166 protein-coding genes, 3 tRNA genes, 1 other RNA gene, 22 pseudogenes and 1 riboswitch (1 of these 193 only partly in view) are annotated in these 230,686 nt (G+C 47.3%); of the genes and pseudogenes, 83 read left to right on the top strand and 109 right to left on the bottom strand.

What is annotated here, in order from left to right; genetic code table 11:
- Nucleotides 1-124: 124 nt before the first annotated feature.
- From JGUZn3_RS05930 to JGUZn3_RS05920, 3 genes are all read left to right on the top strand, one after another.
- Nucleotides 125-760 carry an XRE family transcriptional regulator gene (locus JGUZn3_RS05930; RefSeq protein WP_203412675.1) on the top strand — a complete coding sequence of 212 codons (636 nt, stop codon included), beginning with the start codon at nt 125-127 and terminating at the stop codon, nt 758-760.
- 76 nt (nt 761-836) lie between these two features.
- The gene (locus JGUZn3_RS05925; protein WP_203412674.1) at nt 837-1,169 is read left to right on the top strand and encodes a hypothetical protein; all 333 of its coding nucleotides are present in this window, start codon (nt 837-839) and stop codon (nt 1,167-1,169) included.
- 17 nt (nt 1,170-1,186) lie between these two features.
- On the top strand, nt 1,187-1,945 hold the full coding sequence (locus tag JGUZn3_RS05920) for an ORF6N domain-containing protein (RefSeq protein ID WP_203412673.1): 759 nt from the start codon (nt 1,187-1,189) through the stop codon (nt 1,943-1,945).
- A gap of 204 nt (nt 1,946-2,149) precedes the next feature.
- Here JGUZn3_RS05920 and JGUZn3_RS05915 read toward each other — a convergent pair whose 3' ends face one another.
- Nucleotides 2,150-3,160: a tyrosine-type recombinase/integrase gene (locus tag JGUZn3_RS05915; RefSeq protein WP_203412672.1), complete on the bottom strand. Its 1,011-nt coding sequence runs from the start codon at nt 3,158-3,160 to the stop codon at nt 2,150-2,152.
- A 203-nt stretch (nt 3,161-3,363) separates the two neighbouring features.
- Nucleotides 3,364-5,781: a TonB-dependent receptor gene (locus tag JGUZn3_RS05910; protein WP_203412671.1), complete on the bottom strand. Its 2,418-nt coding sequence runs from the start codon at nt 5,779-5,781 to the stop codon at nt 3,364-3,366.
- Between the two features lie 1,335 nt (nt 5,782-7,116).
- Here JGUZn3_RS05910 and JGUZn3_RS05905 point away from each other — a divergent pair.
- Genes JGUZn3_RS05905 through JGUZn3_RS05890 form a run of 4 tightly spaced genes read left to right on the top strand, consistent with a single transcriptional unit; the run spans nt 7,117 to nt 13,767 of the window.
- Entirely contained in the window at nt 7,117-8,631 is a 1,515-nt protein-coding gene (locus JGUZn3_RS05905) for an efflux transporter outer membrane subunit (protein ID WP_203412670.1), read from the top strand.
- Nucleotides 8,628-9,884, top strand: coding sequence for an HlyD family secretion protein (locus tag JGUZn3_RS05900; protein ID WP_203412669.1), 1,257 nt, complete (start codon nt 8,628-8,630; stop codon nt 9,882-9,884). The genes JGUZn3_RS05905 and JGUZn3_RS05900 overlap by 4 nt, the downstream gene beginning before the upstream one ends.
- Nucleotides 9,881-12,634, top strand: a complete 2,754-nt coding sequence (gene rbbA, locus JGUZn3_RS05895; RefSeq protein ID WP_203414712.1) for a ribosome-associated ATPase/putative transporter RbbA — start codon at nt 9,881-9,883, stop codon at nt 12,632-12,634. The genes JGUZn3_RS05900 and rbbA overlap by 4 nt, the downstream gene beginning before the upstream one ends.
- Before the next feature lie 5 nt (nt 12,635-12,639).
- Complete coding sequence (locus JGUZn3_RS05890; RefSeq protein ID WP_203414711.1) at nt 12,640-13,767, top strand: ABC transporter permease; 1,128 nt, start codon at nt 12,640-12,642, stop codon at nt 13,765-13,767.
- Here JGUZn3_RS05890 and JGUZn3_RS05885 read toward each other — a convergent pair.
- A complete protein-coding gene (locus JGUZn3_RS05885; protein ID WP_203414710.1) occupies nt 13,764-14,003 on the bottom strand; it encodes a hypothetical protein in 240 nt (79 codons plus the stop codon). The two genes, JGUZn3_RS05890 and JGUZn3_RS05885, sit on opposite strands and share 4 nt — an antisense overlap.
- A gap of 1,774 nt (nt 14,004-15,777) precedes the next feature.
- Complete coding sequence (gene tehB, locus JGUZn3_RS05870; protein ID WP_203414707.1) at nt 15,778-16,389, bottom strand: tellurite resistance methyltransferase TehB; 612 nt, start codon at nt 16,387-16,389, stop codon at nt 15,778-15,780.
- 596 nt (nt 16,390-16,985) lie between these two features.
- Between tehB and JGUZn3_RS05865 the strand changes: the two genes are divergently transcribed.
- Genes JGUZn3_RS05865 through JGUZn3_RS05850 form a run of 4 tightly spaced genes read left to right on the top strand, consistent with a single transcriptional unit; the run spans nt 16,986 to nt 24,013 of the window.
- Entirely contained in the window at nt 16,986-18,545 is a 1,560-nt protein-coding gene (locus tag JGUZn3_RS05865; RefSeq protein ID WP_203414706.1) for a type I restriction-modification system subunit M, read from the top strand.
- Nucleotides 18,542-19,783 (top strand): restriction endonuclease subunit S, encoded by a 1,242-nt coding sequence (locus tag JGUZn3_RS05860; protein WP_203414705.1) that lies wholly within the window; start codon nt 18,542-18,544, stop codon nt 19,781-19,783. The genes JGUZn3_RS05865 and JGUZn3_RS05860 overlap by 4 nt, the downstream gene beginning before the upstream one ends.
- Nucleotide 19,784: 1 nt before the next feature.
- Complete coding sequence (locus tag JGUZn3_RS05855) at nt 19,785-20,852, top strand: AAA family ATPase (protein ID WP_203414704.1); 1,068 nt, start codon at nt 19,785-19,787, stop codon at nt 20,850-20,852.
- Between the two features lie 32 nt (nt 20,853-20,884).
- Nucleotides 20,885-24,013 (top strand): type I restriction endonuclease subunit R, encoded by a 3,129-nt coding sequence (locus JGUZn3_RS05850; protein WP_203414703.1) that lies wholly within the window; start codon nt 20,885-20,887, stop codon nt 24,011-24,013.
- 408 nt (nt 24,014-24,421) lie between these two features.
- Here JGUZn3_RS05850 and JGUZn3_RS12900 read toward each other — a convergent pair whose 3' ends face one another.
- From JGUZn3_RS12900 to rpmI, 8 genes are all read right to left on the bottom strand, one after another.
- Nucleotides 24,422-24,598 carry a hypothetical protein gene (locus tag JGUZn3_RS12900; RefSeq protein ID WP_408871769.1) on the bottom strand — a complete coding sequence of 59 codons (177 nt, stop codon included), beginning with the start codon at nt 24,596-24,598 and terminating at the stop codon, nt 24,422-24,424.
- 90 nt (nt 24,599-24,688) lie between these two features.
- Nucleotides 24,689-24,778 (bottom strand) — tRNA-Ser (locus JGUZn3_RS05840).
- Nucleotides 24,779-25,020: 242 nt separating this feature from the next.
- The gene (locus JGUZn3_RS05835) at nt 25,021-25,446 is read right to left on the bottom strand and encodes a hypothetical protein (RefSeq protein ID WP_203414701.1); all 426 of its coding nucleotides are present in this window, start codon (nt 25,444-25,446) and stop codon (nt 25,021-25,023) included.
- Between the two features lie 60 nt (nt 25,447-25,506).
- A complete protein-coding gene (gene lepA / locus JGUZn3_RS05830; protein ID WP_203414700.1) occupies nt 25,507-27,312 on the bottom strand; it encodes a translation elongation factor 4 in 1,806 nt (601 codons plus the stop codon).
- Between the two features lie 219 nt (nt 27,313-27,531).
- Nucleotides 27,532-30,000 (bottom strand): phenylalanine--tRNA ligase subunit beta, encoded by a 2,469-nt coding sequence (gene pheT, locus JGUZn3_RS05825; RefSeq protein WP_203414699.1) that lies wholly within the window; start codon nt 29,998-30,000, stop codon nt 27,532-27,534.
- Nucleotides 29,997-31,070 (bottom strand): phenylalanine--tRNA ligase subunit alpha, encoded by a 1,074-nt coding sequence (gene pheS, locus JGUZn3_RS05820; RefSeq protein ID WP_203414698.1) that lies wholly within the window; start codon nt 31,068-31,070, stop codon nt 29,997-29,999. Before pheS ends, pheT begins: the two co-directional genes overlap by 4 nt.
- Before the next feature lie 364 nt (nt 31,071-31,434).
- Nucleotides 31,435-31,791, bottom strand: coding sequence for a 50S ribosomal protein L20 (gene rplT / locus JGUZn3_RS05815; protein WP_203414697.1), 357 nt, complete (start codon nt 31,789-31,791; stop codon nt 31,435-31,437).
- A 119-nt stretch (nt 31,792-31,910) separates the two neighbouring features.
- A complete protein-coding gene (gene rpmI, locus JGUZn3_RS05810; RefSeq protein WP_203414696.1) occupies nt 31,911-32,117 on the bottom strand; it encodes a 50S ribosomal protein L35 in 207 nt (68 codons plus the stop codon).
- A 601-nt stretch (nt 32,118-32,718) separates the two neighbouring features.
- On the opposite strand from rpmI, the gene JGUZn3_RS05805 reads away from it, so the two are divergent.
- From JGUZn3_RS05805 to JGUZn3_RS05795, 3 genes are all read left to right on the top strand, one after another.
- Nucleotides 32,719-35,133 (top strand): glucose/quinate/shikimate family membrane-bound PQQ-dependent dehydrogenase, encoded by a 2,415-nt coding sequence (locus JGUZn3_RS05805; protein WP_203414695.1) that lies wholly within the window; start codon nt 32,719-32,721, stop codon nt 35,131-35,133.
- A gap of 58 nt (nt 35,134-35,191) precedes the next feature.
- Nucleotides 35,192-35,434: a hypothetical protein gene (locus JGUZn3_RS05800; protein WP_203414694.1), complete on the top strand. Its 243-nt coding sequence runs from the start codon at nt 35,192-35,194 to the stop codon at nt 35,432-35,434.
- Between the two features lie 413 nt (nt 35,435-35,847).
- Entirely contained in the window at nt 35,848-37,470 is a 1,623-nt protein-coding gene (locus JGUZn3_RS05795) for a reverse transcriptase domain-containing protein (RefSeq protein ID WP_203414693.1), read from the top strand.
- Between the two features lie 1,846 nt (nt 37,471-39,316).
- Here JGUZn3_RS05795 and JGUZn3_RS05790 read toward each other — a convergent pair.
- Entirely contained in the window at nt 39,317-39,976 is a 660-nt protein-coding gene (locus JGUZn3_RS05790) for an HAD family hydrolase (protein WP_238996916.1), read from the bottom strand.
- Between the two features lie 408 nt (nt 39,977-40,384).
- Nucleotides 40,385-40,978 (bottom strand): hypothetical protein, encoded by a 594-nt coding sequence (locus JGUZn3_RS05785; protein WP_203414692.1) that lies wholly within the window; start codon nt 40,976-40,978, stop codon nt 40,385-40,387.
- 475 nt (nt 40,979-41,453) lie between these two features.
- Nucleotides 41,454-41,579: riboswitch (TPP riboswitch) on the top strand.
- Between the two features lie 250 nt (nt 41,580-41,829).
- On the opposite strand from JGUZn3_RS05785, the gene thiO reads away from it, so the two are divergent.
- The 5 genes and pseudogenes from thiO (at nt 41,830) to thiC (ending at nt 46,883) form a co-directional block, all read left to right on the top strand.
- Complete coding sequence (thiO, locus tag JGUZn3_RS05780) at nt 41,830-42,828, top strand: glycine oxidase ThiO (RefSeq protein WP_203414691.1); 999 nt, start codon at nt 41,830-41,832, stop codon at nt 42,826-42,828.
- Nucleotides 42,825-43,022: a sulfur carrier protein ThiS gene (gene thiS / locus JGUZn3_RS05775; RefSeq protein WP_203414690.1), complete on the top strand. Its 198-nt coding sequence runs from the start codon at nt 42,825-42,827 to the stop codon at nt 43,020-43,022. The genes thiO and thiS overlap by 4 nt, the downstream gene beginning before the upstream one ends.
- Nucleotides 43,023-43,252: 230 nt before the next feature.
- On the top strand, nt 43,253-44,032 hold the full coding sequence (locus tag JGUZn3_RS05770) for a thiazole synthase (protein WP_238996948.1): 780 nt from the start codon (nt 43,253-43,255) through the stop codon (nt 44,030-44,032).
- Nucleotides 44,029-44,631: pseudogene (locus tag JGUZn3_RS05765) on the top strand (thiamine phosphate synthase); the annotation flags it as partial. The gene JGUZn3_RS05770 and the pseudogene JGUZn3_RS05765, both read left to right, overlap by 4 nt.
- Nucleotides 44,632-45,041: 410 nt before the next feature.
- Nucleotides 45,042-46,883: a phosphomethylpyrimidine synthase ThiC gene (gene thiC / locus JGUZn3_RS05760; protein ID WP_408871760.1), complete on the top strand. Its 1,842-nt coding sequence runs from the start codon at nt 45,042-45,044 to the stop codon at nt 46,881-46,883.
- Between the two features lie 268 nt (nt 46,884-47,151).
- Here the strand turns inward: thiC and JGUZn3_RS05755 are convergent, their stop codons facing one another.
- From JGUZn3_RS05755 to JGUZn3_RS05730, 7 genes are all read right to left on the bottom strand, one after another.
- The gene (locus JGUZn3_RS05755) at nt 47,152-47,532 is read right to left on the bottom strand and encodes a hypothetical protein (RefSeq protein WP_203414688.1); all 381 of its coding nucleotides are present in this window, start codon (nt 47,530-47,532) and stop codon (nt 47,152-47,154) included.
- Nucleotides 47,533-47,806: 274 nt separating this feature from the next.
- On the bottom strand, nt 47,807-47,932 hold the full coding sequence (locus JGUZn3_RS12620; protein WP_275402859.1) for a hypothetical protein: 126 nt from the start codon (nt 47,930-47,932) through the stop codon (nt 47,807-47,809).
- 476 nt (nt 47,933-48,408) lie between these two features.
- Nucleotides 48,409-49,428, bottom strand: a complete 1,020-nt coding sequence (ilvC, locus tag JGUZn3_RS05750) for a ketol-acid reductoisomerase (RefSeq protein ID WP_203414687.1) — start codon at nt 49,426-49,428, stop codon at nt 48,409-48,411.
- A 43-nt stretch (nt 49,429-49,471) separates the two neighbouring features.
- Nucleotides 49,472-49,987: an acetolactate synthase small subunit gene (gene ilvN / locus JGUZn3_RS05745; protein ID WP_203414686.1), complete on the bottom strand. Its 516-nt coding sequence runs from the start codon at nt 49,985-49,987 to the stop codon at nt 49,472-49,474.
- A gap of 31 nt (nt 49,988-50,018) precedes the next feature.
- A complete protein-coding gene (ilvB, locus tag JGUZn3_RS05740) occupies nt 50,019-51,836 on the bottom strand; it encodes a biosynthetic-type acetolactate synthase large subunit (RefSeq protein WP_203414685.1) in 1,818 nt (605 codons plus the stop codon).
- 313 nt (nt 51,837-52,149) lie between these two features.
- On the bottom strand, nt 52,150-53,112 hold the full coding sequence (gene miaA, locus JGUZn3_RS05735) for a tRNA (adenosine(37)-N6)-dimethylallyltransferase MiaA (RefSeq protein WP_203414835.1): 963 nt from the start codon (nt 53,110-53,112) through the stop codon (nt 52,150-52,152).
- A gap of 1,143 nt (nt 53,113-54,255) precedes the next feature.
- Nucleotides 54,256-54,546 carry a hypothetical protein gene (locus tag JGUZn3_RS05730; protein WP_203414684.1) on the bottom strand — a complete coding sequence of 97 codons (291 nt, stop codon included), beginning with the start codon at nt 54,544-54,546 and terminating at the stop codon, nt 54,256-54,258.
- 365 nt (nt 54,547-54,911) lie between these two features.
- Between JGUZn3_RS05730 and serB the strand changes: the two genes are divergently transcribed.
- Nucleotides 54,912-55,835, top strand: coding sequence for a phosphoserine phosphatase SerB (serB, locus tag JGUZn3_RS05725; protein ID WP_203414683.1), 924 nt, complete (start codon nt 54,912-54,914; stop codon nt 55,833-55,835).
- Between the two features lie 914 nt (nt 55,836-56,749).
- Here serB and JGUZn3_RS05720 read toward each other — a convergent pair.
- The 5 genes and pseudogenes from JGUZn3_RS05720 to JGUZn3_RS05705 all read right to left on the bottom strand — a co-directional run.
- Nucleotides 56,750-56,902: pseudogene (locus JGUZn3_RS05720) on the bottom strand (hypothetical protein); the annotation flags it as partial.
- 240 nt (nt 56,903-57,142) lie between these two features.
- On the bottom strand, nt 57,143-59,323 hold the full coding sequence (mdoH, locus tag JGUZn3_RS05715; protein ID WP_203414682.1) for a glucans biosynthesis glucosyltransferase MdoH: 2,181 nt from the start codon (nt 59,321-59,323) through the stop codon (nt 57,143-57,145).
- Between the two features lie 189 nt (nt 59,324-59,512).
- Complete coding sequence (locus JGUZn3_RS05710; RefSeq protein ID WP_203414681.1) at nt 59,513-61,069, bottom strand: glucan biosynthesis protein; 1,557 nt, start codon at nt 61,067-61,069, stop codon at nt 59,513-59,515.
- A gap of 1,374 nt (nt 61,070-62,443) precedes the next feature.
- Nucleotides 62,444-62,734 (bottom strand): annotated as a pseudogene (locus tag JGUZn3_RS12435) (hypothetical protein); the annotation flags it as partial.
- 344 nt (nt 62,735-63,078) lie between these two features.
- A complete protein-coding gene (locus JGUZn3_RS05705) occupies nt 63,079-64,542 on the bottom strand; it encodes a mannitol dehydrogenase family protein (protein WP_203414680.1) in 1,464 nt (487 codons plus the stop codon).
- Nucleotides 64,543-66,424: 1,882 nt separating this feature from the next.
- On the opposite strand from JGUZn3_RS05705, the gene JGUZn3_RS05700 reads away from it, so the two are divergent.
- Nucleotides 66,425-67,057 carry a gluconokinase gene (locus JGUZn3_RS05700; RefSeq protein WP_238996947.1) on the top strand — a complete coding sequence of 211 codons (633 nt, stop codon included), beginning with the start codon at nt 66,425-66,427 and terminating at the stop codon, nt 67,055-67,057.
- A 133-nt stretch (nt 67,058-67,190) separates the two neighbouring features.
- Here the strand turns inward: JGUZn3_RS05700 and JGUZn3_RS05695 are convergent, their stop codons facing one another.
- Nucleotides 67,191-68,126, bottom strand: coding sequence for an ATP:cob(I)alamin adenosyltransferase (locus tag JGUZn3_RS05695; RefSeq protein WP_203414679.1), 936 nt, complete (start codon nt 68,124-68,126; stop codon nt 67,191-67,193).
- A 449-nt stretch (nt 68,127-68,575) separates the two neighbouring features.
- Here JGUZn3_RS05695 and JGUZn3_RS05690 point away from each other — a divergent pair, with 449 nt between their 5' ends.
- The 3 genes from JGUZn3_RS05690 (at nt 68,576) to JGUZn3_RS05680 (ending at nt 71,313) form a co-directional block, all read left to right on the top strand.
- Nucleotides 68,576-69,034 (top strand): DUF423 domain-containing protein, encoded by a 459-nt coding sequence (locus tag JGUZn3_RS05690; protein WP_203414678.1) that lies wholly within the window; start codon nt 68,576-68,578, stop codon nt 69,032-69,034.
- The gene (locus tag JGUZn3_RS05685; protein ID WP_203414677.1) at nt 69,031-69,330 is read left to right on the top strand and encodes a hypothetical protein; all 300 of its coding nucleotides are present in this window, start codon (nt 69,031-69,033) and stop codon (nt 69,328-69,330) included. Before JGUZn3_RS05690 ends, JGUZn3_RS05685 begins: the two co-directional genes overlap by 4 nt.
- Before the next feature lie 528 nt (nt 69,331-69,858).
- Nucleotides 69,859-71,313: a SulP family inorganic anion transporter gene (locus tag JGUZn3_RS05680; RefSeq protein ID WP_203414676.1), complete on the top strand. Its 1,455-nt coding sequence runs from the start codon at nt 69,859-69,861 to the stop codon at nt 71,311-71,313.
- A gap of 742 nt (nt 71,314-72,055) precedes the next feature.
- Here the strand turns inward: JGUZn3_RS05680 and JGUZn3_RS05675 are convergent.
- From JGUZn3_RS05675 to JGUZn3_RS05630, 10 genes and pseudogenes are all read right to left on the bottom strand, one after another.
- Nucleotides 72,056-72,667 (bottom strand): hypothetical protein, encoded by a 612-nt coding sequence (locus tag JGUZn3_RS05675; protein WP_203414675.1) that lies wholly within the window; start codon nt 72,665-72,667, stop codon nt 72,056-72,058.
- 4 nt (nt 72,668-72,671) lie between these two features.
- A complete protein-coding gene (locus JGUZn3_RS05670; RefSeq protein ID WP_203414674.1) occupies nt 72,672-73,619 on the bottom strand; it encodes a hypothetical protein in 948 nt (315 codons plus the stop codon).
- A gap of 899 nt (nt 73,620-74,518) precedes the next feature.
- Complete coding sequence (locus JGUZn3_RS05665; protein WP_203414673.1) at nt 74,519-75,520, bottom strand: MlaD family protein; 1,002 nt, start codon at nt 75,518-75,520, stop codon at nt 74,519-74,521.
- Nucleotides 75,520-76,224 (bottom strand): P-loop NTPase family protein, encoded by a 705-nt coding sequence (locus JGUZn3_RS05660; RefSeq protein ID WP_203414672.1) that lies wholly within the window; start codon nt 76,222-76,224, stop codon nt 75,520-75,522. The genes JGUZn3_RS05665 and JGUZn3_RS05660 overlap by 1 nt, the downstream gene beginning before the upstream one ends.
- Nucleotides 76,225-76,245: 21 nt before the next feature.
- Entirely contained in the window at nt 76,246-77,082 is an 837-nt protein-coding gene (locus JGUZn3_RS05655; RefSeq protein ID WP_203414671.1) for an MlaE family ABC transporter permease, read from the bottom strand.
- Complete coding sequence (locus JGUZn3_RS05650; protein ID WP_203414670.1) at nt 77,073-78,038, bottom strand: hypothetical protein; 966 nt, start codon at nt 78,036-78,038, stop codon at nt 77,073-77,075. The genes JGUZn3_RS05655 and JGUZn3_RS05650 overlap by 10 nt, the downstream gene beginning before the upstream one ends.
- A 34-nt stretch (nt 78,039-78,072) precedes the next feature.
- On the bottom strand, nt 78,073-80,475 hold the full coding sequence (locus tag JGUZn3_RS05645) for an adenylate/guanylate cyclase domain-containing protein (protein WP_203414669.1): 2,403 nt from the start codon (nt 80,473-80,475) through the stop codon (nt 78,073-78,075).
- Nucleotides 80,476-80,939: 464 nt separating this feature from the next.
- Nucleotides 80,940-81,317, bottom strand: a pseudogene (gene nuoB / locus JGUZn3_RS12430) (NADH-quinone oxidoreductase subunit NuoB); the annotation flags it as partial.
- Nucleotides 81,318-81,378: 61 nt separating this feature from the next.
- Nucleotides 81,379-82,068 (bottom strand): DNA oxidative demethylase AlkB, encoded by a 690-nt coding sequence (alkB, locus tag JGUZn3_RS05635; RefSeq protein WP_203414668.1) that lies wholly within the window; start codon nt 82,066-82,068, stop codon nt 81,379-81,381.
- A 1,865-nt stretch (nt 82,069-83,933) separates the two neighbouring features.
- Nucleotides 83,934-84,170 (bottom strand): hypothetical protein, encoded by a 237-nt coding sequence (locus tag JGUZn3_RS05630; RefSeq protein WP_203414667.1) that lies wholly within the window; start codon nt 84,168-84,170, stop codon nt 83,934-83,936.
- A 500-nt stretch (nt 84,171-84,670) separates the two neighbouring features.
- Here JGUZn3_RS05630 and JGUZn3_RS05625 point away from each other — a divergent pair, with 500 nt between their 5' ends.
- A complete protein-coding gene (locus tag JGUZn3_RS05625) occupies nt 84,671-85,060 on the top strand; it encodes a hypothetical protein (RefSeq protein ID WP_203414666.1) in 390 nt (129 codons plus the stop codon).
- A gap of 941 nt (nt 85,061-86,001) precedes the next feature.
- Here JGUZn3_RS05625 and JGUZn3_RS05620 read toward each other — a convergent pair.
- Nucleotides 86,002-87,114 carry an L-dopachrome tautomerase-related protein gene (locus JGUZn3_RS05620; RefSeq protein ID WP_203414665.1) on the bottom strand — a complete coding sequence of 371 codons (1,113 nt, stop codon included), beginning with the start codon at nt 87,112-87,114 and terminating at the stop codon, nt 86,002-86,004.
- An 897-nt stretch (nt 87,115-88,011) separates the two neighbouring features.
- Nucleotides 88,012-88,182: pseudogene (gene rplB, locus JGUZn3_RS05615) on the bottom strand (50S ribosomal protein L2); the annotation flags it as partial.
- 397 nt (nt 88,183-88,579) lie between these two features.
- Between rplB and JGUZn3_RS05610 the strand changes: the two are divergent.
- Nucleotides 88,580-88,864, top strand: a pseudogene (locus tag JGUZn3_RS05610) (hypothetical protein); the annotation flags it as partial.
- Nucleotides 88,865-90,906: 2,042 nt separating this feature from the next.
- Here the strand turns inward: JGUZn3_RS05610 and JGUZn3_RS05605 are convergent.
- The gene (locus tag JGUZn3_RS05605) at nt 90,907-91,155 is read right to left on the bottom strand and encodes an SRPBCC family protein (RefSeq protein WP_203414664.1); all 249 of its coding nucleotides are present in this window, start codon (nt 91,153-91,155) and stop codon (nt 90,907-90,909) included.
- A gap of 1,314 nt (nt 91,156-92,469) precedes the next feature.
- On the opposite strand from JGUZn3_RS05605, the gene JGUZn3_RS05600 reads away from it, so the two are divergent.
- Nucleotides 92,470-92,922, top strand: coding sequence for a hypothetical protein (locus JGUZn3_RS05600; protein ID WP_203414663.1), 453 nt, complete (start codon nt 92,470-92,472; stop codon nt 92,920-92,922).
- A 77-nt stretch (nt 92,923-92,999) separates the two neighbouring features.
- On the opposite strand, the gene JGUZn3_RS05595 is transcribed toward JGUZn3_RS05600, so the two are convergent.
- Together JGUZn3_RS05595 and JGUZn3_RS05590 are read right to left on the bottom strand one after the other, a co-directional pair.
- Complete coding sequence (locus JGUZn3_RS05595; protein ID WP_203414662.1) at nt 93,000-93,992, bottom strand: aldo/keto reductase; 993 nt, start codon at nt 93,990-93,992, stop codon at nt 93,000-93,002.
- Between the two features lie 378 nt (nt 93,993-94,370).
- Nucleotides 94,371-94,559: pseudogene (locus JGUZn3_RS05590) on the bottom strand (hopanoid C-3 methylase HpnR); the annotation flags it as partial.
- 329 nt (nt 94,560-94,888) lie between these two features.
- On the opposite strand from JGUZn3_RS05590, the gene JGUZn3_RS05585 reads away from it, so the two are divergent.
- The 3 genes from JGUZn3_RS05585 to JGUZn3_RS12895 all read left to right on the top strand — a co-directional run bounded on the left by JGUZn3_RS05585 (nt 94,889) and on the right by JGUZn3_RS12895 (nt 98,801).
- Complete coding sequence (locus JGUZn3_RS05585; protein WP_203414660.1) at nt 94,889-95,893, top strand: hypothetical protein; 1,005 nt, start codon at nt 94,889-94,891, stop codon at nt 95,891-95,893.
- 597 nt (nt 95,894-96,490) lie between these two features.
- Nucleotides 96,491-97,375 carry an oxidoreductase gene (locus tag JGUZn3_RS05580; protein ID WP_203414659.1) on the top strand — a complete coding sequence of 295 codons (885 nt, stop codon included), beginning with the start codon at nt 96,491-96,493 and terminating at the stop codon, nt 97,373-97,375.
- A 1,090-nt stretch (nt 97,376-98,465) separates the two neighbouring features.
- Nucleotides 98,466-98,801: a tyrosine-type recombinase/integrase gene (locus tag JGUZn3_RS12895; protein WP_203414658.1), complete on the top strand. Its 336-nt coding sequence runs from the start codon at nt 98,466-98,468 to the stop codon at nt 98,799-98,801.
- Nucleotides 98,802-98,944: 143 nt separating this feature from the next.
- On the opposite strand, the gene JGUZn3_RS05570 is transcribed toward JGUZn3_RS12895, so the two are convergent.
- Nucleotides 98,945-99,019, bottom strand: a tRNA-Val gene (locus JGUZn3_RS05570).
- A gap of 204 nt (nt 99,020-99,223) precedes the next feature.
- On the opposite strand from JGUZn3_RS05570, the gene JGUZn3_RS05565 reads away from it, so the two are divergent.
- Nucleotides 99,224-100,078 carry an N-formylglutamate amidohydrolase gene (locus JGUZn3_RS05565; RefSeq protein ID WP_203414657.1) on the top strand — a complete coding sequence of 285 codons (855 nt, stop codon included), beginning with the start codon at nt 99,224-99,226 and terminating at the stop codon, nt 100,076-100,078.
- 337 nt (nt 100,079-100,415) lie between these two features.
- On the opposite strand, the gene JGUZn3_RS05555 is transcribed toward JGUZn3_RS05565, so the two are convergent.
- Nucleotides 100,416-100,856, bottom strand: a complete 441-nt coding sequence (locus JGUZn3_RS05555; RefSeq protein ID WP_203414655.1) for a YidB family protein — start codon at nt 100,854-100,856, stop codon at nt 100,416-100,418.
- A gap of 388 nt (nt 100,857-101,244) precedes the next feature.
- Between JGUZn3_RS05555 and htpG the strand changes: the two genes are divergently transcribed.
- The 3 genes from htpG to JGUZn3_RS05540 all read left to right on the top strand — a co-directional run bounded on the left by htpG (nt 101,245) and on the right by JGUZn3_RS05540 (nt 105,167).
- On the top strand, nt 101,245-103,287 hold the full coding sequence (gene htpG, locus JGUZn3_RS05550) for a molecular chaperone HtpG (protein WP_203414654.1): 2,043 nt from the start codon (nt 101,245-101,247) through the stop codon (nt 103,285-103,287).
- Between the two features lie 734 nt (nt 103,288-104,021).
- A complete protein-coding gene (gene pncA, locus JGUZn3_RS05545) occupies nt 104,022-104,702 on the top strand; it encodes a bifunctional nicotinamidase/pyrazinamidase (protein ID WP_203414653.1) in 681 nt (226 codons plus the stop codon).
- 255 nt (nt 104,703-104,957) lie between these two features.
- Nucleotides 104,958-105,167 carry a hypothetical protein gene (locus JGUZn3_RS05540; RefSeq protein WP_203414652.1) on the top strand — a complete coding sequence of 70 codons (210 nt, stop codon included), beginning with the start codon at nt 104,958-104,960 and terminating at the stop codon, nt 105,165-105,167.
- Nucleotides 105,168-105,193: 26 nt separating this feature from the next.
- On the opposite strand, the gene panB is transcribed toward JGUZn3_RS05540, so the two are convergent.
- Nucleotides 105,194-106,042, bottom strand: coding sequence for a 3-methyl-2-oxobutanoate hydroxymethyltransferase (panB, locus tag JGUZn3_RS05535; protein WP_203414651.1), 849 nt, complete (start codon nt 106,040-106,042; stop codon nt 105,194-105,196).
- A gap of 691 nt (nt 106,043-106,733) precedes the next feature.
- Here panB and JGUZn3_RS05530 point away from each other — a divergent pair.
- Nucleotides 106,734-106,979 (top strand): annotated as a pseudogene (locus JGUZn3_RS05530) (pyridoxal-phosphate dependent enzyme); the annotation flags it as partial.
- Nucleotides 106,980-107,480: 501 nt separating this feature from the next.
- Here the strand turns inward: JGUZn3_RS05530 and JGUZn3_RS05525 are convergent.
- From JGUZn3_RS05525 to JGUZn3_RS05505, 5 genes are all read right to left on the bottom strand, one after another.
- Entirely contained in the window at nt 107,481-108,143 is a 663-nt protein-coding gene (locus JGUZn3_RS05525) for a hypothetical protein (protein ID WP_203414649.1), read from the bottom strand.
- A gap of 390 nt (nt 108,144-108,533) precedes the next feature.
- A complete protein-coding gene (locus JGUZn3_RS05520; RefSeq protein WP_203414648.1) occupies nt 108,534-109,649 on the bottom strand; it encodes a GDSL-type esterase/lipase family protein in 1,116 nt (371 codons plus the stop codon).
- The gene (locus JGUZn3_RS05515; RefSeq protein ID WP_203414647.1) at nt 109,649-111,292 is read right to left on the bottom strand and encodes a hypothetical protein; all 1,644 of its coding nucleotides are present in this window, start codon (nt 111,290-111,292) and stop codon (nt 109,649-109,651) included. Before JGUZn3_RS05515 ends, JGUZn3_RS05520 begins: the two co-directional genes overlap by 1 nt.
- Before the next feature lie 9 nt (nt 111,293-111,301).
- Nucleotides 111,302-112,531: a phage fiber-tail adaptor protein gene (locus JGUZn3_RS12425; protein ID WP_238996913.1), complete on the bottom strand. Its 1,230-nt coding sequence runs from the start codon at nt 112,529-112,531 to the stop codon at nt 111,302-111,304.
- Between the two features lie 623 nt (nt 112,532-113,154).
- Nucleotides 113,155-113,349 carry a hypothetical protein gene (locus JGUZn3_RS05505; protein ID WP_203414646.1) on the bottom strand — a complete coding sequence of 65 codons (195 nt, stop codon included), beginning with the start codon at nt 113,347-113,349 and terminating at the stop codon, nt 113,155-113,157.
- A 491-nt stretch (nt 113,350-113,840) separates the two neighbouring features.
- Here JGUZn3_RS05505 and JGUZn3_RS05500 point away from each other — a divergent pair, with 491 nt between their 5' ends.
- Complete coding sequence (locus tag JGUZn3_RS05500) at nt 113,841-114,671, top strand: glyoxalase (protein WP_203414645.1); 831 nt, start codon at nt 113,841-113,843, stop codon at nt 114,669-114,671.
- Between the two features lie 19 nt (nt 114,672-114,690).
- Here the strand turns inward: JGUZn3_RS05500 and JGUZn3_RS05495 are convergent, their stop codons facing one another.
- The 7 genes and pseudogenes from JGUZn3_RS05495 to JGUZn3_RS12420 all read right to left on the bottom strand — a co-directional run.
- Nucleotides 114,691-115,110, bottom strand: coding sequence for a hypothetical protein (locus tag JGUZn3_RS05495; RefSeq protein ID WP_203414644.1), 420 nt, complete (start codon nt 115,108-115,110; stop codon nt 114,691-114,693).
- 843 nt (nt 115,111-115,953) lie between these two features.
- Entirely contained in the window at nt 115,954-118,263 is a 2,310-nt protein-coding gene (locus tag JGUZn3_RS05490; protein ID WP_238996912.1) for a nitric-oxide reductase large subunit, read from the bottom strand.
- A 738-nt stretch (nt 118,264-119,001) separates the two neighbouring features.
- Nucleotides 119,002-120,150, bottom strand: a complete 1,149-nt coding sequence (dgoD, locus tag JGUZn3_RS05485) for a galactonate dehydratase (RefSeq protein ID WP_203414643.1) — start codon at nt 120,148-120,150, stop codon at nt 119,002-119,004.
- A gap of 132 nt (nt 120,151-120,282) precedes the next feature.
- Entirely contained in the window at nt 120,283-120,906 is a 624-nt protein-coding gene (locus JGUZn3_RS05480; protein WP_203414642.1) for a 2-dehydro-3-deoxy-6-phosphogalactonate aldolase, read from the bottom strand.
- Nucleotides 120,890-122,092 (bottom strand): 2-dehydro-3-deoxygalactonokinase, encoded by a 1,203-nt coding sequence (locus JGUZn3_RS05475; RefSeq protein ID WP_203414641.1) that lies wholly within the window; start codon nt 122,090-122,092, stop codon nt 120,890-120,892. The genes JGUZn3_RS05480 and JGUZn3_RS05475 overlap by 17 nt, the downstream gene beginning before the upstream one ends.
- Nucleotides 122,089-123,135, bottom strand: a complete 1,047-nt coding sequence (locus tag JGUZn3_RS05470) for a FadR/GntR family transcriptional regulator (RefSeq protein WP_203414640.1) — start codon at nt 123,133-123,135, stop codon at nt 122,089-122,091. The genes JGUZn3_RS05475 and JGUZn3_RS05470 overlap by 4 nt, the downstream gene beginning before the upstream one ends.
- A gap of 445 nt (nt 123,136-123,580) precedes the next feature.
- A pseudogene (locus JGUZn3_RS12420) lies at nt 123,581-124,069 on the bottom strand (FAD-dependent oxidoreductase); the annotation flags it as partial.
- Between the two features lie 59 nt (nt 124,070-124,128).
- Here JGUZn3_RS12420 and JGUZn3_RS05460 point away from each other — a divergent pair.
- The 4 genes from JGUZn3_RS05460 to JGUZn3_RS05445 all read left to right on the top strand — a co-directional run bounded on the left by JGUZn3_RS05460 (nt 124,129) and on the right by JGUZn3_RS05445 (nt 127,440).
- On the top strand, nt 124,129-124,446 hold the full coding sequence (locus JGUZn3_RS05460) for a hypothetical protein (protein ID WP_203414639.1): 318 nt from the start codon (nt 124,129-124,131) through the stop codon (nt 124,444-124,446).
- A 332-nt stretch (nt 124,447-124,778) separates the two neighbouring features.
- Nucleotides 124,779-125,687, top strand: a complete 909-nt coding sequence (locus JGUZn3_RS05455; protein WP_203414638.1) for an EamA family transporter — start codon at nt 124,779-124,781, stop codon at nt 125,685-125,687.
- 391 nt (nt 125,688-126,078) lie between these two features.
- On the top strand, nt 126,079-126,234 hold the full coding sequence (locus tag JGUZn3_RS05450; protein WP_203414637.1) for a hypothetical protein: 156 nt from the start codon (nt 126,079-126,081) through the stop codon (nt 126,232-126,234).
- Nucleotides 126,235-126,342: 108 nt separating this feature from the next.
- Nucleotides 126,343-127,440 carry a glycosyltransferase family 61 protein gene (locus JGUZn3_RS05445; RefSeq protein ID WP_203414636.1) on the top strand — a complete coding sequence of 366 codons (1,098 nt, stop codon included), beginning with the start codon at nt 126,343-126,345 and terminating at the stop codon, nt 127,438-127,440.
- A 290-nt stretch (nt 127,441-127,730) separates the two neighbouring features.
- On the opposite strand, the gene JGUZn3_RS05440 is transcribed toward JGUZn3_RS05445, so the two are convergent.
- Nucleotides 127,731-129,083, bottom strand: coding sequence for a hypothetical protein (locus tag JGUZn3_RS05440; RefSeq protein WP_203414635.1), 1,353 nt, complete (start codon nt 129,081-129,083; stop codon nt 127,731-127,733).
- A gap of 1,217 nt (nt 129,084-130,300) precedes the next feature.
- On the opposite strand from JGUZn3_RS05440, the gene JGUZn3_RS05435 reads away from it, so the two are divergent.
- Both JGUZn3_RS05435 and JGUZn3_RS05430 read left to right on the top strand, forming a co-directional pair.
- Complete coding sequence (locus JGUZn3_RS05435; RefSeq protein WP_203414634.1) at nt 130,301-130,456, top strand: hypothetical protein; 156 nt, start codon at nt 130,301-130,303, stop codon at nt 130,454-130,456.
- A 133-nt stretch (nt 130,457-130,589) separates the two neighbouring features.
- Entirely contained in the window at nt 130,590-130,907 is a 318-nt protein-coding gene (locus JGUZn3_RS05430) for a hypothetical protein (RefSeq protein ID WP_203414633.1), read from the top strand.
- 247 nt (nt 130,908-131,154) lie between these two features.
- Here JGUZn3_RS05430 and JGUZn3_RS05425 read toward each other — a convergent pair whose 3' ends face one another.
- Complete coding sequence (locus JGUZn3_RS05425; RefSeq protein ID WP_203414632.1) at nt 131,155-131,526, bottom strand: DUF305 domain-containing protein; 372 nt, start codon at nt 131,524-131,526, stop codon at nt 131,155-131,157.
- Nucleotides 131,527-131,835: 309 nt separating this feature from the next.
- On the opposite strand from JGUZn3_RS05425, the gene JGUZn3_RS12615 reads away from it, so the two are divergent.
- The 7 genes from JGUZn3_RS12615 to JGUZn3_RS05395 all read left to right on the top strand — a co-directional run bounded on the left by JGUZn3_RS12615 (nt 131,836) and on the right by JGUZn3_RS05395 (nt 136,162).
- The gene (locus JGUZn3_RS12615; protein ID WP_203414631.1) at nt 131,836-132,546 is read left to right on the top strand and encodes an energy transducer TonB; all 711 of its coding nucleotides are present in this window, start codon (nt 131,836-131,838) and stop codon (nt 132,544-132,546) included.
- Between the two features lie 496 nt (nt 132,547-133,042).
- The gene (locus tag JGUZn3_RS05415; protein WP_238996911.1) at nt 133,043-134,065 is read left to right on the top strand and encodes a MotA/TolQ/ExbB proton channel family protein; all 1,023 of its coding nucleotides are present in this window, start codon (nt 133,043-133,045) and stop codon (nt 134,063-134,065) included.
- 2 nt (nt 134,066-134,067) lie between these two features.
- The gene (locus tag JGUZn3_RS05410) at nt 134,068-134,493 is read left to right on the top strand and encodes an ExbD/TolR family protein (RefSeq protein ID WP_203414630.1); all 426 of its coding nucleotides are present in this window, start codon (nt 134,068-134,070) and stop codon (nt 134,491-134,493) included.
- Between the two features lie 77 nt (nt 134,494-134,570).
- Nucleotides 134,571-134,981 carry an ExbD/TolR family protein gene (locus JGUZn3_RS05405; protein ID WP_203414629.1) on the top strand — a complete coding sequence of 137 codons (411 nt, stop codon included), beginning with the start codon at nt 134,571-134,573 and terminating at the stop codon, nt 134,979-134,981.
- 304 nt (nt 134,982-135,285) lie between these two features.
- Nucleotides 135,286-135,489: a hypothetical protein gene (locus JGUZn3_RS12610; protein ID WP_338030802.1), complete on the top strand. Its 204-nt coding sequence runs from the start codon at nt 135,286-135,288 to the stop codon at nt 135,487-135,489.
- A gap of 9 nt (nt 135,490-135,498) precedes the next feature.
- Nucleotides 135,499-135,714, top strand: a complete 216-nt coding sequence (locus JGUZn3_RS12605) for a hypothetical protein (protein ID WP_275402858.1) — start codon at nt 135,499-135,501, stop codon at nt 135,712-135,714.
- 190 nt (nt 135,715-135,904) lie between these two features.
- Entirely contained in the window at nt 135,905-136,162 is a 258-nt protein-coding gene (locus tag JGUZn3_RS05395; RefSeq protein ID WP_203414628.1) for a hypothetical protein, read from the top strand.
- On the opposite strand, the gene JGUZn3_RS05390 is transcribed toward JGUZn3_RS05395, so the two are convergent.
- The 4 genes and pseudogenes from JGUZn3_RS05390 to JGUZn3_RS05375 form a co-directional block, all read right to left on the bottom strand.
- Nucleotides 136,132-137,787 (bottom strand): S10 family peptidase, encoded by a 1,656-nt coding sequence (locus JGUZn3_RS05390; RefSeq protein WP_203414627.1) that lies wholly within the window; start codon nt 137,785-137,787, stop codon nt 136,132-136,134. The two genes, JGUZn3_RS05395 and JGUZn3_RS05390, sit on opposite strands and share 31 nt — an antisense overlap.
- 458 nt (nt 137,788-138,245) lie before the next feature.
- Nucleotides 138,246-138,364, bottom strand: a pseudogene (locus JGUZn3_RS05385) (30S ribosomal protein S16); the annotation flags it as partial.
- Nucleotides 138,365-138,765: 401 nt separating this feature from the next.
- Nucleotides 138,766-139,026: pseudogene (gene gatB, locus JGUZn3_RS05380) on the bottom strand (Asp-tRNA(Asn)/Glu-tRNA(Gln) amidotransferase subunit GatB); the annotation flags it as partial.
- A 1,025-nt stretch (nt 139,027-140,051) separates the two neighbouring features.
- Nucleotides 140,052-141,476 (bottom strand): hypothetical protein, encoded by a 1,425-nt coding sequence (locus JGUZn3_RS05375; RefSeq protein ID WP_203414626.1) that lies wholly within the window; start codon nt 141,474-141,476, stop codon nt 140,052-140,054.
- Here JGUZn3_RS05375 and JGUZn3_RS05370 point away from each other — a divergent pair.
- Entirely contained in the window at nt 141,457-141,750 is a 294-nt protein-coding gene (locus tag JGUZn3_RS05370) for a hypothetical protein (RefSeq protein ID WP_203414625.1), read from the top strand. The genes JGUZn3_RS05375 and JGUZn3_RS05370 overlap by 20 nt on opposite strands.
- Nucleotides 141,751-141,903: 153 nt before the next feature.
- On the opposite strand, the pseudogene JGUZn3_RS05365 reads toward JGUZn3_RS05370, so the two are convergent.
- The 14 genes and pseudogenes from JGUZn3_RS05365 to JGUZn3_RS05300 form a co-directional block, all read right to left on the bottom strand.
- Nucleotides 141,904-142,194: pseudogene (locus JGUZn3_RS05365) on the bottom strand (hypothetical protein); the annotation flags it as partial.
- Nucleotides 142,195-143,076: 882 nt separating this feature from the next.
- A complete protein-coding gene (locus JGUZn3_RS05360; RefSeq protein ID WP_203414624.1) occupies nt 143,077-143,682 on the bottom strand; it encodes a DUF2612 domain-containing protein in 606 nt (201 codons plus the stop codon).
- Nucleotides 143,679-145,016 (bottom strand): baseplate J/gp47 family protein, encoded by a 1,338-nt coding sequence (locus JGUZn3_RS05355; protein WP_203414623.1) that lies wholly within the window; start codon nt 145,014-145,016, stop codon nt 143,679-143,681. The genes JGUZn3_RS05360 and JGUZn3_RS05355 overlap by 4 nt, the downstream gene beginning before the upstream one ends.
- Nucleotides 145,000-145,356, bottom strand: a complete 357-nt coding sequence (locus tag JGUZn3_RS05350; RefSeq protein WP_203414622.1) for a hypothetical protein — start codon at nt 145,354-145,356, stop codon at nt 145,000-145,002. The genes JGUZn3_RS05355 and JGUZn3_RS05350 overlap by 17 nt, the downstream gene beginning before the upstream one ends.
- Before the next feature lie 97 nt (nt 145,357-145,453).
- Entirely contained in the window at nt 145,454-146,542 is a 1,089-nt protein-coding gene (locus JGUZn3_RS05345; RefSeq protein ID WP_203414621.1) for a hypothetical protein, read from the bottom strand.
- On the bottom strand, nt 146,542-147,090 hold the full coding sequence (locus JGUZn3_RS05340) for an ImmA/IrrE family metallo-endopeptidase (RefSeq protein ID WP_203414620.1): 549 nt from the start codon (nt 147,088-147,090) through the stop codon (nt 146,542-146,544). The genes JGUZn3_RS05345 and JGUZn3_RS05340 overlap by 1 nt, the downstream gene beginning before the upstream one ends.
- Nucleotides 147,091-147,235: 145 nt before the next feature.
- Nucleotides 147,236-147,892 carry a Gp138 family membrane-puncturing spike protein gene (locus JGUZn3_RS05335; protein ID WP_203414619.1) on the bottom strand — a complete coding sequence of 219 codons (657 nt, stop codon included), beginning with the start codon at nt 147,890-147,892 and terminating at the stop codon, nt 147,236-147,238.
- Between the two features lie 422 nt (nt 147,893-148,314).
- A pseudogene (locus JGUZn3_RS12890) lies at nt 148,315-148,419 on the bottom strand (hypothetical protein); the annotation flags it as partial.
- Nucleotides 148,420-148,533: 114 nt separating this feature from the next.
- Nucleotides 148,534-149,760: a baseplate hub protein gene (locus tag JGUZn3_RS05325; RefSeq protein ID WP_203414618.1), complete on the bottom strand. Its 1,227-nt coding sequence runs from the start codon at nt 149,758-149,760 to the stop codon at nt 148,534-148,536.
- A complete protein-coding gene (locus tag JGUZn3_RS05320) occupies nt 149,757-150,068 on the bottom strand; it encodes a phage baseplate plug family protein (RefSeq protein ID WP_203414617.1) in 312 nt (103 codons plus the stop codon). The genes JGUZn3_RS05325 and JGUZn3_RS05320 overlap by 4 nt, the downstream gene beginning before the upstream one ends.
- The gene (locus JGUZn3_RS05315; RefSeq protein WP_203414616.1) at nt 150,065-150,904 is read right to left on the bottom strand and encodes a hypothetical protein; all 840 of its coding nucleotides are present in this window, start codon (nt 150,902-150,904) and stop codon (nt 150,065-150,067) included. Before JGUZn3_RS05315 ends, JGUZn3_RS05320 begins: the two co-directional genes overlap by 4 nt.
- Before the next feature lie 158 nt (nt 150,905-151,062).
- Nucleotides 151,063-152,799 carry a phage tail tip lysozyme gene (locus JGUZn3_RS05310; protein ID WP_203414615.1) on the bottom strand — a complete coding sequence of 579 codons (1,737 nt, stop codon included), beginning with the start codon at nt 152,797-152,799 and terminating at the stop codon, nt 151,063-151,065.
- 1,440 nt (nt 152,800-154,239) lie between these two features.
- A complete protein-coding gene (locus JGUZn3_RS05305) occupies nt 154,240-154,416 on the bottom strand; it encodes a hypothetical protein (protein ID WP_203414614.1) in 177 nt (58 codons plus the stop codon).
- Nucleotides 154,416-155,024 (bottom strand): hypothetical protein, encoded by a 609-nt coding sequence (locus JGUZn3_RS05300; RefSeq protein ID WP_203414613.1) that lies wholly within the window; start codon nt 155,022-155,024, stop codon nt 154,416-154,418. Before JGUZn3_RS05300 ends, JGUZn3_RS05305 begins: the two co-directional genes overlap by 1 nt.
- An 80-nt stretch (nt 155,025-155,104) precedes the next feature.
- Between JGUZn3_RS05300 and JGUZn3_RS05295 the strand changes: the two genes are divergently transcribed.
- Nucleotides 155,105-155,359, top strand: a complete 255-nt coding sequence (locus tag JGUZn3_RS05295) for a hypothetical protein (RefSeq protein ID WP_203414612.1) — start codon at nt 155,105-155,107, stop codon at nt 155,357-155,359.
- Here JGUZn3_RS05295 and JGUZn3_RS05290 read toward each other — a convergent pair.
- The 6 genes from JGUZn3_RS05290 to JGUZn3_RS05265 all read right to left on the bottom strand — a co-directional run bounded on the left by JGUZn3_RS05290 (nt 155,356) and on the right by JGUZn3_RS05265 (nt 161,224).
- Nucleotides 155,356-155,853 (bottom strand): phage tail fiber protein, encoded by a 498-nt coding sequence (locus JGUZn3_RS05290; protein WP_203414611.1) that lies wholly within the window; start codon nt 155,851-155,853, stop codon nt 155,356-155,358. The two genes, JGUZn3_RS05295 and JGUZn3_RS05290, sit on opposite strands and share 4 nt — an antisense overlap.
- 2 nt (nt 155,854-155,855) lie before the next feature.
- The gene (locus tag JGUZn3_RS05285; protein ID WP_203414610.1) at nt 155,856-157,349 is read right to left on the bottom strand and encodes a DUF3383 family protein; all 1,494 of its coding nucleotides are present in this window, start codon (nt 157,347-157,349) and stop codon (nt 155,856-155,858) included.
- Between the two features lie 428 nt (nt 157,350-157,777).
- Nucleotides 157,778-158,344, bottom strand: coding sequence for a phage neck terminator protein (locus JGUZn3_RS05280; RefSeq protein WP_203414609.1), 567 nt, complete (start codon nt 158,342-158,344; stop codon nt 157,778-157,780).
- A gap of 401 nt (nt 158,345-158,745) precedes the next feature.
- Nucleotides 158,746-158,889, bottom strand: a complete 144-nt coding sequence (locus JGUZn3_RS05275) for a hypothetical protein (RefSeq protein WP_203414608.1) — start codon at nt 158,887-158,889, stop codon at nt 158,746-158,748.
- A 396-nt stretch (nt 158,890-159,285) separates the two neighbouring features.
- The gene (locus JGUZn3_RS05270; RefSeq protein WP_203414607.1) at nt 159,286-159,723 is read right to left on the bottom strand and encodes a hypothetical protein; all 438 of its coding nucleotides are present in this window, start codon (nt 159,721-159,723) and stop codon (nt 159,286-159,288) included.
- 58 nt (nt 159,724-159,781) lie between these two features.
- Nucleotides 159,782-161,224: a hypothetical protein gene (locus JGUZn3_RS05265; RefSeq protein WP_203414606.1), complete on the bottom strand. Its 1,443-nt coding sequence runs from the start codon at nt 161,222-161,224 to the stop codon at nt 159,782-159,784.
- On the opposite strand from JGUZn3_RS05265, the gene JGUZn3_RS05260 reads away from it, so the two are divergent.
- Complete coding sequence (locus JGUZn3_RS05260) at nt 161,223-161,402, top strand: hypothetical protein (RefSeq protein ID WP_203414605.1); 180 nt, start codon at nt 161,223-161,225, stop codon at nt 161,400-161,402. The two genes, JGUZn3_RS05265 and JGUZn3_RS05260, sit on opposite strands and share 2 nt — an antisense overlap.
- Nucleotides 161,403-161,627: 225 nt before the next feature.
- On the opposite strand, the gene JGUZn3_RS05255 is transcribed toward JGUZn3_RS05260, so the two are convergent.
- From JGUZn3_RS05255 to JGUZn3_RS05230, 7 genes are all read right to left on the bottom strand, one after another.
- Nucleotides 161,628-161,981, bottom strand: a complete 354-nt coding sequence (locus JGUZn3_RS05255) for a hypothetical protein (RefSeq protein WP_203414604.1) — start codon at nt 161,979-161,981, stop codon at nt 161,628-161,630.
- Between the two features lies 1 nt (nt 161,982).
- On the bottom strand, nt 161,983-163,065 hold the full coding sequence (locus JGUZn3_RS05250) for a major capsid family protein (protein ID WP_203414603.1): 1,083 nt from the start codon (nt 163,063-163,065) through the stop codon (nt 161,983-161,985).
- Nucleotides 163,065-163,592, bottom strand: a complete 528-nt coding sequence (locus JGUZn3_RS05245) for a structural cement protein Gp24 (RefSeq protein ID WP_203414602.1) — start codon at nt 163,590-163,592, stop codon at nt 163,065-163,067. The genes JGUZn3_RS05250 and JGUZn3_RS05245 overlap by 1 nt, the downstream gene beginning before the upstream one ends.
- A 1,513-nt stretch (nt 163,593-165,105) precedes the next feature.
- Nucleotides 165,106-167,664: a DUF2213 domain-containing protein gene (locus JGUZn3_RS05240; protein ID WP_203414601.1), complete on the bottom strand. Its 2,559-nt coding sequence runs from the start codon at nt 167,662-167,664 to the stop codon at nt 165,106-165,108.
- A gap of 198 nt (nt 167,665-167,862) precedes the next feature.
- Nucleotides 167,863-169,260, bottom strand: a complete 1,398-nt coding sequence (locus tag JGUZn3_RS05235) for a DUF1073 domain-containing protein (protein ID WP_203414600.1) — start codon at nt 169,258-169,260, stop codon at nt 167,863-167,865.
- Between the two features lie 195 nt (nt 169,261-169,455).
- Nucleotides 169,456-169,587 (bottom strand): hypothetical protein, encoded by a 132-nt coding sequence (locus tag JGUZn3_RS12600; protein WP_275402857.1) that lies wholly within the window; start codon nt 169,585-169,587, stop codon nt 169,456-169,458.
- An 83-nt stretch (nt 169,588-169,670) separates the two neighbouring features.
- A complete protein-coding gene (locus JGUZn3_RS05230) occupies nt 169,671-170,942 on the bottom strand; it encodes a PBSX family phage terminase large subunit (protein WP_203414599.1) in 1,272 nt (423 codons plus the stop codon).
- Nucleotides 170,943-171,209: 267 nt separating this feature from the next.
- Here JGUZn3_RS05230 and JGUZn3_RS05225 point away from each other — a divergent pair.
- From JGUZn3_RS05225 to JGUZn3_RS05215, 3 genes and pseudogenes are all read left to right on the top strand, one after another.
- A pseudogene (locus tag JGUZn3_RS05225) lies at nt 171,210-171,343 on the top strand (ribosomal protein L16); the annotation flags it as partial.
- 668 nt (nt 171,344-172,011) lie between these two features.
- Nucleotides 172,012-172,305, top strand: a pseudogene (locus JGUZn3_RS05220) (hypothetical protein); the annotation flags it as partial.
- A 430-nt stretch (nt 172,306-172,735) separates the two neighbouring features.
- Complete coding sequence (locus tag JGUZn3_RS05215; protein WP_238996945.1) at nt 172,736-173,242, top strand: DUF805 domain-containing protein; 507 nt, start codon at nt 172,736-172,738, stop codon at nt 173,240-173,242.
- An 83-nt stretch (nt 173,243-173,325) separates the two neighbouring features.
- Here JGUZn3_RS05215 and JGUZn3_RS05210 read toward each other — a convergent pair whose 3' ends face one another.
- The 3 genes from JGUZn3_RS05210 to JGUZn3_RS05200 all read right to left on the bottom strand — a co-directional run bounded on the left by JGUZn3_RS05210 (nt 173,326) and on the right by JGUZn3_RS05200 (nt 177,370).
- Nucleotides 173,326-174,249, bottom strand: coding sequence for a hypothetical protein (locus JGUZn3_RS05210; RefSeq protein ID WP_203414597.1), 924 nt, complete (start codon nt 174,247-174,249; stop codon nt 173,326-173,328).
- 913 nt (nt 174,250-175,162) lie between these two features.
- Nucleotides 175,163-175,879 (bottom strand): DUF6362 family protein, encoded by a 717-nt coding sequence (locus JGUZn3_RS05205; RefSeq protein ID WP_203414596.1) that lies wholly within the window; start codon nt 175,877-175,879, stop codon nt 175,163-175,165.
- 345 nt (nt 175,880-176,224) lie between these two features.
- A complete protein-coding gene (locus JGUZn3_RS05200) occupies nt 176,225-177,370 on the bottom strand; it encodes a hypothetical protein (protein ID WP_203414595.1) in 1,146 nt (381 codons plus the stop codon).
- On the opposite strand from JGUZn3_RS05200, the gene JGUZn3_RS05195 reads away from it, so the two are divergent.
- The gene (locus JGUZn3_RS05195; protein WP_203414594.1) at nt 177,362-177,607 is read left to right on the top strand and encodes a hypothetical protein; all 246 of its coding nucleotides are present in this window, start codon (nt 177,362-177,364) and stop codon (nt 177,605-177,607) included. The two genes, JGUZn3_RS05200 and JGUZn3_RS05195, sit on opposite strands and share 9 nt — an antisense overlap.
- A 205-nt stretch (nt 177,608-177,812) precedes the next feature.
- Here JGUZn3_RS05195 and JGUZn3_RS05190 read toward each other — a convergent pair whose 3' ends face one another.
- Nucleotides 177,813-178,589 carry a hypothetical protein gene (locus tag JGUZn3_RS05190; RefSeq protein WP_203414593.1) on the bottom strand — a complete coding sequence of 259 codons (777 nt, stop codon included), beginning with the start codon at nt 178,587-178,589 and terminating at the stop codon, nt 177,813-177,815.
- Between the two features lie 525 nt (nt 178,590-179,114).
- Nucleotides 179,115-180,692, bottom strand: a complete 1,578-nt coding sequence (locus JGUZn3_RS05185; RefSeq protein WP_203414592.1) for a single-stranded DNA-binding protein — start codon at nt 180,690-180,692, stop codon at nt 179,115-179,117.
- Nucleotides 180,693-182,064: 1,372 nt separating this feature from the next.
- Here JGUZn3_RS05185 and JGUZn3_RS05180 point away from each other — a divergent pair.
- Nucleotides 182,065-182,391: a hypothetical protein gene (locus JGUZn3_RS05180; protein WP_203414591.1), complete on the top strand. Its 327-nt coding sequence runs from the start codon at nt 182,065-182,067 to the stop codon at nt 182,389-182,391.
- Nucleotides 182,392-182,544: 153 nt separating this feature from the next.
- Here the strand turns inward: JGUZn3_RS05180 and JGUZn3_RS12400 are convergent.
- Nucleotides 182,545-182,820: pseudogene (locus tag JGUZn3_RS12400) on the bottom strand (radical SAM protein); the annotation flags it as partial.
- Between the two features lie 635 nt (nt 182,821-183,455).
- Between JGUZn3_RS12400 and JGUZn3_RS05170 the strand changes: the two are divergent.
- The 7 genes from JGUZn3_RS05170 (at nt 183,456) to JGUZn3_RS05140 (ending at nt 195,470) form a co-directional block, all read left to right on the top strand.
- Nucleotides 183,456-183,779 carry a YnfA family protein gene (locus tag JGUZn3_RS05170; protein ID WP_203414589.1) on the top strand — a complete coding sequence of 108 codons (324 nt, stop codon included), beginning with the start codon at nt 183,456-183,458 and terminating at the stop codon, nt 183,777-183,779.
- Between the two features lie 375 nt (nt 183,780-184,154).
- On the top strand, nt 184,155-184,322 hold the full coding sequence (locus tag JGUZn3_RS12885) for a glycine zipper family protein (protein ID WP_203414588.1): 168 nt from the start codon (nt 184,155-184,157) through the stop codon (nt 184,320-184,322).
- 315 nt (nt 184,323-184,637) lie between these two features.
- Nucleotides 184,638-185,057: a DUF4156 domain-containing protein gene (locus JGUZn3_RS05160; RefSeq protein ID WP_203414587.1), complete on the top strand. Its 420-nt coding sequence runs from the start codon at nt 184,638-184,640 to the stop codon at nt 185,055-185,057.
- A gap of 960 nt (nt 185,058-186,017) precedes the next feature.
- Entirely contained in the window at nt 186,018-189,383 is a 3,366-nt protein-coding gene (locus JGUZn3_RS05155; RefSeq protein ID WP_203414586.1) for a glycosyltransferase, read from the top strand.
- Nucleotides 189,384-189,401: 18 nt separating this feature from the next.
- On the top strand, nt 189,402-190,433 hold the full coding sequence (locus JGUZn3_RS05150; RefSeq protein ID WP_203414585.1) for a CgeB family protein: 1,032 nt from the start codon (nt 189,402-189,404) through the stop codon (nt 190,431-190,433).
- Between the two features lie 52 nt (nt 190,434-190,485).
- Nucleotides 190,486-194,001 (top strand): glycosyltransferase, encoded by a 3,516-nt coding sequence (locus JGUZn3_RS05145; RefSeq protein ID WP_203414584.1) that lies wholly within the window; start codon nt 190,486-190,488, stop codon nt 193,999-194,001.
- A 395-nt stretch (nt 194,002-194,396) separates the two neighbouring features.
- Nucleotides 194,397-195,470 (top strand): glycosyltransferase family 2 protein, encoded by a 1,074-nt coding sequence (locus JGUZn3_RS05140; RefSeq protein ID WP_203414583.1) that lies wholly within the window; start codon nt 194,397-194,399, stop codon nt 195,468-195,470.
- A gap of 700 nt (nt 195,471-196,170) precedes the next feature.
- Here the strand turns inward: JGUZn3_RS05140 and JGUZn3_RS05135 are convergent.
- Nucleotides 196,171-196,308, bottom strand: a pseudogene (locus JGUZn3_RS05135) (NAD(P)H-dependent oxidoreductase subunit E); the annotation flags it as partial.
- A gap of 170 nt (nt 196,309-196,478) precedes the next feature.
- Between JGUZn3_RS05135 and JGUZn3_RS05130 the strand changes: the two are divergent.
- Nucleotides 196,479-196,616 carry a hypothetical protein gene (locus tag JGUZn3_RS05130; protein WP_203414581.1) on the top strand — a complete coding sequence of 46 codons (138 nt, stop codon included), beginning with the start codon at nt 196,479-196,481 and terminating at the stop codon, nt 196,614-196,616.
- A gap of 247 nt (nt 196,617-196,863) precedes the next feature.
- Entirely contained in the window at nt 196,864-197,604 is a 741-nt protein-coding gene (locus JGUZn3_RS05125) for an SDR family NAD(P)-dependent oxidoreductase (RefSeq protein WP_203414580.1), read from the top strand.
- 293 nt (nt 197,605-197,897) lie between these two features.
- Here the strand turns inward: JGUZn3_RS05125 and JGUZn3_RS05120 are convergent, their stop codons facing one another.
- On the bottom strand, nt 197,898-198,059 hold the full coding sequence (locus JGUZn3_RS05120; protein ID WP_203414579.1) for a hypothetical protein: 162 nt from the start codon (nt 198,057-198,059) through the stop codon (nt 197,898-197,900).
- Between the two features lie 1,154 nt (nt 198,060-199,213).
- On the opposite strand from JGUZn3_RS05120, the gene JGUZn3_RS12880 reads away from it, so the two are divergent.
- Complete coding sequence (locus JGUZn3_RS12880) at nt 199,214-199,471, top strand: ChbG/HpnK family deacetylase (protein WP_203414578.1); 258 nt, start codon at nt 199,214-199,216, stop codon at nt 199,469-199,471.
- 153 nt (nt 199,472-199,624) lie between these two features.
- Here JGUZn3_RS12880 and JGUZn3_RS05110 read toward each other — a convergent pair.
- Nucleotides 199,625-199,699, bottom strand: a tRNA-Gly gene (locus JGUZn3_RS05110).
- Between the two features lie 614 nt (nt 199,700-200,313).
- On the opposite strand from JGUZn3_RS05110, the gene JGUZn3_RS05105 reads away from it, so the two are divergent.
- From JGUZn3_RS05105 to JGUZn3_RS05095, 3 genes are all read left to right on the top strand, one after another.
- Complete coding sequence (locus JGUZn3_RS05105; protein ID WP_203414577.1) at nt 200,314-201,339, top strand: thioredoxin family protein; 1,026 nt, start codon at nt 200,314-200,316, stop codon at nt 201,337-201,339.
- A gap of 132 nt (nt 201,340-201,471) precedes the next feature.
- Nucleotides 201,472-202,317: an LON peptidase substrate-binding domain-containing protein gene (locus JGUZn3_RS05100; RefSeq protein WP_203414576.1), complete on the top strand. Its 846-nt coding sequence runs from the start codon at nt 201,472-201,474 to the stop codon at nt 202,315-202,317.
- A gap of 201 nt (nt 202,318-202,518) precedes the next feature.
- Nucleotides 202,519-202,734 (top strand): Trm112 family protein, encoded by a 216-nt coding sequence (locus JGUZn3_RS05095; protein ID WP_203414575.1) that lies wholly within the window; start codon nt 202,519-202,521, stop codon nt 202,732-202,734.
- Nucleotides 202,735-203,127: 393 nt separating this feature from the next.
- Here the strand turns inward: JGUZn3_RS05095 and JGUZn3_RS05090 are convergent.
- Nucleotides 203,128-203,325 (bottom strand): annotated as a pseudogene (locus JGUZn3_RS05090) (OmpA family protein); the annotation flags it as partial.
- A gap of 435 nt (nt 203,326-203,760) precedes the next feature.
- Between JGUZn3_RS05090 and JGUZn3_RS05085 the strand changes: the two are divergent.
- The 4 genes from JGUZn3_RS05085 to JGUZn3_RS05070 all read left to right on the top strand — a co-directional run bounded on the left by JGUZn3_RS05085 (nt 203,761) and on the right by JGUZn3_RS05070 (nt 208,842).
- Entirely contained in the window at nt 203,761-203,943 is a 183-nt protein-coding gene (locus JGUZn3_RS05085) for a hypothetical protein (RefSeq protein ID WP_203414574.1), read from the top strand.
- 104 nt (nt 203,944-204,047) lie between these two features.
- A complete protein-coding gene (locus tag JGUZn3_RS05080; protein WP_203414573.1) occupies nt 204,048-205,490 on the top strand; it encodes an OprO/OprP family phosphate-selective porin in 1,443 nt (480 codons plus the stop codon).
- A gap of 21 nt (nt 205,491-205,511) precedes the next feature.
- A complete protein-coding gene (locus JGUZn3_RS05075) occupies nt 205,512-206,057 on the top strand; it encodes a DUF475 domain-containing protein (RefSeq protein ID WP_203414572.1) in 546 nt (181 codons plus the stop codon).
- A gap of 1,294 nt (nt 206,058-207,351) precedes the next feature.
- Complete coding sequence (locus tag JGUZn3_RS05070; RefSeq protein WP_203414571.1) at nt 207,352-208,842, top strand: DUF475 domain-containing protein; 1,491 nt, start codon at nt 207,352-207,354, stop codon at nt 208,840-208,842.
- Here JGUZn3_RS05070 and JGUZn3_RS05065 read toward each other — a convergent pair.
- Nucleotides 208,839-210,041, bottom strand: coding sequence for an FUSC family protein (locus JGUZn3_RS05065; protein WP_203414570.1), 1,203 nt, complete (start codon nt 210,039-210,041; stop codon nt 208,839-208,841). The genes JGUZn3_RS05070 and JGUZn3_RS05065 overlap by 4 nt on opposite strands.
- A gap of 363 nt (nt 210,042-210,404) precedes the next feature.
- Here JGUZn3_RS05065 and JGUZn3_RS12595 point away from each other — a divergent pair, with 363 nt between their 5' ends.
- Nucleotides 210,405-210,530 (top strand): hypothetical protein, encoded by a 126-nt coding sequence (locus JGUZn3_RS12595; protein WP_275402856.1) that lies wholly within the window; start codon nt 210,405-210,407, stop codon nt 210,528-210,530.
- A gap of 287 nt (nt 210,531-210,817) precedes the next feature.
- On the opposite strand, the gene JGUZn3_RS05060 is transcribed toward JGUZn3_RS12595, so the two are convergent.
- Entirely contained in the window at nt 210,818-212,383 is a 1,566-nt protein-coding gene (locus JGUZn3_RS05060; RefSeq protein ID WP_203414826.1) for a DegQ family serine endoprotease, read from the bottom strand.
- Nucleotides 212,384-213,179: 796 nt separating this feature from the next.
- Here JGUZn3_RS05060 and JGUZn3_RS12875 point away from each other — a divergent pair.
- Nucleotides 213,180-213,293: pseudogene (locus tag JGUZn3_RS12875) on the top strand (hypothetical protein); the annotation flags it as partial.
- A 222-nt stretch (nt 213,294-213,515) separates the two neighbouring features.
- Nucleotides 213,516-213,712: pseudogene (locus JGUZn3_RS05050) on the top strand (DNA-directed RNA polymerase subunit alpha); the annotation flags it as partial.
- Between the two features lie 204 nt (nt 213,713-213,916).
- On the opposite strand, the gene JGUZn3_RS12870 reads toward JGUZn3_RS05050, so the two are convergent.
- The 4 genes and pseudogenes from JGUZn3_RS12870 to JGUZn3_RS05030 all read right to left on the bottom strand — a co-directional run.
- The gene (locus JGUZn3_RS12870; protein WP_408871768.1) at nt 213,917-215,026 is read right to left on the bottom strand and encodes an OpgC family protein; all 1,110 of its coding nucleotides are present in this window, start codon (nt 215,024-215,026) and stop codon (nt 213,917-213,919) included.
- Between the two features lie 1,115 nt (nt 215,027-216,141).
- Nucleotides 216,142-216,384: a hypothetical protein gene (locus JGUZn3_RS05040; protein WP_203414569.1), complete on the bottom strand. Its 243-nt coding sequence runs from the start codon at nt 216,382-216,384 to the stop codon at nt 216,142-216,144.
- A 5-nt stretch (nt 216,385-216,389) separates the two neighbouring features.
- Nucleotides 216,390-216,791: pseudogene (gene rplC, locus JGUZn3_RS12865) on the bottom strand (50S ribosomal protein L3); the annotation flags it as partial.
- Nucleotides 216,791-216,973 (bottom strand): annotated as a pseudogene (locus JGUZn3_RS05030) (50S ribosomal protein L11 methyltransferase); the annotation flags it as partial. The pseudogenes JGUZn3_RS05030 and rplC, both read right to left, overlap by 1 nt.
- Before the next feature lie 92 nt (nt 216,974-217,065).
- Between JGUZn3_RS05030 and JGUZn3_RS05025 the strand changes: the two are divergent.
- The 3 genes from JGUZn3_RS05025 (at nt 217,066) to JGUZn3_RS12860 (ending at nt 219,397) form a co-directional block, all read left to right on the top strand.
- Entirely contained in the window at nt 217,066-217,356 is a 291-nt protein-coding gene (locus tag JGUZn3_RS05025) for a hypothetical protein (protein ID WP_203414567.1), read from the top strand.
- Nucleotides 217,357-217,969: 613 nt separating this feature from the next.
- Nucleotides 217,970-219,097, top strand: coding sequence for a P-loop NTPase (locus JGUZn3_RS05020; RefSeq protein ID WP_408871767.1), 1,128 nt, complete (start codon nt 217,970-217,972; stop codon nt 219,095-219,097).
- 30 nt (nt 219,098-219,127) lie between these two features.
- The gene (locus JGUZn3_RS12860) at nt 219,128-219,397 is read left to right on the top strand and encodes an IucA/IucC family protein (RefSeq protein ID WP_203414823.1); all 270 of its coding nucleotides are present in this window, start codon (nt 219,128-219,130) and stop codon (nt 219,395-219,397) included.
- Nucleotides 219,398-220,847: 1,450 nt separating this feature from the next.
- On the opposite strand, the gene JGUZn3_RS05010 is transcribed toward JGUZn3_RS12860, so the two are convergent.
- On the bottom strand, nt 220,848-222,188 hold the full coding sequence (locus JGUZn3_RS05010; protein ID WP_203414566.1) for a hypothetical protein: 1,341 nt from the start codon (nt 222,186-222,188) through the stop codon (nt 220,848-220,850).
- Nucleotides 222,189-223,147: 959 nt separating this feature from the next.
- Entirely contained in the window at nt 223,148-224,068 is a 921-nt protein-coding gene (thyX, locus tag JGUZn3_RS05005; RefSeq protein ID WP_203414565.1) for an FAD-dependent thymidylate synthase, read from the bottom strand.
- 317 nt (nt 224,069-224,385) lie between these two features.
- On the opposite strand from thyX, the gene ssrA reads away from it, so the two are divergent.
- Nucleotides 224,386-224,732, top strand: a transfer-messenger RNA (tmRNA) gene (ssrA, locus tag JGUZn3_RS05000).
- A gap of 480 nt (nt 224,733-225,212) precedes the next feature.
- On the opposite strand, the gene JGUZn3_RS12855 is transcribed toward ssrA, so the two are convergent.
- Nucleotides 225,213-225,572, bottom strand: coding sequence for a hypothetical protein (locus JGUZn3_RS12855; RefSeq protein WP_408871759.1), 360 nt, complete (start codon nt 225,570-225,572; stop codon nt 225,213-225,215).
- Between the two features lie 1,368 nt (nt 225,573-226,940).
- On the opposite strand from JGUZn3_RS12855, the gene JGUZn3_RS04990 reads away from it, so the two are divergent.
- Together JGUZn3_RS04990 and JGUZn3_RS04985 are read left to right on the top strand one after the other, a co-directional pair.
- On the top strand, nt 226,941-227,636 hold the full coding sequence (locus tag JGUZn3_RS04990; protein WP_203414564.1) for an SspB family protein: 696 nt from the start codon (nt 226,941-226,943) through the stop codon (nt 227,634-227,636).
- A gap of 2,363 nt (nt 227,637-229,999) precedes the next feature.
- Nucleotides 230,000-230,686: the start of a FumA C-terminus/TtdB family hydratase beta subunit gene (locus JGUZn3_RS04985; protein WP_408871766.1), read on the top strand. The gene runs 918 nt beyond the window's last position; the window shows 687 of its 1,605 coding nt (coding positions 1-687); its start codon is at nt 230,000-230,002; its stop codon lies beyond the right edge, outside the window.

Below are 230,686 nucleotides of genomic sequence, written 5' to 3'. Positions count from 1 at the left end.
TTTGCTAATTTTGTTTTTAAGTAACCAGTCATTAAGTTGCATTTCAAAATAGTAACTATTTTAGTTACTATAGTCAATAATTAAGTTTCTGACAAAAAAAGAAACCGAAGTTATTATCTCTCATATGAACAAAACTGATAACAGCTCTCCTTCTCAACGACTTGAAAAGGCTATGATTGCGGCAGGTCTCAATGATCCGCAACTTGCATCGGCTCTTAACACCACCAAACAAACGATATTTAAATTACGGCATGGAAAAACTAGCCTTAGTTCCCACTGGGCAAAGAGAATTTCTGCTGTGTTAAACGTCTCTCCATCATATTTAATGGGAATAGATCAACCTACTACAACAAAAGAAAGTATTTCCCAAGGAACAGAGTCAGCTTTAATTCCTGAATACGACTGTTCTCTAAAAAATATTAACACCAGCAACTGGGTGATACCTTTAGAGTATATAAAATCTTTTACAAACTCTTCTTCATTAATAATCCTAAAAGTAGAGGGAGATAGTATGGAACCAGATTATTATTCTGGTGAAAAAGTCCTAGTTGATTTATCCAAAAATATTCCTTCTCCCCCTGGTATATATGCCATATGGGATGGTTACACTGTTATTCTTAAAAGACTAGAAATCATCCTGAGTAGTGATCCTACTGTTGTAAAAATAAGCAGTATAAATCCAGCCTATAGTTCCTATAATAAAAAACTTGATGAAATTACTATTAAAGGCCGGGTAATTGGTAAATGGGTTTGGAAGTAATTTAAGTAACTATTATATTGACCTTTGGTAACTAATATAGTTACTACCTCTCTATAATTCTTAGGGAGAATAACATATGCATGTTTATGTAGAGGGTATTGGTATGCAAAACCTTGACCCGCAGGCCGTATCAATAGCTAGAAGTTTTTTCTGGAAAAACGACATTGGCTACCTAGCCTGCCAAAAAGAAGATTTTCTATACATACTGACCATTTTTGAAAAGTTAAAAAAATGGAACGACCTGATAGTACTCTGCGATGAAAACGAACAGAGCGATTTCTACAGACATTACCGTAAAGACACGATCGCGTTCTTTACCAACCTTGGCTTTTCAGAAAAATTTCATGAAGAACTCGACTATCACATCAGTTTTCTACAAACCTATTTAAAAAATAAAAAAATTCACTGATGCTGGAGCAAGAACCTATGACACATCAAGAAATTATTACCGTTGAAGACAAAGAATTCAAGGTTGTAGAATACAAGGAAAGACCTGTTTTAACACTGGAGATGGTTGACCTAATTCATGAGAGAGCAAAAGGCACTGCTAAACGCAATTTTAATGAAAACAAAAAGCGGCTTGTTCTCAACGAAGACTATTTCGAAGTGACTGGGTACGAAATTCGTACTCAGTCGTTAACAGGTATTTTCCCCCCTCGTACACCAAAAGGTATTCTCCTTACAGAAACTGGTTACCTTATGCTTGTCAAATCGTTCACTGATGAAAAAGCATGGAAAATTCAACGCCAACTGGTGAATGGCTATTTTAAAGTAAGAACCTCCGTTTCTGTTCAAAAGAAAACTGATAACAATTTATTCTTCAAAAACCCAAAAATCCAATATATACGCGCTGATAATACCAACCACGGGTCTTACATTAACGAGAACGATATCATCGGGTGGCTGCCTGCGGATAGTTTTTCTCACAACGGTTTCTATCTAATGGAAATCAATAAGAAAACCGAAATTTACGAATGCTACGATATTGGCGGAAAAACCGTAAACATCTCGAACAAGTTGATCGGTGTTTCTCACATTACTAACCGTCGCTCACGATTTAACTCTCAAACTATAAGCGCACACGATTTCTCACATATGGTTAAAGGCATTGTTATCTTCAAAGGTGAAGTCATGGACGATGATGCTTTCTGGGGGCAAAGTCAACTCAAGGTAGAAAACAAATGAGTGAGTCGCTGTGGACTATTAAAGAACTAGCGGATTTTTTAAAATGTAGTCAAAAAACTATCTATAAATATAGATGCAAAACACCTGAAAAACTTCCACCCTGTGTCCCAAACATACAGTTTCTTCGTTGGGATGAAAAAACTGTAAAAGAATTCTACAGAAACACAACTAACGACAAAGCCATTAAAATGGGTAGGCCCAGGTCTATTCCAACTTTTTAGCCAGAAAAGTTGGATCAGGTCTGTAATATCCCTGAAGAATTTTCAAAGATTTATGCCCCGTGACAGCTGCCAGCTCCAAAACATTAGAGAGCCGCTTTGATAATTCAGTCGCGGCTTCTCTTCTGGAGTCGTGAAATCTTAAATCTTTTAACCCAACTTCTATTTTAACTTTTCTAAATGTTGTTGTTAAATACCCAGGTTCAATAGGAACTAACCTTTCAGATGGTCTACCGATAGGCAATATGTTTATTAGTTTTAAAGCATTTGAGGATAAGGGTACGTCCCTTTCTTCACCATTTTTTGTCATTTTTAAATGAACATATCGCTGTTCAATAAAAACATCTTCCCAGATTAAAGATAATATTTCACTCCGCCTCATCGCCGTTTCCAGTGCCAATAAAAAAGCAAAAGCGACATAATCCCTTTGTGTAACGGGAGGAGTATTCATGTCCCATCCTAAAGCAGAGACTATAATATTTCTCTCTTCATGAGAGATTCTTCTCTTACGGGCAGGCGGGTCTTTAGGCCGACGAATAAGGCTCACAGGATTAACTAAAACTGGAACACGCCATTCTTTCATTGAATGCGTAATCACGGCAGAAATTAAATTCAAATCTCTGTTCACTGTTGCAGAACTTACAGATTTTAATCTCTCATCTCTCCAGAGAGCTAAATCCAAAGGTTGTAGTTCCTGAATGGGCTTATTGAATGCTATATATTTCTTATATGCATTTAACCTCAATTTTTCCCATCTTTGCCCTCTTTTATGAAGTGACACTTCTACAGCATATCTTGCGCATAAATTAGCAAGCGTTTCACCTTTAGAAACAGGCTTTACCTCTTGAGCTAGTTTCTCCCCTGCCAAAATAGACGACTCTGCATACAAGGCCCACTCTTTAGCTTCTTGCAAAGTGTCAAACGTTGCATTTACTCTCTGACCCTTTTTTACTATCATGGCTCTCCATGACAAACCTCTTTTAATAAATGAAGCCAAAATTACACCTGTTTTTTAAATTCATATAATAGAACTAGATTACAGGATGGTGTAAAAATGGTGTAGATAGGGGTAAAAAACACGCATAAAAAGGGATATGTAGATATAAAAAAAGACTGCAAAATAAGGGTTTCTTTGATTTCTCTAGGCTAAAATTCTCCGAGTATGGGTACCAAATACAGATGCTAAGTGCGAAAGGGTGGCTAAAAACTGGCTTGTGCACTAATGGTAAAAGAGCGAGGCTCTCCCAAAAAAACCTCAGAAGGGTAGCTGACATCGGCCCAACGGACATAACGCTTATTCCCCACATTGTTAATACGCCCATACACGGTTAAATACTCATGAGCGTGCCAGGCCGCAAATAAGTTAACCAGGGCATACCCATTCATCCGGAGAGTATTGGCATAATCCCCCCGGCGAGCAGCCACATAGCGCAAGCCTACGCCTAAATCCAGCGGCATTTCCCCCACATGAGAGACAATACCCCATAGATTGGCAACAACAGGAGCCACGTTGGGAACCTTGTTGCCTGAGGCATCAATCTCTCCCACATGGAAATTACGACCATAGCGGGTATAGACATAAGCCACATTGGCATCCAGCGTAAAATCTTGCAAAGGATGGAGCACACCTTGCCATTCTACCCCCCGTGAAAGCTGGCTTCCACCTGTGGTAACGGTATTGCGGTCAATAGTGGTGAGGATTTTTGTCCGGTCGATATTATAAAACGACAGCGAGGTCACAAACACGCCACGCCAGGGGTCGGCCTTAATGCCTATTTCTTCCTGATAAGAGTGGCTCAAACCTTCAAAATCACCCTTATTGGCCAAGAATAGGTTAGAGCCTGGGGGATCTTCCCCTGTAGAAAACGAAGCATATGTGCTGACATACGGCATAACATCATAAACTGCCCCCAACCGGAAATTTGCCGGAAAGTAATTTCCCTTGAAGCTGGTAGCCTCATTAAAGCGGCCATCACGGTTAAAATTTTGCCGATCAAGATGCATCCAGTCATACCGAAAGCCCCCGATCAGGCGCAATTTTTTCTGTATAGTCACCACATCTTCCAAAAACATGGCCGTGTTAAGATAGGTGGTAGGGGACTTGAAGGAAGGGTACAATCCCGGCAAGTTCTCCCACAGGCCATTTTGCGGATCGGCCAACGAAACAGAATCGGCATAATCTCCTGTGGTAGGAAAACCCCGCTGGCGGAGAAACCTGAAATAATCTGCCTGAGCCCCGACCACTAAGGTATTTTGCAATCCTGCATCGAGATCAGACTCAATCTTGGCATGAAACTCCTGCCCAACCTGATGCTGGTTTTGATAAACATAAAAACGATCACGCCCAATATCCCCCTCTGGAACAGCATTTCCATAGGAATCTGTTCCACCAGGCCCATCAACAAAGCTATAAACCTCGGCATTCTGCCAGCGCCGTTTGGAATAAACAAAATATGTACGGCTATGAAGAGAAATATCAGGGGTCATCTGCCAGTCCAGATGGAGTGTAGGCAATACATTCTGTGAGGTCGCCTGGGCATTGCCCACATTGTAATAGCGATACAGGCTGGAGCGGCTCACGCCTAACCCCTGGCTAGAGGACAGCATCCCCCCAACCGTATCGGACACCCGGGCAGAAGGCACCAGAGGGGTTCCGAAATAGGTTGGCAGTTGATCGGTTGCATAATCCACCGTAAGACGAGCTGTAAATTCTTCCACCGGCTTCCACAATAGGGAAACCGTCAGATCATCATTACGGGGGTTAGCTCCACTTACAAAATAATCCGAGGTCATATGGCTATAATCAACCCGCATGGCAAGTGTTTCGGCCAAGGGAATATTCACATCACCACCGAGATTGGCTGTATTAAAACTGCCGTAAGAGGTCAGCGCGTTGGCATGAAACTGATTAAGAACAGGCAGTTTATAGCGCATATCCACAATCCCCCCCACAGCCCCCTGCCCTTGAAAAACAGAAGCAGGCCCCTGGAGCAGTTCTATAGACTGGAAGTGAAAAGTATTTTGCAAGCGGCATGTCATAGAAGTGGGGCCCATATAAATACCATCTCGCTGGATCATAACCTGGGTTTCAGAAAACCCCCGCACCACAACTTGGCATGGATCCCCCGGCGAAGCATTGGAAGATTGTACTCCTGGGGCAAGCTGTAAAGCCTCGCTCGAAATTTGGGTGCCTTTTCGAGCCATTTCCCGATCGGAAATGACAGAAATCGTCGCCGGATTGTGCTGCAGGGAAAGCCCCAACTTGCCCCCTGTCTCTGTCTGGTAGGATAGGGCTGGGCGCTCTTGTTTAACAACAATATGCTCCTCAGCCCTCTGCTTTGGCTGATCTTGCCCCCTCTCTTGGTCAGAAGAGGATACTGCCCGAGCTAAGGCCTGAGCCATAGCCGGTTGAACAAAAGCAGAACTGATAAAAACTGTTCCTGCCAGCCCCAAAAAAACTGAACCTGCAACAAAAAGGAAAGCCCCACCCTTTGGCTGGGCAAACGGCCTGATCATAAACCCTTTAACCGGAACCACACGAGCAACAACCTTCTTTACCACAAGACGTCTCACACTAATCCCCCACACACCAAACCCTACAACACCAAGCCTTCTCACACCAAGCCCCTCAAACCCAACCTCTGGTAAAAAACCCCCTAGCAGGCCCTAGCAGAGGCCCCTCTGGCACCCCCCTTAGCAGCAGAAGTCCTCCAGGCAAAAGATCCCCAGGCAGAAGCTCCCCTGGCAGCACAAGTCCGTATAACACGGGGCCTTTCAACAGGAGGTTCTCTAAAAAAATCCTTCATAACGTGCTCCCACACTGTGTCGACCTTCTGCGCTGTGACCCACAAGACTGAGCTGCTAAAAGCAGAAAAAAACACCCTCAATCCCTATTCCCCCCTCGCAGGGTTTGTGGGATATCCCCCACCCTTGAGACTATGGGGCATTGGCCCCGTGTGGACCAGGTGCTGCCTGGCTTGACTTTACTCTTATCTCTTTCTGCCCATATCTCCTCTGCACAGGTCTAGTTCTGCACAGACACTCTCATTTTTGTAGCACTCCCATTTTTTGAGCACTTCCTTTTTTCCGGGCACGTCCAATTCCAGGTATCCCCTTTTTCCAGACAATTGCATTTTTTGGGGCATTCCCATTTTTGGGGCACGTCCAATTTTTTAGATCGGGCAAGCCGTTAGATCCGAGCAAGCCGCCAGAATGCCCACCCCTCAAGCATCCCTTTGCCCTACCGCAAACAAAGATGAAGAGAAAATTAATACAACTCCTTCTCCTTCACTAATGATTTTTTTTTATCATTCGATGAAAATTCTTCATAAGTTCATAGTTCATAGTTCATAGTTCATAGTTCATAGTTCATAGTTCATAGTTCATAGTTCATAGTTCATAGTTCATAGAAGAAAGAAATATCAGTTCCGTAAAAAGCGCCTCCAAAAAATAAGAAAACCAACATAAAAAGCACTATAAAAAGATTTATCTTGGCAAGGAAAGACTCGTCTCAACAAGGCTGCAATAGGAAAACCCCAGTAAGCAAAGGAAAAATCCGGGCAACGGGCCCTCGGCAGCAAAAAATGGGAAGTGATAACTCAGTCGTGACAACTGGGTAGCACGACTGAACAGCAACAATGAAGCCGCAAAAATTGGGCAGAGACAAGGTCCATGGAAGCTATCTTCTCATGCCATATGGCCATAACCCTCTTCCCCGCCAAAATGGCGGGGCCGTTTTTATACAACACTCTTCATAAATTTATACAACACTCCTCATAAAAACGCCTGTTTGCTTCATAATCATATAAAAATTAACCAAATATTTACAAAAATACCGCCAAAATCATTTCACTTCCCATCAGGATCTCAAGCCCTCATCAGGAGCTTACTGCACGAAAGGCCTGCCCTGCCTGGTTTGGATCTTTTTTTCCTCTTGTCCTCTTCGTGGTTTGCATGACGTATTTTTTTAGAACCAGAAAATATTCTGCCGCACTGTCAGCAACCCTTCTTCTCTTCACCACCCAATGCGATCTTGCCCCAGACTATCGTCAACCCGATCTGCCCACAGCCGAAGTTTATCCCCGCAATACCCCGCTCGATACCCAGTTGCCGGCCATATCCACCATAGCCTGGCAGGATTTCTTCCCCGATGCCCAGCTCCGTGGGTTAATTACACAAGCCCTGGCCAATAACCGAGACCTGAAAATTGCCACCAGCCGGGTTGAAGAAGCCCGCCATTATGCCACCGTTCAGGGGGCCTCGCTCTATCCACAAATCAATGCCAATGCTATCGGTGGAAAATTTCACACCCCTGGGCTTTCCCGCTATGATGGCGCTAATAGCACGCTTACCTTTTATTCCGGCTCCATTGGCGCTAACTGGGAGATCGACTTTTGGGGGCGTATCCGCAATATGGAAGAATCAGCCTTTCAGCAATTCCTGGGCAGCATGGAAGGCCAAAGGGCCGTGGCCACCAGCCTGGTTGCCCAGGTTGCCCGTACCTATCTGGCCGATCGTGCCTATAACGACCAGATTGCCATTGCCGAACAGACAATTGAAACCCGAAAAGAATCCTACCGGATTGTAAAAAGGCGTTATGAGGTCGGCTCCGGCGGGAAGTTGGACGTCACCCAGTCCTATGCCTTACTGGCTGAAGCCCGACAACAGTTCCACCAACTTCAACAGCTCCGTGAGCAAAACCTCAATGCGCTAACTCTACTGGTAGGCAAACCTGTCTCCCTTCCAGCGGGCTCACTGTCCTTTTCTGATCTCTATCTCTCCCAGCCGTTGCCAGCCGGCCTTCCTTCTGATTTAGTGCTGAACCGCCCCGATATTATCCAGGCAGAATACGCCTTGCGCGCAGTCGATGCGGATATTGGCGCCGCACGGGCAGCCTTTCTTCCACGGGTTATGATTACCGCTGCCGGGGGCACATCCAGCTCGGAATTCAATGCTCTTTTTGGCGGAGATTCTGCAACCTGGAACTTCATGCCTGTTATTTCCATGCCCCTTTTTAACGGATTACGAAATCTGGGAAACCTCAAGCTGGCTGAAGCACGGCGCAACACAGCGGTAGCAGAATATGAAAAGGCCATCCAGACGGCCTTTCGCGATGTTGCCGATGCCATGGCCGCCCGCCACTGGCTCACCAGCCGGATTGAGGAAACCAAACACCAGATTGCAGCCCTACAGGAACGCACGCGCTTAGCCCAGCTGCGCTATGTCAGTGGGTATTCCGCCTATCTTGAAGTGCTAGAGGCCCAGCGCGACCAGTTTAACACCGAACAAGCCCTTGTACAGCTTCACCAAGCCTACCTCACCAGCGCGGTAGACCTTTATACCGCCCTGGGTGGGGGATTTCCCAAAGCCCACACCATCCACACAGAGCAGGACGATGAGACGACAGACAAACCCCACCCCACGAAAACCCCCCAGCTCCCCCCTGCTAAGCGGAGTATAAACGGATGACCCTCTCGCCTAAAACACGCCTATGGGGAGGAATTATCATTCTCCTTCTCCTTTTAGGGGGTGCGGCCTGGTATATTCTACGCCCCAAACCCCTTGGCCCAGGCTTTGCCAGTGGCAACGGCCGAATAGAAGCCACAGAGGTGGATATCTCTGCCAAAAACCCTGGCCGTGTTCTTCGTATTTTTTTTGATGAAGGCGATTTCGTCTCTCCCCATGCCCTGGTCGCCCAGCAAGATACCTCTTCCCTGCAAGCCCAACGCGTGCAGGCCATAGCCTATTTGCAGGAAGCCACCAACCGAGTCACCACCACCGAAACGGTAGTCGTCCAGCGCCAGGCCGATAAAAATGCAGCCCAAGCTGTGCTTGCCCAACGCCAGGCCGAGCTGATCGCTGCCAGCAAACATGCCAAACGTTCAGCCACCCTTGCCCATGAGGGGGCTACCCCCATGCAGGAATATGACGATGACCTGGCCCGTCAGGAAAGTGCAAAAGCCGCTGTTGTGGCCGCCAAGGCCAAAATTGCCGCGGCCGATGCCGCTATTTCTACTGCCAGAACCCAGGTTATTGGCGCGCGCGCTCAGGTTAAGGCCTCCAAGGCTGAAATTGCCCGCCTTGATAGCGATATCCACGATGCCAACCTCTATGCCCCTATTTTTGGACGGGTGCAGTATCGTATTGTTCAGCCAGGCGAAGTGGTCGCCTCTGGCGGGAAAATCCTTAACATGGTTGACCTTCAAGACATCTACATGACCTTTTTTATTCCCGAGACGGCCACCGGCAAAATTACCATGGGAGCTGAAGCACGCATTGTGCTCGATGCCTTACCCGACGACGTGATTCCGGCCTCTATTTCCTATGTTTCCGATGTTGCCCAATTTACACCCAAAACCGTGGAAACGGAATCAGAACGCCAGAAACTGATGTTTCGCGTTAAGGCCAAAATTTCTCCCCAGCTCCTGCGTGACCATATCCGTAAAATCAAAACCGGCTTACCGGGTATGGCCTATGTTCGCCTTGACCCTAAAGAACCATGGCCAGAATCCCTTCGCCTTAAGAAGTCCCCCCCAGAGCCAACACCCCATCCTACTGTACCATCCCCGAGTAACTCGCCTGAGAGTACATCTGAGAGCTCCCCTGCCCCTCATAACTCGCCTGATAGAGCCCCTAATAGGGCAGCACCTAATAGCACACCTGCCAACGCACCTGCCAGGCCCCCACATTCTGCCTTACCGCATCAGGGCCCCGCCCCATGACACCCTCCCCAACCCCCGCCAAAAAGGCGGTTCACCTCCAAAAGGTTTCCCTGACCTATGGAACAGTCAAAGCCTTACAAGAGGTAGAGTTCAGCCTGCCTTATGGGGTTATGGCTGGTTTGATTGGGCCCGATGGGGTAGGAAAATCCAGCCTGATTTCGCTGATCGCCGGCTCAAAAATCATCCAGCAGGGAGAGGTCATGGTTCTGGGGGGTGATATGCGGCTCAAGTCCCATCGTGATCAAGTCTGTCCACGGATTGCCTATATGCCACAGGGCTTGGGGAAAAACCTTTACCCTACCCTTTCTGTCACGGAAAACCTGGAGTTTTTTGGCCGCCTTTTTGGTCAAGGTGCAGAAGAGCGCAACGCCCGCATCCACACCTTGCTGGAGGCCACAGGCCTGGCCCCTTTTGATGACAGGCCTGCGGGGAAACTTTCAGGCGGGATGAAACAAAAGCTTGGCCTATGCTGCTCGCTCATCCACGACCCGGAGCTGCTCTTACTCGATGAGCCCACCACTGGGGTAGACCCCCTCTCCCGCGCGCAGTTCTGGCAGTTAATTGAGCGCATCCGTAAGGAACAACCCCGGCTGAGCATTATCGTAGCAACAGCTTATATGGATGAAGCCTCACGCTTTGATACCCTTGCTGCGATGAATGATGGAAAAATTCTAGCCACCGGCACAACCCAACATCTGTTGGAGAAAACAGGCACCAAAACCCTTGATGAAGCCTTTATTGCCCTTCTCCCCCAAGAACAGCGTGCCGGCTATAAACCCCTGGAACTTCCCAAGCGTAGCCCAGATGAACAGGATGATTTGGCAATAGAGACCGACGGTCTTACCATGAAATTTGGTACCTTTACCGCTGTTGACCATGTGAGCTGTAAAATTGAGCGCGGAGAGATTTTTGGTTTTCTTGGCTCTAACGGTTGTGGAAAATCCACCACCATGAAAATGCTGACCGGCCTGCTTCCCCCAACCTCTGGCACTGCCAAGCTGTTTGGCAAGACACTGGAACCCTCCGATATTAACGTGCGCAAGCGTGTGGGCTATATGTCGCAGGCTTTTTCACTTTATTCCGAGCTTACGGTTCGCCAGAATCTGGAGCTGCACGCCCATTTATTCCATATCCCGCCTGACGCTACAGCCAACCGTATTGAATCCTTGGCCAAGCGTTTCCAGCTTGGCCCCATTATGGAAGATCTCCCCACTTCTCTACCACTTGGCCAGCGCCAACGCCTCTCACTGGCCGTAGCCCTGATCCATCAACCAGAGATCCTTATTCTCGATGAACCCACCTCTGGTGTTGACCCTGTTGCACGCGATGAATTCTGGCGAGTATTAATTGATCTGTCCCGCAAGGACAAAGTCACCATTTTTATTTCGACCCACTTCATGAACGAGGCCGAACGCTGCGACCGTATCTCACTTATGCATGCCGGCAAAATCTTGGTCACAGACACCCCGACTAATATTGTTAAAAAGCGCAAGGCTTCCACCTTGGAAGAAGCCTTTATTGCCTATCTGGAAGAAGCCGCTGGCCAGGAGGACAAACCACAGCAAGCCCCGACAACCCTGGCCCCTCACGCCCCGCATTCCCAAAAAGACTTCCGGCTATTTGGCCTAAGCTTGCGCCGGATTATGAGCTGCTCTATCCGTGAAACCCTTGAACTCAAGCGCGATCCCATCAGGGGCACCATGGCGTTGCTGGGTAGCCTTTTGCTGCTTTGTATTATGAGCTACGGCATCAGTCTGGATGTAGAAAACCTCTCCTTTGCCGTTATTGACCGCGACCAAACCACCACCAGCCAGAATTACGAACTCAATATTGCCGGCTCGCGCTACTTTACAGAACATCCCCCCATACGAGACTATAACGACCTCGATCAACGCATGCGAAAAGGGGAATTGAACGTAGCCATTGAACTCCCACCTCATTTTGCCCGCGATATTCGCCGAAACACCCCGGTGACCATTGGCGTATGGCTTGATGGTGCCATGCCCCAAAGGGCAGAAACCGTTAAGGGCTATATCCAACAACTCCACACCCAGTGGCTTAAAGAAATAGCGCGTGAAACCACAGGCCTAAAAACCCTGCCAGGAACAGCCAATATTGAAATACGCTACCGCTATAACCCTAACGTGATCAGCGTGGTGGCCATTGCTCCGGCTGTTATCCCCATGCTGTTGATGATGATTCCTGCCATGCTCACCGCCTTAAGCGTTGTGCGCGAAAAGGAGCTAGGCTCCATCCTAAACCTGTATGTAACCCCTGTTACCCAGGCTGAGTTCCTGATTGGCAAGCAAATCCCCTATATTATTCTGGCAACCCTTAATGCCGTACTCATGATTGGGTCTGCCACTTTTGCCTTTGGCGTACCACTGGCAGGCAACGCCTTCGCCCTTTTGCTGGGCAGTATTCTCTTTGCTATCAATGCCACCAGTATTGGCCTGCTAATGTCAACCTTTATGAACAGCCAGATTGCTGCTATTTTTGGTACAACCATTGCTACCCTTATCCCCTCCATGCAGTTTTCAGGCATGCTCAACCCGGTTAACTCCCTATCGGGCTCCGGTTGGCTGATTGGCACATTTTTCCCTACCACTTACTATCTGACCATCAGCCGTGGCATCTTTTCCAAGGGGTTGGGCTTTATAGAGTTGGGATACGAGTTCTTGGCCCTGGCCCTGTTCGTTCCCTTTATTCTGGGGGCTGCCATTTTACTGTTAAGAAAACAGGAGCACTAAAGGCCATGTCTTTTAGCCCCGCCAATATTTTTTATCTGGGTGTTAAAGAGCTTTGGGGCCTGCTGAGGGACCCTATCATGCTTGTGCTGATTGCCTACAGTTTTTCCATTTCCATTTATGTGCAGGCCACTGGCACCCCAGAAACATTGGAAAAAGCCTCTCTGGCCATTATCGATGAAGACCTCTCCCCGTTAACCCGCCAGATTTCCATGGCCTTTTACCCCCCCTATTTTCTTCCTCCCTATGCCGAATCCATGAAAGGCGCTGATACAGGAATGGATCGCGGCATTTATACCTTCTCCATTGATTTCCCTCCCAACCTTCAACGCGATCTCCTGAACGGGCGTAACCCCAGCATTCAGCTAAATGTAGATGCCACCCGCATGAGCCAGGCCTTTACAGGAGGGGGCTATATTCAGACCATCATTAATAATGAGGTTTCCAGTTTTCTCAAACGCTATACTTCTCAAACCACTCTTCCGATTAGTTTAGCAATGCGAGCCCGGTTTAACCCAAACCTAATCCAGGCCTGGTTTTCTTCTGTGGTGGCTGTAATCAACTCAGTAACCATGCTGTCATTAATTCTCACCGGGGCAGCCCTGATTAGGGAGCGTGAGCACGGAACAATTGAACATTTATTGGTTATGCCCATTACACCGTTTGAAATTATGGTGGCCAAAATATGGTCTATGGGGTTGGTGGTGCTGGCAGCCTGCATGTTCTCACTTTTATTTATTGTGCAATTGGCTATGCAGGTTCCTGTTGCTGGCTCTGTTCCCCTTTTTCTGGCGGGCACGGCCCTCAATTTATTCGCCTGCACCTCTCTTGGAATCTTCCTAGCCACTTTTGCCAAAACCATGCCCCAATTTGCCCTGTTAATTATGCTGGTTCTTCTCCCTCTTCAAATGCTTTCCGGTGGGATGACTCCGCGTGAAAGCATGCCAGCCTTTGTGCAAGATATCATGTTGGCAGCCCCTACCACCCATTTTGTCATGCTGGCCCAAGGCATTTTGTATCGTGGAGCTGGCCTGGAAGGAGTTTGGCCCCAATTTTTAGCCCTGGCTATTATTGGGAGCATTTTCTTTACCATCGCCTTACAGCAATTCAGCAAGCGAATTGGGAGTATGGCCTAAAGATTCCTCCAATGCCACTCCCATTTCTGCCCCTGTTTCTGACAGGCAGCACTGATGAAGATAAGGAAAATCTTAGCTAAGAGAGGAAAGTAATCATCTATAAGATGATTATACTCCATAAGAAGTTGCTGAATGCTCTCTTGACCAAAATTAAGGACAGACCCAGGAATAAAATTCCAGTCGGGTCTAAACTGTTCTGCCAGAGCCATCACGCTCGTCAGAGAAGAAGTCACCACCTGGCCATAACCATTTAAAGGTTTTCAAGCCAATATCTCCCCCCCCAATTGGCTGCTGCATGCCATAGCATATGGGAGTAACCCTTTAGAGCAAATCATCCGAAGCGGTCTGAATCTTGCCAATAATAATACTGCCAGATGTTCACTCGTTTTGGAACACATCCGAGAGCCATTTTTGATCATCGGTAGAACCTAAAAAGACTTTTTATCCGTCCTGTGACAAGTACCCCTCTTTTCGTTATAGGCCGAGAAATATGCCATGGAAATAAGCTAGGGAAATAAGCTAGGGAAATACTCTGGAGCCAATATGCTGGGCAAAGGGCATTCCCTTTACACATCAAAGGCAGAATTACTGGCAGAATCACCATAGTGCAAAAGATTAACAAAATTGCTACCATCTCCTTTTCCCATGCCATTTAACGGTATTTTTATACCATTTCTAATGCTTCCAAACCTGTTTGCCAGACCACACATGCTGGGCTTTAATATCTCCACTTCAATACCTTCTACTTCAATACCTCTGGGGGAATGGCCTGTGATAAAAATATTATCGGTTGTATAACCCTGTTTTGGGCCTGATCTGCCATAAATATATTGGGCTCTTTAGTAGAGAAAATCTTGCTGGTGTTAAGACCCACCAGATATGGCAGAGGAAAGATTCGTAAATGGTGATAGCTCCATAACACATAGCCGGCCACTTTCACCGTAAAATGGGGTTGGGTTTAAAAGAATGGTACCATGTCGGCCAATAGAAGCCTTATCTGTTATCTGTCAGTTGGTTATCAACGACGATGGTCTGCATTTTCGGCATCCCCCAGTTAGGTATAGTAGCCTATGGGTATGGTAGCCAAAAAATTCGGTCGGTCCAAAACTTCCCATGGGTTCAAACCAAAACAGAGTCTGTTGCTGTATCGCCAGAACCGGCCCAGACTGCAGGCCCAGGCTATACAAGCTCTGCTGCACGGGCTCTTTGGCGCTTGACCCTACATTTACGCCTCAAAGCCTGCCACATCCTCATTATAGCCGGATTCACGCAAGGCCTCAGTGTTTTTGATAAGGGCCTGGATGATTGTGGCTGTATTGGCCATTATGGCTGCGTTCACGCAGGGCATCAGCCGTAAGATCTAAAGGAAAAACCATATGTAATAGGTATGGAAAACGCTTCAGTAAACTTTCACAAATAGAGCAAGAGATAGAGTCTGCTCATGCCCAACAAGACACAACCATTACCGGGGTGGGCTCAAGTTTTGCAGCGCCTATCTATCAAAGATGGGCCGCATCCTCTCAATCACAAACGCATATAAAACTCAATAAGGGGGCTAAAAGGTCTTTATGGCGTTTGGTGCCACCAGCTTTAAGCATTTATCAGGCCCTAGGCTCCAGAACCGGACAAAACCAGATCATGAATCATACAGTGGATTTTGGCGCTTCAGACGTGCCCCTCCCCTAACAAGCTTGAAGATAACCACCTGTTCCAATTTCCAACCATTTTAGGCGGAATCACACCTGTAGTGAATATTCTCAATCTTAAATCCGGTGAGCTGCACCTAACAGAAGAAATTCTGGCCAACATCTTCCTAGGACAGGTTACTTATTGGGATGACCCAACCATACAAAACATAAACCCTCATCTTAAAATGCCCCATTTGGAAATAGTGGGCCATATTTCTCTATGGCCCCTCTCCTGAAAGGACTATTTCCTTGCCAAGCATGGTGGTAAAATTACGAGCAGGGTGGTAAATTTGGACGAGCTGTTAAAAGCCGCCCTGGCATATTATTTCTTTGCCAACATGGTGGCAAAACGTTGCTTGATGCGATGGCCCTGAGCATCTGTGCGATGAAGCTCGCCCACCTCTTCGTTATAGTTCAAAAACTCCCACCCTTCGTAATAAGCTTTTAACTCGCCAAGTTTAAAGGTAAATGGAAACATCGACAAAGCTGGGAAATCCGGGCTATCCATAACCGCTACAATAAGGTTATAGCCCCCTTTTTTGGTGCTGGTCTGCATATCGGCAATAAGTCCTGGAATGGTTTGGGGCTGTAAAAACATCAGCACCACCGTCGAAAAAACAAAATCATAGATTTGGTTAAAATGAAAACGTTCAGTATTCAGGTCTTTGATTGCTGCCTGAAGAGTGGTGAGGTTTTCTTGCCTGATAACATCTTGCAGAAAGGCAATACTGTCTGCATTATGGTCCCATGCTGTTACATTATGCCCTTTAAGATTTAAAAAAAGCGCATTGCGCCCACGCCCACACCCCACATCTAGGGTACGACCGACAGGAACAATCTGAGCAGCTGCCAAAACTTCAGAATGGGTTGGTGTTAACCCATATGTCTTCGTGTAATAATCATCCGGACGCTCAGAGGCGGATATATCTGCCATTTGAAACCCTTTGCTAAAAAATCATGAAGGTCATTGTAATCGTAAAATACAATATCTCAAATACATGAATATATTTTATCGGCTCAGCTCAACCCTGCTATGCGTGTTTTCTTCAGGTCAGCCTCCCTCTTTCCTTACCATACCAACAAATAAAGGGACCACTTTGTAGAGGCAGAAACCTCATAGGGTTTTCTGGAAATCCAACATCAATTTATAGACAACATGATCTAGCAGCATAGCTTGGAGCCTTAGAAAAACTGTAAGAGCAGAAACCTTAAAGGTCATATTCAAAAGCTGGAAGCCCAAGTTCCCTGCCCCTCTCCAACCGTTTGTATGTTTATCTGCGCCGACGAAGAAGGGATGCTCTCAGAAGCACGACAAAACTGTTTATACCTTGGCCATGCTGGAAGCCAAAACAGCCTTTATAGAACCCATCATTTCAAGATCTTCCCCATAAAACCCACCTATCCTTCCGAGGATAAAAGCAATAACGTGTAGAGATAAAGAAATTGAATAAGTTTAGCTTTAAGGCATATTTTTATCAATGCTGATAGGCTATATTAAAGCACTATTAAGCTAAAAGGAATAACGACATTATGGCCTCCACTACACAGCAACGCACTGAGCTCCATCGCAGAATTTGGCAAATTGCCAATGAGGTACGTGGCTCAGTCGATGGCTGGGATTTCAAGCAATATGTTCTTGGTACACTCTTTTATCGTTTTATAAGTGAAAATTTCAAAAATTATATCGAAGCGGGTGATGAAACAATTCATTACGCTGACATGACCGATGATGTGATTACGCCAGAGCGTAAGGAAGATGCCATTAAAAGTAAAGGCTATATCATCTACCCCAGCCAATTATTTGAAAATATTGTGGAAAAAGCCAATAATAACGAAAACCTCAATACCGACCTGAAACAGATATTTTCAGATATTGAAAGCTCAGCAAATGGCCACCCCTCTGAAGATGATATCAAGGGCTTATTTGCTGATTTTGATACCACCAGCAACCGGCTTGGCAACACAGTTGCAGAAAAAAACAAACGTTTGACAGCTGTGCTCAAAGGGGTCGCCGACCTTGATTTTGGCAAGTTTGAAGATAATCATATCGATCTGTTTGGCGATGCGTATGAGTTTCTTATTTCTAATTATGCAGCCAATGCTGGTAAATCAGGGGGAGAATTCTTTACCCCCCAACATGTCTCAAAGCTAATTGCCCTGCTGGCTTTGCACAAACAAGATGAGGTGAACAAGGCGTACGATCCAGCTGCGGGGTCTGGTTCACTTCTTTTGCAAGTAAAAAAACAGTTCGATATCCTCCATACAAACGGCCATACGATTGAAAAAGGGTTTTTCGGCCAAGAAATAAACCATACAACCTATAACCTTGCCCGTATGAATATGTTTTTGCACAATATCAATTACACCAAATTCGATATAGCCTTGGGCAATACGTTAATAGACCCCAAACATAACAACGAGCGGCCCTTTGATGTTATCGTTTCCAACCCACCTTATTCAATCAACTGGGAAGGAAGCGATAATCCAATTCTTATTAATGATGAACGTTTTGCCCCAGCAAGTGTATTAGCCCCCAAATCTAAGGCAGATTTTGCCTTTGTCCTTCATGCTCTTCATTATTTATCCCCCAAGGGACGTGCCGCCATCGTCTGTTTCCCTGGAATTTTTTATCGTACTGGAGCAGAACAGAAAATTCGCCAGTATCTTATTAACTATAATTACGTTGAAACAGTGATCGCCCTGGCCCCCAATTTGTTTTACGGAACCTCTATTGCGGTCAATATTCTGGTGCTTTCCAAACATAAAACCCACTATAAAACGCAATTTATCGATGCCAGTAAATTATTCAAAAAAGAAACGAATAATAACGTTTTAACGGCTGAGCATATTGAAAAAATTATTACCGCCTTTGACGATAAAATAGATATTAAGCATTTTGCCCAACTCGTTGATAACAAGCAGATACAAGCCAATAACTATAATCTGTCCGTAAGTTCCTATGTAGAGGCAGAAGACACAAGGGAAGTAATTAATATTACAGAACTGAATGCAGAAATAAAAACCACGGTAGAAAAAATAAACATTTTACGCGCGCAGATTGATAACTTGATTACGGACATCGAAGCATGAACCCTATCATACAAAAGCTTCTGAAGGGTACAGAGGTAGAATGGAAACCATTGGGAGAAGTGGGGCAATTAATCCGTGGTAATGGTTTACAAAAGAAAGACTTTACCGAAACCGGTGTGCCTGCCATTCATTATGGGCAGATTTATACTTATTATGGTTTATCTACAGTGGAAACAAAGTCTTTTGTTTCACCACAATTGGCTGAAAAACTGAAAATTGCTTATAAGAATGACCTCTTGATTACAACTACTTCAGAAAATGATGACGATGTTTTAAAACCTGTTGCATGGTTTGGTAAAAAAGCTGCAATATCCGGAGACATGATGCTATTTAGACATAGTCAGAATGTTAAATATTTAGCTTATTATTTTCTCACAGAAACGTTTAAAAGACAAAAGAAAAAATATATTAGCGGGACCAAGGTACGACGTATTTCAAAAGATAGTCTTGCTAAAATTCTTATCCCTATCCCTCCCTTATCTGTGCAAACTGAAATTGTAGAAATTCTGGATAAATTTACGGCCCTTACCGCAGAGCTTACAGCTAGGCTTACCGCAGAGCTTACCGCACGTAAAAAACAATACAACTATTATCGTGATAAATTACTGACCTTTAAAGAAGGTGAAGCCGAATGGAAAACTTTGGGAGAAATGGGGCAGTTTATCCGTGGAAATGGTTTACAAAAGAAAGACTTCACTGAAACCGGAGTACCGGCCATTCATTATGGGCAAATTTATACATATTATGGTTTATCCACAGTGGAAACAAAGTCTTTTGTTTCCCCACAATTGGCTGAAAAATTAAAAAAGGTCGAAACTGGGGATGTCGTCATAACAAACACCAGTGAAAATCTTGACGATGTGGGTAAGGCAATGGTTTACCTTGGGAAAAGACAAGCTGTTACAGGCGGGCATGCCTCTATTTTTAAGCCAAGCAAACAAATTTTGGGAAAATATTTTGTATATTTTTCACAAACACAAACTTTTGCAAATGAGAAAAGAAAATATGCAAAAGGAACAAAAGTTATCGATGTGTCTGCATCAGATATGTCAAAAATTCTTATCCCCATTCCTCCGCTCTCAGAGCAAGAGCGTATCGTCTCTATTCTGGACAAATTCGATATGTTGACCCATTCCATTACGCAGGGCTTACCCCGAGAGATTGCCCTACGCCAGAAGCAATATGAATATTACCGTGCGCAGCTCTTAGATTTTCCTTCAAATAATGAGGGTGCTTAGAATGGGAAAAACACTTAGGGAAGTCGCACAAAATCTTCAAAAATGCGATAAAAAAATGCAATTGATTTATGCTTTTAATGGTACAGGCAAAACGCGTCTATCGTATGAATTTCAGAATTTATTTGAAAAACCAACACGAAAGAAAATGTTATATTATAATGCCTTTACGGAAGATTTGTTTTACTTGAATAATAGTTGTGAAGGCGAATATAAGTTAAAAATTCAGGAAAACTCTCTTATAAGTTGGATACTTCGTGATGAAGGTCAAGACCGAAATATTGTTAAGTATTTTCAACGTTATGCCGGCGAAAAATTAACTCCACAATTTAGCGAAGATTTTTCTGCTGTAACTTTTTCAGTTACGGATATAGATAAACAATTGCTAGAAAATATTAAAATTTCAAAAGGTGAAGAAAGGAGTTTTGTATGGAGCATATTTTATGCACTGATACAGCAAGTGATATCAGAGCTTAATGAGCCCAAAGAAGAGCGCTCTACACAGGAATATGATGATTTAAAATATATATTTATTGATGATCCAGTAAGTTCACTCGATGAAAACCACTTGATAGAACTGGCAGTAGATTTAGCTCAGTTAATTAAATCAAGTACAACCCAGGTAAAGTTTATTGTTACAACTCATAATCCCTTATTTTATAATGTTTTATATAATGAAAGTGATCGAAAAAAATCCTCCTCTTCTATGCTAAAAGCCAATGAAGATGGAACATTGGAGTTGGAAGAAAAACCAGAAGATTCAAACAGAAGTTTTTCATATCATTTATTTTTGAAGCAAACGCTGGCAGAAGCTATTGAGCAAAAGAATATTCAAAAATATCATTTTACACTTTTGCGTAACTTATATGAAAAAACAGCAGCCTTTCTTGGCTATAAGAAGTGGGGGGAATTATTGCCAGATGACAAACGGTTATATTTGACGCGTATTATTCATTTTACGAGCCACTCAACATTATCAAATGAAACGATTGCTGAACCAACCCCGCCTGAGCTAAAAACTGTAGCATTTTTATTTAAGCATTTAGTCGATCAATATAAATTTTATCAGTAGGAAGATGAAATTTACCCGCAGAAAGATAAAAAATGAATTTTGCAACAACTGTTCTTGCCGAAACGCAAAATTATATTGTTCTTGATCAATATACCAAAATGGAACCGCTCGATAGCTCCTATCAAACGGAAGCTGATTTAGAACAAGAGTTTACCAAAGATCTGAAAAATCAGGGATATGAGGCCTTACCCAATTCTACACCAGCACAATTATTGGCAAATGCACGCCAACAGGTACAAAGTCTCAATAATGTTCAGTTCTCAGATGGGGAATGGCAACGCTTTCTAGAGGAATATCTCGATAGGCCTGGGGATAGCATTATTGATAAAACCCGCAAGCTTCATGATCATTACATCTATGATTTTACCTTTGACGATGGGCATATTCAAAATATCTTTCTGATCGATAAAAAGAATATTGCTCGTAATACTGTGCAAGTTCTAAAGCAGTTTGAACAAAAAGGGGCCTATACCAACAGATATGACGTAACCATTTTAGTCAACGGTTTACCTATCGTACAGGTTGAATTAAAAAAGCGTGGTGTTGCCATTCGTGAAGCTTTTAATCAAATTCATCGTTATAGCAAAGAAAGTTTTAATACCGAACATTCGCTGTTTAAATATTTGCAGGTTTTTGTTATCTCCAATGGAACAGATACCCGCTATTTTGCCAATACAACCAAACGTGATAAAAATAGTTTCGATTTTACCATGAACTGGGCCCGTGCTGATAATACGGTGATTAAAGATTTAAAAGATTTTACTAAAACCTTCTTTCAAAAAAATACGCTTTTACAAATCTTATTTACCTATACGGTGTTTGACACGCGTAACATATTGCTGGTTATGCGTCCCTATCAAATTGCTGCAACAGAACGCATTTTACAAAAAATTAAAAGCTCTTATCAAACCAAAAGCTGGAATAGGCCCGAAGGGGGTGGGTTTATTTGGCATACAACAGGCTCAGGCAAAACCTTAACCAGCTTTAAGGCAGCACGCCTAGCCACAGAGTTAGATTTTATTGATAAAGTCTTCTTTGTGGTTGATCGTAAAGACCTTGATTATCAAACAATCAAAGAATATCAGCGCTTTTCTCCAGAAAGTGTTAATGGCTCAAACGATACGGCTGGCCTTAAAGAAAATATAGAAAAAGATGATAACAAAATTATTGTTACAACTATTCAGAAGTTGAATCATCTCATTAAAAGGGAAAATAACCTCGCTGTTTATAACAAGCAGGTTGTTTTTATCTTTGACGAGGCCCATCGCTCCCAATTTGGGAAAGCACAAGAAAATATCCACAGAAAGTTTAAAAGTTTTTATCAGTTTGGGTTTACGGGTACGCCCATCTTTCCGCAAAACGCTTTGGGGACTGAAACAACACAAAGTGTGTTTGGGCGCGAACTCCACTCTTACGTAATTACAGATGCTATTCGAGATGAAAAGGTTTTGAAATTCAAAGTCGATTACCACAATGTCCGTCCTCAGTTTAAAATGCTGGAAACAGAGATTGATGAAAAAAAATTGACCGCTTCGGAAAATAAACAAGCCTTACTCCATCCGGAACGGATAAAGGAGGTAACGCGCTATATTTTAAATAACTTCCGCCAGAAAACACATCGTCTGGCAAATAATAAAGGCTTTAACGCCATGTTTGCTGTCAGCAGTGTGGATGCTGCTAAACTGTATTATGAAGAGATAAAAAAACAGCAGGAAAACAGTAAAAACCCATTAAAAATTGCCACTATTTTCTCCTTCGCAGCCAATGAAGAACAAAAGATCGGAGAAGAGACAGCCAATGAAAAACAAGGTGCTATAGGCGAAATTGCTGATGAAACCTTTGAACCCACTGCAATGAACCAATCTGCAAAGGAGTTTTTGGCTGCTGCCATTCAGGATTATAACGCCCAGTTCAAAACAAATTTCAGCTTAGAAAGTAAGGAATTTCAAAATTATTACCGCGATCTTTCCAAACGGGTTAGAAATCAAGAAGTCGATTTACTAATTGTTGTGGGAATGTTTTTAACGGGGTTTGATGCCCCAACCTTGAATACTTTATTTGTTGATAAAAATTTGCGCTATCACGGCCTTATTCAAGCTTATTCTCGTACCAACCGCATTTATGATTCAACTAAAAGCTTTGGCAACATCATAACTTTTCGTGACCTAGAGCAGGCAACAATAGAGGCCATTACTCTGTTTGGTGATAAACACACAAAAAACGTTGTGCTTGAGAAGAGTTATACCGAATATATGCAAGGATTTACCGATAATCTTACACAAGAAACTCAACGTGGCTATCTGGAAATTATAAAAGAGCTGCAAAGTCGTTTCCCCAATACCGATAAAATCGCGAAAGAGCTGGATAAGAAAGATTTTGCAAAATTGTTTGGTGAGTATTTACGCATCGAAAATATTCTGCAAAATTATGATGAATTTACCACCTTGCAAGCTTTACAAAATATAGACCAAACCAATGTTCAAGCGGTTGAAGCCTTTAAAGAAAAGCATAACCTGACTGAGGCAGAATTAAGAGAGATGCACTCTATTAATGTGCCTTCTGCACGTATTATTCAGGATTATCGTTCAACCTATCATGATGTTCGCGGCTGGATTAGATCTCAAAAATCCAATAACGATCAAGACAAATCAAAAATAGATTGGAATGATGTGGTTTTTGAAGTAGAACTTCTCAAATCTCAGGAAATAAGCCTTGATTATATTCTAGAGCTTATCTTTGAGCACCATAAAAAAGCCAAAGACAAACCTGCCTTAATAGAAGAAGCCAAACGACTTATTCGTACAAGCCTTGGTAGTCGTGCCAAGGAAAGTCTTGTGGTTGATTTTATCGATAAAACCAATTTGGATCATATCTCTGATACAGCCAGTATTATTGAGGCCTTCTTCACCTACGCACAAAAAGAACAACAACGAGAAGCTCAAGCGCTTATTGCTTCGGAAAACTTAAAAGAGCAAGCTGCAAAACGTTATCTTGCCACATCGTTAAAGCAGGAATATGCTAGCGAGAACGGTATAGAGCTCAATGAGATATTACCTCAAATGAGCCCTCTTCATCCACAATATTTAACTAAAAAACAAACAGTTTTCCAAAAAATTTCTTCATTTATTGAAAGATTTAAAGGGGTTGGTGGCAGTATTTAGCTAAAATGCTTCAGCCATGCAAAACAGACTTTTTACCGTTTGGTAATACCATACTACAGCGTTGGCGATGATTTTTCTTTAAATACTGACTCAGTGAATGGACCTTTTCTTTGTGCAGAAACTTTTTAAAAAGCCCTTTCCAGAATAGCTCGGTGCAAAATCGGGCCCCAATATTTTTCGAAGAGAACCAATGGTTGTATGACTATTTTTTCTACAAATTGTGCCATTGTTGTCTCGATGCCGATAATCCAATCCTGATGGCTTAGCCATATATACTTCCTATCGCTAGGATAGTCTCATTTTAAAGCGGCAAATCAATACTCGTAGAGTAATCGATTCAAAAAAACGAATCATCTCCTCTTAAAACTAAAAATGAGATTGAGTATTTGAAAAGTCTCTTCACCAAAATCACGCATCAGAAACCCCCATCACAAGCCTTGTAAGGGGAGATTTATACCTAGGAGCTAGGGAGAGGATCTTCAAAGCAGCTAAAAAGGCACTTTGGGGAATTTCTACCTTACCAAACTGGCGCATCCGCTTTTTGCCCTCTTTTTGTTTTTCCAGCAATTTACGCTTATAAGAGATATTAGAGACGTTTTTGTCGTGACTAGAAAGTGGCCAGATAGATATTCCACATAAAAAACTGTTATATCTTAATAAAATATATGGAATTTCTGGCGGAGAGAGTGGGATTCGAACCCACGGTACGCTTGCACGTACACACGCTTTCCAAGCGTGCGCCTTAAGCCGCTCGGCCATCTCTCCATAAGGGGCGGCAAACCTTCAACAAGGTGGGCGGAGAATACCAGTTTTCACCAAATTGGCAAGTAAAAAATATGCCTCTTTCTTTTTTGGCCCAGGCTGGCCTTCAAGCCTCCTTAAGTTCCCTTGGCAAAAGCTTTTATTCTCCTGCAAGACCCCCACAATTTCAGCCAAACACTCCCTTAGGGTTGGGGCCCTATTGGCCCTAAAATTCCTGACCAAAGCCTGTCAACGCTCCTCATTCCTTACCGCGAGTTTACAACGTACCACAAGTTTACAACCAGCGACCGAAACTTTAAGTCCTGTTGCACCTCTATTTCAGAAAACGCTTTGAAACAAAAACGCACACTCTCCTCTTCCCCAACCAGTCCTGCCCAACCCCTTTCGCCCCTACCCTCTTCACCCTCAACACTGCCTATCCAACAAGCCATAACCCTGGCCCAAAAATTTGAAACACCAGAGGCCCTCCTGGCCTTTCTTCCTACCTCATCGTTCTGCCCACTCTCGGAAACGGCAACCCATACTGTTGTCGCCATTCTGCCTGCCACCCCCACCCATCCAAAAATTCTGATTATTGGGGACGCCCCAAGTGATGAGGAAGATTTAAATTGTGCAGTATCAGCCAAAGGATCGGTCAAAGGCCGTTTGAAAATTCTCTTCACCAAAACCACGCATCAAAAAACCCCCTTCAAGCCTTGTAAGGAGGGGGGATTTAACACGGAGATGGGGGGTTATTTATCCATCTTCAAAGCAGCTAAAAAGGCACTTTGGGGAATTTCCACCTTACCAAACTGGCGCATCCGCTTTTTGCCCTCTTTTTGTTTTTCGAGCAATTTACGCTTACGGGAAATATCACCCCCATAGCATTTAGCGGTTACATCTTTAGAAAGGGCCCCAATGGTTTCGCGCGCAATAACACGGCTACCAATCGCCGCCTGAATGGCAATTTTAAACAGCTGCCTAGGGATGAGCTCCTTAAGTCGGGCACAAATGGCCCTTCCCCGCGTTTCCGCCACAGAACGATGAGCGACAAAGGCTAATGCATCCACGGGTTCCTGATTAACTAGAATGGAGATTTTTACCAGATCGCTTTCCTCATAGCCATCCATCTGATAGTCAAAGCTGGCATAGCCCCGGGTAGCAGACTTTAGCCGGTCATAAAAGTCAAACACCACTTCGTTAAGGGGAAGACGATAGACGGCCATCGCCCGATTGCCCACATACGTTAAATCTTCCTGCTGGCCGCGCCGCTCGGTACACAAGGCCAGAACAGCCCCCAAATACTCATCGGGCACCATAATGGTGGCCTTAATCCAGGGCTCTTCTATACGTTCAATCACAGAGCCATCCGGCATATCGGCGGGGTTGTGCAGTTCTTCCATACCGCCATTACTGCGAAAAAGATGGTACACCACAGAAGGAGCGGTAGCAATAAGATCGAGGTTAAATTCTCGGCTTAAGCGCTCCTGAATAATTTCCAGATGGAGAAGCCCCAAAAAGCCACAGCGAAAACCAAAACCCAGCGCTGCCGAGGTTTCTGTTTCATAATGGAAGGAGGCATCATTTAAACGCAGCTTGGCCAGACTATCACGCAGTTTTTCAAAATCATCGGCATTGACGGGGTAAAGGCCACACCAGACCACTGGCACAGAAGGTTTAAACCCTGCCAAGGGCTCGGCAGCCGGTTTGTTCTCCTCGGTTATGGTGTCCCCTACATTACAGTCTGCTACGGTTTTAATGGCAGCATTAATATAGCCCATTTCCCCGGGGCCCAAATCATCAACCTGCGTCATATGGGGTAAAAACACGCCGAGCTGGTCAACATGATAGACAGCCCCATTGGACATCATGCGGATTTTTGCCCCCTTTTTAAGGCGCCCCTCCTTTACGCGCACCAAGATGATAACACCCAGATACGGATCATACCAACTATCGACTAGCAAGGCTTTAAGTGGGGCCTTATCATCCCCTTTTGGGGGCGGCAAACGGGTCACCAGGGCCTCAAGAACAGCTTCGATATTTAACCCGGTCTTAGCAGAAACCTCTACCGCATCCTCAGCGGAAATCCCTATCACTTCCTCGATCTGGGCTTTGACCCGGGGAACATCTGCGGCTGGTAAATCCACCTTATTCAGCACCGGTACAATCTCATGGTTTGCATCAATGGCCTGATAGACATTAGCCAGGGTTTGGGCTTCTACCCCTTGAGAGGCATCAACCACAAGAAGAGAGCCCTCACACGCCGCCAAAGAGCGGCTCACCTCGTAGGCAAAATCGACATGGCCTGGGGTGTCCATAAGGTTCAACACATAGGTTTTACCATCCTTGGCTGGATAGTTCAGACGTACAGTCTGGGCTTTAATGGTGATGCCCCGTTCACGCTCCAGCTCCATATTATCCAGCACCTGGCTTTTCATTTCGCGCTCGCTTAACGCCCCACATGCCTGGATCAGCCGATCAGCCAGGGTCGATTTGCCATGGTCGATATGGGCAATAATGGAAAAATTACGAATTTGCACCAAAGGAGTATTTGTCATACCAATATTATTTCCACAGAACTCTGCAACTTTAAGACCCAAAACCAAGGCTTAGGACTAAGCCATACACTTGCCACTCAACGAACATTCTAAAACCCTATCACACTCAAACCCTATCACAGGTCAGTAGGGCCATAAAACCCAAGCCCAAACTATTGATACCATACCACTCCCCAAACATCCTATGGTTTTCCTCTCTCGGCCTTTACTGGTTGGCCTTTACTGGCGCAATTGCCCCCCGACCGCTTTATTAACAGCTGCTACGATTTTTTCTGAAATCTGCTCAATCTCTGCATCGGTCAGGCTTTTTTCTAGGGGTTGCAAAACCACCTCTACTGCCAGGGATTTGCTATCTGCGGGAATTTTATCGCCTTCATAGACATCAAACAGGCTGACCTCTGTAATCAGCCCCCGCTCGGCAGAGCGAACAACCCTTAACAGGGTTTGGGCCTCTACCTCTTTTGAAACCACAAAGGCAAAGTCGCGCCGTACAGACTGTAACACCGGCAAGCGCATAGAAATTGCCTTACGCCCACGCCGGGGAGTGGGAACCTCATCAAGAAAAATCTCAAAACCAACGATGGGGTAGTCAATGCCTTTCTCATGCAGCAATTTGGGGTGAAGAGCTCCAAAATAGCCTAGAATATTCTTGGGCCCCTGGCGGAAGGTGCCAGACTGGCCCGGATGATAATAAGGCGGTGTATCCAGCGTAACGGTTAAAGAGTCTGGGGAAAGGCCCAATGCCTCCAGCACAGATTGGGCATACACCTTGGCCTTCCACAACTCAGCAGGCTTATTCCCACCACCAGGATGGCGTAAAGAATAGCCCGCACATAACCCGGCCACCACACTCCTTTGGCCCTGCTCATGAAAAGCTACCCCTACTTCAAACAAGCCCACAGTATGGCAGCCCCGAGCATGGTTACGCATAACAGCGGAAAATAGATTCACCAAGGGCGTGGGCCGTAATTGGTCCATATCGGTGGCAATGGGGTTTAGCAAGTGCAGACTCTCGGGGATTTCGCCAAAAAGACCCGCCAATTCGTGCGAGACGAAAGAAAAGCCTATGGTTTCCATCAACCCTTGTGAAGATAACAGCCTGCGAGCCGCAGCAATACGCACCTGTAAGGGCGAAACAGCGGCTCCCCCCAGCGCAGAGGCACCCGGGAGTGAAAGACTGGGGATATGATCAAGGCCAATAATACGCAAAACTTCCTCTATCAGGTCGTTTTCGGCCTCTATCTCGCGGGCTCCTTCTGCAGCCTTTTGATTTTTTACAGCATCCTGGCCTGGGCGTTGGTCCAGCACAAAGGGTGCAGCAATATCATTACGCCAGGCGGGCACAGAAAAAACAGCCTGCCCATTGGCTTCATCATACACCACCTGCTCAAACCCCAAATGATGTAAGATACTTCCTGCCTTTTGCGGGGAGACATCCATACCCCCAAAACTGTGCAAGCGTTCAAAACGGATTTCGGCATTGCGCTTCCAAGACGGTTCCTGCCCCGCAGAAGTCACTTCACTGGCCTCTCCCCCGCAAAGCTCAATCACCATATGGGTCGCAGCCTGAAGCATGGCGGGCAAATTGGCTTGGTCAAGCCCACGCTCAAAACGATAACGCGCATCAGAGACAATGTTTAGCCTGCGGCCTGTATGGGCAATTCTGACCGGGTCAAACAGGGCGCATTCCAGAAAAATATCGGTGGTCTCTTCGGTTACGGCAGAGCCTTCCCCCCCCATGATCCCCGCCAGAGACTGAACCCCACTGGCATCGACAATAACGCAATCCTCAGGGGTAAGGGTATATTCCTTGCCATCCAGCGCCAAAAAGCTTTCACCTTCCCCACGGCATATCGTCAGCTGATTGCCTTTCAAGCGGTTAAGGTCGAACACATGTAAGGGGCGGTTAAGGTCTAGCGTAAAAAACTGGGTAATATCGACCAGGGCTGAAACAGGCCTTACACCTACCGCCCGTAATCGGGCCTGGAGCCACTCTGGGCTCGGGCCATTCTTAACACCACGAACAACCCGCCCCAACACCCAGGGACAACTTTGGGAGTCTTCAATCACCCAGTCCATTGGTGATGGAAACTGACCTTCCACCGCTTCAACCAGCCAGGGCTTAAGCGTTCCCAGGCCTGCTGCCGCCAGATCACGGGCAACTCCCCTCACGCCCAGGGCATCACCCCTATTAGGAGTAATAGCAATATCAATGACCGGATCATCGAGATCAGCATATATCGCATAAAGCTGACCGGGGACAGCATCTTCTCCCAGTTCGGCAATACCTTCATGCTCATTGCCCAACCCCAGCTCACGCAAGGAACAGAGCATGCCTGCACTTTTCTCACCACGAATAGCCCCTTCCTTTATGGTGATTTCACTGCCAGGAATATAAGAACCAGGTGGAGCAAAAATAACATTCAGGCCCGCACGGGCGTTGGGGGCACCACACACAACCTGTACCAGTTCCTTCTGGCCAATATCAACCATACAAACCTGCAGACGATCAGCATTTGGATGGCGAATAGCACGCACAATACGGGCGGTTATGAAGGGGGCCAACGTATCAGCCCTGTTTTCACAACTTTCCACCTCTAAGCCTATCATATTCAGGCAGGCGCAGATTTCCTCAATAGTGGCCGATGTTTCAAGATGCTCACACAACCAGGAGAGTGTAAATTTCACCGGTTTACTCCTTCATGCAGAATAACGGGCATAAACGGGCTGAAACCAAAACGCTTTAACCATCGCACATCACTTTCGTAAAAGGAGCGCAAATCCGGAATACCATTTTTTAACATGGTTAAACGCTCTACCCCCATGCCAAAGGCAAACCCCTGCCACTCCCGCGGGTCTAATCCGCAATTGGCCAAAACACGGGCATGCACCATGCCAGAACCTAAGACTTCCAGCCAATCTCCGCCCTGGCCGATTTCCCCTGTTTTTCGGTTCCAGCCAATATCAACCTCCATGGAAGGTTCAGTGAAGGGAAAGTAAGAGGAACGAAACCGAACCGGCAAATGGGGATTTCCAAAAAAGGCTCGTAAAAAATCTATCAAACACCCTTTAAGATGGCTAAGTGTTATGGCCTTATCGATCACCAGCCCCTCACATTGATGAAACATAGGCGAATGAGTTGCATCATGATCGGCCCGATATGTGCGCCCCGGCACAATAACCCGAATAGGGGGTGTTTGAGTCAGCATGGTTCGAATCTGAACGGGAGAAGTCTGGGTGCGTAGGACACGCCCTATGCCCCCCTCCGTTTCGGGAAGATAAAAAGTATCCTGGTCTGTTCGGGCGGGGTGATGTTCTGGGGTGTTGAGGGCTGAAAAATTATGCCATTCGGTTTCAATATCAGGGCCTTCAGCCTGCACAAACCCCATGGTAGCAAAAATGGCTGTAATTTCTGCGATAGAATGACTGATGGGATGAATAATGCCCTGCCCTAAGGAGGGGACTGGAATGGTCGCATCCAGCCGTTCGCGCTCAAGGCGTTGGTCTAAAAGCTGGGCTTCAATCTTTTCCTTGCAGGCCTCAATAAGGGTGGTAAGCTCATCACGCAGGCGGTTTAGAGCTGCCCCCCGAGTTTTGCGCTCCTCGGGGCTGGCCTGGCCCAGGGTTTTCAACAAGGCTGTAAGGCGGCCACTCTTGCCCAATACCCCCACCCGGATCGCATCCCACTCCCGCAGGTCTGTCACCTGTTCCAGTGCAAGCACTGTTTCTTCCCGTAAAGCCTGAAGGTCATCACTCATTCTTCATTCCTAACCTTTATACCCAACGCTGATATGCCCAACACTGATATACTCAACATTGATATACTCAAACACTGGCCCCACTCTTTTCATGGCCCTATCCCTTTTTTCCACAAGGGTATCCCCTAGTATCCCCTAGTATCCCCCCGAGGGATTTCCCCCCAGGAATCCTCAGGGATAATCCTCTGGGATAATCCCCTGGAGCATCCAATGAGGCATTCCTCGGAACATCTCTCGGAGCATCTCCCTTGGGGGAAAATATTTTTAAGCGAGAATATCATTGACCAGAATACACAGAATCGGGCTGTGCCCTAAGCACAGCCCGCCCTTTAAACAAGCCTTAAAAAACAAGATTGCGCAAAAGTTAACCTAATGCAGCCTGGGCCTGTTTAACAATTTCGGCAAACCCTGCGGCATCATCATAGGCGATACTGGCCAGCATTTTCCGGTCGATCACAATGCCGGCCTTGTCCAGGCCATTGATGAAACGGCTATAAGTCAACCCATGTTCACGCACTGCAGCGTTGATACGTTGAATCCACAAGGAGCGAAAATCGCGCTTTTTGTTGCGACGATCCCGATAGGCATATTGTAACGACTTTTCCAGCCGTTCAATCGCCATACGATAATTGGTTGAAGAGCGCCCAACAAAGCCCTTGCTTTGTTTCAGCACCTTTTTATGACGGGCATGAGCGGTAACACCGCGTTTTACTCTTGCCATGAACTTAAATCCTTACACTAGTCCCAAAAACTTCAAAAACCTTCTGGCCGGCCGATGCCAGCCACGAATATCTCAAGAAGCAACCCTGATAATGAGAGCAAAACCCTCTTTAAGAATCTCTATCTTGAAAGACCGTAGGGGGCCCACTGCTTAACAGTTTTGCCATCCTGTTCGGTCAACACCTGAGTGCCACGGTTCGAACGTTTCATTTTCTGGGAGCGGTTAATAAGGCCATGGCGCTTATTCCCTGGGCCAGCCAACACCTTACCAGTGGCTGTAATTTTAAAACGCTTCTTAACAGAAGACTTTGTTTTCATCTTGGGCATTTTCTCTCCATTCACTCAAATCAACTCTACGTTTGGTGTAGATCCATCCTGGAAAACTCTTTACCAGAAACCGCTATCAGCATTACATGGGCATGCCCATTCCAGGCCCAGAGGCAAAACCATAGCCGGCGAACCCCCTTTGTGGGCCAGCCCCTATAAAGGAAAAGGCGCAAACCCAGGTGGGCTAGTCTTTTAAACGCTGCTTTAATAACAACGTTTAGGCTGTATAACGCAACTTATAAAACTTCTGCAAGAAGAATATTTCCCTGACCTAACCTTCATAGCCCTTACTGCCAAAACACACCCAGAACATGCCCAAAATGCATCCAGAACGCGTCCAAAATGGGCTCTGAACACACTTGCGGGCCTTTTTTATCTGCCAAGCTGTTCTCAATAAGGAGGAAATATCTTTTCTATTCGCACTTTATCTATTGTAAAGAAGCATCATTACCCTAATAAAAATAAAAATTGCCGAGTTTTTACTTAATGTTATCTCGTTTCTTATCCTATAATGGCGCACAAATAAAATGTTGCATGCGGTCTGCACATTTTTCTATCAGCTCTCTGTAAACAACACCAAGTACAAGATGTAGATGGATATATGAATATAAACACACCTCCGCCGCGCAGCTTACTGGTCACACTAACGGCCATTGCATGCGCACTCATAGCCGCCCTTCTGATTATCGGAGGGGGTTATCTTGTTTCCTTAAATGGAACTGCCTATTACCTTATTACTGGCCTTGCATTGCTGGTAACAGCCTTTTTGCTTTTCCGGCAAAATGCCTATGCCTATTTCCTTTATAGCGCCGTTTTAATCGGCACACTGATATGGGCCGTCTATGAAACAGGGCTCGATTTCTGGGCACTAGCCCCACGGCTTGATATCCTGGCCTTTTTTGGGGTTTGGCTCATCCTGCCTTTCGTTATAAAACATTTCGGACGTGGAAGAAAGCCCGGTGCTGCCATCACATTCGGCTCACTCTTCTTATATGCCATTGTTCTGGCCATCGCCCTGTTCGAAGACCCACAAGATGTCGCCGGGCAATTGCCCCCTGTGGCTGCCGATGCCCAGCCCCAGCAAGATGCTAAAACCATCGCCGATGGAGACTGGATCGCTTATGGCCGCACGGGCTTTGGAGACCGATTCTCCCCCCTTACCCAGATCACCCCAGACAACGCCCATAAGCTGAAAGTTGCCTGGACCTTCCGCACCGGAGATCTGCCCGGCCCCAATGACCCAGGCGAGACCACCTTCGAGGTTACCCCCCTAAAGGTTAACAACACGCTCTATTTCTGTACCCAACACCAATGGGTTTATGCCCTTGACCCTGGCACAGGAAAGGTTAAATGGAAGTTCGACCCCAAGGTTAATGATAACCCTACCTTCCAGCATCTCACCTGCCGCGGGGTTTCCTACCATGAAACCAAAGCCGATGCCGTAGATGTTACAGGCACCAAGGCCCCACAGGAATGCACAAAGCGCATCTTCGTGCCCGTTAATGACGGCCGCATGATCGCCCTTGATGCCGATACAGGAGCTAAATGCACAGGCTTCGGTAAAGATGGAGAGCTTAACCTCTACGAATATATGCCTGTCAAAACACTGGGAGAGTTGATCCCAACATCTCCGCCTGTTGTCACAGATAAAGTGCTGATCGTATCCTCTGCTGTTACTGATAACTACTCTTCCCATGAGCCTTCTGGGGTTATCCGTGGGTATGATATCTATAACGGCAAATTGCTCTGGGTGTTTGACTCTGGCAACCCTGACCCTAATCAGATGCCTTCTGCCACCCACAACTACTCTCCTAACTCTCCTAACTCCTGGATTACCTCATCAGTTGATGAAAATCTTGGCCTGGTCTACATCCCCATGGGTGTACAAACTCCTGATATCTGGGGTGGAAACCGTGATAAAAACTCCGAACGCTATGCAAGCTCCCTAGTGGCCCTGCATATTGATACGGGAAAATTGGCATGGTCTTACCAAACGGTTCATCATGACCTTTGGGATATGGACCTTCCCTCTCAGCCAAGCTTGGCTGACATTAAAACTGAGAACGGGATCATTCCCGCTATCTATGTTCCCGCCAAAACCGGTAACATTTTTGTGCTGGATCGTAGAAGTGGCCAGCCTATTGTACCAAGCCCGGAACGCCCTGTTCCTCAAGGCGCTGCTAAAGGGGACTTCTCCTCACCAACACAGCCTTTCTCTGAGCTGACCTTCCGCCCAGAGAAAAAACTCACAGGTGCTGATATGTGGGGAGCCAGCATGTTTGATCAGATGGTTTGCCGCATCATGTTCCATCGGCTGCGTTATGAAGGCACCTTCACACCTCCTTCAGAACAGGGAACCCTGGTATTCCCAGGCAACCTGGGCATGTTTGAATGGGGCGGCATTGCTATTGACCCTGTAAGACAAATTGCTATTGCCAACCCTATCGCCATACCGTTCGTCTCTCGCTTGATTCCCCGTGGGCCTGGTAACCCCTCTGAACCCCCCAAAGATGCAAAAGGGGCTGGTATGGAAAATGGCTTACAGCCCATGTATGGCACACCTTATGCTGTTACTCTTAATGCTTTCCTTTCACCTTTGGGAATTCCCTGTAAAAAACCCGCTTGGGGCTATATGGCTGGGATTGATTTGAAAACCCATAAGATTATGTGGATGCATCGGAACGGCACCATCCGTGACGTAGCCCCACTGCCTATCCCCTTCAAGCTTGGGGTGCCAAGCCTGGGTGGCCCGCTTGTTACAGCCGGTGGCGTAGCTTTCCTGACTTCTACTATGGATTACTATATCCGTGCCTATGATGTCACCACAGGAAAGGTTCTCTGGGAAGATCGCCTTCCAGCAGGTGGGCAATCAACCCCTATGTCCTATTCACATGAGGGTAGACAATATATCCTGACTGCGGATGGCGGACACGGTTCATTTGGAACCAAAATTGGTGACTATGTGGTTGCCTATGCCCTCCCTGATGAGGACCAAAAAGAAGCTGCAAAGCCTTAATACGTCCTTCTCATCAGAACTAAACTAACAAAACAGCTCTCCTTTTTGGGGAGCTGTTTTGTTTATTCACATTTCTTCCTGCGTTCTTGCAGGCTTACACCGGCTTAGTACGCCTTTACTGGCCACGACAACTGATCATGCTTTACTTCAGGCGGACTGGGTACATAATTTTACTCCCCTGCAGCAAAAGAACCCCACCACTATTGCCGCAGCCGTTACCAACCGTGAGCCTATTTCTAGAAAGGATGTTTGGCGGATGTCTAGCAAAACTGAGAAACCTCAAAATTGGGAAATCTACTGAGCCTTTTTTCTGAAATACGCTTGTAAAATATTGAAAAATGCACGGTCTCTCTTGAAAAGATGGTTGTCTTGGGTAGAAGGTTTGTTCCATCTTTAAAGAAATAAAAATATTGATTTTTTTCCTATAGAAAGAGTATACTAGTTTAGTATTCATCATTTGGATGTTTATTGGATTGTTGCAATACTTGCACTTGTCAACTCGTAATTGGGTTCGGCACTTGTCAGTAACATGGCGATCACCTTTACTATTATAGTCTATTACCCCGGGTGAGTAGCCTTCTTTTGAGAAGTGAAAGCCAGGCCTCCTTGAGAGGTCATCTACCAGATAGTTTTATTTGGGGACTATCTGGAAGAGTGAGAGGGAATGAGGTTGCGGGGAAGCTTTTGTCCCTCTCACTGTGAGAATTAAAGGCTATGGATGCTGTCGACCCCTCAGAGCAAGCCTCCTTATCGGCATGGTTTAAGGGCCGTACCTTCCGCCATTTTGATCGCCCTATAGGCCCCAAGGCCCTAGAAGAATTAGTCAGAAAACTGGCTGATCCTATTCAGGTATCCCAGCATAAATTTTCCCCCCTTATCCAGTTTACTCAGAAAACCCGCCACCGAAGACGTTCCAGACCCAAAGAGCGGGAAATCTGCTATCCTTCCCATAAAGACAGTGCCATTCTGGGGTATTATGCTTACCAGTTAAATGAAGCTTTAACCCAGTATTACAAAAAAGAAGACCTAGATAAAAACATTATTGCCTATCGTAATCTAGGCAAAGCCAATAACGATTTTGCAGCCCAGGCCCGCCGGTTTGCAGAAGAAAATAAACCCGCCATGATTATGACATTCGACGTTAAGAATTTTTTTGGCAGCCTTAATCATGCAAAACTCAAACACCGGCTTCAAGCCCTTTTACAGGCTTATGGCCCTGCCCCGCTTACTCCGCAGGGGCCGACTGCCCCTTCAACAAATCCGCAAACCCTTTCGGCTTCTCCTCCCTTGCTTCCGAAAGACTGGTACAGTGTGTTTCGTTTTACCAGCCAGTATCATTTTGTACAGCTAGAGGATTTAAAAAACACAGAACCTTTTGTCAGTCGGCTGTCAAGGCGGGAGAATTTTATTGGCACGATTAAAGAGTTAAAAGAAAAAGGGATACCCATTTACCCCAACCCCGGAACACGAGACCCCACCAAACCCGACAACAAACCCCTCAACTCCAGGGAAAGGCACGGCATTCCCCAGGGAACACCCATTAGTGCGGCCTTTTCAAACCTGTATATGATGGAGTTTGATAAAGAGCTCAAAACCTATTGTACCCACCTGAACGCCTTATATCTGCGCTATTCTGACGATATCCTGATTATCTGCCCCCATGATCCTTCTGCCAGTATGGAAGACATTACCACCACCATTATTGATAATATCCGCAACACGGTCCTTACCCTCCTGGCTAAAGAAGGGCTGCAATGCGCAGAACATAAAACAGACATCACCCAATATGGAAAAACCATCAGCGAGTCCATTACCCAGACTCCTCCGTATAAGAGTCCTTTTTCGCCCTTTAAGCAAGCCCAATATCTGGGGTTTATCTTAGCTGAAGACGGCACGACCATACGGGGTAGCTCCATAGCACGACAATGGCGTAAGCTTGTCCCCGCTTTAAAGGCTTTTCAACGGTACTCCTGCAACCTGAAAAAGAAGCCTCCCCCCAAAAACGGCCTTCCTAAAAACCCAAGCACCAAAAAACTCCTTAAACGATTTGCCCTTATTCCAATAATGGTTAAAATTCCTTCCTTAAAGGAAGAAGAGCCGATAAAGCATAAAGTCCGTTGTTACGCACGAAATTTTCCAGCTTATGCTTGGCGCAGCGCCAAAATATTTCGCGACACTGGCGATACGAACGAAAAAATTTCCAAACAATGCCGCAATTTTGAAAAAAAATTCTACGCAGCCCTTCATCGGGCCCAACGCGGAGAAAACCCTTTTCCCTCCAAGAAAAAACGGACACACCCTTCTACCGCCCTGTTCACCTCTCATAATCCTGAATAACGTTTTGCTGGAGAGCACCGACCTCCATACCTTATTTCAGCTCTATCGCAATAGATATGGATTATCGGCATGGCTTTTCTTAATCACCCTGATTTTTTCTTATTACCCTGATTAATATGTTTCCGAGGTTAATATATTTCTGATTGGATAGTTAACCAAAATCAGCTTTCTGCTCGCTTATATGCCTCTCGTACTTGTGGCTCTGTTTATTCTGCTGGCTATATAAAAAAAGAGATCCCATGTGAAACAACTATTGTGAAACAACCATAAAGCTATACTCCCCTGCTTCCTCTCTTTACTCCCCCCATACGCCCCGTACGTGCCCCAACCATTCGTAATGATTCCTTCTCGGGGTTGAAGTGAACGTTGGCTTATCACCTCAAACTAGGTTCTCGCATAAAGGCCCCTCTCCCACATTTCCTGCTAGACTATTCTCACCTATGACTATTCTCGCCTATAAAGCCATCTACCCAATCATTCTTGAAGCGAGAAAAAAGCGAGCCATGGTAACGGGACCATCAGAGGCCCCTAAAGCGTTGTTGCAATCTGTTTTTATCCCTCAATCAAGGGGTTAAGAGCGAGTATTGATGGGGAGAATAGGTCTATTGAAGATCCAAGAGGTAGGCCGCCCCATTTTTAGAATTCTCCCACCCTTAGAGCTCTTCCCACAAGGTAATTCAGCACCAACGTAATCCCGTAAGGGTAAAGGGTATAACGAAATTACACCTAAGTCTTAAAACCGTTTAGACATTTTTCCTGTAAAAGAATTTCCCGTAAAGGAACCCGTAAAGAAAGAAGGTACAAAAAATTGTTAGAACCAGATCTCAAAGAATGGATAAAGTTCTCGTAGTGGTGATAACGGAAATCTCTCTATAAAAATCTCTATAGAAAAAATACGTCATCCTCGGCACTTATCAGTAATATAGCGATCGCCTTTACTATTATGGTATTCATCATTTCGGTGTTTATTGGATTTATGAATTCGACTGGGATAAAGGCCATTCTTGGCTTCCATTTTAGATCTTCCACTGGAGCTTCCACTTTGGGTTTTCCACTCCAGATTTTCTATTCTGGGGCTTGTTGGGTACCGTTGCCGAGAAAACAGCAGACCGAAACGCACAAATTATAACAAAACCTCTCGGAGTAGAATTCCTGGAAGGAAAACCCCTGAGAGTCAAACTCTCAGAACAAAATCTTTCGGAATAAAATCTCTCAGCACAAAACCTTCGGGATAAAACCCACGAGTAAGAATATCGAGCAGCCCTTATGGCTAAACCCTCAAGAGAAGGTATTATATTCTTTTAGCATCTTTGCTGCCATACAAAACCCCATATGGGAGTGTGGGAAAGAAGGCTTAAGATACAGCTATCATTTTTTGCCGATCATCGAGTTAAACGCACCACCAAAAAAATGCTTCTCCCCCGCATGGCACGCGTTGCCGATTCATAATAATTTATAGATCTTTTTATATCAGCTTCTCCCCCACATAGCTAGCAATGCCCCGAATGGCAATATCCGCAGCCCGGCTTTTTGCTCAGGAGGAATGGTCTGTTATCATTACGGGCAGAAGGGGTGATTAGTTGAAGCTTTTAGAAGAGCAGCTCGCTCCCTTAGCCTCAATATACTCCTATGTTTTCAATGTGAGAGATGCTGAGAGTGTGGCAGAAATGGTTAGCGCCTTACCCGAGTCGTTTTCTCATATCCGTTAACGAGAAAGAGCACTTTTCCTTCGCATAACCAGCATGACCCTTTAACCCACCACACCTCTAATACCCCTTACCTTGGGCAACCCTAGCCTATCTCAACCCTTACCCTGAGGATTGCTGATGGGAGGGGGAAATCATCGTTACCGACCTGCCCGAAATTTTTCCAACACCTCATTCAGACTTGGCAAAACAGCCAGGGCCTTGGTGAATATTTCCTCGGTCGGTTGCAAAACATCGGGCACCATAATAACCGGCATACCCGCAGCAAAAGCCGAGCGCACACCATTATAGGAATCCTCAAGGGCCAAGGCCTCTGCCGGGGGTACCCCAATTAAACGGGCCGCATTTAAAAACGGTTCAGGCCCAGGTTTGCCGTGTGTAACCTCATTACGGGTAATGGTATAGCGAAAACGGGGCAAAAGGCCAACCTTATGCATATGGCGCTCCATCTTACTGCGCCCAGAAGAGGTCGCCAACCCATAGGGAATGGCCTGTTCATCAAGATAATCCAGTAACGCCCACACCCCAGGTTTTACAGTAAGACGCCCGCTTTCAATATAGTCTTCAAACAAATCATCACTGGCACGAAAAAACGCCTCAGCGGGAAAATCCTCCCCAAAATGCTCCTGCAACATCTGCAGGTTCCTATCCATAGGGGCCCCAATCATTCCCTGATAAAAACCAGGTGGGGTGGCATGGCCCATGGCCAGGCCTGTTTTTTCTAAGGCCTCCATGGCCAGGCTTTCCGTATCCAACAGCAGGCCATCCATATCAAACACTACAGCACGATGCGATACCACTTTAAAAAACTCCTTCAAAACCTTAACAAAAATACCTTATGGGCCTCCATACTTCCTTTATATCCCCCTTTTACACGCCACTTGCTCCTCTTTAACGTCTCCTCTACGGCCTTTCTCCCTACAAAATGGCCGCCGCCCTATTGTGCATAAAACCAGGGCAGCTCCCCACTAAAGCGCGGGACTAGCTATTCTCCTAAAGTTGGACTAAATAAATGGTGCTCCAACGTCCCCCAAAAGACCAGAATGCTCAAATTCTGCCTTAAGGGTTATGGGATCTGCTCAATGTCCATTTTCAATACGCCCAACTATAGACACCTAACTATAACCTCATAAATTTTACCATTAATAGCATCTGCTAATAAAAAAAGACCCCGTATAAAGACCCAGTATCATGAAAAAATACCCAGATCACTCCTGCTCTTTTTCACCCTCAATGGAGGAAACGGGAGGCTGATGCAGGGCAGCCTCACGATGGGGATCTGGATATTGGGGGTCTGCAAAACGCGGGTCTACAAAACGGGGAGCTGCAAATTTGAGAAAATAAATGGTTCTGAGCAGTTCATAAAACTGTACACAAAAAGCCGGGATAATCGCCAGCCACGCTGGCCAATGAGCAACCACTATGGCAAGAATGGTAAAAGCCACACCAGAAATACGGGTAATAGGGTAGACGCGGTCTCTTTTTGCTAAAAAGAAGAGAGCGATCCCCGCGACAAGACAGGAGGTTGCCAGAAGGTTATGCAGAAAATAGCCTGGGGCTGTGGAATAAATGCCTGCATCATTCCCAAAGCCATAAGTGGTGGTCTTGCCATCTCCGCCCAAGGTCGAGAGAAGAACAAAAGGGAGCAAAACAGCCCCGAACACTTCCTTAACAAGGATATAAATGCCATTCATTAATGTTGGCAACACCATAATCACAATCGCTATAGCAGTAAAGACCAGAACTATGGCGGCCTCCAACCGCGAAAGCCGGTTTCTCTCTACACTCCGTTCTGATACCAAAAAGCTCTCCTCTCTCGCTAGAATATCAAACCAGAATATCCCAACATACCCCCCAATAGGGCAAGCTGTTTTTAACCCCTGTAGGCTGCCAACCCTATAACCTACTTTTGCCTTTTAGCCAGACAATGGCCTTACACCCTACCCCTTATAAGAACTCTTTGCCAGAGAACTTTTTACCAAAGGACCTAATAAAGCACTTGTCTGCCAGAGCACTTAATAGAGCACTTGCGTTATGCAACCAAAACCCTTTATCCGCTAAGATCTTCCTTTATTCATCCCCTCCCCTTGTCAAACCTTCGTCACGCTTATCGTCAAGCTTTCACCACGCTTTGTGGAAAGGAGCTTCAAGGGAAGCAGGTCTTGGCAAGAAGGGCCATGGCATCACAAACCCTTTATGAATATATTCTTTTCTCCCTGTAAGGGCAAATTTCTATTTTGTTTCCTATTGTCCTTTGCCAATATTCACGTTACTGTAAGATCTTTCCAGGGGTGCCTCTTGCTCTTTTCAAAAAGACAATTCCAGAGGCTGAGATGGTACCAACCAAACCCTTTGAACCTGATCCGGGTCATGCCGGCGAAGGGATGGAACATGGCCAGGCAGTCTTCAACCCTATGGCCAGGCATTCTTTCCTGACAAAACACCCTGGTTTTTTACTGGAGGTTAAATGTCTTACCCATTACATACCCTTAGGGCTCCCCCCAATCTCACTCTCCCAGTTTTTTTTGATTTAGGTTTTTTTGCTTTAGGCTTTTCTGCTACAGATCACAGACAAAGACGCAAAACCTTTTCACAGTCTGGTAGTTTTCTAATGGGCTCTTTTTAAGGAATATTTGGTTAAGGAAGATTTGCCATGAGTGTGAAAATTATCGGGGCAGGGATTGCTGGCCTAACCTGTGCTGTTGCCTTAGCCGAAAAAGGGATTAAGGCCGAACTTTATGAACGGGGCCCTACTGTGGGGGCTCCGACCTGTTCTTGGTATGCAGGGGGCATGCTCGCGCCATGGTGTGAGCGTGAAAGTGCCGAAGAAATCGTGGTGACCCAAGGGGTTTCAGCCCTTTCCTGGTGGGCTCAGCATGCAAGCTCAGTCCAACAAAATGGTACCTTGGTTCTTGCAGCCCCCCGTGATGTGGCCGACCTTACCCGCTTCTCTCGCCGAACAAGCGAGTATGAATGGGTCGATGAAGCCCGCATAGCCGCCCTTGAGCCAGACCTGGCCGGCCGCTTTCGCAAGGGGCTGTTTTTCCCGCAAGAAGGCCATCTTAACCCGCGCGAGGCCATGCACACCCTCTATAAAACATTTGTTAAACTGGGTGGTGTTGTTCATTTTAATACCGAACTCCCCGAGGATTACCAAAAAAGCGCCTACGCCCAGGCAGAAGATATCTGGATAGATTGCCGCGGCTTGCCAGCCCGCCAGCAGTTGAAGGATTTGCGCGGGGTCAGGGGGGAAATGCTGCTTCTGAAAACATCGGAGATTTCCTTCTCTCGCCCGGTAAGGCTGCTTCATCCACGCATTCCGCTCTATATTGTCCCCAGGGGAGAGGGCATTTTCATGGTCGGAGCCACCATGATTGAAAGTGATAGCCCAGGCGAAGCCAGAGCCCTTTCCATAGCCGAATTGCTCAATGGGGCCTACACCATTCATCCTGCCTTTGGTGAGGCTGAAATTTTGGAGCTTGGCAGTGGTGTACGCCCTGCTTTTGCTGATAATATCCCCAAGGTCATTCACCAAACCCCTCACCAGTTTTATATCAACGGCATGCACCGTCATGGGTATTTGCTGGCCCCTTGGTTGGCCCAGCAAACAGCCCTTTCTGTTTCGCACCTGCTAGAGGAACACGCCTTATGATACTGACCATTAACGGGAAGGAGCACACTGTTTCCGCCTCGACCCTGACCACCCTTCTCAACACCTTAGGCTATGATGCAGAACTTGTGGCCACAGCTGTTAATGGCCAATTCATTAGCCGCGAGCACCGCACAACACTAAAACTTTCTGAAGGGGATGCAGTAGAAATCCTTGCTCCCATGCAGGGAGGTTAATCTTTATGACAGGCTTTGAGACCATGACCCAAACCACAATGCCCCCTTCTCCTTCCTCTGCCATGCCCTCTACCAAAGAACGTGCCGAAGACTATACCCAAGAACACACCACCAAAGAACGCATTGGGAAACGCACCGGAGAACATATCGGGGAACCTACCAGAAAAGGAGAAGCAGCCCAAGAAAGAGTGAGGGAAATCATAGGGCGGGCAACCCAAGCCCCCAGCTTATTGGCCGATGAGCTAAAGGTCTATGGGGTTTCCCTGCCCTCACGCCTGTTTTTGGGAACAGCCCGCTACCCCTCCCCGGCTATTTTGGCGGAAGCTGCCCAACGCGCAAAAACCAGTGTGCTGACGGTCTCGCTGCGTCGGGAATCCTCTTCAAGCCGGCAAGGGGAAACCTTCTGGTCCCTGGTTAAGGGGCTGGGAACCCATATCCTTCCCAACACAGCGGGCTGCCATTCTGTAAAGGAAGCCGTAACCACCGCCCATATGGCCCGCGAGCTTTTCAATACAAACTGGATCAAGCTAGAGGTCATCGGCGATGGTGATACCCTTCAGCCGGATGTCTTTGCCCTGGTTGAGGCGGCTCGTATCCTGAATGAGGAAGGGTTTGCCGTCTTCCCCTACACCACAGAAGATCTAGGCGTTGCCGAGCGCCTGATTGAGGCCGGCTGTCAGGTGCTTATGCCATGGGGCGCCCCCATTGGCAGTGGCCGAGGGCTTAACAACCCCTATGCCCTGCGCTCCCTTAGGGGGCACTTCCCTAAGATTCCCCTTGTGGTTGATGCCGGCATTGGCCTGCCCTCTCATGCCACCCAAGCCATGGAATTGGGCTATGATGCCATTTTGCTGAATACGGCCGTCTCGCAAGCCCGCACCCCGCCCCTTATGGCTGAGGCTTTTGCCAAGGCGATAGAAGCAGGGCGTGCTGCCTTTCTGGCAGACCCTATGGAGCAACGTGATATGGCCAGCCCCTCTACCCCCGTTATGGGAAAGGCCTTTACATGAGCGCATTCTCACTTCCCCCCTTTTATCCCGTAGTGGATTCGGCCCAATGGGTGGAAAGGCTTGTTCCCACAGGGGTCAAGCTCATCCAGCTGCGAATGAAGGATAAACCCTTGGCCATCATGCAGCAGCAAGCAGCCCAAGCTTTGGCCCTCTGCCAGCGCTATGCTGCCCAGCTGGTTTTAAATGATTACTGGCCCATAGCCATTACCCTGAAGATACCTTTTGTGCATCTTGGGCAGGAAGACCTGCAAACGGCCGATATTCAAGCTCTCAAACACCATAATATTGCCATTGGCGTCAGCACCCATGACCATGCTGAGCTGGAAAAAGCCTTGGCTATTTCGCCCGATTACGTAGCCCTGGGCCCAATCTTTCCCACCACTTCCAAAATTATGGCGTTTGGCCCCCAAGGGATAGCGCGGATTACGGAGTGGAAAAAACATGTAGGCCCCCTGCCCCTAGTTGCCATTGGAGGCATTGCCTGTGAGCAGGCTGCTGCCTGCCTGAAAGCAGGTGCCGATAGTGTGGCAGCCATTAGTGATATTACCCAAAACCCTTCTCCCGAAGAACGAGCGCGGGAATGGCTTAAAGCCACCCAGCTTGTAGACAAGCCTGCCTTAAGCCTTCCCCCACAGCAAGGCCTAGATTCTCGCCCCAACCCCTCCGCTGAGTCCAGCTCTGCTGTTCATGCGAGCCCTGAACAGAGTGGCTCTGAACAGAGCGATTCTGGACATAACGATTCTGGACATAACGATTCTGGGCATGGTGATTTTGGGCATAATGATTCCAGACAGGAAATACGCTCAAACCCTAACGAACCGCCAAACTCACCCCTTTCCCACGGAGCACACCAAAAACACCTCACGCCTTAGCTCCCACACCTTAGCAAAGTTAACTCTCTCTATTTTTCTTCACCTGAACATCTTTTCTTTAACCTCAACATCAAATAACCCTTTATCAACACTGTAAAAAACCCCAATATGGAAGCAACAAGGTTGTTTCCCTACCAATGACAGGACCTTTGATCATGACGGCTCTCTCCTCTATCCTCAACCAGCTTCATACCGTTACAACCGGGCCCATTCGTGGCTCGCATAAAATTTATTCCTCCCCGAAGGATTTCCCGGACATGGCTGTGCCTTTTCGTGAAATTCCCCTTGCCGCTAGCTCTGGCGAGGCCCCAGTACGTGTTTACGACACTTCAGGACCCTATACCGACCCCGATATCACAATCAATATTACCAAGGGCCTTACCCCCTTGCGCAGTTCCTGGCTTAAAAAACGCCAGTTCCAGAACGAAACTTCCCCGCGGATGGTCAAGCCAGAAGATAACAGCTTTGTCTCTGAAGATCAGCTTATTCCCGCCTGCCCTGCCCCCCACACCGTTCTTACTGGAGAAGGAGCAAAGCTGATTACCCAATATGAATTTGCCAAGGCAGGCCTGATTACCGAAGAGATGATCTATGTTGCGCACAGGGAAAATCTTGGGCGTGCCCAAACCGGCGCTGTGACCCGCAATGGCGAGGGAATTCCCTCTTTCATTACCCCAGAATTTGTACGCGATGAAATTGCTGCAGGGCGGGCCATTATTCCAGCCAACATTAATCACCCCGAGCTAGAGCCTGTTATTATCGGTAAAAATTTCCTGGTCAAGATTAACGCCAATATTGGCAATTCGGCCATTACCTCCTCCGTTGCCGATGAGATTGATAAAATGGTTTGGGCCATACGCTGGGGTGCAGATACCATTATGGACCTCTCTACCGGCCGGAATATCCATAATATCCGCGACTGGCTCATTCGTAATGCCCCCGTGCCTGTTGGCACAGTACCCCTTTACCAGGCCCTGGAAAAAGTCGAGGGAGACCCCTTCCGCCTAACCTGGGAGCTGTTCCGTGACACCCTTATTGAACAAGCTGAACAAGGTGTGGACTATTTTACCATTCATGCCGGTGTGCGCTTACACCATGTTCCCCTTACAGCCAAACGGGTGACAGGTATCGTCTCTCGGGGGGGCTCTATTATGGCCAGCTGGTGTCTGCATCATCACCGTGAAAGCTTCCTTTACGAGCATTTCGATGAGATCTGCGATATTATGCGCCGTTACGACGTCAGCTTCTCCCTCGGAGATGGCCTACGCCCTGGCTCTATTGCCGATGCCAATGATGAAGCCCAGTTTGCCGAGCTAGAAACCCTGGGCGAGCTAACCACCGTTGCCCATGAGCGGGGCTGCCAGGTGATGATCGAAGGCCCTGGCCACGTCCCCATGGATAAAATTAAGTACAATATGGAAAAGCAGCAGAAAGAATGCGGCGAAGCCCCCTTTTATACGCTTGGGCCATTAACAACCGATATTGCCCCCGGGTATGATCATATTACCTCTGCCATTGGTGCGGCTATGATCGGCTGGTTTGGCACGGCCATGCTGTGCTATGTGACCCCCAAGGAGCATCTTGGCCTGCCAGACCGCCACGATGTGAAGGTGGGGGTCATCACCTACCGAATCGCAGCCCACGCGGCAGATCTTGCAAAAGGGCACCCTTCTGCCAAACTGCGTGACGATGCCTTAAGCCGTGCCCGCTTTGATTTCCGCTGGGAAGATCAGTTCCACTTGGCCCTGGATCCGGATACGGCCTATGCCTATCATGATGAAACCCTGCCCAAGGAAAAGCACAAAACGGTTCATTTCTGCTCCATGTGTGGGCCTAAATTCTGTTCCATGCGCATTAGCCAAGACTTAAGAGCTGATGCTCAGCGCCTGGCTGGACTTGAACAAAAGAAAAAGGAATTCCAAGAAGCTGGCGATAAACTCTACGTTCCTACCGATATTGAAAATACACCGGCTGAATAAGCCCGCATCCTCCCTCTTCTTAAGTGACTTAGCTATAGAAGGGGGAGTTTTTTGTTTTTTATTCATATATTCCTATTTTTTCTATAATTGTTTCTTGATGAAAATAAAAAATCCCACTATCTTTGACTTCCTACAGAAAGTTCTCTTCTCGAAACTTTTCTTCTTGTAGGAAAAATTTCCTTAGATTGTATTGCCTGGAGAGGAAAACTCTCTTTCCTCTCCCTTTTCTTCCAGTAAAATAATACCGTTCTGCTTTTTTTGCTTTTTTTCAGGCCAATAAATAAGTACGACCATTCGCCTGATACAGCAGAAACTCTTTTAAAGCAAAAACCCTTTTGAAGAGGTTTTTTACTCGGAATACCCTTCTAAACCCGTTGTAACAATAAGACCATGACAGAAAAAACAAGACCTCGACAGAAAGAAAGCACTTTCTTAACAAAGCCCTCTCAATGGGCTGTTCCCCCGCAAGGATATAAGGCTTTACTGGCCCCGCCCTTACGCCTTCCAGAGCCTTTTTAGGTTCTGCCGTAATTAAAACCCGTGGGCTAAAACCTATTCTCCATCGTCTTGCTCTATAGAGGTCAGAAGGCTCCTCCTGCATGACTAGAATAATATCAATTTGTGCATGCTGTTGATTCGCCATCAACATATAAGGTGCAATTTTCCGTAAGTCCTTCTCGAACTGCTTCCTATCAAGAATTCCAATGGGAAATAGCCTTATTCATGTTAGCAACTCCTATATTAACAATGTGGCAAGGTGCTAAATGTGGTAAGACCCTAAATAGGGCAAGATGCTAAAAAACCCATTGTAGAACTTCCTAAAGCGAGCATCCACCACCCGAGCCCGATGGCCTCAGCTAAACGCAGAGCCTCTGAGCAAGATTCTCCATGACCTTTAACCTTTATCAGCAGCATTTCACAGGTCATGGGCTTTTCTTGCCTCCCAGGCTAAGGTTGGCAACCTTATAAACCGGCACAAGACGGTTCAGCTGGGCTTTGATCTGAGCAATCACCATTGGGGCATCATCGTAGTGACATCGGGGTGCCATTAAGGTACCATCAGGGTGACAATATTCATACGTGAACGTTGACCGTCTTCCCTCACTGATGACATCCTCTACTGGCATCCACCACTGGCTGATCCCTACTGGGGAGGGCCTCTGTGGCTCCTACTTGGTGGCGCGCGCCACTGGTGCCCCCTACTGCTGCCCCTCACTGGTGCCCCTCACTGGTGCCCCTCACTGGTGCCACAGAATATGATGACATGTCAGAGTCAATGTCAGTTTAAGGTCAAGACCAAGACGGCTTTTTTCTTTATTCAGCAGGCCAGGAAACATTTGAACCATGATGGCAAGATTTGCGCTCTCAAGATTTGCGCTCTTGTGACATCGCACTTCACCAATAGCTGTCTCCCTCAATGAAGGCCTTCATCAAGGCCAGTTACAGTTCATCAACCCAGTTACAATAAAAAACCGCCGCAATGATCATCGCAGCGGTTTTAATTTAACGAATTGGGTGCCTCGACCTAGTTTTTGCTTTTATCCACCAGGCGATTCTTACTAATCCAAGGCATCATAGTCCGGAGCTTCTCTCCCACCTGCTCAATCTGATGTTCATTGGCCAGATTACGGCGCGCTTTAAAACCAACCATACCCGATTTGTTCTCAAGAATAAAATTACGCACAAAGGTGCCATCCTGAATGTCTTTCAGCACGCCCTTCATCGCCTTTTTAGTTTCTGCCGTAATCACCCGTGGGCCAGACACATATTCCCCATATTCTGCGGTGTTGGAAATAGAATAATTCATATTGGCAATACCACCCTCATAAATAAGGTCTACAATCAACTTGACCTCATGAAGACACTCAAAATAGGCCATTTCAGGGGCATAACCTGCTTCAACCAGAGTTTCAAACCCTGCGCGGATCAAATCAACCAAACCACCGCATAACACGGCTTGCTCACCAAACAGGTCTGTTTCGCATTCTTCACGGAAATTGGTTTCAATAATCCCTGCACGGCCACCGCCAATGGCAGAGGCATAAGAAAGGGCAATTTCCAGCGCATTCCCAGACGGGTTCTGCGCTACAGCAACCAGGCATGGCACCCCACCCCCTTTCTGATACTCAGAACGCACAGTATGGCCAGGGCCTTTCGGAGCAATCATAAACACATCAAGATCAGGTCGAGGTTCTATAATGCGAAAATGAACAGCAAGACCATGAGCAAAAGCAATCGCTGCCCCTTTCTTAAGGTTCTTTTCAAGATGCTCCTTATAAAGGTCACCTTGGCCTTCATCGGGGGTCAGAATCATCACAACATCGGCCCAGGCCGCAGCCTCTGAGGCCGTCATCACCTTAAAACCAGCAGCCTCTGCCTTGGCCTTGGCTGAAGATTCGGGGCGCAGGCCAATCACTACCTCAGCTACGCCACTATCCTTAAGGTTATTGGCATGGGCATGGCCCTGGCTACCATAGCCAATAATGGCAACCTTTTTCCCACGAATAAGCCCTACATCTGCGTCACGGTCGTAATATACGCGCATTTACCTTCTCTCTTACTTTTAAAATTCACTGGGTTAAAACTGGCTAAAGCCCCGTAGAACCACGAGACATAGCAACAACCCCTGTCCGGGAAACTTCTACCAGTCCCAACGGATACATAAGGTTGACAAAAGTATCAAGCTTGCTGGGAGAACCGGTAAGCTCAAACACAAAAGAGTGCGTTGTGGCATCCACCACCCGGGCCCGATAGGCCTCAGCCAGGCGCAGAGCCTCTGAGCGAGACTCCCCATGGCCTTCAACCTTTATCAGCAGCATTTCACGGGTAATGGGCTTTTCGCCCCCCTGGCTAAGGTTGGCAACCTTATAAACCGGCACAAGACGGTTCAGCTGGGCTTTGATCTGGGCAATCACCATCGGGGTGCCAGAGGTGACAATATTAATACGCGAACGTTTACCGTCTTCCCCCACCGGTGCCACAGTCAGACTTTCAATATTATAGCCTCGCCCAGAAAACAGGCCGATCACCCTTGCCAGCGCCCCGCTCTCATTTTCGACCAATATGGCAAATGTTGCCGATACAATTTGATCACTCTCCATCATGCTATCATCCTGCCTTCAAATACCATCGCTGCTATGAACCCCCCGCAGGCTTTTGCGCAAGAGCTGGATCCAGAAGGATCTGGTTATGGGCTGCCCCTGGCGGTATCATGGGATAGCAATTCTCTACTGTTTCTACAGCCAGCTCCACGACCACACTCCCGTTATAGGCCAAAGCTTCCGTCAGCACATCATCTAGCTCACCAACGGTGGTAGCCCGCATACCCCGCACCGAAAAACTTTCCGCCAGCTTTACAAAATCCGGCAGGGATTCACTATAGCTTTGAGAATAGCGCTTATCATAGAGAAGCTCCTGCCATTGCCGCACCATGCCCATATAGCGGTTATTTAAAATAATCATTTTAACAGGCAGACGATATTGGGCCACAGTGGCCAGCTCCTGGATATTCATTAAGGTTGAGGCCTCTCCTGCAATATCTAGCACCAAAGCATCGGGATGGGCAATCTGCACCCCCATGGAAGAGGGAAAACCATACCCCATGGTGCCTAAACCACCCGACGTCATAAGCTGGTTGGGGCGGGTAAAGTTAAAATGCTGGGCTGTCCACATTTGGTGCTGACCCACCTCAGTGGTCACAAACACATCTTTCCCCATCTGCGCGCTGATTTCTGAAAGCCTCTGAATGGCATATTGTGGCTTTATGGTGGCATTCTCGGATTTATCCTGAACAAAGGTCAGGCATTGTACAGCACGCCATTCCTCTATTTGCTGCCACCAGGCCTGAAGTTCCCCACGATGGGGTTCCACGGTGGTATCCTTCTCCCAGAAGGTGCACATCATCTTCATGGTTTCGCCCACATCACCAATAATGGGGATATCAACATTCACCACTTTGTTCATCTGGGAAGGATCTATATCCACATGGATTTTTAAGGAATGGGGCGAAAAGCCACTCAGCTTGCTGGTAACCCGGTCATCAAAACGGGCCCCCAAGGCCACTAGAACATCACACCCATGCGTGGCCAGATTAGCCTCATACGTGCCGTGCATGCCCAGCATTCCCAAGAAGTGAGGGTCATCGCCTGCAATGCTCCCCAACCCCATAAGGGTTGTTGTGGTAGGGAAATCTGTTAAAGCGACCAACCTCCTTAAGGCTTCTGAAGCATAAGGCCCAGAGTTGATCACCCCACCCCCCACATACAGCAAAGGTTTTTTCGCCCTTTTCATCGCCATCACGGCCTGATACACAGCCTGTTCCGGAGGCAGGCGTGCAGGATGGTAAGAACGGTGTGAGCTGGCCTTCGCTTCAACCTCAGCAGAAATATAAGGCGCCGGGGCACTAACCACATCCTTGGGCAAATCAATCACTACAGGGCCAGGCCTGCCAGAACGCGCAATATAGAAGGCCTCGTGAATGGTACTGGCCAGATCCTCTGGGCGACGAACAAGATAATTATGCTTGGTCACTGGGCGGGTAATCCCTGTGGTATCGGCTTCCTGAAAGGCATCAGTGCCGATAACTGTGGTGGGAACCTGACCGGTCAGACAGACGACGGGGATAGAATCCATCAGCGCATCCAGCAGGCCGGTGACGGTGTTGGTTGCCCCAGGCCCACTTGTCACCAACACCACCCCTACCTTGCCCGTGGAGCGGGCATAGCCTTCTGCGGCATGAACGGCGGCCTGCTCGTGGCGAACAAGTATATGCCGAATAACATTTTGTTTAAATAAGGCATCATACAAGGGGAGTACTGCCCCACCAGGATACCCGAAAATCACTTCTACCCCTTGCTCATGAAGGGCACGAAGCACCACCTCTGCCCCATTCAATGAGTCTGAATGGGTCGAAGCTGTTTCTCCTATCGCCTTCTGCTTGGTGGTCTCCGTCATATCGAGCTCCTTAAAAATATAGTGGGCAAGAATAAAACCAGCCCCTGCTGAATGTTTCCCGCTAGATGTTTCTTTTCTTATCAAATCTTATCAAACCTCTTCTAGCTTTTCTTTTTATACCGCTATAGGGGTTTTTCCTTCAACGTTCTTATTTCCTTCACCATTCTTATAAGAGGGCAATCCCTTTCATAATGGGCAAAAGCTGATAAGGCAAAATATTCTGCAAAACGGGGCTTTAAAGCCTTATTCAATAAAACGGGATAAAGCCCTGTTCAATTTCTTAAATGCGTGGTGCATATTAGAAAGGCAAAACTTATTCGTCAATCATTTTTATAATAAATGAAATAGAATTATTATACATATTTTCCATTTGTTGCTCATTTTTGGATGAATTCCATGCAAAAATTTCATACCTGCCTTGTTCTGCCAAATCATGATGGGCAAACCAGGTGGCCTGCCTTTTGGTATATCGCACTGTAGCCTGCACTGCCAGCTGGCTGGCTTGCTCCAAGGAGCAGTCTGCTGACAGAAAACGTATCAGTTCCGGCACCCCGTGGGCCCGCATGGCAGGAAGGGCTGGGTCTAGCTGTTGAGCAAGAAGAGCCTTAACCTCGTCAACAGCGCCATGGTCGAGCATGGCTGCGAAACGGGCTTCTATCCTCTCGCGCAGCACAGGCCGCGAAGGGGCCAACCTTATTGCCATAAACCGGTAGGGTGCTGGCGGCAACCCCGGTATGGACTGCCACTCGGTAATACTGCGCCCAGTGCTTTTCCACACCTCCCAGGCGCGGGCCAACCTTTGCCCATCGGAAGGGTGCAGGCGCTGGGCAGCTTGCGGATCAACCCGCTCCAGCTGCCGATACAGCCCCTCGCTCCCTTCCGCCTGTAAAAGGGCACGGCTTTGCAGACGGACTTCTGGAGTGGGATCGGGGATGCTGGCCAAACCCTTCACCAGGGCATTAAAATACAGGCCTGTGCCCCCACAAAGAATGGGCAAACGTTGCTGCTGTATCGCTGTATCCAAGGCTGCCAAAGCTTGGGAGCGCCACCAGGCAACGCTCCCCGCTTGGCTGGCCGGCAGACACCCATAAAGCTCATGAGGAATTTCCGCTTCCTCTTGCGGGATAGGCCGAGCAGTGAGCACACGCAGTTCTTTATAAACCTGCATGGAATCCGCGTTAATGATCGTGCCTTTTAAACGTTGTGCCACATGAAAGGCCAAGGCTGATTTCCCCGAGCAGGTGGGACCCGCTATAATCAGTGCCCATGGTTTCAAACTTCTCTGCTTCGGGCTTGGCTGCTTTACACTTTGCTGCTGCGGGCTGTGCTGCTTCTGATTGTGCTCCTCTTCCTCTTTGGGCCTATTTTCTAACACGCTCTTCTCTCACCCTTTTTCTTCCTCTTTTTGACCTTATACTATTGAGGGCCCTATTCGATTGGCCTCTCATTTTAGAAGCCCTTTTTTGATTTGATTAGAAACCCTTTTTAGAACTGTCTTTTCAAATTAGGGCTATCTTTTCAAACCCTACGGCTTAAAAGCCATTCAGGCCCTGAGGACACTCCCGTTCAGCACCATCCATATGATCCATTCAGGAGAAAAGATAAAACCCTCTCCCTCCCGTTAACCGCCAACTGACTCCTTGCCAAACCGCCTATCCATTAGGTCATCCTCTGCGCCAGTGTTTGTGCACCAGTGTTCTGCACCAGTGTTCTGCACCAGTATCCTAAAACTATAATGTCCTAAAACTATCCTGATCTCTTATAACATGGTTTCTTGTTTAACATGGTTTTTCGTTCTCACAGCATAGGCATGTTGAAAGCCAGGCTCATTTATTTTGGAAACAAAAAAGGGCTATAATCCTCCTTGCCCCCATTCTTCTGGCGCTCATGCCCTTGCTTTAAGATGCAAAACTGTGCCTATCCAATGGCTTTCAGAGTCATGACCTCCTGAGTGCATGGCTCCCAAAATGTGAGCGATCTCCCAAAGTGTGAGCGATCTCCCAGAGTGTAAGGCGCTCCCAAGTGAAAGACCCATCTCCAAACACACCAAGCCGTATGAGGATATGATGATCGTGGTAAAGGATCTTTCCGATGTTTACCATCCTCTTTTACGAAATAGAGAAGATATAAGATAGTAGGAGAGCCAATACCATTGCCGCGTTTGAAACGATAGTCATTATGGTTTGAACATTCTGGTTTGAATGATAAAGATTTTTACAGGATTCTCCTAAGCTTCTCCTTTTCACAAGGAGGGAAACGCTAAAGAAGACGGGCTATATCCCCAATGGGAGTCTTACTCTCATGAAGTCCTCAAAATAAGTTCCCCTATCTTCCCTTTATCCCCACCGCCTCATGCGACCAGTAATTCAAATAAATGCCTATCGGGCAGAAGGTCAGGTAGAAGAAGAGCTATCTCTATTTAGAGGAAGAGTGGCTTCAACCTGTGCATAGACCCTTCTTTGATTTTTTCTGATTGGATTTTTGCTGATCGGAGCACAAGATGTTTGGTGCTGGTGGCATTGTGCACCCTGGGGGCATAAGCCGTCAGAGATACCAATGAGGACATATTGGTCTTCCCCAAGCTTGAAGAAGCCACACCGCTTAAATTCCCAACCTCAGCCCTATCGAGTCCATAGCCCCTTATTTCCATTACAAACAGGCCCACTCTTGCAAAATGCCGTTCGCATTGTTCATTGTCAGCATCATTCATTATAGAGTGCTAAACATTATGGGGTACCAAAGAGATAGAGCACCCAAAGGGCTCATCTGATGCTGAGTCTTTTGCGTTTTTTACCGCTAGACTGGTTGAGTCTAAGGCTTATATGATCCATAATCTTTCTTAAACATCCATAAATCTTTTTTAAACTATGTGCCACTCGTTACCAAACCTTTCGCCGCCAAACCTGTCACTGCCAAATTTGTTGCTGCCCAACTTATTGCTACCAGATCTTTCTCTGCCAACTCTTTCATTGTCACACCTCTTGCCTGTTTTTTTCCATTTTAAACCCCTTTCATCTCCTAACCTTTTCTCTGTTCCCGCTCCTTCTCATACTCCTCAAAAACCCCACTGATTTTATGACACAAACCCCCACATATTTCCTTACCCTTGTTGCCAACCGTGCTGCCACCAGCCTTACAGCAGCCCATTGGGCCCTTGCCCAGGAGATGGTTAAAAGCACCACTGTGATTCCCCTTTCTGAAGGAGAAGCAGTCGATATTCCGTGCACCCTGCCTGTAGAGGAAGATTTTAGCCTTTTTCTTGCAGAAGAAGCCCCGTTTAACCGCTTACGGCAAACATTAGCGCAGCAGGATATCGATCTTTTCCTGACCTCAGCAAAGGCACGCCAGAAAGCCCTCCTCATTGCTGATATGGATAGTACCATTGTCTCAAGTGAGACCTTGGATGACTTAGCCTTTGAAGCCCATAAGGGCAAGGAAATCGCCGCCATTACAGCACTCTCCATGAATGGTAAGATCGACTTTGTCCAGTCAGTGGAAAAACGGGTTGGCCTTCTTAAAGGCGTCTCCAGCCATTTACTGGAAACCACCTGGCAAAACCATATAAGGCTTAATGAAGGGGCCCAAACCTTGGTGGCCACCATGCGGGCCCATAACGCCTATACGGCGCTGATTTCTGGCGGGTTTACCTGGTTTACCGAACGTGTGGCAGCCCTTTGCGGGTTTGATACCCACCGGGCCAATATCCTTGGGATAAAAAACGGCCAGCTGGATGGCACTGTTCAGCACCCTATTTTAGACCGTTCCGCCAAACGCACCTTGTTGGGGGAGCTTTCCGTTGAAAGGGGCCTAACCCTTACGGCCTGCACCTGTATAGGCGATGGTGCAAACGACCTGGCCATGTTAAAAGAGTGTGGCTTGGGCGTAGGGTTTAAGGCCAAGCCCATTATTAAAGAAGCCATTTTAAACCAGATTGAAAAAACCAGCTTGCTTTCCCTTTTATTCATGCAAGGCTACCCGAGGGCTGAATTTGTACAATAAATAGTCTTTTGCCTACCATACTTCTTCTCAATGCCTTTTCAAAACTGGGCCTCTCCAAAACTGGACCTCCCAAAAACTGGCCCCCAAAAACTGGAATGTCCCCCAAGACTAGACTCTCTCTCAAAACTGGAAAGCGCCCAAAACTGAAATACCCCTAAGACTGAAATACCCCCAACACGAGGCAAATAGTACCCACCCTTTTGATAAAGCGATGGGGCCTCTCAATATCTCCTGACCTTTTTTGGGCATATCTAAGCCCCCTCAAGCCCCTTCTAAAAGAGGCTGATCATCTTTTTTAAAAATTAGAAACAGGCTTACAGCCCTAACGGGCTGACCAAATTTTACACCTCTTAGGCTTTTATACCTCCTAAAAGAACCGTTCTTGGGGTATAATACCCCGTATCACTTCTCTAGCCAGCAAAACAGGCTATAAAACCATGCTTGAAGCTTCACTTAAAAAGCGTGAACCCTCACAACCTTCAATACCCCACCGCCTTAGCTAATGGTACGAAACTGATCACCCTCGGAGTGACAAGTTTATCCCCCTTCTGAGAATGTTCTACTCCACAATTAAAAACCCATACTCCCCAAGGTATAAACCTACCCCGGGCCCTACACTATAAACTGATCAGCCTGCCGGGTGAGATGACAGGTTTACCCCGCTCTCTGAGAATGCCCTCATTCCACAATCAAAAACCCATCATACTCCCCAAGGTATAGGCCTACCCTGTGCCCTGCATTATAACCCAGGCCCTAGCACTATAAACTGGCTTGCCTATGTGACAAGTTTACCCGCCCTCTAACGAGTTCTCATAGCACGCAATCAAGAGCCCGTACTCCTCAATAAAGTGGGCCGCTCATAGACCATCTTTAGAGCTAGTAAGGAAACTCCAGTGCAAATTCGCAACGAAAGTTCAAGCCTGCCACTGCTGATCATTACGTCGTAAAGCGCTATCCAGAGGAAGGATATTTTCTACTTCCAACTCATGAAGGGCATGGTAGCGAACTGCTGAGCCAGCTGCAACGAAGCGATTCAGAAAGGCCTTTTCACCTTCACGCGCTGTACAGGCAAAAAGCCGCCTTCCTCTTTTTCAAAAAAGATTGCAGAAAGGTGCTTGCCTCTTCACCAGCAGAGTCTGCCATTTTAAGAAACAGATGATGTTCATAGCGATGATGGCCCTGAAAGGCTATGAAACCTTCCCGAAAGGAGATGGCCAACAAGACGGCCCCAAAACCTGACCTGACAACCGTCCCAACAAGAAGGAAGAGGAGGGAACGCTCAAGGATAAAGCCTGAAAAAAGTAAGATCAGTTATGGGCTGAGGAAGGAATTTCAATATTTTCCGCAAGTGCAAGATGCGGCTCGAGAGGGTCTTGGAGTTTTTCTGGAATGCGCGCAACCAGTTCTATACCTTCCTTAACAGTGAATATGGCCGCTTTTTCCTTCTTGGTTAGCTTAATCTGGGCTTCCTGAAGAGAGGCTGATTCTTCTAACTTTAACAACCCCACCAGCAGGTCTGGGTTAATGGGCTCTCCTCTCTGCCGCTCTGGGCCCAAAGCCTCTTTATGCACGGTGCTGACCCCTTCGGCATGTTTGAATATTTCAAAGGCATTCCCAATCTTACATCCTTTGACCTCCTCACGGGCAGCCCACTGAAGGCGCAATACGGGGGGGGGATTGACCTCTTCAGGAATAAGCAGCAGCTTTTTCTTTTTAAGCCACAATCCCCAAGGGCGGCTTGCCGTGCCATAAACAAGCGGAATAGCCAGCAAAAGCCCCAACAATACGGGGGTCATCCACAAGAACAGGGAGTGCGAAACCTCCCAAGTGCCAAACCCGACAATAAGCCCAAAAACCGTAAACCCCCAATAGCTGCGAATAACCTCTTTCAGGTTCAACCCGCCATCTTCTCGCCTTTGGGTATTCCACCCTGAATCCTGACCTGAGAGAATGGAGATAACATGCGATGTCTGGATCAGCATGGCCACCGGTGCCAACAATCCCCCAATAAGGGTTTCAAGCACCACAGAACACCCTGCTGCCAGCCACCCCCCACACCCCGTCCGCAAGGGTCTGTCAAACAGTAAGGCGATATAGGCCAGCACTTTGGGAACCAACAGCACGACCATGGTGGCAATAAACATGTATTTTGCCAAGACTGGATCCACCTGGGGCCAATGAGGGAACAACCTACGCTCAGAGCCAAAATATTCTGGCCGAACAAAGTGACTCTGAAACGAGATCATAATCCCGACCAGCAGGAAAATAAGCCAGAGGGGGGAGGTGACGTAAGAGCCAATCCCCATCATCATATGCAAACGGCTAATCCAGTGCATACCCTTGGTGGGGATAACCTTGGCATGTTGCAAATTCCCCTGGCACCAACGACGATCCCGAATGGCAATATCCGTTAATGAAGGAGGACTTTCCTCATAAGAACCAGAAAGGCCTGGTACCATATGAATGGCCCACCCCCCACGGCGCATAAGCGCTGCCTCTACAAAATCATGGCTAAGGATATGCCCCCCAAAAGGCTTGCGCCCCGGTAAGGTTGGCAAACCTGCCTGCTCAGCAAAGGCCTGGGTACGGATAAGCGCATTATGCCCCCAATAATTCCCCTCTGCCCCATGCCACCAGGCAATGCCATGAGCGATGAGTGGGCCATACACACGCCCGGCAAACTGCTGAAGGCGGGCAAACACCGTATTGCCATTCACAATAACAGGCAAGCTCTGGATCAACCCTACCGTAGGATGCGTATCCATCGCTGCCACCATACGCACCACAAGGCTGCCATCTATTACACTATCGGCATCCAAGGTGAGCATATAGTCGTACGCCCCCCCAAAGCGTTTAACCCACTCGGCAATATTGCCGGCTTTTCTCTCTGTATTATTGGTCCGGCGGCGATAAAAAATACGCTCAGCGCCATGGGTTTTTTTCCGAAACTCCAAAAAGGCAGCTTCTTCGGTTAGCCATATGTCGGGGTCTGTTGTATCGGAGAGGATAAAAAAATCAAACGACTCAATCCTTCCACACTCATAAAGCGATTCATAAATGGCCTCTAACCCTGCCATGACCATAAAAGGGTTTTCGTTATAGGTTGGCATCAGCACAGCTGTGCGGCCTTTAAGCTCAGGCTGGGGGCCTTTGGCGTGAATGCCAAGCCCCAAGCCCCCTTGCCGTAAAAGAGAGATAAACCCGGCCACAGCCGAGGTAAAGGCCAGCGAAATCCAGCAAAACAGAAACACAAACAAAACCAGGATAACCCACCCCAGCACAGAAGCCCCCGTACTATTCAGCACATTATTCATCTCATAGGCTGCATAAGCGCTTAACACCATTGAGCCCCCAATGACCAGAAGCCGCCTTAAGGTGATATTGGAGGGCTCGGTTACAGGCCTAAAAGGGCGGCCAAAACGACAAGGCTGCTCATGAAGCGACTGAATCGGCATTTCCAACGGTGAGGGGTCAGGCAATACGGGCATGGTTTTCCAACTCTAGAAAATGAATTTCGGGAATGATACTTCCTCCCCAAGGCTTCTTTTCAGGACTCTATCTTTCTAGGACTCTTCTTTCCAGGGCGTCTTTTCAAAAAACGACATCTTTTCAAAAAACTTTTAGGAGAGACTCCAAAATTGAGAAAAACTCCAAAATTATTGAGAGGAGCTCCAAAATTAAGGAGTCCACCTGTAAAACCACTGTTCAGAAATAATCCCTTGCGAGTCTGCCAGAGCGCAACGCAACTCGGCAAGTTTGGCATCACCTGGGTAAAACTCAAAGGTTGTTCTCCAGCCACGGATGACCGGATTCTGATAAATCGCAATATTGCGGATGACCCCAACAGAAGCACTGGCCTGTAACTTCAAACTCGCTGGCGAGAGGGTTTCTGGGGCGGCATCGCCTGCAAAATCAATACTGATAAAGCGTGCCTCTGGATGATCGGTTACAGCGCCTATCCGGGTATCCATTACACGAGCCAATCGCGTATGGGAAGGGTGATCCTTTCCCCAGAACATCCGGTAGGTAAAGGCATATTCCTGGCCCGCTTTAAGGCCTTCTTTCGGGCGCCAGAAAGCTACGATATTGTCATTCACCTCATTGGGGCTGGGAATTTCCACCAGGTCAACACTGCCTGGCCCCCAATTGCCGATAGGCTCAATCCACAAGGAGGGGCGACGCTCGTAATGCAGGGCCAGATCCTGGTAGTCTTCAAAGCGACGCTTGCGCTGTAAAAGGCCAAACCCCTCGGGAGCGTTATCGGCAAAGGCTGAGAATTGCAGGTCAAGCGGGTTACTTAAGGGCCGCCATATCTGCTCACCACCTCCTGTCCATAAAGAAAGGCCTTCACTATCATGGGCAGCATTTCGCCAATCATCAATATGCTGGCGGTTATTGGCATCGAAATAATACATGCCGGTAAGCGGGGCAATCCCTGATGAGGCAATTGCTTTACGGGGATAGAGAAAGGATTCCACATCAAAAATGGTAGAATCCCCCGGGCGGGTGCCGGGACGGATATTAAAGCGAAAAGCCCCCGTTACGGAAGGGCTATCTAACAGGGCATGAATAACCATGGCATCCACCCCTGCTACTGGGCGCTCTATCCAAAAAGCACGAAAAAGAGCAAATTCCTCTCCCTTCTGGTCTCCCGTGCCATTGGCAAAACCACGGGCCGATAAACCATATTCCTGTCCGTTCGCTACGGCTCTGAAATAAGAGGCCCCCAGAAAAACACAGAACTCTTCCATAACATCGGGGCGGTTGATATAGGTATAAATACGCAAACCCGCATAGCCAAGATTTTCCTTAACGCGTAGGCTTTCATCTTCATACGTAAAGAAATTGGCATCATAGGGCACAGGGGCATATTTTCCATCTACCACCTCAAACATCTCTATTTTCGGACGGTAGAGAAAACCACGGGGGAAAAACTCCACCTGAAATTTTAAATTCTGCCCTGCCCAGAGAGCGTTTTGTTTACGGAAAACAATCTTGCGGTAACGATCAAAATCCAGATTGTTCACAGCCTTGGGCAGGTTTTGATCTGGTGCGCTATAAGCGCTATGAGACATTTTTTCAGCCAGCTGCTTTACAGTGGACTGGGTAAATGCCCCGCCTTCCACAGACAAAGGCAATTTGGCTGCCTGCGCCGATGACGGTTTAACCATGTTATCTGCCAGCGTTAGCAAAGAAGTTGCTACACCAGCTTTGACGAGTTCTCGGCGGAACATTTTTTCTCCTCAACGTCGAGCTGAATAAAAGATCGTCTTCTACAGGCTACAAGCTTTACGCCACAAGATATCGGGTTACTTTATTACCGAAAAATAGCGGGCCAAACAAAAAGATGTCTCTTAAAAAAAACCGTATTTCTTTATGGCAACCTTATTGTTAAGACCAACAACAAAACCATTCTGTTTGACCAACAGCCTGCTTTTTATCAAGACTCTATGATGACACAAAACAAACAATTATGGCTTTTTTGTAGGTTATCCACAAAGATAATACCCATAAACCCAAGGAATTTTCATACAGATTTTAAAAATTTATCCCATTACCTTAATTTATCCCATTACCTTGTTGCTATCTGGCTACCGTTTCCTTTCGAAAGGCTGACTTCCTTGAGCAAAATATTGTGAAAACCCCTAACAGCTGACGCAAGAAATAGGCTTCCCACAACCACAGAGAGCGGAGAAAGGAAGCGTATGCCCAAAAAGGTACTCCCCACACAATGCTCTCCCAACCAAATCCACAGAGAGCAACCATGAAAGGATGATCCAAATACCCTAACGAGAGATGGCGTATCTTTACGGCTACTCTTTACGGTTATGGGGGTTACATAAGAGTTCTCTATTGAAAGTGATTTTGGCCAATATTTTGGCTAAATATTCTTACCCATGTTCTGGCCAATGTTCTAGCCAATAGTTTGGCCAATAATGTATTTGGCCAAACTTAGTTCTGCAACAGAATCCTAAAACATTAACCCTCAACACTAGTCCTGATTTTCTGGCCCCTGACTCTGATTCTGGTCCTAACTTCTGGCTGTCTTCATGCCGGAAACAATGATAAACCAGAAACAGTGAGAAAAGTGAATAAAAGTGATCCCGTGCTACAAACCAGTATTCAGGAAACCAGTGTTCAGGCAAAATAGAAACGCGCGTATGAAACTCCCTATCTACCCTCTGACTCCCTAGCTCTCTAGTTCTCTAGCTCTACCAGAACTAGCTCCACAAAAACCAGCTCCATAAGAAAGCCCTTTTTTAAAAAACTTCTGGCAATGTGCGTCTTCTGAGCAATATATGTGCGAAGCAATATGCGTGCGAAAAACCCCTAGTTCTTGCGAAATAGTGGACAACTTGAAACCATAGAGCACCTTGCCACAGGGGTAACATAACACTCCTGCCTGATATTCTCACCATGTTTACCGTAATAGCACCTTCTCCATAGGGGTACCACCGAACCATAAAAACAGGATTCCCCTTACGTCATAGAACCTCCTACAGAGGGGCACCACGCCCTTAGGGTTGGAGTATGGTTTTCCAGGGCACATAGTACTCCTATAGGGGTACCACACTTTTAAAGTGCTACATTTTAAAAGTGTCAGAATCTTAAAATGCCAAAATCTTAAAGTATATGGCTTCAGCTTGCTTGGCTTCTTCAGCCTCTTTAAGAGCAGCCAGGCGTTTCTGAGCCTTCTTCTTGGAGGCAGATTTTTAGATTGCGCACTATAGGCAGGCATTAGTGCCAAACCAGCTTTCCCCAAAAAATGAACAACAGAAAGTGGACAGCAGAAAGCAGGCAATACGATCTGTTGGCTGGCCCCCTTGGGAGAGCCAATAAGTTACACGGTCTTACACAAGACGTATACGATCTGCATGATCTTGAGGAAGCATAGGGTTTATAAGAGGATAACAAAAGAAATACTCCTACCCCTACCAACGGGGTGAGCAATCCCCCCTTATGACCTCTCAAAAAAAGAAAAATGGCAGACAGGATTTTATAATCATAACGCAGATATTTACACTCATAATGCAGATAAATAATCATAACGCAGATAAATAACGCAGAAACTTGATCGTTTTCGGCTCTGGTAAAAAATAACCAAGGTTATGAATATTCAGGATAAACCACTTCACGGTAGAGTTTCTCCCACTCCTGGCGCCAGCCATCAAATGCAGAAAGGCTTAACCCCTCTTCCAGGTTGAGAGAGCGAGCATTTCTAAAATCCTCTAAGAATATGGCACTAGACAGGAAAAGCTGCCTTTACCCCTTGGGTACGAAGACGTTTACGAACCTCTATAAGCTCTTGCTGGTGAGGTTTATCCCACTCCTGGCGCCAGCCATCAAACGCAGGAAGGCTTAACCCATCTTCCAGGTTGGAAGAGCGAGCATTTTTAAAATCCTCTTCGGAAAGGGTAGGCTCATGAACCTGAAAAGATTTACCGTGGCAGTCTTTCTCTCCCAGCATTTCCAAATAACAGGCCAGGGCAAAATTCACACGGGCCATATCCCCCTTCTCCTTCAGTAGGCTTTTAACCGTATCTGTCCAAAAAACCTTGATTTTTGAGGTCGCATCAGAGGCAATCCGCAAGAGCTGGTCCTTAATGGCTGGATTGGTGTAACGTTCAATCAATGTATTCTTATAGGCAACCAAATCCATCCCCTGAGGCGGGGTAATAAAGGGGATCACATCCTGATCAAGAAAATCATCCATAATACGGGCAATCAACTTATCCTGCATGGCTTCATCAATGGTGTCGTATCCCATCAGCACACCGGCATAGGCGACAAGGCCATGGCTGGCATTGAGCATACGCTGTTTAACATATTCATAGGGGCTGACATCATCGGTAAACTGTACCCCCACCTTTTCAAATGCTGGACGGCCCGTACAAAAGCGGTCTTCCATCACCCATTGGGTAAAATCCTCCGCCAACAGGGGACGTAAATCGTCTACTCCGCTGGCCTTGTTCAAGGCTGCTGCCGTTTCCTTTGAAATGGAAGGGGTAATCCTATCGACCATACTATTGGGGAAGGTCACATGCTCTTCAATCCACGCTGCCAGTTCGGGGTCTCTGGCGCGGGCAAAGCTGAGTACGGCTGTTTTGGCGACATCCCCATTATGGCGTTGGTTATCGCAAGAAAGCACCGTGTAAGGACCAATACCAGCCTTACGCCTGCGCGCACAGGATTCCACAATATAGCCGAACGCTGTTTGAGGGGTACTGGGGTGAGCTAGATCGGCCTGAATCTGTGGAACATTCAGGGTAAAGTTTCCTTCATGATCAATAAAGTACCCCCCTTCTGTCAGGGTCATGCTGACAATACGGGTTTTGGGATCGGCCAGAATATCAAGTACCGCTTGCGGATTGGCTGGCGCAAGGAGGTAGTCGACCAACGCACCAATGACCTCAATGTTCTGCTCCCCATTCGGGGCGGCCTCGGTAAGGGTATAAAGGCCATCCTGCTTTTTAAAATCCCTGGCTTTCTTTTCAGAATGCTCGCCCCCGCTTAGGCCTACCCCCACAATCCCCCATCCCTCCTGCCCGGGTAGGGAAAGGCACTGGTTGATATAAAAAGCCTCGTGCGCACGAAAAAAATTACCGACTCCAAAATGAACAATGCCTGCCTGTAATTTTTTACGATCATACCCCGCAAAATGCACTTGAGGGGGTAAAGAATGAAGGGAAGCGTTGTTCAATTGCATATCAATCTCCTGAATTTGGGAAGAATCCAATATTTTCAGATTATAAAAACCCGTTATAAAAACCAGGCGGCCCTACGGCCAGTTTACGGTTATGGCACGACTGAGCTGCCTGCCGATTTTCTCAACTTACCCTCCTCTTGAGTATGGCGGGAATGCCCTGTTGTGCCCAATGTTATGCCCACTGCTATGCCAAGTAAGGAGGAATCGCCTGACCAGTGAACCGCCCGCTGCCTTCGCCCCCTCTCGCACACTGGATCCGTACACCAGGCCCACACACTAGATCTGCATATTGAGCCTGCATACTGGGCCCCCCACATACTAGGCATGAAATAAAATATAATAATGGTCGTAAGGACCATACAATCAGACCATATAATCAGTCAGAACATACAATCAGAAAGAGTATACACTATCTCACCCCGCCTATTAAGCCCCAAGACTGTAGGATAATCCCCTTTCTTCTCTATTTTTACATGCTCAAACCCCCTTTATACACGCTCAAATCCCCATTTTCGCCTCCTGTAAGCAATATCTGAACGAAAAAATACTATCACTGCGGGCTTGCTTGCACTTTCCTATAGCGCAGTCTTCTTTATTTCGATCGTTAACCTTTATTTCGATCGCTAAAATGAATGAAATCATTTCGTCATCGTGTTCGTCATTGTGCAAGAAGCGATAAGGGAGGGTCAGAGAATTCAGAAGGGAGGGTCATGCCTGCGGGTCATCTTCGTAAAATTAGCGTGGCTTCCAGAGGTTAAGAATTCCTAAGGTGAATGACTCAGGTTGGGAACTCCTAGGGGTGAAAATTACTCGGGTTGGGAATTCCTAAGCAGAAATGCAGGTGGCTCTCCTCATTTCCCAATAGATCCTACATTGCGATATAGATCTATTTCCATATGGAATAGCCCTCCATGATCGTAATAGAGGAAACTCTCCCCACCTTGCCTCTGCACCATTCTCCCCCCAAAGCGCAACTCTTCCTTACTAGAGGCTTCCCCCTGTTCCTGGCAGAACCATGGCGAAGAAAACAAATGGCCAGCGTAATCGGGGTTTCTCCCATTCCTAGCAGGACCATGTTAATAAGGCCGCTTTCTGTTTCGCCCCTCATAGCTTTCCCCTTCCTGGCAGGTTCTTCCCCCATTTCTAAGCATTTTTGCCTTCCATAATTTGCTTTCTATAATCAGGAAGACTCCTGACTCAGGAAGGCCCAAACCCAGGGACAAGGAAGGAAAGGGAAGAAACGCCAAAAGGGAGTGCCCTATTTTTATGCAGTTTTTTCAAACCACTTTTTCCTAAAATATCCTTGATCCTCTCTCCTTTTAAACTTTTCTGTCTTCCTTTCGAGCAAAAATTTGCCTCTATTAAAAAACCTACTCCTTCTTCCCTATCCAATAAAATCCTTTATAAATCAGCTATTATTGCCCACTCTTCCCCTTTTCCTCCTCTGTTTCTCCTTAGGTTTCTCCTCTATTTTTCCCTTGAACAGGGCTTGAAGTTTTTTTCAAAATATCCCTCTGGAAGGTAAAATAAGGCATTCTTTAAGAGAATTATTAAAAATATCTTCTTGCATCATTCTTTCTAATCATGCACCTTTTTCTTGCGTTTTTTTTTGACTTCATTTTTTAACTTCCTATAGACTGTGTTTTTTTATAAAAAGCCATTAAAGGGGAGGAACCGCCTAACACACCAAAAGTTCAATACAGGGCAACAACCTGGTGAATAAACAGGCGTAAACGCACGTGTTTATAACTGCTCTTGCTCATCATTCTACCCCATTTCCCCTTTATAGATGACAAAGTAAGGAAGGGGATTGCACAATTTTTTGGTTAACCTTGCCCCCCACCATTCTTCATTCGTTTTCTTTAAAATTATTGAGTTAAAAATGTATCCTGATTCAAATGATAAGCTCGTCCATCTCTCCACTGCCCTTCGTAAAGCTGGTGCCCCCCGGGTGCTGGTGGTTATGGGTGTTGCAGGGTGTGGAAAATCCACCGTTGCTGAACTTATTGGTAATGAAGCCCACTGGCCTGTGGTAGAGGGTGATGCCCTACACCCCAAAGCCAATATCGACAAAATGAGCGCGGGGATCCCCCTTAACGACGAAGACAGACAACCCTGGTTGGAAAAAATTGCCCTGGTTGCCCAAAACTGGATTAAAGATAAGGAGTGCGGGATTGTAACCTGCTCGGCCTTAAAAAGGAAATACCGCGATATTATCGCCCAGGGCAGCAACAGGGTCTGTTTTTTGTACCTTAAGGGCACCAAAGAAGATATCGCTCCACGCTTACAGTCCAGAACAGGCCATTTTATGCCCGCCAGCATGCTTGATAGCCAGTTTGCCACCCTTGAGGAACCAGCTGATGATGAAGTCATGATGGAACTCGATGTCAGGGCCGATCAGCAATCTATTGCCAAAAGTGCCTTACGGGCCCTGCGCCTTTTAACCAGCGATCAGGACCACCCCTTACATCGCGCATGCGCATCTCCTACCGCAACTGTTAAGCTGCCCCTTTAGCCAAAAACCCCTAGATAAAACCCCCAAGAAACCCCGAGGGGGAGAGCTTCTCCCCTTTTTTTTGAAGTTTCCTTGTCTTCAGGGTTTCATTGCTTTAAGGTTTCTTTTCTTCGAGGCTGCCTTGCTTTGAGGTTTAGGGTTTCCAAAGCCTGTCAGCCTGCCCATGGTGATTAAGCCGCCGGGCTAAAACAAAGAAATAGTCCGATAACCGGTTCAGCAGCTCTAAAAGCAGCGGGTTGACAGTAGAGTATTTTTTCTGGGCTAGGCTTACAGCTTGGCGCTCAGCCCGGCGAATAACCGTGCGGGCCTGGTGGGCGTAAGCCGCCGGCAAGGTACCGCCTGGTAAAATAAAGGTTTTTAAAGGCTGTTGGGTGGTCAGGCAGGCCGCTATTTTCTGCTCCATTTCTGCCAATATCTCTGGCTTGAGCCGACTGGAGCCCACCTTTTCCTCCTTGTGGATTATTGGTGTATTGTTCTGGGACACGTTTTTCTGAAACGTATTGTTCTGGGATGTATTGTTCTGGAGCGCGTTTTTCTGACTGCCCTTTTGGCTTTTTTGGCTCTCCTGCGGACTCAACAGGCTGATCTCCGCTCCCATATCAAATAATGTCGACTGGATCTTCAGCAACCATTCCACCAGATTATCGTCCCTAAGCAGATTCTCATCCCCAGAAGCATGCCCATCCTGATGTAGATCACTCTGCCCTGGCATAAGCTGCTTGGCTGTGTTTTCCAAGGGTCCAGCCCCTTGTTGCCTCTCCTGTAAGGGTTTAGTCAGTGTTAAGGGCTTGGTCGGTGTTTTTTGGGCCAGTATTCTTTGAGCCTGTGCGTTTTGGGCCAATATTTTTGGAGGATTATCTTGTTGGCGGGGTTTGCTTTCCTCCTGCCAGCCTGGCGAAGGTGCGTGCTCCAAATGGGCTACCAGCACCCCAATCACAGCATTGGCTTCATCTAGCGCTCCCAACATCTCAATAAGGACATGGCTTTTAGGAACCCGCCGGCCACTTCCCAACGAAGTACGCCCTTTATCCCCACCCTTTGTGACTACCTGATCGATGACAATAGCCATTCTTTCCCCTCCTTCTTTGATGACTTTATCCCACACTTACCCATAGGTTATAGAAAATACTCTTCTCATCACGGGTTTTATAGCCAATAACAACACTCATATCGACCGAAAAAGTCTGCAATACAAACACCGCTCTGATCTATGCTCTGCCTATAAAACTGGCCTATACCTTTCTAAAAAGGGAGCAAATCTAAAAAAAGGAAGCAAGCCGGGTTGTAAGCCTTTTTGGATAAATTCTCTCCATTCTTCTTGCCTTTTTCTTACCTGCCTTGAAATTAACTGTCTTGAAATTAACTGTCTTGAAATTAACTGTCTTGGAGTTCATTATCTTAAAGTTAGCTATTTTGGAGTTCACTATCTTGAAAAAACGTTTCCTCCCAGCAAATCCAACCCTTTTTAAGCACTTTTAAAGGGTTTTATCCTGCTCTCATCGATGGTATCCTGAAGCGATGATGAGTGAAAAGATCTTTCCCCCTTCTCGGCCCCCTTCGCGCCTCTTGTCGCGCCCCTTATCTCTGCCCTTGTCGCAGCATGCCAGAATGTTCATTTTTTGTGCAGCCCTTTTAGGGTTTTTTACCGTTGCCAGCTCTGCCCTTGTCAGCCATTTACCAGAGCACGCCTTTGCTGTTGGGGGACGCACCATGGCCCATACGGCCAATGAACTCCTCAGTTGGCATACTGTAGCCCTTCTTGGCATGGGGCTGCTGGTAAACTGGCTGCCTAGTACCCAGCTTCTTGTCACAGGGTATGGTTTTATCATTGGCTGCCTATGTTTTGGTTGCGCCGTTTTCTATACCGCCTTAAGCGGTATACATCCTGGCCCTATCGCTCCAGTGGGCGGCAGCATTTTAATGTTGGCCTGGCTTAACCTCGCTTTTTTTGCCCTACGGGGTGCACGCCGCCGATGAACCACCCCACAAGTCTTACATCCACTGTCATTAAAACCGTTCTTCTCTTGGGACTCTTTAGTGTGTGTGTACTCCTTGTCCGCACCAGTCACACACTCAGCACAACCTTGGCTCGCCTCCCCATATGGGACATGCTGGCCAAAGGGTTGGGCCAAACCAAGCCCCACCAAAAAGAGCAGCTTATTGCCATTGGCTTATTGGCCTTGTGTTTTGCTATAGCCCTGATCACCCTGGAAATAGGCGAGCGCCTTTTCTGCCTGATGAAAAAACGTATGACCAAGCGCTCTCCTCCCTAACGCCTGAATTTTGAGGTTTGATGTCTGATATCTGGGGTCTGATATCTGAGGTTTTCAGCGATCTTTTTTGTCTCGTTCCCTAAGACTAAGCCCCTTTCTTAAACGTTCCTTGAACGTTCAGGGATATCTCCTTACCCCGATCTCTCTTACCCGTTTAGGATGATTCTCACAAATAGCGGGTACAAACAACAAGCTATCTTTGACAGATTAATCCAAGACAGACTGATCCCCCAAGACAGACTAACCTAAGACAGACCAACCCAAAACAGGTTAACCCAACGAGCCCATTCAAAAGGGGCCCCTTGCGCTGAACGATAGGTTGAACAATAGAACAATAGAACAATAGAACAATAGAACAATAGAACAATAGAACAATAGAACAATAGAACAATAGAACAATAGAAAGAATATTGCAGTATCACAGCTGAAACACCCCCTTTAGACCAAATGACGACCCACAACCCCTTTTTTACCACACTCACCCTTCATTACCCCTTCATCACCACCCCCTTTATCACAGGAGCTATAATGACCCCTACGCATTATCGCCAGGAATGGCTTGGCAATATCCGACAAGATATTCTAGCCGGAATGGTCAGCACCTTTGCCCTCATCCCCGAGGTCATCGCCTTTTCCTTTGTGGCCGGTGTAGCCCCGGAAGTAGGGCTCTACGCCACCTTTATCATCAGCATTGTTATTGCCTTTACCGGTGGGCGAGCGGGCATGGTTTCAGGGGCTGCGGGTTCTGTTGCATTGGTGGCTGCCGCCTTGGTGCGGGGCCATGGAATTGACTATCTGTTTGCTGCAACCATCCTTGCTGGCCTCTTTCAAGTGCTGATAGGGCTGTTGCGCCTACATGTGCTGATGCAGTATGTCTCACGCCCTGTTCGTACGGGCTTTGTCAATGCTTTGGCCATTCTTATTTTTTCAGCCCAGCTTCCCCATCTTCTGGGGGCAAACTGGCAAACCTATCTGATAACCGCCTTGGGCCTGGCCATTATTTATCTGGCTCCCTTTATGACAACTCTTATCCCTTCACCATTGATTGCCATTATAGCGCTGACGGCTCTCTACTGGGTTTATCCCATGCCCCTCCACACAGTAGCCGATCTGGGGGCGTTACCCACTGGGTTTCCCGGGCTGGTTTGGCCTCATATTCCTTTAACATTCGAAAGCCTGGAGATTATTGTGCCCTATGCCGCTGCGATGGCTTTAGTGGGGGCTTTGGAATCCTTAATGACGGCTACTGTCGTTGATGACCTGACAGAAACCCATAGTAACAAGCGTAGGGAATGTACGGGCCTGGGGATTGCCAACATGGCCGTGGGCTTTTTTGGTGGTATTGCCGGTTGCGGCATGATTGGCCAAACCGTGGGCAATTTACGCTATGGGGGTGTGGGGCGGCTTTCGACCTTTATGGCCGGGGCTTTTTTATTATTGCTGATGGATGTTTTACGCCCCTTTGTGGCCCAGGTTCCAGTAGCGGTGCTGGTGGCAATTATGATCATGGTCTCTATCAGCACATTTTCATGGTCTTCCTTAAGGGAAATAACCTTCCATCCTAAAACCTCTACCCTGTGCATGCTGGCAACAGTCATCGTGGTGGTCGCCACCAAAGACCTGGCCATTGGAGTGATTGTGGGGGTCATGCTCAACGGTATTTTCTTTGCCTGGCAGCTCAGCCGCTTACTCGAAGTCAGCAGTACCCTGTCAGAAGATGCTACCACCAGGATTTACACGGTAAAGGGGCAAATCTTTTTTGCCTCTTCCACCTTATTCGAAAATTCCTTTAAAATTCGCGATAACGTTAAAAACGTGAAGATAGACCTCAGTGATGCCCATTTCTGGGATGTTACTGCCACCGGCGCCTTGGATACCATTGTCACCAAAATGAAAAACAACCATCTGGCTGTCACCATTACGGGCTTAAAGAAAGACAATGCAGCCTTTGTGAGCAAGCAATCCACCCTTAAGGAGCTTTAAACAGAAACAGTCCCACAATCCTCTTTCTGTGGAACCAGCCTTGAAATACCACTCTAAAATTTTCTAATGTCTAACCAATTTTTCTAATGCCTAACCGCATCCCGTTACCCTGAATCAGAACCCTGCATGGTGGATGGTGGGCAGTTTGACTGGGGCCAATCACCTCCAAAAAATAACGGAAGCTGCGCGATGGTGGGTTCAAGCCAGCTCTCACGCTCTGCTTAGCCCCACACTCTCAACCAACCGCTATAGAAGTCCTTCTATTACAGAAAAGGCTACCCCCCTTTTGTGAGATGCTTAGTAGTCTGTACCGCCCCGAAGGTTCGCTCACCGGCGGCTAACCCCCTTTCGGGAGATGTTAGTAGGGGGTGCCTCACCACTGTCTTCCCCTCCCTATTTTACTCCTATCTCCTCTGAACCATCAGGCCCTTTTCCGCATTACCGACATCACCTTCCTTCCTCAAACGCGGCTTTCCGAGAGGCGCCAGTAGGGGACTTCATGACCATCTTTCCCCTATTCTACTCCAACCTTTTCGAAGACGTCAGGCCTTGTCCACATCACCAGCATGGTCTTCTTCAAGTCCGTTTTTCCATGAAGGATATAAGAAAATGCCTGGACTACTTGCCTCACCCAATAGACTAAGGAGAGTCCTTATGAGTACAAAATAAGCGGCCGACCACCTTTCCCAAGGGAGTATTACTCAGAAACATATTACTCAGAAACATATTACTCAGGGGCCTATTACTCAGTATAGGGATTTCTGTTCGGCTCTGCCAAAATGGGGGAATATCTAAAAATCTGCTTGGGATTATGGTGGGCATGGGGATCGATTTCTGCAGGAGTATCGACCCCAGAATGCACTTGTGAGAGACTGCCCTGCTTGATAGAAGAATGGTAATAGGGGTCATACTGAGTGCCGGGATCTGTTTTTTTGCGCCAGACAGTATCCTTAGGACGATTGCGGCCATAATCTCCCGTTGAGGAACACCCAACCAGACCGATCAACGCCAGGCAAGCCCACATCCGCCTGGTCTGTTTTGCCCCGCACAGGATAGCCCCTATGAAAGCGGTTGGGTTGCGGATAACCAGGGCTTTTTTCGGATCACCTGGTGCAATGGCAGCGCTTCCGCCAAATAACTGACCAGAGAAGCGACCAGATAACCAGCCAGAAAAGCGGCCAGAAAAGCGGCCAGAAAAGCGGCCAAAGAATCTGTCAGAGAAACTGCTAGAGAATCTACCAAATACGTCAGCCGATAACCAGAAGTCACCTCCCTCTTTCTGCCTGTGCAGGACGTTCCCGACAACAAGTTTTTTTACAAAGGTTGCCACCAAAGCCGCTATTGGATTGCGCAAAGCACTACCAGCGGTTCTCCTGTTGGCGGGCTGCACGTTTTTTAATAATATCGACCGGAACATCCATTAACTCCATACGAATACGAGACATACTTTTCTCTGCCTGCCTTTTCCATGCACCCGAAAGCGGCAGAACCTGAATTTTACGCCATAGTTTTTCTGCCCCGTGATCGTCCCTCAACAAAAGAAGTGACTGGGCCGCCTGAAGGTAAAAATCTCCGGCGCGTTGGGTATGACCTTGCTGAAGAGTTAAATCTCCTTCAAAAGCCAAGCTACGGGCCATACTGCGGTAATCCACCGCACGGCGATAAAACCCACTGGCCAGCGTAATCTGTTGTTGGGCCTCGTTCAACTGGCCAGATCTACGAAAAAAGCGGGCTTGCAATTCGGCCTTATCAGCCCTTTGGGGTAAGCTGAGCTCACTTTCATCCTTATCTTGCGGCGCCACACGCCCAAGCATGGCCCGTAAGGTTGGGTTGTCCCCCTGCTCATCAGCAATTAACCCTCTGATAAAGGCGGCCCGCTCGGCAATATCACTCTGAGAAGACTGCATGGCCCTCTCGGCCAAAAGGGCAGCCTGGCTATAATGGTCTAGCCTAAACTGGGCAGCAGCGGCCACCAGATCAAGAGCAGAAGCCGTTTTAACCCCCCGCACCAACAAAGCCTGCCGGGCTAGGGTAACCTGTTTGAGGGCTGCTTGCGCCTGGCTTTGGGCCAACTGGGTTAATGCCAGATTATAGGCGGCATTCTCTATGGCTTCATGATCATTTCTGGCCACAGCCGCAAAATAGGCTTTCTGATATTGCTGTTCTGCCTGGCTATAACGCTGCAAGCTGGCTGACTGATCCCCCGCGCGCATGGTAAGATAAAGATTTTGATCGTAGGGATCTTCCTCTTCAACGCTCCCACAGCCTGCCACACCCCCGGCCAACCCCAAGAATAGAAGACCCACCAAAGATGCTGACCACCTCCAACCTGCTTGCCTTCCCAAGGTTGCCTGCTGTGCTCTGACCTCTCGCTCTCGTGCTCTAGGCTCTCGTTCTCTGGGCTCTCCTCCAGGAGGTGGTACTGGGTGTGCTCCTAAGTATGTTACGGCATGTGTTACTGCCTGTGTTACAGCATATGTCATTGGGGCTGTGATTGGAGCGCTGTAATTGAGGATGTCATGGGAGGTGTTAGAGGGAATACGCTCTGATGGGGCCCTTGTTTTCTTTCCTGCAAGGAGACAAGAATCGCTCCTCGATAAGATTGGCACTGTGATTGGGTGTGTCATTAGGGGTGTTGGAGAGGATACGCCCTGATGGAGCCCTTGTGTCCTTTCCTGCAAGGAGACAAGAATCGCTCCTCGGCCTGAAAAGGCGCCGAGAAGTGTTTTTTTTATTTCTGTTCCTCTCTCTAATATGTCCGCTCTTCCCTCTGGAGTTAGTCTTGAGGATATTTTCAGAGATATTCTCGGGGGTATTCTTGGTGGCATTCTTAAGCTTAGTCTTGTTTTTGAGCTTAGCCTTCCCCTTGGGTCTGTTCTCTTGTTGGGTTGTAGAGTAGATTTTTGCGTCCCAGCCTTTTCTTTCAACCTCTCCTGATCATTCCCCTCCCACCCTGGCTGTGGGTTTAAGCCATAATCTACAGCAAAATCTCTGCCAACCCTTGGCCTTCCTATCAAACTTGCGCTGGAGTTAAGCTGCAAGCTTGGATCAGGGATAGACCGTAAACCTGGCCCTGGCCCCATTTTTGGGCCAAGACCCCAAAAGTGTCCTTCTGGTTTGCTGTGGGGTAAGAGCCAAGTGGGAACAATGCCGGGCCACACTATACGGAGGGCCTTGAGAGGAAACAGAATTTTAAACATCTCTCTCATGGGTTAACCTCATGGGCAGGCAGGCGGTCTGTTTGAGAGCGCGGCTTGGTATTCGCTCCCCCCAAATACCACAATCCTCGAAGCTGGCGGGTGAGCTTTTCAAGCTGGTCAACCATCAACTGAGTTTGGGTCAGCAAGGCAGGCAGGTTGCTGGTGCTTTCATCAAGGTTTTTCACCAATCGAGGCAGCCGCGGAGAAGCCTGCTCCAAATCATGCGAGATACGGCGCAAATTCGCCAAGATCACATCGGTATGGGTAAGGATTTTGTTGGTATTGCCCATCACCTGGTGTGCACTGCCCAACACGGCACCGGCTTTGCCTTCCAGTGGTTGAAGGTTGTTGACCACAGCATTCAGCGCGGTGACCATTTTTTCTGTCTTGCGCGCTAGGTCATCATTGCTGAGCAGGCGGCCAATAGTGCCCTTACCCGTCCGCAGATTGCCGGTTACGTTATCAAGGTTATCTACCAGCTGCTGGGCACTATCGAGAATAGGCAGGATCTTTTGGTGAACCTGAAGCAACATCTGGGTTATGGTATCCATCGGGTTGGGCTCGGTGTTGGCTTTAATAACGGCGTAGTGCCAGTCAAACTCCTGGCCAAAGCCACGGCTAATGGCAATATAAGTGGCCCCTGCCACGGCAAAACGCCGGCGAATAACAGCCTGACTATCTTGGCGAATATAAATCGTCACCTGGGGGTCTATTTCGGCGACAGCATAGAGCCCACCAGAAGGGTTAACCGAAACCTTGCGGATGGTACCGGCATGAATACCAAACACCTCCACATCATCGCCCACACTGAGGTTAGCCACCCCTGTTTCTGGCAGCAAGATGCGCAAGCTGGCAGAAGGGGTTAACCAATCCCTTAAAAAACCCGCTTCCACCACGGCCGCCCCACAGGCAATTAAACAGATCAAAACCAGCACGCCGACCCATTCATCCGTATAGCGAATATGGACAAGCTGGCGGGCATTATCGGTTCGCCTAAATAAAAACATTACTGTATCCCTCCTCTCGACACGACCAGCCCTTCCGTCCGTAAGCGGTAGAAGCCCGATATCTCGCGGTTATAATCCTTCCATAAAAACCGATCCCTGGTAAAGCTGATCACCGCCGTCCCTGTGCTTTGCATATTGTTAATGGTACGAAACAAGGGGTCTTTTAATTCCGGCAAATAATCTTCTAGGCAATATTCCAACAGAACAAGAGAGGGGCTTCCCATAAACGCCCTGACACAGGCTGCACGAGCCCTATCAACGTCGCTTAACATTTCTGGGGCTTCAACGGGAAGGCCCGGCAAGCCAAAGCGCCGTGAGAGGGCTGTGGCCTCATGAACAATTTCTTCTGTCTCACGCTTGGTGTGATGAAGCTGCTGAAACATAATGTTAAAATGGGTGCCCAGAAGGTTCATCCAGTTCCCTTGAATATGGGGATAGCGGCCAACACGGCCACGCAAGGCATTTTTTTGCTGGAGCTGGAGCTTGGCCCAATCCAACCCCATAAACCGAATGCTCCCCGTCTTTAAACCCACCATACCCAGGCACATATCCGCAAAAGCATTCCCTCTAAAAGCATTGCGGCATTCTATAAGAATAAACTGGCCAGCAAAAACCCTAAAATTATAAATTGCGGGGGGTAAGACGGTCTGCTCAAAATAGGGCAGAACATCTTGCATTTCCAGTAGGGGTTCAATACCGCTCATAACCTACTCCTGAAGCCTACCCTAAAAATTAATATTGATGCTAAACAGCACCGTTATAAACATAACCATGAGAATACCCCTGGCAAAGGCTCTTGGCAAAAGGGAAGAAACGCTCTCGTTACTTTGAATGAGCAGCCCGGTTAATGTGGAGCCAAGGCCAATGAAAAAACCAATGGTCACAAATTTTAACGGCACAAGAATGTAGTCCCACGCTGTCATGGATAAAAGGACAGTATTGAAGAAAAACCACACCGAGCTGGATGTTGTCCCTACCGAATAGCTAATGATATAACCCACAAAAAGTGCTGTAAAACTAAACAAAATCCCTAAGGTAAAGCTACTGATGGTAAAGGAAAATGCCCGCGACATAACAAAAAACGTAAAGGGGTCTACCCCTTGGGATTCCAAAAGCCGGATTGTGCCTGTGCGCGTTAGCTGTCCACATTCTGCTACGGCCAGCATGCCGCTTCGGCCCAGCATGATGATTCCCACCAAAATGGGGGCAACCTCACGCAGAAGGATCGTAGCCAGGATCGAGCCTGTCATCTGGTCCATGCCAGCCACCCCAAGCCAATAAATGGTTTGGGAGATAATGGCTATTCCGGTCAGGGTGGCCGTAAAGAGGGTGCTCATGACCCCCCCACCAACCGCCTGCGATAAAGTGCGCCGAAACTCATAAACCACCGTACGCCGCCACGATAAAGGGTTCACACTTTCGCGTAGCACACCCCAAGCGGTTCCCACCAGCACCAGAAAAAAACGAACATGCGTACGCGTTACCCGGCCAATAAAGCCCAACCAGCGAAAAAACGTAATAAACCAGCGTGAAGACCACAACCCTGCCCAGCTTAGGCGCATGAGAAAACTCCTTTACCCGCTTTAAGAGCTGAAAGGCCAGACTCATAAACCCACTCATAAACCCCCTGATTAAAATAAACCCTTTGATAAAAAGACCTTACAGCACCCCCCCCAAAAGAAGGTAAGACCCAGGAAAAAGATAAAGACCAAAAAGAAGATAAAAAAGATACCGTAAAATAATGCCTTCTCACCAAAGCAGGATTGCCCTGTGCCCCCAAAATCTTTCGCCCCTGAATTAAAAGAGAAGGGAAGAAGACAGGCCATGGGGTAAGCTGGGTTTTATTTTTATTCTTATTCTTGTTTTTATTTTTACACTCGCCTCTCTTTTCTCCTGCGTTTTCAACTTCCCTTGCGTTCTCAAACCCCTTATAAAGGTTAAGCTTTCCTTGACTTTCATTCCCTACAAGAGAGACCATACCCACAAGAGGGACCCAGCGCACAAGAAGGATCCTGCCAAGAAAACAACAAACCCACTTTTGCCCCCTGTTCCAGGCCTTATTCTGGCGTGTTTTTTCATGGGCCTCTTTTTCATAGCGCATTTTTTTATGGCCCGTTTTCTCAGGGCGTGTTTTCTCATGGCCCATTTTTTCATGACGTGTTTTTTTGGGGCCTGTGTTTTTGGAGCCTATCTTTTTAGGGAGGTCTTGGGAGGGGTCTTGAAGCTGGCAGTCTTCTCTCTCCCCTTTATGGCCACGAGAATATTGAGAACATTCGTCACGGTTGCTTTCCGCAACTCCTCTGCTCGCTAAGCGAGCTTGGTTAAGAGCACTCCCCTTACTGTGTTGGTCGCTGCCCCACTGGTCACTTCTTCTGCGCTGATCACTGCTGTACTGGTCACAGTTGCACTGCTCACGACCCCATAACCCGCCCACTATAGGGCTTAAAATCCATGAGGTAGCCCTTGGGAAGCCCAGTATAAAGGGATCTGGCATAGGGCTTGGCATAGGACCTGGCACAATCCACATCTTTTTTGGGGCCCAACCTATCATGTTAACGCAACCCCGCCAGAACATAGGTTTGCACCAAGCCACTGCCAGGCACAAAAAACGTGCTTCTAGGCCTGAACAGGAACCGATGACGCAAGTTCTCATAAACCACTTCCGTCACCTGAATGGTGCCAATATCGGGGGCATCAAAGGCCATAAGCTCTGCCACTTTAACCACCCCACCCCATATGTTAAACACCTGCCCTGCCTGACCCAAATGGCCTGCATAAGCGGGCCCAATATCCATGCCTATTTTAAAGAGAGGGTCAATATCGAGCTGGCCCAGCAGGGCTGCACAAAGATCACGGATATCCAAAGCTGCATTGGCCAAGCGAATAATGGCTGTGGAATCCCCTTCAGGGACAAACCCCGTTGCAGCCAGAATACGGTTGCCAACCACCTGTATATACCGAAGGTTATATTTCTGAGCCACCTCTTCAAGCTGCAGGCTCATGGTTTTAACCGTTTCAACAATAGTGTCAGCACTATGGGCAGAAACTTGGTTTAATTCCAAAAAGCTGAGCATCATAACCGCAACATAGGGGAAGAACCCCTGGTTGGCCAGTTCAGCACCCTCCCCCTCAGGCACAGATTGGGATGAACCCGCTTGGTGAGGCTTCTGCAGGGCCAAAGGAAACATCTGCCCATTAACCCCCTGCTCGCCAATAAGGTTTTGCTCTTTTTGGGCCAGTATAACGGGCTGGCTTTGAGAGGCTACTTTGCGGGTATAGCCTATCATCTCCCGGTTAGCGACGGCAAAGCGCAAGGCTACAATCGCCCCGACCAGCTCAACAGTATTGGCCACATTGCGGATAATTTCGGCATCCTCTAGGACAATCGCCCCAGCTGAGGCAGAGCCCTCACCCTGGACAATAAAAATATCAAGCGAGGTAGAGCCGAACTTGCTCATATATTGCCGGTAATAAGGCAGCACCCGATCATCTCTGCTCGCATCCTCAATATGCACTGTCCCCCCTTCTTGAATAAGGCTGAAGAAAGCTGACATTTCCGCATTGGCAATTTCAAAGCCACCGGTGTGGGTATCGCCTTGGACATCGTAAAAATCATCGCATAATAACGTGCTGCCATCTCGCAATAAGCGCCATAAACCCACGCGCTTGCTATGCGAAAGGCTCGCCAATTCTTCTGTGAGTTTAAGAGCTTCTTCTTGTGGGTTGAGCAAGGTTGGGTCTCTTGCGAAATCTCCGATAATTTGGCCCTGCTGTTGGTTGATATATTGTTGGGTGCGAAAATCCTTACGGGCTTTTTCTGTTCGCCTTCCCTGGCGGATAAGCAAGCCTGCCAAGACAATGGCCAGGCCTACAATGACCAGAGAAAACAGAAAATTCTGCTTTCCATCGGACGCTGTAAAGTCAGAGAAGTCATTTTCAGGTACCACCACCAGCAAAATCCACCCCTGGGTATCAGAGGGAAGGGCTGCTGCAATCATGATATAACGCTTATTATCCTTTTGAATCTCACGGACCCCATAACTATTGACACGAAAGTCATCATAAGCGCGCATTAACACCGGGGTATGCTGGCTATCGACCACCGTATCGGTGGGGTCCCACTCAGCATTGGATTTCTGCTTTTGGTGAGCTACTTCCAAAAGGCGCCTACCGGCAATAAAGTGGCCATCCTTGTCAATAATGGCGGCATCCCCATGGGTACCAAAACGTAGGGAAGACAAAAATGTGGTCAGCTGGCTTAAGGTGATGTTCACTGAGAAGACTTTTTTCTTGCCATCAGCCCCCTGAAAAGAGGCCGCAGAGGCGATCAGCACCTCGTGCAAGTAACTGAGGTAATACGGCTTATACCATTGGATCATGCCATCCTTGCCGGCATTTTTATACCATGGCCGTGTGCGGGGGTCATATCCGTTGCTGGGGTCGGAGCTTTGGCCGATCAGCACACCATCCTGATTATAGATCCGGCGGTAGAAGACCATTTTATGGGTGGTGGGGTCTCTTTGCAGAAGCGTGCGACGCAAGCGTCCCTCACTCATATGTTCAACCATGGCAAAGTTGCCATCCTCATCAGCCAGATAGAAGGACTGAAATTGGGGGATTTTCCGCAAGAGGCTTGTGGTATAGATCTCGAACAGGCCCCTTTCATAGCGGATGGGGCTGTGGTGGATCATATCATCAAGGATGAAAGCTGCTGTTGAGGCGGGCTCTAGAAAGTCGGCTACTTCTTTTGAAACCCGCTGTTGCTGGTTGAGAAGAATGGTGTGCGAAAGCCTCAGCACCCCTTCCCGTGTGGAGTTATAGGAATGAAGGCTTACACCAACAATCACCAAAACAACCAAAATAACCCCAATAATCGGAATCGCAATCTGAATCATAAAACGACGAAATGGATGAGACTCCTCCCCTGTGGGGTCAACCAGCTCTTCACTTGCCACTATTTTTTCCTCTTTGTTATCCTTATAGGCCTCGGCCAGAAAAACAAAAACACAGAAAACCCCGCCATTTTTCTAAAGCCTGTTACCACCCAAAAGCCCTAATCCACAATCACCAGTCCACAACCATTGGCCCACAAACCATGAGCTACAATCTCTGACCCATACCCCCTGGCTACACCCCCTTAGTATAAAGGCTGTTTTTGCCCTGTGGCTGCTTGGGTCTTCAGTGTGCTCTCATAACCCCTTACCCTCTCATATCCTTCACAGGCCACCCTCCTGCTTGGCCCCTTAACCTATTTTATAAAACCTGTTTATAAGACCTATTTTATAAAAAACTGACCCTTTTATCCTTCTAGAAATGATACGGCAGAACCATAATATAAAATTATGGCCACATACTGGCTTTTTACAAAAACTCCCTGCGTAAAACAATAACATTCCCACTATAAAACAGCAAATTCCACCCCTCCCCCATTTGCGCATGATCCCATGGAAATTCTCCATCTGGGTTCTGCCATTTGGTTATAAACACGCCTTAGTGCCGGCGCCATTTTATTTGTAAGCGTTCCAGCAACGATCATAACATCAGGTTGCCGAGGAGAGCCTCGGAGAATATTCCCATCCCGTCCAAATCATAACGAGGTCTATAGGCATGGATCATCTCCACCGCACAACAGACCAGCCCAAAAGACATAGGCCATATGGGCCATAAACTCCCCCGTACGGTAACTCCCCGTACGGCCCCAATTCACCAGCTTATCCAGAGTGGGCACCACAAGGCCTTTATTGTTAATTTTGCCCGTATTTTTAATTTTACCCGGTATGCCTTGAATGACAGCATCTTATCTTCTTACACCCACCAGCAGAGCATCTTGTTTTTACAACATAACAACATACTTGTTTCTATACCATAACAACATAACGGAAGGTAAGGCTTATACGCACATCCAGCCCGAGCGGCCTTATGCCATCATCTTTTATGGAAGAAATACCATGGTAACACAGGCGGCTAGCACCCCCCCAGACAACACCATCGCCATGGTGGAGCCGATAACGCTGAACAGGGTCTTGCCGCTGTAAGCCTCCAAAGGCAAATGTTGCCGACAACCCAAGGGAAATGGCAACAACCGGCGCACTTCTATCCCCCTCATCCTTATCCTGATGAAGGCCCATTTGTTGCCCAGCCCTGTAGCGATTGATCAGGCAGGTTGAAGGCACAAATCCTTTAAACCCTGCCTGCTCGGCCAGATGGGTTGAAAGAGCTAAAAATTCCTGGGGCATAGCGGGCCATGGCTGACCGGTTTGCGGGTCTTTGGGTTCGTAGCGGTAACCCTTTTGGGCATCGGTTACCCAACCGAGCGGCCCACAACTGGTCATGGCAGCCCCCATACGATAGCCCCCCGGCGTAACCATATGGCGAAAGGGAGAACTCTGAGCAATACGTCCCACCGCCTGCAATAAAGCCGAAGCCGCCGATAATGCCGCCCCACGAAACAGAAAAGCCCCCGCCCCTAAGGACTGAATGGCAGGCGGCCTATCCTTAGAAAGATATTCAAAAAGATCTGGTAGAGAAGGGCTTGGTTTTTGGGCCATCTTGTCCCTTTCATCATGGAATTTTTCTAATAATAATTTCACCAATAATAAGACATTTTACCCTTAATAAAACCATAGCTAGTAAGACCATAGCGATTTACAAATAATGGGCCATAGGCTGGCCGAATGGGCCAGTTTTGCGCAACGAGAAAATCAGGGCAATGATAGTCTAGCACAAGGTTACACCCTCCTAAGGAGACCAGGAAAACCATGCACGTTGATAACCCACCCAGCAGGCCTCTTCATTCGCAAACTCTGGCGCAAACTCTGGCGCAAACTCTGGCACAAACTCTGGCACAAACCCTGAGCCGGTCTATTGTCTGCACAAGCCCCATACCCTTTTACAATGCGTAGGAAGAATGGTTATAGGGATGAAGAACGGCTATAAGAATAGAGAGACCGATGGAATGCCTTCTCCTTTTATTGACGGTAACTGGCTATTTATTGATGGTACCTTATATTTACAGTACTCTTACTTTACAGTTTACAGTACTCTTACTTTACAACACTCTTATTTACGGTAACCAACTATGCCATGAGCCGTTTGAGTGCTGAGTTTATTAGATATTTTCTATAAAAAAAATAGGAAACACCGATAATTTAAGAATAATAGCCTATTTTGGCAGTCTATGTTCCCAGATTAAGGAATATTATCATAAAATGACCCTTTCCAAATGAACATTAATAATTTATTAGTGTTTTTATCACTTTTTAATACCCTTTAACTTTTAAGTCTTGCTGTAAAGCCTTTAGTTACAAAGACGTTTCAATTGTTTCTATGGGTTTTACAGACTTTGTTTGATAAACTGCCTCTGGATTTTTTCCAGAGGCTTTTCTTTTTACCACATGTTTTTATCCTATTAGCATAATCTCATACCGTTTTTTCTCAATAAGAAAACCCTTTACCCCCCTTGGCCATAGCCCCACCAGATGATAAAATTCCATACCAATCCCTAATGTCTGAGCGGGTTTACGCTAAAGCCACCAGAGCAGCAGCCTCCCCCTCTTGCCCTGTCAATCTCTGCAGAGGCCATTGCTCTTATTGTGAATGGGAGCTGCCGATGGAATTTGCCGTAGAGGCCCAAAAACTTTTGGAAATCAGCTTGGAAGATAGTGTGGGATAGGAATGAGAGTATGAGCAAAAATCACTTACTGGAAGTTAAAAACTTCCAGGCCTGTGTTGCAGAAGCCGAGCCAGAAAACCTATTCTCAAAGGGGCAAACCTGAGTATTCCAGAACCCAAGTATTTCAGAGCCTGAGTATCTAGGACCAAATTATTCCAAAAAGAGTGCCTTCCCCTATAGAAAATACCCCATTTTTGGTATGAGCCAGAGGGAAAAGCCTAGGTTATATCAACCTTGCACCCCTTATTGAAGGCCAAAAAAACACAATTTCTAAGCTTCGGTAACTCCCCTCACCCTTCTGAACACCTGGCGAGTTCTTTTGATCTTTGATGAAAAAATACCTTCTCTCAGAGAAAACATAGAGAAAAATCTACAAAAGAGAGAGCCCTTTTTGAAAAAACCTTTCTGGATAATCTACTCTGCACACTCTGCAAGCGGAAAAACCCTGGCTCTCGATGGCGGGTACAGCAGGCTCCCCCATTTCCTGAACCAGGCCATTATAACGCCCCCCCGCCAGGACTGTACCCTGGGCCCCCAGCTCTGTTGTTACAAATTCAAAGGTCGTGTGTGGACTATTGCGCAAAACCCGATGAAGAACAAAGGTGGCGTATAGAAAATAGGAAATCTCCTTAAGCTTTAAAGCGCCTTCTCACACTGCTCTTTCACACCGGCCTCTGACTAGCATCTCCAACCCTTTTTACAACCCCCTTTTCGTGTAGGGCTATTCATTTTCGTACAAGGCTACTCATTCTCATTGGCAAGCTCTACGCGCTCCCAGCCCTTACGTGTCATACAGGCCTCAACAGCGACTTGCTGCTTGTGCGCCTTCAAAGCCGAGGCCTGCTGCTCACACTGGGCGTAAGCCTGCCTCTCATCCTCTACACTGGCCTTATCCTTTACCCATCCTTCATGAAAACAGGCCGAAAGGGAAAGCATTAATACCATAATACCAACCACATACCCACAATGTTTTATCATTGACTCTTCTCTTGTTAAAAATCCATCTTCTGTCAGGGAAAGCCTATACCATTTAAAAAAAAGCCTATTCTCTTGAAAAACAGACTCGCTTCCTTCAAGAAGATCCCTTTTGATCTATTGAATAGGATCTGCCCCCTATTGGTCTTTGGCCGGCTACCTCATCAAAAGGTAGGGGCTTACCATCACTTTTACGTAATATTACACGCAAGACCAATTGTATCTTTCAATATTTACGATAAGCTAGAAAAATAAAAGGCCATATCCGCAGAACGCGCCCCTTTTCCTCCAGTTGCAGGAAATTTCAGCGCCTTCCGCCCCCCTTGTAGGCCCCGATCATTTTTAGAAAGGATAGCCCACCCGTTATTGCCTGGCTGACAATATTTAGCGTTCCTCCCCGCTCAAGATCCCATTTCGAGATCCCATTCGGCACATCACGATCAACGCATGACTAAAAGGTTGATCACGCTTTCCCCGTACCTTTTAAAAAGGAAATCTGTCCCATGAAGCATCTTTCCTCTCGCCCGATAGCCCTTCCCCTCAGCACAGTGACTTTTACAGCCCTTTCCCTGCTTTTATCCCCCTTCGCCTTACAGGCCCATGCTGGCCCCGCCCGTGCCGAGGGCATCCACTATTACTGTGATGACGATTTTTTCTCCTTTTCTCTTACCAATATCTCAGAGCAATCTGTTACGATCTCCTCCCACCATACAAACGAAACACTGAGCCGAATTCCCATCTCTTCTGAAGAGACCTATCAAGGGAAAAATTTTAAATTATCCTTGCAAGACCAAGATAACGCTACGCTAGACTTTACGACCCATGGTCATACCTATCATTTTAAGGACTGCACCAAGGAAGAGCCCACTTCGACAACGGTTGCTGCCAAATAAATGGTTGTTGCCAAATAACAGGCCTCTTCCTTACAAAATCTTCTCCAGCAGGAATAACCATCTAGGGCATGGCGTAGACGTGCTTTCTCTAACCTATTAAAACGCCATTTCTTCCCTTCATGCTACATCCAATCTGGGATCAAGGCCCAAGGAGGGTAACCCAGAGAGGATACCCAAGGAAGATCAAGGCCCAAAGAAAATAAAAGATGAAGATAAATACGCCGGAAAGATAAAAGTTTAGAGAAAATACCACAGCGGGATTGGCTTACTGAAAAGCTGACACAAAAAGCTTGCCCCTCTCCATAACCCTCCATCAACCAAGCGTAAACTCAGGAGAAAAAGGTCTTTACTAAAAACCCAGATCAAAAAAACTAAGTCAAAAAACACTGATCAAAAATATAAGCCAAAAGCTGGACCAAAAACATGAGCCAAAAAGCATGGGCCAAAAATTCGAAAGAGAAACCAAAAGAAAAAATAGAAACACACATCAAGGCATCACAAAGCCCCACTCCACAAAAAACCAGCCCTATAGGCCCAATAAAAGGGGAGGTTTTTCTGAGCCATGTCAGTTCTCTGACTTGGTGGGAGGAGTTTTCCTCTCTTTTTGAGTATAAGGATGTTTTAAGGAAGAGGTATGGGGGGGTATTTTTGGCGCTGAATAGGCTTTTGGCATACGAAGAAAACAGGGCAATAGAGCCATAGCCATGCGATGCCCCATAGTCATGAGATGTTAAGAATAGGCCTATTAAAAAACAGGTTCCGTAAAAGCAAGTAGAGGGAGTCCTTCTTAAACCTTACCCCCCACTTGAGCTTTTACTTACAAACGCTTTCACTCACAAATATTGATGATCCACAAACCTCAACCCCCAACACATATTCACAACTATAAAGGGTAAAACTTAAATAATACAACTTAAAGGAGATAACTTAAAAGGCATAACTTAAGGGGCCAGCGGTGTTCTAAAAATGGCATAAGGACCAGAGATGGGACGAGAATTATCAAAGAAATATTCCCATAAATGAGAATCTGCCACATAGAGATAGCCATCATGAATTGCAAAGCCATCTGCCCAGGACAGTTCCGGGCTAGTAGCAAAAAGGCGTGTTTGCAGCTGGCCCGTCTGTTCTGAATATTTCATGGCCACCACAGTGCTATGTTCAAGATCTCCCCCATAAAGGGTATTGTTCTGATCAATAATCAATCCCCCTGTCATGGGGCCTTTCCCCAAAAACTGGACTTTAGCAGAGAGGCTCTCTGCAGAAAGGGTGGAGTTACGCAGGGCCTCGGTTTTTATACGCCAGTAATTATGGTCGGTAAGGGGGCGATAATATAACCACTCTTCATCATGCGAAAGGGCAATGCCATCTGCATGCAGGATTAGGATTTTTCCTCCCTTTATCGCTGGTTGATCTCCTATAGAAAGATACTGGCCTGCCTCTGAATGGGTAGAGGGATCACCTTTTAAAACCTGGCGGCTCTCCCCCGTTTGCAGGTTGAGCACCACCAAGCCACCAATCCCTCCTACATTGGTAAGGTAAGCATAATGATGCTTGGTATCGATACGCACATCGTTTAAGGAATCCTGGGCTGAAACCGTTGAACCAAAACCGTAACTTCTCAGCATACCTCCTGTTATAAGGGAAAACTCCACCAGTTTGGGGGCCACCTGCCCCTTACCAGAATCCAGCACCCAGAGATGATTTTGCTTATCGACCCATAACGCTTGAGGAACCACCCACCTATGCTGGGCAGACCCCTTTTCCTGATTCCAGGAGAGATCTGGAAAGGGTTTAAGAGCCCCAGTGGACACCATAACCTCAACCACTTTTGGCTGATCCCCTAAGGGGGCACTGGCAAAAATCCTTCCCTCATGGGAAACAGCAATACCCAAAAGCCTAAACTGCTCAAACTCTGCAACCTTCTGCAAAAGGTGCCCTTTCCCAGAGACGGTCACAGCAGTATTCTCCACGGCTTGGCTAGGCAGGGCCCATAAAAGACAAAACCCAATAAAAGCCGCCAACACCCACCCTTTAGATAGATTTATTCTTATCATTACACCCTCCCAAACCCTTATGCCAAACGGTTAAGCTAAATGGTTAAGTCAAACGCTCAAACCAGACAAGCGCCAAACAAGCAATAGACCAGACAAGCGGTAGACAAGAGCCAGACAAACGACAGAAAAACCGCTTTATAAAGCCCTTCTATAATCTGTAAAAACTATCCTACTTTAAAGAATAATGCTATTTCAAATAGGTTATTTTCCTATTAAGCTCAGCCTCTGCCAGCAGGTAAGGTTTGAGCAGCTTTCAGACATTATGGCTTTCACATTATCGTGCCAACATGAGAGGCCTGTTATATGGCTCTTGGGGTTGTACATGCACCCGATACAACAAGCCTGAGAGGGGATTAAACGATGACATCCCCGAGAGAGCACCCCGAGAGCAATCTTGCCGCGGCCAACACCTTACCAAACCCTCTAATCGTTTCAGAACCATCCCCTTGGTCTTATACTTCCCTCTCCCCCGCAAAGCGCAATCACCATATAGGTAGCAGCCTAAAGCAGGGTGGGTAGGTTGGTTTGGTTAAGCCCATGCTCGAAGCAATAGCGCGCGTCAGAAACACTATTCACCCTGCGGCCTGTATGGGCAATTCTGACTGGGTCAAACAGGGCGCATTCGTGGGAGAGGATATCCCCGGATGAGAAGAAGTTCTTGCTGAATATGTAGATTTTGCTGAGTGCGCAGATTTGGAGCGTGGAAAAGAAGAGATACAATGCGAACTATGAGGCCTTGCTTTTTCCCTTTGTTGGGGGTTTACCTCCTGTAAACTAGGAATAATTTACCCTATGTCGATCAATTCAATTTTGCTCCCAATAAGCTTTTCTGGTACCCGCGAGGTGCTGTGCATAAGGGGTCATAACAACACCACGATTATGAGGCCGACACCCTTACCAACGTATCCGACCAGCCTTACCACAGCTTTGGTTCATGGTGTCAGGGTTAGATACAGCCCCAATTGTGGCCATACAGTCTCTACGAACAAGACGATGCTCGCCAGATTGTACTTTAATCTGTGCATAACCTCCGTCTTTCCCAACAAGCTGAGCATAAGTCCCAGCTGAGAAAGTACTGGGCGGTTTAAAGAGGGGGTCATTCAAAGAGAAAGACCGCCTCGGCCGGCGACATCCTTATTGTCTCTATTAAAAGATGCAACGCCTCTCAAGAGGCCATTTCTCGTGGATGCAACGCCTCGTGGCAAGGTCAAGAAGAGCGATGTGTAAAAGCATTCCCAAAGAATACTTCAAAACAAAAAGGCCTTCCTAAAACAGGTCTGATGGGGAACAGGCCTGACAAGAAAAGAATGAAGAAAGTCAGAACCCATCAGAAAGTATACTGGAGAAATTCCAACCCTATATTATATGGTGCCCTTGCCTGTCTCGTGGAGGAAAACTGAAGCACAGCAGACAGGACACAAGCATACCCTTCGTGACTCTCTTTCTAGGGGTTGGGACACTCTCTAAACTGCACGACAAGATCCGTACCCGTTATGAAGCAATTGACGCTGAGGGAAGGAGTGTTCGCCAGACTGTGGTCACCACACTAGGAAGGATGATCATTGCACAGATTTTACCTAAAAATCCAGCCATCTCCTTCGACCTTATTAATAAACAGCTCACCAAAAAGACGATCTCTGATGTCATCGATATGGTCTATCATCATTATGGACAAAAAGAGTGTGTGATTTTTGCTGATCGTTTAATGGGCCTTGGGTTTGGCCAAGCCGCTAAAGTAGGTATTTCCTTTCCTAACAGGGGATAGAACAGGTGTTCTTGAACCGTATGTTTGTATACCCACGAAAGGCCACTTGTTGGTTCGAATTCATTTTGTCTTCTCTGCATTTCTGTTGAAGTCGTGTAGAGCCGTGGTTTGTTCCCATTCGGCTGATAGACGGGCACAAAAATGGCTTGATATACGCTCACCTCTCCTTATCATTCTATCCTAAAGCCATGCTCCTATAAAGCTATACTTCCATAAACCATGCTTTAGGATATTCGCCCACACCTTCCAAAAACAATTCTTCACAAGCGCATTAGGAGCCCCGAAAAACTCGTCAGGACCCTCTCTACCCTACCTTATCTGCGCTCCTGCTTTCGCTCTAGGCCTGCCTATTAGGCCATTCTCCAAGAGAATATTTCTCCAAAGCAACAATCTATCGAGAAGTCTTACCTACAGCCTCTCATCAATAAAAAAAACTGCCCCTTCATAAATCAAGGAGCAGTAAAAATAATGCTCAAAAAACTACAATACAAGGTTCAATAGAAACATTGTCTCTATCTGCCATTCACTATAGTGCGTTTTCACATTTTTGTTATGATCCACATCAATCATGATAAAATGAGTCTCCCAACAAACATAATAGTTACCAAAAACAAAAAAGCTGCCTCTGACAACAGAGGCAGCCCGAAAAGATGTATCCCCAAAAGAAGTCTCATGAATTATTTCTATTTATGAATTCAACATGTATGTTCTTTGTGATTTTTATGTGATCAATCCCCTAACGCCTAAAATTTATTCCCTACCAAGCCTTCAACAGTTTTCAGGCCCTCCCCGTAAAGGAAAAATCTGGTGGAACCGTCTTTGCCCCCCCAACACACCACCCACCTTTCCTTCCTGCCTTTCATGCTTCATGCTGGAAAAGAGTGGTGGTTGTCTTACCCCCCCAAGAGCGTCTATCTCCCCCCTTACCCCCCTTTAAAAACTTGAGAAAATGCTTTTCTCAGAGAAGAGGTTTTAAAAGAAATGGGAACGTGAATTCTTTTTTATGTTCCCATTTTATTTTCACTTATTATTTTCCTTGGACGTCATTCCTTTGTCCAACAACAAAAAACCCTTACAAAGAAGGGTTTTTTGCTCTCTATAGTGTGACTTTAATAGCAATAGGCTTAAGAAGCGTTGACTATTTTTTTAGTTTTTTAGAAATTATCTTGCGTGATCATCTCTGTTATCATCTTTATCTCTTTTCTCATTCGTTTTATATAGAAAAGAAAGAAATACATTGTTTCCATTAATACTATTTTAATGTTCTTTAACACCGCTGGTACTACAACTGGAGGGCGATCAAAAAAAGAATCACCACTCTCGTCTTTCCTGCTTTACCCTCAGCAAACCTTCTCATCTCTCCCTTTATGGGGCCGCAGATTATTGGGCCACAGACTTCAACCCTATTAGGTAGGCTTCACCCTACTTTGACAGGCTTTGGAAAGACCATTGTCTAAAAACAAGAATCATTCAAACAATTCAGGAAGCCTACGCCTTCAAAAGATACTCTTCTGAAACTGTAAAACCTCTCTCATCAAAAAAAATAAACCGCCCCCTAGAGCTCCGCCACCGCAGGAAAGGGATTCTCAAAAAGGGGGCCTCAAGCCCGCCAACCCTTCTCAGGCACAGGGGAAAAACCAAAGAGAGCGGCCCAAAAGCCGCTCCCACGAAAAACAAAAACCATCCCCAAGCTCGCAAGCAGACAAATTCATGGAAGGCCTATGAAAACAAAATCAGAAGAAGCCACCCCTCTGTAAGGCACACAGCAAGACCAGACCATGACATGCCCCTTAAAGAGAGATCCTAACCACGCGTACTGGCCTACGCTTACGATAATACCACCCTACAGATTGGCCGCCTACACATTGGCCGCGGTATAATAATAACGAAGCCACTCCTTGCGCGATGATCAAGGCGTGTACTCATCAAGGGGTGTCATATGAAAACCCCTTTACAATGGGCAATCTCCAAGGATTAGACTGATGACAAGGATTGGACCAATGAAAAGTTAGGCATTTCGGGCCGATTTAATAAGACCTTCCAGCCAATCCTGATGGGCATTTAACATAGGGTTTGGCCGTTCTGCTGCCAGTTTTTTTTGCGGGTTCTCCCATCTGGGTTTCCTGCGTTAAAAGCCTAACCCTGTTTTCGGAAAGGTTTTCAAACAACCAAGCATGATGAACCCGTAACTGTTGCGAGGGCTCTGCCCCATCCACTTCTGCAGACCAGACCACCCGTGCGACCTTATCCATATCAGGAGAGACATATTCTGTCACTTCAGCCTTAATCGGAAAAGAGAATGTTACAAAATTAAATTGGGCCCCGAGGGAGAGCAAAGGCCCGCTGGTGTTTTTAAAAACTATTTTGGAAACATTATGATAATAACGCGGCCAATGGGTTGTATCATTCAGATAAGGTCACAAAGCCTGAACGGTTAACCCTGAAACAATCACTTCGTTTGAAACAAAGTTATCTGTTTTTCCTGGTTCAAAACCAGATGGCCAAATGATAGAATTCAACATGGTGTGTCCTTTGATAAAAAAAATTTTGTAAAAAAGAGTTTTATAAAATCGTACATTTAGTTCTCTCTATGAATATAGGGGACTTTCTTCCCTTATCAAAGCCCCTAACTACGGAGAAAATAAAACCGAAGGATGATTATCTCCTCCCAAAGAACCGAGGTAAGAGAAGCAAACAACCAAAACTCCATAAAAAGCAAAAGAACAGCTTCCCTTGATGGGAAACCACCTTTAAAAAAGCTGCACCGGTAAGCTTCACTGGTAGATTCATTGGCAGGTTCACCAGCAGTCTCACTGATAGTCTCACCGGCAGGCATTAGCAAACTGCATGAGCAAGCTCTGCACAGCACACTCTATACTTGGGCACCCTGCACTGGTCACCCTTTAAAAGGCAAAATTGATCATGGGGGGAAAATACGCAGGATAGCGGTATTTTGTCCTCCTTTCTTTTTGCTTTCCTTCCCAGTGTGCTTGCAGTGTGCTTGCGTGCGTTTTTTGCGTCATATGTTTGCATAGCGTTTTTGCATAGCAAAGCTTACGGATCCTTAGAGGATGTGAGGGAATTGTCTGGGAAAGGATCTGCAACAGGAAGGGGAGAAGCTTTGGGAGGAGGCTGTGTTGATAACAGTGCGCGCAGAGCCTCACCGTGAAGGGATTAAAGCAGATTTTCGCGAGTCTTCTGCCCTGAGAGCTGGAAACCTAGAATAGCCGCACGAATAAAGAGCTGCTCGAACAAAATATCACAGTCAGGACCTCCTGGCCCGTGGAGAGGAAACACTCTCTGGAACCAGACTTTGGGGACAGGTTTTGGAGTCAAATTCTCTAGAGTCAATCTGGGGGGCAAGTTCTGGAGTCAAGTTCTGATATCAAGTGCTCTGGGGGATCAAATTCTGATGTCAGGAAGAAGGGAAGTAAGATATGCGAGGGTCTCCGTCCCTTAAAATGTGCGGAGTTCTTCGCTCCTTAAAATGTAAGGAGGTCTCCGCCCTTAGGGATAAAACTTGGCTACGCATTATAATAAGCCGAATTTCCCGGAAGGAGGTCTCCACCTCTTAAAATATGAGGAGATCTTTGCCCCTTAAGGCGTTGCCCCAACAGGGGGTTATTACCATCGTGGGCCTAGGTGTCGAACCACCAGCTTCTGAAACTGCTAAGAAACCTGCTGTGGTGGTGATGTCGGCCTCTTCTAAATCTTCCAAGCCAGCGGCTCCAGCTCCTCAACCCACAGCTGAACCTTCTCCCCCGCCAGAACAGATGGCTTTAAAGGCGTTGGCACTTAAAAAGCGCCAGAAGATGGGAAAAGAGAAGAGAAAACAGGGTTGGGTGTGGCTTATCTTACCCTTTATCCAGGGGGGGTATAGTGTTGGGGAAACAGAAGGCGGCCACATTAATTTTTCCCCTGTCGATGAGAATGTGCGAGGGTCTTCGCCCCTAGGGGTAAAACTGTTATGGTACCAACCTACCGTAACAATCCAGAGACCCGAGGGCCCTGCCCCGCCCCGTCTCGCCCCTAGGAATAAATGAAATCCGAAACGCTCTGTTGTAAGGTGAATACAGTCCCCTCCCCTCGGGATAAAACCTTAGGGGGTAAGGTCTTAAGCCTATCGGTCAACCAGCCTCTCCAATGATTGTGGATAACGCTCCCCAACAATGGGAATTTGAGAAGAAAGAACTGATATTTCCTTCTCTTCCTCTGCAGTGAGCTTAAAGGCCACAACCCCAATATTCTCTTTAAGGCGATGCAGCTTTGTTGTGCCTGGAATAGGAGCAATCCAGGGTTTTTGGGCCAAAAGCCAGGCCAGAGCAATTTGAGCAGGGGTGGCCTGTCTTGCGTCTGCCACCTTTTGTAGAAAATGCACAATCGCCTGGTTGGCTTCACGGGCCTGGGTTGTAAAACGCGGTGAATGACTTCTGGTGTCATTTTCTGTAAATACCGTTTGGGAGTCGATTGTTCCCGTTAAAAACCCACGCCCTAAGGGACTAAAGGGGACAAACCCTATCCCAAGCTCTTCTAGGGTAGGAAACAAATCTTTTTCTGGTGTGCGGGTCCATAACGAATATTCGCTCTGCAAGACGGATACGGGAAAAACGCTATGGGCCCTACGAATCGTTTTTGCACTTGCCTCTGATAAGCCAAAATATTTGACTTTCCCCTCTTTGACCAAATCCCCTACTGTTCCTGCCACATCTTCTATAGGAACAGACTGATCCACCCGATGCTGATAAAAAAGGTCAATCCTGTCGGTTTTTAACCTTTTAAGAGAGTGCTCGGCTACCTCCCTGATATGCTCTGGCCGGCTATCGAGCCCATTCAACTGACGGGTTATTGGGTCTATTTTAAAACCAAATTTTGTAGCAATCACCACTTTATCCCGATAAGGGGCGAGGGCTTCGCCCACAAGTTCTTCGTTGATATAAGGGCCATAAACTTCTGCCGTATCAAAAAAATTTATCCCCCAGTCCACGGCTTTTCTTATCAGGTCAATACCGGCTGCTTTTTCTACAGGCTCTCCATACCCGTAACTTAAGCCCATACACCCCAAACCCAGGGCAGAAACTGTCAGGCCATTTTTTCCCAACTTACGATATTCCATTATATATTCCCCTCTGTCATTCTCTTCGTTCGGTATTAAAAGCTCTTCATCAGTGTAAAAGACCGGTTTCTTTCAAAATAAGGCTTTTTTCATCAAATAAAATGACTGTTATCAGATTAGGCTTATGAAAATTATTCATCCATGACCACAAGATGCCTCACCAGCCTCAGCCAAAACCTTCATCATCACTGCTGTGAGGGGGATCTTTCCATAATCAACGTGACCAACGTGACCAACGTGACCAACGTGATCAACGTGATCAATCGCTCCAATATTACAGTGCGGTTTTCCGCTCAAACTTTGCCTTTGCCATTATTCAATATCTCCGTTCTAGTGCTCACTGAACCAAAATAACATGGAGAAATCTAATTTATACTCCATTTGTTGCTGGGGATTAAAGACGCTATTGAATTTCCATATGGATTTCGCAAAATTCCATTGATTATGGCGTACAACCTTATCCCATAAAATACCAAACACATCGACTACGGCCCGCCAACCCATATGTTTCATATTCATAACCTGTTGGGTTTTGACGAGCTCCTTATAAAATTCATCTAACGGTAACTCAATAACCAAATTACCAACGATCCCGCTAACCCAAGCGTTGATCGAGCCGGTGTCATGACAGCCTGTTTAAACTGGCCAGGTCGAGGCTCCACCTCAAGGCCATAGGTCAAGGCCCCAGGTCAAAGCCCCACGTTAAAGCCATAGTCGTTCATATAAGCCTGGGGCATTCCAATAAAAAAGCCTCCTAGATGGGGGCTGGGTAACCAAAGCATTATTTCAGAAAATTCAGTAAGATCATTGAAATAAGTAAGATAATTGAAATAAGAATTATGCCTTTATAAAGATACAGATACAAATATCGGCAAAACATTAAGGAAATTTAGAAAATGTCTTTTTTATTCGACTTGTTTAATCACACCCAAACAGCTGTCACTCCAGGAACTGATACGACCGCAACTTCTACATTATCTGGCGGAAACACTGAACAAGCAAGCCAGCAGACCATCCCCACCTCTTCAGCCTCAAAAGCATTTAACCCATTTTCAGCCATTGATGATTTTGTTAAAGGGGCCATCAACGGTGTTACCAATATTGCCAATGCTATTGGGCGTACCGTTGAAACGATCGGCCAAAATATTCAGCAGGGGATCGTCAATGCTGAAAATGACCTAACACGGTTTTTTCATCAATTCCAACAGCCCCTTACTCTTGATATCGGAGCTTCTAATGATCCCAATCTCACACATATTACTTTTATAGGTAATGGCAAACCTATCACTGACGTTTCAATCAATCTAACAGTTAATTCCGTTTCCCCAGAAGCCTTAAAAGGTTTAAATTTTTGGGCACTGCAAGTAAACTGGCCAAACAATACGTGGGCACACGGTGGGCCGCAAACCCATATTGCCAACTCTTCTCAGCCGTGGGGTAATCAGGTCAATTGGGGTGGTCTTGTCAATAAAGGTGGCGGTTCAGCCGATTATACTGACAAAAATCTAGCAGAAGATATCTACTCTATTCAAAATGGGCCCAACAGACTTGCCCCTTATGACTGGGAAGTAGGAAAAACCTATACCCTAAGTGTCGATAGAGGTAACCTTGTAACGCTGCCCCCTGGTACATATAACTACGGTGGTGATGGCGAACCAGTCAAAGTTGATAATACCCGCCAAATGTGGGAGTGGACTTTTACCATGAAGCCGGCCGATGGCTCTGGGCCTGCTTATACTTCTACAATGTATAATAGTGCTTCTAGTATTGATTCTGTTCTGGCATGGTCTGAATCAGGCTACGGCAGTGAAGGTAAAGCCAAAAGTGCAACCTTCAGTAACCCACAATATACAACAGCAGATGGTACCATCCACTATTACTCTTCATATTATAGATCATAAATTCGACTCTCTGATAAATAAACTTTTAACCTACCGAGTAAACCAGCAGGCTCAATAAAACAACTTGCTGGTTTCAGTGGTTTTAATCCCTCTTCCCCCTCTCCCTCTCAAACGCCAGTTTTTAGCATTTATGATCGCAATAGAAACGAAACTTTGCGTACAAAAATGGCAAAAAGAATTTAAAATAACTGGTAGCTGATATACTAATAAACCATCCATGAGTTCAAAGTATCGCTATCAGTAATGATGAAACAGAATAAATATTTTCTATGAAACATCATAATCATTATGGAAAAATTATTACTGGAAAAATTATTACTGGCGACCAAGTATTGATAACAGATCAAGATATTCGCTATGAAAATTTCTGGGAATATACGCCCACAGCATTAAGAGGATAAGAATTCCCAGGCCCTCTAAAAAAAATCAAACCATGATCTGGACGATGAAATCCCCTTCTAGAGAGACAACCATTGCGTTCATCGAGGCAGGTGTGCGGTTGAAACAACACTCAAACACAACTATCTAAACATTGAGTTCCTCACTTTAATTGGTCTCCTATCTGCTATTCTTAAACATTTTAAATCTGGAAAACCTATGACAAACTTCAATATAGACATACACAAGGCAGGCACATTTATTTTAGGAGAGAAAAGCATAAACCGTATGGGATATGGCGCTATGCAACTAACCGGCCCTCATGTATTTGGCCCTCCTAAAGACCGCAATGCTGCTGTATCCGTATTAAAAAAAGTCATCTCTCGTGGTGTGAATCATATTGATACCAGTGATTTTTATGGTCCGCATATCGTTAATGAAATCATTAGGGAAGCCTTGCATCCCTATCCTGATAATCTTCTCATCGTTACCAAAGTGGGCGTTAAACGTGATAATAAAGGCGGTTGGCTTCCTGCCCAAAGTGCAGAAGATATCACAAAGGCTATTCATGATAACCTTAGAAACCTTGGGTTACAGTCTTTAGATGTTGTAAATTTACGGGTTATGATTGATCCTACCAAACCCACAGAAGGCCCTATTACACCCCAAATTAAAACTCTAGTGAAGCTACGAGAAGAAGGTCTCATTAAGCATATCGGCCTCAGCAATGTTACGACCCGTCAGGTTCACGAAGCACAACAATACACAGCCATTTCTTGTATTCAGAATCACTATAATCTTATCCATAGAGAAGATGATGATCTCATTGATGAATTAAATAATAACCATATAGCCTATGTTCCGTTTTTCCCTTTAGGCGGCTTCTCTCCTATCCAGTCAGATTCATTAACAAAAATTGCCAAACAGATCAATGCTACGGCCCATCAAGTTGCCCTGGCCTGGCTATTACAACGTTCACCTAACATCCTCTTAATACCCGGCACATCATCGTTAAGCCACCTGGAGGATAATCTTGCAGCGGCTTCCTTAGAGCTGGATAAGGAAACCTTAGCTCAACTCAACACTTTAGCCACGCAGGCATAATGTCTTTTTATTGGGGTTTTTTAAGTAAGTTAAAGGCATAAATTTATTCTTTGCTTACTTTCTTCTCCCTTTCCCGCTCGAACTCCAGTTTTTGGCGCTTGTAATCGAAATAGAGAGCGAAAAACCCGTCGATTGCGCAAACAGCCAACATTCCAATAACGGACAATAGGGTGAGAACCGAATATAGAATAGGATGAGCAGCGACAGCCAGGAGAGTTTTCCAGCGTCCATGCCCTATTATCCCCCCAACGCCTACAGCTAAACACAAACATGTTCACGCCTGCCCAGCCCATAGAGAGAGCTAGCCCAGGATAAAAACCATAGCCAGATGCATAAATATTGAGTGTAACCCAACAGGACAGCCAAAACGCCAACACAACCCATATTCCACGGAAAAGACAACTCTCGCAGGCTAGGGAACAAAGTTGGCCAACCCCTGTTACCAACATAATTCCCTACCAGGCCCAATTCGGGAAAAATATCCGTAAATCCCATATCTGGCAACCATTCCCCATGTTCAATTGGGATATCAACACGTGCCCAAAGAGCGTAAACAATAAACATAATGGACGATCAGAACTCCGCATATCAGTGGACCTTTTGCCCCAAACGGCGAGAAACGGCGAGCAAGGGTTTTCAGAAATAAAAGCATAAGACTTTCCCAATAAAAAAACCCTCTGAAGAGAGTAAGGTCTATCAGCCCCCAACCACAATACCCCTGTAGAGTTCATGATTGTGGCTCCACTGGACAGGTCAATACCCCTGGTTGCTTTGAACTTATACTCGAACATTTCCCTATTAGATATTATACTGGACTGGAAGGCCAAAACGCCCCCGCTTAACCCCTCCCCATTGAATTGCAGCGCAGCTGTCGCATTTGTCGTATAGCGTAGAAAAACCCTTCATAAGGGTAAGGGGACCTTAGCGGAAAACCTGTTTGTTTGCGGTTGGCAGTATCGTGGGAATTGGCAACATTATCATGCGCTAGTTTATAATATCCGATAGCCTGCTCACTATTGAGCAGTGTAGCATTGGGATCGGTTGAGAGAATGGGGTATAATCTTCGTTATAAACCACCTTATTAAAGAGCGTGACTTCACGAACCAGCAGCAGATTACACGGGGCATTAGCCTCTGTGGGATCAAGGTTGCGCCCCGGAAAACCATATTCCAACCCTAGGGGCACTCTAACCCTAAGACCTGGGGGGAGGAATCCTCAATCCCATAAAACAGCCTGTAAGAAAGCAGGGATTGTTAATTTCAGGGTGCATGATTGGCGCCATCACTGGGCAAGTCATCTGGTAATGTCTGGCTGTGACCTACATACCCTCATGAAATTGAGTGAATGGACTACGCCAAGGATCGTTCAACGCTATGTTTCTGTTCGTCACAACCCTCTTTCTAATGCCCTAGAAAGATTAAAATGATTCCACAAATTTTGCCCAGATTTTGCCCAAGCGATTTAGAAAAACCTGTCCATTTTTGTTTAAAATTGTCCAGAACTGTCCCTTTAGGGAATAGTATGACTCTGTGGATAATATTAAAAAATGGCTGTTTTCTGGGGAAAGGATGGTGGGCGCAACAGGGATTGAACCTGTGACCCCTACCATGTCAAGGTAGTGCTCTACCGCTGAGCTATGCGCCCATCCTTATAAAGGGTCAGGTGGTTTCTATCCTGTCTTGACGGGTTGCGCAAGCTGAAAAAAGAAAAATTCCAATTTTTTGCTTCTCTTTTTCCTAAAATATTTCCTTTATATCCAAAATATTTCCTTATATATAAGGAGTTAGGCCCTCAATTGATATAAAAACTAAAGCTCCCCCCGCCACTTTTTCATGGAACAGGCCCAGAATGCCATCCCCCCCTGTTTATAGCGTTTTTACACCTTCCAGGGCTTTTTCTACCCCCCTCATTCTCTGCTCGGGGCATTCTGGCCGCCATTATGAAGACCACCTTCTTGCCCAAACCTCTCTAAGCCTCGAAATGTTACGGCAAAGTGAAGATGCTTTTGTGGACCAGATTCTAGAGCCATGCCCTGACCTGGGCTGTCAGCTCTTGATGGCCCACTTCCCCCGGATCTTTTGCGACCCCAACCGCGAGGAGTGGGAGCTTGACCCTGATATGTTTTCCTCCCCCCTGCCTGCCGGGTGTAATACGACCACCAGCCGCGTGCAAAATGGCATTGGCACCTTTCACCGCTTCGCCGTGGGGAAACACCCCCTCTATAGGGAGAAACTGCCCCTGGAAGAAGCCTATACAAGGCTAAAAACCTATTGGCGGCCTTATCACCAAACTCTGGAAGCCCTGGTTGAAGACTGCCTGCACCAGCATGGAGTATGTGTGATTCTGGATTTTCATTCCATGCCCCAATGGCCGGGCCACGGGCCAGATTTTGTGCTGGGCACGGGCTATGGCACATCATGCGCGCTTAGTCTGGTTAGGGAAATAGAAACCTTCCTGCTTCAAAAAGCCTACCTTACCCGCCGCGATTTTCCCTATGCTGGCGGATATACCACCCTGCATTACGGTCGTCCCCATCGGAATATCCATACACTTCAAATTGAAATCAGCCGCACACTTTATATGAAAACAGCCCCCTTACAGACCATTCCGGCTTTCCAGACACTTCAGGCTGACCTGATGGATTTACTGTCCCATTTTATAAGCTATCTCCAGCATTCTTCTCCCCTCCCCACATCCTCTTAGGTCACCTTCCTCCAAAAGACGCACATGTTCTTCAGCAGAATGAATCTGAGGATCTACCCCTTCGTCAAGAACCTTGCGAGCAACAGCCCGATACAAAAGATCCGTATCAAAATAAGGAATCTTTAAAGCACTAGCGATATTTCTGGCCAAGGGCCTTTTCCCGCAGCGGCTGGTCTTCAGGAGAAATAGCCTTGGACCAACCCATAGCAAAGAGGTCTGGCCCAGGACTAAAGCACTTTTTGTTCTAATAGGCTTCAGTTCTGCAATGCTCCAAAACTAAAGCGCTGAGAAAGAACTAATAAACAGCAAAAACAACCAGACTGCTGCTGGTTAATTTTTACCCTTCTCCCTCTTTAGGGGCTGTATACCCTTCAGCATTCGTGTGGTTATCAACCGCCTTGGGCAAGAGAAAGGCAATGGCGGGCATAAGAATATTCGCAGGGATCCCCGTTTTGGACAAGAAATGATTCACCTGCTCGCTTGAAAGGATCTGACGAAGCTCATCGGCTGTAATGGGCAGGTTTTCCCCACTCCCAATCCAGGAGCGCACCTTGTCACCCAAGCCTGCCTTTTCTGCCTGTTCCAACAAAAGCTGCACGCCATCAATCTGTCCATTAGATGAAGACGTTGGAGATGAAGAATCTGGAGATGAAGAAGCGGAAGCCTCTCCCCCCTCTGGGCGCTCCCCTGAAAGGAAGCTGCCCACAACAGCGTTTACCACCTTTTCGCTGGCTGCACCGGTGACCTTGTTAAAAATATCACCAAGAAAATTACTCATACTCTCTGTTCCTTATAGCGTGTATAGAGTGTTTATGGCCTCCTATAACGGCCATATCTGTTAAAATCATGGCCTGGCAGACGAATTTTTAAGCAGTCTTTCGCCTGGGTCATGGCCTAACAAACCCTTAAAATAAAGAAGATAGGACGTGTTAACTATAACGCAAAATGAACAAAAGTTCTTATTCTTACAAAAAAATAATCATGATCGTGGTATTTATACCCCTATAGGGACGGCCCTGTTTTAAGAGTTTGCCAAAACAGACCTATGAAAATATTTTTAGTTTTTTATTCTATTCTAAAATTATAAAATTACCTTATATACAGAACACCGCATTTTTATTGCTTTATGTAGAATTTCCACTCTAGAAAACTGAAAAGGTCTTAAGATGACAGAGACATCGTCTTCTACCGTAGAAGAACGCCATGAATTTAGTGCCGAGGTTGGCCGGTTGCTGGATCTGGTGGTACATGCCCTCTATTCCGAACGCGAAATTTTTCTACGAGAACTGGTTGCCAACGCCGCCGATGCCACTGATCGCCGCCGGTTTGAAGCCCTCACCGAAGCAGCCTTGGCCCTGCCAGAAAAAGCGGGTATCCATATCCACATCGATAAGGACAAGCGCCTTTTAAGCATTTCCGATGATGGAATTGGCATGACCCGCGAGGAGCTAGCCCGCAACCTGGGTACTATTGCCCGCTCGGGCACCCGTGCCTTTGGCGAGCAGCTCCAAAACAGCAAGCCAGAAGAACGCCCAAGCCTGATTGGCCAATTTGGGGTGGGGTTTTATGCAGCCTTTATGGTAGCAGACAAGGTAGACGTCATCTCCCGTCATGCGGGCACTGAAGAGGCGTGGCAGTGGTCTTCAGAAGGTAAGGGCGAATATAGTATAAGCCCTGCACAGCGCGAAAAGCCCGGCACCAGCATTACCTTGCACATTAAAGCGGATGCTGATGAGTTCCTAGAAGTTTCCCGCCTTGAGACCATTATCCGCAAATGGGCCGATAATATTGCCTGGCCCATTACTGTACATGATGGCGAGAAAGAAAGTACAGCCAACCAAGGTACAGCCCTGTGGCGCAAGCCAAAAAGCGAGCTCACCCAAGAGCAGCTTACGGAATTCTACCGCCACACCTTTCATATGTTTGATGATCCTTGGGCCACCTTGCATTGGCATGCTGAAGGCACATTAGAGTTTACAGCCCTGCTCTTTATTCCCAGTATGCGGCCCATGTTTGAACCTATGGATGCCACGCGTGATAGTAAAGTGCGGCTCCATGTCAAACGTATGTTCATTACTGATGAGGGCAACATTCTTCCGCCTTGGTTACGGTTTGTCCAGGGTGTGGTCGATACCGAAGACCTCCCCTTGAATGTTTCGCGCGAGATGCTGCAAACCACCCCTGTGCTTAATCGCATCCGCAAGGCGGTCACCAACCGTGTTCTTACCGAACTTAAAAGCCGGGCCAAAAATGATGAGGCCTCCTATCTTAAATTCTGGGAAAATTTTGGGGCTCAGATTAAAGAAGGAATTTGGGATAACTCAGACCACCGCATGGAACTGGCAGAACTCTCGCGCTTCCACTCCACCACCACTCAGGAGCAGGCCTTAAAGGCCATCCCTGCAGAGGGGCAAAAAGCTGAGAATGCCGACAAAGGCTCTGAAAATAATCCAGCAAACCAGGAAAAGGCCCAAGAGGCCCAGGACAAAACCCAGAAAGAAGCCCAAGAAGAGACCCAAGAAAAAATTCGGGAAAACGTTCAGGACAAGGCGCTAACCACTCTGGAAGACTATATCTCCCGCATGAAAGACAAGCAGGAGGCCATTTACTATATTGCCGGTGACAGCTTAAAAACCCTCTCTTATTCCCCGCATCTGGAAGGGTTTAAAGCCCAAGGGATAGAGGTGCTCTTGCTGATTGACCCTGTTGATTCCTTCTGGCCAGAACGTTTGGGCAGCTATAAGGATAAACCCTTACGCAACATTACCCAAGCCCAAGACGATTTAAGCAAGCTGGCTGGTAAAACCGAATCAGAAGAGGCCAAAACACCAGCCGAGATGGAAAAGCTGGTAACCAGCCTTAAAGAAGCCCTAAAAGACAAGGTTTCAGAAGTAAAAGGCACGCATCGCCTTGTAGAGAGTGCCGTCGTGGTGGCCCCGGCCGCCTTTGGGCCAGACCTGCAAATGCAACGCCTGATGCGTCGTAGTGGTCAGGAGATGCCTGAAATTCCGCCCATATTAGAGCTCAATTTTCAACACCCCCTTATTAAGGCCTTGGCCGAACAGGTTGAAAAGGGAGAAAATATTGCCGAGACTTCCCTTATCCTACTGGATTTAGCCCGTATCCAGGAAGGGGATGCCCCTTCTGACCCACCTTCTTTCGCGCGAAGGGTACTGGTAGCCTTAACCGAGCAGCAAACCAAAAAGTAAGCCTAAGCGATTGGGCAATGCCCTATTCTTCCGGCTGTTAAAGCGGGAAGAATAGGGATCCTCTTGGGAAATCTGGACTTGCTAGCCCCTCAACCTTACTAGGTCACCCTTATATACTCGATCAGCTTATTGGGTCAGCCTTACGAGAAGGTCTGGGTCAGTCTCACCTAATCAATCTCACGTGATCAATCTCAATGGGGGACAGCCTGTAAGGAGATTAGCTTACCAGATCAGTCTCATGGGAGAGATCCCTTTCTTACTAGAGAGGATCACCTCTCAAATCTTATAGGAAACCACTTGGTTAGCCACCAACTTAAAAAAACAGGGACATCTCTAAAAAGGGAAATCTCTAAAAAACGAGAAAATAAAAAGGGGAGCCTCCTCGCTGGCTTTTCCTCTTATCCCATTGACTCTCCCTCATCCAAATCCTTAAATCGGGGTTGGAAGAAATTACACCCCCCTTAAAAAACTCCAACAGCCTTAAAAAATCCATCTGGAAGCCAATCCTAAAACCCACAATAAAACCATATGGGCCCCATCTTGAAGGGCTTCTCCTCAGCCTCCAACGCCATAGAGCCTCCCCATAGCGCCCCAATATTCCAGTATCCAGTGTTCCTGTGTTCCAATCCCAGTAATCCAAGGCCCGAGTACCACAGTCTCCCAGAGCTCCAAAAAACCCCAGAACTCCAGACCCCCTGAAACCCTAGAGCTTTAAAGCCCCCATTGAAAAGACCATGAAAACACCTTCGCCCCTTACCCTTTCCCCCACCACAGACATGCTCGGCGTGATTGATGTTCAGCCGGATTTTATGCCAGGAGGGGCCCTGCCAGTGCCGCATGGAGATAAGGTTATAGGGCCTATCAACACCTTGCTGACCCGTTATTTCTCCCAAGCCTTTGCAACCCAAGACTGGCACCCCAAGGGGCATTGCTCTTTTGCTTCCAGCCACCCGCCCCATCGCCCTTTAGAAACCATTTCTCTCCCCTATGGCCCCCAAACCCTCTGGCCGGACCATGCTGTGCAAGATACCCCCGGTGCACGCCTTCACCCCCAGCTTACAACAGCTGCCATTCAACTGATTATCCGTAAAGGCACCCATCGAGAGGCTGACAGCTACTCAGCCTTTTTTGATAACGGACATACCTATTCTACCGGTCTTGCGGCATGGCTTAGGGCCCAGGGTATAAAACGTCTCTTCTTCTGTGGCCTTGCTTTGGAATATTGTGTGCTTTTCTCGGCCCTGGATGCCAAGAAAGCAGGCTTTGAAGCCTTTGTTATTGAAGATGCCACCCAAGCGCTTAATACCCCCTTTGCCGATGGAACAACCAGCCGGCAAAAGGCTTTAAAAGACCTTTCCCAACACTCTATCGGCCTTATTACCACCCAGAAATTACGGGCCTTCAAAAAGGGATGAGAGATGAGAGATGAGAGATGATAAGCTGATTATTCCCCATGTAAAGCCTATGGCTTCATAACGAGAGACAGGACCAATGATCAAAAGAGCATCTGCCTGTTCAATACCCGCTATCCCAGAGTTCACTGTATAAAAAGGCATGCTTAATAAAAAGGCATGTTAACGATAAACCGAGGGTTACGGGGTCTCTCACAGCTATTGCACGCTCCCCCACCCATTCGTAAGGAATAACCACAGCGAAGGGTTTCTTGCCAAATGCCGGCCCCTCTTACACCCATTCGTGAGAGATGCGCTCCCGCTCAGTTTATCGTTGCCCAACCAAACTCCTCTCCCTCCCACTCAAGAGGGATGACCAGGGCTGATGCGTTTTTCTGCCCAAGCCTCTGCCTCTCTCATCCGTTCCTGGAGAATGACCGGATGCCTGTCGCATTAACAGTCAGGGCAATTTCTCTCATCCGTTCGTAGAAATAACCCCTATTGATTAAACCGTTTTAAGTCTTGGGGGTAAAGACATGGTTCTGGTCAGGAAATTCACGGCGGCGCACTTCCTCAGCATACTGGCGAGCCGCCTCTCGCATCTCCTCGGCAATATGGGCATATCGTTTAACAAACTTTGGTTTAAACCCTTCAAAAAGCCCAAAAATATCGTCACTAACCAAAACCTGCCCATCACACGCAGATGAGGCCCCTATCCCAATCGTAGGAATAGCAATCTGAGCGGTAATCTCTGCAGCAACCGGCTCGATCACCCCTTCCAGAACAATAGCAAAGGCCCCGGCCTCGGCAATGGCTGTCGCATCACGGCAGACTTTCTCTGCGGTTTCCCGATCGCGCCCCGTAACCTTAAAGCCCCCCATAACCTGCACAGATTGAGGCATAAGCCCAACATGACCACAGACAGGCACCCCACGATGGGTAAGGAAGTTAACCGTATCAGCCATTTCCTCTCCGCCTTCAAGCTTAACAGCAGCAGCCCCCGTTGCCTTTAGAATACGCACAGCCGTTTTAAAGGCCTGCTGGGGGCTTTTCTGATAGGAACCAAACGGCATATCAACCACAACACAACTCCGCTGACTGGCCCGAACAACCGCTTGCCCATGCGCGCACATCATCTCAACACTCACGCCAATGGTCGTGTCCGTTCCGTAAAGCACCATTCCGACCGAATCCCCAACCAGAATCAGATCTGTGACCTCATCAACAATTCTGGCAACGGGGGCCGTATAGGCGGTGAGGCAAACAATGGGAACAGTGCCCTTCATGGCCTTAATGGCTGGAACCGTAAGCCTTTTGATAGGAGTTGCAGAAGAAAGCGGGGTGGATATGGGGTAAGATATCATGAAAGGAGCCTGAAAATGGAAAATGAAACACTATTTAATGAAGCACTCTTTATGAAAAATGAAACACTCTATTAAAGTTAAGCCTTACTGTGCAAAAATATAAACAGGGCTGAAAGCTTTACAAGGCCCCTCCTTTATTATCCTGCCTACCGCCCAAGCTCATTGGTATCGCATTGTCCATATATTGGTGATATTCTTTATGATTGATGAGATTATTTACGAACGTATATAGAAGGAAAAAGCTATTTTGATACCCGCATGGCCTATAGTACCCGTTCTGTACCTGTATCCGACTCATCTGGCCTGTTAAAACATCAGGAAACATGTCTGGCCCTTATAAATCAGGAGGGGCTCAATCTTCCTTACCCCTAGAAGCATTAAGGATATCTCAGGATAGGACAAAGAACAACAATTTTGGGATTTTGCTTAAAATTCTGGGATTTTTTACTTTGGGGTCTTTCTTAAAAAAGGAAATGTGCAGCCTTTTTTTCTTATCTTAATTATTTTTCTCATCTTAATGATGCGGGCCAAGATCTGTCATTTTCTAAAACCCCTCACACCAAGTCCAATTCCGAGAAGGGTTAGGCCCGTCATGGCCTACCAATAGAAACCAGACTTTCACCGCCTGTTACTTATAGACCAGCCGAGAACGTCCCTCATTTTATTTTTCATATCAATGCGTAGCGGTTATGTTATGCCCAAATTCACCCCATCGGCTAAAGTGACCCGCACAGCAGACTGGGGGGGAGAAGTTATCCTTTACGGAAAAGACTTTGCCGAAGCAAGCGAACATGCCAAGGAATTATGCCAAAGAGAAAAACGTGTTTTCATCCACCCCTATGATGATCCCGCTGTTATGGCCGGCCAAGGCACACTAGGGCTGGAGTTTCTTCAGGATTTCCTAGAATCCCTCGATTATAAAGGCTTAAAGGCATAAATTTTAGCGCCTTCTTGAGGGATAAGGAAGAAAAATAGGGGGAAAAATGGAAGAAAACGCTCTTTATAAAGGTTTTCGGCCCTGTAAGAAGTTTGGCTGAGCAGTCTATTGCTGCCTACCTTTAAGGGCTTTGAATGAGGGCTAACCCGGCTGATCGATAATAGGAGCAGATTGTATATCGGCCCTCTTTAAAGGAAGGCTTTTACCATGATGCCGCAAAAAGAAAGAAGCTACAAAATGTCCTTCATCAAAAACGTAAGTCTCCCACATATACCCTACATAACGTACGGTGATGAGGCGATAATACACCAGATAGTCTTTCTTTTCAGAAACCAGAAAAGCATATTGATAGGGCTTATATTAGTTTTCATAGAGTGTACTTGAAAAAACATTAGAAATACTCGGGGCCATTGAGAGGTCTAAATCTTCTTGCGGAAGGATCGAGCTGAATTGGCTTTCCTTATCCCTAGATAGATGCCAATCAAAAACATTGGGTTGTTTCTAGTTAATATAGCGATGATCCAAACCCGTAATAAAGGTTTTTACATGCTCCGACAAAGCTTTACAGGGGGCTCCTATCAGGCAGAACCGGCCCTTATACGGGTGAGAAGAATCATCAGGAAAACCAACAGAGAAATAATGGGCCCTGATACGGCAGGGCTTGGTCCATCCAGCATCACGATAGGAGGTGGCCTCTAGCTGTTCTACATTCTGGTCTTGGAGGTCCCGGGTTATGATGGTCACAATGCTCTTCCCCATTTTTATAATAGAATGGCGGCTTAAGTCTTCCTCTGAAACCTCCATATCAATGGGTGGGTCAATAAGGTGGGAAACCCCGTTTTTTATAGAAAAATAGGCCGAATAATCATAATAGCCAGTCCCCGCTACTAAATGGGCGAGACCTAAAGGTACATCAGGCGTAAAAACATAAAAACCGGGGATAGCCTGAAGGCCCATATCGGGGAAATTCCTTGTGGCAAATTCACGCAACTCTTTATCGGCACCAATCTGTTTTAAAAGCCTTAAAAGGTTGATCGCATCCTTAAGGGCATAATCTTCTATAAACTCTGCAGGGTGCCCTTCAGGAGAGACATAAAGATGCTCTTTCTGCAACTGGGTAATATCGGCATCCACATAAGTGCTGTAAAGTGCCTTTAATTGCACCCTATATTTTTTTCATCAAAGAACTGTAAAAGGATATCTTCCTTGCTCATCCTTTTTTCCCATTGCTCAAACCTGTTGCGATAATGCGTATAAATATACTGGCAGGCTTGCTCTTTCTGGGCTACTAGTCAACGGCCTGGGCTGGCAAGGGAAAGACCACCAACTCTACCAATAAACGGCAAACCCACCAGCGCTGACGGACCATGTTCTTCATTCCTATCTCTATGTTATCTCTCACCCTACCATACCCTGAAGACCATGAGTGATTCCATCCCCTTGAGCTGAAAATAGTCTTCCAAGGTTATCACCTCTTCATGAGGGGCCATTTATAACCGCATGGACTTATAGCCGCACAATCTTATAATCGCCTGGTCTTATAACCACATGATCTTACAGCTTCATGGTCTGCAAAACAGGGATCGCTCCGGTGTCAGCAACAGGGCGCAAGACAGCCCTTCGGCCTGTACCACCCCCATATTTGAATTGCCCCCATGCTGTCATGATGGCGGCATTCAATTTAGGGGCAATATTCCCCATAACGGCAGAGCCCGAGGGATGGAGAACATTCGCCATCGCCTCCATCAGGTAAAACCCGCTCGTATCAATCAGCCTAACCCGTGGGTGCGACAAATTCCCTATAATCGTGCGCCAGCTTTCTGCATGCGTCTGGTTAAAAGGAGTCATGGCCAAAATCAAGGCCTTTGGAGCCATATCCAGGAGGTTTTGGATGATGGGAGTAACCGTAGAAACAAAAGTGGCCTTGCTGGCGGCATAGTCGTTTGTCCCCATATTGATCAAGACCAGGTCACAATCTGTCAGGGTACGATTAATACCTGGCTGAAGGTAATCATAGGTTTGGGTAAAATTAGGAACGGCCCCATTATCGGGCTGTTTGGTAAAACCCTGGCCGGAATACCCCACAATACCGGCCTCACACCCTAGAGCTTGCATAACATTGTAGGCATAACTCATCATCGCATTATTGCTCTTATAGCCATTATTTTCCAAATCCAGTGCACCGTACCCTTCGGTAATGGAATCTCCATAGATACACACCTTGAGCGGATAGGCACTGATGGGAAACAGCCTTGCAGAGTTATCAATCTCAATGCCCGTAAGGGAAACCCGGCAAGGGCCTGCGCCCCACTTGTTGATTTCAGGCGGGACAGTACGCACCCATACCTCTATAAAATGCCAGCCTTGCCGCCCCATAACAGGGTCTAGTGTTGTGGCATCCCCCGGGGGAAGGGTCATCACCACACTGCTTTGAAGAGGAGAAAATACCCAATTATACTGCCCAATACGGTAAGCCACAACCGGTGGAAGGGCAGCAATAACCTCTGCCGTATTAAAATGTAATGTCAGGGTTTTATTCCCTGTTACCAAGGCGTTTGTCATAAACTTAAAATACGAGCCCGAATTATAGGCTGTCATGACGGCCCCATCCCTATGCCAGGTATAAGGCGAGTAAAGAATGGAAGACTCTGTTGGAAGGATCACATTCACTATTCTATCCCCCTCATGAGTGGGTTGCCCACAACATTGCGCACAAACAGGCTATGACCATTAAAACGAAGGGTTTGACTGAACACACTATCGCCAGCCAGTTTAAACCAGGGCTCGGCAAGGGTGGTATCAGGGTAAGAATTTTGGTCGAGAATGAGATATTCAAAACTATCACCAGAATGAAAGGTAAACTCAACCCCGGATTGGGCTTTCACACGGTTCGTATAGACCCCATTCACCAATGGGTAAAAACCCAAAGCCCCCACACTAGGCATTTGTGGAGTAAGGTTAGGGTTATAGGCCCCATAATATTTGCAATAGGCGCTCACTGTTATATTTTTAATGGTCAGGCTCTCATCAGGGGCAATCTCTCCATCAGGGGCTATGCCTCTGAAGAACAAGCGGCTGAAATCCACCTTTAAAGCCATGTCTTTACAGACCAGGTTTCCATCCAGATAAACCGCTATAAACCCTGCTTGACAGGTTAAAGCAAAACGATGCCACTCTCCATCATTAACCAAAACGCCACTTTTATAGGTGACCTTCTCGTTATTACGACTGTCGTGAACAACAAACTCGCCTGTTGCGGCCTCTATCCCTGCATCAAAGAGTGAAAGAGACCCTATAAGGGAAAGGTCTGAGACTAAGGCTGGCGTTGTAGCCACTTTGAATTCACACTCACAGGTAAAATCTTCCAAGTCCTTGCTGGCCCCAAAGAAAAGAAGGCCACCAGTCAACCCTTCTGTTGTAAATTTTACCCCAGAAGATCCTTTGGACCAGGGGTAAAGGGTATCAAACCCCCCATAGGGTTTTTGGGGCACAACCTTAAATCCGGTATTTCGTTGGTTTGTTGTGCTTGGCCTGCTCGTGGCGACATCATGGGTAAGAAGATAATACCCAATCGCATCTTTTGCGTTGGTCACAGCTTCTGGCTGATAATCTTCCCAATATTTGGCAAAATTAAACAGCGCCACTTCCCTTATGGCGAGAAGATCACCCGGGGCATTGACTTCATCAGCAGCCTCATTGGCCCCACGAAAAACCAGTGTTTGCCAGTAAATGTTCCATGGTTGCAGATCAGGAGTTAAAACCTTGCCATCTACTGCAAGAATAACCAGACCAGATGCCCCTCCTCGCCCAATAACAGCCAGATCATGAAAATTTCCATCCAGCAGGTTAATGCCAAAATCCGACAGAGCATAACTGGCCACCTGATTATCTTTATTCACCACGGACAGATGATTTGCTCCATCCACCTTCACAGCAAAACCCTCTACTGGCGCCCCGATAAGAGGATAAAAATTAGATCCCAATTGTGCACTAGAAAAAAACTTTAAGCTGATGGTAAAATGTTCCGGTGTTAAAACATTATTATTGCAAACCCCTTTTCCCCCTGTAAGACCAGAGCCATTCCACTTCACAACATTATTAGTAGTATCCATAAGAACCATAGACGATACGGCTTGTATCAAAGCCGTAGGTTTTGCTGTCTCTGGAATAAGGTTGCCCACGACCTGAACGGTTTTAGCGGAAAGAATGGTGACTTTTCTTTCAAATCCTTGGCCGCTATATTGGCCAATCTCGAGGTTGCCATCGTCATTAAGGGACATTCCTATATCCCCATTCTGGTAATCCGTCATCATCGCTGCTCCTTAATTGAGAAAAAAAACACCAGGCTTGCGAACAAGACCTGGTGGGGTGTAGACGAGTTCTGCCGTTCCATCGGCCTGCTTTTGCCATTGGCGACCTGTTTCCTTGTCAATCAATGTCTGCCCTATGGCTGCACTGGTTAAAACAGGCTGGTTAGAAGATTCATCTGGCGTGCCGGCCATAAAAATATTCGGGGCCCCCACAGGCCCATCATTTCCCTTCTCCCCTTTTGGGCCCTGGGGACCTTGTGCACCTTTTTCTCCCGGTGGGCCTTGCGGGCCAACAGGACCAATCGCCCCCTGCTCGCCTTGCACCCCTTGGGGCCCCGGGTTCCCCGGTGGGCCTGCTAAGCCCATCTCCCCTCTCTCACCCTGAGGGCCTTGTGCACCCTTTTCCCCAGGAGGGCCTTGCGGGCCAGCAGGACCTACCTCGCCTTTTTCTCCTTGAGGGCCCTGAGGGCCTGTAGAGCCACCAAGAGTTGTAATTTTTACCCAACTATAGGCAGACCGTGTCCCAGAAAGTGTACCAGAGCCAGAGAGCGTACCAGAGAGTGCCCCGGAAAGTGTTCCAGAGGATGGTGCTCCAGAGGATGTTCCAGAGACAGGCTGATACTGAAACAAATCATTTGTTAAGCGATTGATCACCATATCGTACGCCATAAGGGTAAACCCATCTGGAGCAACATAGGAGAAATCTGGATCCTTATCAGAAACCCAGAATTGGGGGCCCCTTATCCCTTTTCCCAATGTCACAGGCGGTGAATGAGCACTACTGATCAAGCCCTGTTCTATCACCACGCTTTGAAGCACCACCTCTCGTACTTCGCTGGTATCCAGGGCAAGACGGAAATGAATCCCCGAACGCATGTTCAAGGTGCCCCCAGCAATCGTGACATAGAAGGATTTTCCTGTCGAAGTCACTGAAAAGCCCGAAAAAACCAGCCGAGGGTCACCCGCCTGTGCCGTAACCTCAACAATATTTTCCGATGAGGCAAGTTGGCATGAAAAATCTATCCAATATCGCTTGCTTTCTTCCGGCCCCTTACTGCCTAACACCATGGCCTGACGCCCAAGAGGGCCAGGCGGGACAATAAACCATGCCCCTGGGGCAACATCTGCCGGGACAACAACGGAACAGACTGAAGGATAAAGCGCCTGTCCCCCTGCGGCCGATACGGAAACAGATACAGGATTTTTTGAATTAGAAACCGTTTGAGCCATTATTTTTCCCATAAAAAAAGCTCCCAAAAGGGAGCTCGCTGCTTAAACAGAATTCCAGTGACGTTTTTTACATCTGATTATGCCAGCTGGAAAATACCCACAACAAAAAACGCCTGGGCCTTTTTGCAAGACAAACCAGGCGACCTCTAGGGTTTTATTAAATATCCCCCACCCTGTTTCACATTGTTATAAAACAGGTTTAAGCAAAAAATCTTTAAAATAAGAGTAGGATATAATAAGTACTATAACCTATATAAAAAAATATGTAACCTAAAAAGTAACACCCAAAAAAGAATTCCGTTTTTATAAGCGCCGGCTCTCTTTTAGACCGGCTTCTCTTTTAGAAGAGAAAGTTTACTATGATTCACCTTGAGGCCCCCACATAACACCCCATCGCTATTCTTGGCATGTAAACGCCTAGCGCCGTCTCCTTCCTTATGCCTTATTCCCTCTTTCTAGTGCAAAAGGGATTGATATACGTTATTACGCTGTGATTTACCCAGTCACAGATGATATCGAGCAGCTTACTAGCAGCTTATCAAAGAAAAAGTCGCCCCTAAACATTGGAAGAGAGATATTCATATAGTGTTGGACAGAAATAGATTTCTTCTCACCTCAACTCCCTGGGTGTTCGGTTATGACGGCCGGCAAGAACTTATCGGTTCTATAAGAGTATTAAGGGCTCCACTCTGCCATTTTCTGATGGCGTTCTTGGCACCATCCGACACCAAAGCACCATCTTCCACTAAAAGCCCACCCCACAGGGAACATAATAAGGCGCACGCTGTACCCTGCTCATCCTTCAAAAGACTCTCACAGTTACGAGACATACTAACCGTTACGAAACGTAATCATAGGCACGTTCTGGCTATATTTTAAAAAATATTTATTAAATAAGTAAATTTAATTAAAAAAATCTATGATTTAGTTTCTATTTTCTTCTTACAATTAAAAATGATTATCATTATAAATAAATTGTCTTTATTCTTATATGGACTTGTAATTTCCAAACTGTTTTTGGAAATCTTACTCACTTAACCTTGAGAGAACTCAACAGCCTGCCTCGTAAAAAACAAATCGGGCAGGCTATTTTTTTGGTTTGCAAACTATTTTTTGGTTTGTAAAACGGGCGAGCTCTTCCATAACCTTGCATTAGTTCTCTATTTGTTCTAATATTAGCCTGTTCATTCGTAGCATCTCTATAATCCTGCCCATTATAATTGCTTATTCAGCATCATGGCATATTATTCAGTCTTTCTACTGTACCCTATTTCCAAAAAGGCATCTCAGAAACTTCCACAATTTTAGGAGTCATTCTCTCATGAGCTCTTCTGATCCTTTTTATTCCCCATCTTCAAACCATGGTTACTTGGTTGAAGGCCAGCAAAATGGCTTTCCTCATGTCTATCTTAAAAAAGGAACCCTTGATGCTTTCACAAAAAGCTTTGTCAGCACCTTTGGCGGCACAATTCAAGAAGGAGGAACCGTACAGATAACCCCGACAAAAAGCTCTGTCCAACTCGCTTTTATTTTTTCGCCTGTAGGCAGCCTCTCTGTTTTTGATTTTGCCACCGCTCTGCCCGCACCTTTCGGCCAGGAACGTACAGGCTTTATGGTCTCTGATCTTCAGCAAGCCCTTCTAACAGCCCGCCAACTTGGGGCCAAAGCCCTCATTGAGACTTTTGGCGACGCCATAGGCAATGATGCCGTTATTATATGGCCTAACGGTGTGCAAATGCAGCTTTTTCAGTTTTTTAAGCCATCTCAGTATGCCCCTTTGCAAACCGTGCCAGAAAACAGACTTTACATTCCCCTGGAAGGCGCTGATGAATTTATTCGGCAGTTTAGTATTTTTTCAGGCAGTGCTTTAATTGAAGATGCCATTATGCCCGCTGGGCAAAACCCCATTTCCGATGGGGCTGTAAGAAATGTTCTGCTTGTTTCTTCGACCAGCTTTGGCAATACCCGTATCTTTATCACCAACGGTCATCTCAATTACCCCTTCGGGAGAGAAACCTTTGGCTATAAAACAGAAAACCTTTGGGATACACTAACAAAAGCTGTTAAGGCTGGGGCAGACCCCCTCTACTCCAATAATACTGATTCGACCATTCTTCAGTTCCCTGGGGGCTATATTGCAGAGCTCCACTAAGAAGACTGCATAACAAGGCTTACCGCCTTGCATAGAGTACCCATTGACCGCTAAAGGGTTCACCGCAAAAAATGGGTACACCTATAGAGATCTCGCACATTACATAGTGTTTAGTTGGGGTGTGAACCTGCATAATGGCCTTGCCATTATAGGGACCTTTGCAAAAAGTTACCTGCCCGATTGAAAGGCTGCATTGTTCCACCCTTTTAGGGCCTGGCCGATAAATAACGGCCTGCCCACTAAAGGGGAGGCCACAAAAAACAACTTTCCCAATGGTTAAACGGCATTCCCTGTATTCCCCCCCCAATTGGGTTTGAGCGTGGACAGGCCTATCAGCCAAAGCCAATGGAACCATACACCCAACAACCCAACAAAGGCTTTGAGTAAGCTTACCAAAACCGATAGAAGACCAAGGAAAAAATTCCATAGGCAAAAACATCGTATGGGCCCTTCCCCTTTCTTTCAAAACCCTATAATTTTAAAAACCCTATGAAATACCTCAGTGAGAAGCCTCTGTGGGGAACCCCTGATCAAGGCCCTCCCTCACGCTTACTCTGACCTATAAAAATATTCTGGCTATAAAAATACTCTAGTAAAAATATCTGGTCTATAAAAAATCCTGTACCATATTCAGCCATACCCCGCAGTTACACCCCTGCGATCGGTGGCTCAGCTTTTCCAGAGGTTGAGCATAACCTTCAGAGGGCATAAGAACAAGCAATGGGGTGCAACCTGGCTTGAATACTCCATACAGAATGCCACCCCCATTCATCCTTCCTCAAAAGTGAGCTCATAACTCCGCCCACTCTCCATAAAAGCGATGAGGAAATCAGAGCCTAACCTTGCCCCAAAGCCATGCATAGCCATACTCCCTCCACGCTTTAAAAGCGCCTGCCCCCATCACAACACAACCATCCCCGCAATAGCCTTATTCACTCGTTTTGTGGTCTTAAGAACCCCCCTTGCTCGTGGAAAGAATTGGAACAGCCATTTTTCCACGTTAAGCCCGCTCGCCTGCCCGTATGGAAAGGGCCTTGGGTCCGTTTATGCTAGATCTTCATACCAAAGAGTTTGGCTATATAGAAGTTTCAGCTCCAATATTGGTGAACGTCAAGCCAAAAAACGCTTCACCAAAAGGCTTGCACCTACCAACAAGGCCCAGATCAAAACCTAAAAAACGCCCAGAAATCTTCTTTCCGAGCGTTTCTCTAGGCATTTTTCTGGCGTTTTTCTGGGTGCTTCCCTTTAAGCCTTTTTCTCTCCCTCCCGCAGGAGAGAAAGCCTAGCGTTTGGCAAAAATAGGCTTGAGTTTAACGGTAAAGTCAAGGGCCATAATGAGTGCACCAATGGCAAACACAATATCCCCAACAATACGCAGCCATTGCCAGTTTGTTGTCTGGTTATAGAAATCCAGACTACGGGCATAGGTTAAGCCATGCTCATAAACAGCTGCCAACTGGGCCCAACCCACTGGGAAGAAGGTTAACAGGGTCCATAATACCAAGCCTGCATTATACATCCAGAAAGCCGTATATCCCCATTTCTCATTAAAGCTAAAGCGGTCTCCAGCAACGTAGCGCAAGCAGAAATACACCATCCCCAACCCAAGCAGCCCAAAGGCGCCAAAAAGAGAAGTATGGGCATGGTTAAGGGTTAGGAATGTGCCATGCTCGTAATAATTGACCAAGGGAGCATTCAACACGCCCCCGCCAAACACCCCTGCACCGACAAAGTTCCAAACAGCAGCCCCGATAATATAGACATAGCCGAGCTTGTATTTGAATGTTTCATGAGAGGAAATAACCTTATATTGGTCAATAGATTCAATCACCAGCAAAACCAGTGGTAACACTTCAATAAAGGAGAACATGCTGCCCAGTGGAATCCAAATTGAGGGTTCACCAGCCCAATACATATGGTGGCCTGTTCCCATGACACCTCCAAGGAAGATGAGAATAAGCTGGAAATACACCGTCCGCTCTGCTAATTGCCGAGACACAAGGCCCACGCCCATAAGCAAATAAGCCGTTGCACAAGCGGCAAAATACTCAAAGGATTCTTCAACCCAGAGATGAACAACCCACCACCGCCAGAAATCATCCATAGTGTAGGATTTACCCACCTCGAACATGGGGATCATGCCGAACACATACAGCACAGCAATATTCAGGGTGGAAAGCCAGAACAGATGCTCCAGGCGGATTTTCCCCCGAAGGAAGGCATTGCGTGCCTGGGCCCACAGCTGGCGATCGGGCCAAAAGGAGCGGCATATTAACCATGACCACATTAAAAGGGCGGCAAAGAATATAATCTGCCACACACGGCCTAACTCCAGATAAGAGTTCCCCTGATTTCCAAACCAGAACCACAGATCTGGCAAGTACCCCATAATCCCCAGATAGTTGCCCACCACAATACAGGCTACGACCAAAACAGAGGCATAAAACAACCCATCGACCAAAATACCCTGGAAGCGAGCCTCCTTACCGCTGATGATAGGCCCAAGGAAAAGGCCAGACCCAATCCAGGCAAAAGCAATCCATACCACGGGGGCTTGAAGGTGGATACTGCGCAAAAAGTTAAAGGGCAGATATTTCCCGATAGGGAAGCCATAAAAATCTGCTCGTTCAGAATAGTAATGGGCCATAATGCCCCCTACTAAAATCTGCACCAAAAACATCACGGCAACAAAAAGGAAGAATTTCCAGATTTTTTTCTGGCTTGGTGTCAGGCTGCCAAAGCCTACCATAACCAAGTCCATAGGCCCTTGATCGACACCCGAAAGCCATAACCGGTTAATGGTAATAACAGTACCAAAACCCAAAAACACAAAGCAGAATCCAACCCATGTCCATGTAAATGTCAGATTTGTGGGCGCATTGCCTGCTACGGGTTCATAAGGCCAGTTCTGTGTCCAGGAAATAGTACTATTCGGGCGGTGCCCCACGGTGGTAAAGACCGAATAGAGAATGAACTCTGCCGTATGCTTGGCCTTTTCACCCGCTAGGGCATGGGCTTTGGTATAACCGGCCAGAACATCATCGGTTGTGAGTTCTTTTTCAAGCTTGTCCCTTACAGAGAGCACGGCCCTAGAAAGGGCATCGGGCAAGGTCAGAGTGCTTTGAGTCAGGTCGATATTCCGCAGCATGATCTGCATCTGCTTGCGGATCTTGAACTGCTCATCTTCCGGTAGCTTGTTAAAGGGAATGCTCTGCTCATCAAGGGCGAGGTTATTCTCGGTAGCCTTCGCAATGGCCACCAGGTTAGCGGCTGTATAATCGGGTCCAAACATTGAACCCATTCCGTAAAGCCCGCCCCAATCGACCAAGTCTGCCTCTTGGAAGCCCTGCTTGCCCAGAAAAATATCTTCTCCCGTAAACAAAGTTGTTCCATTGGCTGCCACGATCCTATCAGGAATAGGAGGAGCAGCACGATAGGTAAACACTGTAGCCCATGTCATAAGGGCAAAGCATGCCAGGGCCGTAAACAGCAAAACCCATTTCAAAACCCGGCTGACCGGATCCCGGTTAAGCTCAACATGGGTGCTGGCAGCCATTTCACTGCGAATACCCTCATAATAGCTATTAGACATTCATCTCAAACTTTCTCAAACAAAGTGATAACCAAGTGTTGCTTTTTTCTACTTGGCCTTCTGTAAAAAGATTTTCTTATTAAAAGACAGAAATCCTTAAATTTTAGATAAAACACTTTTTTATATAAAAAATGTATTAAAAATACATCTTTATTCTCTTAACAAATTCCAACCTATCCGAAAAGGGGAAATTTATTTTATTGTTATAAATCACATCGCCTATTTCTTTTTAGCAACAACTTTTCTATTCCCTATGTCTACTCTTTCCCTCTATGTCTACCCTTTCCCTATAGTGCGTTGGCCCTATAATAGGATGATCAGCCCTATAGTACATAGCCCGTATTCCTCGTGAAGGCTCGAAAACGCGCGATATCACTAGTGGTCTTCCTCGTGTGGCAGAGCTGTTTGAAGCCCGCCGGCCAAAGGATCATGCTATTATTGCTGAGGCACCGGGGCGTGTCGCATTTGGGAAGGACTATAAGGCCAAGGAGTACGATAACCGGTGAAATCCCTTTAAGGGAATACGTTCTTCCAATAAGCGGTTTTTTCCAATCAACAGTTCGAATAAGCAGTTCCCATAAGCAGCCCTAAGGAAAAGTTTTTTGCTACTATTTTCCCCATATTGGCAAAATCCCCTGTTAGCAAAACCTCCTACTGGCAGCCCCCTATTGGCAAAACCCCCGCCTTCTAAAAAGAGACGGAGGTTTTTAACCGAAAGATCATAAAGGGAGGAAAACCCTACCACTCCGCAATGGCACCATCAGGATGGCGCCATACGGGGTTACGCCAATCCTCAACATGGCGGCTGCGCTCTTTAACCAGTTCCTCATCGACCTCCACACCCAAGCCAGGCTTGCTTGGAGGATAGAAATAGCCATCTTCCATAGAGAAATCCTGCTTATTTTTAATATAATCCAGCAATTCAGCCCCCTGGTTATAATGAATCCCCATGCTTTGCTCTTGGAAAACAGCATTATGGGAAACAAAATCCAAATGCAGGCATGAGGCCAAGGCAATCGGGCCCAGAGGGCAATGAGGGGCCAAGCCTACATCATAGGCTTCTGCCATGGCCGCAATTTTAAAACATTCTGTAATACCACCCGCATGCGAAAGATCAGGCTGGAGGATGGAAAGTCCTCCATCGGCCAGCACCCTTTTAAAATCAAACCGCGAAAACATACGCTCACCTGCCGCTATAGGAATGTGAGTCATCGCGGCAAGCCTTGGGTAGTATTCTGCCTGTTCCGCCAAGACCGGCTCTTCAATAAAGAGTGGGCGGTAAGGCTCGAGTTCCTTTATTAAAATACGGGCCATGGGGGCTGCCACCCTCCCATGAAAATCCAGCCCGAACTCAACCTCCGCTCCAAAATGCTCACGGATTTCGGCAACAGTTTTTACGGCCTTGTCAATTTTTTTGGCCTGATCAATCAGCCCCATTTCTTCACACCCATTGAGCTTGAAAGTATCAAAGCCAATAGCCATAAGCTTTTCCATACCAGCAATAACATCGGCAGGTCTATCCCCACCTACCCAGCTATAGGCCTTAATCCGCTCTCGCACTAACCCCCCCAGCAATTCATAAACAGGCACGCCAAGCACTTTGCCCTTAATATCCCACAGAGCTTGGTCTATCCCTGCTATGGCACTCATTAAAATGGGGCCGCCACGGTAAAAGCCAGCCCGGTAGAGCTTTTGCCATAGATCGTTTATTCGTGAGGGATCCTGGCCAATCATATAGTCTGCCAGCTCATGCACAGCGGCCTCAACAGTTTTGGCCCGTCCTTCAATGACAGGTTCCCCCCAACCCGTAATCCCCTCATCGGTTTCCACTTTTAAGAACATCCACCGCGGTGGAAGCCGATAGGTAGAAAGTTTTGTAATTTTCATGCTTTTTCTCTCTCACTGAGTAACTCTAACGAAGGAGGCTCATCCCTTCTTACTTACCAAAAACTTACCAGAAGCCTGCCCAGTCCAGTGGCAAAACCCCATAGCAAAACCCCGTATAGAAAAACTTCGATCTTATCCCCCGTGATGGGCATGATGATAAGCTGCAAGAAAAGCCCTGGCACGTTCTGCTGTAACCTCTACAGATTGACCTGCACGGTAGAGATCCCCCCCCAGACCCGCACCAATACAGCCGGCCTGCATATATTCTTGTAAATTTTCGGGTGTAATCCCCCCCACCGCCATAAGGGAGATATCCTGCGGTAAAACAGCCTTGATGGCCTTGATGTAAGAGGACCCCATGGCTGCAGCAGGAAATATTTTAATTGTTTTTACCCCCAATTCTATCGCCTTAAAAATTTCTGTGGGGGTCAAACAACCACAAGCCAAAACCATTCCATGCCCCAAGGCGTGGGCAATCACCGTTGGGTTGATATTGGGAGTTACAATCAACCGAGCCCCGGCTACATACAGGGTTTCGACATCACTTTCTGTCAGCACCGTGCCCCCGCCAATGAGCCCTTGAGTGCCAAAACGCTTGACACAGGCTGTAACGCTCTCTTGCCAAGATGGCGAGTTAAGCGGTATTTCAATGGCGTTAAACCCTTCTTTCAACAGCACCTCAACATGTGCTGGGGCTTGCTGCGGTGTTATCCCCCGTAAAATGGCAATGAGGGGAATGTTATTTATCCATGGCATGGGCAATACTCCTTATACCAGCTAAAAATGCCTGTTCTCCGTCAATCTGAACGCTTTTAAAACCTGCTAGGGCCAAGGCTTGCGCGTAACGATGAGCCAGCTGGCTATTCCCTACAATCTGAATGGGGCGCTTACGCATCAAAGATAAGAATTTCTGGGAGAGCTGCCCAATTTCCACTCCCAGTAACAGACCAGAGAGCCGCTCATTGGTAAATTCTGCCTGGAGATGCCCCAATAGGCTGGCTCCACGAATTTCAAACAACTCTGCCAAAATAGCCTTACTCGCCAGGCCGGCCTTTACCCCTTCCTCAAACACCTCTCGAGAAGAAACCTGCGAGAGAGAAGCCTTAAGCAAGGACTGGGTTGATAAAAGATGATAGAGCTCTCCTGTCATGGCAGTGTAAAAGTGCGTGAGTACACCATTTTCAACCAATGCCCATTTACTATGGGTTCCTGGCAGGATATAGAGCGCATGGCTCTGAATTTCTCCACCCTCTGCAAGGGGCTCGGCAAGGGAGATATGGCCGGTGGTCGCCTGCTGGGTGGCCAAGGCAAAGGCACCGGCCAGCTGGGTTTCCTCTCCTCGCATCACCTCTGGCGCTTCGGGGCGATCGACACACAGGCCGGGCACAAGATAAAGCTGGGCTTGCCGGTAGGGTTTAAAATGCCTGACCCCTTCTGCCAACGCCGTAAGGGCTACCGGGCAGCGCAGGTAAGGAACCATGGACAGCCCTTTATGACTCCCCACCATACCAGCCATAAATACCAGCATGCTCGGCTGGCCTATATACCAGCTAGCAAAGAGTTCCTCAAAAACCTGGAGGGGGCTTTTCCCTTGGAGGTTGGTAATTCCTAAGGGAGCATGACGTGTGGCTTTAACCTCTCCCTTAACCACCAGCCAACCCCGGATGTTGGAGGACCCCCAGTCCACAGCAATATAGTCTGTCTCTATAGAGTTTGTCGCTACATAATCTGCCGCTACATAGTCTGTCACTACGGGGTCCTTAGCTGCCGAAAAATTATCTGGAACCGGAAGAGTATCTGGAAGGTTATAAGGCTGCCCACTCGCCGACCTCTCCTTAGGAGCCAACTTTTCCCTAGGGACTAACCTTTCTCTAGGAACCAACCTTTCCATGGGAAGGTTTTTCTGCCCTTCTGGCTTATGCCCTTTTATGGCCGATATCATGCCCCCTCCCTTAGCCGATGGGTAGTACTGGCCACAAGTTTTCGGGCAGCCTGTTCAGCACGATCTGGATTTTGATGGCGAATAGCCTCAAACAGCGTGGTATGTTCAGCTAAGGTTTGCGCCATGACGAATTCCTCATCGCGATAGGTATTTTTAAAGGCTGCCTGCTGCAAAGCCTCCAGGACAACGCCAAGGCGAGAAAGAATAGGATTATACGCCGCCTTAAGAATAGCCTGGTGGAAGCGAAGATCAGCCTGATGGAATTTTGGCCAATCGGCATGATGGGCCACCATTGCGGCCAAAGCGTCTTCCATTTCAACCAAATCAAGCGCTTTGGCCCGTTCTGCAGCCCAGCGGGCAACGGCAGGTTCCATTAATGCCCGTAGCTCGTCCATGGCATAAATTAACCTTTCATCCTGACGGGAGGCGATCACCCACGATAACACATCGCCATCCAACAAGTTCCACTGCTCTGGCCCATTGACAAGACTGCCACGAAAGCGCTGAGCTGTCAGGAGATTTTTGGCCTGCAGGCTACGCAAGACTTCCCGAATAACATTACGCGACGTATGAAAAAACGCACACAACTCACTTTCAGCGGGCAAAAATGTTCCAACCTCATAGCGGCCCTGAACAATATGCTGACCCAGGGCCAAAATAATCTGCTCGGTTTTTCCTGAACCCGTAAGGCCTGACGGGGTAAGGCCAAACGATGCGGGGATAGAAGACTGAAAAGTTGAAGATTGGGAAATCGAAGATGAAGAAGCTGAAGATAAGGAACTTGAAGGTGTAAAAGGTAAAGAGGAGGAGGCAGAAGAGCTGAGGTTTTCTCTCCGAATTTCTTTCTGATCATTCGTCTGAATGTCTTCCAACACTTCTTTTCGGACGTGAACTGATTTTCGAGCATGAACTGAGATTTTAGCGCCTTCAAAAACTTTTTTTCTGGTATGAGCCGGGACTGGGGCGTCTTCCAAGAGTTTTTCCCTGCTTTCCCTGCGACCTACTACGGGGTTTTTCGTTCGTTTTTCTTTACGTGTCTCCATATGTTTCTCTGTATACTTTTCTATATGTCTCTCTGGAGATTTCTCGGTACGTCTCTTATCAAGGTGCTCTCTTATTTTTGGAGAATTTCCCAGCGTTTTTTACCAGCGTCTTTCATAGCATTTTGAAGTTTTTCAAAAGCTCGAACCTCAATCTACCTAGATACGCCACTGTTCAATCTTTGCTATTTCCCCTTGGCATCACCTTTGGGCCACCGCCTTTGCCCCCAAGGGATATACCAAGGAAACCTCTCAAGGCCCGAGAGCGAGAAGAAGGTTTGTATCTCTCTTTTGTATCACAATTTTTAAAGATTGTACTACAATATAGGGCCAAAAACTCTTCCATCCCATCACATTTCCGTGGTGAAGAGCCCTTGGAAGAGACCCAATAGGAGAAGCTCTTAAATCCTTCTCCCTTTTCAGGAGTTCTGTTCTCACTTTCTCTTCCCCCTTCAGCCACCAAGGCCGCATTTAATCCAGCCAATAGCCCTTGTGCTGCGGCTTCCTCATAGCCTGTAGTACCATTAATTTGTCCCGCCAAAAAAAGCCCTGGAACCTTTTTAAGCTCAAGGGTAGGCAAAAGCTCTCGGGGGTCAATATAGTCATATTCAACAGCATATCCAAGCGTAACAATGCGAGCATGTGACAACCCAGGAATGGTTTTCATCATTTCCTCTTGCACTTCCAGAGGAAGGCTGGTGGATATCCCATTAGGATACACCAAATTATCCCCCTCATGCCCAGGAAGGGCTTCAGGCTCAAGAAAGATCTGATGGCTTTCTCGCTCGGAAAAATGCACAACCTTATCTTCAGTAGAAGGGCAATATCGCGGCCCACGACCAGAAATCTCTCCCCCATAGACCGCAGAAAGATGCAAGGCCTTACGAATAATATCATGGGTTTTGGATGTGGTAGCAGTAATGCGACAAGATAAAACAGAATTGGCAAACCATCCTGTTCATTCCATTCTGCCTTGCAGTGTTTGCCTGCCCATGGTTGCCGCCCTGCCAAGCCTGGCACCAGCTGGCCAGATATTTTACAAGACCAGATATTTTACAAGATGTGTGTTCTGGCCTAACCCTTGATGCCAGCTTGATCAAGCGCCCCATACCGCCCCCCCATGCGATTGACTGTATGGACGAGGCCTTTAGTTGGGTGCAGCTCATTTCAGCTCCTCCAAAAAGCAGCCATGGTGGCGCGGTACGCCGGCGGCTGGTTTTGTTGCGCTCTTTTGTGAATGTTCGAAGTGGGCGCCATATATTTTCCTGGTCACGTTTGGGGAGAATATTAGGGGCAAATCTTTTTCAGACTTAGAGACCGTAACGCCTATAAGGTGCACGGTTTCCGAGTTTTTGTAAGCTGTACTTTCTGTTCATCCCTATAAAGGGACTCTTTCCCTATCAAAGAAAAAAGCGAAGCCTCACTCATAGCAGGGATTAATAAATTCCAGCACAAACCGAAACTTTCGTTTTTATGTGAGCGCACACTTCAATCGCTCTAGAAGAGAGCATATGTTATAAACAACCCAATTTTTTATAAACAACTATGGAAATGGTTCACTTTTTTTGGGTAAACTATCCCTCTATCTTGAATCAACCACTCCTAACGCTCCGCTCTGTTAACATCCTTATGGAAAGAACGCCCCTATGACCCTACGGGACTGGCTCCTGGCAATGATTGTCGTAACCGTATGGGGCATTAATTTTGTTGTTATTAAAACAGGCCTGCATAGCCTGCCCCCTTTTATGTTGGCAGGGCTACGCTTTACCTTGGTGGCATTCCCCGCCATTTTCATGATCAGGCGCCCCCCTATCAAGCTGAAATGGCTTGTCGCTTATGGGCTCAGCATAAGTTTTGGGCAATTCGCACTCTTATTCTCAGCCATTGCCATTGGTCTCCCCCCTGGTATTGCCTCGCTCCTGATTCAAATACAGGCCTTTTTTACCATTGGGCTTTCCGCCCTCCTCTATGCTGAACGTATCCATGCCATGCAGATTATAGGCATGGTTTTAACCGGATCAGGCATGGGCTTGCTTGTTCTTGCCCAAGGGGGCGGAGCACATATCTCCTCTCTTGGGCTTCTTCTCATCCTGGGGGCAGCCCTTTGTTGGGCCATTGGCAATATTATTAACAAGGCCATGATGCCCAAGAAGGATGCCAGCCATATTCTGGCTATTGTGGTATGGGCAAGCCTTGTTCCCATTCTCCCCTTTTTTGCCTGCTCCCTTCTGTTTGAAGACCCTGCTGCCCTTTTTGCCGATTTTAGCCAGCATTTTACCGTTACGGCTTTTCTCTCTACCCTCTATCTCGCTTATGGAGCCACCATTATCGGCTATGGGTTATGGGGTGCCTTACTGGCACGCTATGAATCCTGGAGAATAGCCCCCCTCTCTCTTATGGTTCCGATTATAGGCATGTCGAGCAGTATGCTCATCTTGCACGAACGGCCCAATAGTTTTCAGCTTGTAGGAATGGGAATTATCCTGCTTGGACTTGGCGTAACGGTGATAGGCCCTACCTTGCTGAGAAAATACCGCACGCGTAACCCCTCTTGAAAATGCCGCTCCCTAGGAAGAGCCCTTAGGAGGGGAAAGCCTTTATCCACGGGCTAGGGGCTACAAGTCAGAATGGAGAATCTGGGCACAAACAGCATCTCCATGATCTGCGGGGCACTCAGCTCTAAGGAAAGCATACCCTTTCCCTTAGAGGGGAGAAAATGGGTCCTCAGTTTCAGCCAGCCTCTTCCTCTTCCTCTTCCTCTTCCTCTTCCTCTTCCTCTTCCTCTTCCTCTTCCTCTTCCTCTTCCTCTTCCTCTTCCTCTTCCTAAGAAGGATTAATAAAATTTTAATAACTGACCAGAAAAAAATAATAATATTTGTATTTTTAACGTTTATTTAAAATAAAAATACGAAAGTAAAATGAACCAAACACTAAAGACCTGAGTAAATGGTTACCCACAAAAATAATTTTATTGATAACGGCTTTTTCCCCTTCATTAATCTTGTAAACCAGATTAACGCGGTTATGGGAAAGCTGAATAACCTGGGGCGTAACCCCTACGGAATAAAATCCATGTACAGCGTAGGCATGAAGAAAGCCTGAGTAAGATATGACTCCCAAGGTCAGGCCGTAGCCGTTCCTGTGGTAGGACCAAGTTGATGATCACAACTCGGATAATCTCCTTGATTTTCCACGATAGAACCGATAGCTATGGTCATCAGAATGTTTCATCTTCTCTCCCAAAACCGTAAAGATATCACCTTAGTCAAAAGCTTTCACGAGCAACCCGCCCTTACTTTTCCGTCTCTAGCTGTAGGGGCAGCTAGTATGGCCATCATGGGCCTGCAGGATCAAGCCCAACAAGATCGCCTCCCTTATCATGCCCCGCATACCCTCCTGCTTCTCAATGCCACACTGTGTTCACCAGCAGGGATTATTGCCCTGGAAGATGGCCAAATCCTACAAGACACGCTAGACCACACCATGCCCGAGCGTGAAGGCTATACCCGCACGCCAGAAGGTAAGAGTGTTTTACCCCCCTCTCACGTCACCCTACCAGGACTGTGGTTTTCCCTGCTCCTTGGAAATAGTGAGAACATCTTTCATTTTCTGATCATGAATTTGAGCCGCCTGTGCCTTCTTGATGAGAAGGACAAACGACAGCTTCAAGGCATTTTATTACCCGCAGAGCTCCCCGTTCCCATGCAAGAGGCCACAAAAATGGCGTTGGCTGCCACCTTTGGGGCGGCCTTGCCCCCTCTTTACCGCATCAGCAAAGGCGAGAGTGTAAAAGTTGAAAAATTGCTACTGGGGTGGAACATGCTCTCCCACCTGGAACCCTCCGTCAGGGCATTACTTTTTCTTAAGGATATGGCCAAGCCGCTGCCCCAACCCTTACCGGGGAAAAAACTCTATATCGACCGACAAGAATCGGCCATGCGGCCCCTTTTAAACGAAGGGGAATTGGCAAAAACCCTGAAAACTTTCGGGTTTGAATGTATAAAGCTTGAGCAGCTCTCCTTTTCGGAGCAGATACGCCACTTTGCTGAAGCCAGCCTTATTCTGGCCCCTCACGGGGCAGGCAATACCCATATCGTCTTCTGTGCACCAGGCACATTACTCATAGAGATCATGCCCGATAAATTGCTAAACTGGTGCTATCGTAGCATGGCCGAGCTTTTGGGCCTTCGTTATGATTGTATCATCAGCCGTAGCTTGGCAAACTCAGAAATTCCGCCCACTTTTGCCCCACACCAAGTGGCCATTATCCATGTATTAGGCGCTATTCACCACTATTTGGCGCTGTAAAAACGCGATCCCCACTGAGTACCACAAGCCAGGCTAAGAAAGATGACCTGCCCGACAAAACAAAACCCTGCAAAAAACCCCACCAGACATATCCGGCAGGGTTTTGGAAAATGAGACCCCTTCAGTAACAGCTTTAAAAAACCATCTCCTGAGAATGAGCCTTATTTGAAGCTTATTTTTCTTGAAGGCGTTCGCTTTCTCCCCCAATATACTCTCCCCCCAAGAGAACAAAACGCAGAAAAAACCAATTGCGGAGGGAATAAATCGCGGGGAGAAATCAAGAAGCTCCCTTAGGCAAAAGCTGGTTGCGCTGCAAAAACGCCAGAATTTGCTACACTTGGCAGATTTGTTACGCTTGGTAGAACAGTCGCATGATAGTCCGTTCTTTGGGCTTGGGCAGATATGATTTGAGCGATGCTGTTATTTCCATAATCATGAACAACACCCTGGATTTTACTAGGATCTTTCCCCGCATTGAAAATATCGTTAACCGTAATGTTATAAATCCCGTAATCGGTAGAAGGGTTGGTAATGATTTGCCCATTCGAGTCTATTTTATACTGAGAAAGATCCGGAGTTACGTTCAGGTCTTCATACAGGCGGGAAAAGGCATGAAATTTTGGGAAACCGCTCAGCAGGTAATTGCTTGCGGTAAGGACTTTTCCAAACTCAAAGAAATTGTTCCATCCCTGAGAAATCACTGAAAGATCCTGCTGGTTTTTAACATCGCCAGTCATGATGATCTTTCCGTAATGAGGCTGAATACCTCCATTAGGGTCATAGTCTGGGGCAAAAGGTTGTGCTCCTTGAATATCAGAGGCATAGCTGCTTACGGGATCACCATATTGGAGGATGTTAATAAAGTTTGATCCATCGCCTTTTCCAGTCGTGCTTGGAAGAATCCCTGTGCTATCAAACCCAATACCGGCCAGGCCTGTCTGCTGGGCCACATATTCAGCCTCAATGCCTCCAAGGGAGTGACCCGTAACAAATATATTGCTGGTATTATACCCTCTGGCTTCAGCCTCATGGGCAACAAATTGGGCAAATTTTACAGCATTCTGCTGGCCAAGAGTTGTCCGATGGGCTACAACCTGAACATCTTGCAGAACCTGGTTAACAGCATGCACGACATCGGTAGCACCCTGCCCAGCAGTACCCTGATAGGCAATAATGATCTGATTTTGGGGGGTAGACCATACTTTTGCAGCCATGCCCGTAACGGCATCAGAAATGGCAAGCTGCTTACCGTTGTAAAGAAATGGCGTTAAGGAAGCAGGCAATGCATTCGGCACATTCACAGCCGCAGAAGCCTGAAGGAACTGGGCTACGGTTGGTGTATGGGTAAGGTCTTGGTTATGGGCAACAACAATGGGAGTGGTATCGCTCAGAAACTTTTCTTCATAATTGGTTGTAGAACCCAAATAAACGTTCAGTGCACCGGCCACACTATTAATGACATTGCCAATAATCGTGCCATTCAGCAAATTTTCCCGTGCCGCAGAGGTTGAGGCCACATCGTTAATAAGGTTTTGCACGCTTTGGTTCACTTGTTGCTGATAGACAACGGCCTTATCGTAAGTATCTTTTACAACTTTTAAAAACGAGCCAATCCCACTAAAAACATCATCAAAAAAGCCCATTCCTTGTACTCCATACAGATATTGATTATATTGACTATACTGGTTCAGTAGTTCTTCTTACGTTTATTGAAAACGTTTTTAATATTAAAAACGACAGGGGAAAATCTCTCTATGATGACTTGTTCTTCATTCCTCATCGTTTTTTCACTCGATAACATTTATTGAATATTTTGAAAATACGTTATTGAGGTTTTCACTAAATAGTGCAAAGGCCACTTTAGGCCATACCCGTCGTACAAACCTCCCTGCCCCACGGGCACGGAACCCATAAGCTGGCAAGAAAGGGTTTTTAGAGGGTATCCCCTACTGATCGGGAAATAAGACAGATTGAACCAACATCCAGAAAGTTAACGCCTGGTATCACCCACTAATCAATGAGGTAAGCTGACAAAGCTGCTTGAAGAGGGGCATTGCCCGGGGTATTCCCTACTGGTTAGGAAATAAGGAGGTCTTGGCTTGGATGTTGCCCAGGTTAAAACAGGGATCCTCCCTGCCTCACTCGTTAAGGATCCCATGAGTAGACGGGTAGAAGTTGATTTTCAAGATCGCGTTTCCTCCTCTATTCAATGAACCTATGAGTAGACAGGCAGGTGAGTGGGGAGAATGTTGGCCGGCTCCATGCGCTCCACGGGCAAAGGGGCTCATGAAGCGAGCGAGAAGGAATTTTTTAATCCACCAAGCCTCAATCCTATAGGGCAGAATAAAATGGAAAATACCCAAATAAAATAGAAAATGCCCAATATGATTGCGCCTGCCACGGCTCTTTTTATGATCATGCTGGTGATAATCGTGCTGGCCGTGTCTTTAAAGACGTGCCACCTCTTAGAGAATACCCTCCCCTGCCGCACAAGCAAGGAGGCCTTGTAGGCTCTTGGGTTGCCTTCTGCCAGCATATCCTCGCCCCACGGGTAAGGAGGATTTTAAAGAGCTCATCCTTATTCAACCAGGGTATAATCCACCCAGGGCGTATCCTCTCCCTGCCCCACGGTTAAGGGAGCCCCATTTCATAGTGCTCCTGCCCGCATTAAACCGGCCCATAAACCAGCTGGTAACATGAAGGAAATGAGATGTCTTTTTCCAAATCCCAGTAAGTCCCAAACCCCAACAGGTTCCAGGCCCCAACAAGAAAATAAAGAGACTAAACCAAAAAAGAGACCAAACGCTTGACCATTCCTTGCAGAAACAGACATGATGCCGCGCCAAAATAGCTATTGGCTATGGCTATGGCTATGGCTATGGCTATGGCTATGGCTATGGCTATGGCTATGGCTATGGCTATGGCTATGGCTATGGCTATGGCTATGGCTATGGCTATGGTAAATAAAATATTTTGGCAAGTCCCTTTGCGGAATGGTTTTATAGAGGGGAAATGACGGTTTTTTTATATCCGTACTTTTCTTTTTTCTTTTTTCCTTTTATTTTTCACCCCATCCTCGTATTTTTCACCCCATCCACCCACCTTATGCCAATTTCATTTTTACTTTATCCTGTAACAGGAGAACTCCTATGACCTTATATAACTGTGGCAGCCCCGTTAGCACCCAATTTCCCCAAACGGGAAAAATCTATACCATAGAGCACGGGCTAAAATGGGTTGTGGGTGCTATTATGCTCCACGAAAGAGAAGTCTATTATTGTGTCTACAAGCTGACTTCTCCGCCTTCTCCGCTTATTTCGCTACGGCATCTGAGTGATTTTCTTAAAATTACCCCCCCAGCTATTATTACCGACCTGAATTATGAAGCCATACTGACTGCAGAGCAGCTGGATGCGCTCAGCAAAGAAGGAAAGCTGGAGCTTTACTCCTCCGCCTCTCAACTTTAAGCCCCTAACCTGTACCATTAAAAATGGCCAAAAAAAAACACTCCCCTGACTTATTTACGAGTCAGGGGAGTGCTTGATCTTTAGCAAGATATCTTAAAAAAGGGCACCTTATGGCCTTTATTGAAGAGGTTAAAGGTGACCTAAGTTAAAATTATAATGCATTTATGGTAAGTATACTCACATAGACTAAAACTTGAAACAACAATAAGAGTTTCCAAAAAAAATAAAAACTTTACCGCACCCCTCTTTAAGGGGTGCTTGAAGATGTGTTTGAAGGTGTATTAGCCTTTGAGGAAGAATGCACTTTTAGCCACTGCTGCATCCGGTCAATTTCCTTTTTCTGGGTCTGGATAATGGCGGTGGCAAGTTGACGCATCTGGGCGTTCTGGCCTTTCTCAAGCTCCTCGCGGGCCATGCGCAAAGCCATTTCATGGTGGGTAATCATGCCCCTTACAAAAGCAATATCAACCTGATTGGCTCTCTCCCCTTGAAGGCCAACCCCTCTAGAGTCCTTCATAGAGGTTGGCTGCTCTCCTCCTTCTGCTGCCAATAACGGGGCCTGTACCCCAATATTGCCCAACAAACCCATAAACACAGCAATCCAGGATTTTTTTAACACGACTCCTCCATGATTTTGTCAGAACAGTATTTTTGCCAAAAACAGTATTTCTGGCAGGAAAAGACTCACTTTATTAACATTTAGACGCACTTTATTAACATTTATAGAGTGTTTAGTCTCTTTTGCTCTGGTTTCCAACGCCTATTTCCTATAAACATAAAAGAGAATACTAATCACTATTAACAACTGCAGTTGAGGGCGTAGAGTGACCACCCCTTGATATCTATGATGTTTTGCCTATTTGCGCAACCAGACTTCTGCAAAACCGGCTGCGTGTAGCGTTTTTCGAACCGGGAGATTTCTCTTCTTATGGCTGCTACTTACGTAATGAAGAACAACAAACTCAGGATGGTATGGCTTATCGTAACAATCATCATCCATATTCTCTTCATCCATGCCCTTATTCGGGTCATGGCCAAGCCCGATACTATAACACCCGTTATCCCCTTAAGTGTCACCATAGAAGCCAGTGCCAGCTCAGCCAACAGTGCTGCCCCACCAGCCGCACCACCCCCTAGCATGATTGAGCCACCCCCACCAGTCGTAATGCCGCCAAAGCTTAACATGCCCGTGCCCGAACCCCCAAAAACACCCCCTATCAAAAAACTCACCCCAAGAAAAACACCGCCCACCACCCATCCTGCACCCAGCCCTGCGCCTTCCAGCCAGAGTCAGGCCTCTTCACCCAGTTCTACAACCGCAACGGCTGCAGCGCCTTCCCATGCCGCCTCCACCCAACATGACCGAAATGCTGGCGTCAACCCCATTGGAGGAGGACGCCCCAATTACCCAGAAACCATGCAGGAGTTAGGGAAAGAGGGATCCGTCGATGCGGCATGTGATATTGAGGCCAATGGCACCACCAGTAACTGCCACTTAGTGAATGTTTCTGGTGGGCAGGCCTTTGGGGAGGCTGTGCTCACCTTCCTGAAAACCCACCGCTATCAGCCGGCCATTCGCAATGGGGTGCCGGTAAGAACCCCTAACCATACCTTGCATTTTACATTCCAGCTGAACTAGGCTTGTCGATGACTCCCACCCTCATTTCATTTCTCAACCCATTTCTCAAATGCCAGAGTTCGTTATTTGTTCGTTATTCGTTTTTGTCTCTAAAACCCTATCGAGGTCACCCTTGAGCCCCCTCATGTTATGTTCAAACCTCGCCCTATTCTTGCGTACCCAATACTTGTGCACCAAGTTTTTGTGCACCCAGTTCTTGCATACCCTATTCTTGCGTGGAGAGTGGCTCCATAAAATGAGGACGCCTGCTTATGCCATACCATGCTTATGCCACTCCAAAAGAGAACCCCTTTTCCTGCTCATCCCCCTTGTGGATTCCTGCAAGCTTTCTTGGAGTTTTCTTGGAGTAGGCTTTCTTAGAGCTTTTTTGGGGCTTTGTTTTTTATACCCTATGGCCTCTATGCCCAGACCTCTCTATGTCCACTCTCTTTCTTTTTCCTTATTCCGGATTTCTCCATTAACCTGATTTTTTAACACACAAGGAGCAAAAAAGCCCATGTTTTTACCCATCCATTCCCACCAGCAAGCACCCTTCCCTGTTTTGAAAGCGCCTTTCGGCAAAAAAATCCTCAAACCTGTCCTGGCAGGCCTCATGATGACCAGCCTTAGCATTGGCACGGATAGAGTGCTTGGTCTTTCTTCCTCCGCCTGGGCTGCCCCAACTACACAAACGACCACACAGACTGTCGCACAAACTGCCGTCCCATCACCGCCACCCCCCCCTATGCCTGCCGCTTCACCAGAAACAGGCCCGATGCAACCGCCAGCCCCCCACCATGTCGCCTCCCCAGAAAATCCCTATGGCCTGTCTGCCTTGTGGATGGGTGGAGATATTGTCTCCCGTACGGTCTTGATTATTCTGCTCATCATGTCCATTGGCACTTGGTATATTATGCTTTCCAAGTTTTTTGAGCAGGGAAAAATTCTTAAAGCTGGCCGGGCCATTCCAACAAGTTTTTGGAAAAACGGCTTAAATGGCAACACCCTTTCCACCCTCCAGGAAGGCTCCCCTTTCCGTATGGTTGCCCAAAGTGGGCTTAATGCGGCCCACCACCATAAAAGTGCCAACATGCAAACCACCATAGATCTTTATAGCTGGGTAACGCTTTCTATCCAAAATGCTGTCAGCAAAGTGCAGGCCCAACTGCAAACAGGCTTAGCCTTTTTGGGTACCGTCGGCTCAACAGCCCCTTTCGTAGGGCTGTTTGGAACCGTTTGGGGCATATATCACGCTCTTACAGCCATTGGTATTGCCGGGCAAGCTACAATAGACAAGGTTGCTGGCCCTGTCGGTGAAGCCCTGATTATGACAGCCATAGGCCTTGCAACCGCTGTTCCGGCTGTTTTAGGTTATAACTTCCTGGTGCGTCGCAATAAGGTGGCCCTTGATACGTTGAAAAATTTCGGCTCGGATGTTCAGTCTGTTCTATTGGGAGGACGCCCTTCTGAAGCGGGCTTGCCTGCCAGCACTCACGAAGCCAACCCTTCCACCATTACATCTTCATCACGGGTAGAATAGCCATGGCCATGCAAATTGGTGGCCAGGATAACGATGAAGACCATATCGTTGCGGCCATTAACACCACCCCTTTAGTGGATGTGATGCTGGTTTTGCTGATTATCTTCCTTATCACCATACCCGCTGCAACCCACACCATACGCTTGCATTTGCCTAAAGAGAGTAGCCATCCTACCCAGACCCAGCAGGGCAACGTGGTTTTGGCCGTAACGGCTGATGGGCAAATTTACTGGAATGAAACCCCTATTGCTACCATCGATGAGCTTTCTGTAAGACTCGCTGGGATTGCCAACGGCACCAAGCAACCCCAGGTGCAGATAAGGGGAGATGGCCAGGCCCGTTATGAAACGGTTGGACGCATTGTCGATGCTTGCAAACAAGCAGGGATTGCCCGGGTTGATTTTATTACCGAACGCCCCCACCAATAATCCCACCCCAAGAGATCATGATAAGCCCCCACCATCCCTGGAACACTCAATAGAGGGGGCAAAACAGGAGACAATTTATGAGCATGAATATTGGCCTGGACAGCTCAACAGAAGATGAACCCATTGTCGACATTAACACCACGCCGCTTATTGACGTGATGCTTGTGCTCCTCATCATGCTGATTGTCACCATCCCCCTGCAGACGGAATCGGTACAGATGGCCCTGGCTAGTGGCAACCAGGCCCAAACGCCCCAACAGCCAGAGCACATTAGTGTTGTTATTGATTTTGATAGCACTATTTTATGGAATGGCCAGCCCGTTGCCAACGAACAGGCCTTAACAGCCCTTATTCAAGCTGAGGCGGCAAAAGGAAACCAACCGGTTATAGAAATCCATCCAGACCGCCTGGCCAATTATACAACAGTAGCTGGGGTATTGGCCCATGCCCAAAAGCTTGGTTTAACCAAAATCACCATCCGTAACTAACCAACTCGTGTTTTTAGACCGTCTTATAAGTTCTTAGATCCTCTTCCAAGATATTCCTCCAATATCTTCCTCCAATCTGGGCCAACCTATAAAAACCCCAAAAGGCCTTTAACCGTTCCCCCCGAAACGACAGGCCACCCTCCAGATGACTCCCAGAATTGCTTCCAGATGACTCCCAAATGACTCATGGGCTTTCCAATAGGGGCTTTCCAATGGGGAGCTCTCAACGGAGGCTTTACAGTAGGCTTGGGTTTTATCGCCTCAGTTTTTCTATTCTAGCCCTTTATCCTCCCCTTGTGGTCACATATCACGTCAATCAACGATTATTCATAACATTGAATTAAAAGCTGGTGCTGGGGGGAAAATGGCCCGTTCAGCTGGGACTTATGCTCAGCTTGTTGGGAAAGACGGAGGCTATGCACAGATTAAAGTACACTCTGACGAGCTTCGTTTGTTCGTGGAGAATGTATGGCCACAATTGGGGCTGTATCTAACCCTGACACCATGAACCAAAGCTTTGGTAAGGCTTCGGACACGTTGGCAAGGGCGTCGGCCTCATAATCGTGGTGTTGTTATGAACCCTGTTGATCACCCTCATGGTGGTGGTGAGGGTCGGACCTCGGGTGGTCGTCATCCTGTTACCCCATGGGGTAAACCCACTAAAGGATATAAGACCAGAGTAAATAAACGGACTGACGGTTTGATTATCCGCCGTCGCAAAACAAGGTCGTAAACATGGTCACAAAACAGGTTTGAGGAACTCTCTCAGAAAAGGAAAAACCCTACACGTTGAACAGGCGGAAAATTTTTACGAATAGCGGGCAGAAGAATGGTGGTGGTAATGCCTTAGGCATGAGGGGGAATGATAACTTTGAAAACTTGTTGGCGGAAAGGGTAGGGTAATGCCTTAGGCATGAAGGAAAATGGCCGGTGCGGTCTTCTCTCCTGAGAATGGTGATGGTAATGCCCTGGATGTGAGGGGGATAGGGGGTGTTGAAAAACTCCAAGACCAATGCGGTGGTAATACCCTGGGCATGAGGGGGAATACCCAGGGCAAGTCGCTTTTCGTTCCCATATGGCCATCCTGCTCTTTTGTGCTGCAATCCCTTCCCTTGCCCTTATCCCTTAATGACCAGATTGTGCTCCTTCATTATTGTGCTCCTTCGTTACTGGTGGGGTGAGTTTGTGGGAAGGTGGGCGGGGCCTGAACCTGTTGGAAAAAATGGCCCACATCTTCACTTAAGGCCTTACGGCTAGCGGGGCGAAGATAGACCATATGCCCCCCCTTATAAAGATGCAAGCCGATCCGGTCTGCCCCAACGGGGATATGCTCCTTTACCCAGCGGGAAGTAGGAAAAGGGCAGACCAAGTCAAAATACCCATTGGCAATAAAGACCTGCAATGACGGGTTAATGGCCAATAATTTTCGTAAAACAGGAAGTTCGTGAATGCCGAGATTCTCTCCCTTGCTGGTAAAACTCCACTGGCTGTTCACCGCCAGGTTTAGTAATTGGTAGGTATGGTCTGTAATGTAGTTAAGCTGATGGGCCAAATAACCTGCATAGGCTGTTCCAAAGATTTGACCAAAACCATACAGCACAGGGTCGGGACTATCTTCACCAGAGCCTTCGGGATATGGATCTTGTATGGAAAGGGTAAAGTCGTAAAGGCTGTATAACCTACCATTACGGCTACGGATATCATGAGAGGATGCATCAATTTGCCCAAATTGACGGGCAATAACCTTTTCATCAAGCCCTGTTCGGTGGGCAAGTTCCTGATAAAAGGCAGAATGACGCTCTGCGATAGGGCCAATCAATTTTTGTACATAGGGGCCCGTAGCATAATGATAGGCATCATTCAGTTTTTTATCGTCCAGCTGGTTTTCTCCTTCCAGATGGGCCGCTTCTAGAACGGGAAGCTGCAAGGCGGTGGCCAACGGGTTAGAAACCGTATCAACCAAAAGGTTCATTTCAATAGCAGGGGAAATCATAACAAGACCAGAAACAATATTGCCCTGTTCACTTTGCAGGGCATTGGCTGTTTCAATGGCCCGCACCCCCCCATAGCTCTCCCCTACCAGGAAAACAGGAGAAAACTGCCGGCCATAGTGTGAAAGCCAGACCTGAATGGCTTTGGCAAACACTTTACCATCTTCCTTTATGCCGTAAAATTTCCCCGCTGCGGATTTAGAATCGGCCACCTGACTATAGCCTGTTCCGGGCGCATCTATAAAAACCATATCGGTATGGGTAAGCCAGGTATCGGGGTTGGGAAGCAAACGGGCATGGGCGCCATCAGTCGGAAGAGCCTCTGGAAACTCCATAACATAAGGCCCAGCAGCCCCAATATTGAGAAAGGCACTCCCCGCCCCTGGCCCACCGTTGAAGAAAAACGCTACTGGCCGGCTAGAACGAAATGCTGAGACCCTCTTGTTTTTATCCCCTGCTCCCTCTTTTTCGCCCTCCAGTAAATAGGCCGTATAAAACAAGGAAGCCTGAGGCTTGTTTTTTTCATCGCGGATCAGCAAGGTCCCCGCTGAAGCCGTGTAAGACTGGCTTGCTCCCTGAACGGACAGAGTATGGCTCGTGGTGCTATCTTCTGGCATGGGACGAATTTCTGTTTCATCGGGCGGGGTTTTTTCACCCGCCTGCATTCCCGACGGGCCAGAAGAAGCCACCTGGACCCCTGGTGCTGCCCAAAGGGGAGAGCCAACCACAACCCCACCCCCTATGACCCCAGATGCCGCCCACCCAGCATAAAGTACCCAGTCCTTTAACGATAATTTTAACAGTAAACGGACCATTCTGGTTTTTCCTTCTGCCCCTCATTCCACATTCTTTATAGAATTGTCATACCGCTTCCTGCTGAGGCAGACCAGACAAAATCTTCTCTTCACACCTAAATTCTCTTCACACCTAAAATCTGGCCATTCCTAAAACCTCATCATTCCTAAATTCTCGTTTTTCCTAAAATCTGGCATCGTTTTACCCTTTTGCCCCCTATTCTCTGCCCTCAAAGCCGGTGTTCCCACGGCTACAATCAGCTCTGGAGGCCGGAATCCTATTTGATTTTGGGGCCTATTGATTCTGAAGGCCTATTGCTCACAATGGTGGAACAATGAGTAAGGCTTCATCATGCTCCCAACATCTTCCTGGGGGAGGGTAAAAAGTTTCTGGGAATGAAAGCTTAGCTCTATTCCCTCTGACAGGGCTCATTTGCCATTTCTTGACTTCGTTCCAAATACTTGACTTCCCCCAGTTAATAAGAGCCGATGTTTTCAACAAAACGACCATCATGCGGGCTGCAGCTATCGGCTACAATAATCCGATAATAGGGGCGATAATAGCAGCGTTTTTTAGCACAGCCCGGGCAAGACGAATTTTACACTCATAATACTCTCTTTAATTAATAAAACTTTACCGACCAAACCCCAGTGACACCTTCTCCTTAGGAAGCAGTGCCCAAGAAGCGCTTGCCCTAGAAAGAGTAGGTTAATATAGCAGGCTATGGGGCCAGAAATGCTTAGAGGAAATAAACAGAAAAAGTTTGCCGTATATTTTCTGTAAAACGCGTATTTTCCATAAGAATGGGTGAGAAGAGAAAAAATGGATGAGAAAAGATTATTTTCTCCACCCTCTCAATCAGTTCTCTTTTGAGTTCGCGAAGGTCTTTTTTGAGTTCATAAGAATCTTCTTAGTTCGTAAGAGTCTTCATCACAAACGGTGCATCATATCCTTGAATTTCGAGCAATAGAGGACTATTTTCTTTTCAATAAGCCATCCTGACGCTGGGCCTCTACTTCTATGGCCTGCATAACATACCGAACAGAATTGAGGTTTTTAATCTCACAGCGTGTTCTAAATTCCTCCCCGGCTTTACGAACAGAAACATTCACATCTGCCCGCATGGAGCCTTCCTCCATATTGCCATCACACGTCCCGAGATAGCGCAGAATACTCCGCAATTTGCGCAAATAAGCCCCTGCCTCTTCTGGCATGCGGATATCAGGCTCGCTGACAATTTCCATCAAGGCCACCCCTGAAATGTCAGCCCAGAGTGACAGTCCAAAGTGACAGTCCAAAGTGACGACTGAAGTGATAGCCCGAAGTAACAGACAAAGGCGATCAGAAAAAAAGACCTACCGATTATATTCGGCTCTCGATCCTCATGGTCATAAGGTTTAATGCTGTAAAGTGGGCATTGCCTTTGTTGATGGGTAATAGCGCGCCCACTCAGGCAGTAAAAAACTCTGACAATAAAAACTCTGGCGGTAAAAACCCTGGTGGCAAAAATCCTGCTCCATTCTTTCGTTATTTGCAAAAAGGCCAATCTCGCAGGAAAGCACAGTGCCTTTCCTCTAAAATCCTTGGAAATTTCCAAGAAAACCCCTTTTCCCAAAAAAACCTATAAAAATGAAGCAAATTGTTTAAGAGGAAAGGCGTAATCGCCCCCCTCCGTGAGCAATATGGAAAATAAAAGAAGGCAGCTGTTACAGAAGGCATGAAAAGAGAGAACAACAGAACAAATTTATGGAAAATGAATTCTCCACAATGGCCACTCAATTCAACTTAATGTGAAGAGATGAAAAAGCCGGATAAAAAACAAAAAAAATACCCGTGTTATGGTAGCCCTTGTTCATATTGAGTGGCAGATTTCTGCCAGCTATTGATGAAAAGGTAAAACAAGCCTACAGTTTTATGACCTGACTTTTCTCAAAAGGCGATAAAACTATAGACTTGCATAAAAAAAAGTAATATACTTCTGACACAACCTATCTATGAACAGGTAGGAAATATACATCAAAACGAATTAACTTGGCCTCCCCATATAGTTATTACATACTCGGGGAGGAGTTTTTTTATATTACTCTTTTCTAACGAAAAGTCTACAATTTATTATGAGATTTTTAAATAATATTACCTTTTTTTTGTAAAATTTTTAAATTACTGTCGGCAATATTGGTTATTTTTGGCAAAATGGGTTTAATAACATTTAAGAATGTGAAATAGCTTTTTCTTCTTTCCCTGCTTTTCTACCATATAAAAATACTATGAATAAAAGGGTTTATTAACCTGAAGAAACAATCTGAATCTCGTAATCGGGGTCTATGCCCTTATACCCATACACAGGTTGTCCTTTTCCTGCCTCCAGATACCCTATAACCTTTAGCCCCCAACCATAATAAGCCGCCGATGAGCCATTATAACGACGCGTGTTGCTTCCCAAAAACTGATATTGGGGCAAAAGGTCGTATACAGTATAGGGGGAAATATCGCTATCCGTCGTCACAATGATCTGCCCGGAATCCAGGTTAAAAAACCTTCCCTGTGTGGCAGAATGAAACTGGCACATGCCAAAATGAACTGTGGTAGAATAACTGCCCCACCCCCCCATCATATAAGGGAAATACTCCAGATTCAGGAAGCGACACCCCACAAACTGATAGGAAACGGTAGGAGAGAACACCGTACCATCGGTCGGTTGCTGGGCAGGGTAGGCCTGAAGGGGAATAAAGTTGCACCCATTAAACTGAATATTGCCCCCATTATTGCCTACGATACTCCCTGTTAACAAAGAGCCCTGCTCTGTAACAAAAGAAGGGATTTGAATATTGACCCGAAAGGCATTTTTACTGGGCTGTTCTGCAGTCCCTTCGGCAATGGTATAGGGATTGGCCGAGGAATTTTGAGCGGCAAAATCCTTGCGGGCCTGATCCAAAAAAGAAGATCCCCATATCTCAATAGTAATCAAGCGCCGCCCAATATTAATACGATTATCAATATCGGCATACCCGCCAAAACGGGCCGTGTTATCTGCTGTTAGATAATAGGTTTCAGCCGCCTTAAGCCACAAGGCTACAGTGCCGCCTTCTGGAATAACGGAAAGGGCCTTCCCTATAGAAAAATAGGGCTTCTCCTGCGAACCATCTCCCGTGGTATCATTCCCTGCACTTGTAGAAATATAAAGGTTATTCCTCGCACCGGAAACCTTAGCCAGCAGCCTGCCATCGTGATCCCTAAAGAGAATGTTATCAGGATCATCAGAAACCTGCCCACTCACCACCGCCCAATAATTCCCAGGGGCAGTCATGCTCTTCCAATTCGTTCCTGTAGTAGGGTCTACTCTATTGGCATTGCGCAGGTTAACATAGAGCAGATAGGGAAGAAGGGGATTTTGAAGAATAGCGCCTACTGGATACCCCCCTATGGCACTGGCAAAAGCAGCATCATAGTGGGCTACCCCCCCTGCATCCTGCCATTGGGCATGCCTGGAAAGATCGTAAAGGATGGCATTCATATCTGGTCCTTGGGGGGGCTGTCCTCCATTTTCGATAGGGGTCATCGTCCGCCGTGGAAACCCCATGGCATAACTGGCTTGGGAGGCATCGCTTGGTTGGCTCTCAGGTAAAGTCCTGATGGTTGCAGGATCTGCATTTTCCCCAAAAGCAATCGTCGTCCGACGTGGTGGTTTAATGGTTTTTGGATCGGCCATAATCTTTCCTCATAAAAAAACCTCCCGACATCCCGTGGGAGGGTATAGATACGAACTCATTTTCCATAAAAACGGATGCGCTGCCCGCCTGGCCCAAAAGCCTATTCCACAGACTAGAACCTACAGAACAGAACACACCCATAAATCAGGAAACACACGAGCCCTATCACCGTTATTCTCCGCGCATGCAGAAGATGATGACTCTGCTCCGGGGGCTTCAGAAATTACCGTTGATAAAGCCCGCCTAAAAGCCTACAAATGTTTAAGGCTATAATTATTAAAAAAGCCACGATATAGAGATCAAGTTCTAAAGAAATAGAAAGGCCTATTCCCAGCCTTTATTGATCTGTGCCTTTATCGATCTGTTAAAATGATCGCTAGAACCTACAAGCTATGAAACCCTTAGACTGATAGCAGGGCATTGCTTAATGGCTCTACCCCTACGCCCATTATCGAACAAGGCATCAACTGATTCCTGAAGCATACGCTTTTCATTACGGACAATAATATCGGGTGCGCGCAGCTCAATCAGTCTCTTGAGACGGTTGTTACGGTTAATCACACGGCGATATAAATCATTCAGGCCAGAGGTCGCAAAACGTCCTCCATCCAAAGACACTAAAGGACGCAATTCAGGCGGAATAAAAAGAAGGAATAAAAACAGAACAGGTCCCTTTTTCCCCTCCCCTCCCATTAACCACCCTCCAAACTGGCCCATTCTTTTTGAATAGTCCTCGCTCCTATCCGATTTTGGAGAACAAACAGCTTGCCCGAGAGAAGACGGCTTACCCGAAAGACGCTTGAAGGGCTTTTGATGGTGTATAATCTGGTGGTGTACACTCTGTGGTAAGAGCAAGACCCAGACTGTGGTAAGGGTAAGATCAAGGTCAGTGCCCTCTCTACAAATAACGGCGGCAGCGGCACCGCCAGGGCGCTTAACTGTCTACCCGCCAATATGCTCATACTGGTTCCAGCCCCAAGCTCCAGACCCAAGCCTAAAGGCAAGGTCGGCACACCCAATAAGGCGTAGCAAAACCTCTAAAGGCTTCAACCAGACCCGAAAACAGGCTAATGAAAATATTCAATGAAAGAATAAAGGTAAAGGCTGACATGTTATGGGTCACTTCTTTACGGAAGAAAAGGGCGCTAACCTTATAGATAAACCAAAAATATTATAGCTTTAGGGAAAGAGACGTCACCTGATGATCGCTGATTAACTCGGCGATCTGATGATGAGAGATCAAAAATCAGAGAGCTGATTGATAGCGAATACCAGCTCAACAGCACAGACAAAGCTTCTGGTAGAAGCTGAGAGACTGTAGAGTTGGGGCTTGGGGCTTGGGGCTTGGGGCTTGGGGCTTGGGGCTTGGGGCTTGGGGCTTGGGGCTTGGGGCTTGGGGCTTGGGGCTTGGGGCTTGGGGCTTGGGGCTTGGGGCTTGGGGCTTGGGGCTTGGGGCTTGGGGCTTGGGGCTTGGGGCTTGGGGCGATAATATAGCGGTGCGCAAGAGTGAATCAACCTCTAGACTCATAGAATTTCGTATTATAAATTTCATATTTCTGATTTTAGGCCCACCTTTCTATAACCTACAACCTACACGGGCTAGCCTTGCTGGCTGGCCCGAGCAAACGCTATCTCCACTACTATCTCCACCCCGGCAGGGCGCAAAACCGCTATAATAATTTTCAGCAATGCCAGGTCATTCTGGCCAATCTCCCATTCAGTCACCACGGTAAGGCTCATATCACGGTTGTCTTTTAAATAAATCCGCCCCTTTTGAGCAAAAAGACGAGAAAGAATGGCGTTAAGAGAAGCTATGGAACCATCGGAAATATTGGCCGCGGCCTTGGCCAGAATCAGGCCACGATAATCGTCATCACTTAACAGCGTCTGGTGGGACAACACTGTCATACCATCCCAGAAAACACCTTGGCCCGTGATTTGCCCGAAAGGGCGTGCCAGGGCTGTGGTTTCTTCCTGAAAGCCAAACCAGGTTGTAGTGATGCTGCTGATAGCCCTTTCCACCCCCACGATCTTTCCCCAAATATCCAACCCATATCCTTGGGCTGTTTCTATATCCCAAAAGGTTAGAACAAACTCCTCCCAAAACTGGCGGGGATCACTCTCGGCATTTAAAGCGCCCAGTAAGCCATTCAACACGGGGGCATTAGCATATTGGGCAATAACGGTATCATGATAACGCATCATGGAAAAATAACCTCTATATCATCCATAGAAAGGGTGGGGTATTCGGTAATATCTGTTGAAACTGAAACAGAAAAATCTCCCCCATCGCGTGCTACTCCTACAAGAGAAATATTGGCCCACACCCCTAGGGCCTGAATAGCAGCATAAAAACGAGAACCATAAATAACAGACCCTATACGCAGGTGCTCGCTACCATCTATCCCATTAAAATTATTATAAACAGCAGCCTTTATAAGCTCTTCTGCACTATCAGGGTGAGAAGAGGAGACAGCCATCTCCACCCTTATCGCAATACGAACAGGAAGGGCTCGCTGGAAAGTTATGCTATATTGCGGTAAAGGAGGGGCATACCCGTTCTGGTCATCAACGATGGTGACATTGGTATTCCCCGTCATGTCACATCCGGGAGGCTTTTTTTGCCAGATCGCCTGGGCTATCGCGCTATCCTTCCCCCCTGATACGCAGATGTAAAGACTATGGGGTTTTAAGGTAACCCCCCCTTTAACCACCGGCAAGGCAGAGGGATTGTCCACCACATAGGCATCCCTTACCCCTTCAACCTGGCGCAAGGTTCCCACCAGGGAAGAAACCGTGTTAAGGGCGTTATGCGCACTGGATTCACGCCTTCTGGCTTCAAACTGGGCCCGGCTTTCAACATTTTGACCAATGATACCCTCCTGCTGATTGATAATAGAATCCCAACCAGGGATAATTTGATAAATCTGGGTGAGCGTTCCGGCAGGACATTCAAGAGGACCCAGCTCTTCGGCGGCAAACTCGATCTCCACTGTCGATGTTGCCACCGAAATCGTGCCTGACTGCGTAGCCCTATACACATTGCCTGCATGATCGCGGGCTTTGGCCCCTTGGGGAATAACCGTACCCGCTGCCCCACGGCAAAGGCACACAACGCGGGTTGCCAAGGCAGGCTTGCGATAGAGAAAGTAGATTTTCCCTATAGCATCTTGCATTTTTCCTTCTGCCACCGTGGGGTCGATCTGGTTAACATAATACTGCAACAAACCGTAAGCATCGTTAAGTATGGCTGTTTGTGTGGTCGCTATCTGCCCCTGAGGGCGAGAAAGGAGAAAACGATTGCTTTGGTCAAAAAAACTCAGGGTGTTTCCAAAAGCACCATTGATATCAGCAATGACACCAGCCAGAAGCTCGGCCTCTGTGGGAATAACAAGCCCCTGTCTGGTAAAACGCGGTGCCGGTACAGAGGTTGTCGGGCTTACCGCAGCAATGGCCCTGGCCTGTTCACTATTAACGACCTGTTCATCACTATTAACTAAGTCACTATTAACTAAGTCACTATTAACTAAGGGGGACATTCAACTCTTCTCCTGTTTGGGTGCTCACCACAATGCTGCCTTCCATAACCCGTGTCGCCTTGTTCAGCCCAAGGCGAGCCACAGCCCCAACCACACCGGGCACCGTACGGGCGGCCTCTTCTATTTTTTGCCGGATCATTCCCCGATGCGGCACCACCCCCAAGCTTGTGGTAAAATGGGGGATCCCTTGGCGGGTATCATACCACCCTTCACCTGCAAACAACTTAACCTCATTGGCAACAGACTGCGCTATGGCATAGGGCTCATGGGTTACGGCAATATTCCCATAAGGATCTGCCACCAAATCCCATGTCGTGCGGTTTAAAAGAAGATCAGCCATTTGGAAAACTCCAACAAAAAACCCTCCACAGGGGAGGGGGAACAAAAGATGAAACAACTATATTTGCCAATTTTAATAAAAAATTAATTCAAAAAATCTATTTTTTCGACTTCATTCTCGCAATAATCTTACGAATATGTTCTTTTTCTTCTTGTTCAAATCGAAAATTTTTTGAACCGTTTTTAACGGGCTCTTCGCTATCAATATCATTTTTCACTCGATCATCTTGCTTTTGAATATTATCTATTATTTTATTATATTCTGACTTATATTTTTCGTAATACTCTGGGTTATTTTTAAAGCTTAAATTGGTCGCCTCGCATTTTTTTAAAAAATCTATTATAAAAATAGAAAGTTTTGATCCATTAATAGACTGAATACCAAAGTTTTCTTTTAAGGATTCCTCTAGTTTTTTTTGGGACTCATCTGACATAGTATTTATATAAAATAGAGGATATTCTATCCCTTCATAAATACCCTTCAAAGGTTGACGAGAATGGAAAAATAGATCTTTTTTAAATTTTATTGCCAATTCTCCACTTGTTGCTGACAATAAATTACAAAAATCTAATGACATTACAAATTTTTCTGGTGCAGAAAAACGAGATATTCTAAACCCCTCATCCATATGTTTCCCAACAAAATCAAAAAGATGAGGCTTGTTATCCGCAATAATTTCATCTTCTTCACTTAAAAAGAGCTCTTCGCCATTGCTAACAATATTTTCAACTTTTAAAGTTTGGTTTTGAGTAGGAAAATCAGCTACCCATCCACATCCCTTAACGTCAAGCTCTTTAGTAAATTCATTATTTTTCAAATATTCTCTAAACTCTAATAAAGCCAATAAAAAAGCATCCACACAGAAAAGTAAATGCTTCTCGTTTAGAATCCTGCATGAAAAAATGATTTCATCACCCAAAAATTTCCAAACTTTTGGGAAAGCATCTTCTATGATTTTACAATTAAAGGGTGTAGAAATGCAAAATTCATATTGCTTTTTTACAATACCTGGAAATATTTTATAAAATTTACTGATTTCTGATACCCATGTAGGATATAGATTATTCTCTAGCTGTTGTGCTCCATTTTTTGAAGCTTTGTAGGCTGTTGCCCCAGATAAATCCACAGAAAGAAAAACGCGTATTCTGTAATCTGGGACCTTCTTAGCGTTTTCTATCGCAGACATTACAAACCTAAAGATGATACTCTTACTTTAGCAGCAGAAAGGCTGACTCCAAAATAATCAGAAACCTTTACAATGCTCGCATTATCTGTTGTGTCAATTTTGTTCTCTTCAAAAAAACCTATGAACCGTTCTTTTGGCATTAAAAGCTCTGCCGCAAAAATATTAGCTTCTCTTTCGGCTCTCCTCTGATCGCTATCTTCTTCATCAACCCAGCGAGTAGCTCTCATTCTGTAGGAATTGTTTTTAGAATGTTCAGGCAAAAAATGAAGAAACAAATGCCCTAATTCATGTGCAATGGTGAAGCGATCACGTCTAGGTCCTGTTATTCCAGATATAAAAATAATAAAACTACTATCAGCTTCTATAAGAATAGAATCTGGGTTTCCATCATATATATCCTTAATAGATACCGTTCCATTCAAATCATGTACTAATGATAATAGATTATCGCCAGGTTTTAGTTTAAATTTTTCTATAATTATATTAGTGATTTCACGAATTGATCGCTTCAAAAGCCCTGAGGGCTTAGGCGTTGAATAGTCTTCCATTTTCCCTCCTGATTCCTAAGCCATTTATAGTGTTAACTACGAAAACTATACGTAGTTTATACGACAAAAGTATCTTTCTAATTATATAAGCAGATTTATTAAATAAGTCACCAGATTTATAAATATATAAATATATTTATAACCCCTACTCCGCCTTCCCCGTTGTACCCTCACCTGAACGCACACCCCCATGGGTATGGTTTTGCAAGCTGATAGACCCAGCCTTAACATCACCAGTAGCTGTGACCTGGCCAGTCAGCTTGAGGTTCCCCTCAACAGTGATGCTACCTTTCACCTCGATATCGGCCATAATTTTAACCGGCTGAGAAGAGGAAATGGTAATCCCCTCTTGGGGATCAAGGTGAATAACATGGGCCACTTTCTCCTCAGAATGGAGATGCTGGATAAAGACCGCATCTTCCCAGGCATGGGTACGCAATGTTTCTGGGGCATCTTCTTTCAGGTTTCGTTTAACGCGGGTAATATCACGTTGGGAAAAGCAGACAAAACCAATATCTCCTTCCACCGGATCAACCTGGATGAGACAATTGCCCCCCTGAACATAGCCATAAGGCACATCAAATATCTTCCCATGGGCAATCACCTCTCCTGTGGGAGTGATCTGGTGCACCATGGGGGTGCAGGTTAGGCGCTTTTTGGCCTTATCAACCTTGACCACACGAGCGGGAATAGAGGTATTAACATTCTGGCGGATATGCTGTGCAGTCATAAAATCGTGAGCATTGAACTCACTTTGCATATCGTTGATACTGGCAAAACCATAATAACGTTGATCAGCCATAGCGCTTTTCCTTCCCTTCGCTCATAAATAACCTTCTTTCATAAAATAAAAAGCCCTAGGGCCTGGCCATAACGATCAACCACGACGATAACAGCCCAAGCCAGTACCAGGCCAATATAGCTAGGGCCAGTAGAGCTAAGCGGTGGGGCCTGTATGGACGCGGGTTCACACCCCAGCACCCTTCTTTCCCCAACACCCTTATAACAGCACCCCTTATAAGAAGACCCATACAACCCTCTGTAAGAAAACCCATACGAGAAGAATATCCATACGAGAAATACCCTTACACGCCTGCGATACAAGGTTTGTTTGCTGTTTTTTGGTTATACCATCTCGAAATACCCATATCACTTGGGATATAGCCCCTCGGTATTGCGGAACCTGCGGATGATCGCGAAATACCCATACGGGCCTGTATTCCAGGCCCAACCCAAATGGGTTTCCAATATCTGCTCCACATTCATACGTAATGGCACACCTAAAGGATTAAGAACAATATCCTTTGGTGTTCCATCTTCAAGAAAACGAACACCTGAGATAACGAACGTCTAAGTCATGAATGACTGGGTTATGAACACCTGGGGCAAGAACGCCTAGGCAACAAACGCCTGGGGTAACAACCCGTAAGGCAATAAATGCCCTTACTGTGAGGGGTCTAAACCACTGGCCTGAATATCGGTAAACCAAGGGCCCTGGCTTTCCTCGGTAGAAAGGCTATGTGATAGCCCATGAACCACATAATACCCCGACGCCCCAAAAAAATCGCTTTTGACCTCAATGATATCCCCATTGCGGATATCGTTCCGAAACAGGCACCGTAACCCCACCATAGTCCCATTAAAACTGGGATAGCCAATAAGCCCCGTTTGCGGGCTAATAAGGGGAAAAGCGTTGGCCTTTTCTTGGCCATTCCCTGTAAAACCAGCACCTATAAAGCCCGCCCCTCCTGTAAACTCAGACCCCGCAAACCCATCCCCTGAAGACCCCGTGCTCTGAGCATTACTCTGGGCAGTACTCTGAGCAGTAGTAATTTTGGCGGCTCTCTGGGTGGTGCTTTGGGCGCTACTTTGGGTGGCTCTCTGGCGGCCTCCCCCCAGGGGCCAGATGGCTAAAAGGCCATTCTCTACCACATAATTAAAGCGCCCTACGGCAGCACATTTTGCAATCTGCTCACGCGCAGAGCCCGAAAAATACGGGTTATGAATAATGGTCTTTACGCCATTATTCTCAAAAACAAGGCCATTATCTTCAGCAATCTGGCGGATAATGGCCGCTGCCTCTATATCCCCCTCAAAGCTTGTGGCCATTCGTGGCTTGAGCTGAATATCAGAGAGTGTGCTGGCCTGAAGAAACAAAAAGGGATCAGGTGCAGAGGAAAAATCTGCATGGCATTGCAGCATTCCGCCCTCAAAAATACGGGTCATATGGGTAGGGCTTTCACCAGCGTAAACCGTTACCCCAATGGTCTGCCCATTATTAGCATAGCGGAAAAGCCCCATATTCCCAAAACGCGAAAGGGCCGCCATTTTTTCCCGCCCCATGTTAAAGATGGAGAGGCTACAGTGGGGATGGTCCTTCCCCCCCAATACCACCACCGTGCAGGCTATCCGGTAATTGATAAAGGGGACTGTTGTAGGCTGTGATGGCCTGACCCTGTCAGCGTCTCCCCAGGGGGCAAGGCCTGCCCCTTGGCTAACCCCTTCATAGGTCAGGATTGTTTTATGATCTTGTCCGCCTGCCGTCCCTTCTGCCTGATGGGGAATTGTCACACTCACATTGATATAACGATGGGTAAAAGGGGCTTGGCCTTCTGGCTGATGGAACAATGACCCCCCTAAAACTGAACCACTCATTGTAGAACCACTCATTGTAATAGGGCCTCACTATCCCATACCAGAATAAAACGGTGCCCAAAGCCCGTATAATCCGGATCTTCCGCCCCTTGCATGTCATAAAAGGCCAAATCTCCAACAAAACCAAGATATGCCAACTGCACAAGAGGGGTACGATTGCGGCACTGCATACCCAAAATAACAGGGCCCCCATCTTTATAAATATCCATAAATGTGCCAGCACCCTGTTTGGTATCAATCACCAACCGAACATTCTGCCCGCCAAGGCTTACTTGAACAGACTGGTGAGAAAGCACTGAAAGATTAATCACCAAAGAGGTCATGCCAAAAGCCCCCCTAACCCCTGTCCAAACGACGAACTACCCAATGCGCCCTGCCCAATAACATGTTGCTGGGCAATACTGGGCTGAACCGCCCCAACACTCCCCCTATCGAGAGGCGCCATCTGGAGCCCTGTTTTTGTATTCTGCCCATTGGTGGTGGCATAAAGGCGAACCTCCTGAAGGGTCAGCATGGCATTGACCAGCTGGGTACCGCTTTGGGCTGTGCGTTGCCAGCTGATATTCACAACAGAAAGATTGGTAAAAGAGGCCTCCGGCATTTGCAAAAAGAGAAGCTCTGTACTCCCCCGCAACCCATCAAGCACCTGAAAGAACCGGCTACGCTGTGCCTCTGTACCCGAACAGCTTACCCCCACCTGGTGCTGACGGGGCAACACATGCTTGTTATAAGAAACAAAATCCCCCCCTTCCAACGGGGCATTGGCAATATTACTTTGGCCGTTATAGCTGAAATGGTAATGGATAATCCCAAATTGACTGTCGGCAAAAACGGGCTCGCCTGTCTGTTGAGAATACAGCCCCCAGGCAATCGTCAGTACATCATCAATAAGGGAAAAGCCGGTTGAAACAGCAAACCCCTCAAAGGCTGAGGCCACATTCTGACCCGCCGAAGCCCTGCTTGAAGAAGACTGCCCCACCAAGGCCCGGGCGGCCCGTGCAGTAGAAGGGACGGTGGAAGGGGCAGTAAGAGGAACGGTGGGAAGAGTAGAAGGCAAGCCCGTAGAGGCCTGGTTTGTAGCAGCCACGCTCGCAAGGGCCTGGGGCCCATTTCTCGTGGTAGGGGGTAATGCTCCAGATAAGGGCTGTGGGTTATCCATAGCTATACTCCTATTAAAAAACCAATGCCCAGCAAGATGGCCGCTAAAAGTGCTAACCGCATAAGGCATTGAAACCAAAGCTTGAGAAAAACCATATTTTGTACATCCTGCGTTAAGCCCCTCTCCAACCTTCTTGAAGTCAGCGCTTAAAATGGTGCCTATATCATACCGGTATTGGCCTGTAAGGCATAAGGGTTTGCTTGCATCGACAGCACGCTGGAACCCCCCAGCCCTGCCGAATTAGCCGTAAGGGGGCACATGGCATAAGCGCCTCTCTCTTGGGGGCTCACCGTAGATCTCTCACCTCTTGGTTCATAACCCCGCGCTATGGTATAGGCGGCCTCACCGCTCGTTTGGCCCCTAGGCATGGCTCCCTGGAGGGTGGTATTATAGTAAGGAATTTCCTCTTTGAAAAAAGCGCTGGAACCAATAAAGGCATACCCCCCTGCCTGCATGTGCCCCATGGCCCAGCGCGCCTGGTTTTGGGCAAGGAGCATGGCAAGCTGTGCAGTACGCCTGGCCTCCCGCTCGCGTTGTTGGTGGGTTAAGCCAGGCCTGACATAACGACGCGAAACCGTATAACCTGCCTCCCAGGCAGTATCGGCCTGGCTTAGGGCGTGGCCTGCCGCCTGTTCGGTATGGCGCAATTCCCAATCAATAAATAAGGCTTGCTCCTCTATGCTCGCCTGGCGTAAAGGATGCCCAAATAAGGCCACAAAATTGGCCTCCCGCTCGGGGTGCCACTGCAGCAAACCATGGGCTTGCCCGTTATCGCCTACCCGGGTCGGGTCAAAACCAGATTCCAGCGAAATGCGAGCCAGAATGGCTGCGATATTGGCTGTATCCCAATGGCGGGCACGTAATATGGTTGCTATACGTTGGGGCACTCCCCCTGCAAAACCCTTTCCTCCCTCATCGCCCCCCTCATCGCTATGAGAAAAAGCCCCTTGCGGGAATGACGACCCTCCTCCCATACCTTGAAGCGAAACATCCGGCCCAAGTGCCGGGAGCCCTTGCCGCAGGCCAGCCCCGTTCTGCCTACCCCCTAGAGTGCCGAGAGTGTTCCGGCCAGCCAAAGGCCAAGTTAAAGAGAAAGCCCCTACTCTTCCCCCTTCTAATCTCGTCTCTCCTAATCTTGTCTCTCTTGGCCTTGTCCATCCTGGTCTTGTCCCCTCTGCCGCACCCCATTGTGAGTTAGCCAATACCAAGCCTTGTACCAAACCTGCCAAACGGGAAAAGGCTGAAACATCGCCCCCCGATGCCAAGGCTTTTCCTGGGCTCTCTTGCTCCATCGCTGCTGACTGTATAAGGGGAAGATCTTGCCTCCCTGCAGGGAGCTGTAAACCCCCGACAGGGAGCAATAAGGGTGCATTATTTATCCTCAATCGTGGTAATAAAACACCGTTTTTTTCCTTTGGAGACCCTGCCGGATCATTCCCCCCCAAAATGCTCGCCAGAAGTGGTGCGTAAAAAAGTGGTGCATAAAAACGCATGGTCCATTGAGCAATCTGGCGGTAATAAGGCCATAATTCTGCAAAATTTTTCTGCCCTTCTTGATCGATCCTGGCCTGATCTCCTTCATCCCGCTTCCTCTTGGCCCGACCTACCCTGGATAAAGAACGGGGGATATTTTTCTTATTTTTCAATTTCCGAGTAAGGCTTAAGCGTTGAGCATTGCCTGTTGTACGGCGCTGCTTTTGTGGGGGTTCCACTTCTTCCTCGCCCTCTTCTCCCGCTAGTAAAAAGGCTTTTTGAGAAAGCCTTTGCCAGTACTGTCTCTGTGATGAGGCCTTAATGATCGGGCTCTTTAACAAGCTGCCCCCACCAGAAACAGGAACACCCCCAAAGAGGCCAGTACGCTTCTTTCGACCAGAACTATAAGGTCTTTTCCTCATGGTTTTATTCCCCTGTTGATGACATCATGCTGGCAGTTCGTCATTTTTCATCCCTGAGATTTTTCGCCCCTGGGATTTTTTCTCTCAATTTTGCTCTAAATTTTTATCCCGATTTCTGCCCTGATTTTTTGCCCTGAACTTTTTCTCCAAACTCTTTCCCTGAACGCTTTCCCTGGGATTTTCACGCCTCTGGAGGTTTTTTCTTCTCTAGAGTTTCCCCCTAGAGAGGGCTCTCCTCTGGGAGTCTTCCTTTGGTTTGTGCCTTACCATACATTCACCAATAACCCTAGAGAGGGCTCTCCTCTGGGAGTCTTCCTTTGGGGATCTTCCCTTGGTGGTCTCGCTGATGGTCTTTCCCTAGGGTTCTTTCTCTGGGGGATTCTCCTTTGGGAAGGGTTCTCCTCAGGAGGTTGGCCAGCTCAGGCATGATCACCCTTTCATGATGGCCCAACCATGCACCGAAGAGTTACCACCGTGCAGGGACCCTCTACACTCTCCAACCCGGTCTGCTCCTCAAGGTGAGCACCACTGGACAAACCCCGATAGCAGATACCCCACCAAAGAGGCTGTAGAACGGTTGATTGGTGTCTCAAATTATTAGTGTCCTCAAGGCACGGATGAAGCCTCGAATAAAGGAACCCCCGGCAGAGATAAAAAAAGCGCCAGGCAGAAAGCACGGGACTAAAGTGGGGCATTCCCTTCAAGCTTCACAAAGCGGCCTCTTACGGTATTCCTGTCGTTTGCCCTTCTCTTCTAGCTGAACAAATTGGCTAAGCAAAATAGCTGGCAAAATGGCGAAGATCTGCTCGCTACCACCAGTGAAGATCCCGCCCTTTTTGCCTAGTGCCTGCACCAGCTCTATCCTTCTCAGGCTTTATGGAAAAAGCTTCACCTCAATGCCCTGAACAGAATAGAACAGGAAAGAATAGAACTAGACTGTAGCAAAGAAACTTTTAACCAGGCCTTGCGAGATAGAGTAATCCTGTAAACTCAACTGGGGTCATGAACCATTCCAGAACCCCTTGCCCTCCTTGCTCACCAATACAGAGACCACAGAAAACTCAGAATGCAGCATCCTGAAAAAAATTGCGCTAGAGATCAAACCTTAGGAAGCCCCCCCAGAAATGTTATAGGGAAGGGTATAGAAAAGGCTATTGAGCAGCGCCTTGTTCCCCCTCTTTTCAGCAAGGTTTTTCGGCTCTTAATGGTTTTTCCGCCCCAAAGAGGACCTTATCACCCAGAGAAGACCGCCACGTGAACCCTTATGCCTCTTTAAGCCTTCCCCCTGATGATCCCTCTCAGCTTTCACCCCTGCTTGCTTACGCCCTTGGGCTCATACCCGTGGCCTGAAGACGCCTGGTGTGGTTTTCCATCTGGAGAATAATCAAGTCTAACATAAGGTATAAATGATGGCCCCTCTCAACTTTCACCCCTGCTTGCTTACGCCCTTGGGCTCATACCCGTGGCTTGAAGCCGCCTGGCGTGGTTTTCCATCTGGAGAATAATCAAGTCTAACATAAGGTACAAATCCCGCACGCTATAACAGGTTTGGAGTTCATGCAGGCTGGCCATACGCCCCATTAGGATACAGGCAATGGTTTGGGGAAGGCTACGCACTATTGTGCCAGTGGGAATGTCGCCCCCGCCTGGGTAATCCGGCGATACAGGCATGGGACGACGGGCATAAAAAAATCGGTATGCAACCCAAAAGCCTCACGCCGAAGGGTGACCACCGTACGGGGATCCTCTACAATCTCCAATCTGGTCTGCTCCTCAAGGCGAACATCGCCGTGCGGGCCCCGATAGCAGATACACTCCCAAAGAGGCTGCAGAACAGCCTTTTGCTCTTCAAGCGGCAAACGCAGAAAAAGGGCCAATCCCAGGGCTGCTACCATTTGTGTTGGTGTGGCCTCGCGCGCACCCTCCTTTTGTGCCCGCACCTCTTCATTGGCCTGCTCGCGGGCTTTTTCCACCGCTGGGTGGGTGTTTGGCACCCCCTGGGGAGGCGGGATATCGACCAATTCAGGCTCGGCAAAAGCCTCACGCAGGCTTTCTGAGAGCATGAGCATTACCCCGGCATCAGAATGCTGTATGGCCCGATGCACGGCACTAATGGCCCCCCGAGCCCATTCCTCACACGAGAAGGCATCCATCTCCCGAATAAGAAAGGCCTTCCCCTGATCACGCCCATGTTGAATGGTAATGAGTTTTTCTCTTCTGGACATAAACTTTTCTTTTTAACCTATCGTTAAAGGGTCTGTGACCACCCTTAATTTACCAACCTTAATAATGGAAAGAGATAGCGATGACTGATCCCAACATCCCCTCCAACACCCCTATGAATTCCCCCACCACTCCTGCCCATCAACATGAGGAGCAAGAAAAGAAGAATGCCGGAGGAAAAGGTGCGCTTGATGGCCAACATACGATGGAAAGCCCTGGGCCTTCTTCAGTGAAAGGGCATTGGGAGAAATCAAAAGACCACTCCAATCCCGCCTCTTCGAAGCATCAAAATTTTTCCGATCAAAACCAATCTGATCAAAACCAACATAACCCCTAATAAGGGGCAGGCAAGGCCTTGGTAAAGGTCATCTGGAAGGTTTGAGCGGCCTGGACACGATGATGAGCAGGCAAAGGGGTATAATTGGTGAGTGCTCCATTAATCAGCGCATATCCCCTTTGCAAGGCTGGAATTTTCAAGGTCGCATTCATTTCCAGTGTTTCGCGCAATGTTTGCTGGATACTGTAAATGGTTTCCATAAACTCTGCCGTATCGCTATCCGGCATAACGGAAAAATCAAACTGCACCAGGTTGGGCACCCACCCAAAATGGGCCTGGCCATCCACACCTAGCACGATTTCCGATGTCGTTTGGGCAGAAACGGCAAAGGCTCGATCAGCCGCCCAGCCTTCCAGCTCATAAGGCACGCCGAGAATGGAAGAAAACTGGCCAAGGTCTATACCCGTAATGCCTGAGAGGGAATTAGCAACCCCCCGCGATGATGCTGTTACAACCAAAACCGAATTGGCTGATGTAATGGAACGGTTCACCATGATTATTGTACCTCTATGCTGGAAAGGGTCATCTGCTGAATGCTTTGTCCATCCAGATAATAAAACGACAAGGCTGGCGATTTGCGCACAGCCCTAATGCTGGCAGGCGTTTCCTCTGCCCGAATAAACAAGAACCACCCCCGGGTTTGCAAGGCCGTTAGGGCTGATTTACCATATTGCGCCACAATGACCTGCTGTTGTTCTGGAGCTAAAGAGACGTTGGGGCGAATAGCCCCAAAAGCCAAGGCCTGATTAATAACGGCCAGCAACGCATTTTCTATAAGGGCTGACCCACTGCTGCTATAGGGGATAGACCCACGATAAAGCAGCAAGTTGACCAAGGCGATCTGAAAGGCACGGTTCATCCATATCTGATTGATAAAACTGTCGGCCCACTTCCAGTCTCCTGTTATGGAACCAGGGTAGAGAAAGGTAAATTCCTGGGTGCTGGACGCATAGTCTCCATAAAAATTATAGCCTTTTTTTTCCAACACGGCCGCAACCTCTTGGTTTTTAACGGTAGCGGTCAGGCCATTCTGCCGGCGAAAGGCAAAATTATAGCGCCCCTCAGAAGCTGTAAAATCCAGACTTGCGGCAATTGAGGCAATAAATGCCGCATGAAGGGCACTCTCATAGACTGGCATGGTACAGCCAATATTGGCCGCCTGAAGTGTTTCTGCCCAGCTTTTTCCTTCAGGAAGAGAAGAGATGCCAGGGTCAGTATCATGCAAGATCGCCAACACAGCATTATTGGTAGAAAACGCCCATTTAGCCAATTCTGTCTTATAGGTATCAGGGTCAAATGCGCAGAAAAATGTAGCCCATTGCTGGTTTCTGCTCCGAATATCCTCCATAACCTTTTGCGCTGTAGGGTTGGTGACCGCCCCCGACTGGACTGCCCCTGTAAGAGCTGTAAGCCCCAGTTGGGCCGCCAGGCTCCCTTCGGCAAACCCTACACGGGATTCTCCAACTGCGGTAGGGCTGGTGATAATGAATGAGACGCTACTCGTATCAAACCAGATATTGGGAACGGGTGCCCCAGCACTGCCCTGCAACTGGTGTATCAAGGCCGTGGCAGCATCAGAAAAACTGTTAATGGCAGAAAAATCGATATGATCAGCATGGTAAGTGTAGGAATTGACCGAGAGGGTTAAATCTCCACTAAGGGATTTAAGTTCATCAACCGTCATGCCAGCAAGGGTAGCCCCTTCCAGGTAAGCGGGCGTTGAAGCTGTTGGATAAAAAGCCACATAGAGCACCGAAGGCAAACGCGTAGCTCCTGTAAAGCCCCGAAAGTAAATCTGGGCCTGGCGATATTCCATACTATCATACCCAAAACGCACGCCGACATCGGCAGCAGAGGTAAAGGCAATGGTCTCCCCATAAACAAGGGTTGTCTTGCGGCTTAACATAAGGCCAGGCAGGGCGTTATCACTGGCCCCAACCGGTAAAACCATGGGGTTGACCCGAACAATGGTATCAAGTTCTATTGTCATGAAGCATCCTCATAAAAAAACCTGCCGAAAACGGCAGGTATAGGCGTACAAAACGTACAAAAAAGAAAACGTACAAAAAAAGCAGAGGCACAAAGCCTCTGCTTTCATTCACTATCCAAAACGGGCACTATCCAAAACGAGCACCATCCAAAAAAGGCAACACCCGAAACAAGCACCACTCAAAACAAGCAGTACCCAAAATGGACACTACCCAAAACGAGCATACTTAGAAATGGGCAACACTTAAAATGGGCTTTTTATAATCTTTGGCTTATAATATTAGGCGGTTATCAATGGAACCATCAATATAACCCATCTCCCTTAGTGACCCCCTTAAGCCTCTAAGGAATAAAATCCACTTATTTCCAGCTTCTTCGCTTAGGATTTCTTTAATTAAAATATGATCCCTTTAAAGGCGCAGAATATCCTTATAAAACAGCGTGAAACCGTGGAATGGGCGAAGTCTCAAAACTGCCACCGGTATAGGGAATACAAACATTATGTTGAAGAGAGACCTCGCAAACCCAGCCATTTTCAAACAGAGCAGATTCATTAACCTGCGTGCCTTGTTTAATTTCCTCAATATAAAGGGGGCTACTGTAACGGGTATGATGTTTAAACCATTCAAAACCATGATCTGTGGCAAACAAGGCCATAAAACGCCTGATTTGCCAGGCGGCTTTCTCCCCATAAAAGGCCATATGTTCCACCAATTTTAAAGGCTGTATCAGAAAGGAGCTGTCTCCAATCTGCTCATGGCGAGGGGTTGAAAGCCTTATACAATCCACCGGTGTAATCCTGACATAAGGACGAGCAGGCGCAGGCAGGCTGTTCTCAAAACCAAAGACCACCTCAATGTCCGGGAAAAGTGACAAAAGATAGGCTCGAAGCAGAATTTCGGGCTCCTCCTGGCTGTGGGGCATTCCCTCTTGCCGTTCCATGCTCTTTTCTTGCTGAATTTGGCTGTGCAATTCATGCCGTTGTGGATGTATCATTTTTGTACCTTCTTGCTTTTATTGCCACAGTCTGCCTAGGCCTTTGCTGGGCTTAACCCTTCATAAACTCTCTCAAAATACCCTGCCAAAATATCTCTGCCACACCCTTTGTGGGGGAGGGGTTCTACTTTTGGGTTTCTTACCCACGGCTAAAACCCTATCATAGCTAAAAACCCATAACTAAAAACTTAGAGCTAAAAAATAAGGGCTAAAAATCCCATCCTTAATCCCATCTCCTTTTTGCAAGACCAAACCCGCTTTTGTATCAAAACCAAAACGACACTCTGGCAGCCTGTTTGCCAAAAAGCTTTACGTTCTCCTCATTATTACAGAAAATATATACTAAAATACGCTTTAAAAGCCACTCAATTATAACCATTTTGAAGTTATGGCAAGCCCACTCAATAAAAATGGCCTTCCAACAAGCCAACCCTTGCAACAGCAGCTCCAGTGAATTCAGTCCATGACGGAACATTACGGATTTGTAAAAAATAAATTATGTAAAGGTTAAACATGTCATTTCCTTTACGAAAAGACCAGATCATGAAGAGAACACCTCAGTGAAAGTAGCTTGGTTGTAAGGTGGCGATGTAGAAATGCGAGAATTCTATTTAACCTCATCCATCAGGCGTGTCCATCGAGCGTGGTGGCTCGTTCGGCGAAAATCTGGAACGCTGTCTACGATCAGACCCGCTGAGGTGGTAGAGGCCTATTCCCTGGAGGGCGACCCTCTAGCTGCCAAACTTTCTACCAAACGTACTGCCAAATCTTCTGCTAGACTTCTCTTCCTGCCAAAAACCTTCTGCCAGGCTTCCTGTCAGACTTCCTGCCAAACATCCTGTCAGAATTCCTATCAGGCTTTTTCTTTCAGGGCTATCTTCTCTTCTTTTATAAAGGGTAGGCTTTATAAAAGAAGAGACTTTCTTCCCACTTATTCCTGCCTATCGGCCTCCTTGGGTCTGCATCTGGATCATTCGAACCATAAGCTGTGACCACCCCCCCTGTCGTAGGGCAGGAGTTTCGACTATCCCCCAATCTTCTATCACTTGTACAGCCTGCCATAGGGCAGCATTAAAAATAAAACGGTCATTCCCTTCTTCGACAATGCGATCTAAAGGATGGCCATGGCCAGAAAGGTAAAGGCATTTCAGTCGCCCTTGCTGAAAATACGACCCAGAAGCAAGACCCGCTCCCCCGCCATAAGGTATCAGCCGGTCTTCTGGCACCGCCTGGATTGAGGCCCTAATAAAAACCGGTGTATAAATGGGGTAACGATGGCCCAACCCATCCCTACCCTGGCCGGTGGCCTGAAGCCAAAGAATGGTATGTTGGGGATAAAAACTGTTTAACACATTGCCAGCCATTCTATTCAAATTCATCCCACCCCCCTTTCTCTCTTCCATCCAAACTCTCTCCTACTCCAAACTCTGTCTTCCCTCATGGGAGCCTGCGAAAAACAGTTGAAGGCGGGGGGATGTATTCATAATGAAAAAGCGTGCCAACCAGCTGCCAAAACAAGGCCCCATATTGGGTTTGCCAATACCATTCTCTTTGGGGCTGGAGAGCATTCCCCCCCAAGGGAGCCATAGTCAGGGAGACGGAACCCTGACGGGCAGACACAACCCGCCCCATAAGGCCTGGCGTAACAACCACGGAAGGTTGTCTTCCAAACCTGCCTTCCAACCCTTTCTGCCCCTCACTCCCGTTGTTAGTGGACCTACTTCCACAGGGAGAACCACCCCCCTTATCGTCTGTATAGAAATTATAGCAAAGCGTTCCATCTTCCAGAGAGCCTACCCCCCGATTAGAACCAAAGCAGAGGCCTGAAAAAGCTTCTTCGTACGAGATTTCTACGCAGCCCTGACCTTCGCAAGCATGGCCTTCGCAAGCATGGCCTTCGCAACCATGACCTTTCTGAAAAGTCTCACAAAGGCCATTGGCAGGCCCATTTTCTTGAGCTTGCCTCTGCCTCTCTTCCCCGCCCTTTCCTTGGCCCTTTCTCTGGCCCCCTTCTTGGCCCCCTGCTTGGGTGATAACCAGCCGACGGCTCTGGGATGGGACTTGTCCTGCTTCATACGAAAATTCAGAAGCCGCCGAAAATTCAGAGGCAGACCCTTCGCCCGTTATGGGCAAAGCCACTCTCTCACCCGCATTCCCACTTAACGACCCTGAACTTAACACCCCTGAATAGCCTCCCTCGATATAGGCTCTCCCCGAATAAGCTTCGCTTGAATAAGCTCCCCCATCCGGCTCCCCTCTCGCTTCGCTGGCCCTTTCGGCATGACCAGTAAGAGATGCTCCCGCCTCGAGACCTGCAAGATGAAGAGAAGGGAAGGCTTTTTGAATATCGTGCTGAAGGGCCTGCAGGTTATCCTCTTGCAGGGTATCCCGCAGCCTATTTTTGGGCACCGTTACGGGATGATCTAAAACGGAAGTTTTTTGCGCCCTCGCGTAAGCTACAGGAGAATCAGCCTTTGGCCCAATTGTCGCCGGCACCCCAATGATCGCTGGTACCCCTGGGTCGGTGAAATGGTTTCCAGACCCAGCCGCCGCCAGCCCCGCCTCTAACGAACACGCCGGAGAAGAGCGCTCCCCCTGAAACGTTGGGCCAGAAGGAGAGACCCCTGAAGCCTCAAAAGGTGGGCGACCTAAAGGGGAGGCCTCCTCCTGACGGTTAACCCCATTCACCCTTAACAAAACCAAATGGGCCAGAAGTAAAAAAAGCAGCATTTTCTGCTGGCTTGCCTCTATCACCTCTGAACCCGGCCCTGCCGCCAGCAAAAGCTGGGCCTGGGCAAACAGGTTTTCCACCATGGAGGCTGTCACGGCCCCTTCAAATTCCGGATAGACCTGTAACCACTCTGAAAAAACAAATTCCATGACTGCTCCTTACCTTTTAAAAAGGCCCTCTCTTCTACCCATGACCCGCACCTCGCACCCTTTTTACCGCAAGACTGTTATCGCACGCCTGTTATCGCAAAGCCTGCTACCGCAAGACTGTTACCATAGGACTGTTACACGAGACGATTACCGTAAGCTTGGCCCTCTTTTACCGTAGGCCTCTTTTACCGCAGAGAGTACAAAGCCCCCCAATAAATACCAAGATCCTCAAAGACCCAGACCCTCAACTAGATATTGAATGCCCAGATCGTCGAATATCCTCGAACATCCAGGCTCCCAATATCCAGACCCCCGAATATCAGAATATCTCATATCAGAACCTCTCATATCCAGACCTCCGGGGAGGATCTAGGACTATCCAGAGCTAAGGAAACCTTCTTGCCTAAGCCCCCACCACCGGTGGCTTTGGTTTTTCCATACGGTCCAGCCCGGTTTTGATCGCCGATTTTTCCTTGGCCTCTGCCAAAACATCCCTTTTTTTTGTCGCAGCAAAAATCAGGCCATTTTCCAAAGGTGGAAACCCCTTCATTTGAGCGCACCAGCTCTTCCAGAACGTTTCCTCTACCATGGTTAATCCCACCGCTTCGGGTGCTGATTCCGCCGTGCGGGGATTATACAGGGCCGGGCTTGAGGCTAAACTTGCAGCATTGCTCCCCTGCAAATGCACGCGCCCCTTGCCCTTAATATCTATCACCAGCCCATTGGGCAGCTTACAACCAACAATCACCTTAGCCATTTTATACCCCTATCATCTGGGCAATTCCGACAGGGCGGCGAATAATCGCCCCCCAGGTACCGATACTCATTTTCTGGGAAAGGGAAGAGGCATGCATCTGCAAACGATGAAGTCGCAAACGCATGGGGAAAGCACATTCCACCGTACGCGTTCCATCAATTTCATCCACAAAAAGCTGAATCATATTGCCAGCCGGGCCTGTACCCGTTACCCCACCTGAAGTCCCCTCCTTCTGGCCACCTAGCTCTGGGGCTACTTCAATGCGGATATTGGGCAGTGCATCTTGCAGAAGGGCCGTCACAGGCTTGGAATAATCGTTCGTACGCCGTAGCAGAACTTGCCGGCTATTGGGCACAACCAGCGTCAATGGGGTGTTCATATCTATAACCCCATCCAGGCGGTCTACCAAGGTATCAAATAATTTCAATACATCATTATAAATTTCAATATTTGTGGCATTATCCCATGCGGTTCCGCCCTCTTTTTTTGTATCGGGTTGAATGGCGGGTAAAAGCTGCGGAGCATTCAGCACACCATAGGTACGCTGGCCTGCAATACCGTAGAAATACACCTTGTTAATAAAACGCTCCAGAACGTTGACTCCCTGAATACGCAATTCATTCGCCAGAGAGATCTGGGCTGTGCCGATTGTTGCTTCCTCCAGCTCCCCCCAGCGAATGTGGGTTTGGTAGAGAAACCGGTCTATCTCTTCAAAACCTGTATTAACACTGGCCATGCCCCCCTTGTTGAAATCCCCATAGGCGACCCCGTAGCCAGCCCCTTCCAGAACTTTTAAATATAACGTCTTATCCGACCAGGCCCCCATTTGCCTGCGACCATAAATGGCCTCAGCCCGAAGAGGAGAGTTGAGCACACGGATTAATTGCGGATCAATAGTAGAGAGCAGCGAAAGCGGAACTCCAAGATTGGGTACGGTATTTAAGGCTGGCTGGCTATCGAGGGCCAGGGCCGCGGGCTCTGTGGTATAATGGGTGATCTGATCGAGTACAACCCCCATATGTTTCGCAAGAATAGGGCCATCCTTAGCCCAGGTTGAAGGCTGAAAAGTGTCATCTGGCTGCATTATACGCTCCCTCCAAAACTACGGACCCGCACCAGCGTACCAGGCTGGGCAGATGATACAAAACGAAACTCTGTGCCAACGCTCCCCTCTGGGGTGCTATCAGCGCTACCCGCTACGGCCTCACCCGTTGCCAGCAAGGCGTAAACCCGCCCACCGCGCACCGCAGCGATGGAAGAAGCGGCAAGCCTGAGCCAAAAATCTCCGGCGGTATAAACTGTCACGCCACTACCAGGCGCAAGCTGTAGGCTCCCTTCCCCCCCGCCAATCAGGGCACTAAAATGACCCTGCCGACCAACAAACCCCGCAGGAGAGGCAACCTGACCTGATGATGAAGGCACAAGAGAAGTTGATACAGTCCCTTTCTCCTCATCAATCCAGGCAAAACGCCCGGCCACGACACCGGCTGGAGAGGCTGCAACCAACCCACCATCTAAAGGGCTCCCTTCTGTAAAAAAGGGATTGGTTGAGGCAAAATCACCCTCTATCCCCATTGGGAAATAGCGGTTTATATGCGTCTGTAACGACATCGTCTGGAATTCCTTTCTGGATTTGAAAATAAAAAAGGTTGCCAGTATCCAAAGGGTTTTTCCTCCCCCCCCCCGTACAAAGCAACCAGTAAATGCAACCAGTACAAGGCACCCTCTACAAAGCAACCTGCACAAGGCAACTTGTTAACCCGGCCATAGCTGGCCATAGATAAGCCCCTTACAGCCCCGACTGGCCTGGCAACAGACCAGCCCAAACAGAGAGGTCTATTAGGAGGCACAAGAATATTAGGGATCAAGAATATCAGGGGACAAGGGCAGACCTCCCTTTAAAGCTAACCCACCATATTCAGCAAACCGACATGAGCACCCTTGATATCAAGCCTGATTCTCCCCTTTACGAAAGATATTCTTCCTAAACATGGGAGATTAATCGTTTGGTCATTGATCCTTCTCCTTTGCGAAGACTATTTGATCACTATAACCCAACATACAGCCCGCCATTGATCCTCTCCCTTTGCAAAGGATATTCTCCTACGAAGACGAGATTAATCAGCCTGCACCTGTTACGATAAAAGAGACTCACCTCCCTATGATTAATCCAGCTGTAACACTTTGAGCACTTTTGCACTGCCTTTGCTGGCTCTTCTGTAACGAACTCCTTCTCTATAGGCTCTGTGAGACTCTATAAGCTCTGTCGACCGTGCCTTGGCGACCGTGCCTTGGCCAAGGCCTAGCAAATCACTGAAAGTGCAATTTCTAACCAGAGTGGTTTATCTGGCCTTCCTACAGGTTTACAGGATCTGGATAAAAAAACCGGAGACCTTCATCCTTCCGATTTATGAGTTTCGATTTATGAATTTCGACTGGCCGCCCCGGCATAAGAAACCGACATGGAAAAACAGCCTTAGCGCCCAAAATGGCGTTTGGGGCAGTCCGATTTTTATAAGAGCAAAAACGCCATAATCCAACAGAAAGAGGCTCCATGGGAGCTATAGATCTTCTCTCAAGGGCCTTATTTCTAGCGGGGTCCAATGGTTTTTATTGGCTTTAAGAAAATACTCCCAAGCCCATTTATATTTCAATGGCGCTAACTGGTTAATATCAGCAAGGCCATTGACTTATACGCTTATCCGAAGCCTTCACGGGCTTTAAAGCCCGTGGAGTTTCGTTCTCATGACTGCTCACTGGCATACCTCACACTCTCCATTATCCATAGAACATACTATGGCTTCCTCGTAAGTTGTCTCTTCAACCACTGAGGTAATCTTCTCAGCAGACTTTAGGGACATTCTCTCAGGGGCGTTTTGCCATGAATGGGCACCGTAACCATGATAGAGCCTTTACTTTACTTTACTTTACTTTACTTTACTTTACTTTACTTTACTTTACTTTACTTTACTTTACTTTACTTTACTTTACTTTACTTTACTTTACTTTACTTTACTTTACTTTACTTTACTTTACTTTACTTTACTTTACTTTACTTTAAAAGCCTATGCTTTATAAGATGCTCTCTTCACAAGAGGCTTTCTTCGGCCATGTTGAGAGTCCCCTAAATAATACCCAGCCTTTTTAGATCACTATAAGCAGGGCTTCTCTTATAGGGCGTTGGCATATTGGCTTGCTCCTGCCTTTCCCTTTTCTGCATGGCCTGCTGGGCCATATGCTGCTCCACCAGAAAACGCTTGGCAGCTAGGGGAAGGTCAGCCTCCGGGCATTCTATACCCGCCTGGGTTAAAACATGGTCGTAAACGGCCTCCGCGCTATCACATCCCAAATAGCCATATACGGGGCTTACCAGGCATTCTGCCTCATAAAGGGCTGTAAAATGGTTACGGTAATAGGTTTGACAGGCGGTTGAAAGTTTTTGTCCCAAATAGCCTGCCATAGAGTGGGCCATCTCCTGAAAAAAAGCCGATAGAGCTGCATAAGACTGCCCTTTGGAAAGGGAAATTTTATCCAGGGCCGCATCCTCCCCCCCTAAGGCGATCTGCCCCTTATCGGAGGTCAAAGGCTCTTCGGTTTTCTCATTCCTCTGCCCATTATAGCGGCTTAAAGGGGTAGAACACTGCTCAACGCCCTTCTTTCCCAAAGGCCAACCGGAACCCTGAGGGGATAGATGAGCGGGGTGGGGTTTATAAACATTATTGGGTTCATGAGCATTGTTAACAATCCACGTCTCACCCTTGGCCGAGCTTGTATTTCTCCGGTTCTTCCCATCGCTGATACCCTCTCCCTTAGAGAGGACCGAAGGGTCTGACCCAAGAATAAGGTCATCCCTGACATTTAAAACCCCTTTAGGGAGAGCCCAGAGTTCGGGAAGCGCCCGCTCTTCATAAGCAGGAACTCTATAAGAAGAAGTCCTACGAACAGAACTCCTACGAGAAGGCGCCTTATGAGAAGGATGACTATAAGAAACTAAAGAGCCCGTCCCATAGACACTGGCCCGATCATTGGCAGCCATACCCACCGCAGGCTCACCCCTCAGTTGATGGTCTGACAAGAGAGGCCATAACTCTGCAAACACCTGCAAGGCATGGTCTGATACAATGAAAGCCTGCTCTGACGGAGCAGAGACATCTCCCTCCCCCTGCTGGCTGGTTTTTACAACGACATCAAAAAGGGCTTGGGGCATTTTATCCCCTACACCTCCCTGCCCCACATGAAGCAGAGCCGCATGGCAGAGCGCTTGCACATAGCCTTGCCAGTGTGTCACATCTCCATCAGGAAGAGGGGCAGATGGCCCACCACACTCAGAAATGGCCCTATCCCAAACCCCCTCTTCTAAAGCAGCAGAAGAGGCAGCAAGGGCGGGGTCTCCGCCCCCTAATCTCTGCCCTTCTGGCCCCTGGCCATCTGACCTCTTACCATATAACTTCTGGCCCTCTGACTTTTGACCCTTTGGCCCCTGCCCCTCTAACCCTCTACCCTCTGATACTTTATCCTCTGGCCCTTTACCCTTTAGTCCCTTAATCGAAAGATGGGGTTGGGACCCATTCTCTTGAGCCATCTTGTAGGCCGCCTTGGCTGCGGAGGAAATAGCACCCTCCTGCCCAGCAAGAGAAGAAGGAGTTCTGGATTGTGAAGGCAGATTGGACCCTATCGAACAAACACCCTGTGTAAAGCCTATCGCGGGGTTTGCCGGCGCACTGGCCAATGAGCCATAAGACGTACTATTACCATAAGGCATATTTGTGCCATAAGGCGTATTTAAGGGTTCAGAAAGCGTGGGTTGATCCCCCATTTTCTCCCGCGTATATTCCTGCGTACGTCCCTGCGTATATTCCTGAGCGGTTTCAGCACACCCCTGCGTATGCCCCTGCGTATATTCCTGAGCGGTTTCAGCATACCCCTGCGTATGCCCCTGCGTATACCCCCGTATATGCCCTTGAGCGGTTTCAGCGAGGTCCTGCGAGAGGGAAGTCTGCTGGCTTTCGGGGATAAAGGGGTTACAGTCTGCCACCTTGACATCGGGGCCTGCGCGGCCATGCTTTACCAATGCTACATGGTTACCCCGAATATGGCGCATGACACCATCGTAAGCTTGGCCACCCACCACGCCAGGCGACATTTCCGGCCTATAGTCATACCCGCAGGAAAGGGCCGATACCTGACCGGTTTCTACTTTTTTTGCCCAATCAGCATCGTTAATCACCAAGGGGGCCGTAAGAAAAGGGGCTATAAAACGCACATCATCACCAATATGGCCAATGATACACCCTTTGGGCAAATGGGTGGAGGATACCGGGCTATGACCCGCCAAAAGCTCTACCCCCGCAAAGCTTGGGGCCGCCTTGGCCAGTTCTTCAGCTGGGCGATACATATAATAAATTTTTTCTGCCACTAGGCCAAGGGCTTTCCATCCGGGAATTTCCCGGCCAAGATAGGGATTTATGCCTTCCCTGGAAATGTTGCTGCGTTCTACCCGTAAACGCCCGGCCGTATCTGTGCTCCGTAACGAACGATCGCACACCATCGGCTGAAAGTCCTCGTGTGGCAGATCAGAAGGCAGATCTGGGGATAGGTCTGGGGATAAATCTGGGGGCAGAAAGGCTTTGCCCTCTTTTTGGCTCTCCCGCTCCAATGGAAGTGACTTTAAAGGCTCTGTCATGGCTTTTCCCTTTGCTTTACCCTTCGCTTTTTCATGAAAACTCTACGGCTTTAAAACGGCTTTAAAGCCGTCTTGTTGGTTTTGGATACCCCTGTCTTTGGATATCCCTTCATGGAATACTCCTGTAACAAGGCCATATCGCCCCTTATTGGTATGGCATGGCCAAGCTCATCAAAAGGGCCGCCCTACAACAGGGCCTTACCCTTCTTCTTGATCAGTTTTTTCTTGGTCTGTTTTTTCTTGATCAGATTGCTCTTGATCAGGGTGTTCTTGATTAAACTCTTCTTGATCCTGTAGCCCAAAAGGGGATTGGCGGCTTCTTTCCCCCAGGCCTGTCGCTAATTCTGGCCATAGGCGCTGCTCCTGCTGAGGGGTGGTTAGACCACTCTTGACGCGGACTGAGGCCGTTTCAGCCCTAACTTTCTCTGCCGTTTGCCTTTCAAGGCGGTTAAGGGCATAAAGAGGCTCCCACTCAAAGGCGATGGTGGGGTCGATCTCTCCCCATAAATGAAGCATCACCATATGGCTGATCTGCTCGATCGCAGGGGTCAGCAAAGTCTCCCGCAGGGCAGCCATGGTATCGTAAAATACCCTGAGCTCACCATCGGAAGAGGCATTGAGGCCACTCGGTGTAATACCGGTGAGCTTTACTAAAGGAATACCACAAATTGAGGCAATATGCTCTTGTGACTGGGCCTGAAGTTTATCAAGCCCCACCAGAGGGGTTGTAACATTTTTCAGCTCTTCGGCACTATCGAGCATCATCAGGCCCATATTATCGCGCAGGGCGGTAAATAAGCGGGCCCGCTGACGTAAGTTCCCCCCTTTATTACGCAGGCCATTGCCCAGCTGGGCCATATCAGTTTTGAGCACCATGGTAGAAAAGGAATGAACAAGATCTGAAACCGATTGCCGAGTGCGCAAATAGTTATCAACATAAGGCTTGGCCATCATGGTTAAGGGCAGCCCCCCAAAATTATAGGCCGGCTTGAGGCTATCGGGCAAAGGCCTGCTAATAAACTGTAAAAGGCGGCTGGCATGCACGGCACAATTTTGCACGATCCAATATTGGGGGCGGTAATACCAGGGGCTGAGAGGGTTTTCCATTTCACACGCCCCTGGGCTACACCATAGAGGTTCTATCGCCCGAAACCCCCTTAAACTCCCCTGGGGCAATTTGGCCCGATCCAATGTCAGGGGTGTTGCCAGCTCCTCACCATCTGGAATAGAAAAGACCGAGGAAGACCGGGCCTTGCTCCCACCTTTTGCTGGGGCGACATCGACCCATAAATGCCCTATACCAAAATAGCCATCCATTCGCACCATATTGGCCATAAGGGCGCAAATGCCAAAAGAGCGAAAAGCAGCCTCTAACTCTGCAACACGCCTGCCGGCAGAGGCCGAAGCCCCACCCCCCTTGAAATGCCCCCAGCCACGAACGGCCTCGCGAGCAATGGTTTCAACAATGTTGCGATATTCCCCCCGCAAGGAAAGGGCTGAAAGATAGGGATACCCCGGAAACCCAATGCCTTCAGAAAATAACTGCTGGCGCGCTGTTGAAGGAGAAAGAGCATAGGGATGGTCTAAAGCGGTCATAAAAGCACCTGCCTGTTACGAAATGCCAAAAATGGTATTAAAATACCGTTATAAAACGGGTTGCCAGCGAACGCCCCACAAAGAGCCTTTCAACAGAGAGCCCTTCCGGCCTCCTTCATCATGTCTTATTCATGGTTTGTTACACCCTAAAAGGTCATGTTTTGCCACACCCTAGAAAAGCCTTGAAAACCTGTTTTACAGCGTGCCGAGAAGGGCATAAAAAGGCCCATCACAAAGGGGCGCAAGCTCTATCCTGAAACCATGCCAACCTGCCGTTCCTGCAATGTTTTTATAGAGAAAATTTCTCTTACCAATGCTGTCAAACATTTTAAGTCTAAGCAAATCTCTACTCGGCGATGACACGTTACGCCACAAAACAAAGAACAAAAACCACTTGATAACCCCTACATCTACCCCAATAAGGGCAAAAACCCTGCCGCAGCCTCTTGCACATCCGCTTCATCAAAACGGGGTACAGCCCGTGCCCGGATACATTCCACCAGGGCATAACGTAAGGCATCAATCCCGTGATTATGCGCATCTTCCACCTCTGGCAGAACTTGCCATGTTGCCGGATCCACCCGATAGGAATAAAGCCTGAGCTCTGTTAAGAGCTGTCGACAACGGGGATGCACAACGATGGTTTTAAAACTTTTTAAATAGGCTATGCCGTCATGGACACTCCCTGGCCATTTGGGCGCTGCCTTTATTCTTAGCCCAAATTCCCGTACCAAGTAGCTAATGGTTTCTGGGCGAGAGGAATCAGCGTAAATACGGGCATGTTGGCTTTCCGTAACCTGAGCAAACAGGGCAGGAATAGCATTTAATGCAATACCGTATCCAAATACCGCATGGGTTACAAACAAAGTGCCCCGTTGAACAAAACAGCGTACCAATACTGTTGGGTCACGGGCAAAGCCCCAATCAGCACCATAGAAAAAGGACGTTCCCTCCATCGGTTCTTCAAAGGCCTGCTCCTCAATGTGGCCTGCAAAGATAATGCTTTCATCATGTTCAATATATCCGCCTTCCCATACATGCTCATAAGCCAGGGGGTCTGCCTGCTTTAGGGCTTGCCGCTCCTGCTCTAAAACATCTGGAAACCAGGGGTTATCTTGCCATCCCACCTTGCGGATCAGAAATTTCTTCTGCTCAGCAAGGCGGTTGCGTAATTGTTCCATAGGGCTGGCCTTGTAGTCCGGATTATAGGAAAACCACAATTCCGAACCCGGCTTACGAATAGTGGGCACCAGAATTTCTAGGCTGCGAGCCGAAACCCTTTGGGCTTCTTCCAACCAGGCAATATCTACCCCCTCCAGGGATTTTATGGCGGCACTATTGCGTGCTAAGCCCCTAAAAATAAACTCTGACCCGTTTTGACTTGTAATGGATTGAGCCGTAATATGAAAAAACGCCTCCAACCCAAGGGTGTAAATCTGATTCACAAGAAGCCTATGAACAGATTCCGCAATGGAGTTCTGATATTCCCGCAGGCATAATACCCTTATCGTTTTAGTCAGGCTTAAAACCAAAAGACAACGGGCAAACGCCCATGATTTGGCAGCCCCCCGCCCCCCATAAAATATTTTATACCGATAAGGCTGGCACAACCCAACAAAGACTTCAGGAATAGGGATTTTTATGCCTTTTCCTGAAGAAGAAGCCCCCCTTTCCGTAGGCATTTTCCCCCCTGCTCTGAACATTTTAGACCTCCCTCCTGGCAAGTGAGAGGAGAAAAACAGCGATGGTGATTTTTTATGGAACATTTTTTTATGGAACATTATAAAAAATTCCATCATGGACAATAGTCCATCACGAGTAATTTCAGAAAGATGCAGAGTACCAGCAGCCTTTTTAACGAGTTCCTACATCGTCGATGTCTTTAACGACCCTTCACAAGTTTTAAAGAGGGGTTTGAGGAAAAACCTCCCCTCTCTTAACGTGTGTGAATTCGTATATTTCCTGATGTTCCTGTTTCAACCAAGCTTGCTGAGGTTCGTATGGGACCAGGAAAAGGGCCATCGGAATATTGGATAGCCGTGTCAAACCTGGCAGAATTCTTTTTGAAATTGAAGGGATTCCAATCCTTTCCTCCCCTAAATCCTCCCATGATAGATGAACAGATAAGCAGAAAAGCGGCCTAAAGCCCTTATTACATGGTCAGTCTCTTATATGATCAGCATCTTATATGGTCAGCATCTTATATGGTCAGCCTCAAAGACCTGTATATTTAAAAAAACCTGTATATTTTGAAAGCCTTTTTACTTTTTAAACGTCTTTTGAACTTGCGCAATTTACCTTGTACAATTTGCATGACTTGTACAATTCGTCAGGACAGGTAACCACAGAGGCATAACGCCCAGCAGCAAGGTGACAGCCCAGTATGCCAAACCAGAGGCAACCTTGAGCCTTTAGAAACGGTAAAGGTGGTGGATACTCCTTATTCCATCATGTCTATTTCGCATATTATCTATTTCGTATCTTGAATGACTTGCACAATTTTAAAAGCCTCTCTCATAAGTGAAGATACAAAATAGGCAAAGACACGTGTTTTTGCCGTTCTGAACCCAAGAAGTGTCATAACTCTCATCTGAGCTCTAACCGAGACTCTCACCTGGGCTCTAACCTGGGCTCTAACCGGGGCTCTAACCGGGGCTCTCTGACCAGAGCTCTCATCAAGGCCCTGATCATGACACCCTAAATTATGACACCCTCAACGACCTGATCATGTCATCATGCCCTTCATCATACCCAAAGGCTATTGCCGAAGAGCTAGAGCATATTGAAGAGCCTGGCATTGAAGAGCCTGGCATTGAAGAGTCTGGCATTTTTATTGTCGATGATGTTGCCTTTGTTCATGCTGAACACGGCATGGCAATCGCTAATGAAATAAAAAAACGAGGCATAAAAAAAGAATATTATCTTGAAACCCGAGGCGATGTTCTTCTGCACAATAAGGAAGTTTTTAAAGTCTGGTCAGAAATTGGCCTTCGTTACATGTTTATCGGAATGGAAGCCGTCGATGCAGAAGGATTGAAACAGTATGCTGATCATAACTCTGATCATAACTCTGGGGATAACTCTGGGGATAACTCTGGGGCTTTTGCCCTTGATATTTGATCTTTATGAATTTTCCTTTCCAAAACATGTAACCCTTGACCTGCCCTACAACCACCCCTTACACAACCACCTCTGACAAAGGGATTTGCCCAAGCTGATTTTTTCATTCTACACCCCTATAGGCCGAACGCATCAGTCGAGCGTGATAGGCAGAAACTTTTAAGGTTTTCAAGCGATAACTATTACACACTTTTCCTTGCAGGATAATTTTATACCATTGACCAATAAAAACCATTTTTCTGCATAGCTAAAAATAACCCCATTCCGATGAAATTCCCTAGATAAAATCTCCTAGATGAAAATCTCTAAAGGAATATTTCTAAACTCTCCGACTAAAAGGCCAAACATTGTGACAATGATCCTGATCCCCTTCATGAGATTTTATGATTTTACAGGACGCTCCAACCGTACGGAATTCTGGACATTCCTAGCAGGAAGTGTGGCCGTTCTTGCCATTATCTCTTTATGTATGCAAAATGGGCTGATCAGCATCGCCTGGGGCAATATGGCCAAAACATTTTTTATCGCCCTGATCATCGTGCCTATCATGGCCTTATTTGTTAGGCGCTTACACGATATTGACTGGCAAGGGAAATGGCTGTTCCTCCCTTTTCTGCTAACCCTTATTCCCGCCATTATTATCCTCACCGACCTGCCAACCCCACCACCCCCCACAAGCTTGGTGGCCCCCATGGTGGATTCAGACGAGCATATACGCTCTATTTTACTGGCTGCCTTAATTAGTGGCTTTTGGGCTGGCTGGATTTGGCTTCTTATTCTCGCAGCCCTTCCCGGTACCCCAGGCCCCAACCGTTACGGTATGCCACAACCAGAACATTCCCATCGCATTACCTATTTCTAAGGGGTTTTCATTGTTCTACGTCTAAGGAGCACTTCTTTTTCATTCCAAGATGCCCTCATTTTTGTAGATTTTTTAAGGAATACTCACCTTACGCCTTTTTCATTCATTTCTTCCTCCTCCGGCTGTGGGGTCCCTTCTGCCTCATCCCTCCCACAAGCAGGCGTTTGAGAGGAAAAGGCCGTGGGGGCAACACCTGTAATCACCAAAGGGGGAATGGCCGCCTCCCGCTCTGAGGCCTGTTCTTCCTTAAGGCCATCCTGAGAGAAAGCGCCTTTGGCCGATAAAACAGGCCCCATACCCGAACCTGGCATAAAGGCCGAGGCCGGTTTACCCCACCCCCTATCCAGAAGGGCCAGGGCAGAAGCCAAACGCACACTGGCCGCTACCGAGGGGTCAGACCCCAGCTCCAGCAAAATCTGCACCGCAACATGGGTATGCCGCCGGGCCATAACCAACAAGCTTTCCTCTGGGTCTAGCACCCCATCAGGCCAAACGGGCATGGCCTGCCCTTCTGGGCCAGAAGTGCTAGAGCGACCAGAAAGACTGTCAGTGTCACAGAAGCAGGCTGTATTTCCCTTTTGGCCAGAAATGCTAGAGTGATCAAAAGGAGCATAATGACCAGAAAGCCCGGTGAAAGCGTTAACCTCTATGACGGTATGAGGAAACTTCCATTCAAAAATCGTTTCTTCACTCACCCCTAATAACAGGCGGCTCTTCTCTTCCTTGGGAGTATAAGCCCTAGGCCATAAGCGGGTAAAATCCTGAGCAAAATGGCCTTTTACAGGGTCACCTGCCCCCTTCTTGCGCCTTTTGACCGCCCCCTTACGAATCTGCCGCGTTTTTGGAACGGAAAGACCTTCCTTTCCCTCTAACCTCTCTTGAGGGTCTTCTTGGGGTCCTAAGCTCTCTTGCGAAGCGTTGGCGTGATGAAGAACATTGGCTTGATGAGCAGCATTGTCCTGAGAAAGGAGTCCTTGGCGCGCTGTAAGATCAGGATTTTGCAACACAAGCCCTCCGTTTTCTTATCTTGTATACCCATAGCCCTGCCATTTCATCCATTTCTCTCCACCCCAATCACCCTCTCTACCACCGTCATGGGAGGGGAGAGGCTAGTGCTTACTGTCTCACCTGAAATCACCAAGTCTATCGACACCCTTCGTAGGGGGGATGGATGCGTACTATCCCGCTTGAAAGCAACAAATCTATATCTGCCCCTTTCGTAGGAGGGGGGTTACAAACAGGACAACACCTTTTTGAGCAGAGGCCTAACTGGCTTGGGCAGAGGGGAAATCATAAAAGCCGTGATTGATGAAAAACTGCTCACCATTCCAAAACAAGTCTTCACAAAAATTCAATTTTGATCCACACCCCGCCAGAGCAAGTGTCAAAAAATAAGGGCCAGAACCAGAGCTAGTGCTAGTGCTAGTGCTAGTGCTAGTGCTAGTGCTAGTGCTAGTGCTAGTGCTAGTGCTAGTGCTAGTGCTAGTGCTAGTGCTAGTGCTAGGACAAGAATAAGCCACACAATGAAGCAGAAAGAAACCTTAGAGCGCGCATTTTACCAAGATAAGATAAGGTAAGGTAAGGTAAGGTAACGATTCTTCTTCATCAAACCCTGATACTGATAAGCCATCAAATGTGTAAGGTAAGAAGTATACAAGCACCATTCTCTCTAAGGCTTTATAGACCAGAGCCTGGATAGACCAAAGCTTAGGCGGCCAGTAAAACCTTAATCCCTGGGATCCTGGCCTCATGCCATTCGACGAAATCTTTTCAGAATTCAGTCTTAAAACGCTCCTGCTTCCCTCTAACAAGTTCCCTCTTATAGGAGATTCGCATAGTGATATCGATAAGACACCCATGCCACAGAAACTAATATGAAAGCTACTTTATAACTGGATACTAATAAAACCAGTCTATCATTCACATTATCCTATTTTTATCAAAAAGAAAAGGGTTTTTTTGTAATTTATCCGTAATTTCCGCAATACCGTTCTGATGCCAGGTGCGTATACTGGGTGAACTGGCTCCTAATATTCTCCCCAAACGTGACCATGAAAACATATGGCGCCCACTCCGAACATTCACAAAAGAGCGCAACAAAACCAGCCGCCGGCGTACCGCGCCACCATGACTGCTTTTTGGAGGAGCTGAAATGAGCTGCACCCAACTAAAGGCCTCGTCCATACAGTCAATCGCATGGGGGGCCGGTATGGGACGCTTGATCAAGCTGGCATCAAGGGTCAGGCCAGAACACACATCTTGTAAAATATCTGGCCAGCTAGTGCCAGGCTTGGCAGGACGGCAACCATGGGCAGGCAAACACTGCAAGGTGGTAGCCGCTGCCTCCAGACATATCATCACAGTGTGGCTATCCAACGGGCGTTTGGGAAGAGGAGAAAAGGCCTCAGCAAAAGAGCCTTTCTCCGTACGAGGCCTTTCAGAACCACCAAACTGAGAACTGCCCAACCTAGAACGACCCGATACAGAACGATCCGACACAGAAAACCTGCTTTCGGGAAGGCCGTTGGTCGAAAATTGTGCTGAAGTTTCGTTTTTATTGTTCATATCCAGTTTATTGTTCCTCTCCAGGGCCTTGGCCGTCATGGCGGCATTTGGATGTGGTATACTAATCTTCATGGGGTATTCTCCTTTTTTGCGTCGTTAATTGTGGTAATGAAATACCTATTTTTGAATATTTTTGTTTGATGAGTTGGTGAGGTAACCTGTGTGCCAGGGTATGCCAAGTGTGCCTATGTATGCCCATATGTGCCCACTCTCTTCTTGCTCATTACTCTTAATCCTCACGGCTTTTCTTCACCCTCACGGCTCAATAAAATCTGAACCAAGAGAGGATGGTTCTCGCAGGACAACACGCTATAATTCATTCTCCCTATTTTTAATTGCCTCCATCTCAAAATTCTCCTCATCTCCCCTCTGAGATTTGCACCCTTCCCATGGGAAACGCTGAAAACTCCACCGGTTTTACGCCTGACAGACAATATGCCAAGCGATAGGGCACAGGTCATGAAGGGTTTTTAAAGCCCGAAGCCGTTCATTTTTTTGAGCATTGTCCCCTTCGCGCTTGAAAGGCAAAGCTGTGGCTTCCTCGTCCTCTAACCGGTCTGAAGCATGAAACTTACAGGCTTCCCATTCCTCTTCTTTTGCCATAAACCAAAGCAGCCATCCTTCCACCTGCTTCCATAATTCCTCCGGACATGTGACATACCCCGGGTAAGAGCATAAAAAAGCTTGGGATATATGGCCCCACTTCCCCGCACGGGCCCGCTCAAGGCCCGACCAGTATCGCGACTGCCTTAACCGCTTATGCCCCTTCCCGCCCGCTTTGCCCTTGTGAAATTGGAAAGACTTTTCTTCGCAATACCGCCCCAAAGCTGTATAAAGCTCGGCATAGCTGGACCAAAATCGGAGCTCTTTTAAAACACTATGCAAACTTTCAATCGTAAAGGCTTCAACGGGAATATCCCTGGTGAGGAACTCCGTATAGAGTGATAACCCTTCTGCGGTAATGCGCCCCTCTTTTGCGGGAAGAAGACGAGATAAATGAGAGAGCCACCCCAGAATATGGCGTGCCTCTTCCGGGTGATCCTGACTGACAACAAGCAACGCATCCCCCTTTGAGGGGACTTTTAATGAACCGGCATCCAACGCTGAGGGGATCTCCTTAAAAGGGATTTTGAGGTTGAGAGGATCTTTGAGAGTAAGGGGGTCTCTGAAAGTGAGGAGACCTCTGAAATTGAGAGGGTCTTTAAAATTGAGAGGGCCTCTGGGAGTTCCGTTAGAAAACTCTCTTATGGGCCCATGAGAAAGCTGCTGCCAGCAGGGCTCACCAAAGCGCACGCCAGTCGCCGAAGAATTTAAAAGGGTTTCTACCGAATTGCTGCTGCTCATGACGGAGCAAGGAAGCCTCCACCCGATGCCCTCCTGCAAGAAGAAAGAACGGCCCATGACATGACCCTTAGGAGGAAAGGAAATATAGCAAGACCGCCCCGCTGGTGGCAGTGAAAGCTGCAGCTCATGACGCAGTATGGACGCCGCAGTCCAATACCCCTCTGCGAGAAGAGAGAGCGGCCCGTGACATGACCCATAGGGGGAAAGAGAATGCTGCATGGGCGCTACCTTTGTTGTGGTTGGTTTATGGGTGTTTTCTGCACAATCATTTCTCCAACACAGAAAGCTGAATGGTGTTTTTTATCTCTTATTAGTTTTTTATCCCTGATTATAAAGCTCCCTACGCATTTTGCCGTTATGGCCCTACCGGCTTTAGCAGCTCATGCTCAAGAGTTTAGGGATGTGGATCGTTTTGTTAATGTTTTTTTAATTATTATAAAATCCAAAGGGAAATAGGCATAAAATCTCGTTATAAAATAGGCCCTCTTACTGGTGCTGTATGATCTGGCTTACGGGATTGGCTATTTCCCCACCCTGTGGATAAAATATAAAAGGGTTACAGTTTCCTTATAGGTTACTCGTCCCCATGATTTAGAATACGCGCCCTATCCTGCTGGTTATTAAACAGAAAGCCTTACTCTTCCCTACGATTTGGAATACTTTATTCTCCTTTCCTCTCTCTTGTACTTTCCCTTAGACTCTCTCTTGCGATGACTGGGCGATCCCCGTGGGGACAAAAAGGCAGAAGCCCTATTTGCTCACCAGCAAAACCGTGCTCCCCTTCAAGAATAGGAACCATGATTTTTTCTTCTCCTCTGTGGTAATTTGATACCTCTCTATAGGCTTGCGCCTTGCCATTGAGGGTACTTTCCGTTTGAGCTAACGTATCAGGAAGGGGCTTTTTCCAGCGAACAGCATTCCCTTTACGCCCCTTCTCACGCTGGATCAGCTTTCGTCTCCAGGCCTCACGCGCCCGTACCGCCACCACAGGATGGTAAAGCCTACCATCAGCACATAAAATCCACCCATGGAGTGCACCATTCCTTACCTGAAGCCAACTTTCGATATCCCGTCCAAACTCGGCAAGATGAGCGAGTGAACGATCATTGCAAGGGAGGCTGGCAGAAGGCACCTGATGAAAGGATTTAAGCCATAACGTTACACCTGCCCGCCATTCAGCATCAGAGGATAGGGTATGAAAATCTGACCCAAAGAGACGCGTAATCTCAATAGGTAAAAAGGGGAAATCCCGCAAATCGCACTCTGACGGGGTGAGTGGGGCGGGAAGCTTGCCCTCTTTAGAAGCTTTTTTCTTGAAAGCGACATCTATTTCTTCCGTTTGCGGTGGCCTGGCTCGCCTTTCCACCACGGGTGACAAATGCATTCCTTGCTCCCCTTCCCTGAGAGGGGAAACCGAATGAGGCACTCTGTCTAGCATTGCTTCGCTCCTTCTTCACCATAGATGAACTCTCCCCTATAAACTTTTTAAGGCGTGAATCTTTTAAAGTGTAACCATTTTAAAGGGTGAATCTTTCAAACTGTGAACCTTTCAAGAATGGCCCCACCCCACGTAGAAACACTTACGTAAAAACACTCATTTCAAAACCATCATTCCCCCCTCTAAAGAAAGCTTATTTACGGTATTATATAACCTTTTTCTTATAAGGGGCTTCCTTTTGAAAAACACCATAACAGGATAAGTCGCTTTGAAAACTTTTCCTGTCTGGTGCTTCCTTTATTGAGATACAGAAACCCATCGCCTATCTGTATAATCATTTCTCTCTGTATAATAATACCGTATCATTCCTGAAATCCCACGCCTTAGAAGAATTCCCTATATTTTTGGGCCCATGGTATTTTTAGCTCTTGGTATTTTTGGCTCTATGCCCCCAAAATGTAACCCTGAACCGAATATAACCCTAAAAATGTATCCTTAAATGCGTCCCATTTGGGAAAGATGATCCTAGCTTTTGGCAACAGGCCCTAGCCCCTGTGGAGGAAAACCTGGTAAGGAGGCAGGATAGGGTAAAGTGTGTGTGTTATCACCACTTCCCACCAAATGTGGATCCAACCCGAGAATGCCACCCCCTGGAATGCCACCCTCTGGCCAGATTTGGGTCTCGTGACTATCCTGCGGAGGAAAGAAAGATTTTCCATAGGCCTCTCCCGTGCCGGAATCCCTTTCCAGCAAAAGATCGCATCCCCTTATACCATGGATTTCTCCCCGCACAGCCTGGTCAGAAACATGAGCCTGCTCTTTTAGGCTGATGTCATGCCCTGTATGGGATTTTTCCTGAACATAGTCTGATCTCCCCTTGGTTATCCCTTCCGAAGGATTGTGTTTAACCGGATTAGGCCCGATATGTTTGGGTAAGGTTGTTGGACGAAAAACGGAGAGTTCTTCTACGCGGCGCTGACGCACCTTTTCCTGAAGATGCCTAAGCCTGACTTTAGCTGTTTCTGAACGGGGCGTTTTTGAAAAAGATGCAAGAGGCGTTCTCCCCTCCGCTGACTCTTCTGGTAAGGGAAAGGGTGCGCCATAAGCAGCCTCTTCACCATCTTCTGCCCCGGCACCAGGGCTGGTACCTACCCCAGTCACTGCCCCGGTATCTAAATCAGTATCCGCCGCCCTAGTCCCGACCCTGGTACCCCCAGCTGGCAAAGCTTGATGATCCAACCATTGGGCATAGGCAGAGGGTGGGATTTCCTCCATCACTCGTTCACTCAGGGCCTCTCCCCGGGCCTCTCCCCAATAGGGCCTAAGTGTAGGGGGGATTTCATCAAACCCATCCAACGCCATAGCCGTTTTTTCTTCTGAGAACAAAGGGCTTTCTGCTGGATCTTCCCCCGTGTGGTTTCCCTCTCTGGATGTCTCTAGAGGGCTTCCCATGGCTTTGCTTTCCAGAGCCTTGCTCCCTAGGGTTTTACTCTCCAGGGTTTTACTTCCCAGTATTTTACTTCCTGGTATTTTACCTCCTGGTATTTTACCTCCTGGGGCTTCTCTCTCTAGCGGTTCATCCGGCTGGGTTTCAGAACCCTGATGATGGGCCAAACGATGATCCTGCCTCTCTGGTTCTTTCTCCAGTTCTTTCTCTGGACCTTTCTCTGGATCTTTCTCTGGGCCATCTCCCTCCGCTAAAGGATCATGCTCCTCGGTCACCCCATCAACCGCCGTTTCCATATAATTCTGGGGAAAAATCGGCGGGAATAACACTCCACGGGATTGAAAGGCTGGAACCACAATTTCAGCACGGTAATGGCTTTGGCCACTTTCATCCTGCCATTTGCGGGTATGGAGTTCCCCTTCTACAAAAACCGGAGACCCCTTACGAAAATGCTTTTCAACAATTTCTATGGTGCGCTCATGAAAAACAACCACACGATGCCATTCTGTATCGTTATGTTCTATCCCCCTGCGATCTTTCCATCTTCCCCCTGTGGCAACATGAAAACGCACGCAGCGTATTCCTGCCATGGTGGTTGTAACCATAGGGTCTCCCCCCAGTCTACCCATAATCTGAACTTTGTTAAGTGATGACATCTGATTTCTCCTTTCCCTCAAACTGTACACTTTCAGGCACTCTCGCGAACATTGAAAAACCGGGTTAAAAGCCAGTTTGGGTGCCTTTCGCTTTTGGCTTTTTTTCTGCTTGAAACAGACCCAACCAAACCCAGGCGGGAAGCAAAAGCTTACCTATAAATGTTTTCATTTTGTTCTAATTTTTGATAAAAAACCCCTTGCATAGTTTCTGAATGCTCCTTAGTGTTCGTGAAATATTCTAGTGATAAATGCTTAAGAGAAACAATGGTTGTTCTTGTTATGTTCTTGCTTCTGATCTATTTATAACGACAGTTTTTTATGTTTCGCAAGTGATATTTCACATTTTTTTCTCGTATCGGTTTTTTCTACCCGTAAAAATACGCCCCCTGATTAAATAACCTATTGTTTTCGTATCATTTTTTCTGGGCTCTTGAGTTTCTTTATTTTTTCTTTCCCTCTCCCCTACAGAGAGAAAAACCAAGCGAGAAGATCCAGAATCGTCTTGTATCGGCTTTATACCCCCTACAAGCCGTAAAAACCTGCCTTTTAGTGTTCTTTTTTCACTCTCAAGGCTTCACTTTCAAGGCTTTTTGGAAAAAGGGGGGGAAGAGCGTATGCCCATCATCAACCCATCCTTACCAGCTGTTATAAACCAACAGCCAAACGCAATAACATGCCCCTCTTTTCCGAAAATTCGTTATTCAACCCAAACTCTCTTTCAGCCGGCCTTCTACCAAGGAGATAAAGGGGGTTTTTGTTATGAATAATAGCCTTAATATCCTGTTGGGGATTAAGGCTTAACTCTTGCTTCTTTCAATAGGGGATTCTTCAAGAGGATTTACGTTCTTATCCTATTTCATCCTCTCTTTTTATGATCGGCTGGCCATCATGCAGATTGGCTGGTATTTGCCATTTCACAGACTTGCTCATTTCATGAAAAAGGAGGGTAAAAACCCCTCTGAATGGTGGGATGATCAAAGGCTTTTCGTTTAAAACAACAACCCCCCACCCGCTGCTTTGCCATAGGCGAGCAAAGGTGGTGATGTTTTCCCATAAAGAGCCTATAATCCCCTAAAGAACCTAGCAAGAGAATGATCCTTTGCTGTTTTTTGCCATTGCCCCCCTGTGGTAAACGCCGTAAGATTAATGTAGATCATATAAGCGCTATTTCCGTCCAATTTTTGCACGAGCTGTCGCATCTTTTGGTTTTATGGAAATATGCGGCTCATCCCTTCCTGATAGGGGCCTTCTGGATCCGTACCCTGAATACACGCTCTCCTTCAAGACAGAAGCCCAAATCCGTTTATAAAACCCCCGTTTATAAAAACCATTGAAAATGGCCTTTTGGCCCTTAACTGATGGAGTTTTTTCGATGAGATTGGATAAAGAAGACAGAGAGCCCCTGGCCAAAAACTATGAAGCCCTCATGACAGAAGAGAAAAAAAACGAAATTGTTTTTTATTCCACCCTGGCCAAAGAGTGCCTGACCTTCGCCCAAACGCTTCACCGACGCTGTAACCAGCATGGCCTAACCCTAGCCCCCCTCCACCCGGTGCAAATCCTTATCAATACTGCGCAGGAATGTGCCACCTCCTTAACAGAAGATGAATTACCCTCTGCCTTGGCCGACATAGACCGTATAATTGAAAATTACGACCCAGAGTGCGCTGTAGCAGCCTGGCGCTATGCTACCGATTAGGCGATGGTCATTCTGCACTGTTCATTCTCAAGGGGGAAAATAAAACTCGTACTATTTTCCTCCAACTTTTTCCCAATGGTTTTAAAATCTTGTCTCCCCAAAGCAGGCCGCATCCAAAAACCCATGCACCAAATCTACCCTTCGCTCCCCATGGATCATTTTTAATCGGCGAAAGGGGAGCATAAGAGGATCACCGCCGGTAAGAATAATTTCTGAAATATCGGGGTGGCGGGCAATCCATTCCAAGGCATTATCAAGTTCATCATCGGTGAGCAAGCCATGGTTGGGCCCCACCTTTTCACGACGAAAACAAAAACGGCAATATAAAGGGCAGATATGAATAGGTTTAAGAAGGGCTCTGTCCTTATAGCGGTGAACAATGCCTGGTGGGGGCGAAAATCTTTCATCTCCTATTGGGTCGGTAGCTTCTTTCTTGGTGCCTGTTTTCTTGACCCCTATTTTTTGACCCCTCCTTATCTTTGGAAATGCCATGAAAAAGTGGCCAAGACCAGCCCGTTGTCTTAGGTTTCCCCATAGAGAGAAGGAATATCATCGATATCATCAGGAGAGATACATGCAGCCCTCCTCAAGAGAAAGGTTCCCATCAATAGAGGAAAAATCCTTGAGGGAGTCCAGGCGGCATTGCTCTCGTGGGAAATGGCGCATAATTAGAGACAATCCTACGACCAAAAAACGCCTGCCAACCCTATACCTCTTAGGGTAAAATCTGGCTCTCATGGTAGAACACGCCTGACCAGAAAATCTTTGGGAGAAGAGCCGATCAAAGAGCCCTTTTCACGATAAACTTGATGCAGTCCGAGCGGTTCTAGCTCAGGGGTTCTAGCTGTGAGGTTCAGCCTAAGCGGTTCTGGCTTAGGGATTCTGGCTGATGGATTCTCGCTGAGAGGCTCTGGCTTAGGAGTTTTGGCGGAAGGTCCATCGGGACTCTACCTTTCTCCACCCTACCCCGTTTGTTTTTCGCCTCAGCATAATGGTTTTTCTGCTTCTATTCTTTATACTCTTCTCTGCTAACTCCTCTTCTCCTCTTCGTTAAGGATCGTCGTATGAAAACCCTCCTGATTGCCCTTGTTGCAGCCTTTGCTGAAATTTCCGGCTGTTTTGTTTTCTGGACAACGTTGCGCCTGCACAAATCTTTTTTATGGCTTATGGCAGGGCTTGCCTTGTTAAGCCTTTTTGCAGGGCTTCTCAGCCATATGAATACCCCCTACGCCGGAAGGGCTTTTGCTGCCTATGGCGGCATTTATATTGCCTGCTGCCTTGTATGGATGGGAACCATTGAACGTACCATGCCCGATTTATGGGATATCACCGGTGCGGCATTGGCCATTGCAGGGTGTGTGGTTATTCTTTTTGCCCCTCACTCTTAACCCCCCGACCCCACCCCAGGATTATGCCCCAGAATTATGCCCAAGGATTATACCCGAGAACCCTGCCTCAGGATCATATCTCAGGGCCATGCCCCAAGATATGATGCCCCCAAGGTTATTCCAGAGTTATTTCAGGGTTGTTCCAAGGTTATCCAGGGTTGTTGTTCCAGGGTGGGTTATACTCCCCAAGCTCTATTTTCCCGCTCTCCCCATATCTCCTCATGAAATACACCATGGGGAGACAAGCAGCCCACCAAAGCCCCTCTAATCCCTTTCTGCCCTTTCCCCCTACGGCTTATGTTTATGACCCATCATTTTTCATAAAACACTCAATGTCTCTCAGCCCCACTTTCGAGGGAGCCATGTCGGGGAGCCATGTCGGGGAGCCATGTCGGGGAGCCATGTCGGGGAGCCATGTCGGGGAGCCATGTCGGGGAGCCATGTCGGGGAGCCATGTCGGGGAGCCATGTCGGGGAGCCATGTCGGGGAGCCATGTCGGGGAGCCATGTCGGGAGAATTCATGGTTCAGCGTGTTTTCCTTAGGAAGGCAACCCCATTACGGAATAATATTCCACAAATATTTTCTTCCCTCCGTAACTATTTTTTCACTCTTCCTGCAAGGGCCCTCGGTTTTTACTCGTTTTTTAAAAGGCCCTTACGGGCGTTGAGTAAAGAAGAAATTGAATAAAGAGAAAGCCAGCCTCAAAAAGAGGCCGGAAAAAAGAGGCAAGAAGAGAAAGGCAGATTTTCCTTATCAGAGTAAAAAATTGTATTGTATATGGTATATAAATGGCTGTTATGCTACAGACATTACCCTATAACTGAATAACTGATCTCTCGCCAAAAAGGACTTCCACCATGCTGTTTTACCGGCCGCTTTCTGTTTTTCTCCTTGCAGCATTATGCAGCACCTCCCTGGCTGGTTGCGCAGGAGAAAGCCTTGATGCCGGTGCAGAAACCGTAAAAGTTGTCTCTGTTGATCCTTTAAGTAAAGCCTGCCACTTCCTTGGCCAGGTCAGGGGGTCTAACGAAATGTGGATTTCTGATGGCCTGGCCTCGACCATCCAGAGTGCACGCAACGACTTGATAAACCGTGCCTACCGCAAAGGAGCCAACCTTGTTGTCGTGGTCAGCTACGATACCACCTCGCCCACAGAGATCAGCTCTGGCGGTGTGGTAGAAACTGGCGATGCCTATTATTGCACCGAGCTTACGCCACAAACCACCTTTCCGGCCTCACCGCAATTCGGCCCGCTTAAAACCCGACCAGCCCAATAAGGACCTGCTCAATAGCCCCCGATAAAGCTCCGATAAGCCTCCAATAAGGCTCCGTAAACCAACGCCTTAAAGCCTTCAACCCTTAGGCAAAAGGCTTCCACACTGGTGTACGCAAAAACCCTTTGATCAGAATTTTTTATTGGCACTTTTTTTATTGACATTTTTGCAGACCGGCTTTTAAACACCCTCTCCGCTTCTTGCCAGCCTCATCTTCTGGCCAGCTTCGCCTTGCGAGTTGCCAGGTTTACCCTGCGAGAAAAAAGTTACGGTTCCGAGCAAGGAGCATGAGGTAAAAATACAACACACTCCTCTCAGCAAAAGAAACTCTAGAGAGTCTCACCGGCCAGAGAATCTTATAGGCCAAAACGATCGCCAGAAATACCCCGCATAGCAGAAAACTGGTAAAAAACTGGGCAGAAGACAGGACAGGGCACTGGACGAAAAACCATAAGGCTAACCCCTGATAAAGCCTGATAACCCACCAGAAAAACTTATCAGAGAACACCCTTCAAGAAAAAACATTGTGATATGCGAACTTTTAAACGTTAATTCACTTTGTTCTTTTATTGAAGATGTGAAATCTTTGCCCAGAAAAAAACAAAAAATTCATGCAAAGGCTATAAAAATGACTACGCGTTTCAGGGAGCTTTCTAGGAAAAGTTTGGAATAAAGTGAAAAATTCATTTAAAAATCGTTTTTTTAAATTTTGAGTTTACAAAAACTAAATTATTCCTATAACTCATTCACAGAGTTCGCTTCATAATTTTTTGTTAATACTTCGATCAGCAGAATAGGAGGAAAGGAAAGAGATCATGCAAACCCATGCTATACCCAGTAACAAATGTATAGAGGACTTTCTTTTTCACTCTTGTGCGTATACTGTTGCTTAATCGAAATAATAAAGTCGTATTTTCAAATTAAAACCAACTTAAGTTCAGGTAAGAAAAGTCCAGGTAAGATATGGCCATAATCTACAACACAAACTATACTCACAACTCGAATTCCTACCTTACTTTGGCCATTGAACGCTCTGCCAAACAATTGTGGGGAAGTGAAAATATTGTCGTTGCTGATGATATGTCCTTAATGGCCATTGCTGCTACTGGTGAGCACGACGTGCTGATCTGCATTGATGGACAAAGAATAGACATTGAGCAAATCAGGCGCTTGCGTCCCAGTTTTAAAACCATGATATTCTGGGCCTTTGAAGACCCTTTCATGCTCGATATCAACGTTAAAAATACAACATTATTTGACTATGTTTTCACCAATGACCCTTCCTGTGTGCCGCATTATAAAACGACCTGCCATTATCTACCCCTGGCTGCGAACCCTTCATTGCATTACCGGAAGATAAAAACCCCCGAAGAGCTCGATTACGACATTTTCTTTGCGGGAACCATGTGGCCAAACCGGGTGGATGTTTTGCGCCACCTGTTGGTTAGCTTCCCCGAGGCTCGCTTTAAGCTGGTCTGCCCGGTGAACGAATATCTCCCGCCCCTGCCGGCTGATCTGGCAGCTTATGTCATCCCCCGCCCCATCAGCCATGAAGCCTTTATTGATTTTGCCAACGCCAGTGCTGTAACGCTCACCATGTTCCGCAACTACGCCAGCCATGGCGATGTGGGCCAAGCGACAGCGCCCGGCCCACGGTTTTACGAGCTAGGGCTTGCAGGCACTGCGCAGGTTGTGGAAATCCCTTCAGAGATGGATGTGAAATATTTCGAAAGCGTAAAGGGAACAAGCCTTGCCCATAATATTACCGAGCTCACCTCTCATATCCACGCTATCCTGACCAAAAAGGGCTTACGCACCAAGCTGGCCACGGCAGCGCAAAAATCTGTCGAATCGAGCCACCTTTACGAAAACCGCCTTAAGGAAATGGCAACTCTTACCAAGGCGAATTTCCTGCGTAATACCACAGTCCCTAACCCCCAGCCTCCCACACGCAATAACCGTATTAAAGTGATGATGTGCACCCACTCCACCATTCATGAACAGGTTTGGGGCGGAGTTGAGGTTTATCAGCAAATTCTTTGTTCAACCCTAGGGCGCGATGTAGACTTTTACTTCTGGCTGCGCCGTGGAAACCACTGCCGCTTAATCGATGCCAACGGGAAAGAGCTGGAACGCTTTGACATGCCAGAGATTCCCTGGTTGGACAATTTACACGATGGGCCAGAAGAGCGCGCCTTTGCCAGCGTTATTTCCCAATATAATATAGACATTGTCCATTTCCAGCATCTTGGGCACCATGCCTTCTCCCTTCCCATTATCGCCAAGGGCTGTGGGGTTGGGGTGGTATTCTCCTTCCATGACTTTGTAGCCGTATGTGCTCGTTATAATCTGCTGGATTATGACCAGCGTTTCTGTAACATTGAAAAATACTCGCTTACCAAATGTGATATTTGCCTGAAAAATGCTGAAAATATTGAATTTGGAGCTCAGGCCACACGGCGTGGATTTATTGCCAAGGCCATGAAGTGTATCGATATTGGTCTTTTCGGCACAGAACATTCCTATCATCTGACCAAAACCATCTATCCGGTTCTGGAACACAAGAAAAACCACATTATCGGGATCCCTTCTCCTGAAACGGTCTTGCCTGCGGCCAAAAAACAGTACGAACCCCTTGAAGGACGCCCTCTAAGGGTGGCCATTGTGGGCAACTTCCTTCGCTCCAAGGGTGCTGACAACATCCTGAATGTTATCAAAACGGCCAACCTCGACCTTTATGAATTCCATATCTGGGGCTATGTCCCCCCTGATTATGCCTCTGTACTTGAAAATCTGGGGCAGAAAAACGTGATTGTCCATGGGTCTTACTCCCTTGGCGATATCGCCCAGATTGCCATTGCCGATGTGGCCCTTAACCTTTCCATATGGCCCGAAACCTACTGTATCTCCCTTTCTGAATCCTGGCAGTACAACCTTATTCCCATTGTTACGGATATCGGGGCGCTAGGCGATAGGGTTGTCCATGGCGTCAACGGGTTAAAGGTTGAAGTAGGCGATGCCAGCGGGGTGATTAACTGTCTTGAGCTAATCCGTTCTGATGAGCCTTTAAGAAAACAGATGATGGAAACCATTGCCGCCTCTGACCTTGGGGTTAACGCCAACGCCTACGCCAAGGAGCTTTTTGCCATCTATCAGGATGTTTTACCCAAACGCAAATTTGGCTTAAGCAACCTCCAGCTTGATCTAGGCCGCCTGCACTTCCTACCTCATGTCTCCTGGAAACATCAGGCCCCGCCACGCCATATCTTTGATCCACCAACCATCCGCGATGTCTTCACCGAACTACCCGTTCCTGTTACCGATTGGGCCGGGGTGCAGGGGAACCTTTTCTATGTGGATGAAGTGTGCGGTTTCAGACCCAATGTGGATAATGAAAGCAATTTTCGTGAAGCCTATGAATTCTCCATGCAGGGATGGTTTGTGGTGCCGGACATTTCCAACGCTGGGACCATATTTGTTGTTTTGCTCAATACAGAAAATGACGAAGCCATCTTTATGGAAACCCAACGCTCCCTCAGGGAGGATGTCACCAAAAATATCACCTATGCCCCACCGCGTTCTGGCTTCTATACCCGTGTGGCCCTGCGGGGGAAATGGACAGAAGGCACTTACCATATTGCCTTGCTGAACGTCATTAACGGCGAGGCCCACTACCAGCTCACCCCGATTGATATGACCGTTAAGGAAGGGAAAATTATCAGCGTGGCCCAGGTGTTTAACAGCAACCAGACCATTGTTGACAATTTCTTAAACATTACCCGCAAGAATGGCATTATCAAAGGGATTAAATACGAGACTCTCCCTCATGAGAATATCGAATTTAATCCAGAGCTCGAAATGGAGTTTGACTTCCAGGTAGCGACAACCGTTTCTGATGATGAGGCCCTGGCAGCGACCCTTCCTGATATGACCATCTCGGGGTGGGCTTTTACGCGCAAGGCCATGATCCTTGGCTTCCTGTATGTTATTCTGGTGGATGAAAAAACCCACGAATTCTTTGTTTTTGCTACCAATTGCGGGATTCGCCATGATTTAAAAAGCACCTATCACGATGCCCCCCTGTGCAGTGGTTTTGTTTCTGAAATCTGGCTTGATCAGGGGTTCTATGCCACATTAAATGGCCAATACCGCGTTTACTTGGCCAATGTTGTGCATAACAACTACGCCCTTGCTGAGACCAACGTGGTGATTGCCATTGAAAATAATAAAGTCAAGGAAATCCAGGAAAGTAGCCCAAACAGTGAAGAACTTCAGGCTTCTATAAACGCCATTAGCACCAAGCAGTCCAAAAATAAAATTTTTGCATAACCCACCAGAGTTTGATCAATGAAAAAACCGACTGAAGTCAAAACTGAAGCCAAAGAAGTTAAAGACGTCAAAACCACAACCCAGAACAAGGTCATGATCTGTAGTGGTGGCCGCTATGAATCTCAGGCGAACCGCCAGGTTCGTGAATCCATTATGGATGGATGGGCAGCCATAGTGGGAGAAGATAATGTTATTGCCATTAATATTACAGGGGCTGCCGCTGCGGTAGAAACCATACGCCCGACCGTTGTGTTTGCCATTGGCTCTTACCTGCCAGAAAGTATCTATTTCGGGGAAATTTGCCGCAAGGCCCATGCCATTGGCGCTGTAACCGTATTCTGGGCCACAGAAGACCCCTATGAACAAGATGCCTGCTACCGTATTACAGATGATTTTGATGTGATCTTCTCTTGCGATAAGTGGGGCACCAACTTTTATGATCATCCCCATGCCTATCACCTGGCCTTGGGGGCGAGTAAAAAACTGCATTATGTTCCTATCAACACCACGATTGAAAAGAATATCGATGTTTTTTTCTGCGGGGTGGCCTTCACCAACCGTAAAGATATTGTCCGGAACTTGTTGCCTATCCTACGGAACCTTAATATCCGCATTATTGGCCCAGGGTGGGGAGAGTTCGGCATTGGCTTTTCAGATGCTCGTATCGATAAAGAACAGGTTATTGAGCTTTACCAACGCTCAAAAATTGTGCTGAATCTGGGGCGTAGCTTGCATTTTGAGAATAAGCGCTTCATGATTATGCCTTCCTCACCCGGGCCCCGCACGTTTGAGGCTGCCCTGGCTGGAGCCATGCAGATTTTTTATGAAGATACTTTCGAAATCCATACTTATTACCAGAAGGATGAAATCCCGACATTTTCCAATGCTCATGATTTTGAAAAAATCCTTGAGCGATTCCTCGATAATAACAGCCTTATTCTTCAAACCGCCCAAAAAGCCCAGGATCGCACCCTTAAAGATCACACCTATGAAAAGCGCATCCAGAACGTGATGGAAGTTTTAAGAACCCATAATTTTCTGAAAAGCTGACCTCTTTAATAAAATTATTCTGTTTTAAAAAAACATCCAGCTAGAGTGTATAATGTATAATGGTAGAAAAAACGGTAACACCGCAAAAAAAACCCATAACAGAATAATTTTTGATGACAAAAAGCAGACGATTCTGTTTAAAAAACATGCTCTTCATACCTGTATTGACAGTACCACAATATTGGAGAATGGGCATTTTGAGCTAAAAGGCTGGGCTTTTATAGAAGGAAGTAAGGAAGACTCTCTTATTTCTGTTGGGGTTTTTAAAGAAGGCGACATGACGACGCTGGATATTTTTTCCACCAAGATTGTCGCCCGTGCTGATGTTCAAAATGCTTATGGCCGCACTTCTGATCATCTTGGTTTTGAGGTGCAAATTAACCCCCAGCATAGTTTGATCCGCTTTGAGGCCGGCACTTACCGGTTTTGTCTGCTTTCGAAATGTGGAGACATTGTGGGTGGAGAAATTCTTGATGCCTACCTCGTGAAGGCTGATGATAACCCCGATAGTATCCAAAATGCTCCACCCACAGCAGAAGACCTGCTGGTTTTTAACACCTGGCTAATAGCCCGCGCTGAAACTAACTGGCTCCCCTTATGGAAACAGATTGATGAAGTGTGGTATAGGAAAAACTACCCTGCCGTTTCCGACCGTATGCGAGAACTTAGCCTTCACAGCCTGCGGGATTACTACATGACGGAAGGGATAACCCTTCAGCATTCCCCCAACGCCTTTTTTGATGAAAAATGGTATCGCACCCGCTATGGAGCGGTTAATCATGCCGTAGAATCGGGCCTGTTTCGCTCTGGGTTTTTGCATTATTGCCAAAGAGGTGTGAATGAAAAATACGATCCTATCTGGCTCTTCTCGGAAGGATATTATACCGATATCAACCCCGATGTCAGTGAGCGAGACCTCAGCGACCTGTGCTTGCTGAATTTTTACGACCATTACCTTTTTATTGGCGACTTGCAACAACGAAAAGGACATTATCTTTACAACCCCATCCAGGTTTCCAACGAGCTGTACCGCATCGGCTATCACCTGGAAAATATCGGGGCTTATAGCTGTTTAATGTCCCACCGCAAGGAAGTGCTCAAAAGGGTGAACACCACCTTGTTTTTTGATGTGGAATGGTATTTAAACCAGTATCCTAAAGTGGAAAAGGCCATAAAGAAGGAGGAATATCTCTCTGCCCTTCACCATTACCTGACCAACACCACACCTATGGACTTTAACCCTTTGGAGGATTTTTCTGAATCCTTCTATCTGGCCCATTACCCAGATATTGAAAATACCATCCGGGCTGGCTACATCCGTAACGGGTATGAGCATTTCATTAAACATGGGGCAAATGAATTCCGCCAACCTTCTCAAGAGCTTGACCTAAAAACGGTGTATGATGAAAGCCCCAATATCCAAAACAACATCCTCAATGGGCTCATCGAAAACCCTTTTGAAGGCTGGCTGCTGAACAAGCAGCAAGGGTTTAAAAGCGATATGTCGCTACCGGCTGAAGAAGAAAGCCGCATGTTGTTTAAAAGCAAGGCCAGCTACCTTCTCCCGCATGCCTTTCGCCATATTGTAGATTTTTCCTTTCGGGGCCGGCCTGATGTTAGCCTGATCATGGTGTTGAACAACCAGTTTAACCTTACCTTGCAAAGCCTACACTCCATCCGCCAAAATTATAACGGCAATATGGAAATGATCTTGGTGGACTCTGGCTCACAAGATGAGACACGCCATTTAGAGCATTATGTTAAAGGGGCGACAATCCTTAAATTTAACCGCAATATCGGGTTTTTACGCAGTTGTAACGAAGCCTTAACCTATGTGCATTCTGCAGCGATCTTATATATTAACAACGATATCTTCCTTTATCCGCATGCCATTGCCAATGCCCTTAAACGCCTGAACTCCAGCCCAGACATTGGCCTGGTGGGGGGGAAAATCATTCGTAGCAATGGCAAATTGCAAGAAGCTGGCAGCATTGTTTGGCGGGATGGAACGACCTTAGGCTATCTCCGGGATGAAAACCCCAATACGCCAGAGGCTAATTTTATTCGGGAAGTCGATTTTTGCTCAGGCGTTTTCTTGCTCGGTAAAAGCGATGTGATCCACGCCCTCAAAGGGTTTGATCCCATTTTCCAGCCCGCTTATTATGAAGATACGGACCTGTGCATTCGCGCCCAAAAAGCCGGCTACAAGGTGGTTTACGATCCCACGGTGATGATAGAACATATGGAGCATGGCTCTTTTGGGAAGAGTAACTCTGTCAGTCTTATCGGTAAAAACCTGGCCCAGTTTACCAAACAACATGCCGATTTTCTGGAACACAAATACCCCTCTCACCCCGAAAATGCCCTGATGGCAGCCAATAGCAACAAAAAACACCTGAAAGTACTGTTTTTTGAAGACCAGATCCCTTTTAGGGGATTGGGCTCTGGGTATGTACGCTCTAACGATGTGATCCACAGCCTGGTTGAAATTGGCTGTCAGGTCTCTGTCTATCCGGTAAACCCTACGGCAATCCGGGTTGCTGAAGCGTATAATGCCTTTCCCGATACGGTTGAAATCCTGATTAACAATAACATCACCAATCTGGATTCCTTCCTTAAAAACCGCCTGGGCTATTTTGACCTGGTGTGGGTAGGAAGAACCCATAACCTGAACCGGCTCTTGCCCATTTTTAGTAAATGCTACAAATTCTTTCCGTTTGAAAACATTGTGCTAGATACGGAAGCCGTGGTCACCCCCCGCAATTTCATGAAATACCCCCTAGAGGTGCGCAAGGCTGAAAAGGCAGGCATTTCGCTTGAAACCCTGAACCACCCTGAAGATGAGGAAGAGGAACTTAAGGCCGAGCTTAAGCCTGCTTCTTACGCTCGCCAGATTGTGGCGGTTAACGATATTGATAAAAACCACATTATGTCTGCGGGTTATGACAATGTCAGCGTGCTGGGCCATACCATACAGCCTCACCCGACCCCCAGCAATTTTACCCAACGGCGAAATTTCCTGTTTGTTGGCGCTATCCATGATTATAACAGCCCTAATTATGATAGTCTTGAATGGCTCCTTGAGGAGGTTGTTCCCCTGTTGGATAACCTGATGGAGGAAGACTACAAACTCTCTATTGCCGGGTTTACTAAACCCTCTATCAACATTAAAAAAATGAAAATTGCCCCCCATGTCCAACTATTGGGATATGTGGACAATACAGAAGATCTCTACGATGCCCACCGCGTCTTTGTAGCGCCTACCCGTTATGCCGGGGGCATTCCCTTTAAGATTCACGAAGCGGCCTCTTACGGTATTCCTGTCGTTTGCACCTCTCTTCTGGCTGAGCAAATTGGCTGGCAAAATGGTGAAGATCTGCTCGCTACCACCAGTGAAGATCCCGCCCTTTTTGCCCAATGCCTGCACCAGCTCTATACTTCTCAGGCTTTATGGGAGAAGCTTCGCCTTAATGCTCTAAAAAGAATAGAACAGGACTGTAGCAAAGAAACTTTTAACCAGGCTTTGCGAGATATTGTTCACAAGGCAACCCATACGGCACCCCCCTAGAGACATCTTACAAAAACCTCAATCTTCTCGTAGAGAGTTCTATCATTCCTGACAACCATTCCTTACAACAATAATCAAAAGCAGGTCATCCTAGAACAGTTGAGCAAGAAAAAATGCGCTGCCACTTAACAAATCATTTGAAAACTGATAAATAGCAACATAAGGAAAACAGGATTAACAAAGTGAAATTTTTCACCATAACACCAGGAAAACTCTTCTTGCCTGCCCATGCTGTCTATTAGGATAAAAAACCAATACCTGATAGGGGATAATCCCTTGTACCAAAACACCCTCTTCTGTTTTCTGCAAAACCCCTCGATGAAATAAGTTTAAAACAAGTGTTGATTGAACACGCTACCTTAGTGAGGCTTCCTTTGGCAAAAATTCGTTGCATAATGATGGAAAAAAATGAAGATATCCTTCTTGAACCATGGATCCTCCATCATGCATCATTATTTGGTTATGAAAACCTTACCATTATCGATAATGGCTCTTCCAACCCTATTGTCCATACGCTCCTCTCTTATTATGAGACCAAGGGCTGTACGGTATTAAGGCAATTTTCCTCTTCGGAAGATTTTCTCAATAAGGGGGCTGTTATCGCCTCTATCATTCAGGGCTGGGACAATGCCAATGATGAGTACGATTTTGTCTTTCCCCTGGATTGTGATGAGTTTTTAGCCCTTTCCTCCGAGCGAGGCCCCCGCTTTGACAAGGCCAATATTCATCAGGTGTTTGAGAGCCTAAAAGAGCATAACGCCACCTTTGTCCTTCGTCGGGTTTTGCTCAATATTCCACAAGAGCCAGGGTTTTTCCGCACGCAGATTATCCAGAAAGGCTTCTTCAAAAAAGGCTCCCTCGTAGAGCTGGATAGGGGGTTTCATAACCCCGTCTCTATTTTTCCTGAAAACTGGTTTGTAGCCCCCTTCACCCTTATTCATCTTCATAACCGCTACCGGTATGAAGATACCCAAAAATACGCCCGCCAGAAGCTGGAACACTATATTAACCCTGACGATCCTCAGGCCCTGGCTGAGTATGATGGGCCCTTTAAAACCTATTTCCAAATGAGTGAAGAAGACTATCGCAACGGGTATCAAACCACAGCTTGCCTGTTTATCCCCTCGGTCTTAACCCATTTTGAAGCCCTACAATGTAACACCACCCTCATGTTTGGAAATGCTGCCACCCTTCGTACGGAATTCCAGAAAGGAAGCTTGCTGGCCGACCTGGCCGCAACAGCCGGGGGAATAGCCCGCTTTGTCACCACCAACCCCGAAACAGGGGCAGCCCGTTACGAGTTTATTCTTTATGATGCAGAAAGCTATGGTCGACATAATCCGGATATTGTTCAACATCCCCATTATACCACCTGGCCCTTGGTACATTTTCTGGAACATGGCTTTGCAGAACAAAGAAAATGTAACGATATGTTCCCAGCCCCTTTTGCCCTTATCGACCCCGCTTAACACCCCCCCCTACCTTGCCCCCTGACCTAAGAGAGACGATAAGCTCTCAAAAGTCGCGTCTACTCAGAATTGCGCCTACAGCGAAAACGAATAAGAGCATGCCTTTAAAAACGGGCATCGATCTTATTCGCTTTTTGCATAATATCCTTTTTTCTCTTTGAGAGAATTTATTCCTTATTGGCCTGTTATCTTAGCCTTTAAGGATAACCCCACACAGCAGGGGATAAACTGTTCCAGCAATAAAACATTTAAATGCGTATCATTATTATTTTTAGTTTTCGATAAAGTTGTTTTTATTTTTTGTAAATTTTCTATTTACTTGCCAAAAATAAAAAAACCAAAATACTGGTTAAAATAGAGAAAAAATTTTCTATTTACAAATCATTAAAATTTTATTAATTTTATTTTTGCGGTCTTAACTACATCTTTAGATGGTTATATTTGTTTTGTATCGCATAATTTTCTTGCTAAACTCCCACCAGCTTCGGTAGTCCCTTCGTAGAAAGGTCTGTTGAAGCTGGCTTTTTAGCAATCGGTAAAAGCATGTTCCCCCCCGATCTGGGCTGCGTAAGTTTTTAAAAAAAGTACCGTAGGTTTCTCAATGGGCTTTTAATTTAGCCCTTACGGCATCCTGTTGAGTTTATTGTTATGTGCAAAAACAAACTAAACCGTAAGGCATAGGTAAACATTCTACCTTCTTTGTGTAGAAACTCGCTACTTCATACACTCTAATAGGAGCCATATCCAAAATCATGGCAACTTCATCCATAACCACTTTAGGAATCCACGACCTTCCTGTTTCTTCCAATATCTGATTTTGCACCAGATAAAGAAGCGGCCCCATAGGCCCCGTAAAATCCCTGTAAAATCCCTCTAGGAGGGTTCACTCCCCACAAGCCCTGCCTTTATGAGGTATACTCTTGTGAAGGCTCAAATCTTCAATCCCTCTTTAAAACTTTTCTTGACAGGCTCCTGGCCAAACCCTTCCAACCCGAAGGGGCAGTATTGATGACACCATTGCCTTTGCCCCTGAAAATTCATGCATCTCCTACGGATGTCCTCAATATTACTGGTCAGACAGACGGATTGGACAGTGTTAGGACTGTAATCGGTAAGCCAGTTCTCAATCGTAAGAGAAGGCATTAATCCGCCAAATGTGAAGCTGTTTTGAGGGCCTTGTGAAATTTAAAACCTATTTTTCCTATGTTTTTTGAAATTCTTGCTGTATCTTTGCCCCTGTTAACACGCCATATCGATAGAGTGCTGCACGACCGTAACCTCATTTTTACGGCACTCCATAGGGTTTGCCTATAACCTGGCGTTTAAGTTCTGAAAGGTTACGGATTTCAGGGCTTCTTTCTAAAGAATCATACAATGAAAAGGATATCAATCCATGCGTAAAGTCGCTCTCATTACTGGCGCTCTTACCGGTATTGGCCATGAAACGGCTCTTTTATTTGCTAAAAACGACTTTAAACTGGTTGTCTCCGGTCGTAGGGATGAAGCAGGCAAGGCATTGGAAGCCGAACTCCAAAAATTGGGTGCTGAGGCTTTCTTCTTTAAAAGCGATGTTCAGAAAGAGGACCAAGTTAAAGCCCTGGTCGATTTTTGCCTCAGCAAGTTTGGAAGGCTGGATGTTGCCGTGAACAATGCCGGCACCGAGGGCAAGGCATTACCCCTTACAGACGTTACAACCGAGTCCTATTACTATACATTTGATACGAATGTGCTTGGGGTTATTCTCTCGCTCAAATATGAGCTAGCGGCCATGTATAAGCAAAAATCTGGCACTATTATCAATATGTCCTCTATTGCAGGAAAAATGGGAAGCCCCAGTGCTGGACTGTACGTAGCCAGCAAGCATGCCGTAGAAGGGCTCACCAAAACCGCAGCACTTGAGGCCGCCCCTTTTGACGTCAAAGTCAATGCCATTGCCCCTGGCCCTATTGCAACCAGAATGTTTAACGACTTCATTCCCGATGATTCTGTACGGGATGAATTCGTTTCTGCAGTCCCCCTAAAACGGGTTGGAGAGGTCAGCGATATTGCCAATATGGCCCTTTATATTGCACAGGGCAAAAGCCCTTATATGACAGGTGCCAGCATTACGATTGATGGCGGCATGCTGGCCTAAAATCCTCTTATACCCCCATGGAATGAGGACGAAATAAAGAAATCCCCTGCCGTAACAGCAGGGGATTGAGTCAAGCCACTAAACCTATGCGTGAAAAACGTAGCTATAACGCTATAGTCTACCTCTTTAGTCATACTGAAATTATTCTTTTGTCGCAATAATTAATTATCTATTTTTTAACTTTTTTTAGATTTTCTTTACTTTTGAAAGTTTTAAGAAAATTTTCCACCCCCATCACAGAAATATTTTTTTCAATATGAGCCCCTTCAATACGCTCCTGCGGGCTGCACAGCTCATAAGGCTCCCCTCCTCCAACCAGAAGATGCGACAACATAAGCCATGGCCAACATAATGACCGCCTCTCTCACTTTTAATTCGGGGCGAATACGGGCATAAGGCCCTATAATGGCCTGGTTATGGAGAATATAATTTGCAAGACTACTAAAGGATTTCATCTCGACATCCTTATGAACGATCACGCCTGAAGGACCATGCCTAAACGACTATGTCTGGCTCGAAGACCCCATAAGGGATGGATTATCACCCCTTCTGCTCGCTCAGTATTCCCTACATAAAAGCAGTATCGGGGGCAATAAGCTTTACCCCGCGGCCAAGGAGATGCGGAGGGGCTACGGAGCCTTTGAGTAATAATCTTTATGAGCGATAGTGTGTATGTACAACCTTAACCACAGCAGAACTCTGTGTCAGCAATCCCCTCTTGGTTTTGAAGGCTATAAATCATAAGTTTCTCAAAGAGATGGGTTGATCAAAGAAAGGAACCCCGTTCTTCTGGGCTTGCAGCCTATCCTGACCCAAATTTTTGGCCTGACCCCAAGTTTGGTCTTGCCAAAAATTTGGCCTATATCACGAAACAGAACTTGAATAGCCAGGCCCATAGCAACCCGCATTAAAAACAGCTGAGGGGCTTCAAAGTGTTTGTCATCCGTATTTCAGCAGATAGCGGTCATACAAGGTTTGTAACCCCAGATATCCAAACAGGGCATCCCGTTCGGGGTGAAGGCTTTGTTGGAGCTTTTCGATATCAAACTCCTCTTACAAAACAGGAACAGACTCTGATCGAAAAGATTATCTTATCGAAAAGGTGGGCATAGCTGGCACCAAGACTTTCCCCTAGATATCCCTAACCTAGGCTATCCGTTACCTAGATATCGCTTGTGCCTAGATACCCTTTGAAAGAACGTTTCCTGGCTCCGGCGCAGCCGCCAAACGGCCATAAAAATTACAGAGATAAAAAGTTACAGAAGATAAAGCTGTCAGGCTTGAAAAACGAAAAGCAAATAACCTGCTAAAAAAACGGGGAGTGAATCACCTGCTCAGTGCACCCCTTGCAGAGCCTTACCCTCTCTCCTCTCTTGCCATGCCCCCCGCGACCATAGCCCTGATCATCCCTTTTCTGCATGGCTCCTCTCGTTAATCAGTATGGCTTCTCTCATGAACCCGCATACATGTTTTTGAAACCGCAGAGAGGGAGGTTCTTCCTTCTTCATCAGATAGGGCATTCACGAGGCGCAAGAAAATACAAACCTTTTCTCAAGGCGTCAGTTGGCTCAACTCTGCCCTTATCCATACTATATGCGAAATAGATAATATGAGAAATAGACATGATGGAATAAGGAGTATCCACAACCTTTACCATTCCCAATGGGTTCAAGGTTGCCTCTGGTTTGGCATATTGGGCTGTCGCCTTGCTGCTGGGCGTTGTGCCACTAGAGTACTAGCCGTCCGCTTTGCCTTACAGGTAGAAATGACAGCCCAGTTTAAGGCCTATGCAGCAACGGGCTTACCGCTTGATCATGCCAACACCCATAAACATATGCATCTTCCCCCACGGTTGGGCAGATCCTGATTAAAACTGGGAAAAGTTACAGTTTAAAAGCTGTGCGAGTGCCACGAGCCAAACCGAGCACCAAAAGCTTGCTGCTAACGTAAAACGCTGAGATTGGAAGGGTTTTTTACAGAAAAGCACCGCTCCAAAAACACCAGTATTTATAAGGTTTTCTGGAGCGGGCGATGGGATTCGAACCCACGACCCCAACCTTGGCAAGGTTGTGCTCTACCCCTGAGCTACGCCCGCTTCGTGCTAGTGGCCCTTATTTATTCTGATTTTAAGGACGATGCAAGAGGGAAATTAAAAAAAACGAAAAGAAAATAGAGTTGCCTCCTGCCTACTTGCCCACCTACCCACTTACCCCACATGGCTTGCCCTTCTTTTCCCTCAAAGGAGAGAATTAAAGCAAAATACCAGCAAAAAGAAGGACTCCCCTGACTAGGGTAGGAGGATTAAGGCGACATTGACATTAAAGAGGTAATCAAGAAGGAATTAAGGTGGAATAAAAGAGAGAAAAAACGCAAGAAAATGCTGAAGAAAAAGAAATAAAAAGGCATCAATAAAAAAGGCAATGAGAGGCTTTTTAAAGGAGGGCTTCTTGTAAAGGGCAGCTTCTTTGCGTTCTCCATCCTTCCAGGAGCCCTAACTCCACCCTTGTGGAGGGGGCCTAACCCCACCTTGCGGGAGGTCTCTAACCTCATCCTTGCGAGGAGCCTAATTTGCTCCTAACCCTTGAAAAGTTGAAAACGGATAGCATAATTTTATACAATTCTTCTATGATCATTAAACACATCTTCTATAATCATTAAACCCAGCCGTCAGTTTCAGATTTTTTTCATAAGCAAACAGGTATCTCACACATGAACCAAATTATTGGTGCTTCTTCTCCGACCAACCCCCGTTCTGCTGGCTCATCTGCAAGCCAGGCTACACCCACCTCTGCTGTGGCCCCATCCACAACCCTTTTCACGGATGGAGATACCCCCTTACAGGCGAGTCCCTTTATTTCTGAAGGAAGCCAGAACACCTTCATGAAGGACGTCATTGAGGCCAGCAAAACCCAACCTGTCCTGGTTGATTTCTGGGCAGAATGGTGTGGGCCATGTAAGCAGCTTACCCCCATACTGGAAAAAGTGGTGAAGGCCGCCCAAGGGGCTGTTCGGCTGGTAAAGCTTAATATTGAAACCAACCGTGCCCTTGTTCAACAACTGGCTGAGCTCGGCCTTCCGCTTCAGTCTATTCCTATGGTGGCAGCCTTTTGGCAAGGTCAGATCCTGGATTTGTTCCAAGGGGCTGTGCCTGAAAGCGAAGTGAAGAAATTTATAGAGAATCTGCTGAAAAATACTGGCTCAAGCCTGCCTTCCACCAGCCTGCTGGAAGCCGGGGTTAAGGCCCTGCAAGAAAACAACCCTGCCGAAGCCGCTGATTTTTTCTCGCAGACATTGGGAATCGAGCCAGAAAACCCCAAGGCGTGGGCTGGGCTTATCCGGGCCATGTTAGCCTTGGGCCATAAGGAGGAGGCCAAAGAACTTTTAGGCCAGGTGCCTGAGAAAATTCGCTTAACGGATGATATCGCCGGAGTTAAAACGGCCCTTGAGCTGGTTGATGAAGGAGAGAAAGCCCAAAAGGAAATTGAAAGCCTGCAAGCCGCCCTAGTCAAAGACCCAAACGACCATGCCGCACGCTATGCCCTGGCCACCGCCTATAACAGCATGGATAAAAGAGAAGAAGCCACTGAGGCCCTTCTTGAAATTTTAAGACGTCAACGTGACTGGAACGACCATGCTGCCCGCCAGCAATTGATCCGTTTTTTTGAATCCTGGGGAATGGCAGACCCAGCCTCTGTCGCCGGACGCAAACGGATGTCAACCATTCTGTTTTCCTAAACACTGTTAGCCTTGTTTTCTAAACGCTGCTAACCTTGGGGGGTGGCAAAGGGCAGAAGAAAAGCAGGAACCTCGTTCTCTCTTTCTGCTTTTCTTCTCTATCATTCAAATCCTCATCAGAAAGGACCCCTCATGCCGCCATTAACACCCCCAGGCTCCATCCCACCCGCCTTCAAGCGCTTTCCCCCTATTTCGGAACTGACCTTAGCCGATATTCCTGGCGTTATTACTCTATTTGCTTTTGAAAATGCCTTTTTGCTCCCTTACGGCTCCCTTCCCTTAAATGTTACAGAAGCCGAGGCTATCTCTTTGGTCGATCAGGCCTTGGCCACCCATCGCCTTTTAGGCATTGCCCAACCCAGTACGCCCTTTTCTCAGTTCCTTTCCCAACAAGGAGCTGTCCTCCCCCAGCCTGCCACCAAAGATGAAGTGTCCCAAAAGCCCCTCAAGGCCTCGTCCCACCTCATAAGAGACACCCATCCTTCTGCTGATAATAATCTGAACGATCTGCACTCCCTTCATAACGAGGATCCCCCCCTTTACCCTCTTGGCTGCCTGTACCCTATTGGTTGTTTAGGTCGGATTAGCTCGTTTAAAGAACGCCCCGATGGGAGTCTGGCCATCATCCTCACAGGGGTCATCCGTTTCAGGATTATCCGCGAGGAACCCCACCCCCACCATGCCACGTGTCGCAAAGCCTATATTGATAGTTCGGCCTTTGGGGAAGACCTGACCCTCGCCCCCTTATTCCATATGAATAAAACTACATTGCTGGCTGCCTTACAGCATTACTGCCAAAAGCACCATTTTGAGTGTAATCTTCCTGCCTTGGCACAGCTGGATAATTTTAGCCTTGCCATGCTGGTGCCAACCCTTTTCCCCTTTCCTGCCGAGATAAAGCAGTGGCTGTTACAAGCCCCCACCCTGACCGAGAGAATCCACCGCTTACAAATCATTTTTGAAGGCCAGAGCCGCTAGGCCCGTAACCTTTTTTGCCCTTAAACCCTTTTCACCCTTAAGGAGATATTCCCTTTTACAGCCTTTAAGCTATCCAGCCTTTATGGTATAAAGAACCGATAGGCCATTTAAGGCCCCCTTGCTTCGGCCCTAGGTCTTTTTACAGCCGTGGCTTTCATGATTGCGTTATTTTTAGTCTCTCCTTACAGGACCAAACCTATTATGACATCGCCTTCACACCCTGCCCCTGTCGACCCCCAATTGTTGCAGATTCTGGTTTGCCCTGTGACCAAAACCACCCTTATTTATGACAGAGACCATAACGAACTGGTGAGCACAGCAGCACGCTTGGCTTTTCCCATTCGCGATGGAATCCCCATTATGCTGGTCTCCGAAGCCCGCCCTTTGGATGAGGGCGAATATCCCGCCAAGCCATAATTTTTTTACCCCTCCCTTTCTTCCCAAAAAACAACACTGACCCCCCAGCCTAATCCCCTCTCTCTTCTTGAAATGTCTAGTTTTCATGAGGGATCATACTAACCGTTGGTAGCAACTTCTCTGAACAACTTTGTAGCACGCCAGCATCAGCAAAAACTCAACCCCCACCACCGCAGAAGGTGCGATTCCCACGCCTTTTATCACCAAGAAACAGCTTAGCCATGCCACCTTCTGGTAAGCCGCTTTTTATAAGACAGGCAGGGGGGCAATACCCGTAATAGCCTTTCTTTCCCCAGATTTTTTCTAAAAAATATCTTTTTTCAAAAAATAGGCCCTCTCAAAGACGTTTGCTGAGTTACTTTTCGAGCTTGTCATGAGGCTATTCCATAGGGCTTAGAGACCCCTAGAGTTAGAAACTCCTAGGGAACGATAAAGGCCATTAAGGATAATTTCTACGCAACGGTTCTGAGGTTCACGGGTATTCGGACCTGTTGGAACCAGAGGATGAGATTCACCATAACCATGGATATCGATAGCAGAAGCAGGAACATTATTACGGATCAGTTCAGCTTTTACGCTCTGGATACGGCGGTCTGGGCACAGCGGTCTGGGCACAGCGGTCTAGGCACAGCACTCTGGGCACAGCGCCCTGGGGCACGGCAGATAGAAAGGCCCACCATCCTTAGTCGGGAGCTTATAAATGAGGGCTGATCACTCATAAAATATCTGTAACAACCTGCCTTTGTTCATTTACAGCTCGTATCCCCGCTATAATGAACGTTTTCGTGTGGCCATAGACTTTGTAGATCATGCTTTGAAACATTCTGATACGGAAGTATTTGGAGCAACCATTTTACTAATAGCTGGCATCCCACTGACCTTCCCAGCGCAACAAAACCTCTCCTCCTGCCCTCTTTTCCGTTTACGGGTAAAATCATAAAACGATCCCAACCCTTTACTAGCCATTCCTTTACTGGTCATTCCTTTACTGGCCATTCAAAAGATTGACCAAAAAACTCTGGTGTTATGAGCCCTGAAGCACCAGCCCCTATTACCGGTCATTCTCCTCATGGGTTTCTGAAACGTCTTGTCCTTACGGGTCATGTCAGAAGTGCTTTTAACCGAGTAGACCCTGCGGGGCTCTATGTCCTCCAGAAAAGAAGGTTCCAAAGGGCAGAAGCCATAAAAGTTTTTATGGGAAAAAGATAAGGTGACCAATTAAATTTATCGTAAAAAAACAAATTATACTTTTTTTTATAGTTATTTTGTGATTATACATATTACAAACGTAATATTAAATGGATCTACCCCTTATGGTTACCTGGAGAGCCCACAGCCCACGCCACCTGAAAAGCCGTTTTAGACCCACGCGTTATGGGATTGGCCTCTTCATGCTATTTCCTATTCTTCTGGCCTATACCCATCCTGCTGATGCCCAGCAACAGCCGGCCACCGATATTAACCATCTTTCCCATACTCATCATTATACCCCTTTGCACATTCAAACCGTAACCAGCCCCACCAAGGAAGACGTACAAAATACCGTATTTTACGACGATGATGAGACCAAAATTGCCCTTTTTCACTACCGTCCCCAGATCTCTTTTAAGGCAACAGACCTCACACTTGCTGTAGGAATGTATTTGGATTACGATTTTATTGGCAATCTACACACATCAGCCCCGCAGGGGCAAAACCGAGGGATTTTTCCAGACTTTGCCAACCATTTGCGCTATTTGCGCTTTCCAATTGTGCTCTCCTGGCAGAAGGACTATTATGGTGTTTTCACGCCAGATTTTAGCCCCTACGCTGCCAACCTCAACCATATTTACGAAGCCAATTTCAACTATACAGGTTTTAAAAACACCCATCTGGTTATTGGCATTTATAAGCCGGTTTTTACCCTTGAAGATTCCAACAGCTATACGGTATTTGATGCTATAGAACGCCCGGCCATTGTCGATGCCTTTCGCTCCATTGCCGCAGCCAATGGCCGCCTTGCCGTAGGTGGTGAAAACTGGCATGATCTCTGGTCCCTGAGTGCTTATCTGAGTGGGCCAACCACGGGACGCCATACCTCAGACTTTACCCGCAGCCAATTTGGGGGAGCTGCCCGCTTTACCCTCCACCCTGTGAGCACCAAAACGCTTGATCTCCATCTGGGAATGGATGCGACCTTTGCCTTACATGGCGAGGGAGAAAACTATGCCCTTTCTTCTATCCCTGAACTAACCATTAACAGCACCAGGCTGGTCGGAACAGGGCGGCTGAATAATGCCACCAACATTTGGGGAATTAACCCAGAGCTTGGGTTTCGCTATGACAACTTGCTTTTAAAATCAGAATATAGCGTTATTACCATTAACCGAGAACCCAATGGTACTGCCTCTACCGCTCCCCTCCATGTTCAGGGATGGTATATTGTGGGCAGCTACACCTTGCTGGGTAACCCCCGCTATTATAACAACCGCCTTGGCAATTTTTCACCGCCCAAGGCTTCCTTTCACCCTGAAAGCTATAACTGGGGGGCTCTAGAATGGGTGGGCCGATGGAGCGTGATAGACTATAATACCGGTGGTATCCAAGGGGGGCGCCAAACGGCCTGGGTTACTGGCCTCAACTGGTACCCCACCCCCTTTACCCGCGTTTCCTTACAATATAACCATATTCTTTCTGCCTCATCGCTCACCCAGACAGCAAGCCGCTACGGCCGACATGCTGATTTTATTGCCGCAAGACTGCAAATGAATTTCTAGTCGAATGAATTTCTAGCCTACTTGAAGACTCCTTACTGCACGCTCCTTCTCTTTCCCTCGTTCCTTCTCCTTTCCCCATTAACGTCCAAAAAACTCTCAAGAACATTCTCTGGAAAATACTTTGGGAAGTGCTCCAAAAAACGCCCTGAAAAACACACTGGAAAACTCCCGGGGACATTCTCTGGAAAATACCCAAGAGAACGCCCTAAAGAACACTTTAGAGAACTCCTTGGAGAATGCCCCGGAGAATGCCCTAGAGGAAATTCCAAAAACTCCCAGAGAGACCCTCAACGAGCCGTTCAAATCCATACAGCCCAGATCACTTCCTCTCCCCTCTTTCAGGCCAATACTCCACCAAACTCTCCACTCAACACTCAGGTAAATTCTCCGGAAGATTCTGCAGAAAATTCTCCAGCAAACTCTTCGACAAACGCCCAAACAAACTCTCACCCCAGCACCCCCACAGCCTCGGCAGATCGTGCCCAAAAAGCCATGCGCTCAGGCTTGTATGGCTTTCTCTATCTGGAAATTCTGGATTCCTCCTTTTCATTTGAGGAAGTCGATTGAACACCCCATCTCCCCTACCCCGGGTTTACTCCCCCTCCCAACATCCTCCCTTTATTCACTTCCGTTCCATCTCCCTCCATCACTTCCCAACATGCCACCAAGATTGCATGGAACAAAACAGGTTTATTCTTTCTGATACACCCTCCTGCCTATATTCATCCACACAAGCCTTCCCAGACTTCAATCAAAGATGGGCTACACCCCTTAACAGCACAGAATACCCACGCCCAAAATACCCTCCCTATGGGCCCTCCGTTACCCCTCTCTCCATTGTGCCAATCATTCCATCAAGGCTGTCTTGAACACGCCTTCTTTATTTCTTCCACTCCTAACCTGCCTATATGAAACCTCTTTGGGAGCACTCGCGTCATTCCCAAAGGGTTCGTCAGGGATATTGCCCACTTGGGCAAACTTGGGCAAACTTGAGCAGAAGAGAGGGATACCTTTTTAAAATCAGAATATAACGTTATGACCATTAACCGAGAACCCAATGGTATGCCTCCACCGAGCCCCTTCATGTTCCATAATCAGACGCTCTACCCCTTCCACAATGTGAGTTGACATGGGCATTTTTGTGGTTTTGGGTTATATAGGCCAGTATGAATTTGGTGGAAGCGGGAGTGCCTCTTCGACAGTAAAACAAAGTAGAGTAAAGAAGAGATGAAACAGAAACATTTTTGGAATGAAAGACTTAAGAATGTGAACCCATAACCATGTAGAAGGTTAGGAGAACAAAAAGGAGGGCCACGCTAAAATTATTCTGTAAAGGGTTTTCCAACAGCCCCTTGTACGACCCCCTTGTCAGGAGCCCCCTTTCAGGCAGGAGAGCAAGCGGGAACACCTCCAAGAAACATGACCTGATTTTAAGACTATCTCCAGGGTTATCCACAGCTCTGGAATGCTCTTCTTTCTTTTCCCTCAAGGATTCCAGACGCCACAGAGAAAAAACAGGGGAAAGATTTTTAATTAAACTATTGTTTTATAAAGATTTTTTAAAATTTATCTCCCACGCCATTTTTACGGACAAAAAATATCCCCATAAATAAAATAGTTCTCTGTTTTTTCTACAAAAGTTATCCACAGAAACTGATAACATGTTGTTTCTAGAGCTTTTTTATATTTTTCCATTTATCTGCCTGGTTCTTTTTTCGGTAAGAATTATAGCCTATAAACAAAGAAAGCTTCAGGAAACAGGAAAGCTTCAAGACCAAGTAAATCGTTCTTATGAAAGACCCTGGTCAAACCCTATCCTATTCCAAGGCAAGCCCTGCCCTATTTCAAAGTGAAAGACCTCATGCATTCCCTTCGCTATTTTATAACCCCTCTTATTTTCAGCGTTCTTGGCCTTATGGCAGGGGCTGCGATTGGTTATGGTTTTTCTCCTACGCTCACAGCGGCCCTCACCGCAAGCTTTTATGTAGCCATTTTGGCCATTATGGAAATTTCCCTTTCATTTGATAACGCTATTGTGAATGCCAATATCCTTAAAACCATGGACCCTCTCTGGTGTCGGCGCTTTTTGCTATGGGGAATGCCACTGGCTGTCTTTGGCATGCGGTTGCTCTTTCCCTTGATTATTGTGGCCATTGCTGCCCATATTAACCCTATAAAGGCCCTTTCTATGGCCGTTTATTCTCCTCAGCTTTATGCCCATACGCTGGAGGAAGCCCATTATAGCATTGCCGCCTTTGGGGGCGTGTTTCTGCTGATGGTGGCCTTAAAGTTTTTTTGCAACGGCCATAAAACCGTGCATTGGATCCCCTTTATTGAAAAACCCCTAGCCCGCCTTTCAGCCCTTGAAGCCATAGAAGAAATGTTTGCAATGGGTTGCCTCTTAATTTTAAGCTTTTTTCTGGGAGAACATGCACTGAATTTTCTGGAAGCAGGAATATTGGGACTGATTGTTTTTATTTTCATCCACTCTCTTACCGCACTGGTAACCCCACCAATAACGTCACCAGTAACATCACCAGAGAATTTGGTAGAGGGTTTGGCCCCTTCCGTTTCCCTACCCGCAGAAAGGCCCCTCTTCCCCCATGAAGGCTCCTTTTCCCAAAGCCTAGCGGCCTCCACCTTGTCCCCTTCAGCTCTCCAGGAAAGCCCCCAGAAGAATACCCAAAAGAACACTTTAGAGAACTCCTTGGAGAATGCACCGGAGAATGGCCCTAGAGGAAATTCCAAAAACTCCCAGAGAGACCCTCAACGAGCCGCTCAAATCCATACTCCGCCAGAAGCCCAGATCACTTCCCCACCCCTCTTTCAGGCCAATACTCCACCAAACTCTCCACTCAACACTCAGGTAAATTCTCCGGAAGATTCTGCAGAAAATTCTCCAGCAAACTCTTCGACAAACGCCCAAACAAACTCTCACCCCAGCACCCCCACAGCCTCGACAGCCAGTACCCAAAAAGCCATGCGCTCAGGCTTGTATGGCTTTCTCTATCTGGAAATTCTGGATTCCTCCTTTTCATTTGATGGAGTCGTCAGTGCCTTTGCCATTAGCAGTAACCTTTTTATTATTGCCATTGGCTTAGGAATTGGCGCCTTCTTTGTACGTTCCCTTACCGTTATGTTGGTTGAAAAAAACACCCTGCAAACTTATCGCTACCTGGAAAACGGAGCCTTTTGGGCCATTTTTGCCTTGGCGTGCCTGATGTTACTGGGCACACTCCTCCCTATTCCAGAAGCCCTAACAGGCCTTATTGGGGTCTGCCTCATTGGGCTATCGCTGCTCTCTTCCATAAGGGCGGCCAAAACACCAAGCCCCTCACCAGCCCCCCACTAACCAATCATTTCCTCCCTATTTATACTGGTGCGTAACACCCGCTCCAACCATAGCAAGTCGTGCTCAAAAATCATCAGGGTAAAATGAAGGGGGCTTTCCTGTTTGTCCCTTACAGGATCATAAGCGGCTTGCAGGGTGGCAATCAGGGCGGTGTTATCGACCTTGAGCCTTTTCGGCTGCGAAGAAAAGCTCAACAGGGGAAGAACAGGCCTGAACACATTTTTCCCTCGTTCAGTAAAAAACAAGAAGAACCTTTCTATCCGCACGCGCCAGCCTTTTTGGTTGGGCAGCATAATTTTCCTCAGATTATGCACCTTATTGGCCGCTTCGACCTGGCAAAGCTGCCGCATGCGATTTAGCATCGCCACCGTTGGCTCAGAAAGAGGCTTACACAACACTTCAAACTCTTCGGTAGAAATATTGGTCAGCGCCCGGGCAATAAAAATAGTATCACTTTGTAAGCGGCGCAGAATACGCGGCAATTTAACAAGAAACGGGTCATAAAGCTCCAGCTTGGCAATGGGGTGGCCCTGACGCAGCTCCTTTATGGCTTCTGTCACCTTCTGTAGGGAAAGGGTGCAGGCATCATTTAAAGCTTCCACATCGCTCCACCACATGCGCCGCTCCATAATGGCCGCAAATAAAATGCCCAGATTATCCAGCATTTCATCCCCGGCCAGCAGGGCATCCTTACGGGCATTGCTCGGTAAGACAAAATAGGACACCACCATGGAGGACATAACCCCCACAAGAATGGCCATCACCCTATCCATCGGCCGAGAAAAGGGAGAGCCCACAGAGGGAAACAAAAAAACCACAGCCAAGGTTACCCCAGCCAGACGCATACTTGGCTTGATGGCCGAAAGCCCAGCCAGCGGCACTAAAAGCAGCCAGAAGGCCTCCCATTTACCAAGCATCCCGTAAAGGGTCAGGGTTGTGGCCAAAATCCCCGCCATGGCACCAATGGCTGTGCCCACCAACTGGTCTAATGCCGTAGAAAATGTTTGGGAAATCCTAATCTGGGTTACCACAATGGCAGTCATAAGGGCCCAGTAAGGTTCATGCAGGCCAATAGAGCGAGCAATCACCTGAGACATCAGCACTGAAAATACAATGCGAACACCCTGGTGCCACTGGAGGCGAAAACTCTCCCACGCCTTGCCAAACCCCCCGGAGAATTTTACTAAACTTACCTTCACTTGACCTCAAAAAAACAAGTATGCCTTAATTAAGTAGGCCTTAATACTGGCCCCATTCTCACATTAAGGCCTCTCTTCTCATAACATAAGGTCTAATCACATAAGGCCAAGCCCTAAACCCGCTCCAACAGCTCTTTTTACGAGCCCATTCCCCAAGCCTCAGATACTCTGAACATATTTCCGAAGATATTTTCCGCGGATGCTCTTCTACCCTACCAGGGCGATCCGTCTCAATTACGCCTGGTTTTGCCCTCTTTTGCTCTCTTATGCTCCCTGGGGCTCCTCTTTCATCCTATTAGCCCCCCTCTTAGAAAGGCTGCTGCTCAGGCCCCCTGCTCCTCGTTATGGCTGAAAAGGGCTACCATGACAACATATAGAAGAAACCCCTTCTTTTTTGTGAGGGATATTGTAAAAAATTGGGGTGCTCAGCACGCCAGCCGCACAATTGAGCGGCACATTGGCGAAGATCTACAATTTGTTCGTCCTTAATGGAACCATTGTAGGGGTTCTGGCGGAACGAACGTTTTGAAAATTCCCGTATATCAGGCTCGCCTTCATCCCGCACTGTCCTTCATGTTGTAGTCCTTAAGACTGTTGAAGTTGTGGTTTCTGGTGGTTATTGGCGTATCCCTTTTGTAGGAAGCTTGCTTATCTTGGTTATTACACTTTACCTGCGTCTCACCATGAAAGAATCTCCTGTCTTCGAGAAAGCCCAAATCAGTATATATGGTGCATACTATAATATGGTGTCACTTGTACTATGTGGTATCACTCGATTACTTGCCCAAGGGCACGGGAACCCAATGGGTACTGTCACCACTTTGCACCAAGAGCAGAACAAATTTCCGATTCTGCTTTTTAGCCTGCTCAATAGCGTGACTCAACTCAGTAACGGTGGTCACCTTATCTTGCTGAACCTGCAAGATAACATCTCCCACACGCAAGTCCCGATCGGCTACGGGGCTGTTTTCGCCTATCTGGGTTACAACGACCCCTTTAGCAGAGTCAGGCAGGCTGAATTTTTGCCGAAGAGGAGGAGTTATCTCGCTGACAAAAAAGCCCAGAGCTCCGATATTGGTGCTATTTGGCTTATGGCCCTTTTCCTTTTTAGGCTGTTGGGCAGAAGACGCCTGAGCGGGCTCCTCCGGCAGGGCGGCAATGGTCAAGGGTAAGGTCAGCTTCTTACCTTGGCGCCATACCCCAAGCTTAATGACACGCCCTACAGGAACATCGGCCACCATACGGGGCAGAAAACGGGCTTCAATGGGCTTTCCATCCAGGGTGAGCAGCACATCACCACTCTGAAGGTGGGCCTTTTCAGCCGGCCCCTTAGGTTCAACCCCGGCAACTAAAGCCCCTTGGGCAGATGGCAGGCCAAGACTATCGGCTATATCTTGGTTAACGGGCTGAATCCTCACCCCAATCCAGCCACGCAAAACCTTACCGTTTTTACGCAACTGTTCCACAATGGCACGGGCCTCGTTTGAAGGAATGGCAAACCCAATCCCGATAGACCCCCCTGACGGAGAGAAAATGGCCGTATTAATCCCAATCACCTCTCCTTTCAGGTTAAAGAGCGGCCCACCCGAATTGCCCTTGTTAATAGGCGCATCGGTTTGAATAAAGTCATCATAAGGGCCTTGCTCGATATTGCGCCCCCGAGAAGAGACAATACCAGCCGTGACAGAGCCTGCCAGCCCAAAGGGGTTGCCAATGGCAACCACCCAATCGCCAATCCTGGCTGTATCGCTATTGCCAAACGCCACGGCTGCCAGCTTGGTTTTGGGCTCTATTTTCAAAATGGCCAGGTCTGTGCGGTCATCATGGCCAATCAACTTGGCGGTCAGGGCGGTATTATCTTGCAAGGTTACGGTAATCTGATCCGCATGACGGACAACATGATTGTTGGTCACCACAATACCTGAGGGATCTATAATAAAGCCAGACCCCAAGGCTTGCATACGCCTAGGCGCTGGTGCCCCTCCACCATTGCGCTGGCGGTTCATAAAATCATGAAAAAATTTTTCAAAGGGAGAACCTGGTGGAAACTTGGGCATTTCTGGCATGGTGTTGTTCGGATCGCCCTCATCACCCCCCTCCCCATTGCCGTCATCTTCATCGGAATTACTGCCAGGCTGAACTGTTTCTGTTGTGGAAATATTCACAACGGCCGGCAAGAGCTTATCGGCTATATCGGCAAAGCTACGGGGCATATAAGCAGAAGAAGCAGGCTGTGGGGGTTCTGTAGGTTTGAGGGCATTGGAGGCAGCCAAGGAAACCTGTGGGGAATCACCCCCAGCCTCCGCAGGAATAATCCCAGGCCCTGCGGCTTTGGCCAACATCACGGGCTTATCTTCAGCCCTTTGTTCACCCTGGCTTTTAGGCAAAGGGCCCACCGCCATACTTGCCAACGCAGAAGCCTTTACAGAGAGGCGTTCCCTTGAGGTCAAATCTGTTTTTGCCTCTTGCTCTGCCCCTTGCCTTACCTCTTGGGCGATCGGCGAGGTCGTGAGCGAAGTCGTGGATAAGACAGTCGGTAAGGCAGTGGGTAGGGTTCTACCCAGATTCCACCCTAAAACCCCACCCCCCAAAAGGGCTATAACACTACAAGACAGCAGTAAAGTGGAACGTGAGTAACGCATGCCAACCCTTTATAGAATTAAAAACCGTAACGGCTCTGGAGAAAATAGGTTTTATCCTACCACAGATCAAAAGCTTCTAGAATGAAATAAATATTTTTATCACACCCAATGCTTAAAAGACACACTCCCTCAAACCCGCAGAAACCGAAAGGCCCCTTTCGCTATAGCTCTTCACTGAACTCTTAACTGGGCTCTTAACTAGGCTCTTAGTTGAGCGGACGCGTTGTACCCTTATTCTCCTCTCTCTCGAGCCATTCAAGCTATGATGTGCTTTTTTCACTCTACCAACCTTATTCTCCCCCCTCTTGAACCATTCCTCCTCTTGAGGGGCTTTGGTGAGCCGTGCTATTTAAGAGGCTCTGTTGGTTTGTCTTCTCCTGCTCGTTTCATGAGCCTGATCATTCTAAAAGCTTCCCACTTTTATGGGGGAAGAGGACATAATTTTTTCTGTGAGTTTTGAATACATGACTTGGGCAAATAGTCCTCTTGGGCAGATCGTCCTCATAAATTCAAGGCTGCTACTCCGGCGATCGCCGAAATCATGGTTCTGGGAGCAACGATTGACTCTATAGAAGAAATTGGTTTTGAAACGTTCTCTTGGCTTTTCTGATCTGGCATTTCTCCCCTCCTGGGACTTTTTTCTATAAAAACCTGATTCTCATTAAAACTTCGCTCCTGTCCAAAACGGGCTCCTATAAAACCTGCCTCCCATTAAAACTTCGCTCCTATCCCAAACAGGCTTCTCCCAAACAAACTTCTCCCAAACTCTGGGCCCGCCACCACAATGGGGGCCCGTAGGAGAAAAAGCCAAAATTGTAGGGACAAACCAGAAACAGCAGTAGGCCCGGGGGAAGTTAAGGCCTCTCAGATCCAGGCAGGTCATGATATCGAAGTTATGAACCCAGATTTGGTTATTTGCACCTTGGATAAAGGCGCAACCTTGGGTATGGAATTGACGGTGAACATAGGTAAGCGCTCTATGCCAGCTGTTGCAGGCCCGAGGATGCTCCTATTGGTCTTATTCCAGTATAAGGATGGGCAATTAAAGCCAAAAACTCTCCCCCCACGAAGGAGAAACCCCCTACGAAATGCTTGCCCATAACAAATGCTTGTCCATAACAGGAGAAGAACATCACCAGCAAAAGAACAGCAGACGAAAGATAAAAAACCGTGAAAGAGGGATAAAAAAGCCTGCCAGGAAGAACGGCCAGAAAGAACCTCTAAGAAGAACTTCTAGGAAGAAGAGGCTGCCTTTGAGGCTGCCCTTTCTGCCGTTTTAGCCTTAAGCTGTTCTTTTTGTTTTTTACGGTAGCCATCCAATATCTTGGCCAGGCCATATAAAAGCCCCAAACCAACCACGTTAACCCCAATCTGAAGGACCCAGCCATCATCGAAGGTGACAAACAACAGCCGGCCCAGCAGATCAAGAATAGTACCAGCTGAGAATACCTCAAGCGAATGACGGCCATACAAGGCTAGAATTTGCCCAGCCCGACTTTCAGAAAGTCTACTGGCCCATTGCGAGCTCTGCACCAAATAAAAAATGGCTAACACGTCCAAAAGCCTAAAAGGCGCCAGCACAGTTTTAGAAGGAGAAGCCAAGTCGGTGAGAAGCCGCATATCGCCCAAGCCCCAATTTTGCCAGGGGAAAACCTGCAAGAGCGAGAAAACCAGATACCCCCAGCACAGCACCACCAGCCAATGCCGCCGTGGAAAGCTCCCCCCACGAGGGGTGGTATACCAGGCTGAAACCACCCCCAGCACAAATAGGAACTGCCAGGCTACGGGGTCAAAATACCAGCCATCGGGGTCGAGCCAGTTTGTAAAATTAAAAGCAGGGTTAATGTTGGCATAAAGCCAAATAGCTCCACTAATGGCCAAAGTGGCGCCAACATTCCATTGAATCCCCAGAAAAATAAGGGGGAAAAGAGCCAATAGCACAATATAGAGCGGCAAAATATTCAAGTTACTTGGCAAGGCCTCCAACAACACCAGCCGCCACCACGACCAAAAATTATAGGCAAGCTCCGGCTCAAGAAAATCCACCGGCACGGGTGTAAAACGCCGCCAGAGCAAAATAATCACAATACTGCCAACAGCCATACAGAGCTGATAAATATAAAGGGTCACACAGCGGCGCAACAAGCGCAGCAATATCTGAGGCCACCCTTGCCTGATAATACCCCGCCCATAAGCCAACCATGAGGCAAAGCCCGCCAGAATCACAAAAATTTCTGCCGCATCTGCAAACCCCACATTGCGCATGGTAAATTTGCTCAACAGATTTTGGGGAATATGGTCAACAAACATCATGGTTAGGGCCACCCCTCTCAGGGCATCCACCCTATGATCACGAGGTGAGCGCTCTTTTTGAGGGGCTGAGCCCGCTTGAGGGGGTGTGCCCCCCCCTGGAGAGGCAGGCTCCCGCCCTGATGGAAGAGCAGAAGAAAAACCCGTTTGGGCAGAGCTATGGGGTATTTCCTGGCTCTGGGATGTTTTCTGGCTGTGAGGTGTTTCCTGCGCCGATCCTTGAGGAACACTGGAATTTGCCCCCTGGTCTGCCTTTGAAGCCTCACTTTTGGAGGATCCTTGAGTAGGGTTCTGGGTGATGCCTTGGGACAAGGGAGAAGTCCCTTGTACAGAAGAGTGAACGAGCCCTGGAGGTTCTGATAATGCCGAAAACCCCTTTTCCTGGCCTTCTGTTTCCTGAGTTGTTATTTCACGGGTTGTTATTTTCTGAGTCGTTATTTCATGGGCTACTGTTTCCTGACCTCCCATTCCTTGGGCTGCTGTTTGTTGAATGCCAGTTTGTTGAATTCCTATTTGTGGGGCTCCCGCTTTTTGGGCTTCTGTTTGCGGAACGCCTATTCCCTGAGGTTCTCTTTCCTGGGAGAACGTTTCTTGATGGGAGGATTCTTGAGAGGCTGTTTTTGGGGATAAGGTTTCCTGAGCGGGCGTTTCCTGCACCCCTGGTTCTCGCGTCGTTATCTCTGCTGCCTCTATTCCTTGTGATCCCATTCCTCGTAACCCAATTCCTTGTGTCCCGATTTCTTGTGACCCTGTTTCTTGTGATCCCATTCCTTGCGTTGTTGTCTCTTGGAGCTCTGTTTTTGGAGGGAAGGCGTTAGGGTGTACAATTTTAGCGGTGCCTTCTTCTTTCGAAGATTCCGCTTCTGCCGCCACCCCGGGCGGCAACATTATGGAGACACGCCCTTCATGAGAAGAAACCGTGGCGTTAGCAAAACTCGTAGAAGAAGAGGGGAATGAGGAGGGGTCTGAGGAAGGATCTGATGGGGGAGGTAATTCTGAAAAGGGCACGCTCCCCTCTATTGGCCCCCCCATTGGTTTAGGGGCTGACTCTGGAGTAGCGCTCTGGCTGCCCAGCTTGTTTTCTGGGGTGTTTCCATTAGGAGCAGGCACAGCATAACCCTTCCGTAATTGGCCATAGAATACTCAATTCATAACGGAAATACACGACCATTCCCCCCAGAGCAAGCCTGAAAACCACCTCCGAACAGCCCCATACAGACCCCAAACGCGGTTATAAACCCATATAATATCATCCCTCTCCCCCTCAACCCCTGTATGCCAGCCAGAATTGTCAACGCTTCATCCCATTTATTATTGGCCTCTTCTTCTCGAACCCCTTCTTCTCTGGCCTCTTCAGGGGCGGGCCAGGATGTTGGCGAAAACGAGATCAAAAGGTTTATAGGAGGTCAGCTGGGGGTATTCCACCCATTGCAAAAAAGAACTTAACTTGTTGGCCTAGATGGTTCATTTGGGCATTGGTATTGGCAACACGCACAGACCACGGCTCAATATCTACCCCAATAACAGGCTTTTTTAAAAGTGCGCTGACAACCATTGCCAATATGACAGAACCACACCCCATATCTATGGAAACACTATGAGTCGCTTCCAACCCCCTAAAGTTCCATCTTTTTACCGCTCCAGCAAAGCCTTTTCCCTCACTTGTTCCCGTTACATCAACTCGCTGACCAATAACAAAATATGCAGCGGTCAGGGTTTCTCCCACGGAAATAACAGCATCTTTAGAAATACGAAATTCTGTAAGTCTAGACTTTGGTTCAACCTTGCTCTTTGCAAAATAATCCGTTGAGGTTTGCGCCAGGCTATACTTTCTAATGCACGAAGGCAACCGCGGGTGGAGCCGTGCTCACCAGAGCCAAAGGCAATCCCTGCATCAAGGATAAGGGTAATTTTGGAAGAAGTGCTGGCGGGTAAATGAGTACCCCGCACCACAAACCTTCTACCAATATTTTGCTCGGGGCCTTTGTCTCTGCACCTTTGTCTCTGGTCTCTATTCCTCAGAGCGTTATTTCGCGGCATTGTTTCTTTAGGCATGACCTCTTAGAGGCATTGTGTCTCTGTTCCTGTTTTTGGGCCCTATCTTTGGGAGTATGGCTTTGGGCTGTACGGTTTTGGCGGTGCTCCTTTCCCCCAGATCTCTTCAATCCCATTCGATCCATTCTACCAACACCATGTCTACCGACATCCTTGCTGTCGATATCCTTACTACCGACATCCTGAACAGGCGCTATGGATACGCACCCTTCACGAAAAATAGCTGTGGCACCAGAAAAACCCCTTTGGAAAGGCTTTGTGGCATCCCTGCCCCTTCTTACCTTCCCTTATCAAAAACAAAACACTAAACCGTAATCGCTAAACTGTAATCCATATTCAGCTTTCGTATATTCCCCTCTTTTGCTTTCGTATATTCCCCCTTTTATGGTACAGTCTGGTTTATGGTACAGTCTGAATACGAGTTTTCTGAGAGACAGATTTTCTAAGAGAACAGATTTTTGATACGCGAGAACAACCAGAATAAAGTGAACCCTTCCCCTCATGCCCGATATGCCTGACCCCACCGCACCCAACCCTCTTCACGCCACTGGCCTCACCCTTCTGCAAGGGTTTATAGACCCGTTCAGCAAGAAGTCCCTCCCCCAAAGCCCACTTTTTGAAAGCCTGAAGATAGAGGGGAAAAAGGCTGTCATCGTCCTTCGCTGCACAGCGCGCCAAGGCCCGATGCTGGAAGGGCTTATTCCCAGTATTGAGCATATTATGCAATCGGTTCTAGAGCTTGAACGGGTTCAGGTGATTCTGACCGCAAGCCGCTCAGGCAGCACCGCCTCCCAAGACCCCCTCTCTCCCCCTGCACCAAGCCAAGCCCCGCCCCCTCAAAACATTACGGCCCCCAAGGGAAACCCCCAGAGTCATACACAGAGTCATATACAGGGTCATAGCCATAGCCTGGGGGGCCATATGCCGCAAACCCCTCCGCAGGGCGGGGGCTTTCCCGCCACGCCAACCCAACAGCCTGCTCACCATCAAGCCCCTTCAGCTCAGCCCCCAAACGTCCAAAGCCAGGAAGGCCAAAACATAGGAGCCCAAAATATGGGAACCAAAAAACTGGGGGTTCAAAACATGGAAGCTCAAAATCTGGAGACTCAAAACTTGGGGCCCCAAAATCCGCAAACCCAACATCAAGGGGACCAAAATCAGGGGATCTCTTCTGCCCCTCCGCCCCAGCTTGTCAGCCGGCATATTTCGCCCCATGCTGAACACAGGCCCATGCGGCTTAATGGCCCCCGCCCCACCAAACCTCAAGGCCCGCTCCTGCCCCATGTTAAAACGGTTATTGCGGTAGCCTCTGGCAAAGGTGGAGTTGGCAAATCGTCTACCGCGGTTAATCTGGCCGTAGCTTTAGGCATGGAAGGGCTGAAGACAGGGCTTATGGATGCCGATGTTTACGGCCCTTCGGTAGCCCATATGCTAGGGCTTCATACCAAACCCGAAGCTAAAGCAGGCATTCTTCAACCCATAGAAGCATGGGGGGTTAAGGCTATGTCGATCGGGCTGCTGGTTAACCCCGATGAAGCCCTGGTCTGGCGGGGGCCTATGGTGATGGGGGCTATTACCCAATTTTTAGGCGATGTCAATTGGGGCGCGCTGGATGTGCTGGTCATCGATATGCCCCCCGGCACAGGCGATGCCCAGCTCACCCTGGCCCAGAAAATTCAGCTGGGGGGAGCCGTTATCGTTTCCACCCCGCAAGATATCGCCCTTATTGATGCCCGACGGGCCATTCGTATGTTTGAGAAAACCAATGTGCCCATTCTAGGGGTTATAGAAAATATGGCCTATTTTACTTGCCCACATTGTGGAGAAAATAGCGAGCTCTTTGGCCATGGCGGTGCGCGCCAGGAGGCCGAAAAACAGGATGTTCCCTTTTTGGGAGAAATCCCCCTGGTGGTTGAGATCCGCAGCCATGCCGATGCCGGCACCCCCCTTGTTGCCAAGGCCCCGGATTCCCCAGCCGGCCAGGCTTATCGCCGCATAGCCCGCCAGCTGGCCGCAAGCCTTACGCAAACCGTAAGACCCTCTCGTTAGGAGTATTCCTCACCCCCATCTCATCATGGGATTATTCAACCTGTTGGGTTTAAGGGGGGGCGTTTATATCCAACCTCATCTGTACGAACTTTATACCACCCCGAGCTTGAAAGTTTTCTTAAATTTTCCATTCATACCAGACTCGCAAATTGCGTGCGTAAAAATGCCTGGTATGAGCTTGAAAGCGCTGTCGCTTTAACGGAATTATTGCAACCAACGATTAAGGTTCTTTCTCAAATATACCCTGGTTTTGCCTTTCATCTCATCAAAGAATTGTGCATCTCTCCTTACAGCGTGTAAAGGGAGCTTTGGTCTTTTCCCATAAGCTTTCCCTCTTACAAAGCCCGCAAAATCTTCCCTAAAGTGGGCCTGTGCCTCTTAAAGGGGGAGGAGGTGTCTAAAATATCTTTACGCTGAGTAGGTACATACTGAAGAGCATCATCAAGGGATCTGATTCCGCCATTTCTCAGCGTATTCTATTTCTCGGCGTATCAGAGGACATGACATATCGGCTACCGGCATAACACCGTAAGGCTTGTTCTTGCATGGAGGTTATTACATGGAGGGGAATAATAAAGCTGCCCTCATCCAAAGGCTGCTTGACATTTTTACTTGGAGCCGGTTAGCTTCACACATTACTGCGTTTTCACACCCGACCTATCAACGTGGTGATCTACCTATGTCTTAAAGGGAATGACGTCTTAAAAGGGAGTACGTCTTAAAACGATCCTTAATAACCCCCCATATCCTTGAAACTCCATGACTTGGGCAAAACCTCCACGATTTGGACATGGGAGATTGAGCTGGAGAAGTTGAATTGGGGGAGTTATGGCACAGGCCTCTTCGCGAACGGGAACCCCACAATTTTCGAATTTCTGGTTGTGCCTAAAGAATTTTTTCTGGTTTTTACCTCCTAAACGTTTGAAAGCATCTTGATGATCACTTCATCGGGAACCAAGTCCCCATCATCTATACCAGAGATTAAGAAAACATCTTCAATTGGCAATTATCTTAGCTTGTTTGCCAATTTCGGTTCCCTGCTTTCTCTCTGAACGCAATAGATCACCTATTAAAATCTGAGCGATAGGAAATTGTTGTTCTAATATGAAGAAGAGATAAAAACCCCCATGAAAGCACAATCTTACCCGGCTTACACAGATTCTCTCTCCTAAGTTTTCACAGCCTCATTTTTCAGAGTATAGCTATTTCGACAGCCAAGCCTCTTCAGGAGAAAACAGATACTCTCCGAAGGCACGTAAAAGCCTTTGAATCGGACAAAGAAAAACTTTCCTTATGACCGAACAGACTATAATCGAACAGGTGGAAAAACAAAAAACCTTCAAAGACATTTTGCAAGCTTTGGACCCATTGCTCCGAATAACAAACTGTCTCCGTTTTGTTTATTGGGTGCCAATGCCATTTTGCACACAGCTAGTGGTCGTATTACATCCGGCAGGCAGGGGGGGGGAGAAACATATCAGAGTCAAGCGCCCACTCCTCGCGATTGGGGGCGCAAAAGATCCGGGGGAAGTGGACCGTCAAGAACTGACAGCCCAGGTCAGGACAAAGAGGACAAGAAACGTTTTTAACGCCCTTATTAAATACCCTTGTGAATACCCTTTTTTAACATCCCTGTTTAACACCCTTGGTAACAATATTTAACACTCTCCTTTAACATCTCGTTTAACCCTCTTGGACACAAATTGGGCACAAACAAGAGAAGCAACAAGATTTCTGTTTGGGGTTACCCCTATTTCCGGCACAACCCGGCCGGGGCCTCAGTCGGTGGACAAAACCACTCATGCAGGGTTTGGCTTTTTCTCCCCGACAGCGCCACACCAAGGGCAATACACCCTATCACCATCACCACGGCCAAACCATATAATATCTTAAGGGAGAGCGGCGTATAATAAGGGTCGTGATAAGGATCTGCCACAAGAGGAGGCGATGCTGGCTGGACGGTAGGCTTAACTGGGCCCGGCTCGTCAGAAACAAAAGCCTCCTCCTCTTCTAATGATAAGGTTTGCAGTTTCTTCAGCCTTTCTTCCTTGGCTTTATCCTCAGCTTTATTCTCCTGGGCCTGAATCGTGGCCGCAAAAATATCGGGCGGGGGGGTAAGCCCCGCATAAGCCTCATTTTCACCCGCCTCTTCTGCTGCGTAAAACCCTGATGCTACGCCAGAACCTGATACTGTACCAGAACCCGAATGGGAAAATATTAACGCGTGGCTCACACTGTCATGATTCACACTATCATGGCTCATACTCTCTTGTCCCTGCCGAACGGATCCTGCTTCTTCTGAAGGGTTCCCTCCTTGTGCAGCGCCGCCACCAAAGCGTGGCCGACCACCCCCCTGCCCCCCCTCTGAGGCCAAAGAAACAGGAGAAGCTGGGAAAACCTTGGAATTCTGAGAAACTGTCACCCCCAAAACCTCATCCAACCTTTGGGATGAACCTTCACCCTGCGAAGCCCCCAGCTCAGGCCCCTCCCCTTGGGAAACACCAGCCCCAAAAGCATCTTCCGCTTTCTCGGAGGAGACATCTTTCTCGGAGAATACATCACCCCCCTGTGCTGAAGGATGAGAACCTGCCTCCTCCAAGGGGAATGCAACTTTCCCTGATGAAGAAGCTCTCAAATCTGGAACGACACTCTGGCCCGCGGGCAAGCCCCCTGCGGGTAAGACCGGGGAAGAATCCGCCTCCAATGGTGCATCTGAGCTCCCTAGAGGCAACAACGCAGCGTGCTCTGGTGAAGAGCTCGAAATGCGTGCTGGCGCCTGTTCTAGACCCCGTTCTGTTACCTGTTCTAGCCCCTGTGCTGGCGCCTCTTCTGACCCCTGTTCTGGCCCCTGTTCTGGCCCCTGTTGGATTGCTTCGGGCTTAGGAAAAAGAGGAGACTCAGCAGAGCCCTTTTCTGAACTCTTTTCTGGGCCCTTTTCTGGATTCTCATTTGGACCCTCTTGCGAGAAAACCTGTGGTGAATGATCTGGGAATATCCCTCCCTCAGAAGAGGAAACTGTCTTTCCCTCGTCTTTTCCCGCTTGCCCTGCGGGTTTGCCCCTATGCCCTACCCCCATGTACCCTGCCCCCATAGTTCCTCCTTAATCTGTCGAGTGTCTAAACCTGCCAAAAGATCGGCTGAAAAAGAACCCAAAAGGGAATTCCACCATAGCGTTTTCATCAGGCGGTTGCCAATAAGCCTAAGACCGAAGATGCCCCATGAAGCACAGCCCTAACACCTAAAGCCGGGCACCTAAAGCCGGGCACCTAAAGTTGGGCGCTAAGGCTGGCACCTAAGGTAACATCTAAGGCCGGGCACCTAAGGCTACGGGCTATTGATGGGCTACACCCCAAGGCCTACAGACTCTAAAAAAGGGCCAAAAGGCAGGCTGCGCGGGACCGCTGCCCCCTTAGGCCTTTAGACTCTAGGACCCCACTGAGGAGCGAACACCCAACCGACCACAAACCAACCCGTAAAGAGCAAACCTCAAATGGCCTATCCCCACCGCTATTGGGGCATAGACCAGATCAGCACCGATCCCAGAAACAGGGAAAGCAGCGTTAAAAGCAAAGCGTATTCTATGGCCTCCACCGGCTCTCCTTTAGCTGCCGTAATTGCAAAGAAGAACATCGTCTCGGGTTTCAAGATGATATTCTTTTTTTAGACCACGCTTTTTGATTTCATTTCTGTACCCCGCCTATTGACCATCCCACCTATCGACCCCACCCTATTGTAAGCCTGGCGGGGACTCCCCAAGGCCATACGCTCCTGGGCCATGCGCTCCTGGGCTGCAAGAGCGATTATTCAGGCCAACATACCCCTTAAACGCATGGAAAATGAAACGCTGGAGAAAACCGCCTTTTGGCCATCAATAGGGCACAAGATCTATAAGATAGACCAAGCCATAAAGAGAGCCCTTACGAGAACAGCCCTGGGTAGGCTGTGCTGCAAAAGCCTATAAAATCCTATTCTTATCTTTTCTTATCTTTTCTTAATATTTCCTTTTCTGATCTTTCCTTAACGGAAAAATCTCCTCTTAGTTGGCTTCTCTTAATTGGCTTCAAGCACATCCATTAATTCACGCCACTCGCGCTTGCTAAGGTTTGAGCTTTCCTGCTCAATTTTCTGCCCTGCCAGCATGGCTTTGAGCACCTTGAGCATACCTGCGGAGAACGTATAGGCCCCTAGTCGGTAATCCTTAAAGGCCATTGCAGTAACGGGCACCCATTTTTCCAGAATATCAAACATGACCTGGGCATAAGCCTGAATTTCAAACTGGGCATGGCTATCCATCCGCAAATGCAGAAAATGCAGAAAATTGTGCAAGTCCGTCTTCCAATACCATTGAGTATAGGTGTTGAGAGTAAGGTTCATGCGGGCCAGCTCACGCGCAAGCCCATAACCATGGCCGTTCTCTTCATCCTGCAGCATCAGCTCATAATGGTGATGGCAGCGAGCAGCATCATCTTTTAACAAGGCCAGCACCTCTGCTGCAGCCGACTCATCCAGCACTGCGCCCCGGCCCTGACGATTCTGGTGGCTTTGTGCCGCCAGGTGCTCGGGCTGGGGAATATAAAACTCTTTATCCATAATGGAATAACGGCCAGAATATTCGTTAACATTGGCGGTCCGATGGCGGATCCACTGCCGAGCAATAAAAATAGGCAGTTTGATATGCATCTTAATTTCGCACATCTCGAAGGGAGTAGTGTGCCAGTGGCGCATTAAATAGCGGATCAGGCCAGTATCTTCCGAGATCTTGCGTGTGCCCTTGCCATAGGAAACACGCGCAGCCTGTACAACGGCATCATCGCCACCCATATAATCCACCACCCGGATAAACCCATGATCCAGCACAGGATAGGGGTGGTAGAGTATCTCCTCGAGGGCGGGCACGGTGCTTCGCCGGGTTTGGGCAGTGGCTTGCCCTTGCTGTTGGATTTCTTCTTGTTGTTCTGAGGTAAAGCGCATATTTCTTCCCACTATTCTCTAAGACAAAGTGCACGCTTCTGCCCGCTGTTCTGCGGTAAAGCGCGTATAATAATGACGGCTAATCATGATGGCCTTTTTTTAAAATCTTTGCTGATCATCAGCTTCCTTATCACCAATCTGGATGACAATCCTTCCAGATAAAATCAATACTGAGAATTCTCCTGCCTCTCTAACAGAAGTAGCCCTTAAACAACAAACCTGTTCCCTCAAAAAAGGAATTTCCAAAGAGGGATACCACCAGCATCAATGAGTCAGCATAAAGGAAAAGCCCTTTTCCATGCAATTTTTTCGCCTTCCCCCTTTTCCTATACCAGGAAAAAGACTACATATAAACCTGCGGGTGATTCCGCTATGGCGATAAACGGTATTTGGAATAAGCGTAGTGGACCCGGGGGCAGTGCCCGGCGCCTCCACCATTGTGTTACTCTTGCTCTTCACGGTAAAGATTCATCTCGTTAAAGAGCAGGTCTTTGGGGGCGAAACAGGCTCGACACGCGTAGTAAAGATTTACTTTTCGCTCGGTATTGTACCACCGTCATCGGGCTATTTTTACAGATGCCAACGATAATTCAGAGGCACTCGCTGTTGCTGCATAAGCAATAAGCGCGGTTTGGGGGGCACCGGGCAACAGAAGCCCCCTACTGAAAAATTCCCAAAAAAAATCTGACCAAAAAACTTGACCAAAAAATCTGATTGGGAAAGCCTTTGCCTTCCCCCACAGAGTGAGAGCCAAATTATGCTCTCTCTGCTTATAGCCCCAGTTTTATACCTTGGTTTTATAGCTTTGGTTTTACATCATGAGGTCTATAACCCTTGGTTTTATAGCCCTGTTTATAGCTCTGTTTATAGCTCTGTTTATAGCTCTGTTTTATAATCTTGAGGCAGGTCTTCTATCAATTTTTTGCTAAGGTGGGCTGAGAAAGGCTTGGTAGATCCGCCATACGAAAATATTTTTCTATGCGTCCGCTCCTGCGCTTTTGGTGCCTGACCCAATGAAATATTTTTCCATACCGGGGGGGCCATAAGAGGGGCATAATACTCTACCCCTGCCACCAAATAATCCCTTAATGGCCTTACGTATCGTGTATAATAGAGCCCCGAGAAATGGGCTTTAGCGTATTTCTCACGAGGAATACCAGCTTTCCATTAAGCAGGCCAAGGCTAGCGCATCTATTCTCGCACGGCAGATCGGCAAGGCGATGATCAGGGTTCCCACATTCCTTACTGTCGCAGCAGGAACAACAGTGTTAAGGAAGTATTGAACAATCGTCCGTTTCCCAACCTTGATATCAGCTGTTACAGGCATACCAGGCTGGGGATGGAAAAACTCCGGCACCCCATGCAGGCTATAGTGATCAATATGAAGGGTAACCCTATAAAAGGGAAGCTGGTTATTACTAGGGCTGCCCCCGCTAGAGGACAGCCGTTTAACCGAGCATTGGCTTGCACATGCCTTACAGGCCAAACACTCAGGGCTGATCATAGGCTGCTTCCCAGCATGTTTCCTCTTTTTCTTTTAGCACGCTCGGCTTTACAAGAATAGGAAGGGCAGCCATAACCTCATGCGAAAAATTATAGGGTCAGAGTGCTTCTTCAAAACCCATTATTAAATAAGCGCTGGGCAATTTTGGCAAAGAGCCTTTCTTTTTCCTCGTGATTTCTCTCATAATTTCCATCATCATTTTCCTTATTAATTTCCCTGGGGAGAGGCCTTGGTATTTTCCTTGTTGTTTTTCCTATTGTTTTCCTTGGAGATTTCCTTAAGGCTTTTCTTGTGGCTTTTCTCTGGGGAATTTTTGGGGGCTCTCTTTCTTCAGAGCCGAGCCTGGGGCTATTTTAGCCAGCACAGTTTTAGACAGGATCATTTTTATTGAGAGAGGGTAATTTTTACCAAAGCGATTTTTATCGAAATAATTTTTTTGGCAGTTGATGAGGCCTTTCTTTTTGCCGAGGTGCTCTCCGCTGTAGTCGTGCATAAGGAGTCTATTCCTTCATTTTATTATGCAAACCAGCGGGTTGCTGTTCGGGGGCTACAATTTCGTGAACAATAGAAGGAAGTGCCGCCTCCTCAAATTCTAGCGTTGGAATTGAGATAATTTTTATTTTGGCGATTCCTGTGAGGTTTTATCAGCACCACTTGGAAGGAAACGGGGCTTGTCTGACCTTCTTAAGAGCAACCTTAAGGACAGGGACGATCTTTCAAGAGCAGCACTTCTGGCCAGAAAGCAGTGTTTGGAGAAAGCGATGTTTGGAGGGAGAAATTGTCTTGTGTAAGAAAAACCTTGTGTAAGGAAAATAAAGAACGAGAGATGCTTCTCAAAAGAATTCCTCCCTTGAAGAGCGTTTTGAACTCAGAAAAATTTGAGCCTAGAAAAGCTTTGAGCCCGGAAAATTTTTGAATCCGGAAAAATTTTAAACCTGGAGAATTTTGTACCTGGGAGAATTTTAAAGAAAGCCTTTCCTTTCCCCTACCTCTTTTAACATACGAGCTTTTACGCAGAAGCGCTGCCAGCTGGATGGGGAAAGCCCCAAACAATGTAAAAAAGCCCCTTTGAAAGGCAGAAGCAGCCCTTGTGTTTTTTATCATGCACCGCTTATAAGGGGTGGATAATTCTCGATTGATCATGTCTTTCATGCAACATCCCTTTAAGACTAAACTCTTGTGAGTGGGGCGCGCTTTCTTTTCTGATTGTTAATTTTTTTTTAGATGCTAATTTTGTCTCTATACTTTGAACCACCTTGCTGAACTTTAACCATCTTGCTGAGAGCTAGCTGGTAATGGGCCTTGTCTTTAGGCCACCAAGAGGCCATAGCAAGAGCAAGCCCCGACGACAACGTGTAGGAATACCCGATGACAGATGATAACGGCAACGATCCAACCATCCCCCCATTCTCCCATCTGCCTTACGAAATATGGATTGAAAACGCCCATCGTTATCTGGTTATCCAAACGCTAGAATATGTCGCCCAGTATGGGCTGCCGGGTCGGCATCATTTTTTCATCAGCTTTCGTACTGATATGCCCGGTGTTAAAATTCCCCAGCGGCTTAAAAGCCAATATCCCCAGGAAATGACCATTGTGCTTCAGCATCAATTCTGGGACTTGAAGGTAGATCGTAAAGCCCAGCTCTTTTCGGTAGGGCTTTCATTTGGCGGCGTTGGCAGCACGTTAATGATTCCCTTTAATGCCCTGGTTGGTTTTTCTGACCCCCATGCAGAATTGGCCATGCGCTTTACCCACCCTTCTGACCTTGAAGACCTGGATCCAGAAAATGCTGGCGAAAACGACCCTGAAAGTGGCGATACCCTGGAAGGCCCTCACCCTTTACACCCCACAAAGGCCAACCCAAGGCAGGTCATGAAAGTGGAAAATATTGCCGATATGGGAGAAACCTCCCAATCCCATTTTCATGAACCTTATAATGCCACCCCCCAGGAGGATCCCCTCCCCCAGAAGGAGGCAGAAATTATCAGCCTGAGCGCTTTCCGAAAAAAGGATAACACGCCCAAACCCGTGCCAACTGAGCCCCAGGACCCCTCAGAATAGAGATTCTCAACCCCAACGAAGACTCCCCCCCACCAAGAAATCTTTCAGGAATGTGCCGTTTCATTCGTTAGTGGGAATGCTCCATACTCCACCTCATACTCTGGCCCATACGTCGCCTCATACTCCGCCTCATACTCTGGCAAGATATCTGCCAGATAGAATGAAGGACCCTTGCATCATTCCAATCAATATTTCTTGTTGCCCCATTCTAGACCGTTCGCTGGCCCTTCGTATCAACCTCTCGTTCTTCAGGTTCTTCAGAAATGTCAAAAAATCTATAACGCAAAAAAAGGCCTTTAACGCAAAAAACCGAGGAAATGGCCAAAGAAATGATCGGACTCAAAAAGCCTTCCTTCCCCGCATTCTCAACCCCCTGACCTCTAAACCCGCTTCTTTCTCTCCCCATGTCCCGCAATGATAAACCCACTGATCCCTCCCCTGACCTAGATGGTAGCCAAGCTCAGGGTCATGTTCCTAACAGACCCCAAAAGGGAAAGGAAAACGGCCATAACCGTTCAACAAAGCCAAATTCAACAAAGATGAGGAATATCCCCAAAGAGCGTTTAAAAGGCCTACCCCTTGAGCAACACCATAAGCAGCGTCATGAGCAACCCCACGAACAGCCCAAGCCTCATTTCTTCCCTCCCCACGCCCAGCATCCCTTAACACCCCCTAACCAAGATCAAAAGGCTCAGGCTCAGGCTCAGGCTCAGGCTCAGGCTCAGGCTCAGGCTCAGGCTCAGGCTCAGGCTCAGGCTCAGGCTCAGGCTCAGGCTCAGGCTCAGGCTCAGGCTCAGGCTCAGGCTCAGGCTCAGGCTCAGGCTCAGGCTCAGGCTCAGGCTCAGGCTCAGGCTCAGGCTCAGGCTCAGGCTCAGGCTCAGGCTCAGGCTCAGGCTCAGGCTCAGGCTCAGGCTCAGGCTCAGGAAAAAAGTAAAACCCGCTCCTCCACCCGTGCAAGCCCTTTTTCCTTCTCTCATCCCAAGGCTTCAGAGCATAAGCCTTTCCCCGATGCTTCAGTCATTTCAAGCAAGGAAGTTCCCCAAAAAATGCCCCCCAACAAAGCAGAGAAAGAACATTCTCCTTCTGAAGAAAAACGCCCTTACGCCAACCTGTTTTCTGCCCTACCAGAAGACATTCTCTGGGAACAGCTCACCCCATCCAGCCTCGGGTTTTCAGGCTCTGGTTCTTCAGAGGAGCATGGGGGCCCCTCCCCTTCCCTAAAGAAGGCTGAAAACTCCCAGGAGAATAGCCAGGAAAGTAGCCAGAGGAATAACCAGGGGCATAGCCAGGAGAGCAGGCAGATTACTCAGAGTCGTGAAAGTCTCCTCACGACCGAGCAGGCCTTGTCCCCACGATCGGCCCCCAACACACCGGCCAGTGATAGAGTCTGGCAAATCTCCCCTTCCAAAGGTCAGAGGCCGAGGGCCTTACCACCAGAGCCAGTGGTCCCCCTCAAAAAACCCCACCAGGGGGCCCATCAAGGCAGAGAAGACCAAAATCCCCCTTTCCAAACCATGCCTCCTTCCAAGAAGGCTTCTGAACATTCTGCCGGGGGAAAGGGTGAAGCTAATCCTGAGGAAAATTCTGGAGGAGATTCTGAAAGGATTTCTCAAAGAGGTGCTCCAAAAGATGCGAAAGGGGATACTGAAAGGGATTCTGAAAGGGATTTTGGGGCCACGTCTCATCATTCTTTGGATATCCCTACTTCGGGCATTCATTCTTCAGGCACCCCTACTTTGGGCGTCCCTACTTCGGACACCACCACTTCGAACACCCTTGGGGAAATTTCTTCTGAGACTCTTTCTGAAGATGTTTCAGAAAATATTTCAGGGACAGTTTTTGAGGCCCACTCCCAACCAAACGATCCCATAGCCAGAAGAAAAAACCTCAAAGCCAACGAGCCACAGGGAAACAAGTTAGCCAACACAGCGCAAAAGGGGCAGCACCCTGAGGCGAGCACGCACCACAAAGCCTCCTTTAATACTGGACCAGCTCCTAGACCAGCTCCTGGGCCAACTATTGGGCCAGCTCCTGCCTCACTTTCCTATCCCTCTTCTGGAGAATTCCCCCCTGATAAACCTCCTTCTAGCAAACCTCCCGCTGGCGAATTCCCCTCTGACAAATCCTCAGACTCACGGCTAGCTTTCCCAACGGAAGAGTCTGCCCACTCCCCCTTTGAGGCCTCCCTTGAGGCCTCCAACACCCCTTTTAACAATTTTGGCCCCAATCCCTTTAATCTCGAACATCTTAATTCCGAACACTTTGATCCCAAACCCTTTAACCCCGAAAACTTTGACCCCAAACATTTCGGTCTAGAGGTTTCAACCCATCGGGGGAAAACCATTCTGCATATTCCAGCCCAGCTGATCACGGCCCTTACCGCTAAGGCCTTCTACAATGTTTCCTTCCTGTATCATAGCCAGCATCTGGCCCAACTTGCCCATATCCTTGATGATGCAGAAGCCTCAGATAATGACCGTTTTGTTGCTCTTTCCCTGCTTAAAAATGCTGTCATCGCAGCTCAAGGCCAACTGCCCATGTGCCAAGATACTGGCACCGCCATTATCCTGGGCAAAAAGGGGGAACGGGTATGGTGTGAAGGATCGCTGGAAGCAGCCCTTTCCGCGGGGGTCTATGCCACTTATACCCACCATAATCTGCGCTACTCCCAAATGGCTCCCCTTACCATGTTTGAAGAAACCAACACCCGTAACAACCTGCCGGCCCAAATTGATATTATTGCCAGCGAGGAGAAAACCCACCAGGCAGCCCCCCTTCAGGAAGACCACGCCCAAGAAGACCATGCCCAAACGGACCCAAACAGCCTTACCTCCCCCAACAAGGACCCCAACAAGGAAGAGGCTGCCACCACCCTGGAGCTGCTTTTTATGGCCAAGGGTGGAGGATCGGCGAACAAAACCTTTTTGTTTCAACAAACCCGTGGGCTTTTAGCCTCCCGCAAGACTTTGCTGGATTGGCTTAACACCACCTTGAAAACCCTGGGCACCTCAGCCTGCCCCCCTTACCATCTGGCAATTGTCATAGGGGGC

Origin of the sequence: Entomobacter blattae (genome assembly GCF_014672835.1) — a bacterium.
Taxonomy (GTDB): Bacteria; Pseudomonadota; Alphaproteobacteria; order Acetobacterales; family Acetobacteraceae; genus Entomobacter; species Entomobacter blattae.
Note: the sequence above shows the minus strand (reverse complement) of the source record. Positions and strands in the feature narration are given on the sequence as shown.

Excerpts from the sequence above, each read along its gene's own strand:
- JGUZn3_RS05930 (WP_203412675.1), top strand. The coding sequence starts at position 125 with ATGAACAAAACTGATAACAGCTCTCCTTCTCAACGACTTGAAAAGGCT.
- JGUZn3_RS05925 (WP_203412674.1), top strand. The coding sequence starts at position 837 with ATGCATGTTTATGTAGAGGGTATTGGTATGCAAAACCTTGACCCGCAG.
- JGUZn3_RS05920 (WP_203412673.1), top strand. The coding sequence starts at position 1,187 with ATGACACATCAAGAAATTATTACCGTTGAAGACAAAGAATTCAAGGTT.
- JGUZn3_RS05905 (WP_203412670.1), top strand. The coding sequence starts at position 7,117 with ATGACGTATTTTTTTAGAACCAGAAAATATTCTGCCGCACTGTCAGCA.
- JGUZn3_RS05900 (WP_203412669.1), top strand. The coding sequence starts at position 8,628 with ATGACCCTCTCGCCTAAAACACGCCTATGGGGAGGAATTATCATTCTC.
- rbbA (WP_203414712.1), top strand. The coding sequence starts at position 9,881 with ATGACACCCTCCCCAACCCCCGCCAAAAAGGCGGTTCACCTCCAAAAG.
- JGUZn3_RS05890 (WP_203414711.1), top strand. The coding sequence starts at position 12,640 with ATGTCTTTTAGCCCCGCCAATATTTTTTATCTGGGTGTTAAAGAGCTT.
- tehB (WP_203414707.1), bottom strand. The coding sequence starts at position 16,389 with ATGGCAGATATATCCGCCTCTGAGCGTCCGGATGATTATTACACGAAG.
- JGUZn3_RS05865 (WP_203414706.1), top strand. The coding sequence starts at position 16,986 with ATGGCCTCCACTACACAGCAACGCACTGAGCTCCATCGCAGAATTTGG.
- JGUZn3_RS05860 (WP_203414705.1), top strand. The coding sequence starts at position 18,542 with ATGAACCCTATCATACAAAAGCTTCTGAAGGGTACAGAGGTAGAATGG.
- JGUZn3_RS05855 (WP_203414704.1), top strand. The coding sequence starts at position 19,785 with ATGGGAAAAACACTTAGGGAAGTCGCACAAAATCTTCAAAAATGCGAT.
- JGUZn3_RS05850 (WP_203414703.1), top strand. The coding sequence starts at position 20,885 with ATGAATTTTGCAACAACTGTTCTTGCCGAAACGCAAAATTATATTGTT.
- lepA (WP_203414700.1), bottom strand. The coding sequence starts at position 27,312 with ATGACAAATACTCCTTTGGTGCAAATTCGTAATTTTTCCATTATTGCC.
- pheS (WP_203414698.1), bottom strand. The coding sequence starts at position 31,070 with ATGAGTGATGACCTTCAGGCTTTACGGGAAGAAACAGTGCTTGCACTG.
- rplT (WP_203414697.1), bottom strand. The coding sequence starts at position 31,791 with ATGGCAAGAGTAAAACGCGGTGTTACCGCTCATGCCCGTCATAAAAAG.
- rpmI (WP_203414696.1), bottom strand. The coding sequence starts at position 32,117 with ATGCCCAAGATGAAAACAAAGTCTTCTGTTAAGAAGCGTTTTAAAATT.
- JGUZn3_RS05805 (WP_203414695.1), top strand. The coding sequence starts at position 32,719 with ATGAATATAAACACACCTCCGCCGCGCAGCTTACTGGTCACACTAACG.
- JGUZn3_RS05795 (WP_203414693.1), top strand. The coding sequence starts at position 35,848 with ATGGATGCTGTCGACCCCTCAGAGCAAGCCTCCTTATCGGCATGGTTT.
- thiO (WP_203414691.1), top strand. The coding sequence starts at position 41,830 with ATGAGTGTGAAAATTATCGGGGCAGGGATTGCTGGCCTAACCTGTGCT.
- thiS (WP_203414690.1), top strand. The coding sequence starts at position 42,825 with ATGATACTGACCATTAACGGGAAGGAGCACACTGTTTCCGCCTCGACC.
- thiC (WP_408871760.1), top strand. The coding sequence starts at position 45,042 with ATGACAGGACCTTTGATCATGACGGCTCTCTCCTCTATCCTCAACCAG.
- JGUZn3_RS05755 (WP_203414688.1), bottom strand. The coding sequence starts at position 47,532 with ATGTTGATGGCGAATCAACAGCATGCACAAATTGATATTATTCTAGTC.
- JGUZn3_RS12620 (WP_275402859.1), bottom strand. The coding sequence starts at position 47,932 with ATGGCACCCCGATGTCACTACGATGATGCCCCAATGGTGATTGCTCAG.
- ilvC (WP_203414687.1), bottom strand. The coding sequence starts at position 49,428 with ATGCGCGTATATTACGACCGTGACGCAGATGTAGGGCTTATTCGTGGG.
- ilvN (WP_203414686.1), bottom strand. The coding sequence starts at position 49,987 with ATGATGGAGAGTGATCAAATTGTATCGGCAACATTTGCCATATTGGTC.
- ilvB (WP_203414685.1), bottom strand. The coding sequence starts at position 51,836 with ATGACGGAGACCACCAAGCAGAAGGCGATAGGAGAAACAGCTTCGACC.
- JGUZn3_RS05730 (WP_203414684.1), bottom strand. The coding sequence starts at position 54,546 with ATGAATGATGCTGACAATGAACAATGCGAACGGCATTTTGCAAGAGTG.
- serB (WP_203414683.1), top strand. The coding sequence starts at position 54,912 with ATGACACAAACCCCCACATATTTCCTTACCCTTGTTGCCAACCGTGCT.
- mdoH (WP_203414682.1), bottom strand. The coding sequence starts at position 59,323 with ATGCCCGTATTGCCTGACCCCTCACCGTTGGAAATGCCGATTCAGTCG.
- JGUZn3_RS05710 (WP_203414681.1), bottom strand. The coding sequence starts at position 61,069 with ATGTTCCGCCGAGAACTCGTCAAAGCTGGTGTAGCAACTTCTTTGCTA.
- JGUZn3_RS05705 (WP_203414680.1), bottom strand. The coding sequence starts at position 64,542 with ATGCAATTGAACAACGCTTCCCTTCATTCTTTACCCCCTCAAGTGCAT.
- JGUZn3_RS05700 (WP_238996947.1), top strand. The coding sequence starts at position 66,425 with ATGTATCCTGATTCAAATGATAAGCTCGTCCATCTCTCCACTGCCCTT.
- JGUZn3_RS05695 (WP_203414679.1), bottom strand. The coding sequence starts at position 68,126 with ATGGCTATTGTCATCGATCAGGTAGTCACAAAGGGTGGGGATAAAGGG.
- JGUZn3_RS05690 (WP_203414678.1), top strand. The coding sequence starts at position 68,576 with ATGATGAGTGAAAAGATCTTTCCCCCTTCTCGGCCCCCTTCGCGCCTC.
- JGUZn3_RS05685 (WP_203414677.1), top strand. The coding sequence starts at position 69,031 with ATGAACCACCCCACAAGTCTTACATCCACTGTCATTAAAACCGTTCTT.
- JGUZn3_RS05680 (WP_203414676.1), top strand. The coding sequence starts at position 69,859 with ATGACCCCTACGCATTATCGCCAGGAATGGCTTGGCAATATCCGACAA.
- JGUZn3_RS05665 (WP_203414673.1), bottom strand. The coding sequence starts at position 75,520 with ATGTTTTTATTTAGGCGAACCGATAATGCCCGCCAGCTTGTCCATATT.
- JGUZn3_RS05660 (WP_203414672.1), bottom strand. The coding sequence starts at position 76,224 with ATGAGCGGTATTGAACCCCTACTGGAAATGCAAGATGTTCTGCCCTAT.
- JGUZn3_RS05655 (WP_203414671.1), bottom strand. The coding sequence starts at position 77,082 with ATGCGCCTAAGCTGGGCAGGGTTGTGGTCTTCACGCTGGTTTATTACG.
- alkB (WP_203414668.1), bottom strand. The coding sequence starts at position 82,068 with ATGGCCCAAAAACCAAGCCCTTCTCTACCAGATCTTTTTGAATATCTT.
- JGUZn3_RS05630 (WP_203414667.1), bottom strand. The coding sequence starts at position 84,170 with ATGATAAAACATTGTGGGTATGTGGTTGGTATTATGGTATTAATGCTT.
- JGUZn3_RS05625 (WP_203414666.1), top strand. The coding sequence starts at position 84,671 with ATGAAGCATCTTTCCTCTCGCCCGATAGCCCTTCCCCTCAGCACAGTG.
- JGUZn3_RS05620 (WP_203414665.1), bottom strand. The coding sequence starts at position 87,114 with ATGATAAGAATAAATCTATCTAAAGGGTGGGTGTTGGCGGCTTTTATT.
- JGUZn3_RS05595 (WP_203414662.1), bottom strand. The coding sequence starts at position 93,992 with ATGGAATATCGTAAGTTGGGAAAAAATGGCCTGACAGTTTCTGCCCTG.
- JGUZn3_RS05585 (WP_203414660.1), top strand. The coding sequence starts at position 94,889 with ATGTCTTTTTTATTCGACTTGTTTAATCACACCCAAACAGCTGTCACT.
- JGUZn3_RS05580 (WP_203414659.1), top strand. The coding sequence starts at position 96,491 with ATGACAAACTTCAATATAGACATACACAAGGCAGGCACATTTATTTTA.
- JGUZn3_RS05565 (WP_203414657.1), top strand. The coding sequence starts at position 99,224 with ATGCCATCCCCCCCTGTTTATAGCGTTTTTACACCTTCCAGGGCTTTT.
- JGUZn3_RS05555 (WP_203414655.1), bottom strand. The coding sequence starts at position 100,856 with ATGAGTAATTTTCTTGGTGATATTTTTAACAAGGTCACCGGTGCAGCC.
- htpG (WP_203414654.1), top strand. The coding sequence starts at position 101,245 with ATGACAGAGACATCGTCTTCTACCGTAGAAGAACGCCATGAATTTAGT.
- pncA (WP_203414653.1), top strand. The coding sequence starts at position 104,022 with ATGAAAACACCTTCGCCCCTTACCCTTTCCCCCACCACAGACATGCTC.
- JGUZn3_RS05540 (WP_203414652.1), top strand. The coding sequence starts at position 104,958 with ATGCCGGCCCCTCTTACACCCATTCGTGAGAGATGCGCTCCCGCTCAG.
- panB (WP_203414651.1), bottom strand. The coding sequence starts at position 106,042 with ATGATATCTTACCCCATATCCACCCCGCTTTCTTCTGCAACTCCTATC.
- JGUZn3_RS05515 (WP_203414647.1), bottom strand. The coding sequence starts at position 111,292 with ATGATGACGGATTACCAGAATGGGGATATAGGAATGTCCCTTAATGAC.
- JGUZn3_RS12425 (WP_238996913.1), bottom strand. The coding sequence starts at position 112,531 with ATGGGAAAAATAATGGCTCAAACGGTTTCTAATTCAAAAAATCCTGTA.
- JGUZn3_RS05505 (WP_203414646.1), bottom strand. The coding sequence starts at position 113,349 with ATGTCTCGTAACTGTGAGAGTCTTTTGAAGGATGAGCAGGGTACAGCG.
- JGUZn3_RS05500 (WP_203414645.1), top strand. The coding sequence starts at position 113,841 with ATGAGCTCTTCTGATCCTTTTTATTCCCCATCTTCAAACCATGGTTAC.
- JGUZn3_RS05495 (WP_203414644.1), bottom strand. The coding sequence starts at position 115,110 with ATGTTTTTGCCTATGGAATTTTTTCCTTGGTCTTCTATCGGTTTTGGT.
- JGUZn3_RS05490 (WP_238996912.1), bottom strand. The coding sequence starts at position 118,263 with ATGTCTAATAGCTATTATGAGGGTATTCGCAGTGAAATGGCTGCCAGC.
- dgoD (WP_203414643.1), bottom strand. The coding sequence starts at position 120,150 with ATGAAAATTACAAAACTTTCTACCTATCGGCTTCCACCGCGGTGGATG.
- JGUZn3_RS05480 (WP_203414642.1), bottom strand. The coding sequence starts at position 120,906 with ATGCCATGGATAAATAACATTCCCCTCATTGCCATTTTACGGGGGATA.
- JGUZn3_RS05475 (WP_203414641.1), bottom strand. The coding sequence starts at position 122,092 with ATGATATCGGCCATAAAAGGGCATAAGCCAGAAGGGCAGAAAAACCTT.
- JGUZn3_RS05470 (WP_203414640.1), bottom strand. The coding sequence starts at position 123,135 with ATGGAGACACGTAAAGAAAAACGAACGAAAAACCCCGTAGTAGGTCGC.
- JGUZn3_RS05455 (WP_203414638.1), top strand. The coding sequence starts at position 124,779 with ATGACCCTACGGGACTGGCTCCTGGCAATGATTGTCGTAACCGTATGG.
- JGUZn3_RS05450 (WP_203414637.1), top strand. The coding sequence starts at position 126,079 with ATGGTTACCCACAAAAATAATTTTATTGATAACGGCTTTTTCCCCTTC.
- JGUZn3_RS05445 (WP_203414636.1), top strand. The coding sequence starts at position 126,343 with ATGGTCATCAGAATGTTTCATCTTCTCTCCCAAAACCGTAAAGATATC.
- JGUZn3_RS05440 (WP_203414635.1), bottom strand. The coding sequence starts at position 129,083 with ATGGGCTTTTTTGATGATGTTTTTAGTGGGATTGGCTCGTTTTTAAAA.
- JGUZn3_RS05435 (WP_203414634.1), top strand. The coding sequence starts at position 130,301 with ATGGCTATGGCTATGGCTATGGCTATGGCTATGGCTATGGCTATGGCT.
- JGUZn3_RS05430 (WP_203414633.1), top strand. The coding sequence starts at position 130,590 with ATGACCTTATATAACTGTGGCAGCCCCGTTAGCACCCAATTTCCCCAA.
- JGUZn3_RS12615 (WP_203414631.1), top strand. The coding sequence starts at position 131,836 with ATGGCTGCTACTTACGTAATGAAGAACAACAAACTCAGGATGGTATGG.
- JGUZn3_RS05415 (WP_238996911.1), top strand. The coding sequence starts at position 133,043 with ATGTTTTTACCCATCCATTCCCACCAGCAAGCACCCTTCCCTGTTTTG.
- JGUZn3_RS05410 (WP_203414630.1), top strand. The coding sequence starts at position 134,068 with ATGGCCATGCAAATTGGTGGCCAGGATAACGATGAAGACCATATCGTT.
- JGUZn3_RS05405 (WP_203414629.1), top strand. The coding sequence starts at position 134,571 with ATGAGCATGAATATTGGCCTGGACAGCTCAACAGAAGATGAACCCATT.
- JGUZn3_RS05395 (WP_203414628.1), top strand. The coding sequence starts at position 135,905 with ATGGCCGGTGCGGTCTTCTCTCCTGAGAATGGTGATGGTAATGCCCTG.
- JGUZn3_RS05390 (WP_203414627.1), bottom strand. The coding sequence starts at position 137,787 with ATGGTCCGTTTACTGTTAAAATTATCGTTAAAGGACTGGGTACTTTAT.
- JGUZn3_RS05370 (WP_203414625.1), top strand. The coding sequence starts at position 141,457 with ATGGTTTTTGGATCGGCCATAATCTTTCCTCATAAAAAAACCTCCCGA.
- JGUZn3_RS05375 (WP_203414626.1), bottom strand. The coding sequence starts at position 141,476 with ATGGCCGATCCAAAAACCATTAAACCACCACGTCGGACGACGATTGCT.
- JGUZn3_RS05360 (WP_203414624.1), bottom strand. The coding sequence starts at position 143,682 with ATGATGCGTTATCATGATACCGTTATTGCCCAATATGCTAATGCCCCC.
- JGUZn3_RS05355 (WP_203414623.1), bottom strand. The coding sequence starts at position 145,016 with ATGTCCCCCTTAGTTAATAGTGACTTAGTTAATAGTGACTTAGTTAAT.
- JGUZn3_RS05350 (WP_203414622.1), bottom strand. The coding sequence starts at position 145,356 with ATGGCTGATCTTCTTTTAAACCGCACGACATGGGATTTGGTGGCAGAT.
- JGUZn3_RS05345 (WP_203414621.1), bottom strand. The coding sequence starts at position 146,542 with ATGTCTGCGATAGAAAACGCTAAGAAGGTCCCAGATTACAGAATACGC.
- JGUZn3_RS05340 (WP_203414620.1), bottom strand. The coding sequence starts at position 147,090 with ATGGAAGACTATTCAACGCCTAAGCCCTCAGGGCTTTTGAAGCGATCA.
- JGUZn3_RS05335 (WP_203414619.1), bottom strand. The coding sequence starts at position 147,892 with ATGGCTGATCAACGTTATTATGGTTTTGCCAGTATCAACGATATGCAA.
- JGUZn3_RS05325 (WP_203414618.1), bottom strand. The coding sequence starts at position 149,760 with ATGAGTGGTTCTACAATGAGTGGTTCAGTTTTAGGGGGGTCATTGTTC.
- JGUZn3_RS05320 (WP_203414617.1), bottom strand. The coding sequence starts at position 150,068 with ATGACCTCTTTGGTGATTAATCTTTCAGTGCTTTCTCACCAGTCTGTT.
- JGUZn3_RS05315 (WP_203414616.1), bottom strand. The coding sequence starts at position 150,904 with ATGGATAACCCACAGCCCTTATCTGGAGCATTACCCCCTACCACGAGA.
- JGUZn3_RS05310 (WP_203414615.1), bottom strand. The coding sequence starts at position 152,799 with ATGAGGAAAAGACCTTATAGTTCTGGTCGAAAGAAGCGTACTGGCCTC.
- JGUZn3_RS05300 (WP_203414613.1), bottom strand. The coding sequence starts at position 155,024 with ATGTCCAGAAGAGAAAAACTCATTACCATTCAACATGGGCGTGATCAG.
- JGUZn3_RS05295 (WP_203414612.1), top strand. The coding sequence starts at position 155,105 with ATGACTGATCCCAACATCCCCTCCAACACCCCTATGAATTCCCCCACC.
- JGUZn3_RS05290 (WP_203414611.1), bottom strand. The coding sequence starts at position 155,853 with ATGGTGAACCGTTCCATTACATCAGCCAATTCGGTTTTGGTTGTAACA.
- JGUZn3_RS05285 (WP_203414610.1), bottom strand. The coding sequence starts at position 157,349 with ATGACAATAGAACTTGATACCATTGTTCGGGTCAACCCCATGGTTTTA.
- JGUZn3_RS05280 (WP_203414609.1), bottom strand. The coding sequence starts at position 158,344 with ATGATACATCCACAACGGCATGAATTGCACAGCCAAATTCAGCAAGAA.
- JGUZn3_RS05275 (WP_203414608.1), bottom strand. The coding sequence starts at position 158,889 with ATGATCTGGTCTTTTCGTAAAGGAAATGACATGTTTAACCTTTACATA.
- JGUZn3_RS05270 (WP_203414607.1), bottom strand. The coding sequence starts at position 159,723 with ATGAATTTGAATAGAATGGCTGGCAATGTGTTAAACAGTTTTTATCCC.
- JGUZn3_RS05260 (WP_203414605.1), top strand. The coding sequence starts at position 161,223 with ATGACTGCTCCTTACCTTTTAAAAAGGCCCTCTCTTCTACCCATGACC.
- JGUZn3_RS05265 (WP_203414606.1), bottom strand. The coding sequence starts at position 161,224 with ATGGAATTTGTTTTTTCAGAGTGGTTACAGGTCTATCCGGAATTTGAA.
- JGUZn3_RS05255 (WP_203414604.1), bottom strand. The coding sequence starts at position 161,981 with ATGGCTAAGGTGATTGTTGGTTGTAAGCTGCCCAATGGGCTGGTGATA.
- JGUZn3_RS05250 (WP_203414603.1), bottom strand. The coding sequence starts at position 163,065 with ATGCAGCCAGATGACACTTTTCAGCCTTCAACCTGGGCTAAGGATGGC.
- JGUZn3_RS05245 (WP_203414602.1), bottom strand. The coding sequence starts at position 163,592 with ATGTCGTTACAGACGCATATAAACCGCTATTTCCCAATGGGGATAGAG.
- JGUZn3_RS05240 (WP_203414601.1), bottom strand. The coding sequence starts at position 167,664 with ATGACAGAGCCTTTAAAGTCACTTCCATTGGAGCGGGAGAGCCAAAAA.
- JGUZn3_RS05235 (WP_203414600.1), bottom strand. The coding sequence starts at position 169,260 with ATGACCGCTTTAGACCATCCCTATGCTCTTTCTCCTTCAACAGCGCGC.
- JGUZn3_RS12600 (WP_275402857.1), bottom strand. The coding sequence starts at position 169,587 with ATGTTTGACAGCATTGGTAAGAGAAATTTTCTCTATAAAAACATTGCA.
- JGUZn3_RS05230 (WP_203414599.1), bottom strand. The coding sequence starts at position 170,942 with ATGCCTACGGAAAGGGGGGCTTCTTCTTCAGGAAAAGGCATAAAAATC.
- JGUZn3_RS05215 (WP_238996945.1), top strand. The coding sequence starts at position 172,736 with ATGATCCTGATCCCCTTCATGAGATTTTATGATTTTACAGGACGCTCC.
- JGUZn3_RS05205 (WP_203414596.1), bottom strand. The coding sequence starts at position 175,879 with ATGAAGATTAGTATACCACATCCAAATGCCGCCATGACGGCCAAGGCC.
- JGUZn3_RS05195 (WP_203414594.1), top strand. The coding sequence starts at position 177,362 with ATGCTGCATGGGCGCTACCTTTGTTGTGGTTGGTTTATGGGTGTTTTC.
- JGUZn3_RS05200 (WP_203414595.1), bottom strand. The coding sequence starts at position 177,370 with ATGCAGCATTCTCTTTCCCCCTATGGGTCATGTCACGGGCCGCTCTCT.
- JGUZn3_RS05190 (WP_203414593.1), bottom strand. The coding sequence starts at position 178,589 with ATGCTAGACAGAGTGCCTCATTCGGTTTCCCCTCTCAGGGAAGGGGAG.
- JGUZn3_RS05185 (WP_203414592.1), bottom strand. The coding sequence starts at position 180,692 with ATGTCATCACTTAACAAAGTTCAGATTATGGGTAGACTGGGGGGAGAC.
- JGUZn3_RS05180 (WP_203414591.1), top strand. The coding sequence starts at position 182,065 with ATGAGATTGGATAAAGAAGACAGAGAGCCCCTGGCCAAAAACTATGAA.
- JGUZn3_RS05170 (WP_203414589.1), top strand. The coding sequence starts at position 183,456 with ATGAAAACCCTCCTGATTGCCCTTGTTGCAGCCTTTGCTGAAATTTCC.
- JGUZn3_RS12885 (WP_203414588.1), top strand. The coding sequence starts at position 184,155 with ATGTCGGGGAGCCATGTCGGGGAGCCATGTCGGGGAGCCATGTCGGGG.
- JGUZn3_RS05160 (WP_203414587.1), top strand. The coding sequence starts at position 184,638 with ATGCTGTTTTACCGGCCGCTTTCTGTTTTTCTCCTTGCAGCATTATGC.
- JGUZn3_RS05155 (WP_203414586.1), top strand. The coding sequence starts at position 186,018 with ATGGCCATAATCTACAACACAAACTATACTCACAACTCGAATTCCTAC.
- JGUZn3_RS05150 (WP_203414585.1), top strand. The coding sequence starts at position 189,402 with ATGAAAAAACCGACTGAAGTCAAAACTGAAGCCAAAGAAGTTAAAGAC.
- JGUZn3_RS05145 (WP_203414584.1), top strand. The coding sequence starts at position 190,486 with ATGTATAATGGTAGAAAAAACGGTAACACCGCAAAAAAAACCCATAAC.
- JGUZn3_RS05140 (WP_203414583.1), top strand. The coding sequence starts at position 194,397 with ATGATGGAAAAAAATGAAGATATCCTTCTTGAACCATGGATCCTCCAT.
- JGUZn3_RS05130 (WP_203414581.1), top strand. The coding sequence starts at position 196,479 with ATGACACCATTGCCTTTGCCCCTGAAAATTCATGCATCTCCTACGGAT.
- JGUZn3_RS05125 (WP_203414580.1), top strand. The coding sequence starts at position 196,864 with ATGCGTAAAGTCGCTCTCATTACTGGCGCTCTTACCGGTATTGGCCAT.
- JGUZn3_RS05120 (WP_203414579.1), bottom strand. The coding sequence starts at position 198,059 with ATGAAATCCTTTAGTAGTCTTGCAAATTATATTCTCCATAACCAGGCC.
- JGUZn3_RS12880 (WP_203414578.1), top strand. The coding sequence starts at position 199,214 with ATGAGAAATAGACATGATGGAATAAGGAGTATCCACAACCTTTACCAT.
- JGUZn3_RS05105 (WP_203414577.1), top strand. The coding sequence starts at position 200,314 with ATGAACCAAATTATTGGTGCTTCTTCTCCGACCAACCCCCGTTCTGCT.
- JGUZn3_RS05100 (WP_203414576.1), top strand. The coding sequence starts at position 201,472 with ATGCCGCCATTAACACCCCCAGGCTCCATCCCACCCGCCTTCAAGCGC.
- JGUZn3_RS05095 (WP_203414575.1), top strand. The coding sequence starts at position 202,519 with ATGACATCGCCTTCACACCCTGCCCCTGTCGACCCCCAATTGTTGCAG.
- JGUZn3_RS05085 (WP_203414574.1), top strand. The coding sequence starts at position 203,761 with ATGAGCCCTGAAGCACCAGCCCCTATTACCGGTCATTCTCCTCATGGG.
- JGUZn3_RS05080 (WP_203414573.1), top strand. The coding sequence starts at position 204,048 with ATGGTTACCTGGAGAGCCCACAGCCCACGCCACCTGAAAAGCCGTTTT.
- JGUZn3_RS05070 (WP_203414571.1), top strand. The coding sequence starts at position 207,352 with ATGCATTCCCTTCGCTATTTTATAACCCCTCTTATTTTCAGCGTTCTT.
- JGUZn3_RS12595 (WP_275402856.1), top strand. The coding sequence starts at position 210,405 with ATGACAACATATAGAAGAAACCCCTTCTTTTTTGTGAGGGATATTGTA.
- JGUZn3_RS05060 (WP_203414826.1), bottom strand. The coding sequence starts at position 212,383 with ATGTTGGCCAAAGCCGCAGGGCCTGGGATTATTCCTGCGGAGGCTGGG.
- JGUZn3_RS05020 (WP_408871767.1), top strand. The coding sequence starts at position 217,970 with ATGCCGCAAACCCCTCCGCAGGGCGGGGGCTTTCCCGCCACGCCAACC.
- JGUZn3_RS05010 (WP_203414566.1), bottom strand. The coding sequence starts at position 222,188 with ATGGGGGCAGGGTACATGGGGGTAGGGCATAGGGGCAAACCCGCAGGG.
- thyX (WP_203414565.1), bottom strand. The coding sequence starts at position 224,068 with ATGCGCTTTACCTCAGAACAACAAGAAGAAATCCAACAGCAAGGGCAA.
- JGUZn3_RS12855 (WP_408871759.1), bottom strand. The coding sequence starts at position 225,572 with ATGATCAGCCCTGAGTGTTTGGCCTGTAAGGCATGTGCAAGCCAATGC.
- JGUZn3_RS04990 (WP_203414564.1), top strand. The coding sequence starts at position 226,941 with ATGACAGATGATAACGGCAACGATCCAACCATCCCCCCATTCTCCCAT.